The 170,132-nt window shown below is 42.2% G+C and carries 147 protein-coding genes, 1 tRNA gene and 3 pseudogenes; 74 read left to right on the top strand and 77 right to left on the bottom strand.

The window, feature by feature from the left end; translation table 11 throughout:
- Positions 1–1,127: 1,127 nt before the first annotated feature.
- Complete coding sequence (locus AC19MX_RS15450; RefSeq protein WP_498299158.1) at positions 1,128–1,862, bottom strand: glutathione S-transferase; 735 nt, start codon at positions 1,860–1,862, stop codon at positions 1,128–1,130.
- 217 nt (positions 1,863–2,079) lie between these two features.
- Here AC19MX_RS15450 and trhO point away from each other — a divergent pair, with 217 nt between their 5' ends.
- The 3 genes from trhO (at position 2,080) to AC19MX_RS15435 (ending at position 5,268) form a co-directional block, all read left to right on the top strand.
- A complete protein-coding gene (gene trhO, locus AC19MX_RS15445; RefSeq protein WP_160052210.1) occupies positions 2,080–3,096 on the top strand; it encodes an oxygen-dependent tRNA uridine(34) hydroxylase TrhO in 1,017 nt (338 codons plus the stop codon).
- 238 nt (positions 3,097–3,334) lie between these two features.
- Positions 3,335–4,741 carry a molecular chaperone gene (gene yegD, locus AC19MX_RS15440; protein ID WP_498299157.1) on the top strand — a complete coding sequence of 469 codons (1,407 nt, stop codon included), beginning with the start codon at positions 3,335–3,337 and terminating at the stop codon, positions 4,739–4,741.
- 14 nt (positions 4,742–4,755) lie between these two features.
- Positions 4,756–5,268 carry a CreA family protein gene (locus AC19MX_RS15435; RefSeq protein WP_498299156.1) on the top strand — a complete coding sequence of 171 codons (513 nt, stop codon included), beginning with the start codon at positions 4,756–4,758 and terminating at the stop codon, positions 5,266–5,268.
- A 270-nt stretch (positions 5,269–5,538) separates the two neighbouring features.
- On the opposite strand, the gene AC19MX_RS15430 is transcribed toward AC19MX_RS15435, so the two are convergent.
- From AC19MX_RS15430 to pdsR, 4 genes are all read right to left on the bottom strand, one after another.
- On the bottom strand, positions 5,539–5,964 hold the full coding sequence (locus AC19MX_RS15430) for a hypothetical protein (protein ID WP_498299155.1): 426 nt from the start codon (positions 5,962–5,964) through the stop codon (positions 5,539–5,541).
- Between the two features lie 23 nt (positions 5,965–5,987).
- Positions 5,988–7,178 carry a cystathionine beta-lyase gene (locus tag AC19MX_RS15425; protein WP_498299154.1) on the bottom strand — a complete coding sequence of 397 codons (1,191 nt, stop codon included), beginning with the start codon at positions 7,176–7,178 and terminating at the stop codon, positions 5,988–5,990.
- Between the two features lie 158 nt (positions 7,179–7,336).
- On the bottom strand, positions 7,337–9,508 hold the full coding sequence (gene pdsS, locus AC19MX_RS15420; protein ID WP_498299165.1) for a proteobacterial dedicated sortase system histidine kinase: 2,172 nt from the start codon (positions 9,506–9,508) through the stop codon (positions 7,337–7,339).
- A 3-nt stretch (positions 9,509–9,511) separates the two neighbouring features.
- Positions 9,512–10,201 (bottom strand): proteobacterial dedicated sortase system response regulator, encoded by a 690-nt coding sequence (gene pdsR, locus AC19MX_RS15415; protein WP_432399648.1) that lies wholly within the window; start codon positions 10,199–10,201, stop codon positions 9,512–9,514.
- 238 nt (positions 10,202–10,439) lie between these two features.
- On the opposite strand from pdsR, the gene pdsO reads away from it, so the two are divergent.
- From pdsO to AC19MX_RS15400, 3 genes are all read left to right on the top strand, one after another.
- Positions 10,440–11,201, top strand: a complete 762-nt coding sequence (pdsO, locus tag AC19MX_RS15410; protein ID WP_498299153.1) for a sortase-associated OmpA-like protein PdsO — start codon at positions 10,440–10,442, stop codon at positions 11,199–11,201.
- A gap of 82 nt (positions 11,202–11,283) precedes the next feature.
- Positions 11,284–13,443: a marine proteobacterial sortase target protein gene (locus AC19MX_RS15405; protein WP_498299152.1), complete on the top strand. Its 2,160-nt coding sequence runs from the start codon at positions 11,284–11,286 to the stop codon at positions 13,441–13,443.
- Positions 13,444–13,454: 11 nt separating this feature from the next.
- The gene (locus tag AC19MX_RS15400; RefSeq protein ID WP_498299151.1) at positions 13,455–14,066 is read left to right on the top strand and encodes a class GN sortase; all 612 of its coding nucleotides are present in this window, start codon (positions 13,455–13,457) and stop codon (positions 14,064–14,066) included.
- A 131-nt stretch (positions 14,067–14,197) separates the two neighbouring features.
- On the opposite strand, the gene ilvN is transcribed toward AC19MX_RS15400, so the two are convergent.
- The 3 genes from ilvN to AC19MX_RS15385 all read right to left on the bottom strand — a co-directional run bounded on the left by ilvN (position 14,198) and on the right by AC19MX_RS15385 (position 18,014).
- Positions 14,198–14,692 carry an acetolactate synthase small subunit gene (ilvN, locus tag AC19MX_RS15395; protein ID WP_432399640.1) on the bottom strand — a complete coding sequence of 165 codons (495 nt, stop codon included), beginning with the start codon at positions 14,690–14,692 and terminating at the stop codon, positions 14,198–14,200.
- A complete protein-coding gene (locus tag AC19MX_RS15390; RefSeq protein ID WP_432399638.1) occupies positions 14,692–16,410 on the bottom strand; it encodes an acetolactate synthase 3 large subunit in 1,719 nt (572 codons plus the stop codon). The genes ilvN and AC19MX_RS15390 overlap by 1 nt, the downstream gene beginning before the upstream one ends.
- Before the next feature lie 428 nt (positions 16,411–16,838).
- Complete coding sequence (locus AC19MX_RS15385) at positions 16,839–18,014, bottom strand: multidrug effflux MFS transporter (protein ID WP_498299164.1); 1,176 nt, start codon at positions 18,012–18,014, stop codon at positions 16,839–16,841.
- A gap of 405 nt (positions 18,015–18,419) precedes the next feature.
- Between AC19MX_RS15385 and AC19MX_RS15380 the strand changes: the two genes are divergently transcribed.
- The 3 genes from AC19MX_RS15380 to AC19MX_RS15370 all read left to right on the top strand — a co-directional run bounded on the left by AC19MX_RS15380 (position 18,420) and on the right by AC19MX_RS15370 (position 21,786).
- Positions 18,420–20,168 carry a SulP family inorganic anion transporter gene (locus AC19MX_RS15380; RefSeq protein WP_498299163.1) on the top strand — a complete coding sequence of 583 codons (1,749 nt, stop codon included), beginning with the start codon at positions 18,420–18,422 and terminating at the stop codon, positions 20,166–20,168.
- A 204-nt stretch (positions 20,169–20,372) separates the two neighbouring features.
- A complete protein-coding gene (locus AC19MX_RS15375; protein WP_432399636.1) occupies positions 20,373–20,996 on the top strand; it encodes a 2OG-Fe(II) oxygenase in 624 nt (207 codons plus the stop codon).
- Positions 20,997–21,396: 400 nt separating this feature from the next.
- Positions 21,397–21,786 (top strand): hypothetical protein, encoded by a 390-nt coding sequence (locus AC19MX_RS15370; RefSeq protein WP_498299162.1) that lies wholly within the window; start codon positions 21,397–21,399, stop codon positions 21,784–21,786.
- A 95-nt stretch (positions 21,787–21,881) separates the two neighbouring features.
- Here the strand turns inward: AC19MX_RS15370 and AC19MX_RS15365 are convergent, their stop codons facing one another.
- The 5 genes from AC19MX_RS15365 to sbcB all read right to left on the bottom strand — a co-directional run bounded on the left by AC19MX_RS15365 (position 21,882) and on the right by sbcB (position 28,169).
- Complete coding sequence (locus AC19MX_RS15365; protein ID WP_498299150.1) at positions 21,882–22,217, bottom strand: YdbL family probable chaperone protein; 336 nt, start codon at positions 22,215–22,217, stop codon at positions 21,882–21,884.
- A 12-nt stretch (positions 22,218–22,229) separates the two neighbouring features.
- Positions 22,230–22,430: a YnbE family lipoprotein gene (locus tag AC19MX_RS15360; protein WP_498299149.1), complete on the bottom strand. Its 201-nt coding sequence runs from the start codon at positions 22,428–22,430 to the stop codon at positions 22,230–22,232.
- A gap of 88 nt (positions 22,431–22,518) precedes the next feature.
- The gene (locus AC19MX_RS15355) at positions 22,519–25,602 is read right to left on the bottom strand and encodes an intermembrane phospholipid transport YdbH family protein (protein ID WP_498299148.1); all 3,084 of its coding nucleotides are present in this window, start codon (positions 25,600–25,602) and stop codon (positions 22,519–22,521) included.
- A gap of 208 nt (positions 25,603–25,810) precedes the next feature.
- Entirely contained in the window at positions 25,811–26,707 is an 897-nt protein-coding gene (gene cdd / locus AC19MX_RS15350) for a cytidine deaminase (protein WP_498299147.1), read from the bottom strand.
- A gap of 46 nt (positions 26,708–26,753) precedes the next feature.
- Positions 26,754–28,169: an exodeoxyribonuclease I gene (sbcB, locus tag AC19MX_RS15345; protein ID WP_498299146.1), complete on the bottom strand. Its 1,416-nt coding sequence runs from the start codon at positions 28,167–28,169 to the stop codon at positions 26,754–26,756.
- A 172-nt stretch (positions 28,170–28,341) separates the two neighbouring features.
- On the opposite strand from sbcB, the gene AC19MX_RS15340 reads away from it, so the two are divergent.
- The 3 genes from AC19MX_RS15340 to AC19MX_RS15330 all read left to right on the top strand — a co-directional run bounded on the left by AC19MX_RS15340 (position 28,342) and on the right by AC19MX_RS15330 (position 30,454).
- Positions 28,342–29,148, top strand: coding sequence for a hypothetical protein (locus AC19MX_RS15340; RefSeq protein WP_498299145.1), 807 nt, complete (start codon positions 28,342–28,344; stop codon positions 29,146–29,148).
- A 23-nt stretch (positions 29,149–29,171) separates the two neighbouring features.
- A complete protein-coding gene (rlmA, locus tag AC19MX_RS15335) occupies positions 29,172–30,005 on the top strand; it encodes a 23S rRNA (guanine(745)-N(1))-methyltransferase (protein ID WP_432399627.1) in 834 nt (277 codons plus the stop codon).
- A gap of 242 nt (positions 30,006–30,247) precedes the next feature.
- Positions 30,248–30,454, top strand: coding sequence for a cold-shock protein (locus AC19MX_RS15330; RefSeq protein WP_011637160.1), 207 nt, complete (start codon positions 30,248–30,250; stop codon positions 30,452–30,454).
- 740 nt (positions 30,455–31,194) lie between these two features.
- Here the strand turns inward: AC19MX_RS15330 and AC19MX_RS15325 are convergent.
- The 4 genes from AC19MX_RS15325 to AC19MX_RS15310 all read right to left on the bottom strand — a co-directional run bounded on the left by AC19MX_RS15325 (position 31,195) and on the right by AC19MX_RS15310 (position 34,724).
- Complete coding sequence (locus tag AC19MX_RS15325) at positions 31,195–32,094, bottom strand: ABC transporter ATP-binding protein (protein ID WP_498299144.1); 900 nt, start codon at positions 32,092–32,094, stop codon at positions 31,195–31,197.
- Positions 32,091–32,924, bottom strand: a complete 834-nt coding sequence (locus AC19MX_RS15320; protein WP_498299143.1) for an ABC transporter permease — start codon at positions 32,922–32,924, stop codon at positions 32,091–32,093. Before AC19MX_RS15320 ends, AC19MX_RS15325 begins: the two co-directional genes overlap by 4 nt.
- Positions 32,925–32,976: 52 nt before the next feature.
- On the bottom strand, positions 32,977–33,630 hold the full coding sequence (locus AC19MX_RS15315) for a YceH family protein (protein WP_498299142.1): 654 nt from the start codon (positions 33,628–33,630) through the stop codon (positions 32,977–32,979).
- Between the two features lie 260 nt (positions 33,631–33,890).
- Complete coding sequence (locus tag AC19MX_RS15310) at positions 33,891–34,724, bottom strand: CvfB family protein (RefSeq protein WP_432399621.1); 834 nt, start codon at positions 34,722–34,724, stop codon at positions 33,891–33,893.
- A 594-nt stretch (positions 34,725–35,318) separates the two neighbouring features.
- Between AC19MX_RS15310 and speA the strand changes: the two genes are divergently transcribed.
- From speA to AC19MX_RS15250, 12 genes are all read left to right on the top strand, one after another.
- The gene (gene speA, locus AC19MX_RS15305) at positions 35,319–37,229 is read left to right on the top strand and encodes a biosynthetic arginine decarboxylase (protein ID WP_432399620.1); all 1,911 of its coding nucleotides are present in this window, start codon (positions 35,319–35,321) and stop codon (positions 37,227–37,229) included.
- A gap of 106 nt (positions 37,230–37,335) precedes the next feature.
- Entirely contained in the window at positions 37,336–38,265 is a 930-nt protein-coding gene (locus AC19MX_RS15300; RefSeq protein WP_432399833.1) for an adenosylmethionine decarboxylase, read from the top strand.
- Between the two features lie 161 nt (positions 38,266–38,426).
- On the top strand, positions 38,427–39,065 hold the full coding sequence (pdxH, locus tag AC19MX_RS15295) for a pyridoxamine 5'-phosphate oxidase (RefSeq protein WP_432399619.1): 639 nt from the start codon (positions 38,427–38,429) through the stop codon (positions 39,063–39,065).
- 29 nt (positions 39,066–39,094) lie between these two features.
- Positions 39,095–39,550: a YaiI/YqxD family protein gene (locus tag AC19MX_RS15290; RefSeq protein WP_432399618.1), complete on the top strand. Its 456-nt coding sequence runs from the start codon at positions 39,095–39,097 to the stop codon at positions 39,548–39,550.
- Positions 39,551–39,629: 79 nt separating this feature from the next.
- Complete coding sequence (locus AC19MX_RS15285; protein WP_498299141.1) at positions 39,630–40,205, top strand: YceI family protein; 576 nt, start codon at positions 39,630–39,632, stop codon at positions 40,203–40,205.
- A gap of 81 nt (positions 40,206–40,286) precedes the next feature.
- Positions 40,287–40,637 (top strand): DUF3802 family protein, encoded by a 351-nt coding sequence (locus tag AC19MX_RS15280; RefSeq protein WP_498299140.1) that lies wholly within the window; start codon positions 40,287–40,289, stop codon positions 40,635–40,637.
- Between the two features lie 50 nt (positions 40,638–40,687).
- Positions 40,688–41,581, top strand: a complete 894-nt coding sequence (locus AC19MX_RS15275) for a putative ATP-dependent zinc protease (protein WP_432399615.1) — start codon at positions 40,688–40,690, stop codon at positions 41,579–41,581.
- Positions 41,582–42,351: 770 nt separating this feature from the next.
- Positions 42,352–43,335 carry a phenylalanine--tRNA ligase subunit alpha gene (gene pheS, locus AC19MX_RS15270; RefSeq protein WP_432399614.1) on the top strand — a complete coding sequence of 328 codons (984 nt, stop codon included), beginning with the start codon at positions 42,352–42,354 and terminating at the stop codon, positions 43,333–43,335.
- 14 nt (positions 43,336–43,349) lie between these two features.
- The gene (pheT, locus tag AC19MX_RS15265; protein WP_498299139.1) at positions 43,350–45,737 is read left to right on the top strand and encodes a phenylalanine--tRNA ligase subunit beta; all 2,388 of its coding nucleotides are present in this window, start codon (positions 43,350–43,352) and stop codon (positions 45,735–45,737) included.
- Between the two features lie 3 nt (positions 45,738–45,740).
- Complete coding sequence (gene ihfA / locus AC19MX_RS15260) at positions 45,741–46,040, top strand: integration host factor subunit alpha (RefSeq protein ID WP_432399611.1); 300 nt, start codon at positions 45,741–45,743, stop codon at positions 46,038–46,040.
- Between the two features lie 162 nt (positions 46,041–46,202).
- Positions 46,203–47,138 (top strand): lauroyl-Kdo(2)-lipid IV(A) myristoyltransferase, encoded by a 936-nt coding sequence (lpxM, locus tag AC19MX_RS15255; protein WP_432399610.1) that lies wholly within the window; start codon positions 46,203–46,205, stop codon positions 47,136–47,138.
- Between the two features lie 76 nt (positions 47,139–47,214).
- Positions 47,215–48,084 carry a mechanosensitive ion channel family protein gene (locus tag AC19MX_RS15250; RefSeq protein WP_432399609.1) on the top strand — a complete coding sequence of 290 codons (870 nt, stop codon included), beginning with the start codon at positions 47,215–47,217 and terminating at the stop codon, positions 48,082–48,084.
- Positions 48,085–48,172: 88 nt separating this feature from the next.
- Here AC19MX_RS15250 and hisIE read toward each other — a convergent pair whose 3' ends face one another.
- The 8 genes from hisIE to hisG form a co-directional block, all read right to left on the bottom strand.
- Positions 48,173–48,796, bottom strand: coding sequence for a bifunctional phosphoribosyl-AMP cyclohydrolase/phosphoribosyl-ATP diphosphatase HisIE (gene hisIE / locus AC19MX_RS15245; RefSeq protein ID WP_498299138.1), 624 nt, complete (start codon positions 48,794–48,796; stop codon positions 48,173–48,175).
- 24 nt (positions 48,797–48,820) lie between these two features.
- The gene (hisF, locus tag AC19MX_RS15240) at positions 48,821–49,594 is read right to left on the bottom strand and encodes an imidazole glycerol phosphate synthase subunit HisF (protein WP_498299137.1); all 774 of its coding nucleotides are present in this window, start codon (positions 49,592–49,594) and stop codon (positions 48,821–48,823) included.
- Positions 49,576–50,313 carry a 1-(5-phosphoribosyl)-5-[(5-phosphoribosylamino)methylideneamino]imidazole-4-carboxamide isomerase gene (gene hisA / locus AC19MX_RS15235; RefSeq protein ID WP_498299136.1) on the bottom strand — a complete coding sequence of 246 codons (738 nt, stop codon included), beginning with the start codon at positions 50,311–50,313 and terminating at the stop codon, positions 49,576–49,578. Before hisA ends, hisF begins: the two co-directional genes overlap by 19 nt.
- Positions 50,310–50,954: an imidazole glycerol phosphate synthase subunit HisH gene (gene hisH, locus AC19MX_RS15230; RefSeq protein ID WP_498299135.1), complete on the bottom strand. Its 645-nt coding sequence runs from the start codon at positions 50,952–50,954 to the stop codon at positions 50,310–50,312. Before hisH ends, hisA begins: the two co-directional genes overlap by 4 nt.
- 9 nt (positions 50,955–50,963) lie before the next feature.
- Positions 50,964–52,031: a bifunctional histidinol-phosphatase/imidazoleglycerol-phosphate dehydratase HisB gene (gene hisB, locus AC19MX_RS15225; protein ID WP_498299134.1), complete on the bottom strand. Its 1,068-nt coding sequence runs from the start codon at positions 52,029–52,031 to the stop codon at positions 50,964–50,966.
- 61 nt (positions 52,032–52,092) lie between these two features.
- Positions 52,093–53,154, bottom strand: coding sequence for a histidinol-phosphate transaminase (gene hisC, locus AC19MX_RS15220; protein ID WP_498299133.1), 1,062 nt, complete (start codon positions 53,152–53,154; stop codon positions 52,093–52,095).
- A gap of 30 nt (positions 53,155–53,184) precedes the next feature.
- Positions 53,185–54,474: a histidinol dehydrogenase gene (gene hisD / locus AC19MX_RS15215; RefSeq protein WP_498299132.1), complete on the bottom strand. Its 1,290-nt coding sequence runs from the start codon at positions 54,472–54,474 to the stop codon at positions 53,185–53,187.
- A gap of 5 nt (positions 54,475–54,479) precedes the next feature.
- A complete protein-coding gene (gene hisG / locus AC19MX_RS15210) occupies positions 54,480–55,379 on the bottom strand; it encodes an ATP phosphoribosyltransferase (RefSeq protein ID WP_498299131.1) in 900 nt (299 codons plus the stop codon).
- A gap of 688 nt (positions 55,380–56,067) precedes the next feature.
- On the opposite strand from hisG, the gene AC19MX_RS15205 reads away from it, so the two are divergent.
- Positions 56,068–56,937, top strand: coding sequence for a PAS domain S-box protein (locus tag AC19MX_RS15205; RefSeq protein ID WP_498299130.1), 870 nt, complete (start codon positions 56,068–56,070; stop codon positions 56,935–56,937).
- A gap of 155 nt (positions 56,938–57,092) precedes the next feature.
- On the opposite strand, the gene AC19MX_RS15200 is transcribed toward AC19MX_RS15205, so the two are convergent.
- Positions 57,093–58,436, bottom strand: a complete 1,344-nt coding sequence (locus AC19MX_RS15200; protein ID WP_498299129.1) for a hypothetical protein — start codon at positions 58,434–58,436, stop codon at positions 57,093–57,095.
- 183 nt (positions 58,437–58,619) lie between these two features.
- Here AC19MX_RS15200 and AC19MX_RS15195 point away from each other — a divergent pair, with 183 nt between their 5' ends.
- Positions 58,620–58,976, top strand: a complete 357-nt coding sequence (locus AC19MX_RS15195) for a Fis family transcriptional regulator (RefSeq protein WP_498299128.1) — start codon at positions 58,620–58,622, stop codon at positions 58,974–58,976.
- Positions 58,977–59,066: 90 nt separating this feature from the next.
- Here AC19MX_RS15195 and AC19MX_RS15190 read toward each other — a convergent pair whose 3' ends face one another.
- On the bottom strand, positions 59,067–59,624 hold the full coding sequence (locus AC19MX_RS15190; RefSeq protein WP_498299127.1) for a DUF1569 domain-containing protein: 558 nt from the start codon (positions 59,622–59,624) through the stop codon (positions 59,067–59,069).
- A gap of 290 nt (positions 59,625–59,914) precedes the next feature.
- On the opposite strand from AC19MX_RS15190, the gene yoaA reads away from it, so the two are divergent.
- The 8 genes from yoaA (at position 59,915) to rnd (ending at position 68,700) form a co-directional block, all read left to right on the top strand.
- Positions 59,915–61,840 (top strand): DNA repair helicase YoaA, encoded by a 1,926-nt coding sequence (yoaA, locus tag AC19MX_RS15185; protein ID WP_498299126.1) that lies wholly within the window; start codon positions 59,915–59,917, stop codon positions 61,838–61,840.
- Positions 61,841–61,912: 72 nt separating this feature from the next.
- Positions 61,913–62,614: a tRNA (adenosine(37)-N6)-threonylcarbamoyltransferase complex dimerization subunit type 1 TsaB gene (gene tsaB, locus AC19MX_RS15180; protein ID WP_498299125.1), complete on the top strand. Its 702-nt coding sequence runs from the start codon at positions 61,913–61,915 to the stop codon at positions 62,612–62,614.
- Positions 62,615–62,678: 64 nt separating this feature from the next.
- Positions 62,679–63,008, top strand: a complete 330-nt coding sequence (locus AC19MX_RS15175) for a hypothetical protein (RefSeq protein WP_498299124.1) — start codon at positions 62,679–62,681, stop codon at positions 63,006–63,008.
- Positions 63,001–63,675 (top strand): M50 family metallopeptidase, encoded by a 675-nt coding sequence (locus AC19MX_RS15170; RefSeq protein ID WP_432399589.1) that lies wholly within the window; start codon positions 63,001–63,003, stop codon positions 63,673–63,675. The genes AC19MX_RS15175 and AC19MX_RS15170 overlap by 8 nt, the downstream gene beginning before the upstream one ends.
- Entirely contained in the window at positions 63,672–64,535 is an 864-nt protein-coding gene (locus AC19MX_RS15165) for a class I SAM-dependent methyltransferase (RefSeq protein WP_498299123.1), read from the top strand. The genes AC19MX_RS15170 and AC19MX_RS15165 overlap by 4 nt, the downstream gene beginning before the upstream one ends.
- Before the next feature lie 204 nt (positions 64,536–64,739).
- A complete protein-coding gene (locus AC19MX_RS15160; protein WP_498299122.1) occupies positions 64,740–65,627 on the top strand; it encodes an alpha/beta fold hydrolase in 888 nt (295 codons plus the stop codon).
- A gap of 213 nt (positions 65,628–65,840) precedes the next feature.
- Positions 65,841–67,514 (top strand): long-chain-fatty-acid--CoA ligase FadD, encoded by a 1,674-nt coding sequence (gene fadD, locus AC19MX_RS15155; RefSeq protein WP_432399586.1) that lies wholly within the window; start codon positions 65,841–65,843, stop codon positions 67,512–67,514.
- Positions 67,515–67,587: 73 nt separating this feature from the next.
- A complete protein-coding gene (rnd, locus tag AC19MX_RS15150) occupies positions 67,588–68,700 on the top strand; it encodes a ribonuclease D (protein ID WP_432399584.1) in 1,113 nt (370 codons plus the stop codon).
- 103 nt (positions 68,701–68,803) lie between these two features.
- Here rnd and minE read toward each other — a convergent pair whose 3' ends face one another.
- The 3 genes from minE to minC are packed head-to-tail and all read right to left on the bottom strand — an operon-like array spanning position 68,804 to position 70,569.
- Positions 68,804–69,064 (bottom strand): cell division topological specificity factor MinE, encoded by a 261-nt coding sequence (minE, locus tag AC19MX_RS15145; protein ID WP_160052275.1) that lies wholly within the window; start codon positions 69,062–69,064, stop codon positions 68,804–68,806.
- A gap of 2 nt (positions 69,065–69,066) precedes the next feature.
- Complete coding sequence (minD, locus tag AC19MX_RS15140) at positions 69,067–69,876, bottom strand: septum site-determining protein MinD (protein WP_432399582.1); 810 nt, start codon at positions 69,874–69,876, stop codon at positions 69,067–69,069.
- A 27-nt stretch (positions 69,877–69,903) separates the two neighbouring features.
- Positions 69,904–70,569, bottom strand: a complete 666-nt coding sequence (gene minC, locus AC19MX_RS15135; RefSeq protein ID WP_498299121.1) for a septum site-determining protein MinC — start codon at positions 70,567–70,569, stop codon at positions 69,904–69,906.
- Between the two features lie 119 nt (positions 70,570–70,688).
- Between minC and AC19MX_RS15130 the strand changes: the two genes are divergently transcribed.
- From AC19MX_RS15130 to AC19MX_RS15120, 3 genes are all read left to right on the top strand, one after another.
- The gene (locus tag AC19MX_RS15130) at positions 70,689–70,967 is read left to right on the top strand and encodes a YcgL domain-containing protein (RefSeq protein WP_432399580.1); all 279 of its coding nucleotides are present in this window, start codon (positions 70,689–70,691) and stop codon (positions 70,965–70,967) included.
- 32 nt (positions 70,968–70,999) lie between these two features.
- Positions 71,000–71,962: a lytic murein transglycosylase gene (locus AC19MX_RS15125; protein WP_498299120.1), complete on the top strand. Its 963-nt coding sequence runs from the start codon at positions 71,000–71,002 to the stop codon at positions 71,960–71,962.
- A gap of 61 nt (positions 71,963–72,023) precedes the next feature.
- Complete coding sequence (locus AC19MX_RS15120) at positions 72,024–72,470, top strand: YcgN family cysteine cluster protein (protein WP_432399578.1); 447 nt, start codon at positions 72,024–72,026, stop codon at positions 72,468–72,470.
- Positions 72,471–72,614: 144 nt separating this feature from the next.
- Here AC19MX_RS15120 and dsbB read toward each other — a convergent pair whose 3' ends face one another.
- Positions 72,615–73,124: a disulfide bond formation protein DsbB gene (gene dsbB / locus AC19MX_RS15115; RefSeq protein ID WP_498299119.1), complete on the bottom strand. Its 510-nt coding sequence runs from the start codon at positions 73,122–73,124 to the stop codon at positions 72,615–72,617.
- A 112-nt stretch (positions 73,125–73,236) separates the two neighbouring features.
- Positions 73,237–74,829 (bottom strand): sodium/proton antiporter NhaB, encoded by a 1,593-nt coding sequence (gene nhaB / locus AC19MX_RS15110; protein WP_432399576.1) that lies wholly within the window; start codon positions 74,827–74,829, stop codon positions 73,237–73,239.
- Between the two features lie 583 nt (positions 74,830–75,412).
- Between nhaB and fadR the strand changes: the two genes are divergently transcribed.
- Positions 75,413–76,132, top strand: a complete 720-nt coding sequence (fadR, locus tag AC19MX_RS15105) for a fatty acid metabolism transcriptional regulator FadR (RefSeq protein WP_432399575.1) — start codon at positions 75,413–75,415, stop codon at positions 76,130–76,132.
- A 124-nt stretch (positions 76,133–76,256) separates the two neighbouring features.
- On the opposite strand, the gene AC19MX_RS15100 is transcribed toward fadR, so the two are convergent.
- The 4 genes and pseudogenes from AC19MX_RS15100 to sodB all read right to left on the bottom strand — a co-directional run bounded on the left by AC19MX_RS15100 (position 76,257) and on the right by sodB (position 81,947).
- A complete protein-coding gene (locus tag AC19MX_RS15100; RefSeq protein ID WP_498299118.1) occupies positions 76,257–77,801 on the bottom strand; it encodes a SpoVR family protein in 1,545 nt (514 codons plus the stop codon).
- Between the two features lie 9 nt (positions 77,802–77,810).
- On the bottom strand, positions 77,811–79,076 hold the full coding sequence (locus AC19MX_RS15095; RefSeq protein WP_498299117.1) for a YeaH/YhbH family protein: 1,266 nt from the start codon (positions 79,074–79,076) through the stop codon (positions 77,811–77,813).
- Between the two features lie 56 nt (positions 79,077–79,132).
- Positions 79,133–81,065, bottom strand: a pseudogene (locus tag AC19MX_RS15090) (PrkA family serine protein kinase).
- Positions 81,066–81,362: 297 nt separating this feature from the next.
- A complete protein-coding gene (gene sodB / locus AC19MX_RS15085) occupies positions 81,363–81,947 on the bottom strand; it encodes a superoxide dismutase [Fe] (protein WP_011637213.1) in 585 nt (194 codons plus the stop codon).
- Positions 81,948–82,182: 235 nt separating this feature from the next.
- Between sodB and grxD the strand changes: the two genes are divergently transcribed.
- Positions 82,183–82,524: a Grx4 family monothiol glutaredoxin gene (grxD, locus tag AC19MX_RS15080; RefSeq protein WP_011637214.1), complete on the top strand. Its 342-nt coding sequence runs from the start codon at positions 82,183–82,185 to the stop codon at positions 82,522–82,524.
- A 100-nt stretch (positions 82,525–82,624) separates the two neighbouring features.
- Here grxD and AC19MX_RS15075 read toward each other — a convergent pair whose 3' ends face one another.
- Entirely contained in the window at positions 82,625–83,860 is a 1,236-nt protein-coding gene (locus AC19MX_RS15075; RefSeq protein ID WP_498299116.1) for a uracil-xanthine permease family protein, read from the bottom strand.
- A 250-nt stretch (positions 83,861–84,110) separates the two neighbouring features.
- Here AC19MX_RS15075 and AC19MX_RS15070 point away from each other — a divergent pair, with 250 nt between their 5' ends.
- Both AC19MX_RS15070 and hda read left to right on the top strand, forming a co-directional pair.
- Complete coding sequence (locus tag AC19MX_RS15070; RefSeq protein ID WP_498299115.1) at positions 84,111–85,208, top strand: DUF2066 domain-containing protein; 1,098 nt, start codon at positions 84,111–84,113, stop codon at positions 85,206–85,208.
- Between the two features lie 84 nt (positions 85,209–85,292).
- Positions 85,293–86,003, top strand: a complete 711-nt coding sequence (gene hda / locus AC19MX_RS15065; protein WP_160052290.1) for a DnaA inactivator Hda — start codon at positions 85,293–85,295, stop codon at positions 86,001–86,003.
- 97 nt (positions 86,004–86,100) lie between these two features.
- Here the strand turns inward: hda and AC19MX_RS15060 are convergent, their stop codons facing one another.
- The 3 genes from AC19MX_RS15060 to bepA all read right to left on the bottom strand — a co-directional run bounded on the left by AC19MX_RS15060 (position 86,101) and on the right by bepA (position 88,401).
- Positions 86,101–86,478, bottom strand: coding sequence for a DUF2069 domain-containing protein (locus AC19MX_RS15060; protein WP_432399568.1), 378 nt, complete (start codon positions 86,476–86,478; stop codon positions 86,101–86,103).
- 11 nt (positions 86,479–86,489) lie between these two features.
- The gene (arsC, locus tag AC19MX_RS15055) at positions 86,490–86,846 is read right to left on the bottom strand and encodes an arsenate reductase (glutaredoxin) (protein ID WP_160052293.1); all 357 of its coding nucleotides are present in this window, start codon (positions 86,844–86,846) and stop codon (positions 86,490–86,492) included.
- 85 nt (positions 86,847–86,931) lie between these two features.
- Positions 86,932–88,401: a beta-barrel assembly-enhancing protease gene (gene bepA / locus AC19MX_RS15050; protein ID WP_498299114.1), complete on the bottom strand. Its 1,470-nt coding sequence runs from the start codon at positions 88,399–88,401 to the stop codon at positions 86,932–86,934.
- 127 nt (positions 88,402–88,528) lie between these two features.
- Here bepA and AC19MX_RS15045 point away from each other — a divergent pair, with 127 nt between their 5' ends.
- The gene (locus AC19MX_RS15045; protein WP_432399567.1) at positions 88,529–88,750 is read left to right on the top strand and encodes a sulfurtransferase TusA family protein; all 222 of its coding nucleotides are present in this window, start codon (positions 88,529–88,531) and stop codon (positions 88,748–88,750) included.
- Positions 88,751–88,779: 29 nt separating this feature from the next.
- Positions 88,780–89,859, top strand: coding sequence for an AI-2E family transporter (locus tag AC19MX_RS15040; protein WP_498299113.1), 1,080 nt, complete (start codon positions 88,780–88,782; stop codon positions 89,857–89,859).
- A 288-nt stretch (positions 89,860–90,147) separates the two neighbouring features.
- Here the strand turns inward: AC19MX_RS15040 and AC19MX_RS15035 are convergent, their stop codons facing one another.
- The 11 genes from AC19MX_RS15035 to AC19MX_RS14985 form a co-directional block, all read right to left on the bottom strand.
- Positions 90,148–90,357, bottom strand: a complete 210-nt coding sequence (locus tag AC19MX_RS15035; protein WP_432399565.1) for a DUF2897 family protein — start codon at positions 90,355–90,357, stop codon at positions 90,148–90,150.
- Between the two features lie 36 nt (positions 90,358–90,393).
- Positions 90,394–91,131, bottom strand: a complete 738-nt coding sequence (gene kdsB / locus AC19MX_RS15030) for a 3-deoxy-manno-octulosonate cytidylyltransferase (protein WP_432399564.1) — start codon at positions 91,129–91,131, stop codon at positions 90,394–90,396.
- A gap of 395 nt (positions 91,132–91,526) precedes the next feature.
- Positions 91,527–92,141, bottom strand: coding sequence for a carbonate dehydratase (can, locus tag AC19MX_RS15025; RefSeq protein WP_498299112.1), 615 nt, complete (start codon positions 92,139–92,141; stop codon positions 91,527–91,529).
- Between the two features lie 109 nt (positions 92,142–92,250).
- Positions 92,251–93,099 (bottom strand): alpha/beta fold hydrolase, encoded by an 849-nt coding sequence (locus AC19MX_RS15020; protein ID WP_498299111.1) that lies wholly within the window; start codon positions 93,097–93,099, stop codon positions 92,251–92,253.
- Between the two features lie 36 nt (positions 93,100–93,135).
- Positions 93,136–93,768, bottom strand: coding sequence for a M15 family metallopeptidase (locus tag AC19MX_RS15015; RefSeq protein ID WP_498299161.1), 633 nt, complete (start codon positions 93,766–93,768; stop codon positions 93,136–93,138).
- 65 nt (positions 93,769–93,833) lie between these two features.
- Entirely contained in the window at positions 93,834–94,970 is a 1,137-nt protein-coding gene (gene dapE, locus AC19MX_RS15010; protein WP_498299110.1) for a succinyl-diaminopimelate desuccinylase, read from the bottom strand.
- On the bottom strand, positions 94,970–95,311 hold the full coding sequence (locus tag AC19MX_RS15005) for an ArsC family reductase (protein ID WP_498299109.1): 342 nt from the start codon (positions 95,309–95,311) through the stop codon (positions 94,970–94,972). The genes dapE and AC19MX_RS15005 overlap by 1 nt, the downstream gene beginning before the upstream one ends.
- A gap of 279 nt (positions 95,312–95,590) precedes the next feature.
- Positions 95,591–96,100, bottom strand: coding sequence for a PTS glucose transporter subunit IIA (crr, locus tag AC19MX_RS15000; protein ID WP_498299108.1), 510 nt, complete (start codon positions 96,098–96,100; stop codon positions 95,591–95,593).
- Between the two features lie 68 nt (positions 96,101–96,168).
- Positions 96,169–97,884, bottom strand: coding sequence for a phosphoenolpyruvate--protein phosphotransferase (gene ptsP / locus AC19MX_RS14995; protein WP_498299107.1), 1,716 nt, complete (start codon positions 97,882–97,884; stop codon positions 96,169–96,171).
- Between the two features lie 10 nt (positions 97,885–97,894).
- Positions 97,895–98,152, bottom strand: a complete 258-nt coding sequence (locus tag AC19MX_RS14990) for an HPr family phosphocarrier protein (protein WP_498299106.1) — start codon at positions 98,150–98,152, stop codon at positions 97,895–97,897.
- Between the two features lie 256 nt (positions 98,153–98,408).
- Positions 98,409–100,019 (bottom strand): methyl-accepting chemotaxis protein, encoded by a 1,611-nt coding sequence (locus tag AC19MX_RS14985; protein ID WP_498299105.1) that lies wholly within the window; start codon positions 100,017–100,019, stop codon positions 98,409–98,411.
- 274 nt (positions 100,020–100,293) lie between these two features.
- Here AC19MX_RS14985 and AC19MX_RS14980 point away from each other — a divergent pair, with 274 nt between their 5' ends.
- The 3 genes from AC19MX_RS14980 (at position 100,294) to AC19MX_RS14970 (ending at position 103,107) form a co-directional block, all read left to right on the top strand.
- Positions 100,294–101,004, top strand: a complete 711-nt coding sequence (locus AC19MX_RS14980; RefSeq protein ID WP_498299104.1) for a DUF3334 family protein — start codon at positions 100,294–100,296, stop codon at positions 101,002–101,004.
- A 40-nt stretch (positions 101,005–101,044) separates the two neighbouring features.
- Complete coding sequence (locus AC19MX_RS14975) at positions 101,045–102,079, top strand: LacI family DNA-binding transcriptional regulator (protein WP_498299103.1); 1,035 nt, start codon at positions 101,045–101,047, stop codon at positions 102,077–102,079.
- A 95-nt stretch (positions 102,080–102,174) separates the two neighbouring features.
- Complete coding sequence (locus AC19MX_RS14970; protein ID WP_498299102.1) at positions 102,175–103,107, top strand: DUF808 domain-containing protein; 933 nt, start codon at positions 102,175–102,177, stop codon at positions 103,105–103,107.
- A 132-nt stretch (positions 103,108–103,239) separates the two neighbouring features.
- On the opposite strand, the gene AC19MX_RS14965 is transcribed toward AC19MX_RS14970, so the two are convergent.
- The 7 genes from AC19MX_RS14965 to AC19MX_RS14935 form a co-directional block, all read right to left on the bottom strand.
- A complete protein-coding gene (locus tag AC19MX_RS14965; protein WP_432399551.1) occupies positions 103,240–103,635 on the bottom strand; it encodes a DUF805 domain-containing protein in 396 nt (131 codons plus the stop codon).
- 159 nt (positions 103,636–103,794) lie between these two features.
- Complete coding sequence (locus tag AC19MX_RS14960; RefSeq protein ID WP_498299101.1) at positions 103,795–106,275, bottom strand: glucan 1,4-alpha-glucosidase; 2,481 nt, start codon at positions 106,273–106,275, stop codon at positions 103,795–103,797.
- 77 nt (positions 106,276–106,352) lie between these two features.
- Positions 106,353–107,891, bottom strand: a complete 1,539-nt coding sequence (locus tag AC19MX_RS14955; RefSeq protein ID WP_498299100.1) for an MFS transporter — start codon at positions 107,889–107,891, stop codon at positions 106,353–106,355.
- 389 nt (positions 107,892–108,280) lie between these two features.
- Positions 108,281–110,266, bottom strand: coding sequence for a glycoside hydrolase family 97 protein (locus AC19MX_RS14950; RefSeq protein WP_498299160.1), 1,986 nt, complete (start codon positions 110,264–110,266; stop codon positions 108,281–108,283).
- Positions 110,267–110,551: 285 nt separating this feature from the next.
- Positions 110,552–110,869, bottom strand: coding sequence for a hypothetical protein (locus tag AC19MX_RS14945; RefSeq protein WP_498299099.1), 318 nt, complete (start codon positions 110,867–110,869; stop codon positions 110,552–110,554).
- A gap of 154 nt (positions 110,870–111,023) precedes the next feature.
- Positions 111,024–111,620, bottom strand: coding sequence for a tRNA (pseudouridine(54)-N(1))-methyltransferase TrmY (gene trmY, locus AC19MX_RS14940; RefSeq protein WP_498299098.1), 597 nt, complete (start codon positions 111,618–111,620; stop codon positions 111,024–111,026).
- 297 nt (positions 111,621–111,917) lie between these two features.
- Complete coding sequence (locus AC19MX_RS14935; protein ID WP_498299097.1) at positions 111,918–114,125, bottom strand: YfaP family protein; 2,208 nt, start codon at positions 114,123–114,125, stop codon at positions 111,918–111,920.
- Between the two features lie 319 nt (positions 114,126–114,444).
- Between AC19MX_RS14935 and AC19MX_RS14930 the strand changes: the two genes are divergently transcribed.
- Both AC19MX_RS14930 and AC19MX_RS14925 read left to right on the top strand, forming a co-directional pair.
- The gene (locus AC19MX_RS14930) at positions 114,445–114,687 is read left to right on the top strand and encodes a YecH family metal-binding protein (protein WP_498299096.1); all 243 of its coding nucleotides are present in this window, start codon (positions 114,445–114,447) and stop codon (positions 114,685–114,687) included.
- 444 nt (positions 114,688–115,131) lie between these two features.
- Positions 115,132–116,445, top strand: a complete 1,314-nt coding sequence (locus tag AC19MX_RS14925) for a coproporphyrinogen III oxidase family protein (protein ID WP_498299095.1) — start codon at positions 115,132–115,134, stop codon at positions 116,443–116,445.
- Between the two features lie 173 nt (positions 116,446–116,618).
- Here the strand turns inward: AC19MX_RS14925 and AC19MX_RS14920 are convergent, their stop codons facing one another.
- The 4 genes from AC19MX_RS14920 to AC19MX_RS14905 form a co-directional block, all read right to left on the bottom strand.
- Complete coding sequence (locus AC19MX_RS14920) at positions 116,619–118,586, bottom strand: alpha-amylase family glycosyl hydrolase (RefSeq protein WP_498299094.1); 1,968 nt, start codon at positions 118,584–118,586, stop codon at positions 116,619–116,621.
- Between the two features lie 108 nt (positions 118,587–118,694).
- Positions 118,695–120,638: a glycoside hydrolase family 13 protein gene (locus AC19MX_RS14915; protein ID WP_498299093.1), complete on the bottom strand. Its 1,944-nt coding sequence runs from the start codon at positions 120,636–120,638 to the stop codon at positions 118,695–118,697.
- Positions 120,639–120,713: 75 nt separating this feature from the next.
- Complete coding sequence (locus AC19MX_RS14910; RefSeq protein ID WP_498299092.1) at positions 120,714–122,237, bottom strand: tryptophan halogenase family protein; 1,524 nt, start codon at positions 122,235–122,237, stop codon at positions 120,714–120,716.
- A 100-nt stretch (positions 122,238–122,337) separates the two neighbouring features.
- A complete protein-coding gene (locus AC19MX_RS14905; RefSeq protein WP_498299091.1) occupies positions 122,338–125,127 on the bottom strand; it encodes a TonB-dependent receptor in 2,790 nt (929 codons plus the stop codon).
- Between the two features lie 530 nt (positions 125,128–125,657).
- Between AC19MX_RS14905 and AC19MX_RS14900 the strand changes: the two genes are divergently transcribed.
- The 4 genes from AC19MX_RS14900 to AC19MX_RS14885 all read left to right on the top strand — a co-directional run bounded on the left by AC19MX_RS14900 (position 125,658) and on the right by AC19MX_RS14885 (position 132,581).
- Positions 125,658–127,289 (top strand): alpha-glucosidase family protein, encoded by a 1,632-nt coding sequence (locus AC19MX_RS14900; RefSeq protein WP_498299090.1) that lies wholly within the window; start codon positions 125,658–125,660, stop codon positions 127,287–127,289.
- 186 nt (positions 127,290–127,475) lie between these two features.
- Positions 127,476–128,744: a sugar MFS transporter gene (locus tag AC19MX_RS14895; RefSeq protein ID WP_498299089.1), complete on the top strand. Its 1,269-nt coding sequence runs from the start codon at positions 127,476–127,478 to the stop codon at positions 128,742–128,744.
- Between the two features lie 124 nt (positions 128,745–128,868).
- Positions 128,869–130,083: an RsmB/NOP family class I SAM-dependent RNA methyltransferase gene (locus tag AC19MX_RS14890; RefSeq protein WP_498299088.1), complete on the top strand. Its 1,215-nt coding sequence runs from the start codon at positions 128,869–128,871 to the stop codon at positions 130,081–130,083.
- Positions 130,084–130,322: 239 nt separating this feature from the next.
- Positions 130,323–132,581 carry a bifunctional diguanylate cyclase/phosphodiesterase gene (locus AC19MX_RS14885; RefSeq protein WP_498299087.1) on the top strand — a complete coding sequence of 753 codons (2,259 nt, stop codon included), beginning with the start codon at positions 130,323–130,325 and terminating at the stop codon, positions 132,579–132,581.
- 175 nt (positions 132,582–132,756) lie between these two features.
- On the opposite strand, the gene ald is transcribed toward AC19MX_RS14885, so the two are convergent.
- Entirely contained in the window at positions 132,757–133,872 is a 1,116-nt protein-coding gene (gene ald, locus AC19MX_RS14880; RefSeq protein ID WP_432399532.1) for an alanine dehydrogenase, read from the bottom strand.
- Positions 133,873–134,051: 179 nt separating this feature from the next.
- On the opposite strand from ald, the gene lrp reads away from it, so the two are divergent.
- The 6 genes from lrp (at position 134,052) to serS (ending at position 141,190) form a co-directional block, all read left to right on the top strand.
- Positions 134,052–134,549, top strand: coding sequence for a leucine-responsive transcriptional regulator Lrp (lrp, locus tag AC19MX_RS14875; RefSeq protein ID WP_432399531.1), 498 nt, complete (start codon positions 134,052–134,054; stop codon positions 134,547–134,549).
- A 294-nt stretch (positions 134,550–134,843) separates the two neighbouring features.
- Entirely contained in the window at positions 134,844–137,513 is a 2,670-nt protein-coding gene (locus AC19MX_RS14870; protein ID WP_498299086.1) for a DNA translocase FtsK, read from the top strand.
- An 8-nt stretch (positions 137,514–137,521) separates the two neighbouring features.
- The gene (lolA, locus tag AC19MX_RS14865; RefSeq protein ID WP_498299085.1) at positions 137,522–138,178 is read left to right on the top strand and encodes an outer membrane lipoprotein periplasmic chaperone LolA; all 657 of its coding nucleotides are present in this window, start codon (positions 137,522–137,524) and stop codon (positions 138,176–138,178) included.
- 8 nt (positions 138,179–138,186) lie between these two features.
- On the top strand, positions 138,187–139,518 hold the full coding sequence (locus tag AC19MX_RS14860; protein ID WP_498299084.1) for a replication-associated recombination protein A: 1,332 nt from the start codon (positions 138,187–138,189) through the stop codon (positions 139,516–139,518).
- Positions 139,511–139,885 (top strand): fluoride efflux transporter CrcB, encoded by a 375-nt coding sequence (gene crcB / locus AC19MX_RS14855; protein ID WP_432399527.1) that lies wholly within the window; start codon positions 139,511–139,513, stop codon positions 139,883–139,885. The genes AC19MX_RS14860 and crcB overlap by 8 nt, the downstream gene beginning before the upstream one ends.
- A gap of 18 nt (positions 139,886–139,903) precedes the next feature.
- Complete coding sequence (gene serS, locus AC19MX_RS14850) at positions 139,904–141,190, top strand: serine--tRNA ligase (protein ID WP_498299083.1); 1,287 nt, start codon at positions 139,904–139,906, stop codon at positions 141,188–141,190.
- 634 nt (positions 141,191–141,824) lie between these two features.
- Here serS and AC19MX_RS14845 read toward each other — a convergent pair.
- The 6 genes from AC19MX_RS14845 to punR all read right to left on the bottom strand — a co-directional run bounded on the left by AC19MX_RS14845 (position 141,825) and on the right by punR (position 145,044).
- Entirely contained in the window at positions 141,825–142,163 is a 339-nt protein-coding gene (locus tag AC19MX_RS14845; RefSeq protein ID WP_498299082.1) for a TusE/DsrC/DsvC family sulfur relay protein, read from the bottom strand.
- Positions 142,157–142,465 (bottom strand): sulfurtransferase complex subunit TusB, encoded by a 309-nt coding sequence (tusB, locus tag AC19MX_RS14840; RefSeq protein ID WP_498299081.1) that lies wholly within the window; start codon positions 142,463–142,465, stop codon positions 142,157–142,159. The genes AC19MX_RS14845 and tusB overlap by 7 nt, the downstream gene beginning before the upstream one ends.
- Positions 142,462–142,818 carry a sulfurtransferase complex subunit TusC gene (gene tusC / locus AC19MX_RS14835; protein ID WP_498299080.1) on the bottom strand — a complete coding sequence of 119 codons (357 nt, stop codon included), beginning with the start codon at positions 142,816–142,818 and terminating at the stop codon, positions 142,462–142,464. The genes tusB and tusC overlap by 4 nt, the downstream gene beginning before the upstream one ends.
- Before the next feature lie 17 nt (positions 142,819–142,835).
- Complete coding sequence (gene tusD / locus AC19MX_RS14830) at positions 142,836–143,225, bottom strand: sulfurtransferase complex subunit TusD (protein ID WP_498299079.1); 390 nt, start codon at positions 143,223–143,225, stop codon at positions 142,836–142,838.
- A gap of 65 nt (positions 143,226–143,290) precedes the next feature.
- The gene (locus tag AC19MX_RS14825; RefSeq protein ID WP_188955293.1) at positions 143,291–143,950 is read right to left on the bottom strand and encodes a Bax inhibitor-1/YccA family protein; all 660 of its coding nucleotides are present in this window, start codon (positions 143,948–143,950) and stop codon (positions 143,291–143,293) included.
- Between the two features lie 191 nt (positions 143,951–144,141).
- Positions 144,142–145,044: a DNA-binding transcriptional activator PunR gene (gene punR / locus AC19MX_RS14820; protein WP_498299077.1), complete on the bottom strand. Its 903-nt coding sequence runs from the start codon at positions 145,042–145,044 to the stop codon at positions 144,142–144,144.
- A 322-nt stretch (positions 145,045–145,366) separates the two neighbouring features.
- Between punR and AC19MX_RS14815 the strand changes: the two genes are divergently transcribed.
- The 4 genes from AC19MX_RS14815 to AC19MX_RS14800 all read left to right on the top strand — a co-directional run bounded on the left by AC19MX_RS14815 (position 145,367) and on the right by AC19MX_RS14800 (position 148,141).
- Positions 145,367–145,456: transfer RNA gene (locus AC19MX_RS14815), tRNA-Ser, on the top strand.
- A gap of 104 nt (positions 145,457–145,560) precedes the next feature.
- Positions 145,561–146,004, top strand: coding sequence for a hypothetical protein (locus AC19MX_RS14810; protein ID WP_498299075.1), 444 nt, complete (start codon positions 145,561–145,563; stop codon positions 146,002–146,004).
- Positions 146,000–146,578 (top strand): site-specific integrase, encoded by a 579-nt coding sequence (locus AC19MX_RS14805; RefSeq protein WP_498299159.1) that lies wholly within the window; start codon positions 146,000–146,002, stop codon positions 146,576–146,578. Before AC19MX_RS14810 ends, AC19MX_RS14805 begins: the two co-directional genes overlap by 5 nt.
- An 879-nt stretch (positions 146,579–147,457) precedes the next feature.
- Entirely contained in the window at positions 147,458–148,141 is a 684-nt protein-coding gene (locus tag AC19MX_RS14800; protein WP_498299073.1) for a hypothetical protein, read from the top strand.
- 116 nt (positions 148,142–148,257) lie between these two features.
- On the opposite strand, the gene AC19MX_RS14795 is transcribed toward AC19MX_RS14800, so the two are convergent.
- The 4 genes from AC19MX_RS14795 to AC19MX_RS14780 form a co-directional block, all read right to left on the bottom strand.
- A complete protein-coding gene (locus AC19MX_RS14795; protein WP_498299071.1) occupies positions 148,258–149,235 on the bottom strand; it encodes a hypothetical protein in 978 nt (325 codons plus the stop codon).
- A gap of 363 nt (positions 149,236–149,598) precedes the next feature.
- On the bottom strand, positions 149,599–150,903 hold the full coding sequence (locus tag AC19MX_RS14790; protein WP_498299069.1) for an oxygenase MpaB family protein: 1,305 nt from the start codon (positions 150,901–150,903) through the stop codon (positions 149,599–149,601).
- Positions 150,903–152,426 (bottom strand): aldehyde dehydrogenase family protein, encoded by a 1,524-nt coding sequence (locus AC19MX_RS14785; RefSeq protein WP_498299067.1) that lies wholly within the window; start codon positions 152,424–152,426, stop codon positions 150,903–150,905. Before AC19MX_RS14785 ends, AC19MX_RS14790 begins: the two co-directional genes overlap by 1 nt.
- Positions 152,427–152,789: 363 nt before the next feature.
- Positions 152,790–153,407, bottom strand: a complete 618-nt coding sequence (locus AC19MX_RS14780) for a TetR/AcrR family transcriptional regulator (RefSeq protein WP_498299065.1) — start codon at positions 153,405–153,407, stop codon at positions 152,790–152,792.
- Positions 153,408–153,871: 464 nt separating this feature from the next.
- Between AC19MX_RS14780 and AC19MX_RS14775 the strand changes: the two genes are divergently transcribed.
- Positions 153,872–154,576, top strand: a complete 705-nt coding sequence (locus AC19MX_RS14775; RefSeq protein ID WP_498299063.1) for a GntR family transcriptional regulator — start codon at positions 153,872–153,874, stop codon at positions 154,574–154,576.
- A gap of 265 nt (positions 154,577–154,841) precedes the next feature.
- Here the strand turns inward: AC19MX_RS14775 and AC19MX_RS14770 are convergent, their stop codons facing one another.
- The gene (locus AC19MX_RS14770; protein ID WP_498299061.1) at positions 154,842–155,369 is read right to left on the bottom strand and encodes a VOC family protein; all 528 of its coding nucleotides are present in this window, start codon (positions 155,367–155,369) and stop codon (positions 154,842–154,844) included.
- A 472-nt stretch (positions 155,370–155,841) separates the two neighbouring features.
- Between AC19MX_RS14770 and AC19MX_RS14765 the strand changes: the two genes are divergently transcribed.
- Together AC19MX_RS14765 and AC19MX_RS14760 are read left to right on the top strand one after the other, a co-directional pair.
- Complete coding sequence (locus tag AC19MX_RS14765; RefSeq protein ID WP_498299059.1) at positions 155,842–156,987, top strand: OmpP1/FadL family transporter; 1,146 nt, start codon at positions 155,842–155,844, stop codon at positions 156,985–156,987.
- Positions 156,988–157,338: 351 nt separating this feature from the next.
- Positions 157,339–158,427: an NAD(P)/FAD-dependent oxidoreductase gene (locus tag AC19MX_RS14760; protein WP_498299057.1), complete on the top strand. Its 1,089-nt coding sequence runs from the start codon at positions 157,339–157,341 to the stop codon at positions 158,425–158,427.
- 680 nt (positions 158,428–159,107) lie between these two features.
- Here AC19MX_RS14760 and AC19MX_RS14755 read toward each other — a convergent pair.
- Positions 159,108–160,127: a fumarylacetoacetate hydrolase family protein gene (locus tag AC19MX_RS14755; protein ID WP_498299055.1), complete on the bottom strand. Its 1,020-nt coding sequence runs from the start codon at positions 160,125–160,127 to the stop codon at positions 159,108–159,110.
- A gap of 689 nt (positions 160,128–160,816) precedes the next feature.
- Between AC19MX_RS14755 and AC19MX_RS14750 the strand changes: the two genes are divergently transcribed.
- The 4 genes from AC19MX_RS14750 to AC19MX_RS14735 all read left to right on the top strand — a co-directional run bounded on the left by AC19MX_RS14750 (position 160,817) and on the right by AC19MX_RS14735 (position 164,030).
- A complete protein-coding gene (locus AC19MX_RS14750; RefSeq protein WP_498299053.1) occupies positions 160,817–161,299 on the top strand; it encodes a MarR family winged helix-turn-helix transcriptional regulator in 483 nt (160 codons plus the stop codon).
- An 11-nt stretch (positions 161,300–161,310) separates the two neighbouring features.
- Positions 161,311–161,964 carry a maleylacetoacetate isomerase gene (maiA, locus tag AC19MX_RS14745; RefSeq protein WP_498299051.1) on the top strand — a complete coding sequence of 218 codons (654 nt, stop codon included), beginning with the start codon at positions 161,311–161,313 and terminating at the stop codon, positions 161,962–161,964.
- A 16-nt stretch (positions 161,965–161,980) separates the two neighbouring features.
- Positions 161,981–163,111: a CaiB/BaiF CoA transferase family protein gene (locus AC19MX_RS14740; protein WP_498299049.1), complete on the top strand. Its 1,131-nt coding sequence runs from the start codon at positions 161,981–161,983 to the stop codon at positions 163,109–163,111.
- Positions 163,112–163,220: 109 nt separating this feature from the next.
- Entirely contained in the window at positions 163,221–164,030 is an 810-nt protein-coding gene (locus tag AC19MX_RS14735) for an HpcH/HpaI aldolase/citrate lyase family protein (protein WP_498299047.1), read from the top strand.
- A gap of 101 nt (positions 164,031–164,131) precedes the next feature.
- Here AC19MX_RS14735 and AC19MX_RS14730 read toward each other — a convergent pair whose 3' ends face one another.
- Positions 164,132–165,016: a LysR family transcriptional regulator gene (locus AC19MX_RS14730; RefSeq protein ID WP_498299045.1), complete on the bottom strand. Its 885-nt coding sequence runs from the start codon at positions 165,014–165,016 to the stop codon at positions 164,132–164,134.
- 177 nt (positions 165,017–165,193) lie between these two features.
- On the opposite strand from AC19MX_RS14730, the gene AC19MX_RS14725 reads away from it, so the two are divergent.
- The 5 genes and pseudogenes from AC19MX_RS14725 to AC19MX_RS14705 all read left to right on the top strand — a co-directional run.
- Positions 165,194–165,895, top strand: a complete 702-nt coding sequence (locus AC19MX_RS14725; RefSeq protein WP_498299043.1) for a CoA transferase subunit A — start codon at positions 165,194–165,196, stop codon at positions 165,893–165,895.
- A gap of 24 nt (positions 165,896–165,919) precedes the next feature.
- Positions 165,920–166,576 carry a 3-oxoacid CoA-transferase subunit B gene (locus AC19MX_RS14720; RefSeq protein WP_498299041.1) on the top strand — a complete coding sequence of 219 codons (657 nt, stop codon included), beginning with the start codon at positions 165,920–165,922 and terminating at the stop codon, positions 166,574–166,576.
- 39 nt (positions 166,577–166,615) lie between these two features.
- Entirely contained in the window at positions 166,616–167,668 is a 1,053-nt protein-coding gene (locus tag AC19MX_RS14715) for an acetyl-CoA C-acyltransferase (RefSeq protein WP_498299039.1), read from the top strand.
- 403 nt (positions 167,669–168,071) lie between these two features.
- Positions 168,072–169,049, top strand: coding sequence for a transposase (locus AC19MX_RS14710; RefSeq protein WP_498299037.1), 978 nt, complete (start codon positions 168,072–168,074; stop codon positions 169,047–169,049).
- A gap of 221 nt (positions 169,050–169,270) precedes the next feature.
- Positions 169,271–169,426, top strand: a pseudogene (locus AC19MX_RS14705) (transposase); the annotation flags it as partial.
- A 588-nt stretch (positions 169,427–170,014) separates the two neighbouring features.
- Here AC19MX_RS14705 and AC19MX_RS14700 read toward each other — a convergent pair.
- Positions 170,015–170,132: pseudogene (locus AC19MX_RS14700) on the bottom strand (ISAs1 family transposase); the annotation flags it as partial.

Genomic DNA, 170,132 nt, shown 5'->3' with positions numbered 1-170,132 from the left:
ATCAACTCCGACATTGATGTTTTGCATGTGATTACTATTCATAATAAGCGTTCTCTTTATTGCGAAATACGGGTTCTAGACCCAGTCGACTATTCGAGATGAGTGCTTGGAGTTCTACATGATGCTCTCGTTAGTTATCGGTCTCTCAATAGAGGAGCCATAAGGATATCGAGCTATCAAATAGAAGGCTTAAGTTGCAACAAAAGCTTGGGTCTCACTTTACCCAAATTACTTAGTTATTATCCATACAATAAGGATAGGCAGCGCGAAGCAACTCAAAACATGGCAACCCATTCCAAATGGATAAATATCAAACAACCTATTAGGCTTAGTTACCTTTAACTCTGACTGGTAATCTAAGATGGCCAGACCAAGACAGAAATGTGGGGTCAGGGTAAACTTTAATAAAATGGTAACTTCTAACCCTTTTTATCCAAAAAAGAGTTGTACAAAAATACAAACACCTGGATCCCGGCTCAAAAGCATTGCCGGGACGACGAGAAGGGCGTTAACCAACTTTATTAATAAAAAGATTCATTCTTTGGTCTGTGCAAAACGGCACGACTTTGATGGCAGCATGCCATATGTACAAAAATACAACACCTGGATTCCGGCTAAAAAGCACTGCCTGGACGACAAGGAAGGTGGGTAGCAAGCTTTGTTCAATAATGTATTAATGCGGATGTGTATAAGAATCAATCAGACGTTTATTCGTTTATTCGTTTATTCGCTAAACGCTAAACGCCAAAGCAATGCCCTAAAATAAATCTAATCGTAAAATTCGAGGGGTAAGATATTTTGATAAACGTAGTAACCTAGCGGGCCCATCAATAGGCTTAGCATGGACCACAACAAGCGTTGGGCATTTTTGATATGTGCTTTCGAGGTAAAGGCTCGATAGCAAAAGTGAATGTGCAATATCATTAAAGCGATAAGCATAAAGACTAATGTAATATCCATATTATTCATGTCATGTTCCTTTGCATTGCAGCAATGACGTTAATTAAGTGTAAGCTTAAATTAAAATTCTGCAGTAAAAAAATTCGAAAATCCGCTTTCAACTCTGCAATTCATTCTTACATTGCTAATTTACTGCAAAATTAAACAGAATAATAGTCAGTAAACCATTAAATATTCATAATTTTTTCATTTTTACACAAAGGTATGATTTTTACATGTTGATGTAGTGATTGTTTGAACTGCATCATACTTCTTTCAGGTAACCACAATGCGTACTTATGCATTACGGCCAAAAAGAGTGAACTGTTCACTAAACTTTGTAACCATTGGTAGACATTGGGGTAGGGTAAAGCGTTAAACCAACCGGGTTCGACATTCGCAAACTGGCGAATAAATGGAAAAATAGCAAAATCCGCCATAGTTGGGCTATCTGCACATAAGTACGCTTGTTGAGCTAATTTATCTTCTAATAACTGCAAAAATATTTCTGCCTGTTGGCGATACCAGGTTTGGCTGTGTTCAGGGAACCTGTCTGCATATTTATACTTATCTAACCAGGGCTTAAAATCATGATCGTTTGCTTTAATTAACGCATGTGTTTGTGGCTTTGGTAACTCATCAAGTAATGTTTGATAAGCCTCGAGCGTTAACCAGGGCGAGTGTGGGTCTGAATGCTGTGTTAGTGCGTACTGCATAATCTCAATGCTTTCAGCGATGACCTGTGCCTCTGAGGTTATTAGCACTGGCACAGTGCCTTTTGCCGATACGGCGAGCATCTCTTGCGGTTTATTTTTGAGTTCGATTTCACGCACGATGGGGTTTAACGTGCTTAAATGTAAACCTATTCGGGCGCGCATGGCATAGGGGCATCGACGAAACGTGTACAAAATAGCTGAATTCATAAAGTCACTTTTCTAAAAATGAGAAAACATCTGTGCCAAACAACAAAGACACCCGCTGAGGTCGACAGTTTAAGGCTAATTTACTTGCAGATCGAATTTTTGAGTGTGTTTTAATGGTGACTTGGGTATACTTCCCGCCGTTTTTTTGAGTTAGCGCACGGTGCGTTAGCCTTATATGCACTGGAAGTTAAGTTCCAGCCAGCGGAGTTATTATTGTATGCAAGACACTCATTTAGCCCAAACATCACCCACTCAAGTCGTTGTGTGTGCCCTTTATAAGTTTGTCGCTTTGCCTCATTTTGAGTCGATCCGTCAGCCATTATTATCTGTAATGGAGCAAAACGAAGTGAAAGGGACTTTGTTATTGGCTCAGGAAGGTATTAACGGCACTGTGGCGAGTACACAACAAGGTATCGATAACTTACTGGGTTGGTTAGATACGCAACCTGGGTTAGATCATATCGTGACCAAAGTGTCGTTTGACACTGAGATGCCTTTTTATCGCACCAAAGTGAAGCTTAAAAAAGAAATCGTCACCATGGGTGTTGAAGGTATTGATCCGCGTAAAGTGGTGGGTACTTATGTTAAACCTAAGGATTGGAATGCATTGATTTCTGACCCAGATGTTATTTTGGTCGATACGCGTAACGATTACGAAGTAAAAATTGGCACCTTTAAAAATGCCGTTAACCCTGTAACAGAAACCTTTCGTGAGTTTCCTGAGTACGTTAAACAGAATTTAGATCCTGCCAAACACAAAAAAGTGGCGATGTTCTGTACTGGTGGTATTCGCTGTGAAAAATCAACCGCATACTTAAAAGAGCAGGGCTTTGATGAGGTGTATCACCTTGAAGGCGGCATTTTAAAATATCTTGAAGAAGTTGAACAAGAGCAAAGCCTGTGGGAAGGCGAGTGTTTTGTGTTTGATAATCGCGTGGCGGTTAATCACAGCCTAGAGAAAGGCCAATATGACCAATGTAATGCTTGTCGTATGCCAATCACCGAAGAAGAAAAACTGTCTGAAGCTTATGTACAAGGTGTGAGTTGCCCGCATTGTATTGACAAAATTCCAGCTGAGCAGCGTCAACGTTTTATTGAGCGTGAACGCCAGGTGCAATTGGCGTTGCAACGTGGTGAAGCGCACATTGGTAGCGATGTTAATCAAGTGATTGAAGCACGTCGTCAGCAAAAAGAAGCGCAGCGTAAAGCGCAAGAGAAAGTGAATAAAAAATAACGCCTATTAGGCCTTGTTTTAAAAAAGCCCAATTGGTAACGGTTGGGCTTTTTTGTTGTTATCGTGTGCTCATAGAATGCTAACTTCCAGAGATAGCGAATGTAACGCTGTAGAGTAAGTGCTTCATATTTAGCATAATTGAGCAAAGCAGACATTTAACCCGTATAAATGGTTTAGCAAGCGCCATAAGTGTGCTATTTTGAGCGCTTTTTTCGATTAGACGACTGAAGGTAAGCCAATGTTTGTTGGATTTGATTATGGCAGTGCCAACTGTGCAATAGGGGTAATGATTGATGATGCGGTAACCTTACTGCCTTTATCAACACACTCGGATTTTATGCCTTCAACCTTATATGCCATGGACCGTGAGCTGATTGCAGAAGCGGTATACCAAGGATTGCCAGAAAGCTTAAAAGCTGAATATTCTCACCTTCGCAGCTCGCAATTAATGCGTGCCAAGCAAATGCGTCATGAATTGGACTTAATGCCCAATGAACAAGCCGTATTTGTCGGTCAAGCCGCCATTGATGCATACCTTGAAATGCCCGAAGAAGGATTTTATGTCCGTTCGCCAAAATCATTTTTAGGCGCTAACGGCCTGCGTCCAGATCAGATAGGCTTGTTTGAAGACATTGTCACGTTAATGATGCAACACGTGAAAACGCTAGCGGATAAAGCCCTACAACAAAAATCATTGTCAGTGGCAACGCACGCGGTTATAGGCCGGCCGGTAAACTTTCAAGGCATAGGCGGTGAAGACAGTAACCAACAAGCCGAAACCATTTTACGCCTTGCGGCATCTCGTGCAGGGTTTACTGAAGTGACATTCTTGTTTGAGCCGTTAGCCGCAGGGATGGATTTTGAGTCAACCCTAGACAGCGATAACACCGTATTGGTGGTCGATGTGGGCGGTGGTACAACGGATTGCTCAGTGGTAACGATGGGGCCTTCGCACAGTAACAATACCGATCGTACTCAAGACTGTTTAGGCCACTCTGGCCAACGTATTGGCGGTAATGATTTAGATATCGCGCTGGCCATGACAGGCTTAATGCCGAGTTTTGGTGCTGATACCGTGATGACCAATGGCAAACCTATGCCAAGAGCGCCATTTTGGAATGCGGTGTCGGTGAACGATATTAGTGCTCAGCGCGAGTTTGTCAGTTTAGCATCGCGTAAATTGGTTGAGTCAATGATCAAAGAGGCTGAACAACCACAACTTCTAAAACGCTTACAAACGGTACAAAAAAATCAAATGAGCTACCAGGTTGTACGCCAGGCTGAAGCAGCAAAAATCAGTTTATCTGACAGTGACACAACTCTGTGCACATTAGATTTTATTGAAAAAGACCTGTTTGTGAGCTTAAGCGCCACTCAGTTTGAACAAGCGATTAGCGATCCACTTGGTAAAGTAGAAGCCTTAATGAAGCAAGCTATGCAAACGGCTACTGCTCAAGCTCAACAACAAGATTGCGCTTTGCCAAGCAGTCCTGATATTGTTTATGTTACGGGTGGTACAGCGCGTAGCCCTGCGATTTACCAAAAAATTGCCAGTGTTTATCCGTCTGCAAAAGTGGTGGTTGGTGATCACTTTGGTTCGGTAACGGCAGGGTTAACCCGTTGTGCCCAATATGCATTTAACTAAATAGAGTCAATACTATGCTGAGTCAATTAAGGTTTACGTTTGCAAAGGATGCGCCTAAAGCGGCATCACTGTTATTAGCGACATTGGTGGGTAGTGTATTGCTTAGCGGCTGTGGCGATGATGTGGGTAAAGTGAGCTTAGGTTTATTTACCACCAAAGATGTGATTATTGATGCTAAACACGATCCTAAAATTCCTGGGGTGACTTGCCATATTAGTCGTATAGAGGCCAATTTAGATTTAGCTGACCCGTCTGATATGAGCATCAGTTGCCGTCAAACCGGTCCGATAAGTCATGCTGAATTAGCCGATATTGATAAGTCGAAAAATGGCGAGGTGGTGTTTAAAGAGTCTTTGAGTATCCTCTTTAAAAGCTTAAAAGTGCGCCGCATTTTTGATGCTGAAAATCAAACGTTATTGTATTTATCATACTCAACCAAAGAGACCAACGGCAGTCATAAACATGCGTTGTCTACCGTGCCGCTATACGGCACTGCAGCCTGGCAAAAGCCATTAACCGCAAAATAAGCGCATAATAAAAAAGTAAACGCATAATAAAAAAGGAAAATAACCTGAGCTCGGGATAAGGGATGAACTTATGCCATTTAAAATCAACATGTTACCCCTTGTCACTTTCAAGCTTGTCATTTGTTCTGCTAACAAGGCGAATTGACGCGTCAATAGCTAGCCTATTGCAAGTCGATTCAACGCAGTTAGCAGGGCAAAGGACTGTTTGAAAGGCGTTTATTATCCCGAGCTCAGGTTAAATAGATTGCCTTTTTAATGATGAGCTAGGTGTTATACCCGTGCCGCACGTTTTAATATCCATAGCCACAATACGGGTAATAGGGTTATATAGAAAAACATTGCAGTAGCGCCGATATCGCCGGACAATAAAGTGCTAAAAATAAACCTGACAACTCCCATAGGGTCCCACGGCATATAATGCAGATTACCGTGTAATAATATGGTCGCTAATACAACAAGTGTCACCGCTAACCATTGTCTACCTGGCTCATAACTTTTAATTATGAAGGCTGGGACAAACGCCACCAAACCTATCCCGATAAAGTTTTGAGCTAAATGGGTAATGGTGGGGTAGCCGCTTACGTTAAACCACCAAAAAACATTACCCGCAGCGGATTGTCCTATCGCTGTGATGCTTAACGCGAAATAAGCTATGCCTACGCATAAACTGAGTATAACTAATCTGATGAAGTTCATTTGTGTCCTTTTAAATGAAAAGCTTACTTGTTTAACACGGCATTGTAGCGTTCAAAAGCAGCGTCAAGATCGGCAATTAAGTCATCGGTATCTTCTAAGCCGATGTGCAATCTAATCAGCGGTTTACGGCTATCCCATTGGGTGGCCGTGCGGATATTGTTAATACCAAATACGCCTAAAATCAAGCTTTCAAAACCGCCCCATGAGAAACCCATTTTAAAGTGGGCCATGTTTTCAACAAATGCGGTAACAGAGGCTAAATCACCTTGCTTTAATACAAATGAAAACAACCCGTTGCCACTGCTAAAGTCGCGTTTAAAGAACTCATGGCCAGGGCAGGTTTCAAAGGCTGGATGACGCACATGGTCGACTTCTGGTCGACTGGCTAACCAATTGGCCACGTGAAGGGCATTTTTATTATGTTGCGCCATACGCACACCTAAAGTACGCAAGCCGCGGGCAGCTAAATACACGTCGTCTGGTGAGGTGGTTTGCCCCATTAAATAACTGTTTTCGCGCAGTTGATCCCAGCATTTTTCATTAGCGGTTGCGGTGCCCATCATCACATCAGAATGGCCGACAATGTACTTGGTGGCAGCTTGAATCGACACATCAACCCCCATATCAAATGGGCGCGAGTTTATCGGTGATGCCCAGGTGTTGTCGAGCATGACAATCATGTCGTGTTCGTGAGCGATGCGGCTTAATGTTGGCACATCTTGCACTTCCATGGTGATGGAACCTGGTGATTCTAAAAACAGCACCTTGGTATTAGGGCGAATAAGTTCTCGAATGCCTTCACCGATCATTGGGTCATAATAAGTGGTTTCGATACCAAATCCAGCGAGCATTTTATTGCATAAATCGCGTGTGGGTTCGTAGGCGGTGTCGACCATGAGCAAATGGTCGCCACTTTTTAAGAATGACAATAATGCGCTACTGATTGCGCCAGCCCCAGATGGGTATAATGCAGTGCCTACGCCACCTTCAAGTTCGCTAATGGCTTGTTGAAATGAGAAATGGGTTGGCGTGCCACGGCGACCATAAAACATTTCACCATTGGTTTTATTTTTTATCGCAAAACGCATTTCATCCATAGTGTCAAAGACCACGGTTGAGGCTCTAAATACTGGCGGGTTAATAATGCCTTTGGTGAATTTTTTCTCGCGACCGACACTGACGATTTGTGTGGCTAATTTATCATCTTTGCTCATGTTAATTTTTCCAGTTGGGGCAGTGTTCATAAAGTTAATCTGTGCAATATTAATTGCTTACTAACAATATGACGAAATGCGCTGCAATAAGTGATGTCATCTTTGTACCATCCTAGCACCAAGTCATTTAAATAAAACTGCCAAATGAGCAAGCTTGACTATTTTTCATCACTTAACGGTAAGGTTAAACAGATTTCAACGCCATTAAGGTCATTTTCGGTAATGTTAGTGGCTTTAATCGTGCCATGATGAAAATCGCTCACTAACCTCGCAATGTACAAACCTAGGCCCAAATGGGGCTTGCCATTCACGCCTTGCGGCCGAATAGACACCATGGATTCAAAAATTTGGCTGTTCATGTCTTTGGGTAACAAGGGCCCGATATTAGTGACTTTTAAGATGGCTTGCTTATGGTATTGCGTCAGGCTAACCGTGATGGCGGTGCCTGTGTCACTGAACTCAATCGCATTATTAATCAGCTTATCCATTAATTGGGCAATGTATTCAGGTACCCCCTGGCATTGCATGGTTTTGTCTTCTATGTGGACGGTAAACAATTGCTCAGGATAAGTGAGTTGATAACCTTGCATGCAGCCACTAATGACTTTTTTAAGCGAGAATCGGCAGCTTTCTGCTTGAGTTAAACTGGCTTCTAATCGGGTGGCTTCACTTAAATTATTTAAGATTAAGTGCAGACGGTTGACCCCTTCCTGGGCACGATTAACGTACTTTTGCGATTGGTCATCAAGTTGTTGTAAACCTAAATGCTCAAGCGAACTGCGCACCACAGCGACTGGCGTACGTAACTCGTGCGACAAGCGCGACGACATGTTTTCAAGGTAATGGGTATATTGACCTAGGCGACTGACAATACTAGAGAAACTGCGTGATAAATCGCCAATTTCGTCACGATTTTTAGATGCCTCAATTTGCTGGCGTACGCGGCCCTGGCTGTCGATAGCCAGTTCGGCTTGGTCGCGCAAACTGCGTATGCGACTCGAAATACTCGAGGCAAAGATAAACAAGGCCAGCGTACCCATGCTCATAATGGTTAAAATAACGTTGAACAGTTTTTCAAGGGCACGGTTACGTAAGCTGCGAATGCCATGAGTGGTTTCTTCTGCTATCACTACACCCATCACTTTATCGTCAATCCAAATCGGGCTAGCTGCCGCTAACACTACCGCTTTATTGTCGGGGGTTAAGCGCCAGGTTGAACCTTGTTTACCGCTTAAGGCTTTTTCAATGTGGCTGCCCGTAAGCTCGGTTGAGTCTTGCAGTGAGTCGATAAAATCTTGTGGTGGTCGGGTGAGTATTTTGTAGTACAAGGGCAATATGTAGTTCTGCTTAATACCTTGCCAAAATGAGCTGGACTGGCTCACGTCTAAATCGTCTGCCCAGGTGTTAGAGGAGGTGCGAATATCGCCCGATTTAGCGAGCACTCGTCCATGATTATCGACCACCCAAATACGCGAGCTGTTGTGGCTCATGCCTTTAATGATGCTTTCTATTTCAGGCGAGGGCACGAGTACCGTGCCTAAACTGGCAACGGAATCGGTGGCAGAAGTACCAATAACATTGACTAACTGACGAGTATTGGCATCGTTCACATTATGAATAGCAAAGCCGAGTTTACTGCCCACCATGGTGAGGGGTAATCTGAATTCGATGTTATATCCCTGGTCTGTTTGCAGCCATTGCCCCTGAATCCGCGACTCTGGCTCTACCGGGGTTGATTGCGTCGGATCGGCTGGCAATTCAAATGCACTGAGCCAACCGCTTTTGGTATTAGCAATAATGTAGCGTCTAAATTGGCCGTCTGGTGATTGCGTGGCCATCACTAAATGATCGTTTCTGTCGACCCGTAAACTTTTACGGCTACGAAACACCACTTCAGGGTCTCTAACCTGGAAAAAGCCATACAAATAACCGCCGTATTTCCCCACCATGTGAGTAAAACTGATATTGATAGGTTCGGCTTCATTACGCTGATAGATCAGGTGGTTATCGGCGTAATTTAATGTGCGATGTTGGTATAAGTCCCAGTCGCTTAATTTCCCGTCTAGCTGAATGGGGCCGGCAATGGGATAGGCATATAAGTCGCGGCCTTTTTCAACCTGATTTAAAAAACTGGCCTGGTTGTCAAACAGTTTTGGGCGTTCGTGTAATGCGGTTGCGAGTGCTTGTGTTGTGCCTTCAAGGGTTTTTTCCTGACCATGACGTAGGTATTTTTCCATCTCCCATACGTACTCGTACCCAAGCCAGGGGAGGCAGAGTAAAAAGAGTGACAAGATAACGACTTTGGCTCGTAGCCCTAAAGGTAAGTACATCAATTAAATATTGTCCCAGCGATAACCCATGCCGTAAACCGTGTCGATACAATCAAATTCAGTGTCGATAGCGATAAACTTTTTACGGATACGTTTTACGTGGGAGGTAATTGTACTGTCGTCGACATAAATCTTGGCTTCTTGCATTAAGTCTTGGCGGCTACGCACATGCCCCGGGTGTTTGGCCATAGCATGTACCATCCAAAACTCGGTAACGGTGAGTTCAATGGGTTGGGTTTTCCAGTACACCTGAATGCGGTTGCCATCAATGGTTAAATGGCCTCGCTCGAGTAAGTTGTCTTCTATTGGGCTTGAGCCAATCAGCTCAGAACGGCGAAACAGCGCGGCTATTCGGGCGAGTAAATGTGGAAAGCTGACATCTTTAGTTAAGTAATCATCGGCGCCTAAACGCAAGCCGCAAACGGTGTCAAAATCACTGTCTCGCGCGGTTAAAAAAATAATCGGCAAACTGCTCGACATGGCTCGCAGTGCCTGGCACAGAGTAAAACCACCATCTATTTCATGTTCAAGACCAATATCAATAATGGCTAAATCGGGCAGGCGCGCATTAAACGCCAGCATCGCAGATGGACGATTGGCATAAGCTTGGACGCTGTAACCTTGTTGTTGCAGCACATCTTTGTAATTTTCGCGGATAGCCGCTTCATCTTCAACAATGGCAATTCGTTTCATGGCGTGACTTCAATCAATAGGGACATAAATAGATATAGTGCTGACTATACAGGATTTTATTAACCAAAAAAGCCGCTAATGCCAATTGCCATATTGTTGCCACATTTGATCGCCACATTGCCACTTTTGCTCCCCAATAAAGCCATTTATATATTGTTTAATAACGGCATAAAGTTATGAGGTTGCACGTTAACTCAATGACTTTCACTTTACACATCATTGCTAAAAGGGACTCATTATGAAAAAGCAACTTATCGCCGCCACTATTATCAGCGCAATTTTATTACCTCACACCTCATGGGCCGTTGTGGCTGAGCCTCAAGAAGAGCGCGAGCACACAGAAGAATTAGTCGGGTTAAGCTCAGGCATATTATTAGGTGCGGTCATCGCCGGCCCTGTTGGCGCTATTATTGGGGCTTTCACTGGCACCATGATTGGTAAAACGGTGGGTGATGAAGCAGAGATTGCCGATAAAAACCAACAACTGGTAAAACAAGAACATGAATTGGTTGAAACGCAGCAGCAACTTATTGCAATGGATTTGCAGCAGCAAGAGTTAGTGCAAGTGTCTGAAAAGTATTATCAGTTACAAACGAACCTCGCAGAGCTCAATGCCAATCAACAACAAACGCTTAATGAATTGACCATCGGCATGAATGTGCAATTTAAAACGGGTTCGAGCCAAATAGAGCCTTTGTTTAAACAGCAGTTAGATAATGTGGCTTATATGATGACCTTATCACCTGAGCTGACCATTGATTTAACCGGCTATGCTGACCGCCGAGGCGCAGACCAATATAACCAGGCGTTGTCTGAGCAACGTTTAGCAGAAGTGACCCAATACTTAGTCGTGCAGGGTATCGACAGCCAACGTCTACAAGGCAGAGCTTATGGTGCAACGTCACCATTACATACTGAGCAAAACCACGAAAATGACTTTTTCGATCGCAGAGTCACCCTGACGTTAATGTCTCCAGGTGCCGAGCTAGCCGCAAACTAATCGATTGTTATTCATTTTATTTTAATACCGACTCTGTTACGCCAATGCTTAGAGAGCATGCGTAATAGAGCAAGGAGCTGCTATGTGCTGGTTATCTCGTATGTCGTGTTTATCGAACCCATTGGGTTATCAAAAGTGGTTTATTAGTGTGTTGTTGGTTATTTTTACTGCCACAGTGCAAGCCTCACCGTCAGGTGCAACCGATGAGGATATTACTCAAGGTACCTTGGTTTATTTTGCTAAAGATAAAGTGATACAAGCTTTGGCGATGGACACGCAAGTGAGTATGGATGTGTCTGGTTTACTGAATCGCGTGACGGTTAAGCAAGTATTTATTAACGATTCAGACCAATGGCTTAATGGCCGATATGTGTTCCCATTACCTGAAAATGCTGCCGTAGATAGCATGCAACTGCGTATTGGCGATAAAATCATAGCGGGGCAAGTTCAACCCAAAAAACAAGCGATAAAAACCTTTGAAACGGCCAAAAAACAAGGCAAACAAGCGAGTTTATTGCAACAACAGCGCCGAAATATTTTCACCTCAGAAGTGGCAAACTTAGGCCCGCACGATCAATTAGTGGTGGAGCTCAGTTACCAACAAACATTGGACTTTAACGACGGCCTGTTTAGTTTGCGCTTTCCAATGGCCATTACGCCACGTTATCACCCAGACAATACCAGCAACAAAGACAAACAGGCATTAGCGATAGCCTATATTGACCCAACCGTGTTGCCAAATACGGTCGCTGAAACCAGCAACACCCAGGGCATTAATGTCAATATGCAAATTACCATTGATGCAGGTTTTACGCTAAATACCATTAACAGTCTGTATCACCCTATTAAGCAAAGTGTGAGTGGCCAACGTTATACGGTGAGTTTTGAAGGTAAGCAAATTGCCGATCGTGATTTTGTGTTGCAGTGGCAAGCTGATGTTGGCGGGCTACCGCAAGCGGCAACCTTTTATCAAACCGGTAAAACCCATACCGTAGCGGTTAATCCAGACGACAATATTACCACCACCGCGGGTGATCAAAGCGTGTATTCATTAGTGATGTTAATGCCGCCAAGTGTTGAAGTGAGCGAGCAGCATTTAATCGGCCGCGAATTGATTTTAGTGATTGATACATCGGGGTCTATGTCTGGGCAATCCATTGTTCAAGCCAAACAAGCGTTGCAATTTGCGATTGCTGGGCTGCGCGATATCGATACCTTTAATATTATCGAGTTTAATCAAGACATCAGTTTATTGTCCCCTGTGCCATTAACGGCCAATAGCCATAATTTGGGCTTAGCAAATCGTTTTATCTCGACGCTCGAGGCCGATGGTGGCACAGAAATGGCGCCAGCTATCCAAGCTGCATTAGTCGACACTTTGCAAAGTGAATCGGTTAATGCGCGCGGCGAATCTTTATTGCGCCAGGTGATATTTATGACCGACGGTGCGGTCAGTAATGAGCAGCAGTTGTATCAATTAATTAGCGATCAACTGGGTGACAGTCGCTTTTTTACCGTTGGCATTGGTTCGGCGCCCAATTCAGACTTTATGCGCCGAGCAGCCAGCATGGGCCGAGGCACCTTTACCTACATTGGTAAAGAAACCGAAGTGCAACAAAAAATTGAGCAACTACTGACTAAAATCGAACAACCGGTTTTAACCAATATTGGTCTGTATTACCTCGACGGTAGTGTACCGGATTACTGGCCATCGACCATTAGCGACTTATATCAAAACGAGCCGTTGTGGGTCAGTATTAAATCACCAAGCCAGTTACTACAGCCGATGATTGTATCGGGCAATATTAATGGTCAATACTGGCAGCAACAACTTGATTTTACTGATAATCAACCAGCAAGAGGTATAGATCTTTTATGGGCGAATGCACAAATTACCGCATTGGAGTTACATAAAAATGCCGCCAGCGGCCCACGAGTGAATAAGCAAGTCGAAGCCTTAGGCATGCAATACCATTTAGTGACCAGCCAAACCAGCTTAGTTGCCGTCGATGTGACCCCCGTAAACCCAATGAGTGACACGACTATTGATGCCAATGTGCAATCACATTTGCCTCACGGGTTACAAGTGGGTAATCAGGCACAAATTTTACCGCAAACCGCGACATCGAGCCGCTTATGGTTATTGATTGGATTTAGCTTATTGGGCTTAGGTATCTTGCACTTTTTGTGGCTTAGACAGCGCTTACCTGGCCAGGTATTGGTAATTGATACGAATGTTTAAGGAGATAAATAATGAAGCCATCTCTACACGCCAAAACACATTTTTGGGTTATGGCGCTGATAATACTGGTGGGCCTTGGGCTCATTGTTCAAGGAGGATATATGCAAGCTAAAGCCCATTTTGCCCAGTTTTTAATTGAGCGCGCATTTGAACAAACGCTGGTGGATAATCAGCCCCATAAGCCCTGGTCATGGGCCGACACGCACCCGGTCGCCAAAATGCGTTTACTGCAACACAATGCACAAGGAGGGCAGCAGCCACTTGGCCAGGATTTATACGTGCTTGCTGGGGCTTCAGGCCGAAATCTCGCCTTTGGGCCAAGCTTGATGTTAGCTGGGGCAGGTGTTGGCGAGCAGGGCAATATGATTATTGCCGGACACCGCGACAGCCATTTTATGCGCTTACAGTATGTTAATGTCGGTGACATGATTGAGCTTTACAGCGCCACAGGGCAATTACAGGTGTACCAAATTACCGCCACGCAAGTGGTACACGAAACCGCCACGGAAGTACTGGAGCAAACAGAAAGCAGCAAGCTAACCTTAATTACCTGTTATCCATTTGATCAGTTAGCGGGCAATGCTGAATATCGCTATATCGTTGAAGCTAGACCTATGGTGTAGTTCATAATATTGAAGGGATATCGGCCGAAAAGTCTTAGTTTTGGCCGTTTAATATGTACTTATTGCCGTGTTAACAAAAACCGCCATAAAGGCGGATTTTTATCATTTAAAATGTATTGGTACTAATTAAGTTAAGCCCGCATGCACTTTTCGCCGCGTGCTAAGCCGACAACACCAGAGCGCGATATTTCAATCACTTTTGTAGTGTCACCTAAAGCGTGTATAAACGCATCGATCTTGTCGCTGGTTCCCACCATTTGTATGGTGTACAAGTTGGGCGTGACATCGACAATTTGACCACGGAAAATATCCGCAGTACGTTTCACTTCTTCGCGTTGCTCACCCTGTGCTTTCACTTTGACTAATGCGATTTCACGCTCAATGTGCGCCGCTTCGGTAATGTTAGCGACTTTTAAGATATCGATAAGCTTATGCAATTGCTTTTCAATTTGTTCTAACACGGTTTCATCGGCAATCACGGTAATGTTGAGGCGTGATAGCGTGGTGTCTTCCGTTGGCGCCACGGTTAAGCTTTCGATGTTATAACCGCGCTGAGAAAAAAGCCCTACAACGCGTGACAATGCACCTGGTTGGTTTTCAAGTAATACAGAAATAATACGACGCATTAGCTTTTCTCCGTTTTGCTTAACCACATTTCGTTCATCGCGCCGCCGCGGATGAGCATAGGGTAAACGTGTTCAGTTTCGTCTACGCTAATATCGACAAACACTAACTTGTCTTTCATTGCTAAGGCTTCAGCTAGTTTTGATTCAAGCTCATCAGGGTGATTGATGTTCATGCCGACATGGCCATACGCTTCAGCAATTTTGGCAAAGTTAGGCACAGAGTCCATATAAGATTGTGAATGGCGACCTGAGTAAATCATGTCTTGCCATTGCTTAACCATGCCTAGGAAACGGTTGTTTAAGTTAATGATTTTAACTGGAGTATCATATTGCAATGCAGTTGATAGCTCTTGAATGTTCATCTGGATCGAACCGTCACCGGTGACGCACACTACGGTTTCATCAGGAAATGCCATCTTAACGCCCATAGCCGCAGGTAAACCAAATCCCATGGTGCCTAAACCACCAGAGTTAATCCAACGACGTGGCTTATCAAATGGGTAATATAAGGCGGCAAACATTTGGTGTTGACCGACATCAGAGGCAACATAGGCATCACCATTGGTTAATTTATAGAGTGTTTCAATCACTTGTTGCGGCTTAATTCGGTCGCTGGTGCGATCAAACTCTAAGCTTTTACGTGAGCGCCAAATGTCAATTTCGCGCCACCATATGGCAAGTGCATCAGCATCGTTGGTTTCGCTGGATTCATCTAACAGCTCTAGCATACTGTCTAGGATATTATCAGCTGAACCTACAATCGGAATATCGACGCGTACCGTTTTAGAGATTGAAGAGGGATCTATATCGATGTGTAAAATGGTGGCGTTTGGACAGTATTTATCGACATTGTTAGTGGTTCTGTCGTCAAAACGGACACCGATACCAAAAATTAAATCGGTGTTATGCATCGCCATGTTGGCTTCATAAAGCCCGTGCATACCAAGCATGCCTAAACTTTGCTTATGAGTACCAGGGAACGCGCCTAAGCCCATTAAGGTACTGATGACAGGAATGTTCAAGCGTTCTGCTAGTTTAAGGATTTGTGCATCGCAACCCGATATCACCGCGCCGCCGCCCACATATAACACAGGTTTTTTAGCGGCTAATAAGGCTTGTAATCCTCGGCGGATTTGGCCTTTATGGCCTGTCGTTGTCGGGTTATAAGAGCGCATTTTAACGCTGTCTGGATAAATGTAATCGTGAAGTATATCTGGGCTTAAACAGTCTTTAGGGATATCAATAACAACCGGGCCTGGGCGGCCTGTCGATGCGATGAAAAAGGCTTTTTTGACAATTTCAGGAATATCTTTGGCATCTTTGACTAAAAAACTGTGTTTAACCACAGGGCGTGAAATGCCAATCATGTCGCATTCTTGGAATGCATCATTACCAATAAGGTTACTCGGTACCTGACCTGATAACACAACTAACGGGATTGAATCCATGTAAGCGGTGGCAATGCCGGTAATGGCGTTAGTTGCGCCTGGGCCAGAGGTGACAAGTACGACCCCGACTTTACCTGTAGCACGAGCGTAACCGTCTGCCATGTGCACAGCCGCTTGTTCATGACGTACAAGAATGTGTTCCATGCCGGGAATTTTATGAAGAGAATCATAGATGTCTAAAACTGAACCACCGGGATAACCGAAGATGTGGCTTACGCCTTCATCGATTAGAGAGCGCACGATCATACTCGCGCCAGAAAGCTTTTCCATGAAATGAGTCCTTTTTAAGTTACCGTATGGTAAACAGTATCTTGTTATACAACGACGGTAATCGCTTTAAAAATAAGTTTGAACGGTAATTCAAACTCGACGATTGAATTTAACAGTCGCTAAATTCAATGACTTGTTCATTCAGCAACCCAGATGAGTCACTGACATCTATCTTATGTAAATTAAATTTTACCGCAAGCTCTTTAGTTAAATATTTTTCAAGGTTGAAATCATTTCATGTTTATGATTTTTTACTGGCGGTTTTGATAGGCGGTTTTGATAGGCGGTTTTGTGGGCTTATTTTCTTATTTGCTTTTGATGCTTTGATATTTCCACCTTAAATAAACAATGATGGCCATCGATGTGATGGCCAAAATGTTAGAATTAGTCTATGTGACTTTTATGAAAGTCTCTATGAAAGCCGAATATTAGAGAGGTGTTTGTATACGGCTTTTAGGTAAACGAGATTGTAAAAATTGGCATACACCCACAAGCAAAATGGCACAAAGCATGAGTGCAGAGAAGGGCACAGCACTGCCATCGTAAAAATAGGCCAGTAAAGGCCCTGCGGTTGCACCAAATCCAAAACGCAGAGTACCAATGACAGCAGTCGCTGTACCGGTTTCTTGTTTGAATTTTAATAATACAATGGCATCAGCATTCACCGACATCACCCCAAGTGAGCCCATTAAGGGGATGAGCATCAACACTGTAAAGTGGTAGCTTAAATCCAGCAGATTAACCATCAATAAACCGCAAGCGGCAATCACGCCAAAAAATGTCGAGACGTGCAACATGCGTTTTGAGCCATAGCGACTGACAATTCTTGAGTTAACAATGTTTGCCAGCATCAGAGCGCCAACGTTAGTGCTGAATAGGATCGCAAAGAGTGATTTATCTAAATTGAAGACTTCCATATAGATAAACGGGGATGCGGTTAAATAGCAAAAAAAGGCAAATGACGTTAATACGCCACTGGTAATATTGAGCTTGACGCCATCCCTTGCAAATACGGTGTAATAGGCCCGAAGAAAAGATTTTTGACTGCGACTATCAGCATCTTTATCACTGGGCATTTTTAATTTAAACAGCACCAGTGCTAACAAGATGATGGCATAACAACTTTGACTTAGAAAGATTAAATGCCAGTCGCCTAGCTCCATAATGAGACTGCCTAGCGTTGGAGCAAGCAATGGGGCCAACATCATAATTAAACTGACATAAGACATGCCTTTAGCCGTATTGTCGCCGTACACTTCTTTTATATAGCCTGGCACTACGACCGTGGCTGCAGCACCAATAAATGCCTGGGCAAATCGTAGAATTAAAAATTGCTCAATACTGGTACTCAAGGCAATGAGTAAACTAATAACCGTAAATCCGGATAAGCCAAAAATCACTAATGGTCGGCGGCCGATTTTATCTGCTAATGGACCAAAAGTGAGCATGCCTAAGGCATAACCTGCTAAATAAATACTTAAAGACTGTTGCACCGTGGTAATACTGGTGTCAAAGCCCAGTGCCAACACCGACATTGCCGGTAAATACATGTCGATCGCTAAAGGGGTAATCGCCACAATAGCAGCCAACATAGGGATCAGCATGGCCAAATTAGGAATACCGGTATTGATGGACGATGACGTTGATTTTACTGGCGTTACCACATAAACCTCGAAAGCAGAAAAACGAAAAATACGAACAGTGTGCAAAGAGGTAACAGTTTAGCATGTAACTAGGGCGGGAGAGCCGTCATATTTGTAAGCGAATTTGGCATAGTCTACTCTACAAGGGCCCACCTTTTAGTGCTAGATTTGCCTAATTATGCGCAACTTTTTTTGCACATGAGGTGCTAAGGTTTTGCGTAGGGCATTATCAATTTATCTGGGTTAACAAAAATTTACCTGTTTAGCGCGATTGAATGTGTCGTAATTATTTTGAAATAAATCTATGATAACAATCAAAGTCAATGTGGTGGGGTCGTTGTGTTTCTGAGTCGATTGTATGCGTTTATGCCTGGTTTAGAGACCTTTTCTCGTTATGAGAGAAGCTGGCTCAAAGACGATGTTACCGCCGCGTTATCTGTTGCTGCTGTGGCATTACCCGTGGCTATCGCTTATGCCCAATTAACTGGGGTTAATGCTGCCGTTGGGCTGTATTCTTGCGTATTACCTATGCTAGTTTACGCCTTGTTTGGTACATCAAGACAACTTATTGTTGGCCCTGATGCCGCCACCTGTGCGGTGATTGCCGCGGTGGTTACTCCCCTTGCTGCGGGCGACAGTTTAATGCATTGGCAACTTGTAATGACCATGACGGTGATGACCGGTTTTTGGTGTTTAATTGCCAGTCGGTTTAAGTTAGGCGTGTTGGCCGATTTTTTATCAAAACCGATTTTAATGGGCCTGCTTAACGGGGTCGCGATTACCATTATTGTTGGCCAGTTCTCAAAAATATTTGGCTTTACCTTCGATGAAAAATACCTGTTAGAACGTTTAGGCGGGGCACCAAGCTACTTGTCACAAACTCATGTGCCTACATTGTTAATGGCAGTATTAACTGTGATTGTTTACTTTGTGATGAAACGGATTAAACCCACTTGGCCAGCGTCCATGTTTGCCATTGCCGTTGGTGCGTTGTTGGTGTGGGGCTTTAAGCTTACCCAATACGATATCGCGGTCATTGGCTCTGTGACGGGTGGTTTACCGTCATTTCAAACCCCTGCATTTAATATTGGTATCGCGCGTGAACTGGTGATGCCTGCACTGAACTTAGCGATGGTCAGCTTTGTTAGCATGATGCTTACGGCTCGAAGTTTTGCCGCTAAAAACGGTTACGACATTGATGCAGACAAAGAATTTAAAGCCTTAGGTTTAGCCAATATTGCATCGGCGTTATCGCAAGGTTTTGCTGTCAGTGGTGCAGATTCTCGCACTGCCGTAAATGATGCTAATGGCGGTAAGACCCAACTTGTGTCGATTATTGCCGCGGTATTAATTGCGATAGTGGCGATATTTCTAACCGCACCACTTGAATACATCCCCAGTGCTGCACTAGGTGTAGTGTTGGTCATAGCATCAATACACCTTATCGATTTTAAAGCGATTTGGGTGTTACGTTTGCGCGATCGTCAAGCATTTTACCTCGCGCTGACAACCTTATTTGCGGTGTTATTTATTGGTGTTATCCCAGGTATCACGCTTGCAGTATTACTGGGTTTATTTCAATTTCTACGCACCGTGATGCGCCCAACAGATCAAGTGTTAGGCCTTGATTTCAAAGGAATTATTCGTAGTATTGATGGCAGCGATAAAGCGGCGGCAGTACCCGGTGTGTTTATTTATCGGTTTAATTCACCGCTAACTTACTTTAATTCAACTTACTTTAAACGCAGGTTACTTGAGCGTTTTGCTCGTCAGAATCAACTCGAACCTGTTGATTGTGTGATTATTGATGCAGTGCCGTGCTTTACACATTTAGATTTGAGTGTGATGGCCATGTTGACAGACATTGAGGCATTATTACGTAAACGCGGCGTAAGCTTGGTGTTAGCGGGCAGAAAACGGCAGTTAATCAGTTGGTTTGAACAAACTGACATGGTGTCAGGTGACGACGGTATCACAATACGCTCAGATTTATATTTGGCATTAAGGTTACATCAAAGCCATTTGGCTGCCACCGTAGAACCCACAACGACTGAAGACAATACAGCAGAAAATACAGCAGACAATCAGTCGGTTTTACTTCACAGTCAAATTTAATAGAGTTAACATTAAGTTGTTGATTTATATTGTTTTTAATATGTGTTGTCTGGGGCGGTTTTATTCTATAGAATCGCCCTAAATAATTGAGGTATGGCAATCATACCTTTTAATGACGCCCCCTCGAAAATCAGACTCTTAACTTCCTTTCTGAGTCCTTAAGTAAAGTAAAAAGCGTAGTCTTTCTGTTTGGATGTGGCATGTATGGTTTCGCAAGTAAGTGAAGCAATGCTGGATGTGATCGCAGATGCGTTAGTCGATAAAGGATACATTCTTTTATCTGACATCATTCCTGATTATGTAAGCTTAGCCTTGCTTGAAAAAATGCAAGCTGAGCAAGATATTAATTTTAAAGACGCGGCAATTGGTCGAGGTATTGAACAACAAATCAATACCGAAATTCGCTCGGATAAAATTAGTTGGTTAGACAATCAAGATCATACCGATCGCGAATACTTGTCGATTATGGATCAACTAAAAGAGGGCTTAAATCGACGCTTATTTATGGGGCTGTTCGATTTTGAAAGCCATTATGCCGTTTACGAGCCTGGTGCATTTTATAAAAAACATGTTGATGCATTGCACGGTAGCCAAAATCGAATTTTGTCGACGGTATTTTTCTTGAATCCAGAATGGCAAGAAAGCGACGGTGGTGAGTTGGTGATTTACGATGAGCTTGACCAACAACTCGATGTGGTTAATCCGCAAATTGGTACGCTAGTGCTGTTTTTGAGTGAGCGATTTCCTCACGAAGTGCGCCCAACGTTTAAAACGCGTAAGAGTATTGCCGGTTGGTTTAGGGTCAGTAACGCTAACCACGGCTTTTAATCGTTAATGGGTTATCATTAAGACACAGATAATGATGTAGATAACGATTATCTGTGTTTTATAACACGCTATTTTCATTGATATCAATCTGCTATTTTTTGTAAGCCGCCATCGTTGCCATGTTCTCTTACAATAAATCAACTGCGTGCCTGCAGTGATGCTTTTCAATTTAGTCACTATTGATATACGATAATGTGATATATATCGTATTCACCATCTGCTGATGTTGTGGTAATTCAAATTTTATTAATCGCAGCAAAACTCTCACGACGTTGACTGTTTATATGTTAAACGCGTAAGTAGTCATTTTTTTTAGATGATGATTTAGGTCTTGGCGAGCGAGACGATAAAATAACACACTATTTTATATAAGGAAGACAACAGAATGTTCAAACCAGCTATGTGGATTTTGGCTTCATCATTTGTGTGCTTCAGCACGGTTTCGTTTGCAGAAGATGCTGCCGAAAAAGCTTTTACTAATGAATTAATTGAATGTGCTGCGTATTACCAAATTAGCTCTGAAGCTATTGCTGCAATGAATGCACCACAAATGAAAGCGGTAGGCGAACGTCTAAAGACCTCTGCAAGTGATGCGCAAACGCTTGCCAGTAAATATCGCGGGGCAGAGCAAGTTGAAAAAGATGTGGCTGCAGCTAAACAAGCCCAAGTGAAAAAGCTCGCTGGCTCAAACAACCTTGGTGGTTTAATGGCTCAGTATAAAGACGCTTGCAAGACATTAGTTGATGATCCACAAAAACGTTTAGATTACTGGACTATGGCAACAATGTAATACGGCAACCATGTAATACTGGTATTGCCTGAAAGTATCGATGGTGCCGTCCATCAATAGAATACGCCGCGAGTGGACATGTCGTTAATTAAGCATTACTTAGTTAGCCATTTTCCTTGTGGCGTTTGTATTATATGGCCGGTATCAGCTGCTTGTATGGCTTTTTGTGCAGCAAGCTTAGCAACCGTATCCAGTTTTATGTGGTTACGCTCTGCAATCACCAGGTAATACTTCTTACGTTTCTCGTTTACTGCTAACACCAATGTTTGCGTTTCTTGGCTATCCACCACCACGCCTAAATAGCCATTGGTTTGCTCTCCTACCCAGCCCGATGCTTTGGCTTGTTGTAAGGTCACTGCAGCCAACACATTTGAACACCATAATAGACTAGTGGCGCACAGTAGCGTCACGATAGCGAATGAAGATTTCATTGTATTCTCCGCCTAAAATAACTCATCATTTTCAATCAAAGTGTCTAACTCTTTATCGACTTTGATCCTAATCTCATGTTCGATTTTGACATTAAGATTAATCACAATAGGTTTGTCGGGCGGCTCAATTTTCACCGTGGGTGTGCAACCTGAGAGCAACAATGAGCCTAGCAGGGTACTGATACTAACAATGTATATCGACGAGTATTTCACCTGTATTTCCTTCTAATGCGACTTGACGGATGTTATGCAACTTGTGTTATTGAGCTTGTGTTATTGAGCTTGTGTTATTGAGCGTATGCTACTGAACCTTGGTTTCAATTTTGTTTTGCAATTGGTTGCCTATTTGAGTGCTTTTGTATAACTGAATAAGGTTTTCTTGGTGGTCGTAGTTCAGATGAACAGGGCGCTCAATGTCGCGACTTTTTCCTTTAACCCCCACATGAATAAAGGCATCACCGTTTGGGTTCATATCAAAAGTACTCGATAACTCAGTGTAGTTAAGATGCTCCAGTGCGGTAAACACTAATTCCAAATAAGGCTGAGATAGGGCCAGTTGATCCATTGCTGGATTTCCTGCCACTTCAATTAATCCACCGGGCTTACGAGCCGCGAGTTTCCCGCCCGCAATCGTCACTTTACCATCGACAAGTTCAGCAGGGAGTACGCCATCAAATAGACCGCTGGCTTTTACACCGACTTGAGGTTGTTCTTCTAAAAACTTGGCTAAACTTAACCCTTGTAATAAAAGGTAGCCATGGGATTTATCATGCAACTTAAGCACAAATTCTGGCAGTAAAAAGCGGCCGTCGAGCATGTCGCCACTGGCTGTTAAACTGACGTTGGTTTCACTGAGTCCAGTGATTTGTTGTAGCCAATTGTCGGGCACTTTATTGCCATCTTTGGTTAATTCAATATTGGCATTGATGTTGAGGTTAGTCATTAATAAACCCACATTGGCTTTTTGTAAGCTAATGGCTGTTTGAGGACACACTAATTGACTTTGGGCAAAGTGTTGCTCTGCCAGCGGAGTGTTGGGTTTATCGTGCTGCTGTTGCCAGTTAAATTGGCACTGTGCAAACACATCGCCACCAATAAATGACTTGTCAGCTAAGCGGCCAGACAACGATGAAAGTTGTTGCTGAATTTTCATTTCAAATTGACTGCTGTTATTGAGTTCGCTCAGCGCAAAACCAGCGACTAAGCGGCTGTGACCTTGAAGGTTGAAGTTGTCGGGTAATGGCTGCACTTTTTTAAGAATGTTAAGCGCCTTCTCAATGTCGGTGTCAAATGTCCATTGGCCTGCCAGTGAAAGAGGGCTTTTGGCATCGGCAAACTTTAATAAATGGTAACTGCTTAATGCTAGGGTATCTAATTGCCATTGCTCACTGCCCACCAATAAGCCTTTTGACAAATTAAGTTGTTGCTGCAAATTAACACTGTTAAGTGCAAGCAAGGGTTGGCGACGACTTTTGCCAACCTGTTTAACGGCATCAAGTTGATTAATGCTCCATACAATCTGGTTTGTTGTTGGGGTTTGTAACCAACGAGCAATGGCTTGTTCGATATTTTCATTGTCATTTAGGCTAAATAACACATCTTGTTGAACGTCAATGCTCGCAAGATTGGCGCTGGCATTGGTGGTGATTGTTTTAATATTTTTTTGGCTGACGATTTGCTGGCCGACAAATTGTTTTGCGGTAACGATAAAAGGAGCCAATTTAATATCGAGGTTGTGACTTTTTTTAATGGTCGAGGTCTGGGCTAAATTAAATGTTAACGAGGCAAGTTGCGCAGCGGTATTTTTTTGAATTTTATGGATGGTTTTATCACCATCTTGCTGGGTAAAGTACAGTTTATCAATCGCGACAGTGGAACTTGGGAACAGGGCGATATTAACATCATTTTCTTGCACATTGTTTATCGTACCTTTCAATATGACTGAGGCTTTTTCAACGCTAAGCTGTTCAACATCAATGTTTGCTAATAATTTTTTGAGGTCAATAGGTTGAGGATTTTCTGTTGTTTGTGGTGAGGCTAACTGAATATCCCAATCAAAAACACTGCGCCATTGTTGTTGGCTATTTGCCTTGATGTGGCTTAATGACAGTTGTGTTTTTAAGCGCAAGCCATTAAGACTTAAGGTTAAGTTTGGTATGGCCACTTGTGTTACTGCGGTGTTTTGTTGAAGAGGGATGAACACCTCAACGGGCTCGGTCATATTAACCGCAAGGTTAGGTTGCTCTGATAAAGGGAGAAGTTGCTGAATGATATGATTGAGGTGTTGTTTGCTATCAGGATTAACAATCAGTAAGTCCATTAACTGGTTGATGTCTGTCTCACTCGGATTCAGTTGATAATTGATCGGTGCAATAGCGAGTTTGAGCGCTAACGTTTCAAGTGATTTTTGCTCGTCAGTCATAGCCTTGAACGGATCGTTAACAGAGTATTGACCTATGTCGAGGGTAAAATTTATCGGTTGTTGTGGCGTAAAAAAGACACTTGGCCAACGCGATGAATGTAATGATAAATCGCGTATGGATTGTTGACTCTTAAGCTCGCCATTAATTAAGTTAAGTTGGGTGTGAGTGGTCCATTGCCCTTGAACCGATAATTGCTGCTCAGTGATAGGGTTGAGTATATGTGTCAGTTGTTTGTGTAAGCCGCTTAATAGGTTATTGCTGTTTGGATTAGCCTTAAATTGTTTATCATGCAACAAGTCTAAATATTTCTTTAATGACTCAAGCCCTTGATAACTTGCTCCTAAGTCAACCAAGGTGTCAAATTCCCAAGCTCGTTTGCTAAGTGTTGCATCAACACTGAATAGCGGAAACTCATCAAAACGCCACACGGTATTGAGTTTCCCTGTTTTTGACAGGGTTAGATTATCCATGGTTAAGCTGTGTTGGTTGGCTTGTGCGGCCTCTAACACGGGGAGTCTTATGGTGATATTACCTAAATTAATGGTTGGGAGTTTCGCGAGATTTAATTGTAAGGTGGCGGGTGAGTCTTCGGTTTGCTTTGATTGCCTAATAAAAAAACTTTCACCTAAGTCGACATACACGCTTTGTGTTTCAATACTGACAATATCGTCGGCATTGAATTGCTGATTTTTAAGCATTTGAATACTGTCACGCAGTTCGAGATTAAATTCTTGTACCGCGATATGGCTGTCTTCAATTTTGAGGATAAGTCTTGGAATATAAATATGATTCAATGAGACGTATTCAGCATCAAAATTCAGGACTTCAATGTGATTGTCTGCGAGTAAACTATTGAGTAGTTTTACCGTCAGTGGCTTTGCATGTTCGATAATGGCCCACACTAAACCTACCGTGCATAGCAGTATAAAAACTAAAATCCTTTTTATAGTAAATATGCGCAATAGTAACTCACTCGTTGCTTCTGTTATTGCTGTGCTATAGCGTTATTACGGCTCAATAATGTAGTTAAATCAATTTTGATTTGACTTAAGATTAGCATGTTAACAGGTTGATTGAATTACCCTATAAAAGATAATTAATCCCTTTAGCGTGCCAATATACCAATAAAAAAGGCGCTCTTAAGCGCCTTATGGGTAAATTTTGCAGTGGTTAAGTTGGCATAGGTTCAACAACAATGTGTTCTAACTCAATGGCTGCAATCGCGTGTAATGCATCCATAGTCGCGCCCACTAAGCTAATTTTCCCCTCAGATGACTCAACTAATACAGCACGTTTAATTTCACTGTATTGGCGGTTGTGTCTAATTAAGTTCGATAACGCCATTTGCATCGGTTGCATTGATGGGTTAAATGCTGCGTTTTCGGCATAACGGCCACAGAATGTCGCTCCGTCCATGGTTTCAAGCACTACTGCTGCATTACTGTCAGTGTAAGGCGCATAGCTCAGGCCTGCTTGATCTACCGCTTCAATGATCATTGGGTCGTCAGAATTTAGGCTAAATTCTTTTTCACGTTTGCACAATAATGGCAAGGTGACATCGAGGTCGGCAGGACTGAAGCCATACGGTAAGTAATGAGATAAGGCTTTAGTTTCTTGCTGTGGCAGATGGATCTTGATATTACTGCCGTTGAACAATTCATTCATAAATTGACGACAGTGGCCACACGGACTGTAATTAACAATAATGTCTACAATTTCTGTTTCACCGCTTAACCATGCATGACTAATGGCGCTTTGCTCTGCATGTACACTGTGAAATAGCGCTTCACCAGGTAGTTCAAGGTTGCCGCCCATGTATAGGTCGCCACTGGCACCTTTAGCAATAGCACCAACATAAAACTCACTGATAGGTGGGTTAGCCAGAGCGGCTGCAATAGGTAATAAATCCATTAACACTTGTTCTTCTGGCTTACCGCTGGCTTTAACTAACATGGCAAATTGGTTGGCATCGATGTGGCCACAAAATTGCTCATGCAGTAATGGTGCAAGCGCGGTCGCTAATGGTTTGTCTAACTGAGTAATGCTGTCTAAAAATCGATTTTGCATTCCCTTAATCCTTAAATGAAATAAATCGGGTAAAAGTGATAATTCACTATAATGACTGTAAGTATTGATATAGGGCTTTAAGTAACTTTTGTTTGTGTTCATTCTCGCTGGTTTCTTCGACCAAGTTTTCGAGATTAATCACATAATCGGCATCTGAGAGTCGTTGTTGGCAAAAATCGCGCCATCGACGAGTTTCATTATCAGACAATGTTTCTGGGTAGTTACGTGCCCGGAAACGAAATAACATTTCATTGATGCGCGGATCATCAAATTGTAACTCTAACGCCGCTAGGTTCCGCGGTTCAGTATGACAAATAATTTCCATTTTGGTTTTATCAGCATGACTGAAAAAACCGCCGCTATATAGCATCAAGTCAGGATCGGTAATGGGCTTGCGATCTGACTCTAATTCAAATACTTGGTTAATCTTTTCTCGTATTTCTGGATGATTTTTTAAGCGTTTATATTGTTCACGAGCAAAGTCTTTATCAAACTGTAATTTTGCAGTCACCTCGTCGTCAAGTAATTTTGGCGATCCAATGAAAGGACATTTGTTGAGGTGGATTTGTTTTATGGGTATCGCCAGCTCAGTTTCTGCTAATTCATGACGTGGGGTGTACATTCTGTCGCTGATTTCTTGAGCGGATAACTCGAGCAATGGTGAAATATCCATGGCCAAATTAATGCAAATGACGGCGTTTTTATTGGTTGGGTGATAAGCCACAGGTGCAATTAAGGTTGTGCAGCCATTTAACGCACTGATTTTAGAGCTAACATGCACCAAAGGTTGCATTTTTAATACGTCAATATGGTCAGCAACGGCTTGCTTACGGCGCAAATTAAAATAGTATTCATACAATTTAGGCTGTTGCTGTTTAATGAGTTTGGCCATTGCAATGGTTGCGTAAACATCTGACATCGCATCATGTGCTTTTTCATGGCTTAAGCCGTTTGCTTGAGTTAATAACTCTAATTTAAAGCTTGGCGAGCCATCTTCTTTCATCGGCCAGTTAATGCCTTGCGGACGAAAAGCATAGCAAGCTCGGACTAAATCGATTATATCCCAACGCGAATTGCCGTTTTGCCACTCACGCCCGTATGGATCAATAAAGTTGCGATAAAAACCATAGCGGCTAACTTCATCGTCAAAACGTAACGAGTTGTAACCCACAACACAGGTATTAGGTTGGCTAAATAAGCTGTTGATACGGCGCATAAACTCAGCTTCAGGTATGCCTTTCATGTTCGCCAGTTGTGGGGTAATGCCGGTAATAAGAATGGCTTCGGGGGCCGGTAAATAATCGGGTGATTGCTTACAATAAAAGCTTTCTGGCTCACCAATAATATTTAAGTCGAGATCCGTTCTAATCCCTGCAAATTGCGACGGGCGATCTTTGGCCGGGTTTGCACCAAAGGTTTCATAATCGTGCCAGAATAGGGTGGGTTGAATTGCATTTGCCATAATAAAATTAAGATCCTTTTCGCGATTACTGGCATATTAACATTGATGAGCCTTAAATTGATAATAGCGTGAATTTTGCAAATTTTTTACTATGTTCTCAATAGGTTTGCTAGTTTCAATTTAATAAGTAAGATAAATTATACAAGTCGTATCGATTTTTAAAGGATATTGAATGCATCAACATATTTTTACTCAACCCATTGTCAGTGAAATTAAACAGCCCACGTTGTTGACGCTTCGCTTGTTAGAGTCGGTGAGTGATTTGTTGGTACTATCGTCGATGACAAATCCTATCGTTGAATTTGTGGTCAGCCAAGTCAACGCAACGCAAGCAACGTTAATTGTGCGTCATCAACCTTTTATTGAACTGATTTATCAAGATACACAGCAAGTTGCTGACAAATATGATCAAGTACGATCGATTGGGCAAGGTACTCGTTTATACCCAACGATGGGGATAGCTCCCAGAGTGTGTATTGACCAACTCAGAAAAGGTATTACCGTTGATATTCAAGCTGATGAGCATGTCTATTTTAGTTTAGAAACCCTTGCTCGCTTTGAATTAATCTCCCTTGAGCAAGATTTACGGATTTTAAGTGAGCCTCATGCGTTAGTGATGGCCAAAGCGATTTTAGGGCGTAAATTTGATTACGATGAACCGTCCTCAATGCTGGCGGTACATATCAGTGAGCTTGAACAAGTCAGACGCGATTTACGAGAATACCTTAAAGGTGAGTCGGGTAAAATTCATCCGGGTGTGTCAACTGAGCTGTTAAAGCTTGATCATTTATTGCAAAATAAACACCAGTGGTTGCTCAGAACGTACCATCAATCTTTAGAGCGGCCTAACCTAGGGCGTTCGTCGAATGAGCAACTGTGTAATATTGAACAATTACAGCGAAAGTTAGACTGCTTTGAGCTGTTAGCCCCTAAAGACGTGTCAGATATGGTCAATAAACTGTCTGACGACGAAATGTAATTTTTACCATTCAGAGCCTACTCATGCCGTATATTTGTCCTATTTGTTCTGCGCCGTTAATCCTAGGCGATAAAAGTTGGGCATGTTCCCAGCGTCATCAATTTGATTGCGCTAAAGAAGGTTATGTAAATTTATTGCCAGTGCAAAAGAAAAAAACCAAAGACCCTGGTGATAACAAAGAAATGATGATCGCCAGACGAGAGTTTCTTGATAAAGGCTTTTATCAGCCGTTGAGCGATAAAGTGAATCAATTAGCTGCTCAATATCATCCCAATGCTGAAACGCTGCTCGATATAGGGTGTGGCGAAGGGTATTACAGCCATCGCTTATTTGCAGCCATGCAACAAGCATCTATAAATCATTGTAAGCTTTATGGCCTCGATATCTCTAAATCGGCGATTCGTTCTGCGGCAAAGCGGTATTCAGATTTACATTTTTGTGTGGCCAGCGTGTTTGAAATGCCATTTGCTGATGACAGCGTTGATCTGGCTATACGCATTTATGCCCCGTCTAAAGTCGAGGAGTTACAAAGAGTGATGAAACCTGGCAGTACATTAATTACTGTCTCGCCAGGGCCGATGCATCATTTTGCGTTGAAACAAAAGATATACAGCCAACCAAGATTGCATCCACAAGAATCGTTGTTGCTCGAAGGGTTTAATTATCTGTCGCACGAATCACTAACTTACTCGCTTGCGCTAACACAAGTGGATGATATTCAACACTTCCTCAATATGACACCGTACGCATGGAAGTTAAGTGATATGCAAAAACGACAAATAATAGAGCAAGGGCTCGAATGTGAGATAGATTTTAAAATCGAAATTCATCAACGCGAACAATCGACTGTTGATTAAATCAGACAAATAACTAATTGATGCTCAAAGATAAACCGATTTGTTTACTCATTAAATATATTTAGCCTGGCGCTTGATCTTTGTTGACTTATTCTGAAAATGGTTTATAGTTTACTCAGCTTGAAGGTTGGGCTTATATTTAACAATACGATCAGATTCGTCCTGTAAACATAAGTAATACCGGCATTTTCCAGCTTTACCGCCGTTAAGGCTTTATTTTATATATTTACAGGATTTATATCATGTCTCAAGTTACTGGTGTTGTTAAGTGGTTCAACTCTGACAAAGGTTTCGGATTTATTGAGCAAGAGTCTGGTCCAGACGTATTTGTTCACTTCCGTGCTATCAACTCAGACGGTTTCAAAACTCTTGACGAAGGTCAGAAAGTATCTTTCACTGTGACCCAAGGTCAGAAAGGTCCTCAAGCTGAGAACGTTTCAATCGTTTAATCTTTTAGCTTCGGCTAAAAATTAAATAAATAAAGCTGTAGCATTTATGCTGCAGTTTTTTTTTGCTTTTTTATTCATGATTGTTAGATTATTAAAGTAATCTTTTTACCCTATATCGCTATCGTCCATTTCATTGCTTATCGTCCATTTCACAACTCATCGTCCGTTTATCACTCATTATTTCGAAGTACGCATATCAGGTTGTGTTAAAAAAGCGATTAATACCTTTAAGCATATTTGGGGCTGTACCTCTGTATTGAAAGCAACTCACAAATGAATCGTAATTAGGTCACTCATAGGCTTGATCGAGTCCTCAAGCATGCTGAAAGTTCAACTTCTTAGACTGATCACGCTTGAGTATCGATAGTGAATGAACATTAAATAACTTGAGAACTGGAGAATAAATGCTTTTCAAATAGCCCTTTGCCCTGCTTACTGCGTTGAATCAACTTACAATAGGCTGGCTATTGACGCGACAATTGTCCTTATTAACATCATAAATGACAAGCTTACAAGTGAGGTTAATTAAGATACTGATTTTAAATAGTATAAGTTCATTTCTTATACCTCATTCAGGTTAAATAGTATGAGGTTACGTATGCCCGTGACTCAATTCTGATAACAAATAGGCAGTTAATAGCAGTGATTGGGAGTAGGGGGCTTCGTTTTAACTACATATTGTAGATAAAAAGGCCCGTTTTACCGGGCCTGTGATTAGCATATTGATAAGCAGCAATGGCTTAAGAAAACAGCGTTTCTTCTAATGTTCTGCCTTTGAGTATGGCTTTGTATTGCCATTGCTTCTGGGCGAATAAATTCAATAATTGCAGTTCAAGTTCAAAGTTGCTTTGTTTTTGGTATTCAATAACATACTGTTCATCACCGCTACGTTTTACTTCAATGACATTGATTAAACTGAGTAACTGTTGATGCAGACTGTCCATATCGCAAGCTTGCATGGTGAGCGTAATAAAGTCAGTTGCCTGACTGGCTTTAATTGAAACAGATTGTTGTAATTGGCCTTTTTCAAGGTAGACAACATGGTCGCAAAGTTTTTCAAGTTCATCAAGGTTATGAGAACTGATGATAAATGTTGTTTCACCGGCTAAGTTTTTAACGATTTGGCGGATCTTTTTAGCATTTGCAGGATCCAGTCCTGCAGTCGGTTCGTCAAGTAACACTATTTCAGGCGCGCCGATAAGTGCTTGCGCAATTGACACTCGTTTACTCATACCGTGGCTCAAACTTTTTGGTTTCGCCTGTGCAGAGTCGCTAAGTTCAACCAGCTCCAATACTCGTATGACTTCTTGCTTCGCATCTGTTTTGTTAAAGCCTTGCAACTGAGCAAAAAATTGCAATTGTGAAGCAATCGTAAAGTTAGGATCCAATGCCGCATCTTGCGGTAGAGCGGATAACACACCTTGTAATGCTTTGCTGCCGGGGGCATGTCCAAGAATGCGAATGCTGCCATGAGTCGGTTGAATGTAACCGCATAACAAGCTAAATAATGTGGTCTTCCCTGCACCATTTGGCCCGACTAATGCTATTGGCGCCCCCGGTTGAAGGATTAAGCTCACATTGTCGAGTGCTAATTTATTCGGGTATTGCTTTGATAAGTTATCACATTGAATAAGGATCATAGGGCACTCCGTTTCATTAATACATTGCCCAATCCTAAAATGACTACGGTTTGCACTAGTGGGATCGGGGCAAATGCCAACGAGCCTAACCCCTGAGTGTTAATCATACTGGAGATCTGCGAGCCAGGTAATATCATGCTTAAACCATTCAATTGTGGAAACTGAAAATTAATAATCGCAATGATGATGGATACTATTGCCCATAATATCACCGCAAATATACTGGCTTGCCTTGCTGAGTTTGCCTGTAGAGATAACACCGCCATTGCTGCAGTATAAGGAAGTAACACAATAACCAGGTTTATCATCACTAATAAGCTGGTAGTTAATGAGGGCAGTAACAAACTGATATCACGGCTAATCACCATCACAATAGTGGCTAGTAGCGTTAATATAATGAGTGCGAATTGAATGAGCATTTGCCCGATAAAACGCCCGAAAAACAAACTGCTACGGCTCACTCTTAAGGTTAAAAACCGTAAGCTGCCACGTTGTTTGTCAGAGCTAAATTGGTCTGCAGCAATAAAAATACTGAACATAGGGAATAAATACAGTGCTGCAAGCCAAAATACGGCTAACTCAGGGACAGGCCATTCAAATAAGTGTTGCAAACTACCGGGGCCAAATAATGCTTCCGTGAACTCTTTGAAATTGGGTTGCATAATAAATTCAGATGCACTTTTTATGGGGTAAAGTAATAGAATTCCCCAAATGAGCATAAATGCAATCAAAGCGACCATACCGCTTTTATTAGTAAAGCGTTTGGTGAGTTCATATTTAGCTAATAACCAAATGTGAGATATCCCCGATGGGGGAGTCGTAACGGGCATAAACGTTTCCTTGCTTAAGCGGTATTTTCGCGTAAAAATCAGGTTTATTGAATTAGTTTAATAAGCTTTCAAGTTGAGCTATTTTTTCTTCAAGCACGGCGACTCGTTGGCTCAGTTCATCAATACGGCTGTCTTGAGCAATACTTTGGTGCGTTTGCGCAGAGACGTGCAGATTGTCGTTACTGTTGACTTGGTGATCGTCTATATTGCCGCTAAAGCATTCCATAAAGCGACAATCTCGCTTATTAGGTTCGCGTGCGAGCTGCACAACTAATGACGTTTCACGTTGGCTTAATCCAATTAAAGCCGTTTCTACTTGGCTTACATCAGTAAATTCATGTAATCGAGCCGTACGTGTTTTAAGTTCACCAGGTGTTTGTGGCCCACGTAATAACAGCACACAAATCAGTGCCACTTCTGCACTATTAAGCTGTAACTCACTAAATTCGGTGTTGCAAAATCGATGTTTGTATTTAACTACACGGCTGCCAAATCCAGACTGTTCGCTGATTAAGCGCTTTTTATTGAGATCTTCAATAATGTCTTGTACATCGGATTCGCTTAATGAAAATACTGGTTCACGGCTGCTTTTCTGGTTACAGGCGAGCGTTAATGAATTAAGAGATAAGGGGTATTGGTCTGGCGTGGTGAGTTCTTTCTCGAGTAAACATCCAATAACCCGAGCTTCTAAGGGCGTTAATTCCATACACTATCCTTATTATAAATAATCTTTGCACTGTTAGTGTTTATATCAGAGTAAGAGTTTTATACCAATCAGAACCCATCAGATTACTGACTTATACCATTCAAGCTGGTGAGGTTGTTAAGTAAGGTCATGAGAAAAAGGCGTAGTTAAAAACCGGTGTATCTGAGATGGTAGTCAATCGAGATGTAGGAACCATTTAAATCATGAGTGATTAACATCTGTTGCTCACTCATGATTCAAAGGCTATAAAGCAATCAATGTTACATGGTAAGACGAATACCATCAGTTTCAATGCTGATTTCACCGGCTTTAAACAAGCCTCCAATCGATTTCTTAAAGGCTTTTTTACTCATACCAAGTTGATCATAAATGATTTCAGCATCTGTTTTGTCGTGTAACGGTAAGAAACCATTAGCACTTCGCAATTTGTTGATGATCAGACGGGCATTTTTGTCTAAGTCTTCTTTACCACTTTTTTGTAGCACTAAATCAATTTTACCATCGCTGCGCATTGATTTAATGTAGCCAGTGACTTTTTGACCAAAACGTAGTTTTTGGAATACTTCGTTAGTGTAAATGACGCCCCAATGCAGGTTATTAATAATGGCTTTGTAACCTAGCTCTGTAGTGCCACCAATGATTAAGTTAACCTGTTCACCTTCGGTGTAATGCGCTTCAGTTTTATCGACAAACTTATCCAGTTTTGACGACGCCATAATACGTTCGTCGGCATGGTTAGCATGGACATAAACTAAGTATGAGTGGCCTTCTTCGGCCGGTTTATGTTGCTCACCAAAAGGCAGTAATAAATCTTTGTCTAAGCCCCAATCTAAAAATGCGCCGAATGGACCCGTGGCGACGACTTTTAGATAAGCATATTCACCCACCTGAGCTAATGATTTTTGGGTGGTAGCAATCACAATGTCTTCAGAGTCTAGGTAAAGAAACACATCTACCATATCACCGACATTACAACCGGTAGGGACAAATTTATTAGGAAGCAAGACCTGTCCTAGCTCTTGAGCATTTAAGTAAACCCCAAAGTTCACTTGCTTTACGACTTCTAATGAATAACGTTTACCGATTTGTATCATGAATGACTCTACTTAATAAAAGATGAAAAGGTGATTTAATCAAAATCGATTAATTATACACGTAAATCAGCACTTAGTTGTGTCAATTAGCTTGCTGTTAAACGTTTTTTTAGTTGGCAAGATTATTGAACTCTTTCAATCCCAATAAATGCAACTTTTTATAAGGATTAATGGGTAATTTACTTGCATTACACTGCATTGCAGGTTTTAATTGCGCCGATTTTATCAAGGCGAGTGTCAGTGCTATTTCTGTGTATGAAAGTGATCTTTTTGTCGATTACTTCAGTACAACATTGGCGATGTATACACACTGAGGTTCGCCTTCAACATTTGCAAGCCATGCTGATGTAAGACTAATATGTACTTACAAATAGCTTAAGCGCAGTGAAGATGAAGAATGAAATTGACCATAAAGGATAATCTCATTTTATACGTAAACTGTGGATTGCAACATAAAGTGTGTTGTCACGGCTGGCCAATAAGCCCAGCCGTAAAATACAACCGCTTTACCAGAGACATCGCTAAGTCGTTGTCGGATTTTAACAAGCAGCACGATGTTTGCTGCTTACTTTGATACAAATACGGAAAATAATTATGTCTGATTGGTCTATCGAAGATGCTCGTGCGGGTTATAACGTGACTCACTGGAGCCAAGGCTTTTACGGTATTCGTGAAGATGGCGAAGTGACTGTGTCACCTGATCCACAAAATCCTAATCATAAAGTTGGCTTAAATGAATTAGCCAAAGATATGGTAAAAGCGGGCGTTTCGTTACCGGTACTTGTACGTTTCCCACAGATTTTGCACCACAGAGTTGAAAGCTTATGTGAAGCATTTAATGATGCTATTACTAAGTACGACTATCAAAATGATTATTTGTTAGTTTACCCGATTAAAGTGAACCAACAACAAACGGTTGTTGAAGAAATTCTGGCTAGCCAAAAATCGAAAGAAGTACCACAGTTAGGCCTTGAAGCGGGCAGTAAGCCTGAGCTAATGGCCGTATTGGCTATGGCGCAAAAAGCAAGCTCTGTAATTGTGTGTAATGGCTACAAAGACAAAGAATACATTCGTTTAGCGTTAATCGGTGAAAAGTTAGGCCACAAAGTCTACATCGTGCTTGAAAAGATGTCAGAACTTAAAATGGTATTGGCCGAAGCTGAAACTTTAGGCGTGACCCCACGTTTAGGCCTTCGTGTACGTTTAGCGTTCCAAGGTAAAGGTAAGTGGCAAGCAAGTGGCGGCGAAAAATCTAAATTTGGTTTGTCTGCTGCGCAAGTATTGAAAGTCGTTGCCGAATTAAAAAATGCTAACATGCTTGATTCTCTGCAGTTATTGCACTTCCACTTAGGGTCGCAAATTGCCAATATCCGTGATATCCGTCAGGGAGTGGGTGAAGCGGGGCGTTTTTATTGTGAACTGCGCCAACTAGGTGCCGACATTAAATGTTTCGATGTGGGCGGTGGTTTAGCAGTTGACTACGATGGTACGCGTAGCCAAAGCAACAACTCAATGAACTATGGTTTAAGTGAATACGCTAACAACATCGTTAATGTGTTAACTGATTTATGTAATGAATACGATCAGCCAATGCCGCGTATTATTTCTGAATCTGGCCGTCACTTAACGGCTCATCACGCGGTATTGATTACCGATGTGATTGGTACTGAAGCGTACATGCCTGAAGTGATTGAAGCACCAGCTGAAGATGATCCGCAGTTGTTACATAACATGTGGCAGTCGTGGGAAGACATTAGCGGTGGCAACGATCAACGTGCCATTATTGAGATCTACCATGATACTCAAAGTGACATTGCTGAAGCGCATTCGTTGTTTTCAGTAGGTCAATTTAGCTTAGCGCATCGTGCTTGGGCTGAACAAGCTCACTTACGCGTATGCCATGAAGTCAAAGGCTTATTAAGCAATAATAATCGTTATCACCGTCCGGTTATCGATGAATTAAATGAAAAGTTAGCCGACAAATTCTTTGTTAACTTCTCTTTATTCCAATCATTACCTGATGCATGGGGTATTGACCAGGTATTCCCTGTATTGCCATTGTCAGGTTTAGATAAAGCGCCTGAGCGCCGTGCCGTGATGTTGGACATTACTTGTGACTCAGACGGTATTGTTGACCAATACGTTGACGGTCAAGGTATTGAAACCACATTGCCTGTGCCAGCGTGGAGCGAAGAAAGTCCTTATCTAATTGGCTTCTTCATGGTGGGTGCATACCAGGAAATCTTGGGAGATATGCATAACCTATTTGGTGATACTAACTCTGCTGTTGTACGTCTTGATGAACATGGCGCTGCAAATATAGAGTCAGTATTGCAAGGTGATACTGTTGCAGACGTATTGCGTTATGTTAACTTAGACGCAGAAGAGTTTATGCGCACTTTTGAAGAGCTAGTGACTCAACATATTGTTGAAGACGAAAGAGAAAGCATTTTAGAAGAGTTACAAGCAGGTCTTGACGGTTATACTTACCTAGAAGATTTCTAATCTTTACTGTTAGTGATTGTTTAAAGAGCCTTAGTTATGAATAATAGCTAAGGCTTTATTTATTATTCTGCGTTTAAGTTATTTTTTAAGAGAGTTTCAAGTATTGATGTTTTTTGAAGGTTCAGAAAAAAAAGTTGAACTGATTGTCGAACCTACTCTAGGGTCGTTGCGATCGTTTGGACGAGCATTTTGGACCGACATCGTTGCGCTAGCGAAAGCAGACATTATTTCTGTTATCAGCAATGATCAATGTGATGCTTATTTACTGAGTGAATCGAGTTTATTTGTATGGGACAAGCGTCTAGTTATCATCACTTGTGGCCTCTCAACCTTGATAGACAGTTTAATCGCTGTTATTGATCACATTGGTATCGCAAATGTAGCGTTTGTAAGTTATCAACGTAAAAATGAATACCTTGCGCATTTGCAAGCCTCTACGTTTGCCGATGACATTAGCCAATTGCGCCAGAAAATACCTGGCAAAGCTTGTCGAATAGGCCATTTAGACAGCCATCACCATTTCATTTTTACTAGCGAAAAAGCGGCTGAGTTAGCCTCAAATGACACCACAAGCGAACTGTTGATGTACCACATTAGTGGGCCGCTCGCGCAGTATTTAATTAGCGAGAATCAATCTGAACAAAAAATTTGTCAGTTATTACAACTCGACACATTGTTTGCTGGTTTTGACTATGACTGTCACCTATTTTCTCCTCTCGGCTTTTCTGTTAATGGTATCAAAGGCGACCGATATTTTACGATTCACATTACTCCGCAAGAGCAAAGCTCTTATGTCAGTGTCGAAACCAATGTGGATGTTAATGCAGCCGATAACCCCATCGCTGTGCAATTACTGGCTTTATTACAGCCTATTAGTTGGGACACTATCGGATTTAATACACCTATTAAGGCGGGGGCTGGTTCTCACAATGTTTGTCTAGCCTATTGCTCATACCCCATTGTTGAAAATTATCATGTGCATTTTAGTCATTTTCAACAGGTTGACACAGAAGTGCTCAATCCCGAATTGATGTAAATTAGCTTGTGTTGCGTTAGGTCTTGAAATGTGGTTTTTTGAAGCAAAAAGATTGGCATAATTAAAAAGCCGTTTAAATAACATCGCCAACGTATAGAGGTTGGCTTTTTTGTGCCTGCTCAGCGTAAAATAGATTTAGCTAGCATAAACAAGGAAACACAATGAGTGATTTAAGTGATATTCGCCGAGAGTACACCCAAGGTGGCTTAAGACGTGGTGACCTACCTGTTAATCCAATGGATTTATTCGAAAAGTGGATGCAGCAAGCCAAAGATGCGCAATTAACCGATCCCACCGCAATGTGTGTTGCCACTGTCGATGAAACCGGCCAACCTTTTCAGCGGATTGTGTTATTAAAACGCTTTGATGATAACGGCTTTGTTTTTTTCACTAACCTTGAAAGCCGTAAAGCCAAACAAATTGGTGTTAATAGTAAAATCAGTTTGTTGTTTCCCTGGCATCCATTAGAGCGTCAGGTGGCCGTTATCGGCGAGGCAGAGCCTTTGTCTATGTTAGATGTGGCGAAGTATTTTATGAGTCGACCAAAAGACAGCCAGATTGCCGCATGGGTTTCAAAACAGTCGAGCAAAATATCTGCTAGGCAGGCTTTAGAGGGTAAATTTGCTGAAATGAAAGCCAAATATGCTCAAGGTGAAGTGCCATTACCTAAATTTTGGGGGGGATATTTAGTGCGTCCTAGCAGTATTGAATTTTGGCAAGGTGGCGAACATCGCCTACACGACCGATTTATATACACTAAGGCTGACAGCGATTGGCAAATAGATCGTTTGGCACCTTAATCTGTGTTAATAAATAGGAGCATTATCGCGTGATAAGCAATAAAATTTGGGTCGATGCTGATGCGTGTCCAAATCCCGTAAAAGACATGTTATTTAGAGCTTCAGAGCGTAAATCTATTCAGTTGGTGTTGGTGGCAAATCAATTGATTAAAGTGCCTATTTCACCCCTCATCAGTATGATTAGAGTGAGCTCTGGGTTTGATGAAGCCGATAATTATATTGTTGAGCAAGTTAACAAGGGTGATTTGGTTATTACCGCCGACATACCGCTGGCTGCCGATGCGATAGATAAAGGGGCGTTGGTGTTAAACCCTCGTGGTACGGTTTACACCACTGAGAACATCAAGCAAACCTTAACCATGCGTGATTTTATGGAAGAAATGCGCAGCAGTGGAATACACACTGGCGGGCCAAACAGTTTCTCTCAAGCTGATAAGCACGCTTTTGCACAGGCATTAGACAAATGGTTGGCCAAAGTAAAATAATGGCTAATTGATTAAACCGTCATCTATACTTATTTTTATAGTGACATAACGCGTTATTGTTAACAAAAAGGACGACATAATGAAAATCGCATTACCTTTGTTCGCTGCTGGGTTATTAAGTTTTCAAGCCATGGCTGGCGATTGGCAAGTTAATCAAGATCATTCACGCGTCAGTTTTATATCGGTTAAGAAAAACGATATTGCTGAAGTTCATCACTTTAAGCATGTTGCTGGTTCACTCACCGATGCGGGCGCTTTTGCACTAACCATTGATTTGAACTCGGTCGATACAGGCATTCAAATTCGTGATGAACGCATGCAAACTATTTTATTTGAGGTGGCACAATTTCCTCAGCTAAAAGTCAACGCTGTCATTAACCCTAAATTACTGATGGGCATGAAAGTGGGTGATACATTAACAACACAAATTGATGCCATGGTTGAAATGCATGGTAAAAAACAAAAGAAAAGTATTGATGTGCTAGTGGCGAAATTGTCAGACAATAAAATGGTAGTCAGTAGTTTTGCGCCAATGATTGTTCAAGCGGATGAATTTAATTTTGTTACAGGTGTCGAAAAACTGAGAGAAATCGCAGGTTTACCCAGTATCAGCTTAGCGGTGCCAGTGTCATTTGTGCTAACCTTAGCGCAATAGCACTTACATATTTGATCATGGCTTTTATCGTATTGATTTAAGTCATATTCATTTTTTAGCAGTATATAAAGGTGAAACAACATGGTTACCGATAAAGACGGATATATGCATTTGATTCAGTATTTAACTGAACACTTAGGCTTGTTTGAAGGGCCTGAAAACAATGCAGCCGCAACGGAGACCGTGATGGAGCTGTTTGAAGAACAGTTCTCTGCGCAGATTATTATGGTTTGCGGTCAAAACCCGCAATTGTCATTTGCGCAGCGTAATATGGTGATACGTGAAATTGATGCGATAGTCTATGATTTAGAAGAGATTTTAGCTAAAGTCGCTAATCATCAAGCGACTGCAGAACAAAGTATTTTTATTACTGAGTTTTCTGGTTTAATTAAAAATTTATTTGATCAAGAAATTGATCATTTATTGCGTTAAGCGCATTGCATTTACCGCGTGAAAGAAATTTGTGGATGTGTGGAATAGACATGTTTAGAAAAATAGCCATTGTTACCGTGTTGAGTTTTTTATCATTACCCGTTTTTGCCAATAGTAAAACGATAATCCGTCAAGTTGAAGAGATGACCGTTTCACAGTCTGATTTGATTTATCAAGCACGGATTGACACGGGGGCAGTGAATACTTCTTTGCATGCCGTGGATTTAGAGATTATTGGTGGCTCTGCTGAAACAATGCAAGGTAATGTCGGTAAACTGGTCGAGTTTACAACCCAAAATGAGCTAGGCGATCAACAACGCCTTCAAGCTGAAATTGTAAAAGTGTCGACGGTCAAAAATGCCTTAGGAACGGAAAGTCGATATACCGTTAAATTAGAAGTGGGCTTTCCCGATAGTTTACAGCCACTTTACGTTAATTTGCGCGACCGCAGCCATATGAACTACAAGTTATTGATAGGTCGTAATTTTTTAAAACAAAAATACGTTGTCGATGTTGCGTCTAAAAAAATAATTGGTCCAGTAGCCCAACTTAATATTAAGCAAATCGGTTTACTTTATACCACTCGTATTGATACCGGCGCTGGCCAGAACTCTTTGCATGCCGTAAATATCAAGGTTGAAAATGAAGACGCGGATGTGATGGAGAACAACATCGGTAAGATGATCCGTTTTGATACTGAAAACGAAAATGGTGAAACGGTTAGTTTTACCACACGAATTAGAGGCGCGACGTTAATTCGCAATGCTCAAGGTTCCGAAATTAGGTATACGGTAAGGTTAAGCATCGGCGAGCCAACAAATGAGTATCAGGTTGACGTTAATTTAACTGACCGAAGTCAAATGGGTTATAAACTGCTTATAGGTCGAAATTGGTTACAAGGCCATTATGTGGTCGATATGTCACTGCCGCATAAACCCATTTAAGACTAACGTTGTTCAAAATACGAATGTTATTCGAAAACAAATGTTATTAAAAAAACCGTTCATGCTGAGCGGTTTTTTTTATCACCCAATGCTTTATCTAATGCCACAGCCGCTTTTGCTCTGCGTTCTCGCTATTTGAAAGGGAACAACCATTACTACATCGCGACGCCTTAATCAAAAACCGTTGGACGCATTTTGAGTGTTCACTTATTAATGCGGATGGGTAAAAATGAATGTTTTTGACACGACGACACAACTTGACTTGTATTAGTTCTCGCTACAATAGCGGCAATGACAACATAGTGGTACTTAATCCCTTAATTTATATCCCATTAATCTGACCATTACGCCATCGAGTTTCTGTCTTTGTATTGAAACCTAGACGTTGATAGAGAACAGACTTAAAAAGCCCTTCACAACGCTTTTTTGTTGGCTAATTTGAGCTTGTCAGTACGAAGGCGCTGATATTGAAATGTTGAAAAGACGGTTTCACAATTGATAATCTGGCGTGTTTAACATGACAGATAAGCTCACAATTAGAAATTGCAGTTAAATACAGCTATTTGCCACTAAAAAATCCAATAATGACTAGTAAAATCACGGTCGCTAACGTAAAATTTCTCTCTTTAATTTTAACCCTAGCTTTAGCTCTTTGTGGCAAATAACAAGAGTTAAACTATCGCGTCGGCACTATTGATTTATTTGATTTATTTGATAGTCGAATCAGACGCCCAATCGCATTGATATGCACAAATGCAGTGGATGATAACATGCAGCAGTTAACCGAGATCGTAGAACAAGCCTTAGAGGTCATTGACAAGGCCAGTGATCTAAAGACATTGGATGATATCCGTGTCGATTACCTTGGTAAAAAAGGTAAAATCACAGACATGATGAAAATGATGGGATCAATCAGCGCAGAAGAAAAGCCTGCCTTTGGTCAAGCCGTCAACCAAGCTAAACAAGCCGTACAGCAAAAGCTGACTGAGCGTATCGATGGATTGAAAGCCTCGGAATTAGAAGCAAAATTAATTGCTGAAAAAATCGATGTCACTTTACCGGGTCGTACCTTAGAAATCGGTGGCTTACATCCGGTTACTCGTACTATCGAACGCATTGAAACCTTTTTCGGTGAGTTAGGCTTTGTTGTTAAACAAGGTCCTGAAATCGAAGATGATTTTCATAACTTTGATGCGCTAAATATTTCTGAACATCATCCCGCTCGTGCCGATCACGATACGTTTTATTTTAATCCTAAAGTGATGTTGCGTACCCAAACCTCTGGCGTACAAATTCGCACCATGGAACACGAAAAACCACCGCTGCGTATTATTTCTCCAGGCCGTGTTTATCGTAACGATTATGACCAAACACACACACCGATGTTCCATCAGGTTGAAGGGTTGATGGTTGCAGAAAACGTCAACTTTGCTGAACTAAAAGGCATTTTGCACGATTTTTTACGTAACTTCTTTGAAGAAGATTTAGAAGTGCGTTTCCGTCCATCTTACTTCCCATTCACAGAACCTTCAGCTGAAGTAGACGTGATGGGCAAAAACGGTAAATGGTTAGAGGTTTTAGGCTGCGGTATGGTGCACCCAAATGTGCTTCGCAGTGTGGGCATTGACCCTGAAAAATACTCTGGTTTTGCTTTTGGTATGGGCGTTGAGCGTTTAACCATGTTGCGCTACGGCGTAAATGATTTACGTGCCTTCTTCGAAAACGATTTACGTTTTCTTAAGCAATTCAAATAACGGAGCAATATTAGATGAAATTCAGTGAATCTTGGCTTCGTGAATGGGTTAACCCATCGATAAGTCGTGACGCATTATCACACCAAATTACCATGGCAGGTCTTGAAGTTGACGGCGTTGATCCCGTAGCGGCTGATTTTAGCGGCGTGATTATTGGTGAAGTGGTTGAATGTGGTCAGCATCCAGATGCTGACAAACTACGTGTAACTAAAATCAATGTGGGTGGCGATGAGCTTATCGACATCGTATGTGGCGCACCAAACTGCCGTTTAGGCTTAAAAGTTGCGGTTGCTATGGTGGGCGCAGTATTGCCTGGCGATTTTAAAATTAAAAAAGCCAAATTGCGTGGCCAGCCATCAATGGGCATGCTTTGCTCATACGGTGAACTTGGTATCGATATCGAAAGCGATGGTATTATTGAGCTGCCAGCAGATGCGCCATTAGGCGTTAATGTGCGTGAGTTTTTACAACTAGATGATGCCATTATTGATGTTGACTTAACTGCCAACCGTGCTGACTGTTTAGGCATGGCTGGTCTTGCGCGCGAAGTGGGCGTTTTAAACCGTCAAGCAGTGACAGAGCCTACTTGGCAAGCTGTGAGCGCAACGATTGATGCGCCATATAGCATCAATGTAGTCTCGCCTGACTTGTGTCCACGTTATTTAGGCCGTGTGGTTAAAAATATCAATGTGAAAGCGGCAACACCGCTGTGGATGCAGGAAAAGTTGCGTCGTAGCGGTATTCGTTCAATCGACCCGATTGTCGATATTACTAACTATGTGTTGATTGAATTTGGTCAGCCCATGCACGCTTTTGACTTAAACACCTTAAATGGCGGTATTACCGTACGTTTAGCGGATGGCGTTGAAAAGCTAACGTTACTCGATGGTAACGAAATTACCATCCCCAACGACACATTAGTGATTGCCGATGACAAACAAGCTGTTGCGCTTGCAGGTGTCTTTGGTGGCGAAAGCACAGGTGTGAATGAAAACACTCAAGACATCTTGTTAGAGTGTGCATTCTTTGCACCACTTGCCATTATGGGTAAATCTCGTCGCTTAGGCTTACACACAGATGCCTCACACCGATTTGAACGTGGTGTAGACCCAGAGCTTCAACATAAGGTAATGGATCGCGCTACACGTCTTGTATTGGACATCTGTGGTGGCGAAGCTGGCCAAGTGATTGAAGCGGTTTCTGCTGAGCATTTACCGAAAGCGGCAACCATTACATTACGTCGTAACAAGTTAGACAAAACTTTAGGCCATCACATTCCTGATTCTGACGTTGTGGAAATTTTAGAGCGTTTAGGCTTTAACGTTGAGGCGGCTAATGATTCATGGCAGGTCACTACCGCGACGTACCGCTTTGATATGGCGATTGAAGAAGATTTAATCGAAGAAGTGGCGCGTATTTACGGTTACAACAACATTCCGAACACCGCGCCACAAGCTGCGTTAACAATGCCTGATCACAAAGAAGCGGATATTTCGCTTAAGCGTGTTCGTAGTGTTTTTGTTGCCCGAGGCTTCCAAGAAGCGGTGACGTACAGCTTTGTTGACCCTAAGATGCAAAATATCGTGCATCCAGGTGAAGAAGCCATGGTATTGCCAAACCCGATTTCTATTGAAATGTCGGCCATGCGCTTATCAATGTTTACCGGTTTACTGACTGCAGTGGGTTATAACCAGAGCCGTCAGCAAAATAGAGTACGATTATTTGAGACGGGTTTACGCTTTGTTCCTGATGCACAAGCAGATTCTGGCGTTCGCCAGCAAGCCATGCTGGGCGCGGTTATTTCAGGTGTGCAAAACGAAGAACATTGGTCAATGGAATCGAAAACTGTCGACTTCTTTGATTTAAAAGGTGATTTAGAAGCAATTCTCGGCTTGACAGTTGCCGCTTCTGAATTTAGTTTTAAAGGGGCAACACATCCTGCGCTGCATCCAGGTCAATGTGCTGAAATATTAAGAAATAATCGAGTCATTGGTTACATCGGCGCTATCCATCCAAGTTTGGAAAAGCCGTTTGGACTCAATGGCAAAACAATTGTTTTTGAGTTAGAACTGGATGCATTATTGCACGCCCGTTTGCCGCTAGCCCAAGCTGTATCTAAGTTTCCTGCTAACCGTCGCGATATCGCGCTAGTAGTAGACGAAGCAGTTTCTGCAACTGATGTTATGAATTTGATAAGAAAAGTTGGCGAAAATCAGTTGGTTGGCTTAAACTTGTTCGATGTATACCAAGGTAAAGGTGTTGAGCCTGGCAAAAAGAGCCTCGCTATCGCACTTACATTACAAGACACTACTCGTACACTTGAAGAAAAAGATATTACCGAAACTATGGATTCAGTATTATCCGCTCTTAAGACCGAGTTCAACGCATCGTTGAGGGATTAAAGTATGGCACTTACCAAAGCCGAAATGGCAGAACATCTTTTTGAAACATTAGGCATCAACAAACGTGTCGCTAAAGAGATGGTAGAGTCTTTTTTTGAAGAAATTCGTGAAGCACTCGAAAGTGGTGAGCAGGTCAAGCTATCTGGCTTTGGCAACTTTGACCTTAGGGACAAGAATCAAAGACCGGGAAGGAACCCGAAAACTGGTGAAGATATTCCCATTTCTGCTCGTCGTGTTGTAACTTTCCGTCCTGGACAGAAGTTAAAAGCACGCGTTGAAGCGGCAAATTCGGGTAAGAAATAGATCACTGGTTAATACGCCAAATCCGTTTACTGGATCTGTATTACTAAGAGCCACTCTTTATTGAGTGGCTCTTTTGTTTTTGAGTTTGCCACAGGATTGGTATAATCCTAGATATCAAGCTTAAGTGTGTATTGTTCGTGCACGTTCATTTGGAGTGTTCTTTTGTCTCGAGAAACAAAACATTTTGATACCCGCTTTAAAATGGCCTTATTACATCCCCGTTATTGGGCGACATGGCTAGCCATAGCGGTATTGTTTTTATTTGGTATTTTACCCGCCAGTGTGCGTGACCCTATTGCCAGGTTTTTGGCGGTCATAGTGATGAAAGTGGCCAAAAAGCCTATCAATATTGCCCGAATTAATATCAGTCATTGTTTTCCTGAATGGTCGGAAGCAGAGGTTGCAGAATTAGTTAAGCGCAATGTGCGGATGTTTGTGTTGGTACTGCTTTCACAAGCGGAATTACTGTTTAGATCTACGGCTCATTTAAAGCGTCGTATCCAAATGAATGGCTTTGAGCACGTCAAAGCGGCCAGAGATGCTGGTCAACCTATTATTTTTATTATGCCTCACGTGTGGCCAATGGAATACGCAGGGCTACGTGTCAACATGGAAATTCCCATCGTAACGATGGCAAAAGCGCATCGCAACGGTTTGTTTAACTGGTTTAGTAATCGTATGCGCACTAGCCAAAATGGCCGCGTGTACATGCGTGAAGCGGGGATCCGCGCGTTATTAGCCGAGCTTAAAAAAGATAACAGCTTCTTTTATTTGCCCGATGAAGATTTAGGACCAGATAAAAGCGTATTTACGCCGTTTTTAGGTACAGTAAAAGCGACATTACCCGTAGTGGGTCGTCTTGCCCAAGCGGGCAACGCCCAAGTGATGCCCGTAAATATTGGCTATAATGAACAAGCTAAGCAATTTGTTATGACGATAATGCCCGCGATAGATCCACAAGATATGGCAGGTAAAGAAAACGAAGCGTTGGCGTTAAATAAAGCGGTTGAGCAGGTGATTAAAGCTTACCCAGAACAATACATGTGGTTTTTAAAGCTGCTTAAAACGCGCCCGCCAGGCGAGCAGCGGTTTTACTAACACACGTATTACCATAGCGTTAAAGATGCGCTAACAAGCTCAACAATACTGAATATAAGAACAATAAGAGGTTTATATGGATTTTAATGAATTGTTATCAGCCTTATCGTTTGTGGTGTTCACTTATGACACCCGGCCGATTACCTTGCTGCAGCTCTTGCAAGTGCCGTTATACATCTTTTTAGCCTGGTTTATTATTACTCGTGCCGGTCGATTGATTGTCAAAGCCTTAAAACGTCGTAATGTTGGAGCTGATGCGATCCATTTATTCACTCGCATGTACTTTATTATCAGTATTGCGGTGCTGGTGTTTACTAGTATGGAGATTTTAAATATTCCATTAACCGCATTTGCGTTTGTGTCTGGTGCGATTGCCATTGGTGTCGGTTTTGGTGCGCAAAACATCATTAATAACTTTATCAGTGGTTGGATTTTGATGTGGGAGCGGCCAATTCGTATTGGCGACTTTTTAGAAGTCGGCGAAGCGCGTGGTGTGGTTGAATGTATTAATACTCGCTCAACGTTAATTCGTCGTAACGATGGCGTACACATGTTGGTGCCAAATAGCCAGTTACTTGAAAACACCGTGACCAACTGGACCTTAATTGATAAAAACGCCCGTACCTTTATTCGAGTTGGGGTGGCTTATGGTTCTGATGTGATTAAAGTCCGCGAGTTGATTTATCAGGTGATTGGTGAACGTGATGATATTTTGCCACAACCTAAACCGTTAGTGTTGTTTGAAGACTTTGGCGATAACGCACTTATTTTTGATTTAATCTTTTGGGTGAGTGCGGTATCTGAAACCGATATTCGCCGTCGCCGCAGTGAAATTCGCTTTAGAATGTATGAGTTGTTTAATGAACATCAAGTGGTCATAGCCTACCCACAACGTGATTTACATGTTGATGGCAATTTAACCATTACTCAAAGCCATAAAAACTAAATGCTCACCATTTTGAAATAATAAAAAAGACGCCGCGGCGTCTTTTTTGTTGTTTATTTAGCAGCACTAAAGCATGGCTAAATGGATGCTATTTGCTGGCTTTGGTGTGGCGATCCAATAAATTTTTATTGATATCAGCCATTGATAAACCTTGGTCTTCAAGTAACACGATTAAGTGATACATCAAATCAGAGGCTTCATTAACCAGCTCTTCTTTGTCGTGAGTGGCTGCAGCAAGTGCGGTTTCTAAGCCTTCTTCACCGACTTTTTGGGCAATGCGCTTCGTACCACGTTCAAACAATGACGCGGTATAGCTTGAGTCTGCACTTTGGCCTTTACGTGAAATAATCAAATTGGTCAGATTATCAATAAAAGGGTGCGCGTTGCCGTCTTTCCAGCAGCTTTCTGTGCCTGTGTGGCAGGTTGGGCCGTTGGGAATGACTTGCACTAAAAAGCTGTCGTTGTCGCAGTCTTTGTCGATAGCGATAAGGTCGAGTGTATTACCTGAGGTTTCACCTTTGGTCCATAAACGCTGCTTAGAGCGGCTAAAAAAGGTAACCTGCTTAGTGGCTAGAGTTTTTTCTAAAGCCGCCTGGTCCATGTACCCAAGCATCAGCACTTTGCCTGTTAGGTGATGTTGAACCACCGCTGGGATCAACCCTTGTTGTTTATCCCAATCTACGTTCGTGCTGTCAAATACGATATCAGTCATTAAAATTCTCTTTTTTAGGCAACGTTATAAACGAATGGCGATGTTATTGGCGTGTAAGTATTGCTTTAACTCACCAATATCAATAATGCCTTTATGAAATACGCTTGCGGCTAATGCAGCATCAACTTTGGCCTGTTCAAATACGGTTTTAAAGTGTTCCATGGTGCCAGCGCCACCAGAGGCAATTAACGGCACATCACAAATAGCGCGTATCATGCTGAGTTGTTTTATGTCGTAACCGCCACGTACGCCGTCTTGGTTCATCACGTTAAGCACGATTTCACCACAACCACGTTTTTGTACTTCTTCAACCCAGTCTTGAGTATACCATTGGGTGTCTTTGGTCGCGGCTTCATCGCCAGTAAACTGTTTGACTTTATAGCTATCGGTTGCTTCGTCGTAGTATGAGTCAATTCCAATCACAATACACTGACGACCAAACTCATCTTGCAAGCGCGAGATCAAGCTTGGATCGGTTAATGCGGGTGAATTGATTGATATTTTGTCGGCACCAAAGGCCAATTTTTCCCGTGCCTGTTCAATGGTTTTAATACCACCGGCTACACAAAAGGGAATATCTATTTGCTCCGCGACGCGGCTCACCCAGGATTTATCGATTACCCGATCGTGGGCACTGGCGGTAATGTCATAAAACACCAACTCATCTGCACCTTCTTCGGCATAACGGGCGGCGAGGGGAACGATGTCACCGACAATTTCGTGGTTGCGAAATTGTACGCCTTTAACCACTTTACCTTCACGAACGTCAAGACAAGGAACTATGCGTTTGGCCAGCATTGTATTGCCTCCTCAACGGTAAATTGATTAATCAGCAAGGCTTTGCCGATAATAATGCCCGATGCTTTGCTGTCGCGAACAGCGGCAACATTGTCGAGAGTGGCGATACCGCCAGAGGCTTGCCACAGAATGTGAGGGTAAGCAGCTGCCAGCTCTGTATAAAGCTCGGTATTGGCGCCGGTTAAGGTGCCATCACGGCTGATGTCAGTGACGAGGGCATGCTTTAAACCAACGGTTTCAAACTCCGCGACTAATGATTCCAATGACTTACCGCCACCTGATTGCCAGCCTGATACCGCGACAATTTTTTCGCCTGCGTCATTAATATTGACATCAAGCGCTAAACAAATGGCATCGCTGCCGTATTTTATAAACCAGCTTTTAACCAGTTCAGGTTCTTTAACGGCTAGTGAGCCAATTACCACGCGTTTAACACCAATATTAAGCAGTTCTGCGACTTGTTCTTCACTGCGAATACCGCCTCCAACTTGAATATCAACATTGAGTCCTGCTGCTAATTCGCTGATCAGCTGGGTTTGACGTTTGTTGGGATCTTTTGCGCCAGTGAGGTCAACAATGTGCAGTAACGTAGCACCTTGTGCTTGATAAGACTGCAATTGTGCAAGCGGGCTTAAGTCAAAGGTGGTTTGTTTGTCGTAGTCGCCCTGGTATAGGCGCACCACTTGGCCGTCAATTAAATCTATGGCAGGAATAATCACTGTGGTGTCCCCATATTTAGAAAGTTTTGTAAAATTTGAGCACCGACTTTAGCGCTCTTTTCTGGGTGGAATTGGACCCCAAAAAAGTTACCTTTACCAATGGCGGCACTAAATGATTCGCCATAAGTGCTGCTGGCTAAGGTGTATTCACTGATGGGCGCGCGGTAGCTGTGCACAAAGTAAACATAACTGCCATTTTCAATCCCACTAAATAATGGGTGGTCGCCAACGTCTATTTGGTTCCAGCCCATGTGCGGTAATGGCAAGCCTTTGCTGTCAAGATCGCCAATGTCAGTCGGTACTAGGCCTAAACAGGTAATATCTTGCTCGCTACGCCCGCCATGCTCATTTGATAAACTGGCAAGCATTTGCATGCCAAGACACACACCCATGACCGGCTGAGTTAAACTTTTAATCAACTCGATTAAGTTTTTTTGCTTTAGTGCATCCATTGCGGCGCCGGCGGTGCCCACACCAGGCAGCACTACGCGCGCAGCGCTGCGAATAACATCAAAGTCAGCACTGACAACGACATTGGCGTTAAGACGTTCAAAAGCGAATCGTACAGAGCTTAAATTGGCGCAGCCCGTGTCGATAATCACTGTGAGGTCATTGCTTGAAGAAACAGATTGTTGTGTCACATTAGCTCCTTACAGCACGCCTTTGCTTGATGGCAGTATGTCGCCTTCGACCTTCACCGCTTGGCGAAGTGTACGGCCTAATACTTTAAATAGTGCTTCCACTTTGTGGTGGTCGTTATCACCCGTTGAGCCAATGTGCAGTGTGCAACGAAGACCGTCTGCAAATGAGCGGAAGAAATGCGGTACCATTTCAGTGGCCATTTCGCCGACCATTTCACGGTCAAAATCAGCCGTGAATTTAATGAATGGACGACCAGAAATGTCCATTAAACATTCGCCGCTGGCTTCATCCATTGGTAAGCTAAAACCAAAGCGAGCAATACCCCGTTTGTCGCCGAGTGCCTGGCGGATAGCATCACCAATGGCAAGCGCGGTGTCTTCGACGCTGTGGTGATCATCAATTTCTAAATCGCCGTCGACGTGGACGTCCATTTTGAAATTGCCGTGGGTTTGAATTTGGTCAAGCATGTGGTCAAAAAAGCCGATACCGGTTTCAATTGAACCTTTGGTTTGACTGTCTAAGTCAATGGTGACAGTGATGTCGGTTTCTTTGGTGGTGCGCACTACCGTCGCGATACGGCCTTTGCTCAATAGGGCATTTGCAATGTCATCCCAGTTAAGGCTTTGGCGGTCGTATTTAAAGCTTTTAATGCCCATGGCATTGGCAAGCTCAACGTCAGTGTCACGATCGCCAATTACGGCAGAGGTGGTAAAATCAACTTTACCTTGAGTTAAGTAGTCTTTCACCAGGCCAAGTTTTGGCTTGCGACAACTGCAATTTTCGTCATTAAAGTGTGGGCAAATCACCACATCGTCAAACTTAACACCCTGGCTGGCAAAGATTTGCATCATCATATCGTGCGGGGCATCAAAGTCTTCTTTTGGAAATGAAGGCGTGCCTAACCCGTCTTGATTACTCACCATCACTAAGCGAAAACCCGCTTTTTGTAGCTTGAGTAATGCTGGAATCACTTGCGGCTCAAAAACCAATTTTTCTAAGCGGTCTAATTGCTTGTCGATTGCAGGCTCTTCTACTAACGTGCCATCGCGGTCGATGAATAATATGTTCTGTTTCATGTGACTACCTTAACAATAGGGTGTAATTTTTATAATTAAATTTTACAAGTTTTAAATGGGTTTATGCCGCTGAGCCGTCAAACAACGCAACAATGGCATTGGTTTGTTGCTCGTTGGTAAAGCTAAAGCGGATAGCATCAGCTAAGCGAGGATCTTTATATGCACGGGCGACAATACCTGCCTCACGTAACCGCTCAGCTACGCTGGCAACATCGTCAAACTTGGCTAATACATAGTTACCGTTTGCCGGCAGAACGTTAGCGCCAAATGAACTTAATGCTGCACTTAACCGTTGACCTTGTTCAACCAAACTGGCCACTTGAGTTTGCATGGTGTCGATGCCCTGTGGGCTTAATGCTTTAGTTGCCAATTCAGACACGGGTAATGGCACGGGATAAGGTGCAATCACTAACATCACTAAATCGATAATGGCATCATTGGCTAACATAAAACCACAACGTGCGCCGGCCAATGCAAAAGCTTTAGATAACGTGCGCAATACCACAAGGTTAGGGTAGGTGCCAAGTAAGTCTGCCACGCTGTATTGTGGGCAAAACTCAATATAGGCTTCATCAACCACTACGATAGCATTGGGCGCAGCTTGAATGGCTTGCTCAATGTTTTCTTTTGATATCACCGTACCCGTTGGGTTATTTGGGTTACAAATAAACACGATTTTAGCGGCGCCAATTTGAGTTGGCCATGCCTGTGGCAGCTGGTAATCATCGGTTAAACTTAATGCGGTTACCCCAACGTTAAACGTGGCTGCGCTAATGGCGTACATGCCATAAGTGGGACCAAAACAGGCAATACTGTCGACACCGGGCGTACAAAAGGTGCGGATTAACAGTTCAATGGCTTCATCTGCGCCGCGACTGGCAACAATGTTACTGGCCTTTACGCCTGAATAGTGACTGTATGCATTAATCAGCTCAGGAGGTTGGCATTCTGGGTAACGGTTCACCTTATCTAAATCACTATTATTAAACGGTGATTCGTTGGCATTGATCCAAATATCGCCACGCCCGCCGATACGTCTGGCGCTTTGGTATGGCGTTAACTGAAGTAATTCGGGTCTGGCCAACTGTTTTGGGTCAAAAGGCGCTGCGGTGTTTTGGCTCATGGCTATGTTCTCTAATTCACTAAATTATCATTATTGTAGGCTGGCTAAACGAACCGCAATGGCATTTTTATGCGCATCTAACAATTCATTTTCAGCAAGTACCATGACGCTTTGACCTAAGGTTTGTAACCCTTGCACGCTCAACTCTTGCACTGTAAAGCGACGGCTAAAGTCGGCTAAAGACAAGCTTGATACTGAGCGGCTATAACCATAAGTAGGCAGCACGTGGTTGGTACCACTGGCATAATCACCTACCGACTCTGGTGTATAAGCGCCTAAGAATACAGAGCCTGCACCGCGTATTTGTTTAAGCACATCACGTGGCGCATTGGTTTGAATAATCAAATGCTCTGGGCCATATAAGTTGGACACTTTAGCCGCTTCGCCCATGTCACTGACAACAATACTGCGGCTGCATTCAAGTGCGGTTGCGGCAATGTCTTTACGGCTCAACTGCGCAAGTTGTTCAGTTAACGCTTGGTTAACCGCTTTTGCTAAATCAACTGAGTCAGTCACTAACATGACTTGTGAATCGACGCCATGCTCTGCTTGTGATAATAAATCAGAGGCCACGAATGCTGGATTGGCATCTTTGTCGGCAATGACCAACACTTCAGAGGGGCCAGCTGGCATATCTATCGACACGCTGACACGATTGTCTTGCGACACCAAACGTTTGGCTTCGGTGACATATCGATTTCCTGGGCCAAAAATTTTATCGACGTTTGGCACAGATTCGGTACCAAATGCTAGTGCAGCAATGGCTTGGGCACCACCAACCTGGAATATATCGGTTATCCCGCACACATTAGCGGCATAAATAATCGCATCATTAATGGGCGGTGGACTCACTAAAATGCGCTTTTCACAGCCGGCGATTTTTGCGGGTAACGCTAGCATCATCACGGTCGAAATCAGTGGCGCTGTACCACCTGGAATATATAAACCAACGCGTTCAATTGGCTCACTTCGAAGCTCACAACGCACTCCCGGTTGGGTTTCAATATCGACACCATTAAACACTTGGGCGTTATGGAATGTCTCAATGTTGGCAACAGCTTGTGCTACAGCTTGCTTTACATCGTCACTGACACGGGCACATGCCGCACTGATTTGCTCAGCCGTTAACGCGAGCTCGGTCAGTTCAACGCCATCGAAACGCTTGTTAAAATTGATTAACGCCGCGTCGCCTTGGCTGCTAACTTGTTCAATAATATCGCGCACACCTTGCTCAACACTGACGTCACCGATTAATGGCGAACGCGCTAACGTTTGTTGCTGCTCAGTAGAAGATAAAGACGCCCAATCGAGAATTTGCATCTGTGTTACCCCATCATTTTTTCAATTGGCATCACAAGAATTGAACTTGCACCCAGTGCGGTTAACTCTTCCATCGTGTCCCAGAATAAATCTTCTGTGCTTACCACGTGAATAGCCACACGATTGGTATCATCATTTAATGGCAATACTGTTGGGTTTTCAGCACCTGGAAGTAGGGCAACGATTTGATCTAAGGTTTCTAGTGGCGCGTGTAATAAAATATACTTACTTTCGCGGGCACGAATAACACCATTAATACGCGATAAAATTTTATTAATGAGTGCTTGTTTTTCAGTCGATTGAGTTTTGTTAGACTGGATAATACATGCCATTGAGCGGTAAATGACTTCAGTTTCGTACAAACCGTTTGCCTCAAGCGTTGCACCGGTTGACACTAAATCACAAATGCCATCAGATAAACCTGCACGAGGCGCGACTTCTACAGAACCTTTTAACATACAGTCGCTGTAGTTAATGCCTTTTTCTTGCATAAAACGACGCAGCAGATTTGGGTAAGAGGTTGCAATACGAAGGCCTTCAAGCGAGTTCGCGTCTTGGTATTTAAACTCATTAGGCACAGCAAGTGATAAACGGCATGAACCGAAATCTAACTCACGCAATTTTGTAAACTCAGCCGGCTTGTTGGCTAGTTGGCGTTCAAGTTGTTCTTCTTCAAGTACGTTTTCACCAATAATACCGAGGTCAACAACACCGTCCATCACTAAGCCTGGAATATCATCATCACGTACGCGTAATAAGTCGATTGGCATATTGTCTGCGTGAGCAATAAGGCGTTGTTCGTTGACGTTGAATTTTACACCACAACTTTTAAGTAGCTGTTGAGACTCTTTTGATAAACGGCCTGATTTCTGAATGGCGATGCGTAAACGTGTAGATTGGCTCATGTGATACTTCCTTAATGTGTTAAATATAAAATGTTGTAAATTTAAAAGCTTAAATAAAAATAAAACGATAGAAAACAAAAAACCCCTGAAATTCCTTCCAGGGGTTTATGTGAAAATATGTTCACCACCAGAAGGATAACGTCCTTCGGCAGTAAGCATCCGAAGGCTACCGCATATGGTGATGATGATGGATTGTAGTCACTTGGATGTTCATAATTGTTCTCTTAATGCTGTATTAACTAATCAGTTTAAATGAGGATTTATTCACTCATTCAATGTCGTGTAAATCGACTTGCAATTAACTTAACCGCATTTATGTTTGTTTGCAATAGTGGATAAAGCATTAATGTCATTTTATTACCAGATTTTTTGCATAAGTTATGCTTTGTTGCTTATTGGCGATCAATTCGGTCCAATTAAGGATAAAATTTGAACGCCGTGATGTTAATTGCTGTTGGCAATAATGCAGTTAATATTACGCAAGATATTACGCAAGATATTACGAGTGCTAATATTATGTCATGCCATCATGGGGTTTGACTCTTGTGATATAACGGCCTACCGGCTCAGTTTAAGTCAGCCCATCATACGTGTAATGTTGCGTATACCCTCAGCATTATTGATTCGCCTTACAGGCTAGGGTGTATTATCCTTTCATAATATAAAGCGTTACCCGAGGTGTGTATGCATGAAGACCTTTGATTTAGTGGCACTTAAAGATGTGATGGATCTGATGTTAGATGCTGTTTGTGTGGTAAACAAAAAAGGCGATTTTGTCTTTGTCAGTGCCGCATTTGAAGATATTTTTGGTTATTCTCCAGACGAAGTCATCGGCAAACCTATGATTGATCATGTTTACCCGGACGATGGTGAAGTGACATTAAATGTGGTTGCCGGTTTATTGAATGGCAACCTTCTGCCTCGGTTTGAAAATCGTTGGATCCGTAAAGACGGTAGTATCATCCACGTTTTATGGTCTGCGCGTTGGTCTGAAGACCACCAATTTCGCATCGCCATTGCTCATGATATTACTGAGCGAAAACTGATGGAACAACAGCTTCATTATAGTGCCGGACACGACCCATTAACCGACTTGCCTAACAGGGCATTGTTTTTTGACCGTTTACAAGTCTCTCTTGGTTTAGCGCGTCGCGAAGTCTCCCACCTGTCTTTATTGTTTATCGACATTGATGGCTTTAAACATGTGAATGACAACTATGGCCACCTCATCGGCGACAAACTGTTAAAGTGTATTGCTCAACGTTTAAGTGATTGCGTGCGACATTCTGACACGGTAGGGCGTTTTGGCGGTGATGAGTTTGTTGTAGTGCTCAATGGAATTGATTTATTAACTGATGTATTGCTTATTGCTGAAACTATTCGTGCAGAGCTTGAACGGCCATACCAACTCGAACAGCATAATTTACAGCTCTCACCCAGTATTGGTGTGGCGCGCTATCCAGAACACGGTGAAAACGAGCATCAATTACTCAAACATGCAGATAATGCCATGTACAAAGCCAAAAATGCGGGCGGCAACCGCATTGAAATTCAATAGAAATACGTTATTGGTAACATTAATAACGTATTTTTAATGTAACTTTACGGATCATATCCTCGCTAACCCTATTCTCGCCAGTAAAACTCTCGCTAGAAAATTTGTTGCTAATTAAGTGTGTCGTTAGTCTCAATATTGTTTATCACCAAATCTTGTTATGGATATATGATATTCGATGAGGTGAGCTGTAACTGTATTTGACTGCTTATGTCTGCTTTTTGACTTGCCGTTAATTGCGTTGAATTATCAATGGCACTCAGTGCTGCGCGTTTATCAAATCCACTCCACACATTCACTGTGCTGACGATAGATTCTTCTCGTGAGGCTGAGTCGTTAATTTTCTCTGCGACATTAAAGGCTTGTTGAGGATCGCTTTGGCTAAGTTGATTTGCCCGTTGACGGTAGGCAATGTCTTTATTGTCATCAGATAGCATTTCTACCACCTGTAAAAAGCTCGATTCAGAATGTTCAGCTAGGGCATAACTGGCATTTATAATAATATCTCGCTGCACATTGGCATCGTAATTATCTATTCTGGCGAGCATCATGTTGGGTTCAACGCTGGCGATTTCAGCTAATGCACTGTTGAAATAGTCTTGATTTAAATCGTAGGCTTGTTTTTGATTATTTAAAAACACTAATGCCGCTTCGGCATCGGTTTCAGCCATTTTACGTGAAATAATAAACACACCGCTAGCGCGTTGTTCAGACGAAATACCCTCTAACCAGTCGACAGCATCTTGAATATTTTTTTCAACTAACTGATAGACCATCGAGGTTACCAAATAATTGGTTGATTCATTCAACGGTAATGATGAGATTAAATTTGCCGCTTCATTGGGAGACTGCTCAATGTAGTAGTACATGGTATTCAGATACATTTTTAAGGTCGATTGAGTTTCAGGTTGTTGTTTTAACCATTCAAATGCGCTGATAGCATCGGTACTGGCCCATGAATCGACAATCGACATCACAATAGACGATCTCATTGGTTCTACTGCTAACAGTTCTACATCGCTTAATGCTTGTTGTGGGTTAACAGAGGCTAAGCCGCGTAAGTAGCTGTCGAGTAACGATTCGTATAGCTCTGTACTTTTTTGTTGTTCAAGCCATGAAATCACGTTCGAAAATTGTTTTTTGCCGGCAATCTCTAAGATAAAGCCGTATAAGTCTTCATGTTGAGTTTCTTGAGCAATGAGTAGGGCTTCTAAAGGATCTTGTTCTGCGAGCTGCATGATTTTGAAAATCGACATATACGGCGTTTCATCGGTATTTAATGATGCTTTTAGCGCGTCACGATCAAACTGTTTTTGCTCGATGAGTTGAGACTGTTGTGGCGATGTATGGTTTGATGATGCTGAAGATGTATGCTGTACTACCGTGCTTTGGTTTAAAACATTGGTACTGCTCGTGGTATTGTGAGAGTCGCTAGGCCAAAGCAGTGGGTAACTGACAAAACCGATACTCCAACTGATGACGACCACGATTAACCATTTCATTATTGCTTTTCCTTAAGCTGTATTTAAAGATTTCATGAGGTTTACGTTATTATGATGCAATTTAGATTGCAATGAAATGTTAAAATCCCAGGTTGGCAAAATGGAAAAGCCTTTTATGGTGAATCCGGGTACGCACTTCTGCATGCTATATGATTGGGTATATAAGGTGACTAACGGAACATTATGCGTAAAACAGATAAGAAAATAGATAACCAACTTAGGCAATCACTCACTGAAGTTTGCGATCATGCTTTGGCTGCATATGCGGGATTTGAATGGTTAACACACACCGTTGACTTCAATACATTCCCTAAAAGTTTACGCATTGTGTGTGTGTTTGACACCGAGGCACTTCTTACTCAATTTAACCATAACGGCCATAAACTTGAATTACTTCAGTTAATTAAAGGCACTTTGGCTAAAGATGGTATTGTGCTCAATAATATCGAGCAACATGTCCAGTTTGATACCGAAGCTGCATGCGCACAACACCATGGCAATTGGGCATTACGTTTGAGCGGTGCCAATCAGTATCATTAATCAGTGCCGCTAATCACTGCCACTAATCACTAGCTCTAAAATAAGTACCGCTAATAAGTGTCATTTTATGAGTATGTCAATTGAGATGAATTATCCCTTACTCAGTTGCTTGAAGTTGTCTAGATGGTTATAAAAATGCAGTACATGAGCTAATTCATAATCTTGTTTAGTGAGTTCGCCATAAGCAAAGTGCGGCGCTAATTGTCCTTGATATTGCGAAAAATCATGCAAAGATGTTATTAACCGAGCTAATGCTTGATGAGCATTAACGAACGGTTCAAGCGTTGGTGCAGCAGGGATGGCTTCTGTAAGGTTGTGAGTCATTGCGCCTTTTGTGGCAAAAGCTGAAAATGCTAACGCACCTATTGTGTGTTTAAATATTGCTGATTTGTGCTGAGGAAATCCACTCATTGAAAACTCAACGCTTTGGGCACAATGTGTGAATACTTGCGCACTATTCCACTGACCTAGACTCAAGCCCGCGAGTTCCGCAACAGGAAGTGCAGCAAATTGTTGCAGCTTAGATAATAATGCTTCAATAGTAAGGTATTTTGCATCGACGCCTTGGCTTAACCAAACCGCACTCGCACCACTAACACCGACAAAAGTACCTATCATGCCCACTTTTAAAAATTGTCTACGCTGCATCGAGTATCCTTGTTAATCATGACGGCTGAGTGTCGCATATTTTTGAGCATACACTATCTCACAAACGTTATGACCATTAACATTGGGTATGTGGCGTAACACTAAGACATGAAATCGAAAATGCTGCAGTAGTGCGATATTGATATTCAGCAATTCCAATGACTCATTTATCGTATTCACATTACTTATGCATAAAGTATAAATTGATGATTAGTGGTTGGAAGATGCAACCGTTATAAGCATAATACCCGTCCATTAAACCTTACTGTAATGCATCCTTTGAGGATATTTTGAGCTCAAGACTCACTCAAACCGTTATTCACCAATTTAGCGAACACGGCGCGTTAGCTAAAAATGTGCACAACTATCATAACCGTCAAAGCCAAACCGATATGGCAGTTACGGTGAGTGAGGCTATTAGTCAAAAACATAACCTTATCCTTGAGGCCGGTACTGGTGTGGGCAAGACCTTTGCTTATTTAATCCCGGCATTGCTCAGTGGCAAGCAAGTGGTGATCAGTACGGGCAGTAAAAATTTGCAAGAACAGCTGTTTTTAAAAGACTTACCCGCCTTACTCACCATGTTAGATGTACATGTGCCCATTGCATTGCTTAAAGGGCGTAATAACTATTTGTGTCAGTTACGACTAGCATCACAAATGCAACATGCCAGTCAGCATAGCGACTACTACATTGATGATTTACTTAAAATTAATCAATGGGCCCATTTAAGCAAAGATGGTGATATTGGCAATTTAACCTCAGTTGCAGAGCATTCTGAAGTTATCCCAAGTGTGGTAAGCACCAAAGAAAGCTGTACCGGGAAAAAATGTGAGCATTACGATGTGTGCTTTACGCGTAAAGCGCGATTACGTGCAATGGAAGCCAAAGTCGTGGTGGTTAACCATCACTTATTTTTTGCTGATAGGCTCCTTAAAGATACTGGCTTTGCCGAATTGTTGCCTGATCCTGATGTGGTGATTTTCGATGAGGCACATTTGGTCCCAGACATTTGCATTAACTATTTTGGCAGTCATATATCAAGCCGCGAAATAGACACCTTACTCAACGGTATTATTAAGCTGCATAAAACGGTCATTCGCGACAGCATTCAAATAGAGCAATTAGCCCAACGTGGCTTAGTCGCACTCAGTGAATGGCACAATGCTATGCACGACAATCAAGTGTCAGATTGGCGAAAAGTGTTAGCTAATAAGCCGTTAGCGACTGTGTCATGGGCATTGCAGCAAGCTGTGGCCGATCTGACAAACGTGATGACACATCATCTTGGCCGCGATGACCAACTTGATTTGGCCTTTGAGCAATTGCACGAACTTGCACAAAAGCTGCAAGACTATTTTGAATGCAAAGATCTGCAAGCGGCGTATAGCGTTGAATTGGGTGCACGATTTGTGATGCTCAGATTAAGTCCGATAAATGTGGCAAAGCAATGCCAGCAATTATTTGATGATAACACCCGCTGGATTTTTACCTCTGCAACCCTCCAAGTCAACCGCAGTTTAGGGCATTTTGCCACAGAGCTAGGCTTGGTATCAGCTAAACAGATTATCTTAGACAGTCCATTTGATTACCCAAACCAAGCGATGTTTTGTGTACCCAGGCACTTAGGTAAAGTAGGCCAGTCTCAACACACGGTAAAGCAGTTAGTCGATGTGTGTGTTCAAGCGATTAATGCTGCGCAGGGCAGAACGTTTATTTTGTTCACCAGTCACCATATGCTTGAGCAAGTTGCTTCAGCACTGCAAGGTCGTACAACCTATCCTCTGTTGGTTCAAGGGCAGGCGAGCAAACAAAGCTTACTCAATAAGTTTAGACAGCTAGGCAATGCAGTATTGCTTGGTACCAGTAGCTTTTGGGAAGGGGTCGATGTTCGAGGTAAGCTATTAAGTTGTGTCATCATTGATAAATTACCCTTTATATCGCCTGATGATGCCTTATATAAAGCGCGCGCAGCCAATGCGGAACGTCAGGGATTAGATCCGTTTAGCCACATATCATTACCCCAAGCGGTGATTAGTTTAAAGCAGGGCGTAGGGCGACTTATTCGTGACGAGAAAGACCGTGGCGTGTTGATTTTGTGCGACAACCGTATTGTTAATCGCGCTTATGGCCAGGCTTTTATTAACTCACTGCCCCCGATGCACCGCACCCGTGATTTAGACCGTGCCTTACAATTTTTAAAACAGATCCCCTAAGCTTTTTAAAACGGCCTGTATCAGTTATCATATTGAGCTTATTTGAAGTTTTTTACTGGATAACCCATCATAATGCCTAAGCCGTTAACCATCCTCGCGCTTGATACCTGTACCGAAACTTGTTCTGCTGCGTTAACTGTCAATGACCAGGTCTTTTCGCTTATCGCTGATGCACCTCGTGAACATAGCCAGCGCCTATTGCCCATGGTTGATGACGTATTAGATCAAGCTCAAGTTGCACTAGCAGATGTTGACTTAATCGCTTATGGCCGTGGACCGGGCAGTTTTACAGGTATCAGAATTTGCACCAGTATGACTCAAGGCTTAGCGCTTGGTTTAGATTTGCCTGTTATTGGTATTTCTACACTCGCGGCAATGGCACAGGCTGCCATTACCGAAGCGGGCGCCACTCAAGTATTGTGCAGTATTGATGCCCGTATGAATGAAGTGTACTGGGGCCAATTTATTGCCAAAGAGGGTATTGCAACATTAGTGGGTGAAGAGCATGTTAGTGCGCCAGAAGCTGTCGAATTGCTACTTGATAGTGAACACGCTATTCACGCGTGTGGTACTGGTTTTCAGGCCTATCCACAACTCTTGACCTTGGCTGTGCATATTACGTTATGCACTGCAGTGACTTATCCAGATGCAAAATACATGTTGATATTAGCGCAGCAAGGATATCAGCAAAATTTACACACAACGGTTGATGAACTCGCACCGGTTTATTTACGTGATACTGTGACGTGGAAAAAACTTCCTGGCCGAGAATAGCCTTTGGCGATATTTTGACTTATATTTAACAAACATCACGACAATTAGGTAAACGGTATCGTTAATGACGATTAATGCAGCACTTTCTATGGCGAATAATCAATCGGGCCCTGTTAGCCTGAGCCAAGCTGTTGCCGGAAATCGCCCGATTACGCCGGCCCGCGACCCTATTATTGTTAATCCTGTTGCCGCCGAAGTTGACGCGCAACATTTTGAAAGCCAACAGGTTGCCATTGTTGATGATGTAACCTTATCGGCAAAACAACAAGCGCGTGTAGAGTATGACCGTGACACAAACAGTCAACGCGGTGCTATAGCGCAATACTTGTCGACTCAACACTCAGCAAAACGCGAAGAAATTCAACAAATGGTCGGTATCGACTTATATGCCTAGTGGTTTATCTGCAACGCCGAGTCGCAGCCGCTTTATGTTTGAGCTGCTGGTGGCTTTTTTACTGACACGATTCCCGTATATTTCGATTCCTTTCAAGTGGCTTGAAAGCTACTTTCATGAGTTATCCCATGGTATTGCCACATTATTAACCGGTGGCATGGTGAGTCATATTCAATTGTTTCCTAATGGCGCCGGTCTGTGTTTTAGCCAAGGTGGCAGCAGTATTTTTATTGCCTATGCTGGTTATTTTGGTGCCGCGTTATGGGGCTATGTGATTTTTTTATTGGCCACTAAAAAAAGCATCATCCGCTTTACGCTCAGCTTACTCGGACTCACGGTAGCGGCATCATTAGTTTTCTGGGCACGCGATTTACTCACTATTGCCATATTGATCGTACTAGCCATTGTATTTTTGTTACCACTTAAATTAAAAAACAGTAGTGTGTTAAACACCTTACTGCGTATATTAGGACTTATGATAATTTTAAATGCCATGGCAAGCCCTATGGTGTTATTCGGGTTAAGCGGTCAAGGCGATGCGGTGATGTTAGCGCAGTTGACCTGGATCCCAGCTTGGTTATGGGTAATGACATGGCTATTATTCAGTGGTTTTATGCTGTGGTTATGTTGGCAGAAAGTAGATTACAAAAAGGGAGTTATTAAATGAAACGTAACATGATGTTAGGCGCCTTAATTGGTTTTTCGAGCCTTGGATTTACCACTTCAGTGCTTGCCGCTGATGCTGTTCCTGTTAAACAAGAGGCGATGCCGCAAATTAATGCTGCATTAGCCAAAGCCGTTGCAAGTGAGTTTCGTTCTTCAGAAAATAAGTTACGTGATAATTATCGTCACCCTGCAGAAACGCTTGCGTTTTTTGATATTAAACCAGAACAAACCGTCATCGAGTTGTGGCCAGGCGGTGGTTGGTATGCTGAAATATTAGCCCCATATTTAGCCGAAAAGGGCCAATACGTCGCGGCTAACTTTGAAACAAAACCGGCTACAGACACTAAACAAAGTGCTTATTATCAATCTGCTGGAGTAAAGTTTGAAAAATGGGTCAGCGACAACAAAGCCAGCGTTGGCAATGTGCAATTTGTGACGTTAGATCCACCAACTAAATTTTCGTTGGGTAAAGATAACTCTGCCGATCACGTACTGACATTCCGCAACCTGCACAACTGGGCAATGAAAGGCGAGTTGGAAGGCGTGTTTAAAGCCGCACATGATGTACTCAAAGTGGGTGGGTCATTTGGCGTTGTTGAGCATCGTGCAAACATCGGTATGGCAGCTGAAAGCGGCTATATGGATCAAAATCAAATGGTTGAGTTAGCCCATAAATACGGTTTTGAACTTACAGCAAGTTCTGAAATCAATGCTAACCCAAAAGACAGCAAAAATTATCCAAAAGGCGTGTGGACACTGCCACCGCGTTTAGCCATGGGCGATCAAGATAAGCAAAAGTATATTGATATAGGTGAAAGCGATCGTATGACGCTTAAGTTCACCAAAACTGCTGCTAAGTAAGCTATTAGAGTCAGTTAATCAGTTCTTTTTAATAACACACGGCGAATACGCCGTGTGTTATTTTTATGAGTAATACCATTCCGCGAAGTCTTTCTTATCCCATTGATTATCATGTAGTGGTTTGTACATGTCGATGATGCGCGTTGTGTTTTTATTGTGTATCTCCACTCAATGCGTTTTACAGTTATAAAAGGTGAGCCAATCATGTTGACACTCCATTCAACCGAATTTCAATTGCCATTGGCGCATATCAACATTGCCGCAAAGCGCTATGGACAAGCCGATAAACCCATTATTTTGGCTCTACACGGTTGGTTAGATAACGTCGACAGCTTTATTCCGTTAGCCAATGTATTTGAACAACATGGATTATTTGAGTCGCATCAACTGATCTGTATTGACTTGCCTGGCCACGGATTATCTGAACATCGCCCAGGACGCTATCCATTACATTGGATTGATTATATCTATGATTTACAAGCTGTTATTCAAGCTATATCAATCGAAGGGCAGCCTATAACACTCATAGGACATTCGCTGGGTGGCATTATTGCCTCTGCATATAATGCCTGTATGGGGGAAAATGTGGATAAGCTGATTTTGATTGAAGCACTCGCGCCTTTATATGAATCTGCAGAGCATGCTAAGACTCGACTTCGTAAAGGTTTACTGCAACAGCAGCGTTTTAACCGCCAATTATCACGGCCAATACCAACGTATTCGTCGATGGATGTGGCCGTTCAAGCTCGCCATCAATTGACTGGGCTTGCATTGCCTTGGTGTGAGCTGATCACGAAACGAAATATGCAATTGATCGATGGTAAATGTGCTTGGCGAAGCGACCCAAGATTAAAGCTTGATTCATTAAATCGTTTTACGTTTGAACAAGTAGATGGATTAATGTCCACTAGTGACACGCAAACACTCTTTATTGGTGCCCAAGACGGTTTCAAACAACTCACCTTAACAGACCAGCATGCAAATACCTGGTTTAGCAACATTAAAATGGTAACATTAGCAGGCGATCATCACCTACATATGGGTAATGCAAACCTCGTCGCAGAAACGATTGGAGCTTTTATTCTAAATTAGTGGTTTAGACAGCTAAAATCGCTGTTATTTTGAATGTATTTATGTGATTATGATCAAAAATTAAAACACTTGTATGATTTTTGTCACTACAATTATCATTACAGGTAATATAAAAAAGCCTGCGATAACAATATTAATGATACGCAGTGCTATAAAGTTTACCACTGACGGGGAATGCACGTCTTAGCACAGTGGAATTATTAGGAGACACCTGTGGACCAGCCTTGGATTAATCACCTGCCTGAACATGTTCCGGCCGAAATAGACCCATCTCAATATAGTTCGTTAGTACATATGTTTGAAGATTCAGTGGCTAAATATGCCGATCAAGCTGCATTTATCAACATGGGTGCCACAATGACCTATCGTAAGCTTGAAGAACGCAGCCGCGCATTTGCAGCCTACTTACAAAATGATCTGCATTTAAATAAAGGTGATCGTGTCGCTATTATGATGCCGAACTTATTGCAATATCCTATTGCTTTATTTGGTATTTTACGCGCAGGCATGGTGGTGGTTAACGTTAACCCACTGTATACCCCTCGTGAGTTAAAGCATCAGCTTATCGACTCTGGCGCAAAAGCCATTGTGGTTGTTTCAAACTTTGCCAACACCCTTGAAGAAGTCGTTGACCAAACGCCAGTTGAGTCGGTTATTATTACCAGTCTTGGCGATCAGCTCAGTGCACCTAAACGTACACTGGTTAATTTTGTGGTGAAATACATTAAAAGAATGGTACCTAAATACCATTTGCCTCACGCATTGTCATTTCGTGATGCGCTAACAAAAGGTCGTCGTCTACAGTACATTAAAGCGGCTATTAATGGCGATGATTTAGCGTTTTTACAATACACCGGCGGAACAACTGGCGTCTCTAAAGGGGCGATGTTAAGCCATAAAAACGTGGTGAGTAATGTATTGCAAGCTAATGGCGCCTATTCGCCAGCGCTGGAAGACGGTGTTGAGTTTGTGGTCACCGCACTGCCGCTTTATCATATTTTTGCCTTAACTGTTAACTGCTTATTGTTTTTACATAAAGGCAGCAAAAATTTATTAATAACTAACCCACGCGATATTCCGGCGTTTGTAGGCGAGTTAAAAAAATACCCATTTACAGCACTTACTGGGGTTAACACCTTATTTAATGCGCTAGTGAACAATGAAGAATTTAATAAGTTAGATTTTTCTGGGCTTAAGTTTTCCATTGGCGGCGGCATGGCGGTACAACGTGCAGTGGCTGATAAATGGCAAAAAATTACCAAAACTCGCTTATTAGAAGGTTACGGCTTAACAGAAGCATCGCCATTGGTAACGTGTTGTCCTTATAATTTAGAAGGTTATAACGGATCTATTGGTTTTCCAGCGCCATCAACATTGATCCAAATCCGTGATGATGACTCAAAAGTCTTGGCCCAAGGCGAAACCGGTGAGCTACATGCAAAAGGCCCACAGATTATGCAAGGGTACTGGCAGCGTCCTGAAGAGACATCAAAAGTCATTGATAAAGATGGCTGGCTCGCAACCGGTGATATCGGTTATATGGACGAAAAAGGCTTTTTCTTCATTGTTGACCGTAAAAAAGACATGATTTTAGTGTCTGGTTTTAACGTATTCCCTAATGAAGTGGAAGAAGTTGTTGCTATGCATCCTAAGGTGATTGAAGTCGCCGCCGTTGGTGTACCGCATGAAGCCAGTGGTGAATTGGTTAAAATTTTCGTGGTCGCCAAAGACAAGTCGCTTACTGAAGAAGAGCTAATTAAACATTGCCGACATCATTTAACGGGATATAAAGTGCCTAAGCTGGTAGAATTTAGGGACGAATTACCAAAAACGAATGTGGGTAAAATTTTACGCCGACAACTTCGAGACGAAGTGAAGAAAGCATAAAATACTAGCCGGCAATTGAGCCGGCTTTTTTATTGGTGCCTTTCCCCATTTGTATTTTTTAGCGGAGCTTATTTTGTTAACGTTTGAATATATCAGTGATGATGCGAGCCTTTTGTCATTAGTTGAGCAATACCAACAAAGTACCTTATTGGTACTTGATACTGAGTTTGTCCGCACCCGTACTTATTATGCAAAGTTAGGGCTTATTCAAGCCTATGATGGTAATACGTTAGCCTTGATTGATCCTGTAGCGATTACTGATCTCAGCCCGTTTTGGCAACTCCTGACTAACCCTAATATCGTTAAATTAGTGCATTCATGCAGTGAAGATCTCGAAGTGTTTGCCCATTATGGCGAATGTCAGCCGAGTCCGTTATTTGATAGTCAAATCGCGGCAAGCCTGGCAGGGTTTGGCCATGGTTTAGGCTATGCCAAACTGGTTGAAGCATGTTTACAAGTTGAAGTGGATAAGGGCGAATCCAGAACAGATTGGATGAAGCGACCATTAACCGATGCTCAGTTACAGTATGCTGCCAATGATGTGTATTATTTGTATAAGTTGTATCCGCAATTACAGCAAAAACTAATTGAAAATCAACGCGAAGCCTGGTTGTTTGAAGAAGGCCAACGCATGACTGAGGGCAGAATGACGCTGCCCGACGGTGACAGCATTTACCTCAAAGTCAAAAATGCATTTCAACTTAATGGCCAACAACTTGCGTATTTAAAAGTACTGGCGAAATGGCGTTTAAGCAAAGCGGTTAACCGTAATTTGGCATTGGGTTTTGTGGTTAAAGACCATGCGCTCATTGCTCTTGCTAAAAAGCAGCCGACAACCCTTGCCGAATTAAGTCGTTTAACCGATTTAACAGAGCAAGAAAAACGGATTCATGGCAAAGATTTATTAGCGGTGATGGCCACGGCCGATTTAACTAATCTGCCTGAAGAGGTTGATATAGTCGCTTTAAAATCAGGTTACAAGTCTGCATTTAAAGACCTTAAAACCCGCTTAACTGAATTGTGTGAGCGCGAACAAGTGTCGTTAGAGTTTGTCGGTTCAAAACGCCATATTCATGAATATTTATTATGGCTTTATCATAAAAAGCAAACACCTACACCGTTATTATTGTGCGGTTGGAGAGGGCAGTTAATCGGTGACTTACTGGCGGATATTCAGTTTAGCTAAGTGGTCGTAAGGGATTGTGGGTTATCGTTAATGTCATTATTTTCGATAGCCAATAAAAAAGGATACTCGCATTATGCCAGTATCCTTTTTTCACCTTAGCGAACTACTTTGAATCAGGTAAGGTGACGTTAAGTTCTAATACCGATAAATTATCATCGTTTTGATCAAGTTGCACAGAGACTTGGTCGTCTGATATCTGAACATATTTGCGGATCACTTCGATGATTTCTTGCTTCATCTTTGGGAAGTAATCGGGCGCACCGCGTTCTCCACGTTGATGTGCCACAATAATTTGCAATCTTTCCTTTGCCAGCGATGCGGTATTAGGTTTTTTATTGCTTCTGAAATAATCAAGTATCGACATAGTTAGCTACCAAAAATCCTTTTAAGGAATCCCTTTTTTTCTTCTGTGATAAATCGAACCGGTACATCGTCACCTAATAAGCGAGCGACAGTATCGCTGTAGGCTGAGCCTGCATCACTTTCTTGATCAATAATCACTGGTACACCAGAGTTTGACGCTTTAAGTACCGACTGAGACTCAGGTATAACCCCAAGTAGTTCGATGGCTAAAATTTCTTTTACATCTTCCACACTGAGCATCTCACCTGTTTTGACTCTAGCAGGTGAATAGCGGGTGAGTAATAAATATTCTTTAATAGGCTCAAGTGACAGCTCTGCACGACGAGAACGGCTTTGTAACATGCCTAATATACGGTCTGAGTCGCGCACTGAGCTGACTTCAGGGTTAGTCGTTACAATGGCTATGTCGGCAAAGTATAATGCCATCATTGCGCCTTGCTCAATACCGGCTGGAGAGTCACAGACGATGTAATCAAAGTCTTTAGCTAAATTGTCTAATACTCGCCCCACACCCTCTTTGGTTAATGCATCTTTGTCGCGTGTTTGCGACGCAGGTAATACAAAGAGTTTGTCACAGCGCTTATCTTTAATTAAGGCTTGATTGAGGTTTGCTTCGCCATTAATCACATTAACAAAGTCATACACTACACGACGTTCACAACCCATAATTAAATCAAGGTTACGTAAACCGATATCAAAATCGATAACCACGGTTTTTTTACCTTTTAAAGCCAATCCTGTGGCAATTGCTGCACTGGATGTTGTTTTCCCCACACCACCTTTACCTGATGTGACAACAATAATTTGCGCCATTTTGTTTTATATCCTTTTATTTGCCAATTATTGAGGCAATGATTCAACTGTGAGAGATTCGCCTTCAAGGCGGATACAACCTCTTTGATCGAGTGCGTATTGTTGTAAATGTTCTGTTAACCAATACTGCCCAGCAATCGACACTAATTCTGCTTCAAGCGAGTTAGCAATAATCACACTTTGATTATCACCCGCAGCACCTGCCATGGCTTTACCACGAAGTGCACCATATATATGAATGCTACCATCAGCAATGACTTCAGCGCCATTGCCAACCGCACCAAAAATGACTAAATCAGCATTTTGTGCGTATATTTGTTGTCCAGAACGCACATTTTGCTTAACAATTTTAGTGGCTCTTTTAGGTAGCTCAGCTTTTGCGGCTTGTTTACCTGATTTGACCACGGCAATCGCCATGTTTTTAGCCTGTTCTATTTGCGCTTCATTCGCATCGGTAATGCCAACGATAATTAAATTTCGGTCAGTTAATAATTGTTTGAGCGCGTAAAAATCGATTTGGGTATGCTTAATCGCAGCAAGATTTAACACCAAAGGCGCGCCCAAGAAAAATTGCGGGGCTTGTGCCAGTTTGTTATCTAATTCAGCAGCAATAATGTCGAGATTACTATTATTTATGTGCAGTACTGACAGTGTAAAAGACGTGGCTTTTAATTCGAGATTTTGTTTAGCCATCCCGGCATCATTCTCCAAAACATCAGCTAGAAACTGATTTACAATTATTTTCTTGAGTCACCATGTTATAGTGTGCTTAGTTGACTATCAAGTTTGAACCTTTGGAAATTTACACTAAAATGATTTGTGCAGTATATAAAAGCAGTAGAAAAGCCGATACTTACCTTTTTGTCAAAAAACGTGATGTTTTTGATGATGTTCCAGCTCAATTAATGGAAATGTTTGGCGCACCAACGTTAGTGATGATTGTACCTTTATCAAAGCGTGATCATCTTGGTATTGCTGATATTGGTAAAGTGAAAGTGGCATTAGAAGAACAAGGCTTTTATTTACAAATTCCGCCACCGAATATTAATTTACTCGACCAACACAAACAAGAGATAGGTTTTAAGCAATAAACTGAATCTTTTGAGGAGTAGACAGGACTCATATGATTCTAAAAATCATCTTAAGCACAATAGTTTACTTCTTATTTTCTCCGTTAGTGATGGCTAAGAGTAGTCATCACCAATTTGAAGATTATCTGCTTTCCCTACAACAACAATCCATTAATGCCGGTGTTGCTCCGGTGACGGCAGAGCGGTATATTTCACAGATTAAAGTGTTTAAAAAAGCCAATCTTGATTCTAAGCCACAACACACGCTTGAAACCTCTATTGCACAAGACATCCCAGAAATTACTGTCAGTACCGCTAGAGCCATGTTGCAACAACATGAAGTACTCGTTCATAAGCTCAGCCAGCGTTATCAAATTCAACCTCGTTTTCTGATTGCCCTATGGGGTGTTAATTCGCGCTTTGGCGAGCAATCTGGTCGGTTTTCAACATTATCTGTTTTAGCATCTCTTGCTTTTAAAGGTGAAAATGAATCTTTTTATGTTAACGAGTTTATTGCTGCGCTGAAGCTCATTGAACAGAAAAATATCCCAATCGCTTCGCTGCGTAGTTCATCAACTGGGGCTATGGGGCAAATGCAAATGATGCCATCACAGTTATTAGCGTATGCTGTAGATGGCAATCAAGATGGCACAATTGATATTTGGGATACGACAGAAGATGCGTTTGCCAGCGCGGCCAATATGTTGCATCAACAAGGTTGGCAGTTTGACTCTACCTGGGGCAGGCAAGTTAAAGCGACCATGATGTTGGACCCTAATTTGTTAGGGTTGGCCACGACCCATACTTTTCCCCAATGGCAGGCATATGGCATTAGGCGTTTTAATGGTGATAACTTGCCATCGCGCAGCGATATGAATGTGTCGTTAATTGCTCCTGACGGTAGCAAAGGGCGCTTTTATTTGGTTTACGATAATTTTCGATTATTACATCAATTTACGCCCTCATTTCATGACACCCTTGCGTTAACCTATCTTTCTGAAAAAATTAAGCAGTAACTTGAGCTGTTTTCGGTGTAAAATACTGACAAATTTTGATGAATAATTCTTTAGATAGACCATGATGACACAGTTTTGGACAACAACCCCGTTAGATGAAATGACTCCGATACAATGGGAGTCGCTCTGTGATGGCTGCGGTAAATGCTGCTTAAATAAAATTATCGATGATGAAACCGATGAATTGTATTACACCAATGCTGCTTGTCATTTACTCGATGGGGACAGTTGCAGTTGTCGACGCTACATTGAACGTTTTAAATACGTGCCAGAATGTACTGCGATAACGCCTGCTAACATTAGCGAGTTAACCTGGCTGCCAGACAGCTGTGCTTATCGTCGTTTATATTTGGGTAAAGCGTTACCTAGCTGGCACCCATTATTGACCGGTGACAAAGAGGCTATGCATGCTGCAGGTATTTCGGTGCAAGGTAAAACGGTTAACGAGATGAAAGTTAAATACTTAGAAGACTGTATTGTTTTGTGGCCATTACTTGATGTTGAATAGTAAATGACAATACCAGTCCGCATTAATAAGTGACCACTCAGCATGCGTCCAGCGGTTTCGATAAAATTGCAGACACCGATGTGCATCATGATAAACAAAAAAGACCTCTATTGAGGTCTTTTTTTGTTTAATCACGGTGATAGGTTATTTTGCCGGTTTTAAGCTCGGAACAAGCATAGCTAACCAAATCAGGGCATAGATAGCAAAACACACCATCATCCATTGTGCCATGCTCACCGATAACCACGTCCAAGGCAGATCGCTGCACATTCCGGTAGGAGAAAACACCGATGGGAGCCAAATATCTAATGGCATAAAGCTTGGGAATTCAGGATAAAAAGAGCATGTTGCAAAAGGTGACGGGTTCACTTGCATGTTGTTAAGCTCATAAGCTAAACGAAATCCCCATACAGCAGACACTAACCAACCCACTAAGCCTACAAAGCGTAAAATCAACCATGTGGGTTGAAGCATGCCAATTAATCCCGCCAATATAAGGCCAAGAACGGCTACACGCACGTATATGCACATTACGCAGGGTGACAGATCCATTCCATATTGAAAAAACAGTGCGGCAAGCTCTAATACCACTCCAGAGAGCGCGAGTAATCCCCACGATAAACGACCACGACAAAAGAGTTGTAACGTTGACAAGTACTGCTCCTAGTGCAATTTTGAGATAAAAAAACACCCTCAATTGAGGGTGTTCAAATGGGTTGTGTCGACTTTAAGATAAATTATCTATTAAGTCCAACATCCTAGCTCACTAATGGCCGCTAACCATACCTCCCAAATCTTTCGCTGAGTGGTGAATAATCAACTGCGTGTCGTACAGTACTTGGGTCATATCAGTTAAGAAACCGGTTTCAATGGCCATCACTCCCACAATCGATAATACGATGGTATAAGGTAATGCCATCCACACCATGCGACCATAAGACAGACGAATAAGCGGTGCAATCGCAGAGGTCAACAAGAACAAGAACGCAGCTTGGCCGTTTGGCGTAGCGACTGACGGAAGGTTAGTACCTGTGTTAATTGCGACAGCAAGTAAGTCAAATTGGTCTCGGGTAATTTGGCCACTCAATAATGCTGATTTAACTTCGTTAATGTACACCGTACCCACAAAGACGTTATCACTCACCATAGACAATAAGCCGTTTGCAATATAGAAAATCACCAACTGCGTATTGCCTTCATAACCTAATGCCCATTGGATGACTGGCGCAAATAAGCCTTGGTCAATGATCACACCAACAATGGCGAAGAACACGGCTAAAAGTGCAGTAAACGGTAATGCTTCTTCAAACGCTTTACCCAATGCATGTTCATCAGTCACACCATTAAAGGCCGTCGCTAAAATAATGACAGATAAACCGATTAAGCCTACAGATGCTAAATGCAGTGCTAAGCCGACAATTAACCAAACACCAATTAACGCCTGAACAACCAATTTCATTTTATCTTGGTTGGTTCGATGCGAATCTTCATGAGCTGCGTAGTCAGTTAAAATGCGGTGAACAGCATCAGGTAACTGCGCGCCATAGCCAAACCATTTTAATTTTTCTACAAGGAAACAAGTAAAAATACCCGCAAACAGCACCGGCATAGTGACTGGTGACATACGTAAGAAGAACTCACCAAATTGCCAATGAGCCTGCGCCGCAATGATTAAGTTTTGTGGCTCACCCACCATGGTACATACACCACCTAAAGCGGTACCAATACCAGAATGCATCAATAGGTTACGTAAGAACGCTCTAAATGCTTCTAATTCATCGTCGTTGAGTTGGTCTGAAGATTCCGATGTATGGTCGTGCCCATCATTATCGCTAAAGCTCTTGCCTGACGCGACTTTGTGATAAATAGAGTAAAAGCCCACCGCCACAGCAATGATTACTGCAATAACGGTTAAAGCGTCTAAAAAGGCAGATAAAAAGGCCGATGCGGTGCAAAACATCAAGGACACAATGACTTTGGAGCGAACCTTCGTGATCATCTTGGTAAATACGAACAGCAACAGCTGCTTCATAAAGTAAATACCGGCAACCATAAACACTAATAGTAAAAGCACTTCTAAGTTGGCTTCTATTTCATGCAGAACCTGGGTGGGCGATGTCATGCCTATCATCACCGCTTCAATTGCAAGCAAGCCCCCTGGCTGTAACGGATAACATTTTAATGCCATCGCGAGTGTAAAAATGAATTCAACAACCAGCACCCATCCTGCGACAAATGGACTGACATAAAAGAACAGCAGGGGATTAATAATTAAAAATGCCAAAATGGCGTATTTGTACCACTTAGGCGAATTGCCTAAAAAGTTAACAAATAGCGCTTGACCCTTGGTTGCCTGCATAGCAGCCTCTCCGATATTGTTATTGTGACAGTATTGGTACCATTTCTTGATAGCAAACAACACATTCTTATTTTCAACAGGTTGGGAGAATAGAGGCAAGTTCGGATTAAAAACTTGATGAAAATCAATATTTCATTAATTTTCATTAAAACTTTACCTACTATAGTATTACAAATGGCCTGTGGTTAATTGAAAATAGTGATGAATTGATTTATTAAACAAGGTTTTAGCGCATGTTGTAATGCGAAAAACGCTATATGGCTCATTATTTTCGTCGCTAGTGTAGCTTAAACAAGTCTCATTGTAATGCCGTAGTACGGGCAAAAATACCTACACAGCACTAACAAACTAGCTACATGAGTATATACTAAACTTGTTTTATTTTATCGACATAAATCACGATATGTTGATGATAATAGTCAAGTTGTGAAGTGAATTCAGTTAATCCGATTTGAATAAATTAGGTATGTTTAAAAAACAAGCATTATATGTGTTGTGAATAAACAATGGTTTTTATTTTCCACCGCTCTGGTATGATCAGTCAATAGTTTCGCCATTGTTTAGCAATAGGATATGAAGGCTAATGATCATCAATGCCAAAGGCCCAGCAAGTTTCGCCGAAAAGTACATTGTTCGTTCCATTTGGGAAAACAAGTTCCCACCCGGATCAATTTTACCCGCGGAACGTGAGCTTTCTGAACTCATTGGAGTGACTCGCACAACATTACGTGAAGTCCTGCAACGTTTAGCTCGAGATGGCTGGTTGAAAATTCAACATGGCAAACCAACCCAAGTGAATAACTTTTGGGAAACATCAGGACTCAATATTCTTGAAACCATCGCGGATTTAAATCCAGATGGATTTCCGTTATTAGTCGATCAGTTAATGTCAGCGCGTGGCAACGTGAGTAACATTTATTTCCGAGCATCGATTAGACATAATCCCGATAAAGCCATTGCCGCTTTAGCAGGTATTCATTCGTTAGAAAACGATGCTGAAGCCTATGCCGAGTTTGATTACCAATTACATCACACTTTGGCTTTTGCGTCAGGAAATCCACTGTATGTGTTGATTTTAAATGGATTTAAAGGTTTATATAACCGTGTGGGGCGTTTCTACTTTTCAAGCCAAGAAGCTCGAGAATTGACGATGCGTTTCTATATCAAACTTGAAAAATTAGCCAAAGATAAAAACTATGCCGAAGTGCCTACGTTAATGCGTAACAATGGTATTGAAAGCGGTAAATTATGGCAAAAACTGCGTGATGATATGCCCGCTGAAATCGGTCATGACAACAGCTAAATCAGTTTGATAGCTTAAACATAAAAACCAATCGTTTAGCGATTGGTTTTTTTATGCCCATAAGCTAAGGACTAATGTTAAAGGACTTATGTTATAGGATATGTTATTAGCTTATGTAATGAGCCTAAGCGATAACGTTATAAGAAGAATGGTGAGGCTGTGATTCCATTTCAGGGCATGTTGATAGTACTTTTATCATGCCAAGTTCATCAACTTGCTCGAGTCTCACAGTAAACCCCCATAACCGATGCAGATGTTTCAATACTTCCTGATGATTGTCTGCCAACGGGATATTATCAAAAGGGATATAACGAAGTGTTATTGAACGGTCGCCATTGACCAGCACTTGTTGTACTTGAATGTTAGGCTCGATGTTAGACAAGTTATACTGCTGCGACAGTGTATTGCGAATATCTTGATAACCTTGTTCATCGTGAATGGCGGATACGGCTAAATGACTGCGTTTTTCATCATCTAAAATCCCAAATAACTTAAAATCTCTTATCACTTTAGGAGATAAGTATTGGCTGATAAAACTCTCATCTTTAAAGTTTTGCATAGCAAAATGTACTGTGGTTAGCCAGTCGCTGCCCGCGATATCGGGAAACCATTGACGGTCTTCATCCGTTGGATTCTCACAAATACGCCTAATATCAATAAACATGGCAAACCCTAATGCATAGGGGTTAATGCCAGTATAGTAAGGGCTATTATAAGACGGCTGCGCGACGACTGCCGTGTGGCTTTGTAAAAACTCTAACATAAAGCGATCGCTGACTTTACCGGTATCATAAAGACGATTCAAAATGGTGTAATGCCAAAATGTTGCCCAGCCTTCATTCATGACCTGAGTCTGTTTTTGAGGGTAAAAATATTGCGCCATTTTACGCACAATACGCACCAGTTCACGTTGCCAAGGTGCTAATAATGGGGCGTTTTTTTCGATAAAATACAGAATATTTTCTTGCGGTTCTTCTGGAAAGATTTTGTCGTTATCTTGGGGTGTTTTTTGCGGTGATATGGGGATGGTTCGCCATAAGTCATTAACCTGAGTTTGCAGGTAATCCTCGCGCTCTTGTTGGCGTGCTTGCTCTTCTTTAAACGACACCTCAGCAGGGCGCTTGTAACGATCAACGCCATAATTCATTAATGCATGGCAAGAGTCGAGCGTGAGTTCAACCTGTTCAATGCCGTATTTTACTTCGCATTCCCGAATGTAATTCTTGGCAAACACTAAGTAATCAATAATTGAGCTGGCATCAGTCCAGGTTTTAAATAAATAGTTATTTTTAAAAAAACTGTTATGGCCATAACACGCATGTGCCATCACTAGGGCTTGCATGGTGATGGTGTTTTCTTCCATTAAATAGGCAATGCAAGGGTCTGAGTTAATCACAATCTCGTAGGCTAAGCCCATTTGCCCGCGCTTGTAACCCTGCTCCGTTTCAATAAAACGTTTGCCAAACGACCAATGGGTATAACCGATTGGCATACCAATTCCGGCATAAGCGTCCATCATTTGCTCGGCGGTGATGATTTCGATTTGGTTTGGATATGCATCCAATTTGAAAAAATCTGCAGCTTCAGCAATGGCATGCTGATATTGGTCAAGTAAGTCGAATGTCCATTCGGGTCCATCATCCAACGGCTTGCGAGTTGCATTAACCATGGTTACCCCCTATACAGCCTGTTTTTTAAAGAGTTCACGAAATACCGGATAAATGTCTTCGACTTCACGAATGTGTTGCACTGCAATATTATCAAATTGTTGTTGCAGATCTTGATATTGATTCCATAAGGTCTGGTGGGCACGTTGAGTGATTTCGATGTAACTAAAGTATCGCACTTTAGGCAGTATATGGTTGGCCAATAAGTCATGGCAGTGGGGCGAATCGTCGACCCAATTATCACCGTCCGATGCCTGCGCGGCGTAAATGTTCCACTCGTTTTCGGGATAACGTGCTTGTTGTATTTCGTTCATTAATGTTAATGCACTCGATACTATGGTGCCGCCAGTTTCTTGCGAGTAAAAAAATTCGTGTTCATCGACTTCTTTTGCTTGGGTGTGATGGCGGATATAGACCACCTCAAGATTTTTATAACTGCGGGTTAAAAACAAATACAGCAATATATAAAACCGTTTGGCAATGTCTTTAGTCGCTTGATCCATCGAGCCAGACACATCCATTAAACAGAACATTACCGCCTGACTGGACGGTTTTTCACGCTTAGCGTAGTTATTGAACCTTAAGTCAAAGGTGTCGATAAACGGCACATTGGCGATTTGTTTTTTGAGTAATTCAATTTGCTCTTTTAACGCGAGAATGTTTTCAGCTTTTGAGCCTGGTGTATTTTGTAATTGCTCAAGCTCGGCTGCTAATAATTTGAGGGCGCGCTTTTTACTGCCAGACATCGCAATACGGCGTGCAAGTGACGATCGCAGCGATCGTACAATATTAATATTGGCTGGCACGCCATCGTTGGTAAAACCCGCCCGATAAATTTGATACTCAACCAACTTATTAAGGCGATTATTTTGCAAGTTGGGTAGCGCTAAGTCTTCAAATAATAATTCTAGATATTCATCTTTTGAGATATTAAAGACAAAATCATCATTGCCTTCGCCGCTGTCTGAAGCATCGCCTTGGCCCGCACCACCTTGACCGCCATTAGGGCGCTGTATTTGGTCTCCACGATTAAACTGATCATTACCAGGATGAACGCGATTTCGTTTACCGCCTTGACCTTGCCTAAATAGCGGTTCACTGATGTCGCGAGTCGGAATACTGATCTCTTCCCCTTTATCAATATCAGTTACACTGCGACGGGTCACGGCATCACTGACCGCTTTTTTGATTTGTTTTTTATAGCGTTCAATAAAACGCTGACGATTAACCGTGCTTTTTCCTTTAGCATTAAGTCGTCTATCGATAAAGTTTGCCATACGCCCCCCAAGTCAACTATCTGGCTGAGTATGTCTCAGCCAGGGCTGGGTGTTGATTATGATGATTTTCGAACGCGTAAATACCATTCAGACAATAAGCGGACTTGTTTCTTGGTGTAGCCTTTCTCCATCATCCGATTGACGAAATCATCGTGTTTACGTTGGTCATCATTTGAGGTTTTGGCATTGAATGAAATAACGGGTAATAAATCTTCTGTATTAGAAAACATTTTCTTTTCAATCACAGTGCGCAGTTTTTCGTAACTGGTCCACAATGGATTATTACCTTCGTTGTTGGCTCTGGCGCGTAAAACGAAGTTAACGATTTCATTGCGGAAATCTTTAGGATTACTGATGCCTGCAGGTTTTTCTATTTTCTCTAACTCAGCATTTAAAGCGCCACGGTCAAATAACTGACCGGTTTCAGGATCGCGATACTCTTGATCTTGGATCCAAAAGTCTGCGTAGGTGACATAACGGTCAAAAATATTTTGGCCGTATTCTGAATAAGACTCAAGATAGGCGGTTTGAATTTCTTTACCAATAAATTCCACATACTTAGGAATAAGGTAGCCTTTTAAAAATTCAAGGTACTTCTCGCCTGTTTCACTTGGGAATTGCTCTTGTTCAATTTGCTTTTCAAGTACGTAAAAAAGATGCACTGGATTAGCGGCAATTTCAGCACTATCAAAGTTGAACACACGTGACAAAATTTTAAAGGCAAAACGAGTCGACAATCCTTGCATACCTTCATCTACACCGGCGTAGTCTCGATACTCCTGGTATGATTTAGCTTTTGGATCGGTGTCTTTTAAACTTTCGCCATTATAGACACGCATTTTTGAATAAATCGATGAGTTATCAGGGACTTTTAAGCGTGATAACACACTAAACTGCGCTAAGGTTTCTAACGTTCCAGGTGCACATGATGCTGCAGATAATTCGGAGTTGACTAACAACTTTTGATAGATTGCCATTTCTTCTGACACGCGCAAACAATAAGGCACTTTAACAATATAAACCCGGTCTAAAAAAGCTTCGTTGTTTTTGTTATTTCTAAATGTCGACCATTCCGACTCATTTGAGTGAGCCAAAATAATCCCATTGTAGGGCAGTGCAGATAAGCCCTCTGTACCATTGTAATTGCCTTCTTGAGTGGCGGTTAATAATGGGTGTAGCACTTTAATGGGCGCTTTAAACATTTCGACAAATTCCATCAAGCCTTGGTTGGCACGACACAGCGCACCTGAGTATGCATACGCATCGGCATCATCTTGTGAAAAATGCTCAAGTTGACGAATATCCACTTTACCGACAAGCGCAGAAATATCTTGATTGTTTTCATCGCCAGGCTCTGTTTTCGCAATACCAATTTGATCTAATACTGATGGATAGACTTTTACGACTCTAAATTTAGAAATGTCGCCGCCGTATTGATGCAAGCGTTTAACTGCCCAGGGAGACATAATCGTTTTAAGGTAGCGAATGGGAATATTGTATTCGCTTTGTAGTAGCGCGCTGTCTTCTTCGGGATCAAATAAGCAAAAAGGGTGGTCGTTGACAGGGCTGCGCATACCATCAGCACTGAGAATATAAATCGGGACTTGTTGCATCAAGGCTTTTAATTTTTCTGCCAGTGATGATTTACCGCCACCGACAGGGCCAAGCAAATACAAGATCTGCTTGGATTCTTCTAAGCCTTGAGCTGAATGTTTTAAATAAGCCACGATTTGTTCTATGGCATCTTCCATGCCATAAATCTTTAAAAGCGGGATAACTTGCAATTAAACGGTTAGAGAAAATTCGGCTCAGGATGGGATTTTTGGCTGTGTCGACCATTTTGGCTTCACCAATGGCCATTAATAATCGCTCTGCAGCAGACACGTAGGCACTTTTGTCTTGCTTACAAATATCAAGAAATTGCGCTAAGGTGTATTCCTCGTCGAGCTTTTTCTCATAACGTTGTTGATAATGCTCAAATATGCCCATGGTAACCCCCTCAAAACATACAGTTGTCTCACTTTTAAAAGCCAAAGTGATGGGAGAGGATCTAGGGGAATATGCTGCTAGACCTATCCAGCTACATTAGGCTTTACGACTAAAGTGTAGGACAGGGCAAACGACTTAGCTAAATTTTAGTTAAAATAAGTTAAATAAAAACAAAGACAAACAGTAGCATTTGCAATAGTTGCAAAAATAGAGCTGAGCATAAAGTATGAGCGTTAATGACATGCAGGCATAAAAAAGGAGCCATATAGGCTCCTTAAGTTTTACTGTTAATTAAGATTAAGCAGCAAAGTTTTTGTTAACAAATTCCCAGTTAACAAGTTGCCAGAAGTGAGCTAAATACTCTGGACGTGCGTTACGATAATCAACGTAGTAAGCATGTTCCCATACGTCTACAGTTAATAAAATAGTAACTGATTCGTCTGTTAACGGAGTCGCAGCGTTGCTGGTGTTAACGATAGCTAAAGAACCGTCAGCTTTTTTCACAAGCCAAGTCCAAGCGCTACCGAAGTTGTTTACTGCAGAATCTGTAAACTTAGCTTTGAATTCTTCAAAAGAACCGAAAGATGCATTGATAGCCGCTGCGATATCGCCAGTGGCTTCGCCGCCAGCGTTAGGCGCTAAACAGTTCCAGTAAAAAGTGTGGTTCCAAACTTGAGCTGCGTTGTTGAACATGCCACCTGTTGAAGTTTTAACAACTTCTTCTAGCGTCTTGCCAGCAAATTCAGTTCCTTCAACTAAACCATTCAGTTTTACCACGTAAGTGTTGTGGTGCTTACCGTAATGGAACTCGATAGTTTCTTGTGAAATGTGCGGTTCAAGTGCGTTCTTTGCATAAGGTAATGCTGGTAGTTCGAAAGCCATTAGTATCTCTCCATGGATTCAGGTTATCGTTTTTGTTTACCAATCAGGTAACATTGCTCTCTTGCTATTGTACTGATTATTTTTGTGATGTGAATCATTGTTTAGGGAATTATCGCGCTTGGGCTAATTGATTTGCTGGATTTTAGATTAACCTTACAAATCGTAGCATTTTGTTATTTGTCTAGGTGTCGTACAATAGCTATTATGTGTTCAGTCGTCGTACTTAGGAAATCAAATGGAAACTGTAGAAAAGATTAAACAGCAAATTAGCGAAAACCCAATTATTGTGTACATGAAAGGTTCGCCTAAATTACCAAGCTGTGGATTTTCATCTCAGGTTGCTCAGGTGATGATCAACTGTGGTGAACAATTTGCATTCGTAGACATTTTACAGCACCCAGATATCCGTGCTGAATTACCAAAATTTGCTAACTGGCCAACATTCCCACAATTATGGGTTGAAGGCGAGTTGATTGGTGGTTGTGACATCATCACAGAAATGTTCCAAAAAGGTGAGCTTCAACCAATTATTAAAGCCACTGCTGATAAATTCCGTACAGAAGATGCAGCAGAGTAATCGTTAACCTTTAATGTGTTTAACGCAATAAAAAAAGCCCCAAAGCGAGAGCCATTGGGGCTTTTTATTATCTGTTATTTAACAACGTCAGTTATCAATCTTAATGTGTTTCATCTGTGTGAGGCTTTTTTACCGTCGGTAAAATTAAATTCATGACTATCGCCACAATACCGCAAAGGCTGATGCCTGTTAGGCTAAATGAGCCGATGCCAAAGGCCATGCCGCCAATACCAAATACCAGAGTCACCCCAACAATACTCAGATTACGTGGCTCAGATAAATCGACCTGATGGCGTATCAAGGTATTTAAACCAACCGCCGCAATAGAGCCAAACAATAAGCACATAATGCCGCCCATTACCGGCACCGGGATCGTTTGCATTAATGCCCCCAATTTACCAACAAAAGCAAGCGTAATCGCGGTGATAGCCGTCCATGTCATAATGCGTGGGTCAAAGCTTTTGGTTAATGTGACTGCGCCAGTGACTTCACTGTATGTGGTGTTTGGTGGTCCACCTAACGCCGATGCTGCAATAGTCGCAATACCGTCACCCATTAATGTGCGGTGCAGGCCTGGCTTTTTAAGAAAATCTTTACCGGTCACATTTGAAATCGCTAAAATATCTCCAATGTGTTCAACTGCAGGTGCAATGGCTACCGGGATCATGAATAAAATAGCGTGCCAATTAAATTCTGGGGCAACAAAGTTGGGCATGGCTAACCATGCCGCTTGCGTTACTGGGGTAAAGTCAACGATGCCAAAGGCTAAACTGGCGCCGTAGCCAACTAAGATACCGGCAAGGATCGGCATTAATCGCACTAATCCTTTGGCGAATACAGCAACCAAAACCGTAGTCATTAATGCGGCAAGTGAAATAAATAATGCGGTGTTTTGTTCAATAATCACTATGCTGCCGTCGCCACTTTTACCCAGCGCCATATTAACTGCAACAGGAGCTAAGCCTAAGCCAATAATCATAATGACAGGGCCGACGACCACAGGCGGTAACAACCTATGAATAAAGCCGGTGCCGCGTAACTTAACCGATAAGCCCAGTAACATGTACACCACACCAGCCGCCATTAATCCACCCATAGTGGCCGGAATGCCCCAAGTTTGTACGCCATATAAAATCGGCGCAATAAAGGCAAAAGAAGAAGCAAGAAATATGGGGACTTGACGCTTAGTGACGAGTTGAAACAAAAGGGTACCGAAACCGGCAGTAAACAGGGCGACGCTAGTGTCTAGGCCCGTTAATAATGGCATAAGTACCAGTGCACCAAAGGCGACAAATAACATTTGTGCACCTTGAAGCGGGATTAACACGCGTTTCATATTTTTCTCCGTTATTATCTAGAAGCAGGCTAGAAGCAGGCGTGTGATTAAACGGCGCGAATTGTCACATAAAAGCCTGTTTTTTCATAACCTGTATTAGGCCTATGTGGTGATTATAGTTATTTGATATCGCTACAATACTTAGTCAAATTGACCTTAGTGCTACCTTGCCGTAAAAAAGAGTTTTCGTTATCCATTTTTTATTATGATATAATTTTGCTACTTATATTTGCTGCGTTTATGTTATCAGATGCTGAAAAAACTAATTAATCTCATTGTGTTACCTTTAATTGCGTTAACCTCAATCGCGCTCGTGCAAGCTGCTGAAGTCAGTAAGCTTGAAGAGGCTGATATTGCGGTGAGTTCACGTGCAAACGATGTTAAAAATAATGCATTGAAAGAAGCGTTAGCGGCTGTGTTTTTAAAAAATTCTGGCAGCCCAAGTGTGGTATTAAACCCACTCATTAAAGCCCAGATAAATGAGCCTGAAGTCATTTTGACTCAGTACGGCTATTTCGAACAAAATGGCGAGCTGATGCTGAAAGCCAGTTTTGATCATCAAAGAGTGATTGCCAAGCTACGTCAGGCCGGTTTGCCTGTATGGGGAAGCCAACGCCCATTAACGCTGATGTGGTTAACGGTTGATGAAAACACTGAGCCCACTATTTTAGCTGATGCCTCTTTATCAGAACTTCGTGATGAGTTAACCCAAGCGTCTGCCAATAAAGGTATTCCGGTGATGTTACCGATTATGGATCTTGATGACGTGATGGGTGTTACCGTCAATGATGTGCGTGGCGGTTTTACGGATGTCGTATTTGTTGCCTCGGCACGTTACCAGTCAGATTACTTTGCGATTGCCAATATTGAAAACCAAGGCAGTCGAGTGATGTTTACGATCAATTTATTCAATAAAACCCGAACCGATGGGGTGTTACAACCTTTAGTGGCGCAGCAAGGTGAGGCGGCAGACAATCAACAAGCGGTAAAACGCATGATGGCTATTTTAGCTGATTACCACATTAGTCAGTATGCGATTGCATCAACCGGCAGTAATGCGGCCACAGAAGTGAGCTTTTCTGGCTTAAATAACATGACTCAGGTGGTCAATATTGAAGCCTATTTACGTCAGTTAAGCGCCATTAAATCAATAAGCTTACATTCGTTTAAAGGCAGCACGGCAACCTATAACGTTGAGTTATATAGTAGTGTCGATGATTTACAGCGTTTACTGGATATAGACAGTCGCCTGTCAAAGCTAGATACAATGGGCAGTGTGGAGTCATTTTACCAACAAAAAACTGAGGTTTCGCAACCCTCGTTAATGTATCAATGGCTCGGCCAATAAGTCGGCAAAGGTGGCGCTCTGTGATTATAGAGCGCTTACATGTATAATAACGTTTGTTCGTTTATGATTTCGAGACCTATCTGAGTGACACAAAACTCACCAAGACAATTATCTTTACCCGTTTACTTACCTGACGATGAAACCTTTCAAAGTTATTATCCTGCTTCGGGTAACGATGAGCTGATCCAAAAACTTCAAGCTAGTGCTGAAGGGTCACTTGCGTCTTCTTTATACATCTATGGTCCCGAAAAATCAGGTCGCACTCATTTAATGCATGCAGCTTGTGCCCATGCGAATGATTTAGAGCGACGTACGCTATATATTCCATTAGGGATCCACGCCAGTATTTCTCCAGCATTGTTTGAAGGACTCGAATCATTAGAGCTGATTTGTATCGATGATGTTGAAGCCATTGCCGGACATCCTGTATGGGAAGAAGCCATTTTTCATCTGTATAATCGTATTGCAGAGCAGCAAGATTGTCGTTTGATTGTCAGCGGTAATGCATCGCCATCCGAGGTAGGATTCTCTTTACCTGACCTCGTCTCGCGTATGCAATGGGGATTGATTTATCAGCTACAACCCATGGCTGATGATGAAAAGCTCGCCGCATTACAACGCCGCGCTGCAATGCGCGGTTTACAGTTATCTGATGAAGTAGGGCGTTTTTTGCTAACAAGAATGGCTCGTGATTTACGTACCTTATTTGACGTGCTCGATAAACTTGATAAAGCGTCTATGGTTCATCAACGTAAACTGACTATTCCGTTTATTAAAGAAATGCTTAGGTTATAGAGCTAGATTTTAAACACAGATAACGCGCTGTCATGCGCTAAAATGACAATAAAAAAACGCCAAATGAATTCATTTGGCGTTTTTGTTTATTTATATTCTACTGTTGTTCAGATTTTTTCTTTAATCCTAAGCCTAATTCTCGGCCGCGTTTGCGGGCATAGAAAGGAAAGGTAACCAATAAAATACAAATCAATACAGATTCAATCAGTGCAAAGGCAAACGCGTCAGTGGTGATATACGCTAGGGTCAAACCATGTAGTAAATACACACATAAAATAAAACTCGCCCAGGCATAGGTGTATGGGTTGCCGGTAATAATGCCTTTTAGCGGAAAGAGTAATGGGACAATCCAAATTAAACTAAAACCAAGAGAATAGGTGCCATTTAAGCCTTGTTGAATAAACCAGCCGCTAAGCAGCAAAAGTAATGCAAGGTAACCAATACGGCTGAGTTGGAATAAGGTTTGTGTGGTCATTATTTTGCTCGTTACAGAATAGATAAAACAGTTTCAGGTGGTCGGCCAATCGCAGCCTGGTTATTAGCCAGCACAATCGGACGTTCAATTAATTTTGGCGTTGCAACCATTGCGCTGATCAGTTGCGCTTCGGTCAGTGCCGGGTCTGCTAAGTTTTGCGCTTTATATTCATCTTCTTTGGTGCGCATCATTTGGCGTGCTGTTAAACCTAAAAGGGTAAGTATATTACTGATTTCGGTCTCACTCGGAGGCTGCTTTAGGTACTCGACTACAGTAATATCAACACCTTGGGCTTCAAGTAACGCTAACGTCTCACGGCTTTTTGAGCAGCGAGGATTGTGTAAAATAGTCGTTTTAGTTTTTGTCATGTTTATTTTCCGTCATAAAAAATGGCAAACCTTCAGTTTGCCATTATTCTATCAAAAAAAGACCGCTAAAGTTACACCGTTATGGTTACTTAAACTGATCAAGTTCTCTATCGGCTTGTCTAAACTGGCGGATCCTGGCTTCAATTCGTGCAAGCTGCAAGGTTTGTCCTTCAGAATAACGATAGGCATAGTTTAATTGGTCGATTGCGCCTTGATAATTGGCGGTTAATGCCATAATTTCGGCATTGCTGTAATACTCTAAGGCTTTATTATCAAGCTTACGGTAAGCGTCAGCCATAATCTGGTAAGGCAACATATTTTGTTTGTCGAAAAAGATTAACTCTTCAAGCAGTGGAATAGCCTTTAGCGGTTGGTCTGCTTCAACGTAAATATTGGCAAGGTTGGTATTGACCACTTGCGATGTAGGTTTAATTTTACGCTGTGCTTCCAATAATGCGATGGCAGCGGTGAAGTCTTTTTTCTGAGCGAGCAGATCTGTTTTTGTGTCTAGATAAAACAAATTGTTATTATCTTTTTTTAATAACGAATCGATGATGGCTTCTGCTTGAGCAAACTTTTCTAAACGGAATAATGCTAATGCTTTACCGTATAGGGCTGCATCTTCAAATGTGTAGTTGTTTTTCTTTAATTGTTGTTCAAATAACGATAACGCGCCGTCGTCACTAAAGTTAGAAAATCGCACTTGAATACGGGCTTTGGCTAATTGGTAATTTAAACTGTCAGGCACAAAGCGCTTAGGGTATTGCGCGGCACGGTTACGCGCTTCAGTAATACGAGACTCTGGTAACGGGTGAGTGAGCAACATTTGTGGTGGCGTGGTTGAAAAGCGGTAACGTACGGCAAGTTGGCCAAAAAAAGTAGACGCGGCATTGGGGTCAAAGCCTGCATCAACCAATATTTGCATCCCAATTCGGTCTGCTTCTTTTTCATGAAGACGGGTATAGTTTATTTTCGATTGAGTGGCAAGGGCTTGGGTGGTTGCTAATGCGGCCATACCCGCTTGCGGGGCGGCAATCGTTAATAAAATCGCGCCTAACATGCCTGCAATCGTCGCCGTCGAGCTTTTTTGCTGTGCCTCGAGTGAACGGGCTAAATGGCGCTGGGTAACGTGGGTGATTTCGTGTGCGAGCACTGATGCTAATTCACTTTCGTTTTCAGCATTTAAAAACAAACCGGTGTGTACGCCAACGTGGCCACCAAAAAACGCAAAAGCGTTGATTTCATCATTACGCAGTAAGAAGAAGTAAAAAGGGGTTTTAACGCCTGTCGCATTGGCAACTAATTTATTCCCTAGTTCAGATAAATATTGTGTCAGTACCGGATCGGCCAGTACAGGTGCAGATGAGCGGATGACTCGCATGTATGCGTCACCGTACACGGTTTCTTTTTCTAAACTGAAGGTGTTAACAGCTGCAGTACCAAGATCGGGTAGATCATTATTGGCAAAGCTGTGGGCAATACTGCCAGCAAATACAATGCTAATGGCAGTGGCTGTTAATGCTTTTGAAAAGGTCGATAATGATAATTTACGCAAGCGAAACCTTTAATGCTAAATGAGTCGTAAGTTCTTGGCTTAACGCACAAGTTGGTTTTGCAACATCGCTTGTGGTTTGTTGTTCAAGCTAGGATAATAGCCCTAGAATGATTAAAGCAAGTTCATAATGATTTTTATTGATTTAACGCCGTATTCTTGTCCGTATCCTTTAGTTAAAGTGAAACTTTTACTCAAGCAAATACAAGTGGGTGAAACCTTACATGTTCTTCTATCTGACCACGGTTCACGTCGAGATGTTCCCTTGTTAATGAAAAAAATGGGTTTTGGTATTGAAATCGTTGCCGATGAGTTGCATTGTTTGTCCGTAATTATTACCAAAACAAATTAAATTAGTGTTTTTAATATAAAGGTTGTTCAATGCTGGCATTTTTAACAGAGTGGTACAAAACCCGTTTTAGCGATCCACAAGCCATTACCTTAATGTTTATTATTATTGGTATTGGTCTTGCGTTGTACTTTGGTGCCGGTTTACTTGCGCCTTTATTGGTTGCGTTGGTGTTAGCATTTTTACTTGAATGGCCTGTGGCGCAAATGTCACGTTTAGGCATTAGTCGAACGGCGGCAGCCTCTATCGTGTTAGTGGTATTTTTAGGCTTAATGCTGATTTTAATGTTGGGATTAGCACCCAGTATTTGGCGTCAGGGTGTGTCATTGGTAACCGATTTACCGTCAATGATTGATAAAGGCATGCTAATCGTTAGAGAGTTTAGTGCTGATTATCCGCAATTTATCAGTGCTCCACAGATAGACTCGATGATGGAAGAGATTAATAAGATGCTTGATACTCAGCACTTGTTAGACTTAGGTAAGCAGTTGTTAGGTTATTCTGCGTCATTATTAGTGTTGATGGTATACGCGATTTTAGTGCCATTACTGGTGTTTTTCTTCTTAAAAGACAAAGACCAATTAATGAAGGGCAGTAAGCGTTTTTTTCCCACAAATCGTGATTTAGCACGCAATGTTTGGTTTGAAATGGACCAGCAAATTTTTAACTATATCCGCGGTAAAGTCATTGAAATTGTAATTGTTGGCGTTGCGAGCTATATCTTCTTTGCCATTATGGGGCTGCGCTATTCTGCATTGTTAGGTGTACTTACTGGTTTGTCGGTATTGATACCGTATGTTGGTGCGACCTTAGTGACGCTACCCATCGCACTAGTGGCTTTTTTCCAGTGGGGATTTAGCCCTGAGTTTGGTTATTTGATGCTTGGTTACGGTATTATTCAGGCGTTAGACGGTAACGTATTAGTGCCTTTATTGTTCTCTGATGCGGTTGATTTACACCCTGTGGTGATTATCGCAGCGGTACTTGTGTTTGGCGGGCTGTGGGGCGTATGGGGGGTTTTCTTTGCGATTCCATTGGCATCGTTAGTCAAAGCGGTGATTAATGCCTGGCCTAATGATGTCGCACCTAAAGAGTCCTTTGATTACGAATAATCGATAGGATTTCTGCTGAATATTGCGCTATGAGTTAATTTACCGAGCATTATTTTAGTTAGCTCCAAGCATTTAGCTCCAAGCATTTAGGTTTAAGATTTAGCGCAGGGCTCCTATGACTTAGTTTCTAATGACTTAGCACCTAATGATTTAGCGACTTTGATTAAGCTACTATGAATGAGCACTTAGTGCTTCAATATCAAGAGTACTGCAATAAAAAAACGCTAGCCACTGCGAAGAGGCTAGCGTTTTTTTGTCTCTAATAAGCATTAGAACAGAGGCTCAAGATTAGCCATTAGGCTTACTGTCATCATCTTTTGTGTCTGACGGTTTGTCTGTGTCAGCGTTATTCTGATCTGGTGTCGCCTTGTTATCTTTTGGATCACCAAATTGTGGCATTTTAAATTTTGCTGAATACTTTAAAACCGCAATATTACTGGCAATAACACCAAGCACTAAGATAATAATCAACCAGACTTCGTAGCCTTCTAAACTCATGGGTTACTCCTTGGTAATGGTGTGTGTCGGTAGCATTTAATTTGCCGCTAAAATGCGCTCACATTTTTCAATATCGTCCGGCACGTCAACTTCAGGAGCGTTGTATTTACTGATAACGACTTTAATTTTATGGCCATTTTCTAATGCGCGTAATTGTTCTAGTTTTTCAATGTCTTCTAGTCTGCCTACTGGCAACTTAGCAAATGCATTAATGAAACGTTTGGTATAAGCATAAACGCCAATATGCTTATAAACAGGGTAGTCTTTAATGTCACGGCCAAAAGGAATGCGAGCTCGTGAAAAGTACAGGGCGTTGTAGTCGTTATCAAACACCACTTTAACGTGCATTGGGTCGTCTAACTCTTTCTCTTCGGTAATTTGAAAGCCCAACGTGGCCATTTCAAACTCGCCAGGGTGTTGTTGAAATAAACTCACCATTTGCTCAATAGAGCTTGGGTCGATTAACGGTTGGTCACCTTGTAGGTTAATCACTAAATCATCGTCACCTAAGCCTAGGCGCTCAATGGCATCGTTAATGCGATCTGTACCTGATGCGGCATCAGGGTCGGTCATGACGGCCTTGCCACCAAAGCCTTCTACGGTGTTTTTAATTCTGTCGTCATCGGTGGCAACGTAAATATTGTCGATGCCCTTAGCCAGTGCAGCGCGCTCGTAAACTCGCTGGATCATAGGTTTACCTGCAATAAGAGCCAGTGGTTTACCCGGGAAACGGCTTGAGCCATATCGTGCTGGGATGATGAGAGTCACGTTCATTAAATTAGCCCTACTGTTGTAGAAAATACCTATTGAGGATTTAGACTTATCCTCAATAACAGAATATGTTGTGCGTTAACCGCACTGATTTGCAGTGCCCTGATTAATTGCATTAGTTAAGCGCGTCGTAAGTTAAGCACGTAGGTTAAGCAATATGAGTAAGCAATACCGTTAATTATATACAAGGTAATATTTTAATCTGCCTCTTTCTCTTAGCGGCAGTCAATTGCGCGTTTACATGCTTAAAAAACAGCCTTGGGACAATAATAATACTTTTAATAATAAATATCTTAACACTTTTTAAGGCATTATTTAGGAAAACGAAGGCCTGCAAATAGCCGTCGAATATCTGACGACCATGCAGGCCTTTTGTTGTCGCGATTTGAGTCACTGTTTTACGGAATATTACGACCATGAATGCGGTCAATTGTGACATCTAAGTCGGTTAATAAACCATTGTTAATACCGTAAATCCAGCCATGGACGGCCACATCTTGACCGCTAGCCCAGGCTTCTTGAACAATATTGGTTGATACAACATTAGACACTTGTTCCATTACGTTGAGTTCACACAAACGGTCAAAACGTTGTTGTTCAGTCATGGGTTCAAGATCGGCCTGATGAATACGATGAACGTCGCGCAAATGGCCTAGCCAATTATCGATTAAGCCTAATCGCTCGTTCCCCATTGCGGCGCGAACACCACCACAGCCATAGTGGCCAACAACCATAATATGCTTAACTTTGAGTACATCAACTGCATATTGCAGTACCGATAAACAATTTAAATCGGTATGAATGACCATGTTGGCGATATTACGGTGAACAAATACTTCGCCCGGGAGTAGGTCAATAATTTGGTTTGAAGGTACTCGGCTATCTGAGCAGCCAATCCACAAGTATTCAGGATTTTGTTGCTTAGCTAGCTGTTCAAAAAAAGTAGGATCTTCTTTGTTGATCCGCTCTGCCCAACGGCGATTATTATCAAATAATGGTTTAAGGAGTTTCATTGGTGCTCGGATTATTCAGTATTTTGTCTGTCAGGATTTACAGACAATATGTCATTAAGTTACGAGTATATCAGCAATGTTTGCGGATCTGGTCTATCCATTAAGTGGATTAATTAAAATTCACTTTATTCAAAAAATCAATAAGATGCTGATTAAATAAATCGGCTTTTTCAATATTCGTTAAATGCCCAGCCTGTTCAATATGCAGCAATTGGCTGCCATCAATACAGTCGTGCATTAAGTAGCTTTCTAATGCGGTACGAAGGTAGCCATTTAGTCCTACGGCAACGAGTGTCGGTAAGGTTAAAGCCTCAACCGACTCTAAGGTATCGCGTTTAAAAATCGCCATATTGGCAAATTTAAGCAACGGGGCAATTTGTTGTGCGTTAATGGCAATTAACTGTTGCTCAAATGCTTTGATGGCTTGGGCTAGGGCGATATTGTGTTGACTAATTTCATTAGCGTCTTTACTGAAAAACAATTCAGTTAAGCTTGCAGCTAGCGCTACAGGAACCGCTTGGGCATTGGCCACTTGTGCCATAAAGCCTTGATATTTTATGCAGTTTACTTGTGGCTCAAAGCCAACAAAACTGTTTAGCATCACTAATGCATGTACGCGTGCTGGCGCCAGTAATGCCATTTCTGTGGCAATGGCTCCGCCGCTGCCATGGCCAACCACTGCAACATTGTTAATTGCAAGAGCATCAAGTAACCGTAAAACGTGTTTGGCAACATCTTGTAAACTATCGCAGCCTACGGGCAACGTTTGGCTTTGGCCGTGACCCCAAAAATCAATCGCAATACATCGGTATTGTGTCGATAACGCATCAATTTGCGCTTGCCACATGTGGCTGTTGGCTAATAAACCGTGACAAAACACCACCACTGGGCCGTGGCCTTTATCAATATAATGCAGCGGATGTTCGTCGATAATGATATTGGGTAACAAGGTTGGCATAACAGTTGGCTCATTTAATTAGGCGACACGCAGGCGTTAAGCCGGAGAGGGCGCGACATAAAATACATAGTGATTAACCAACTCGGTTAATCGTTCAATTAGCAGCGATTGTAATGATATTTCAGCATGAGACAACACCTTTGCCAGTTCATCTGCCTGAAACTGGCTGACGTAATCTTTGGCAATCGGAAAGTAACTTAAATGCCAGGGCTCAGGGCTTACGCCACTTTGTTGTGTTTGATAAGGAAAATAAAAACCATATTCAACCGCATGTTGTACAAGCCATTGGTGTAAAGCAAAACACGGGCCTGTTGCTTGGTATTCTGCGCTGACTAATTGCAGAGCGTGTTTACTGATCTGCTTAGCATCAAATACATCGACATCGGTGCCCCAATGGTGCCTTGACGCACCGGGTAGGGCAGACCAAATCAAAATAGTGTCGATAAGCTGTTGTTCAGACAATGATGCATAATCAATAGGTTGCGATGCTTTATCGAGCAAAGGTCGTGTACCTGAGGCTTTGGCATTCCAAATATGCACTTGACGTTCAAAAGGTCGATAAGCCGAACACAATTGCAAATCTATGCCGCTTTTTTTTGCAGCATTCTGCATTTTGCAAAACGCTGTAGCGGTATTTTTCTCAAGTAAATAATCCCCAACAGACACCATATGCTGGCCATCTAAGCCGTATAGCTTGAGTTGTTGTTGAGGAATATCGATGTTGAGTGGCGGTGTTACTTGCACAATAGTTTTTCCAAAATGCGCTCATAACAATTAGCTAATACTTCTAAGTCAGACACTTTTACACACTCATTCACTTTGTGAATAGTGGCATTAACCGGACCTAATTCAATCACCTGAGCCCCTGTTGGCGCAATAAAACGTCCATCTGAAGTGCCGCCAGTGGTTTGTGGATCGGTTTCATAACCAGTAACTTCACGTATGGCAGCACGTGTGGCTTCAAGCAGTGGACCATCACCGGTTAAAAAGGGCAAGCCATTGAAGACCCAATCAATATCGTAATCTAGGCCGTGGGCATCAAGAATATTAACCACGCGCTTTATCAATTCATCAGCGGTAACTTCAGTTGAATAACGGAAGTTAAACATCACTTTAAGATCGCCTGGGATCACATTCGATGCGCCGGTGCCGCCATTAATATTGGCAATTTGAAAACTGGTCGGTGGGAAAAACTCATTGCCATTGTCCCAATGCATTTGCGCTAACTCAGTTAATGCTGGTGTGGCTTTGTGAATGGGGTTATCGGCAAGGTGAGGGTAAGCCACATGACCTTGAATACCATTGACAGTTAAATTACCGGTTAAACTCCCTCGGCGACCATTTTTGACGATATCACCGAGTTTATGGGTCGATGATGGTTCGCCCACAAGTGCCCAGGTGATCTTTTCATTGCGAGCTTCCAGCGTATCAATAACGCGAGTGGTGCCATTAATAAACGGGCCTTCTTCGTCACTGGTGATTAAATAGGTAATCGAACCATTATGGTCGGGATGCTTTGCGACAAAACGCTCGGTGGCCACAATCATGGCCGCTAAGGAGCCTTTCATGTCGGCAGCGCCACGCCCATGGATATAATCGTCAATAATGGTGGGTTCAAAAGGGGGGGTATGCCAACGGTTTAAGTCACCGGTTGGGACCACATCTGTGTGGCCAGCAAAGCAAAATACGGGATTACCTTTACCGCGTCTAGCCCACATATTGGTAGTGTCTTCAAAAACCATCGGTTCAATATCAAATCCAATGGCAGCTAAGCGTTTAGCCATCAATGTTTGACAACCTTCGTCAAGCGGGGTGACCGATGGACGAGAAATTAACTCTTTTGTTAATTCAACAACATCATTATTATTCATTATGCGAACCACGCTTGGTATTGCTCAGCTTTAAACCCAACCAGAATGTTTTCTTGATTGACCAGAACTGGACGTTTTATGAGAGTAGGGTATTGCACCATAAGCGCGATGGCTTTGTCTTGGGTGATGTCTGTTTTTTCTGCATCGCTTAATCCACGAAAACTGGTACTGCGTTTATTAAATAATGTTTCCCAGCCGACAATATTGGCCCATTGACTCACGGTATCAGCCGTTAAACCATCATCACGAAAATCATGAAAGGTGTAATCAATCTTTTCTGCTTCCAACCATTTACGTGCTTTACGCACTGTATCGCAATTTTTAATGCCGTATAAAGTCAAAGGTGGGCTCCCTTTTATCGGTTAAATTTTATGTGTCGAGTTTGCCGAATGAACCCTGTAATCAATAAGCAATACTTCAGCCCATGAGGCTTTAATGAAATAAGGCAATGACAACTAAGGTAATGACAATAGAGGTAATGACAACATTGTGGCATTGAGTTGCAGCTTGAACAAGGGTAATGCAGGCATTTGAATAGATTTCATAAAATGCAAGCTGAGGTTGCTTGCATCTTAGTCAATCTTGGTGGCAAAAAATGTAAAAGTGAGGATGAAATTTGATTACATTTGAACGGTAAAAATCACGTCTTTACCTGCAATAACACTGCCTTGGGCTTTGTCTAATTTGATCACATCTTCCATGTTTGCCAGTACCACAGGAGTGAGTAAACTTTCGACATTGTCGCGTAAAAAGGCTAAGTCAAATGACAGAATAGGTTGACCCGCTTTAACCTGTTGGCCTTCTTCAGCTAAGCGTTTAAAGCCTTTGCCTCTTAGCTCAACTGTGCCCACACCAAAGTGGACAAATAGTTCAAGACCTTGCGGAGACTCAATACTAAAGGCGTGGTTGGTTTCAAATATTTTACCTATGGTGCCGTCAATGGGGGCAACAATAAATTCGCCTTTAGGATCGATGGCAATACCATCGCCAACGATTTTTTCAGCAAAAACGACATCTGGTACTCTTTCAATTGGCACAATATCACCCGATACCGGAGCCAAAATAGCAATGCCGCCAGTTAATTGCGGTTGGCCTGAAATAAGTCGTCGAATACGGCTTAAAAATCCCATATGAAAAGCCCCTTTTATTAATATTTTTATGTGTTTAATTGTAAACAGCTCTGGCAACTTTACCAGTTTTAATTGTAATTAATAGTGCTGATAGCCGCGCGGATATCATCTATACGCGTTAATGCCGATACCGTTTGTGCATGTTTAACAAAATCTTGATACCGGCCTTGTACTAGCACGGCTTTCACTTCGAGTAAGTTAGTCGGATTAATACTGATTTCATCTAAGCCTAGGCCGACCAATAACGGTAAGACTTGCGGATCGCTGCCAAGTTCACCACATAAAGAGACTTTAACCTTGGCGTGTTTACAGAATTGAATCGTCATTGCAATTAACTGGATTACCGCCGGTGATAACGCAGGATACAGCTTGGCTAAATGTGGATTCGTCCTGTCTGCGGCCAGGGTGTATTGAGTTAAATCGTTGGTGCCAATACTAACGAAATCAAGCAAAGATAACATACTGGGCAGGTTAAACACTGCAGCAGGTGTTTCAACCACAATCCCTAAGCTTAGCTCACCAAAGCCTTTTTCTTGTTCAATTAATTGTGCTTTAGCTTGTTCAATTAATGCTAATGCGCCTTCAAGTTCTTCAATTTGACTCACCATTGGGAACATTAATCTGATTTGACCATGATTGGCGGCGCGCAGAACGGCTTTAACTTGGGTAATAAAGGTGTTTGGGTGTGCCAGGCTATAACGGATCCCACGTATACCCAGTGCTGGGTTATCTTCTTGAGTTTGTTGTAAATAGGGGATCTCTTTATCGGCACCAATATCGAAAGTGCGAATAGACAAGACTTGTCCTTGCAAGCTGTGCAGGGCATCGCAATACAGTTTGTACTGCTGTTGTTCATCCGGCAATGCTTTGGCGTTCATCAACAAAAACTCAGTTCGAAACAAACCAATACCTTGAGCACCTACATCAGTAACATGAGATATTTCACTTAAATTACCGACGTTTGCCAGCAAGGTAATTGCGTGGCCATCAAGAGTGACGCTGGGTTTATCTTTATATGCTGTCAACGCTTGCCGACGTTGTTTTTCCTGTTGTTGTTTTTGCTGTAATTGCTCAAATTCCGCCTCGGTTGGCGCAATATGCAGCTCGCCAGACATACCATCTAATACCAGTTGTTCACCATCTTTAATTTTTACAGGACGTTGTGAAAACTGATAATTGAGCAGTGCTGGAATACCCGCAGCACGCGCTAAAATGGCTGTATGGCTGGTGAGCCCGCCTGTTTGTAACACGATGCCGGTAATGTGTTTCAGCGGTAAAATGGCAAATTCGGCAGGGGTTAAATCGTCTGCTAATAAAATAGTGTCTTCAGTGAGGGTTGATAAATCCCACTGTAAATGACCATGCATTGCGCTTGTTAATCGCTTAGCCAAGCACAAAATATCGTTACTGCGATTAGCAAGGTATGGGTCATCTAACTCAGCTAGTTCAGCGGCTTGCTGATTAAATACTCTATCAATCGCTACCGCCGCACACACTTTAAACTGCTTGATATGTTGCAGTAGTTCTTGCTGTAATTCTTCATCTTCGAGCAACATAATATCAGCATCAATCAGCTGAAAATTTTCACACTCTTGGCACAAATGACGTTGGCAATGTTGTAAATGGTGGATGAGCAGTTCAATGGCATGGGTTAATTGTTGCTGTTGTAGGCTTATTTGTTCTGCACTGAGCAGTTTAAAGTCTAATGGCGGCATGTGCGAGGTCATGGTTAATGCCTTACCAAATGCAATGCCTGCAGAAACCACAATTCCATTGAATGACATAAACAATCCTTTAACTGAGGGTGATCAGCAAAGAGGCAACTTTATCGACTGCAGCTTGCGCTTGTTCTCCAGTGGCAAATACGGTAACAGACACGCCTTGGTATAGCCCTAATGTCTGTAATTTGAATAAACTTTTCGCACTGGCTTGTTTGCCATTGCACTCTACCATCACGTCGCATGCAAATGTTTTCGCTTCTTTAACTAATAACGCAGCAGGGCGAGTGTGAATGCCATGAGGTGCGACAATCGTAACCGTTTTTTGATACATAGAGAAAATACTCATTAATGAATGACAACTAAATACTCATTTAACGCTATATTTCAGATGTTTATATTGTTACTACCGTGTTGGCACACCGTGGTAAACAAGGCTGAAATACCAAGGTATTCTATCTGAAGCGCTTAATATACCCTAAAGTGTGCAGGGCTAAAAGTGATGCCAAGCGCAAAGTCTGTCGCGGTGTGGTGTAGGAGATGAATCGTTATGCCAGTTAGGCAAATGGCTAGCATAACGATTTACAGGATTATATTTTAAATTGACCTAAAGTATGGCTCATGTCTTTGCTGACAGTTTGTAATGACTGCGCAGCGTGTGCATGGGTTTCATTGGCGCTCAGTGATAACTCCGTCAGTTCTGAAATGGTCGTGACATTACGGTTAATATCTTCAGTCACCAGCGCTTGTTCTTCCGTTGCACTGGCTAACTGCGCGGTCATATTACTGATATTGTCGATAAGCGCTAAAATCTCCACGATGGCGTCGCTAGATTGAATCGCTTTAGTTTGTAATTGCGATGACTGTTGTTGAGTATGGGTATTACTGTCAATAACCGATTGAATGCCGTGCTGAATTTGATTAATAATTTTATTGATTTCATTGGTTGATGATTGAGTGCGGTTGGCTAATGCGCGCACTTCATCGGCAACCACGGCGAACCCACGCCCATGTTCACCTGCTCGCGCGGCTTCAATTGCCGCATTAAGAGCTAATAGATTAGTTTGGTCAGCAATGCTGCCAATAACATCCAAGATACTGCCAATTTCTGCCGATGATTGGCTTAAACTTAAGGTGACTTTTTCAGACTGTTTTAACTCGCTCACTAAGCTGTCTGTGTGCTCAACTGTTTGACGCATTAGCTGCTGATTTTGCAAAGCTTGGTGTTTAGCATTATTAGCGCCTTGTGCGGCATCTTGGGTATTACGTGCCATTTCTTGGCTAGTGGACAACATTTGATTAATGGCAGTGGCAACGCTTTGAGTTTCATTGTTTACTTGGTTTGCGCTTTGATTCGATTCGGTAACCGTATTGAGTAAATGAAGTGCCTCATCTTGTAAATTGACACCCAACGGCTGTAAATGGGCAACCATGTCGGCTATTTTGATCACAAATTGATTAAATTCATGGGCCATTTGGGCCACTTCATCATTGCCCTGTGTCGATAAGCGTTGGGTAAGATCGCCTTCGCCTTTAGCAATTTGCTCCATTGCGTGAATCGCCGTTTTTAAGGGTTGGGTAATCGAGTGATTCAATAATAAAAAGAAGGCAAAAATAGGCACCGAAATAATCATCATGATAATTAAATAATCAATAATAATGCCGGTCATGCTTTGGTTAACATCCTGTAAACTTGCACGAGTGATGAGTGTCCAACGATGGCTAGGGAAATAAGTTGCGGCTGTTAACACCGTTTGAGCACTATTGCCTACGGTGTTAATGGTCAATTGTGTATGAGTGACGGCTTGCTTAGCATCGGTTAACAGTTGATTAAAAATACGACTATTGTCGCCGCTTGCTAACGCATTAACTGACTGACCCACATTAGTAGAGTTTGCACTGTCAATTAATACACGCTGTTGTTCATCGACGACCCATAAGCCTACATGATCAGTAAAGTGTATTTCACTAATAAGCGCTAATAATTCCGGGTTAGATAATGGCTGATGCTGTTGCATCGCCTCAAGGCTACTGTTAAGTAGTGACACTTGAGCAGTTACTTGCTGTTGCTTTTGTTCGACTAAATGATTGTATTGTTCTTTAACGGAAAAAGTGCCAAAGACCACAGTACCAATCGCCGCGAGAATAAGCATAATGAAAAGTCGTTTCAAAATGGTTAAACGTCTTAATAATTCAATCATTTATAGTCCTAAAGTACATATCCATATAGCGTGCTCGAATTATAATGGCATTGTGAAAAAAATTAACGATTAATGTGTGTTTTTGTGAGCAAACAACGCTTATTTACAATTGTACGGCGTGAGTAAATAGCTTTTGAAAAGTATATGTATATCATGCGGTTAATCACATTTATGATATATTTGATGATAAAACATGCTAATCAATTGTTTTAATTTTGATTTTTTTACGTTTTACCCGCAAGATTAGCCTAAATAACGAAAAGGTATCTAAGCCATGAATTCTTCTAACGCAGTTAACAACGACGACATTCTTTTAAAACTATGCCATTCAGTTTCTCATGTATTGTCGAGTGCTAGCGCAAGCCGAGTTAGCCATGCTGGCATGGTGCAAAGCATTTCTCGCACACGCTTAAAGCCTGATTTAGGCTGCTTTTCAATTTTTGATGGCGGGTTTTCCGGTCTTGTTGTTATCAATTTTTCAGCCGATGCCGCCATTGAGATATATCGTCGTTACATGATTAACATGGGCATGCCAGAGTCTGAATTGGCTTTTTCTCACACGTCAGATGATGTCAGTAATGTGATGGGCGAGTTGATGAACCAAATTTTGGGCGATTTTATTGGTAAAATCTCGAAAGAGTTACAAACTTCTATAACTCAAAGCCAGCCGAAAATGTTAACCATTAATAAAGAGTTAACCATATCGGTAGACACTAACCTTGATAATGCTGTGGCAAGGCGCGTGTCATTTAAAACTGAAAGTAATCATATTTTCTACCTTGAATTTGCCATGGATCAAACCGAGTTTATTCGTTCGGCCGATTTTGAAATGGACGAAGAGTTTGACCCAGATTCGCTAATCGAAGCGCACCGTAAGACTATGTCTACAGAGCCTAGTCAATCTAAAGACGTGCTAAGCGATCCCAATGTAAAAGGGATAGTAGTTGACGATGCTGATGATTTACTCAGTGAGCTGGGTTTATAGTTAACTAAATGCAATAACAATAAAAAGGTGATGGATAACAATGACCTCAAAAGCGACCTCTATTGATATCGCATATAAGGCCGGCGTGTCGCAATCGACAGTGTCTAGAGCATTACGAAACAGCCCATTGGTGAATTTAGAAACTCGCCAGCGTATTCAAGCCATTGCCAAAGAGCTTAATTATAAAGTCGATAAAAATGCCAGTAATTTGCGCACCCAAAACAGTCTTACATTAGCCTTGTTGATTTGTGAAGATCCCACAAACGACGACTCAATGATCAATCCGTTCTTTCTATCCATGCTTGGGTCTATTACGCGTGCAACAGCACGGCAAGGCTATGATTTATTAGTGTCTTTTCAACAATTGTCGACGGATTGGCACGCCGATTACGAAGACAGTAATAAAGCAGACGGCATTATTTTACTCGGCTATGGCGATTACATGGACTACGCCCATAAGCTGGATACCTTGATTGAAAAAAATACCCACTTTGTGATTTGGGGCGCCGAGCAGCACAATAAAGCCGTGTTATCGATTGGTTGCGACAATCACCAGGGAGGCGTTATAGCCACTGAACATTTATTAACTCTTGGTCACAGACATATTGCATTTTTAGGTGATGCCTCAGGGCACAGCCCAGAATTTCGTGACCGTTATTTAGGGCATGTTGATGCGTTAACTGCTGCGGGAATTAATGCCAATAAACAGTTATTGCATCACGCGATTAATACCGAGGCTTCAGGGTATGAGGCTGCTATTGCCTTGCTTGATAGTGATGTTCAATTTGAAGCGATTTTTACTGCCAGTGATCTGATTGCTATTGGTGCAATACGTGCGTTAAAAAAGCGCGGTGTGTTAGTGCCTGAGCAGGTTGCTGTAGTGGGGTATGACGATATTCCGGTTGCCAGTTTTGCCAATCCAGCATTAACCACAGTAAAACAAGATACTCAATTTGCGGGTGAGATTTTAGTTGAAAGTGTGTTGAAATTAATCCGTGGGGAAGAAGTCAGTCAGCGGTTAATTCAAACCAGCTTAGTGGTTCGCAGCTCATGCGGTGCTAACGTTGACGAATAAGCGAGCCGTTGTTAACGATTGATAACGGCTAAAAAACACAATAAATATATAGCATCACACCCACTCTTTTTTATTGATAAAGGACACAAGCAATTATGGCAGGCGCCAGTTTATTAACCTTGTTAGATGATATCGCAACAATTCTTGACGACGTAGCAGCAATGAGTAAAGTTGCCGCACGCAAAACCGCAGGGGTACTTGGCGATGATTTAGCCTTAAACGCCCAACAAGTGTCAGGTGTAGCCTCAGAACGTGAATTACCTGTGGTCTATGCGGTTGCCAAAGGCTCATTTCGTAATAAGTTAATCCTGGTGCCACTTGCGTTATTGATCAGTGCCTTTATTCCCTGGGCCATTACGCCGTTGTTGATGTTTGGTGGCTTATTTTTATGCTATGAAGGCTTTGAAAAAGTTTATCATTCGATGATGCACAAAAAGGCTGCACCAGCTGACGATGAAACCATTGTTGCTAAAGGTAAAGCTGACATTGACGATTTAGCGGCATTTGAAAAAGACAAAATCAAAGGTGCCATTCGTACCGATTTTGTATTGTCAGCTGAAATTATTGCCATTAGCCTAGGTGTTGCCGCTCACATGGATTTAATGGGCCAATTTTTAACGTTATCGGTTATTGCTATTATCATGACGGTTGGCGTATATGGCCTAGTCGCTGGCATTGTCAAAATTGACGATTTAGGTTTATACCTTGCCAAACGTAAAGCCGAAGGCTTAGGACACAATATTGGCTTAATGCTGGTGTCTGCTGCGCCTTATTTAATGAAAATACTCACCGTAGTTGGCACCATTGCCATGTTTATGGTTGGCGGAGGGATTTTAACGCACGGCATTCATGTGGTGTTTGAATGGATAGAGCATGCGGCAGTGGTTGTTGAGCAAATCAATGTTGTCGGTGGCTTTTTAGGGATGTTAACCCCAAGTCTACTCAATGCACTATTTGGTGTGGTTGCTGGCGGTTTAGCGGTATTATTGATGAATGGTGTGATGAAATTAATGCCATCAAAAGGTTAACGCTGTAGCGTTAAAGCGCTTAATTTGTAAACATTATTTAGTTTGATAGCACATTAAAGATGTAAATGAACGATGAAAAAAAAGAGCAGGGGCATTGACCCTGCTCTTTTTTGTTTTAAGGATGTAGATAATTTAAGCGGTTAAATTGTCGTTATCAGTAAAGTTTGGCTCAGCTTTTGGATTTGGGCCGTATTCGTTGTCATCTTTACTGTTAAAGCACATGACTACAAGCAGAATTAATACACCTAGGAATGGGATTAATATCAACAGTAACCACCATCCTGAATGATCAGTGTCATGTAAGCGGCGCACACTAACGGCAATACTTGGGATCATGATAGCGAGTGAGTATATTGAGCTTAATGCTCCAGCACCAAAAGCGTCATTGTACATACCCGTACCCATGTCTATCAGCGTCAGAACGATGCTGATCACGGCACTGATTAGTCCAAACATCCAATATTCTTTACGACGCGCGCGACCTTTAAAATCGAAATACTGTTTTAAAACCTTTAAATACCAATCCATTCGTTGTTCCTTAACGTTAACTTTTTTTAATCTGATGTATTTGTAACAAGATAGTGTTGAATTAACAAGGTTTTGTTTAAGTGAATGGCAAAAATAAAGCCATTGATATTCACAATGGCTTTATTTAATAGTTCATCAGATAGGTGTTATTAAAAAGACTTATTGAGCCAGCTGCTGTTTCACCACAGGGTAAAAGTCCCATACTTGCTCATCGGTCATTGAACGCACCAATTTAACGTATTCTGCATGAGTCCAGGCCAAAGGCGTTGCTGAGTTAGTACCATCACCCATTTTATAATCATAACGTGTTGGGTTACCGACACCGTCCCACGCTTGCTCTGGTAACATTAACCCTTGGTTTGCAAAGGTTTCCATGCCTTGCACGTAGGTGTTAATCAAAGCTTTTTTACTGTCAGGGGTTAAATTGCCTTCAGATCTAGCAAGTGCTAACTCGTAATGGCCGCGCTCGCCGGTAAAGAAGGGCCATACACGGCCGCGTTGATCTTCTGTATTGCCTTTTTCGGCATAGCTTAGGCCTGTGACAGTATCCTCGCCGTAGCCGTCGTTACCGTAACGGCGATAACCCGGTACTTTACTGCCATCTTTAGCAGTAAACTCATACTTAACTCGTAAGTTATCTTCAAGCTGTTGATTATCAATAAGCATTACGCTGTTTTTAATGACAGGGTCTTGCGCATCAACCACACCATAACGCACTAACTCTAAAAAGCCGCCGTCTAAAATTAGCCGTTGATCTAAGCCTGGCTTACCGTTGTTATCTAATAAGTTATCAGTGGTATTTGGGTTGCCATTAGGACTAATACGCACGTAATAAGGAGCCGTATTACCCTCGGTATTTGCCGCTTCTGTGGTATTAAGCAAGCCGTTAGTGGTGACCATGGTTGTTTCAAGCTGACGTTGCAATTTAGTGGCAAGCTCACGGTATTCACTTGCTTGTGGATCTTTGGCCAACTCAGCTAAATCACTTGCGGCCACTAACCCTGAAATGACGGCAGCGGTTGTCGAAGGCGAAAAGCCTGCCTGTTCTTCCCAACGTTCTTGTTGGGTGCTTGGCGGAGTAATTTCGGTGTCATTCCAATCGAGTTTTACCTTGCCACCGCTTACCAAAAAGTCAGCGGCAGGTTTTAGCATGTCTTTATACCAAGTGGTGATCTCTGCATCTGTTAACACGCCAGCTTGCCACAGTTTCCAACCGAGCATAATTGGCATTGCGGTTTGGTCTAACTGCACGCCAACCCATTCGATTTCGCCATCAACGTGGGTTTTCTGTAAAAACCAACCTGGGGTGCCGGAAAAGCCTAGGGTTTGCTGATTAACCTGAACTTTCTTTAAATACTCAAATGCCACTTTAGGTGTTTGAGTATCGCCCATGGCCAAAAATGCCATGGCGCATTGGTAAAAGTCGCGTGGCCATACCGCTTTATAACCCGTACTGCCTACTTTTGCTGATACAGTGTCGCCCCAAGGGTTTGATAAGGATGCGATTAGCGCGCCTGCATGAGTTTTATCTTCTTGTGCTTTGAGCACGAGTGCACTGGCATACAGCAGTTTGCCGTTATCTGTGGTGTTAGCGCTCATGTCGTTTATTGGCGCTAAAGAGCCAAGGTAGTCTTTCCAACCTATATGGCTGTCATCGCCTAAATAAGCCTGCTTAACGGCATCGTATCCGGCATCTAATGTGGCTTGTGCTGTGGCTAAGCTGCTGGTTTTGTCTTTACCAAAGCCGATGGCAAGATTAAAGCTTAAGCTATCATTGGCATTTGAAAGGGTAGGGTATTGAGCCGTTAACGCAACGTTGCCGCCTTGATTATTATCGCTGGTGGTTTGGTACAGAGAATCAAGTTTACCGTTGTCTTGTAAATCGATAATCCCGTCTGATGTGCCCACAAATCCTACACTTGCGTGGACAAAATCAACATCGGTTTTAATGGTCATCACCGTTGAGTTTGCCTCATTGGTGTGCGCTACCAGCGCTTGGCCATCAACGAAGGCAATATCATTTGCACCGCTATTATCGATATGTGGGTTAACGTACAAGTGTGGGGTAATTCCGGCTTCAAAAGCGGTAAAAGTCACGTTCATCATTAAGCTATTTCTATCAGGATCAGTAAAAATATGCTTTTCGATTTGGTATTTGCCTTCCACGTCTTTATTAATAATCTTATACGCAAGCGACAATGGTCGGCCTTGTTCGTCGGTGTCGAGGTATTCGATGGTACTGATGGTGTTGTCTTTTTCTGTATCAACAAAACCATTGCCGCTGATGATAAATTGAAGCTCTTTTAATTGTGCATTATGAATAAGGCCAAACATGGTTTCGGTGAGTATGCCCTGGGCAACAGAAAACCATACTTTACTGACAGGATTTGTGGCCTGGTCTTGATATTGACCATTGATATAGGGCTCATATGATGTGCCAATACCGGTTTTCCCAGAGAATGCCCACGTAGGCTCAATACCCGGTGCGCCCGGCGCGACAACACTTAAAGGTGCAGTTGTTGGTAACACTTCAACCTTTGTTGATGTGTCTGCGGGTGAACACCCACTTAATACCAGGCCGAATAAGCTTGCCGTTATGGCACTCGAAATTGCACTACGGTGTGAGTGTGGCTTTAACATAAACTTCCCCAAAAATGTTGTCTGTGACGATGACAGATCACTGTTATTGTTTTGTATTTAATAAACGGTTAATTGATTTAGTTATCTTGTTTTACAAACAGTACGGCAATGCCCGACACCATCATAAATACGCCGCCCAAAACCAGGGCGTAAATTGGCTGACCGTCAAAAAAGACTTTTAACAACAAGCCTAAAATACTGGCCGCAAGTAGCTGAGGGATAACAATGAAAAAGTTAAAAATCCCTAAATACACCCCCATTTTTTTAGCGGGTAACGCAGACGACAACATGGCGTAGGGCACAGACAAAATAGAGGCCCAGGCAAAGCCAACACCAACCATGGGGATCCACAATTGATTCGGGTTTTCAATAAACATAAAGCTGATAAGTCCCAGTCCACCCAAAAACATATTGATGGTGTGGGTTAGTCTAATGCCGACAGCTTTGGCTAAAAAGGGAATAATGATGGCGGCAATTGCGGCAAAACCGTTGTATGAGGCGAATAACATTCCCACCCAATCAGCACCGTCGTTATACGCCTGGCTAAGCACGTCGCTGGTTGCGTAATGGTGTGAGGTCACGGCCGCGGTGGTGTAAATCCACATGGCAAAGAGGGCAAACCAGGCAAAAAACTGCACTACAGCTAATTGCTGCATGGCTTTTGGCATATGGAACAAATCATCGACCACATTAAACAACATGCCAAAGTTTTTGCGTTGCACGCTTGTATTGTTTGCTTGAGTGAGTTTACGGGCACAAAACAGTTGCAGAGGCCCAAAAGCAAAAATACCAATACTGAGAATATAAAGCTGTTTATCAAGATCTTGAATGACAATGGCTGCGGTAAATATGGCGCCAATGAGCATCCAAATAATACCACCGTTTTGATACTGTTTACTGGTGCGGCTGTTGGTATTTTCTGCTGTGTCAACATGGTTGGCATGTTGCTCAAACGAGGCTAACTCTTCAGGTGAATACTCTTTACTTGAAACAATAGTCCAACCCACCGCGACAAACAAAACCGCACCGCCAAAATAGAATGAATAGCGCACTGAATCTGCAATTTCACCTGCTGCAGCGGTATTGGCTACGTCAAACACGTTGGTTAACATATATGGCATGGCAGAAGCGACAACGGCGCCTATGCCAATAAAAAAGCTTTGCATTGCGTACCCTTGGGTACGTTGATTTTTAGGTAAGTTGTCACCAACAAAGGCACGAAATGGCTCCATAGCGATATTGATTGATGCGTCCATAATCCACAACATGCCCGCAGCAATCCACAGGGTAGGTGAGTGAGGCATAATAAACAGTGACAATGTGGTTAACACTGCACCAATTAAAAAATAAGGACGACGACGGCCAAGGGCATTCCAGGTGTTATCACTCATGTAACCAATAATGGGCTGCACAATTAAGCCTGTAAGCGGCGCGGCAATCCATAAAATAGGAATGTCGTCGATGGCAGCACCTAAGGTTTGAAAAATACGACTGACATTGGCATTTTGTAGGGCAAAACCAAATTGAATCCCCAAAAAACCAAAGCACATATTAAAGATTTGCCAAAAGCTGAGCTGTGGCTGTTGAGTCACTTTATGATGATTTTCCGCAGACATGTTATATCCCTTATTATCAGTCGCTATGCTGATTTTTTATTATTACTTTTAATGATGCTACGTGGCTCTTAAGTTTGCCAGATACAAACTTGAGATAATGGTGTCATAAAAAATGGCGAATACGCATCTCCCTAAGACAAGTATTCGCCAAGACCTAAGCTCTATCGATGGCTTATTTTCCTAATAAACCATCGATAAAGGCAATTAAGGTGCTGTAAAGCTGGTGGCCTCAACAAGTGGCTTACCAGAAACGACCTAGCCCTTCTCATCCTGCAATCTGAGAACGAAATAGCAGGTTTTATAGTAGCCTTGAGCCTGTTGTGGGTTCAACGTGCTACATACGTATTCATGCCATTTGAGCAACCAAACACAAACACTTACGTAACATATTACAGTGCTTTAAAACGAATTGCGGTACCGCCACTTGACGCGAGTGACAGGGCAAGAGTGTCTTTGGCACTCACAATCTTGGTTTCAATGACGTAATCATACGGATTTGTTAGCCAATCAGCGTTATGACCATCACGGTATATTTGGGCTTCATAACGTTTACCAGCCGTTAAAAATTCGAGTTTAACCGTTAATTTACGTGGCTTCTCGTCAGTCAATGCACCTAAATACCAATCTTCCGCGCCGCGTTGTTTTCGAGCAAACGCCACGTAATCACCAATGTCACCGGCAAGGGCAATACTCTCGCTCCAATCAGTTGGCACATCTTGAATAAATTGAAATGCATCAAGTCGTTGCACATAGTTACGCGGTAAATCTGCCGCCATTTGGATGGGGCTGTATAACACAACGTACAGCGCCAGTTGTTTGGTTAGCGTGGTTTGTACGCGGTTTTCGGCATCTAATCCTTGTGGGGCCAAGTTGAAAATCCCTGGGGTAAAGTCCATTGGTCCTGCCAGCATTCGGGTATATGGCAATATCGCGGTGTGCTCAGGATTATTGGGTGGGCTGCCCCAGGCATTAAACTCCTGGCCTCTCGCGCCTTCGCGCGCAATCCAGTTAGGGTAAGTGCGGCGCAAGCCTGTGTCTTTAATTGGCTCATGAGCATTAATGCTAATGCCGCGTTTTGCCGCTTCCGTTACGCTGTGCAAATACTCATTAACCATAAACTGACCGTCGTGCCATTCGTGTCTCACTATGCCGTTTTCATCAATACGCTTGATGTCGCCGCCGTCGGCCACATAACCGGTTTTAATTTGAGTGACACCATGTTTTTTATATAAGTCGTATGCATCGCTCATTTGATTGCGGTAGTTGGTCACAGAACCTGAAGTTTCATGGTGGCCGATTAAGCGAACATTTTTACTTTTACCGTATTGGCTAATCGCATCAAGATCAAAGTCAGGGTAGGCTTTGGTAAAGCTAAACACGTCGCCATTATCAAACCAACTGCCATCCCAACCTTCATTCCAGCCTTCAACTAATACACCGTCAAAGCCATATTGCGCAGCAAAGTCCATGTAGCGTTTGGTTTCGCTGGTGGTGGCGCCATGTTTTGGACCGCTGCCCCAGGTGTTTTCGTTTAGGTGCATGCCCCACCAAATACCCACGTATTTACCTGGTTGTACCCAGGACACATCACCCAGTTTGTTAGGCTCGTTGAGGTTTAGGATTAAGTCGGAATTGAGTAAACCAATAGCATTGTCAGCAATTTGAATGGTGCGCCACGGTGTGGTGAACCCAGGTTGAGTTTTCACCCTAATACCGTCTGACCATGGGGTTAAATCTGCGCGTAATGTCCCGTCACGGCCTTGATTTAACACCATGGCGGCATAATCAGTTAGGGCGGCTTCATGGATGCTCATGTGCACGCCATCATTTGTTCTAAACGTCATTGGAGTATGGGCGCGGTCGATTTTATCCAGCGTGGTGGTGCGGTATAAATACTCGTAGCGGTTCCAACCTCGCCCCGGGATCCACCAGGCTGTTGTAAGCTGTGGATTTGGGATAACAAACTCGGTGAGCTCGTCGGTAATATCCAGTTTGGGTGTGTGCGCTAGGCCCGCTTGTTTTGGTACAAGGTATCGAAAGCCAATGCCGTCGTTAAAGGCTTTAAATTCAATATCAAAATCGAGTGTACCGTTAGACAAGGTGGCTTTGATACGATTGTAATGATCGCGCACATTTTCACGCTCCCCCCACGGTTGCTGCCAGGTTTGGTCAACACTGCTACGACTGATATTTTTAATGGTAAATTCACTGGCAAACTCACCTAGTTGCTGAAATACCAGGCCAAGTTTACTCGGGTTAATGACGGTTTTACCGTTAAAGGCTATTTGATATTCAGGACGGCCATTGTCGTCAGTTAAACTGATATTGATGTGGGTGTCAGGCGAGCTCACATGCACAGTTTTAGCATTCACCATGCTAGAAAATGCTAAACCAGATAGGACAACTGCGCAGGTTAAACTAATAATTGATTTATTAAATCGAGATTGAGTCTCAGCGCTACGAGACAAAGCCGCAGGCTGTGGGTATGAGGGCGTCATACGGTATCCTTGTTGTTTATTATTATATTGTTATCAACAAGTAATATATGACGCTTTTAGATTTTACCGCAAAGATCTGCATACGTATTCAGAGCGAGAATGACAAGGTGGTTTTGTTTTACCTGCATGAAGTGAGACGCTAATCCAAAGGGTGGAAGTGGGTTACTCACGTTTTACCAGCGCAAATTTACCTTTTACTCGTTGACCTCGCGAACGTTCACACCAAAAGCTGTATACAGGGTAAATGAGTGCAGCGCCAATTACCGAAAAAACAAAACCTAAAAAAGCATACATTAGGCTAGCGAACCAAAAGACTTCGCCTTCTGAACCTTCAATATGGATTTGTGTTGAAATGACCAAAAGAAATGCGATAGAAAAGGACAAGGCTGCACCAAAACAAACCCATAGTGCGATGGCCATAAAAGAAAAGAAGCTGAGTTGGATGCGTGCTTCATCACTGAAGTGTTCGTGAATTTCCATATCAAAGAGCCTCCTATGACGACTTGTTTTTACTGAAGCGAGTAATGAAAGACTTGAGTGCAGTATGTATTTTGTAGTCTGAATTCTACAGTATGAATTCTACAGTATGAATTGTGCACTCAAATCAATAAAGTCTGCTTAACGCTGCCCAGTGTTACAATCTCATGTCTAATTCATTGTGGATCAACACCACACATTGCGATGCAAACAGCATTTTAGGGCCTAAGTTAATGTGTTGAGTACCAAGACGTTTAAGGCTGTTAAAACTCTTCTTAGGCATAGGGATATGGTCGGTTAGTAAAAAACATGGGTTTTGCGCAAACTCAACATCGCGAACCGGGGTACCTTTTTTCTCTAACATATAAAGCTGGTAATCTTCGGCTAATTCTTGCACTAATTTTTCAAAGCTAACAGTGCGGACGGTAATGCCTGCTTCTACGTCACGTAACTGTTCTTTATCCATACCTTTGGATACCGTTAATGCCTTGGCTATTTTATTGGTGAGGTTTTGCTCATGAAAGCCACCGATATGACCTAACTCACTTGAACGAAAGCATATTGTGCGTGAAAAATCGGTCGTGCTTTCTAACACTAAATACACCACGACATCATCACGATGTGATTGAGCAACGAAGATGGTATTCATTAAAGTGTGGGCTAAAATTTCAGTGTGAGCAGATTGACCTATACCCGCCAAAAACTGCTGACTATCAACTGGAGCCGCTCTGGCTCGAACTACAAAAGCGCGCATCGTAAATCCTATTGGAAATTAAATTAAGCGAACATCAATTATCTTCTCCGCTAATCAGTGAGTCACAGTTAAATCTGTATCCCCCAATCCATTAGCGACAAAGTATATCGGCCATTATCACAGTTTTAATGCCTACTGTAATGCGATTAATCTCAATAACCAGATACTTAGATAAAAATGAGGCTTAAACAGTAAGTCGAAGGCTCTTGTCGTAGTTGAATAGTGGGGTAATCATTGCAGACAGAAAAGGGGATTAAGTGCTCGACTCAATCCCCTGGTATGTTTGTTGAACTTAGTTTAGTTATCGTAATATTTACTGCTGATTAGTCCCTTCACGATAGATTGAATTTGTTTAATTGGCACAACAGATTGAGCATGTTGTATCATTTGTGGTGAGACTGATTGAACGGTTACAGGCTCTTCAACCCATTCATTAATCGAAGTAAATAATAATTGTCCATCTACGTCTTTTTCAATTTTAGCAACATGCCACCATTCTGTGATGCCATCAGTTGGAGGGCTAAAAATACGCTGCTGATTATTAAAAATTATCTCGACACGAGTTGTAGCTGGGTCGATCTCAGGTGAACCCGAATAATTGTAGACATAATAGTCATAACTTCCTTCTACCGGAAATTGAGGGATTGAAATTACTTCAGGGCCAAAGCTTGTGATATCGTCAACATCTAAATAAATAATAGTGTCATTAATTGTAACTTCGGAATTTGCGAAATAAACATGGTTTTCGATACCCTCTACATCAGTAATAAATAGGTGTGAGTCTAAATCGCGAGGCGCTTCCCCCCAATTAAGGGTTATTTTAGTTAATGCTTCTGAAAGTACTAAGCATTCATCTAAATTAATATCTTCCTCTAAGGTATTAATAATCGAAGTGCGGCTTTGAAAACCAATTGTTGCACCCAGCAAGACAGTAGAATTAGATTTTACAGGTATGCTAAATGAGCCATCTTCAATAGAGAAAGTCAGTGATCGCCCTAAATAATCACGTCCATCTGAAATCACTCTAGCACCGTCTAGTAAGTTACCGTCTTCGTCTTGAACGCATCCATTAACAACAATTGTTTCGTAAATTATATCAGCATTCCATGTCGTGAAATGACTCACATTTCCCTGATAAAATGATTGGTTATTGATGGAAACTAATTGTGCTTCACCTTCTTCTACCCATAAACCCGACGTAGTATCAAAATAATAAAGCGGACTTGTTGCTGGAGGGTTGTTACCCGCAGCAGGAATATTAATCCCGGCCTCTTTACCTGCCGCAAGTTGCAGTTTGTTACCCGATGCATCAACAAAACTTACCGTGATAGCGCCAAAAGATTCGATAGGTACGACTTCATTTGCGCTATTAACTGTGAGCATGTCTCCAGGCATCATTTCGATATCAATCGCGGGGTTAATGATGGTCAGTTCAGCCACAACAGCTGACGTCACAACATTACCGCTAGAATCGACAAGGCTGTTTGCTGGTAGCGTTACCAAAACATTACCATCAACTGCAAGTTCAGCAATTTGTGTTGCATCAAAGCTAACGGTTTCATGTACAGGTTGGAGTAATAGACTATGATTTTGAGTGATTTCATTTCTAGAAATACTGACAGCAGCTTCAGAATAGCCAGTTGCATCAGCAACTAATGTTAATCGGTCACTTAACTGAGTATCTTGAATTCGTGATATGAATACCCCTTCAGAATCAGAGGTTACTGAATCAACAATTTCAGTACCATTTGATAACGTCAACATACTTTGGGGGATCACTTCACCATTAAAATAATTAATCGTTGAGCCCGAAATAGTATAAAAATATTTTTCATTTAAATTGAAGCTAACTTGAACTGGCGCTGCTCCATCTTCGCCACCATCAGCAACTTGTACCGAAATATCGGTTGATGTTGTTTCAGATACGGATGAGGTATAAGTCATTAAGCCTGAAGGGGTAATAGATAACCCCGTTGGTCCAGTCACTAGCTCAAAGTTAATGTCATTTTCAATGTTAGTATCATCTACATCCGTAACAACTAATTGATAAGTGAATGTTGAGCCGGATTCAATACTTTGGGCCGTAATAGCAGACACAACAGGTGCATCGTTCACAGGCGTTACTATAACTTCAAAATTCTGTACAGCAGGTTGTGCTTCGTCTTCACCGCCATCTCTGACCGTCACAGTGACAGTGCCTGAGGTTAATACTCCTTCAAGCGGCATCCATGAAATCAGACCTGTGTTGTTAATGGTCATGCCATCAGGCGCATTCGTTAATGTGAATGTTAAATGTGTTCCATCATTGGCATCATCAGGATCGGTAACGGTTAGCTGATACTGGTATTCAGTATCTTCGATAGCCGTAACAACAGCGCTTGAAGATATTAACGGTGCAACGTTTTTGATTGCCTCATCTTTATCATCGGAAGAACCACAGCCTATTAAAACAAAAGAAAGTGTTGTGGCAACGATAGACAGTCGCCACTTATGTGTTAATTCCATTTACATACTCCATCAAATAATAACGTTATGAATAAACTCTAAAATTCCACCATAAATATTGTATTTATAGAAAGATATTTCGTAGCAAATAATGAAGTTTTAACAATTTATTATCAATACTCATAAGTGATGTGTTTGTAGTGTGCAAGGCACTCTTATGTGTAGGTTCTCGCTAGTTTACGGTAGTAGTAGTATTGGTAGATGACTATATCTGAATATGTATAGTTCTCGATTCTATTATTTTGTGTGCGAGATCAGGGTTTGCCTGTCAAGAATAAGATATAAAGTATAAAAATTTTACATCTTAACTGGAGATACAATGTCTGATTCAATCCACGGCCATCAAGTAATGCAAATGATGTTAAACCACGGTTCTGCGTTAACGAAGCAAGAGCTTAAAATGATGATGGAAACTACGTTTGGCGCAGAGACTCGCTATCATACTTGCTCTGCTGAAGAAATGGACGCTGAGATGCTGATTACATTTTTAGAAGGCAAAGGTAAGTTTATTCCGAGTAATGGCGGCATTACCACCGCAGCCGATAAAATCTGTAATCACTAAACTCTCTAAGGTCACTAACCTATTTAAGGTCACTAACCTATTTAAGGTCACTAAAGTAGCAATATATGGCTTAGCACTAGTTGGTTCTAGATAAGCCTAATATTACCTAATCTAACGTAAGATCCCCCTTTCAATATGAATCACTTACTCTTTAGTGATGGTTTCTTGCTCGGATAAATCGATTTTACCAATTAACCCACAGCTTCCCGTTAAACCTTTGAAGTTCAATATGTGACCAACATCAAATTTTAACAATAAGAAGGCTCGTATTGTGTAGGTAACAGTGTAGGTGTGGTTATTCGAGCAAATATAGATTTTCTAATATTATGCAAATCATCGCGGTTAAATAGCATACTTACGTCGCACTGCTTTGCAGTGCTAAAGCCAATCCAGCTGATTTAACTATTCATGTCATTGGCTGTTTCTAAGACTAAGGCCAACTTTATGAACACATTATTTACGTCCTCAAAGTTAAACATTGCCACAAGCAGCCTTGACTGGGTTATGGGTCAAACCATAAGGCATTCATTAAACTTGAACGATGCTGTCGCAATTGATGAATTACAGCCACTTATTGTGCCAGACAAGCCGATTGAAACGCTTTATATCCACATTCCTTTTTGTCATACCTTGTGCCGTTATTGCTCATTTCATAAAATTAAATTTAATGAGCCTGTCGCGCGCGAATACTTTACGGCGCTGAGACAAGAAATTCGCCAAGTTATAGCCCAAGGCTTTCGTTTTAATCGGGTGTATATTGGCGGCGGCACGACCACTATTTTAGAAGATGAGTTGATTAAAACGATAGAGTTGATTAAGTCATTAACCTCAGTACGTGAAGTCACGTGTGAAAGTGACCCTATTTATTTTAAAGACGGTAATCCGCATTTACTCAAAGGTTTGGTCGACCGTATGTCGATTGGAATACAAAGCTTTGACGATAATATTTTAAAAGCGGTTGGTCGTTTTGAAAAATTTGGCAGCGGTTTACAGCAGGCTGAGTATGTTAGTCGTGCTATCGAAATCATACCTACAGTCAACATTGATATGATGTATGGGTTTAAGATTCAAACACCTGAAGCTGTTGCTATTGATTTAGCACAAGCCATCCGGTTACATCCTGATCAAATCACCACCTATCCATTAACCCTTGGCATTGGTAAAAACCGCAAAAAAGCTGGTTGCCTTGCAGGCGAACCCGAAGCGTTATGGCCTCAATTTTTAGCGGTAAAACAAGCATTAGCAGAGCATTATGTGATGGAGTTCCCGTGGACCTTTAGCCGTAACTTTGGTCAGCCAGTTGAAAATAAATATGTATTAGACGGTGAAGACTGCTTCGGTGTCGGCTCTGGCGCATTTGGTCGTTTTGGCGAGCAATTTAGAATTTCCAGTTTTGATATTCCAAATTATATTCACCGTATCAAAGCAGGACAAAGTGGCACTTGTTATACCAAACCATTAAAAACCAAGGCACTTTCACAGCATTATTTAATGATGATGATGGGCCTTGGCTTGCTGAATAATCAACAATGTAAAGCCTACACGGGCAAGTCTTTGTGGCATGCATTTCCGTTAGAAATGAGTTTTTTAATTTCAGCAGGGGCGCTGACTAAACAAGGTGAGAATTACATTACCACCGTTGAAGGCCAGTTTATTGCGCTTAAAATGTTTTCAGGCTTTTTATCTGGAATGGATTTTCTTCGCGAGCAGGCCCGTGAATTACCCTTAAGCGCAATTGAAACACTGGCAAGTATTTAACCCCTGAACGGATTAATAAACGGCTATCAACCAGCCCTTAGTCTTACAGCTGCGTTGCATTGATTTGCATTAGGCTAGCGATTGACGCAGTTAGTAATAAAAGACTGCGCCTTGCTAGCAAACCAATGGGTAAGTCTGATATCAACAGGCCCTCAAGTCTTGTCAGTATCATTTTACGTCTTATTGATAACGTCAAGAATCACAGATTGTAAAGGGGCTAGTTCAATATCAACACTGGCACTGCCATCTTGATGCCAAATGAGTTGCTGATTGAGTGGGGTATTTTTTAATAAATCGGTCAGTTGTTTATTACCGTTAATATGCCACATTTGCATGAGTGTATTTGGTAGCTGAAGGATAAATTGCTTGCTCTGACTTTGGCTGAAATTACTGACGATGATTAATTGCTGAACATCGTTAAAGCGGCTGAAAGCAAATACGCTGTCATCATAGCCTTTAAGCTTATTTTGGCGTTGGATGCTGTCTAATTCTCTATACTCACCGCTTAGCGCAGTAGCGGTATGGCTTAAGTTAAGCAGTGTTTGATAATAAGCACGTAATGTCTTTTCATCCGGTGTTGACTGTCCACCATCAAACTTACCGTTATTCATCCAGCGCTGGTGTGCAGGTACGCCAATATAATCAAAAATACTGGTGCGAGTCGGTTGGCCAAAACCGGCCATTTCAGCACCTTGCTCGCCGACATCCTGGCCAAAATACAACAGTGTGGGTGAGCGGCTTAATGTGGTCGACACCACCATTGCTGGCAGAGCATTAAATGCATTACCGGCAAAATCGGCGGTGTTAATACGTTGCTCGTCGTGGTTTTCTAAAAAGTGCAGCATATGCTGTTCAATGTCGCTCACTTTTGCTTGCACTGTGGCGATAACCGCTGTGCTGGCTTTACCTTGAATAATGGCTTTTAAGCTGTCGTATAAATCCACTTTGTCGTACAGGTAATCCATTTTACCTAAATGAATATAATCACGATATAAATCAGGGTTATATACTTCGGCTAAAATAAAGGCATTGGGGTTTGTGTGCTTAATGTGGCTGTTGAGGTAGCTCCAAAATTCAACCGGTACCATTTCGGCCATGTCGTATCGAAATCCATCCACTCCTTTGGCTAACCAGTATTGGGCAATGCGCTCAAACTTACGCCATGAATCTGGGATATCATCTTTGGCCTGTGCTTGCCAAAAAGCCAAATGCTCCGCGGCCGCTTTGCTTGCATAGTCAGCGGGCAGTGCAGGGAAGTCGTGGCTGCCATCGGGCTTAATACCATAATTTATTTTAACGGTTTCATACCAGTCGTTGGCGTCAGGTTTGGCTAAACGTGAGCCATTACCGGTCCATTTAGCTGGTGATTCAGTAAATTTGCCATCGCTCAGAGGGTGAGTTTCGCCGCCTAACGGTGCGTAGCCATTGGGAACATCGGGTACGGCAAAGTCTTGATCGATAACATAATAAAAGTTGTTATATTTGCTATAAACCTGTGAGGTATTGTCATTGGCACCAAAGTCTGGCTCACCTTTTGGGGCTGACAGAGAGTGATAATTACGGGCGATATGATTGGGCACTATGTCGATAATCACTTGCATGCCATTAGCGTGAGTGCGCTCGATTAAGGCTTCAAATTCAGCTAGGCGATTGGCTGGATTGGTCGCTAAATCTGGGTTGACGTTGTAATAATCTTTTACCGCATAAGGTGAGCCAGCACGGCCTTTAACGACATCGGGGTCGTCATTGCTGATCCCAATACTGGTGTAATCGTTAATGACTGCATGATGCGGCACTCCGGTATACCACACGTGAGTGGTGCCGAGGGATTTGATGTCTTGTAAAGCGGTATCGGTAAAGTCGCCAAATTTACCCACACCATTGTCGGCAATGGTGCCCCAGGGTTTATTGGTGGTATTAGTGTTGCCATATAAGCGAGTAAAAACCTGGTACACCACGGGTTTACCGGTTGTTGGCGATGACTTAACTTTCATTGATAATGCCGATTCTCTCACATTTTCAGTCTTTTGAATGTCGGTATTGGTGGGCTTACAGCCGCTGATGCTTAAGCTTAACCCTATCACGGCTATGTAGGTGAGGGGACGCATGTTAACGTTAATTGATACTGAAGGTAATAACATAGGGACTCTTTTATCTTGGTATCCACTTGGTGTGGTGCATAAGCGTGTGTGTTTATCACGGCTAGGCTAATCCACAGTGGTTCAGCCTAGCCTTAGCAATGTGTAATCTTATCGTTTGAGCGACAAAATAGTCACGCCTTTTTGCTCAAGCTTAAGCGGGGTATCTAATTGATAAGATTGTTGATTGATAATATCAACGCCTTGAGTATTGCCATTAAATACGCTGCTAAAGCGTGATAAGTCGAGCTCAACGCTTTGCTCATTTTTATTGTAAATAATCAACAAGGTTTCATTCTCCGCATGGCGGCTTTGCACGTATACGCCATCTTTAGGCACAAAATGACGTAAATTGCCGTGTTGTATTGCTGCAGAATTTTTACGGTAATTAAGCAAGCTGCGCATAAACGACAATGTCGCTTGTTGCTGGATATCTAAGCCTTCACCGGTAAAGGCGTTGACCTTATCTTGCGGCCAACCCCCCGGGAAATCACCGCGCACCGCGCCATCGTTTCTGCCTTCACTTGGGCTTTGCATTAGCACTTCTGTGCCGTAAAAAATCTGTGGAATACGGTTACTGGTGAGCACGTAGGCCATTGCGATATTAAACAAGCCTAAATCGTTTTTCATCAGGCTGTATAAACGGTTGGTGTCGTGATTGCCCTCAAATAACACTAAGTCTGTCGGCTTGGCATACACCACATCGTCGGCTAAGCGTTGGTACAAATTAATTAAGCCTGTGTCCCAGCCTTCTGGCTCGGTTAAACTGGCAATCAAAGTGTCGTACAGCGGAAAGTCCATCATACTTGGGGTGTATGAGGTGTATCCGTCTTTATTTTGTTTACCTGACTGCCAGTAACTCACGGTAATCGGGTTGCTTGTCCATTCTTCGCCAACAATATTAAAGTTTGGGTATTCGTCCATAATGGCTTTAGACCAACGTGTTAAAAATGTTTTGTCTGCATAAGAGTAGGTGTCTTCGCGTATACCACTCAAGCCTGCATATTCAACCCACCAGATACTGTTTTGAATTAAGTAAGTTGCCATGTGTGGATCGGTTTGGTTCATGTCTGGCATCGTGTCGGTAAACCAGCCTTTGTCAAAATCAGCGGTGTCACTGGTCACCGCGTATGGGTCTTGTACTGTGGTGCGACGGTGGCTGGTGTACAAAATATCTTGCGGATTTTGCTGCCAGGCTTGTTGGCCGTTAACCCAGGTTTCGCTCGGAAAATCGGCCATCCATTGATGACCTGAGCCCATGTGATTCACAATGACATCTTTAATGACCCCAATGCCAAAGCTGCGCGCCTCTTGCACTAGTGCCTTGTACTCTTCGTTTGTACCAAAACGTGGGTCTATTTGATAAAAGTGGGTGGTTGAATAACCGTGATAAGAATACTTATCTTGGTTGTTTTCAAGCAGTGGGTTAATCCATAACTGAGTCACACCTAACTCGTGCAGGTAGGGCAGCGCTTTACGGATCCCCAAAATGTCGCCACCGTGGCGACCACCATCAACACTACGGTCGCTCTTTTCGAGCATGCTTGGGTGATTATCGTTATCTGGATTGCCGTTAACAAAGCGGTCTGGGGTGATTAAGTAAATCACATCTTTATTGCTAAACCCCTGGCGTTCGCGCGCGCCGGGCTCCCGTGCTTGAATAGCATAATCAAATTGTTCGACTAGCTGATCATTATCATAAAGGCCAATTTTTAGTTGTTGTGCTTTGGCATCTTGTAAATCTAAATTGATAAACAAATGATTGGAGCTAGCGGTTTGCTCAACGTTTATCAGCTTTACGCCCTGTGCGTTGAGCAGTTTAACCTGGTGGCCACGAATACTATCGCCAGCAACCAATAATTGCAGTTGTGGATTGTGCATGCCTGCCCACCACGAAAGGGGTTCAACGTTAACCGCCGCATTCACAGATAATGCACTGCAACTGATTGCTAAACCGAATAAAATTGAACCTGCAAGCAAACACTTTTTTGCTGGCGTTAATGAGTTTGGCTTTGCGTGAGTCTTTGAGCGTGACTTTGAGTTCGACAAGGTCATGTGGTGTCCTTTTTAGTTCTTATTTTTTATGGTATTGAGCTTCTTATCTTCAACAGATGCCATGCACCAAATCCACTAAAGCGCGCGAATAAACGCGCTATGTTCAGGCATGTTGGCAACTGTGGTGTTAATCACTTTACTGATGTTGCCTAAATAATCTTGTAACGCAGCAGGCTCAACCGCTGCCGCGAGCGGATGAAAGTCTGCAGGTGTAATGCCCTGGCCGAGCATCACCTGTATCCAGGCGGCTTCGGTGAAGAGTTCGTCTTGGTGCCTAAATACACAGGCTGTTTGGCTAAATAAATCGATTTTTTGCTGCAAGCTCTCAGGAATATTCATGTCGCGGCAATGCTGCCATAACCCAGTATTATCGGGTTCTGTTTGTTTGGCGTTGAGGTGGTAGTGCAAAATAATAAAGTCGCGAATTTGTTCAAACTCAGTTTGTGATTGGCGATTAAACTCATCGACTTGCTGAGGTTGAATGCCGTGATGCGGGAACAATTTAGTTAGGCGAATAATCGCCGATTGCACTAAATGTAAGCTGGTGGATTCTAGCGGCTCTAAAAAACCGCTCGATAAACCAATCGCGACACAGTTTTTATGCCACTGTTTTACCCGTCTGCCCGTGGTGAATTTGATTTTACGGGGCTCAGCTAATGGTGTGCCATCAAGGTTATTGAGTAACAGCTGTTTTGCTTGCGCATCACTCATGTATTGGCTGCTATAAACAATGCCATTGCCGGTGCGATGTTGCAGCGGAATACGCCATTGCCAACCTGCATCATGTGCGGTGGCTTTAGTATATGGCAGCAGTGGATGAGTACTTTCACACGGCACGGCGTAGGCACTGTCACAAGGTAACCAATGTTGCCAGTTTTCATAATCGACACCAAGCGCTTGCTCAATTAATAGGGCAGAAAAGCCCGAGCAGTCGATAAAAAAATCACCGGAGATGGTTTGGCCGTTTTGCAAGATAACACTGGCAATATTGCCGTGGTTATCAAGTGTTGTGTTATCTATTTTCCCCTCAATACGGTTTACACCTCGTTGCAAGCAATATTGTTGCAGCATGGTGGCGTATAGGCTGGCATCAAAATGGTAGGCATGAGTAATGCCCGACATTTGTGCATTGGGAATATTGGCTATAGGCTGAAATTTATTGTGTTTAGCGGCCTGGTAATTAATGGAATATCGCCAAAAGTCTGCTGAATTGTATTGCGTGTTTGAGTCAGTATTTTGAGTGGCCTGGGCACAAAGCCAGTAATGGTGAAATGATGTAAAGCCTAGGTCGCGGCCAACATTACCAAAGGCATGCATGTAAGCATCACCTTGTTGATACCAGTTTTCAAATTCGATGCCCAATTTATAAGTGGCTTGGGTAGCGTTAATAAAGTCGCTTTCTTTAATGCCCAGTACGCTATTAAAAATTTGTAGCGGGGGGATTGTCGCTTCGCCCACACCAATAGTGCCAATGGCGTCAGACTCGATGAGAGTAATATGGAGTTGGGTGTTAAACAGCCTCGCTAGCATGGCCGCTGTCATCCACCCTGAGGTGCCGCCGCCCACAATGACAATATTTTTTATTGTTGTTTGTTTCATTGTTATCGCCTTTGTTTATTGTGTGATGAGTGCAATAAAGTTAAAAAGCCCCTGTAAAAGATACAGAGGCTTTTGAGAGAGGTTTTATATTACAAGCCGTTTAAAACTTGTAGTTGGCACCTAACATAAAGTTACGACCATAGTTTTGATAATCACGTACGTGACGTGCATCTTCACCAGTGTATGAGGTAAATGGCTCATTGGTTAAGTTGTTGACCTGGAACTGAACCGATAGACCGTATAGTGCATCGATTCCGCTTTCAGTAAAGTCATAACCAATTTGCGCATCAACGACGGTTTCAGCTTTCACGTTAACATTGACACGCGTTAAGCTGATTGCGGTCACTTCACCTAAGAAGTCGCTGCGGTAGCGTGAGCTAATACGCGCTTCAAAGCCGGCGTTTTCATAGTAAACCGTTGCGTTAAAGGTTTTTTCAGATAGGCCTGGCAATGTTGTCGCTGCGCTATCTGAGGTTTCTTTCACTTCACTGTCGTTATACGAACCACTTAAGATGGTACCAAAACCTTCAAGTTGATCTGCAAATAAGCCGAAATCTAGTGATAAAGAGGCTTCAATACCTTGTACATAACCGCCTTGACCATTTTGTGGTTGAGACACAAGCCCGATTGGGTTGTCGTCAGCGCCTTGAGGTAAAATAGTGCTAAAATCAAAGGCTGATTGTTGGTCATAGACGTAGTTTTCTAGGTCTTTGTAGAAAACAGCTAACGAGAAGTAGCCTTGATCGCTAAAGTAGTTTTCGTAGCTAATGTCATATTGACGCGCTAACCAAGGGCGTAATTCAGGATTACCCGCACCACCAGACCAGTTAACACCGTCGTTTGGATTTTCATTGTAGCTAAAGTTAACGTTAGCATTCATTTTGTCCATACGCGCTCGGGTTAGGGTACGTGCAGCTGCAAAGCGAACCATTTGACCGTCGGCTACTTCAAAGCCTAAATTCATGCTTGGTAGCCATTCAACGTAAGAGTCACCTGCGGTGCGAGGTGTTAAGCTAACCACTCCGCTTTCAACGGTTGCGACTGTTCCGTCAGAGCTTTGGTCAGTATGTACGGCTTGTAAACCGACGTTACCCGTTAATGGGAAACCCATTAATTCAGATTCCAGGTTTGCTTTAACAAATACAGTAGACACTTCTTCTGAAACAGACCAAGAGTTAGTTGCGCGAGATAAATCCACATCTGCTACGTCTGTTTCGGTGTAACCACCGGCATTATAAAATGCTAATGAGTCATAGCTGAGTACATCACCCATACCGAAAAAGTCGAGTGAAGTCGGTGATAGCAAGAATTGATCTGGCACGGTTTCTAGGTAGTTATCAGATCCATCGTAGCCGGCAAGTGTTAAGTAATAACCTTTATCAAGCTTACTCTTGTCACGATTTGTGCGATTAACACCAAATTCAACGCTACGAACAGCGCCTTCATCAAAGATGTACTCAGCACTTAAACGGAACGAGTTTAGCTCATCTTCAATTTCTGGTTTATTAATAAAACCGTCTTGGGTGTTAGGCCCTAATGGGCTGCCCCAGCCGAGTGGGTCGCCTAATTTAATCACATTTGGATCGGCGTAATCTAAGTTGTGAGTAAAGTCATAACCGCCATCGCCATTATAGGCAAAACCTAAGTCATCAACCGCGCCAACGCCGGTACCACGGCCTGTGCCGCTGTAACTTTCCATACCAATGTCGGTACGATCGGCTTTTGACATTGCAATGTCAGCTTCAACGCGCCAATTATCATTGATGGTGTACTTGTTGTTCCAGCCAATTGATAACGAGTCAGCATCACGTTTGTTGACATCGTTACGCACAACAACTTCAGCGCCACTTATCGAGCCCGACACCATCAAACCATCTTCACTTATAGGTGAAACTAAACCACCGTTAGATCCCCAAGCACCAGGAATTTCTATACCACGTAAACGCTGATCATCAGTAAATTTAGTGTAATAAATATCAACAACTGAAGTGAATTGGTTATTAGGTGCGTATTCAAATACAGCTAATACACCATCTCGCTCTAATTCGCTTGAGCGTACAAACGGTTTTGCTCCACCTAAACCTGTAAAGCCAGCAGCTTCGCCATCGACATCGTTATATGACCCGTTTGCATTGTAAAACTCTCGCCCATTATCAACATGCTTGTATAAATCTGGGTAACCCCATGCCTGCCAGCGCTCTTCTTGGTTAGGCGACTTCATACGGGCATAACCCAATGCAATACCAATAGTGTCGTCGGCAAATTGGTCGATATATGAAATGCTGCCACGATAACCAGTGTCGCTTGAACCACTGTTAAGTGAACCCAAATCGTTCATTTCGCCACGTAATGACACCGCAATGGCTTGCTCGCCATGAGTCAGTGGGCTAATGGTTTGCATGTCTACCGTGCCGCCAATGGCTTGCGCCATAACCGATGCATCAGGGGTTTTGTACACCACAACACGGTTAAGTAATTCAGAAGGGTATTGGTCAAATTCAACGCCACGGTTGTCATTAACAGACGCTTGTTCGCGACCGTTTAAGGTGGCAGTGGTAAAATCTGGGCCTAGGCCACGAATAGAAATAACGTTTGCACGGCCATCAAGTCGCTGTGCGGTAATACCGGGTAGGCGAGCGAGTGACTCTGCGATACTGACATCAGGTAATTTACCAATGTCTTCTGCAGAAATGGCTTCAACGATTGAAGATGAAGACATTTTTAATGATTGTGATTCTTGTAAACTGCGACGAATACCAGTGACCTGGATCACTTCGATATTTTCTTCAGCGGTTGCTGTTGTTTGTACATCATCTGCAGCGTAAGCGCTGATACTCGCACCCGCGGCGGCTAATGCTAACGTAAGTAGGCTCGGTTTAAATAGCAACATTCATCTTTCCCCTTTAGTGAACACTTAACCGCTTGATTTAGGTCGAGTGTTAGTGTCCTTTTGAATTATGGTTACAGTCTTTATTGTGTTTATGCCCCAGCATGCTCAATGACTATGATAAATAACTATGTTAAATAACCATTATAAGTGACTGCATAAGTGCTGGAGTTATGACCAAATTGTTGCACAACAGTGACGATACTACTCCCAGTACACTTTTGCCGACAATATTATGCATACGTATTCAAAGCTTGTTGCAGGGATATAGAGGGGTAATTGTATATTTGAAAGCCATTGTGGTTGATATCAAAATCAAAGATAAGATTCTGTTTTTATTGTTTATTTATTGTTTCTGGCAAAGTGGTAATGCTATTTGTTTCTTTGCATACGTATGCAGGTGTATTGAACCTGATTTCCTTATTCACGTATCCTCAGGGATATCAATAAAACAACAGCGGGCTGTTACTCGCTCGCAACATAAAGTTAACTTACGGGTCTTGAGACGGGTTAGCTTATTTTAAGGGGAAACAATGGGTCAGGTAACCTGGTGGCGTGGTGGGGTGATTTATCAAGTCTATCCTCGCAGTTTGATGGATTCGAATGGCGATGGTGTGGGTGACTTGCAGGGGATCATAGCCAAGCTTGATTATATTGCTAGCCTCAATGTTGACGCGATATGGATTTCTCCTTTCTTTAAGTCGCCAATGAAAGATTTTGGTTACGACATCAGTGACTACCTTGAAATTGACCCATTATTTGGCACCATGGCTGATTTTGATCAACTTATTGAACAGGCTCATCTACGCAATATTAAAGTGGTGATTGACCAGGTATTAAGTCATACCTCTGATCAACATGCGTGGTTTGAGCAAAGTCGCCAGAGTCGTGACAACGATAAAGCCGACTGGTACGTGTGGGCGGATCCTAAAGATGATGGTAGCGCGCCAAACAACTGGTTAGCTATTTTTGGTGGTTGCGCATGGGAATGGGAGCCTCGTCGTCAGCAGTATTACTTGCATAACTTCCTTAAAAGCCAACCAGATTTAAACTTCCATTGCCCACAAGTCCGTCAGGCGGTGTTAAACAACGTGGAGTTTTGGCTTAAAAAGGGTGTCGATGGTTTCCGTCTTGATGCGATCACGTTTTGTTATCATGACGAGCAATTACGCGACAATCCTGCTAAACCGAAAGACCAACGCCAAGGCCGTGGGTTCAGCGAAGACAATCCTTACGCTTATCAATACCACTATTACAATAATACCCGGCCGCAAACGGTGGGCTTTATTGAAGCGTTGCGTGCATTGATTAACCGTTATCCCGGTGCCGTGACATTAGGTGAAGTTTCGTCAGAAGATTCACTCGCGACCATGGCTCAATACACTCAGGGCGATGACCGCCTACATATGGCCTACAGTTTTGAGCTATTAACCGATGATTTTAGCGCTGCTTATATTCGCCAAACCGTAGAAGCATTAGAAGCCAGTATTGGTGACGGTTGGCCATGTTGGGCAATAGGCAACCATGACGTTCAACGTGTTGCTACGCGTTGGGGCAAGGAGCAGGTTAACCCGACCATGGTCAAAATGCTCAATGCGATGTTGTTTTCGTTACGCGGTAGTGTCTGCAGCTATCAAGGTGAAGAGTTAGGGTTAACCGAGGCACCAATCGAATTTAACCAGTTACAAGACCCGTTTGGTATTGCCTTTTGGCCAATGTTTAAAGGTCGTGATGGTTGTCGTACGCCAATGCCCTGGGTTAAGTCTGCAGATAATGCCGGTTTTAGCCATACACAACCCTGGTTACCCATCTCAGCTGAGCACATCAATAGTGCAGTGGATGTACAAGAAGCCGATAGCGACTCTATTTTAAACAGTTATCGTCACTTTTTAGCATGGCGTAAGCAGCAAACGGTATTAATCGAGGGTGACATCCAATTTGTCGATGCACATCCTAATGTGTTGGCTTTTGTCAGAACACTCGGCTCGCAGCGGATGTTGGTATTGTTTAACTTATCAGCACAGCCATCACAGTTTGAGTTAGCTGATATTAAGGTCAATACCGTGCTGAACGACCATGGACTAGCAACAGGGCATCAAGATAAACAGCAAGAAAACACTATTGTGTTACCAGGATTTAGCAGCTTTTATGCCTTTATCGACTAACTTAATTAAAGCCGAAGTATGCTGAGTATTTCGGCTTTTTTGATCAAAAGGTTCTATATCGAGTTGAATGGGCCTTGATGTGCCATCTCACAGACATCACAGCAGATGTCCTAAACAGCTAAATAAAAATCGAAATAACTAAATCTATATAACTAAATCAATATAACTAACAAGAAGAGACCAATTATGGCTTCAACAATGCAAAGTTCACAACACACAACAACAGACGGTGGTAGCGGTAATTATCGCTTTGCTCTGGTGTCATTAACATCGCTGTTTTTTATGTGGGGGTTTATTACCTGCCTAAACGACATTCTAATTCCGCATTTAAAAGCGGTGTTCTCACTTAACTATACCGAAGCCATGTTGATTCAATTTTGCTTTTTTGGTGCTTACTTTTTGGTGTCATTGCCAGCCGGTAAGTTAGTGAAAAAGATGGGATATCAAAAAGGTATAGTGTGCGGGTTATTGATTGCCTGTGTAGGGTGTTTATTGTTTTACCCAGCCGCTGCGTTTGCCACTTACGGTTTATTCTTAGGCGCGCTGTTTGTGTTGGCGTCAGGCATTACTATTTTACAAGTGGCCGCTAACCCTTATGTTAATGCCTTAGGCAGTGTTGAAACCGCATCGAGCCGCTTAAACCTAACTCAGGCGTTTAATGCGTTAGGTACAACGGTTGCCCCTTATTTTGGCGCGGTATTGATTTTGTCTGTGGCTACGGGCGCAGTAGCAGGCTTAAGCCATGCTCAAGCAGAAGCTGAAGTCGTTAAACTGCCATATCTTATTTTGGCAGGTATGTTGGGTTTGCTGGCCTTAATTTTCTCTAAACTAAACTTACCGACCATTGCAGAACACAATGAAGTGTCAGACAACAATGGCATTGTTACGCATAACGGGAAAACCAGTGCATGGCAGAGTATGCACTTAGTATTAGGTGCGGTGGGTATTTTTGTTTATGTGGGCGCAGAAGTCTCAATTGGCAGCTTTTTAGTTAACTTTTTAGGCGAAGAACATATCGCCGGATTGCAAGAAGCCGATGCGGCGAAGTACATTACCTATTATTGGGGCGGGGCGATGGTCGGTCGCTTTATTGGTTCTGCTGTAATGCAAAAAATTCCAGCTGGCACCCTATTAGCCTTTAATTCGTTAATGGCGGCGGCGTTGGTCTTAGTGGCGATGAACAGCAGCGGCGCGGTGGCTATGTGGTCTATTTTAGCGGTGGGTTTATTTAACTCGATTATGTTCCCGACCATTTTCAGCTTAGCGTTGCGTGATTTAGGACCTCACACCTCACAAGGCAGCGGCATTTTATGTTTAGCCATTGTCGGCGGCGCCATTGTGCCGTTACTGCAAGGCGTAATGGCAGATAACATGGGCTTACAATTAGCCTTTATTTTACCGGTTGTGTGTTATGGCTTTATTTTGTTCTATGGTGCTAAAGGCTCAAAAATGTAATCGCATTTTATGCGTTAACGGCTGATAAACTAAGCGACCTTCGGGTCGCTTTTTCTTGCTATCAGTGGTCTAAATCCCTATGATCGGCACGTTTTTACACTATTGTTATTTTATGAGAGAGCCCATGTTAACTTACCCGCTGTCTGGCAGTTCATCTGAATTAGTATTAAACGTACTGACCATGGTGTTAACCCGAGGAAAACCACTAGATAGAGCTTACTCTGAGCACTTTTCAGGTTTATCGCTTAATCCATCAGAACAAGCGCGGATCACCCAAGTTACTGGCGATATCTTACGTCGGCTGAATTTATATTGTTTTTTAGTCGATATCACACCTGATGAATTTGAGCGTCTAGGTTCAAAACTGCTTAATGGCTGGCATGTGTTTCATGGTCTTGATTTGCCAAAAATGCAGTATTCATTGCAAATCGAACAAGCATCATTTGATGCCAATCTTGAAAAAGCCAAAGCCGATCCTGTGTTATGGGACGGTTGTCCAGAATGGCTAAACGAGCTAGGGCAAACTCAATTAGGCGACAAGTGGCCAGCAGAGCGCGCCGCATTAACCGAGCAACCTAAGCGGTATTTACGTGTTAATGAGCTTAAGTGCGATCGTGAAAAGCTGATTGCTCGCTTGCACAAAGAGGGTGTAACAGCAATTGCATTACCCGATGTTGCCTCTGCTGTTGAAGTGACCTCCGATTCTGCACTGTTTCGCACCGATGCCTTTAAAGATGGCTGGTTTGAGCAACAAGATGCCGGTTCGCAATTAGTGGCCGATGCTGTAGGCGCCAAACCGGGTATGCGTGTGGTTGATGCGTGTGCAGGTGCAGGCGGTAAAACATTACATATAGCAGCCCAAATGCAAGGCAAGGGGCGTTTACTGGCCATGGATGTTGAGCAATGGAAACTCGATAACCTTAAAACCCGTGCCAAACGTGCCGGCGCGCATAATGTTGAAACCCGCATTATTGCCAGCTCTAAAACCATCAAACGCTTAAAGCTAACCGCCGATCGCGTTTTGTTAGATGTGCCATGTTCAGGTTTGGGTGTACTAAAACGTAACCCAGATTCAAAATGGCGTGATACTCCAGAGCGTTTGCCAGTGCTCATTGAACTGCAAAAGCATATTTTGCAAAGCTACAGCCGTATGGTCAAAGTGGGCGGAATGCTCATTTACGCAACGTGCTCAATTATGCCAGAAGAAAACCGTCAACAAGTGGATGCCTTCTTAGCTGAAAACCCACAGTTTACTTTATTAGAAGATGAAAACATTTTAGTGTCGGAGCGCGGCTTTGACGGCTTCTACCTTGCTAAGATGGAACGCATTGCCGAATAATATTTGCGCAAGGTGTTATCAACGTTATGGGACTGGATTTTCTGTAACTGATAATTAACAATTACTTAACGGTGCTTTTTTAAGCACCGTTTTTTTATTTGTACAATAAAGCATAGAATTTATAGTGTTTTATATAATTAAATCTTAATTTAACGTTGATAAACCTTCTATAAATGCATAATCTGATTAACATATTATTCAGTTGTAATATGAGTTTACTCATACCATTACGGAGCCATATGGATATAGGACCGAATATCGACAATTCTGAGCAACAACCTCTTGAAGAGGGTTACCATGAGTCAAGATTAGAGCGTTACAGCACTATCTTGAATATGGTGTTGCAAGGCCTGCCACTTGGCGAAATGCTGAACGCATTAGTGCTGCTTATCGAAGCGCAAAAAATTGGCACTCGCGCGTCAGTATTATTAATCAGCGAAGACGGGAAACGATTAATATCGGGTGCAGCACCTAACTTACCCGATGCGTATAATCAGGCCATTAACGGGATTGAAATAGGTCCTCAAGTCGGCTCATGTGGTGCGGCTGCCTTTTTAGCTGAGCGGGTTATTGTTGAAGATATTGATGGCCATCCTAATTGGCAGCAATATAAAGAGATTCCGATTAACTGTGGGTTAAAAGCGTGTTGGTCAGAACCGATTAAAGACAGTGATGGTAAAGTGCTTGGCACATTTGCCATGTATTACGACACCATAAAATCGCCTACTGATCAGGATTTAATTTTAATTCAAGAAGCGGCTCGCTTAGCCAGTTTGGCCATTGAACGCAGTCGCGGTATGCATGTTCAGCGCTTGAGCAGTAAAATCTTTAACAGCTTACCTATTGCCCTGGTGATCACCAGCGAAGACAATTCAGTATTGTCAGCTAACCCGATTTTTAAATCGTTAACTTCGACTTATTATGCCAATCTCAAATTATTTGATGTACAACGATTTTTAAGCCATTCACCCGCCGAGCAAATTGCCGATTTATTTGATCATTTATCGCGAGGCCATGCTTGGCAGGGTGAGTTAAAAGGCTTAAGAACTGATAACGACATTATCGATATATCGTTAACCGTAGCGGTGATCCGTGACTCGTTTACCCAGCAAAATTGTTTTGCCTGGTTAATTAATGATATTTCAGCCAGAAAAAATGCTGAGCAAACCATTCATTTCCAAACAAATTATGATCAACTAACCGGTTTGGCAAATCGTAAATATTTGTTCGACAGTTTACAAAGCATCATTGAACCTGATGATTTACATAAAAAAAGTGAAAAACAGTTTAGTTTGATGTTGATAGACATTGACCATTTTAAACAAATTAACGATACATTAGGCCATGATAAAGGTGACTTAGTCCTCACCTTGATGGCTAAACGTTTATCGAGTGTTATCCCTGAAAATGTGTTGTTGTCTCGGATTGCCGCCGATGAGTTTGCTTTAGTATTTCCGGGCGAAAGGTCGACAGAAACACTCATCAGTATGGTTCACGATGTCTCTGCTGTATTAGATAATCCCTTTTCAGTAGGTGGACAACATCTTAAACTGACTGTTAGCATTGGCTTAGCGCGATACCCAGACGATGCTGACAAAGTCGAGCAAATATTAAATTGTGCCACTCAAGCGATGTATAATGCTAAGTCACATGGACGTAACGGTTTTAAATTTTTTAATCAACAAATTCAGAAAGATGCAGAACGCAATGCCGAGCTTCATCTGCGTTTAAAATCGGCCATTAATGAACAGCAGTTTGAACTTTATTATCAACCGATAGTGAACCCAAATACCGGCTTAATTATTAAAGCGGAAGTATTATTACGCTGGCAATACGATGGCCGGTTTATCTCGCCAGATGAGTTTATTCCCATTGCAGAAGAGTCAGGCTTTATCGTGCAAATTGGCGAATGGGTAAGAAACCAGGCTATTGATACTATTACTACCTTACAAAACCGCGGTTTAGCGATCCCATTATCGATTAATGTGTCGACCATTGAGTTTTGGACCACCGAATTACAACAACGATTTTTAGCGTATTTTGATGCCAAAGAAGCCGAGTTCGGTGATCAGGGATTTCCCTACTCATTGATTACCTTAGAAATCACAGAATCGTTAATGATGAAAAAACTCGATACAATTAATCAATTGTTAATCGAACTTAGACATCGCGGCATGCAGATTTCGGTTGATGATTTTGGTACCGGCTATTCATCATTATCATACCTGGCGAATTTCCCCGTAGATCAGGTGAAAATTGATAAGTCTTTTATTCAAAAAATATCAATGGGTACTCGCCATGAAGCACTCATTGAAGCGATTGTCAGTATGAGTCGTGCTTTAGATTTATCGATTGTCGCCGAAGGTGTTGAAACTCAAACAGAACTGGATTTTATGAAACTGCAAAATATTGAGGCTGTGCAGGGGTACTTTTTCTACAAACCGATGCCAGAACACGCATTCTTTGAGTTATTAGCCAAACAGGCCCAACTCAGTTAACCGCTGTTAGTTTAGGGCCTGATGATCTTTCAAGGTTATTTTTGCGATGAACCCCAATGGCAGTGTGTGTTTGATAGTGTTAAATAAAAATGCCGCATAATACTATGCGGCATTTTTATTGAACCAGCTTAAGCTAAATCGAGTTAACCCTAACCGAGTTAACCCAAAAAGGCCATTAATTAAGCATGCTCTTTGGTTCAGTAAACTCAAGGTTTAATGCTTCAGCGACTTCTTTACACACGACTTTACCGTGGATAACGTTCAAGCCATTTAATAAATGTTTGTCATTTAATAAAGCTTGTTTGTAACCTTGGTTAGCTAACTTAATGATATAAGGAAGTGTTGCATTGTTTAATGCGAAAGTAGAGGTACGTGCAACAGCACCAGGCATGTTAGCAACACAATAGTGTACTACGTCATCAACAATATACGTTGGGTCTTGGTGAGTGGTAGCGTGTGAAGTTTCAACACAACCACCCTGATCGATTGCCACATCAACAATCGCACTGCCAGGCTTCATACGCTTAACCATGTCTTTAGTGATAAGCTTTGGTGCTGCTGCACCTGGTACTAATACACCACCAATCACTAAGTCAGCTTCAAGCACATGACGCTCAATGGCATCTGCAGTTGAGTAAATGGCTTTCACAGCAGAACCAAATTGCACGTTTAGACGACGTAATGCATCAATGCTACGGTCAAGTACAACCACATCGGCACCCATGCCAACAGCCATTTGCGCTGCGTTAGTACCTACCATGCCGCCACCGATGATCACAACTTTAGCCGGTTCAACACCAGGTACGCCACCTAATAGCATGCCGCGGCCACCTAATGATTTTTCAAGTGCACGCGCACCCGCTTGAATCGACATACGGCCAGCCACTTCTGACATAGGGGCAAGTAGCGGTAAACCACCACGGTCGTCAGTCACTGTTTCGTAAGCGATACACACTGCACCGCTCGCAACTAAATCATTAGTTTGAGCCAAATCTGGCGCAAGGTGTAAATAAGTAAATAAAATTTGATCGTTACGTAACATCGCTCGTTCAACTGCTAACGGCTCTTTCACTTTTACAATCATTTCAGCTTTAGCAAAGACTTCTGCAGCAGTTGCTAAAATTGAAGCACCAGCATCAATATAATCTTGATCGGTAAAACCGATACCCACACCCGCATCAGATTGAACAAATACGTCATGACCTTTAATGGTCAATTCGCGCACGCTTGAAGGAACCATGCCAACACGGTATTCGTGGTTTTTGATTTCTGTTGGTACACCAATAATCATTTTTGAGCCTCAATTTGCATAAAACCCACTTATAAGTGGGTATAGTTGTTATTAATTGTGACCTGAACGTGCTTATTTCAGGGAACTCTAGTATAGTTCCGGTTAAGCAGATTATGCTGCTGAAGATTCCCCTTAAAAAGGTTTAAATATTGTTTTAGGGACAAAACAAGGTTAAATGTATGGCAACTAATAAAAACTATTCCATTAAAGATTTAGACCGTATCGATCGCAACATACTCAATGAACTTCAAATTGACGGACGCATCTCTAATGTAGAGTTATCTAAAAGAGTGGGTTTAAGTCCAACGCCCTGTCTTGAAAGAGTTAAACGACTTGAAAAACAAGGGTTTATTAACGGGTACACAGCACTCGTTAATCCACATTATTTAGGTGCATCACTGTTAGTCTTTGTTGAAATAACCTTAAACAGAGATACTCCAGACATTTTCGACCGCTTTAATCGTGCCGTTCAATTACTTGATGACATTCAAGAATGCCATTTAGTTTCTGGTGATTTCGACTACTTATTGAAGACTCGAGTATCAGATATGTCTGCATATCGACGATTATTAGGTGAAACCTTGCTGAAATTACCGTCTATATCAGATACTCGTACTTATGTGGTGATGGAAGAGGTAAAGCAAACGAATAAAGTTGCTTTATACAACTTAGGATAACCTTATCTTAATCACTAAGTGGTTTTACCTGTTAGGTAGCATGAAGTGCTAGCTGCAATGCCTTATATTTCAATCGTGATGGACAATAGCGCTGCAACTTATCAGTTCATCATTGATTGTTTTTGTCGATAAATCACTCAGTTTTATGCATCTCAATCGCAGTTTTGATTTGTTGGATTAATTCCCTATAACAATCCATTGAGCTTGATGAAATCAAGGTGCATAATCACTGCAAATACAGTGATATTCTGTTATCTTAACCCTTATTTTTCACTCTTTTATGGATGTTTTCGTTTGACTCAGGAAAATAGTCTAAAAACACTCAGCGGCTTACAACGCTTGCTTGAAGGTGGTTTAATTCTTTGTTGCATGGTTGCAACCTACATTCTATTGGCGCTATCCAGTTTTAACCCGAATGATCCGGGCTGGAGTCAGTCGCATTTTCAAGGTGAAATTCATAACTGGACTGGCGCTGTAGGTGCTTGGACAGCCGATGTGCTGTTTTACTTTTTTGGCTTTATTGCCTTTTTAATCCCAGTGATTATTGCCACCACAGGGTGGTTTATTTTTAACCGTGCTCATCGGGTATTTGAGATTGATTATTTTTCCGTCGGATTACGCATCATAGGCTTTATGCTCATGCTGTTGGCGTTAGCCGCACTAGTCAGCATGAACGCCGACAACATGTTTGTGTTTTCAGCCGGTGGCGTAGCCGGTGATGTGATAGGGCAGGCGATGCTGCCGTATTTTAGTACGTTAGGCACCACACTGTTATTAATGTGCTTTATTTGTGCCGGTTTTACCTTAGCTACAGGGGTAAGTTGGCTCACTATTATTGAGTTAATTGGTTTTGGTGCCATTTGGTGTGCCAAAAAAGTATGGACGTTACCAAGCCTGTTTAAGCGTGAGCGTGAAACCGAAGACACCAAAGGCTTTATGTCATTGGTTGATAAGTTCAAACAACGCCGTGATGAATTAGACGATCAAGACGCTTCAGATATACCCGTTACATCAAAAGAGGCTAAAAAAGCCAAAGAGATGTTTGCAACCAAGGCTGCAGTCGAAGACGACATAGCCGTTGCGCCGGTGGAGAAAAAACGCAGCTTCTTTAGCCGTAAACCTAAAGTGGTTGACGTATTTGAACCCCGCGATATTGATGATGACGAATTAGACACCGATGACCGTCAAGAGCCGTCGATTAAACTGCAAGATGACGAGCCAACATTTGCACCATGGGTTGCCAGTAAAGACGATGTAGATGAAGTCAGCTTTAGTGTTAACAATGATATCGACGATACTGACACTGAGAATGATATCGATATCACGCCCGATCCATTTGCAGGAGCGTTTGAGAAACCGCATTCTGTAGGTGCGTTAGTGGCTCAAAAACAACCGAAAAAAGAAGCCAAAATTGTCGATGGTTTAGTGGTGATTGATGGCCAGGCACCACAAGAAAAACGCAAAATGGATCCACTACCCAGCATTACTTTACTTGATGTACCCGATCGTAAGAAAAACCCGATTAGCGAAGAAGAGCTCAACCAGGTTGCAAGATTGGTTGAAACCAAACTGGCTGATTTTAATATTATTGCCAACGTGGTTGGAGTCTATCCTGGCCCGGTGATTACTCGTTTTGAGCTTGAATTGGCTCCAGGGGTAAAAGCATCAAAAATCTCTAACCTTGCTAAAGATTTAGCGCGTTCTTTATTAGCTGAAAACGTGCGAGTTGTAGAGGTTATTCCGGGTAAAGCGTATGTCGGTATTGAGATACCAAACAAGTTCCGTGAAACCGTATTTATGCGCGATGTGCTAGACAGCGAAGCGTTCAACGACAGTAAATCAACGTTATCGATGGTGCTTGGCCAAGACATCGCCGGTGAGCCCGTTGTCGTCGATTTAGGTAAAATGCCGCATTTATTGGTGGCAGGTACGACAGGTTCTGGTAAGTCTGTCGGGGTTAACGCGATGATCACCAGCTTGTTATATAAATCTGGCCCTGATGATGTTCGCTTTATCATGATTGACCCTAAAATGCTTGAGCTGTCGGTATATGAAGGCATCCCACATTTATTATGTGAAGTGGTCACCGACATGAAAGAAGCGGCCAATGCACTGCGTTGGTGTGTAGGTGAAATGGAACGTCGTTACAAATTAATGTCGGCTTTAGGTGTACGTAACTTAAAAGGTTACAACTACAAAATTAAAGAAGCTGCTGCCAAAGGTGAATACATTCCAGACCCATTATGGAAATCATCTGAGAGCATGCTAGATGAAGCGCCGCCATTAGAAAAGTTGCCATCAATTGTGGTGATTGTCGATGAGTTTGCCGACATGATTATGATTGTGGGTAAAAAAGTTGAAGAGCTCATTGCTCGTATTGCGCAAAAAGCACGTGCGGCAGGGATCCACTTAATATTAGCGACACAGCGTCCGTCGGTTGATGTGATCACCGGTTTGATTAAAGCCAACATCCCAACCCGTATAGCGTTCCAGGTGTCGTCACGTATCGACTCGCGCACCATTTTAGATCAACAAGGTGCAGAAACCTTGTTAGGCATGGGCGACATGTTGTATTTACCACCCGGTACCAGTGTACCTAACCGTGTCCATGGTGCATTTATTGACGATCATGAAGTGCACAAAGTGGTAGCCGATTGGTGCGAACGTGGTAAGCCACAGTATATTGATGAGATTTTAAATGGGGTGTCAGAAGGTGAGCAAGTGCTGCTGCCGGGTGAAACCTCAGATACTGAAGAAGAATATGATGCGCTTTATGATGATGCCGTGGCGTTTGTAACCGAAACCCGCCGAGGCTCTATTTCAAGCGTACAACGTAAGTTTAAGATTGGTTACAACCGCGCCGCTCGCATCATTGAAATGATGGAAGGCCAAGGTATTGTGAGCTCGCAAGGCCACAACGGTAACCGCGAGGTGTTGGCACCGCCACCACCAAGAAGCCAATAGGAATAATGATGAACAAACGCATTACAGTTTTAAGTACAGTATTAAGCCTATTTTTAACGACGAGCATGTTATCTGCCGCCGTGCAGGCCGATGACGCCACCGAATTACGCACCAAACTAGCTAAAATAGATAACTTGCATGCCACGTTTTCTCAGCAAGTGACCGACATTAACAATAAGCCTATTCAAAGTGGTAACGGCGTATTTGCACTGGCTTATCCTAACCAATTTTACTGGCACTTAACCGAGCCAGACGAATCATTGATTGTGGCCGACGGCACCAACTTATGGGTGTTTAACCCCTTTGCCGAAGAAGTGACAGTAATGGATGTTTCACAAGCCGTTGATGCCTCGCCAATGGCGTTATTAGTGCATCGTGATGATGAAACATGGAACAAATACACAGTAATAAAGCGTAAAAACAAAGCTAAATCGAACTGTTTTGATATTCAACCTAAAAAGTTAAATAGCAGCGTTGTTGCGGTCAGTGTGTGTTTTAATGCAGATCAATTAACTCAATTTAACTTAACTGACGAACAAGGTAATTTAAGCCAATTCCAATTGTCTGCGCAGCGTGCTGTGTTGCCTGCTGAAAAAAACTTGTTTAAGTTTGCCATTCCAGACAACGTTGATATTGATGATCAGCGTTTAAAGCAAGTTAATTAAGTCGTTTCATGGCTAATCTAGGTTTCGATTTTGCACCCGATTTTCGTCCTTTGGCTGCGCGTATGCGGCCAAGGGAAATCAGTGAGTATATTGGCCAGGCTCACTTGCTTGGCGAAGGTCAGCCGCTGCGTAAAGCGCTAGAGGCAAACCGAGCCCATTCAATGCTATTGTGGGGGCCACCCGGAACAGGTAAAACCACCTTAGCAGAACTCATTGCCCATTATGCTAATGCCCATGTCGAGCGAATTTCAGCGGTAACCTCGGGTGTAAAAGATATTCGAGCGGCCATTGAGCAAGCCAAAGCCATTGCGCAAAGTCGTGGCCAGCGCACCTTATTATTTGTCGACGAAGTCCATCGTTTCAACAAAAGCCAACAAGATGCCTTTTTACCGTTTATTGAAGACGGTACGGTTATTTTTATTGGTGCGACAACCGAAAACCCCTCGTTTGAAATCAATAACGCCTTATTGTCACGTGCGCGTGTGTATTTAATCAATCGGTTAACACCCGATGAAATAGCCTTAATTGTTAATCAAGCCTTAACGGATGTTGAGCGTGGTTATGGCAAACGCCAATTAATACTACCGACAGACGTTGCTAAACAACTTGCCGACATCAGTGAAGGTGATGCCCGCAAAGCGTTAAACTTGCTTGAGCTCATGAGTGATTTAGTTAGCGACGGCGGTGAGTTTACAACAGAGATGCTCACTCAAGTAGCAGGACATCAAGCGGCAGGTTACGACAAAAATGGCGATCAGTTTTACGACTTAATTTCAGCGGTACACAAATCAGTAAGAGGCTCAGCGCCTGATGCTGCACTTTATTGGTTTTGCCGGATTTTAGAAGGCGGCGGCGATGCACTCTATGTTGCCAGGCGTTTATTGGCCATTGCCTCTGAAGACATCGGTAATGCCGATCCTGTCGCCATGACTGTTGCGCTTAATGCCTGGGATTGTTATCACCGTATCGGCCCCGCAGAAGGTGAGCGCGCTATCGCACAAGCGGTGCTTTATTTAGCCAGTGCGCCTAAAAGTAATGCCGTGTACAGTGCATTTGGCGCCGCACGAGAGTTAGCTAAACAAACTGGCCATGAGCCTGTGCCCAATCATTTGCGTAATGCGCCAACCAAACTGATGAAAGAAATCGGCTTTGGTAAAGAATACCGCTATGCCCATAACGAACCGGGCGCGTTTGCACCTGGTGAGAATTACTTTCCTGAATCACTCAAGCACAGCCAGTTTTACCAGCCAACGAATCGTGGTTTTGAGAAACGTATTCAAGAAAAATTGGCACAACTCAACGAGCTTGACAGGCAAAGTGAGGTCAAACGCTATGACTAATGTATTACTTGTGGCGCTGGGTGGCTCAATTGGTGCTGTTTTACGCTATCTTTTGTCAATATTTATGATCCAGCTATTTGGAAGCAGTTTTCCTTTTGGTACACTGATGGTCAATATATTGGGATCGTTTTTAATGGGCGTTGTTTATGCACTCGGGCAACTGAGTCACGTGAGTCCAGAATTAAAAGCCTTGGTTGGTGTGGGTTTATTAGGCGCACTCACCACGTTTTCAACTTTCTCGAATGAAACCTTATTGCTGATCCAGGACGGCCTTTGGCATAAGGCTGTTTTAAATGTGTTGTTGAATGTCACCTTGTGTCTTTTTATGGTGTACATCGGTCAACAACTTGTATTTTCTCGCGTTTAACTAAAAAGAACTGACAACATGCTAGATCCAAAATTTTTGCGTAACGAACTCGAAGTCACTGCCGAGCGTTTAGCCTCTCGTGGTTTTTCTCTTGATGTCGATAATTTGACCAAGCTTGAAGAAAAGCGTAAATCGCTTCAAGTAGAAACTGAAGACTTACAAGCATCGCGTAACGCGATTTCTAAGTCGATTGGCCAAGCTAAAGCTCGCGGCGAAGACACGAGTTCCATTATGGCGCAAGTGGGTGATTTAGGATCGCAGTTAGATGCGAAAAAGGCTGAGCTTGCTGAGCTATTACAACAAATTAACGTTATTGCCATGAGCGTACCGAACTTGCCAGACGAGTCAGTGCCAGTAGGTAAAGACGAAAGCGAAAACGTTGAAGTGCGTCAGTGGGGCACCCCAAAAGTATTCGACTTTGAAGTCAAAGATCACTTAGATTTAGGCGAAGCACTTGGCGGATTAGACTTTAAAAGCGCCGTTAAAATTACAGGTTCGCGCTTTATTATTATGCGCGGCCAAATAGCCCGTTTAAATCGTGCATTAGGTCAGTTTATGCTAGACCTTCACACCACAGAACACGGTTACACAGAAACTTACGTTCCGTTACTCGTTAACGAAGACAGCTTAATGGGCACAGGCCAATTACCTAAATTTGGTGAAGACTTATTCCACACTAAACCGGCCACAGAAGAAGGTCAGGGTTTATCGCTTATTCCTACCGCTGAAGTGCCATTAACTAACTATGTTCGCGACATGATTGTTGATGAAAGTGAACTGCCAATGAAGATGACGGCATTAACGTCATGTTTCAGAAGTGAAGCGGGTTCATACGGCCGTGATACTCGCGGGCTAATTCGCCAACACCAATTTGATAAAGTTGAGCTAGTGCAAATTGCTCATCCAGATAACTCTATGGCAGCATTAGACGAAATTACTGCTAATGCTGAAAGAGTATTACAGCTATTAAACCTGCCTCACCGCACTATGGTGTTGTGTACCGGTGACATGGGCTTTGGCTCAAGCAAAACCTTCGACATTGAAGTATGGTTACCCGCGCAAAATACTTACCGTGAAATTTCATCTTGTTCAAATATGAAAGATTTCCAGGCGCGTAGAATGCAAGCTCGATACCGTAGCAAAGTCGACAATAAGCCTGCATTATTACACACACTCAACGGTTCTGGTTTGGCTGTCGGTCGTACGTTAGTAGCCGTTCTTGAAAACTATCAAAACCAAGACGGCACCATTACGGTACCTGATGTATTACGTCCATACATGGGCGGTTTAAGCGTCATTGGTTAATGCTTAATGGTTAATGGTTAATGGTGTAATGTATTTGTCGTGCTCCTCGAGTGCGACAAACATTTTTGATACTTTTTAAAGGATAATAAGCGGTGGCTACTGGTCAGCGTAATAACAGCAGATTTGTGTCGTCTTCGATTGGGATGTTTTTTGTATTATTGGTATTCGTGTTGCTTGGTCAAGTCGCCTTTATCTTATTAGATAATGTCGTACCTCAGTAAAGCCTCTGAATATAAAGCCCTGAATGTAAAGCCCTAAATTTAAAGCCCAAATCAAAGCGTCGAAGTAAAAGTACCGAAAAATAGTGAACAGTAAAAAGCCCAGTTAAGCATGCTTAACTGGGCTTTTTTTTTGGTGTTTATACCATTGCGCATTAATAAGTGACCACTCAGAATGCGTCCAGCGGTTTTTGATTAAGGCGTCGCTATGTAGTAATGGTAGTTCCCTTTCAAATAGCGAGAACGCAAAGCACAAGCTGCTGGGGTATTCCTTTCAGGCGAGTTTTAAAAGGGCTTACACTGCGTTGCATGCCTTCGAAAGAGAATAACTATTCATTCAGTCATTCGCCTTGTTTAAACCCTTTTAAATTCTCGCTGAGAGATCATTTACTAACGCGCAATGGTATTTCAATAATCTACAAGCATTTAGCCGGTTTTGGTAATCCGGCAATTTTAGTGGCTTGCTTGGCCGGCCCAATTGGGAATAGGGTATACAGGTATTTAGAGTTACCTTTATCTGCACCTAAGCTTTGGCCAATAGCTTTAACTAACACTCTGATCGCTGGGCTGGTTTTGTATTCTAGGTAAAAATTGCGTACAAACCGAATCACTTCCCAGTGTTGCTCTGTCAGTTCAATGTTTTCAGTCGCTGCAATAACTGGCGCCATCGACTCTTGCCAATCTGCAACATTTTTTAAATAGCCTTGATGATCAATTTCAATCTGTTGACCATTAAATTCAAAAGAGTTTACCAAGTGATGACCTTGTTATGCTTAAGTGATTGCTCAACAAAATCTGAGTAATCAATAATATGAAAAAGTTCGGCTGACATATGTTCTGCAATCATATCAATCCGCTGCTGTAATCCCCGCGCTTGAATATCATCTTGCAACACAAATAGGTTAACCGAGGCTAAACGCTGTTGCCACGGGGTTTGTAATAAGCAGTTAACGGCATCGCCAGCCAATAATATACTGTCGTTAGGGTGAATGTACCGTAAGCAGGTGTTGAGTGCATTGTCGGTTAATGCTGATGTTTGAATATGATGTAAAATCAAAATACTAATACCTCATCAACCGCTTGCAATGTTTGGGTTATCATATCGGCACTAGCAACCTCGGCATCAATACTCAATTCGCTAACATTCATCCCCAAGTGCTGCATCGATTCACTGCACACTAATACTGTTTCAATATCGTATAACGGCAGTGCTTTTAGGGCCGCTAAGTAATCTTTTGCGCCTGCTTGCTCTGGGGTTTGCCCACCCAGAAGATGTAATACCGCTTCGTCAGTAAAAATAAGATTCACTTGTTGCTCAAAGCTGGCGCTGAGCATCGCAACATCGAGACCTTCGCGGCCACTGGTGGACCCAAATGGTGCATGGCGAAATACAATGGCCACAGATTTCATGATTGATCCTATCGATTTTAAAAGCTGATTAAACGATCGGCTTTTTCTATGCCAACCACTAATTCGCCTAAGCCGCCCATGCTAAAGGCTTCGTCACTGTTCCAATGGCTTTTGCCGTTTTCAACCGCTTCTTGCTGTGATAACACCCCACGGCGAAGCGCAGCAGACACGCAATTAGTGAGCGGCACATTATGTTGCTGTGCAAAGGTTTGCCACTTAGCATGCATGTCTATTTCGTCTGAGGCTGGGCAGGTAAGGGCGTTACTGTTTGTCACGCCATCTTGGTAGAAAAAGACCGTGATAATGTCATGACCATTGGCCAACACACTTTGACAAAAGGTCAATGCACGAAAACTGGCGCTAGAGCCATAAACACTGCCGTTTACTTGAATAATGAATTTGCTCATGATAAAAAAAATGACCCTAAAGTAGGGTCATTTTATCGTAATTTAACGCTGAACTCTATCGGCGATTAATCGTCGTTGCCCATACCCATTAAATGCAGAAGACTCATAAATAAGTTTAAGAAATCTAAAAATAATGAAACGGTTGCACGGATGTAGTTGGTTTCGCCGCCGTTCACGATACGGCTAGTGTCATATAAAATAAAACCGGTCATCAGTAATGCAATACCCGCGTTCATTGCCATAAACATAATCGAGCTTTGCACAAATAAGTTAATCACTAGTGCGCCAATCATGACTAACATGCCAGCAAACAAGAACCCGCCCATAAACGAGAAGTCTTTTTTAGTGGTCAGTGCATAAGCTGATAACGCCACAAAGATAACGGAAGTTAAGCCAAGTGCTTGCATAATTAAGCCAGGGCCATTGGCCATACCAGCATAATGGTTAAGAATGTAGCCTAATGAAGCACCTTCCATACCGGTAAAGGCAAATACCCAAAAGATACCCGCAGCAGTGTCAGCTTTTTTCAATGTAACAAATAATAATACTAAGCCACCTAATGCTAAGCCCAGTGATGGCCAGCGACCAATTTCAAATAACATGCTTAAACCTGCGCTAGCCGCAGCAAAAGCCAATGTCATTGATAACAGCATATAGGTGTTTTTTAACAGTTTATTGACTTCAGTAGTCGATAGACTAGGGGATATAACTGATTGTTGACTCATTATCGTCTCCAGAGATTAACTCAATGATTTGTTCAACGCGAAAACCTATCGTTTTCACTCTGACAGTAAATCTTTGTTACTAGCGTAAGCAATGTACATTAAATATAAATTAATTTATGACATCGATTCATGTCGCTACGTTACCATAAAGCTAAGAGTAATATAACCTTATAATCTTCAATAGCTTCCGTTTAGCTTAGCCATTCTTTTTTAAGCTTAGGTGTCTCGCCTAAATAATCCAGAACCCACTGCATTGCAGGGGTCATATTGGCATTATTCCAGGCCAAACAGCAGGCGGTATCTTGTTTGGGTTTGTCTAATTGCTTTTCTATTAATGCACCGGCTTTAATGAATATATCCGCCAAATGGTTAGGCATATAACCTACACCTAAGCCTTCACGAAAACAGTTTAATGCGCGGATCCAGTCTGGCACTACAATACGGCGCTGATTATTTAATAACCAGTTAGGTCTGTGTGCGATATTATGCGCGGTATCTTGTAAACAAATGGACGGATATTGTAATAACTCCTCGTCAGTTAATGCATGTTCAGCTTTAGCCAATGGGTGGTTTTTACCGACCAAAAACGACCACTGAATCATTCCCATATCGCGAGACTTAAATACCCCACCAACAGGAATACTCGAGGTCGCGCCAATGGCAACATCACTCTTACCTGTCGATAACGCTTCCCATACGCCGTTATACACTTCAAGGCGGATGATTAATTCAATGTCGGTAAAGTGGCGATAAAAATCGGCAATCAACCCGCTTATCTTGTCGGCGCGCACCATATTATCAATCGCGATAGACAAAGAAGGCCGCCAACCATTGGCGACTTTTTGAGTATCACGCTTGATGTTATTCAATTTAGTCATGATCTCACGCGACTGAGCCACAAAATGCTCACCCGCAGGCGTCAAACTCACACTACGATGATGACGTTCAAATAAGATGACCCCTAGGTCATCTTCAATTTGTTTAATTGCATAACTCACCGCCGAGGGGACTTTATTTAATTTATTGGCGGCGGCAGTAAAACTGCCCACTCGGGCAACTATATCTATCATTTCGAATGCTTGTTCTGAAAGCATCTCGCTATCCTTGGCATTGGCAACATTACTTGCAGTAAAGGTAAACATTAACCCCAATCAAATCAAGCAAAGTCGCGGTTATCAGCTGTTTAATCACATATTTTGCTGAGCAAAAGACCAGATAACCTGTTTAATGAATGCAGACCATTCTCAATACCCAATAAATTACAGTCGTGTGAGTCACTATATCGATCTAACAGTGCTGATAAATCAGCATCCACACGCTACCCACCTATATTCTGAGTGTTTTATCGCCACTTAACTGATTATTTTCAATTTACCCTTTACACCAAACAGCCATTGTCATATTATTCGGCCGCTCGGAGGGATGGCAGAGTGGTCGAATGCACCGGTCTTGAAAACCGGCAACGGTTTATCCCGTTCTAGGGTTCAAATCCCTATCCCTCCGCCACATTAAAAACAAAAAAAGCCGTTGATTATCAACGGCTTTTTTTGTTTTTGGCGTTTGAGGGGCTCTCCATAAGGATTGACTCAGACAATGTATCCGCTTTTTACATGAGCAGAGCACCCAACAACGTATACTTCACACGTATCTGTTTAGCCAAATATTTACGCGACAAGGGCTTTCCCTTTGACGTAAAAGTCTCCTTATTGACTCGTGACAGAGCAGAAGCGGTCATCCGTAACATTGATGTTGCCGGAGCACTCAAAAAAATCATCAAGTCTATTGACCATCAAACCCGTATTAATGATTTTATTCGCTACGTTGATGAGGTCATTAACCATCTTAGAGCTCAGTTTGATGCTGATGATTCTGATATTACGTTCAACATCACGCAAAAACCTCATGCTATCCCCATTAGAGAGACTAAATTGTCTCAGCATCGTGAAACTACCGCTGTGGCGCAAGCAAAGCCTGTTATTGGGTTAAACGAAGCATTAAGCGCATTTATTATTTCAAAACAAAAATCAGCCATTCGGCCGCTGGACGCACATTGAACTTAAACGACTACTTCGCAGCTCATCATTCAAGGCTTCAACAACCGATTTCAAATGGGTCACCCGATTAATGCTTTATGGCGGCTTAAGGCCCTCAGAAGCCTGCCAGCTCAAACCTGGAGATATCAAACTAATCGACGGCATACACTGCATTAGCGTTGATGACAGTGGTGCTGTACAACGATTAAAGAACCTCAATGCCAAACGTTATGTGCCCATACATCAGCGCTTGCTTGAGCTAGGCTTTATTGCGTTTGTTGAGCAAAGAAAATCAACACATACCCAGTTGTTTGACTATAAACCTGTAGGCATCATTGAAGATTGGTCAAAAACTTACTGCAAACAGCTCGCCAAGCTTCAAACCGAGATAGGCATCCAAGCGAACCTGCGCCCCACATCATATGGCTTCAGACACACTTTTATCGATGAAATGAAGCAACTGGATATCAGTGAGCATATCGTGGCGCAAATTGTCGGTCACGCTAATCCCAACATCACTTACAGTCGTTACGGTAAAGATATAAACGTTACTGCATTGCTTAAGGATATTGAGAAAATTGACTATCAAATTTGATGATCGGGTGTGGTTAATCGATAAGCATTAAACCTCGAAAAATATCCAGACGCAATTGGCAGCAACAGTACCAAATTAGGCACAAACACTGCCAACGCTGTAATTCTTTCGCTACAGCAGAGAGCGAAATATGATGGTATTGAAAATGGCTCGCAGTCGGTGAGTGCGAAGCAAAAAGCAGCCCACAATTATGTGGGACTAGTACGTAACCCGGTACGCTTGTATCCCACTTTTTGTTCCAAAAAGGTCGGATACAAGCTCGGGCAAGGGGATACCCCTTAACCCCAAAGCCACATGCTGCGCATGTGAAAAAATCAAAAGCGTGAAAGATAAAATCAGCATGCACCTTTTCTGTGTCATGTACTGATTTTATGTACGTTTGTAATGGTGTTTCATCGATTTACGCTAAAAAACGATTGAAAATCGTTCTTTAGTTGTATCGCTTTAAAAATAGAAAAACCGTAACAATCTAATTTTGTTGTCTTTAATTTTTAGTATAGTGCGCAAAAATTCTACTTTACGCGCAAGTTCGGTTTACTTTAGTTTGTTAGGCACATACTTTAATACGCTGTTGAACTAAGCCGCTGCGCGGAGCCAACAGAGGTTTAAATTGAGTATATAATCCTTATAGAATCAGCCAAGCAGAAAGATGTATGGTAGAACAATACAATGAAAAGGAATTTCAATGAAAAACTTACCCATTATTCGATATGTATTGACTCAAAACTGCTCTGTACCCCAGAGCCTGTATCAAAAAATCAAATTCCTACAGCATAAAACATGCCAATTAATTCAGACTAAGCATCGGCTAAGTCCAACAAGCGATTTATGCGCTGAAAATAGCACATAAATATTAAAACGTTATAGTTTGGGGAATAGATGAATATCTGCTGGATATGCGGTAGAGAAGCCACAACCAGAGAACATCGCGTTAAAGCATCTGATCTACGTTCGATTTTTGGGGTAGTTACGCAGCAGTCTCCACTGTACACAAAACAGGATGGTACCGTTAAGATTCTCCAAAGCGTGAAGAGTAACTTTGCGAAGTATTCAGCGAAAATCTGTCATCACTGTAACACAACTCAAACTCAAAAATATGATGAGGCTTGGAGTGAGTTAGCTGGCTATCTTTTGAAAAATCAGTCTGTTATAGGAAGTTGTAAAACTCTAAATGCAGGGAAGATATTTTCATGCGATTTTAAACAAGGGATTCTCTACTGCCACCTTTATCTGGTAAAGGTTTTTGGTTGTAAGATCATTGATGACAAGGTCCCCTTTGACCTGTCCGGCTTTGCAGAGTGTATTCTTTCAGGGAAAGCGCACCCAGATCTATATTTTTCTGTGGATAACAAGATAAAATTAAATAATAAAAATTATGCAGCTACCAGCCCTATACAAGTCATTCAATATGGGTGCCCTAAGAAGGTTGTTTATGCTACTTGGTATTACATCATCGGAAAGGTTCCGATAAAAATTTTGTATTATGTAAATACACCACCTATTCCCGTTCATGGACATATGATTCATCCACGGATTGGTAAAAAATTTCTACGCCTTGCGTGACTATCAACGATAAAGTGGCTGTTGTCGGATGCACTTCCGCTGAAGCTTCCGTACGCCGCAAAGCCAAGTGTCAACGCCCTGTAGTGGCATCAGGCAGAGATTAAGTGTTAAATTACTTATTCACTTTTTGGATAAACGATTTCATGCAAACCATCAGAAAGATAGGTTTGTGTAATGCCATTTCGAGTAACCATTAATTCTTCTTTCGCGGTATATCGATAAGCATCTTCACCTGGGAGCAGTTGGCCTTTTTCAATCATGACTAACTCTTCTAGATCGATGTTTACGATAAAGCTTAGATCATCTTTTGAACCTTTCAGGGTTAAGCTTTTTGAAAATGTGTAGCCCATAGACTCTTCTGTCATCGTCTTATTAATGGTTGCGATGCATGAAACGGTTTCAGGGTGAGTAAGAGAGTCTGAAGGTGACATGATTAAGTTTTCGCTATCAGTAACCAATACTACCGTCATCATTATATTGTCTTTAAAATCCATAATAACTGAATAATCGATTGAAATATCTGGCGAGTGTACTTTCCCCCAATACCAATTTTTAATCATGCCAGCTAGACTTTTCTCACCCCAATTATGGTCGTGATATCCAGTCCCTTTGATTTGAATAGTTTCGCCGTTTTTATAAAGCTCACCTTCAATATCGCCAGACGGCACCGCAACGGTCCAAGGCATAGGAGATGGCGTTCCTTCAGATGTATATGGGTGGTTGTTTTTATTTAATTTTAGCTTGGCACCATAACCATCGATTAAAGTATAAATTTCGTAGTAATCACCACTATCTCGACAGTATTCTTCGCCTAATTTAACATCACATTTGTCATAGCTCGTTGATACCTCTGCTTCGGTATATTTTTTTATTTTCGATATTTCAGGCTGTCCCTTTGTATATAAATTTAATCGGACAGAGGGTTGTCTTGGTTTTAACCTTGTGTCATTTAGTGAGTACATTACAACAAGGTAGTCGCCATTATCGAAATGAGCATCGAAGTACCACCACTCAAAATGTTGTTCTCGATTAGTGACGGGGAAATCGATATGAGTAGCATCTGCTTTAATGTAGTCGGTAGTGTAATTAGTCATTTTAATATCTCGTTAAGTGTGCGTCTGAGTACATCGGTTTTTAGATTGATTGAGTGATAAGCGAGTGAGCTTTTTATGGCGATAAGTAACACTAAGTGGGATAGAAGGGTTTACTTCAAATTAAACATAGGGCATCACTTAGATTACCTATGTTGGTCGGTAGCCTTTAAGACAACACACTTGCTTGTATTACTCATTCAACACGGTTAGCCGTATCGTTCGCTCTGTAAGACGCCTTTTGGGGATGACTAATGCAGTGAATTTGGTCTTGTTGACGACAACACCACATAAAAGCGCTCCATTACTTTTCGTTAGACGGTCAAAGCCGATGAAAACGCTAAGATATTCACCGGCCGCTATTGCCTAGAACTTAGATTGAGGTCGATAGACGAGATCCGCCTCACCGAGCTGTCTATTTACCCAATCTCGTCTTTCTTTAGTTATTTTCTTATCAAGCTTTTCGGCATAAGCCGGATTGTTAAGCCGACGCGTGCCTCGAATAAAATTCTTTGGCCCAGTAACAAGCAAATAAATAAGCCCCCAAAACTTAGCTTTAGGAAGCTTTGCAGCCTCATGTGTTCCGGGTGAAACAAAAAATGCGGTCATCGCTATGTTTGATTTGTATTCCCACCAACGTGTAAATCTTTCAAGACCTTTAAGCTCTTTAGGTGGCTCAAAACAATCCATAAAGGATTTACACAAGCGAATACCATCGGGATCATCCGAAGCTTCAGACGCAAGCATCAAGTGATACAAAATTTTCTGCCCTTCTTTGATCGTTGTAGGGAATGGAATATCATAGCTGTAACCCATTACATGCGACACGTAACGCCATAAATGCATCATTGCTTCGATTTCTTCATCGGTGACTTTTCGACCCAACATACGACTGGCTTTACCCAAAACTAAAGCGGAAATAATTGGTGCACCCAGTAAACCCGCTTGGTTGATCGGCATACCAAACTCTTCAGGATCCCATTTTTCGCTACTAAACACCGCCCGACGGATAAGTGTATGCAGCAAGCGCACGCGAAGCGCTGTTTTCCAGCCTTCCCCAAATTTTTTCATGCCGCCCACTTCAGAAATTTCAGTCCAAAAATTACAAGTCAGCAAGAAACGTTTAAACGCAGTATCATCTGAATATTGCCCCGTAGACATCAAGGTACGAGAAATATTTCGAACTCGGTAACCGTCTAATGTGGCAATACCTTGGAATTGAAAACCATAAGGGCCATAGCCCCGATAAGTCTTTGCACCGAGTTCTATTTTATCCCAATCCAACCATTGTGGATCTTCAGAAACTTCTTTCCAAATCGCTTCCAACTCAGGTGATGGGTTTTCAACCTTATCAATACCACTAGACAAAATTTGATTAATGACTTCATGAGGGTTTTCACCGTTGCGACGGATCTTAAGGATGGCAGCATCCGATAGTGGATCACCAGACCAGTTTGCCATACCGATTTTTTTCGCAAGTACAGGGTCATAATCAGGGACTTCCTTAAACAAAAGCTTCATCAGCTTATCTGTATTATCCCTGGCAGGGTTTTCTGCAAATGGGTAAATTACCATGTCACTTGGAGGAGCGGTTCGCCCCTCTGCTATTTTTAACATGGCTTGGTCTATAGCAAGTTCGGCTTCAAGGTCTTTTTCAACAAGTAAATTCATTAGTGTTGCTCCCCGATACGTGCAATAACAGATTTTGACTCTAAATAACCGCCAAGACCTTCAGTACCTAAATCACGTCCAACTCCCGATTGACGAAAGCCGCCAGTTGGTACACCTGCTGGTGGGAAGGCCGCACTATTGATAAACACCGTCCCAACGCGTAAGTCACGTGCTGATCTTTGTAATGTTGCGTGGTTTGAACCAAAAATGGTTGCACATAAACCATAATCAGAGGCATTGGCAGCCTGGATAACATCGTTAATATCATCAAATGTTTCTATGGTCATTACAGGGCCAAAAATTTCTTCTGTAAGTAAAGCACTGTCTTTAGGCAGATCGGTGATAATAGTGGGTTTAATAAAATAACCATCACTTTCAATTGCCTTTCCTCCTACTAGTACACGACCTTCTTTTTCGCCAAGCTTAATGTAGTTCATTACACGTTCAAATTGAGTTGCAGAGCACATAGGACCGATCATGTTACCATCTTGCAATGCATTACCTTGTGGTAAGTTCTCTGTAAATTCAATACAAGCTTTAGCCAATTTATCAGCAATAGAGGTGTGCGCAATAACCTTAGAACCTGATACACAGATCTGACCTGAGTTGGCGAATGTCGCCATGCAAATCATCGGGATGATAGGTTCAAGATCTGCATCACCCATAACAATGACTGGATTTTTTCCGCCTAGTTCTAAGCTGAGGCGCACCATTCTATTTGATGCTTTTTCGTGGATGTGTTTACCGATAGAAGTTGAGCCGGTAAAGGCAAATTTGTTTATGTCAGGATTGTCCAAGATTGCTTCGCCAACAACAGGACCTTCGCCTGTTACAACGTTGAATACACCAGGCGGAAAACCAACCTGACGCGTGAGCTCAGCAAGACGAAGCACAACCAAAGAAGCGTCTTCTGAAGGTTTCATAACCATGGTGCAACCAGCAGCAAGTGCAGGAGCCAATTTCCAGCTTGCTATCATCAATGGCGCATTCCAAGGAATGATGGCACCAACAACACCTACAGGTTCGAGTGTTGTGTAGCAAAAGTAATCGCCTTCGTGCATGTCTGGGCCGATATCAATCGTTTCACCCTTAATTTTTGTTGGGTAGCCCGCAAAGTAACGGAATGTCTGAACTGTTTTAAGCACTTCAAAGTTAAGCGCAAGATGGCGTGGCAGGCCGAGATCAATTGCGATCAGGTCAGCAAGTGTTTCAGCATCAGCCTCAATAGCATCAGCCAGTTTGTTAAGTAACTTCTCGCGGTCTTGAGGACTGCATTTACGCCATGGTGAGCCAATAGCAAAGGCTGCTTTTGCTGCCGCACATGCTTTATCAACATCTTGTGCTGTTGCGCGAACAGTCTGACCTATGACGGTTGCAGTCGATGGATCAATCACATCTACCGTTTGGCCAGCATTACTATTGACCCATTCACCGTTGATATACAGTCCAGGATTGCTCTGAATGAAATCGCGGGACGTGGCGCTGACTAAATCTAAAGCCGATTGTATTATTTTTGTATTCATAATTACCCCCAAGTAAAAATGCTGTAGAGCATTGTTAAGAATTGTTGTGTTGTTTTCGTTGTGTTGTTTTTATGGGTAGTTAACATTTGCATTAAAGATCTTGATGTTTTTATGTTGCAAACTGTAACGCAAATAGTGTATTACAAACTGTAACGTAAGTGCAAATTTTATTGAGTAATAAAAGATATTTAATCCAGCAGTCTTTCACCGGATATGAATACGGAGATTAAAGTGATTTCTTAATGGTTATGTTTTATGGGGGTGAGGCTTCTAAAACTTGCGAAGCGAGAGAGTTGGATAGAACCACGAGTGTATCCTCGTGGGCATATTTTTTAATATAAAAAACGAATTCGTCAATGTCGATTAACAGGGAACTGCAGGGGGGGAGTTGTTTTTATCAGCTTGAAAAGGTTTAAAATTATCAACACCAAGATGAATAAGCTGTGCAATATTGAATGAAGTCGTTTCTATATCCCAAGGATGATCTTTTTGTAAGACCTTTTGTAAAATACCGTCCAATGCTGCTGTTGTAAAAGACGCAATAAACCGCATGTCTTCCTCTCTTAGCGAATGACCATAAGACTCTTTGAGCAAACTCATGGCCCTTGTATGGCCGCGTTCTTGTAGTAATAACGTTGTCTTTGAGCCTGCATGCCCTTTAATCGCTAGGTGCAACAGAGTATTTTCAGGATCGATGCTTTCGAAAACGATTTGAAAGTACCCGGCTAAAAGGTTAATACTGGGTGCCTCCTTGTGTTGTCTTACTTGATCAATTTTAGCATCCAGTTGATCTTGCCATTCGTGCATCGCCTCATCTAAAATTGCCTGTCGCCCTGAATAATTACGGTAAAACGTTGGACGTGAAACTCCTGCTGTCAGCGCAATTTCTTCGATAGACAGTTCATCTAAAGATTTGGTCTCTAGTAGCGTTGCAAGTGCCTTTTCGATCTTTTTTCTACTTTTTATTTGTCTTGCGTCCAAGGTGAAACAGCCTCTTGTTAGCGTTAATATCTGGTCAATGACCGAGGTAAAACTTGACTATCTAAATACTCAACTTTAAGAAAATTAGAGAAGTATATGTTGTTGGTTTTCAATATATCACATCATTATCAGCAACTTTTAACTACGCAGTAAATTTTTGAACTATATCTGGTAATTTTTATATTATGTATAATTTATTGACCACATCAAGCCATCATGACTGCTTATTATAAATTGCTTGTACAAAGGTTAGGGGTTTTATTCGGGAGATATTGTGGTTATTTTTATCTTTTGTTATTTAAAAATGAAACACTCACTGTGAACACTATCTTTAATAGGGCATTCCACACGATGTTGACCGTGATTTTTAGGCCATTATTTTTTACCTATAGTGATTAAGATCTTAGTTTTGTCGGCAACAAATAATGTATATTATTTAAAAATGTATACCAGAAGGAAATATTTTGACGTTAACCGAAAAAGCCATTGAAAAACTGCGTGAAGTTGTTTTAATCGGCGTGATTACTGATGGAGCACACATTACAGAGAGGCAGGTCAGTGAACTTCTAAATATGTCTCGTACGCCTGTCCGTGCTGCAATGCAGGCATTGGCAAACGAAGGACTGTTGGTGTTTGAATCACAACGAGGCTATCGGGTTCGAAATATCAACCTTGAAACTATTTTTGATGCGTTCAAGGTTCGTGGGGCATTGGAAGGGTTGGCTTGCCAAATTGTATGCGAAGCTGGGTTGCCAAGCATGACAAATGCTATTCTGCAAGATTGTATCGAAGAAGGAAGATCACTTCTTAAAGATGGAGGCGTTGGATTCCAGCACGAAAAATGGCGAAATATGAATGATCGTTTTCATCAAGCTATTGTAGATGCCGCAAATAACGAAACCCTTAGTGATTCTTTAGCAAAGGTAGTGTTGATGCCGATGCTTTCATTTAAAGTGATAGCAACAACGCAGGCCAGCCCAAATATGATCCTGTTGGAAGGGGCACAAAGGGATCACGAACAGATTTTTGCTAGCCTGCAAGCTGGTCAATCTACTCGTGCAGCTAATCGTATGCAGGAACATATTCTCGTTGCTGCGGATTTAATTTCGAAAGGTGCTCACCAGCAACTCTCAGCAGCAGGTCAAGTGGCTGCAACCATTGGAATTTGATCGTTTATCTAAGCCGAACCCTTCGGGCAGCGTTTGTTGGCCATTTTTACTGTGTTATCGACTTTTTATGTAGAATAACTACACCTCAAAGTCTCTTCCTTGTACAAATGGCCAACAATTCGCTGCAAAAATAACCTTGAAAGATCAACAGGCCCTAATGTTTTGTCGCCTAAAGGTTATGTTTATTAAAGTCTCTAGGCGTCAGAATATAGGACTTGTGTACCCTAAAATAAAGAGCACACAAGATAGGTTCATAATGACGCCCTTAAGTGTTGCCGTGCATAAAGTCATCTACATCCGGAGCGCGTTTTGTCTTGGACCATTCCTCTAGCATTGGCCCAGATCTTCGGCTTAATACAGAGGCCATTGCTGGTGTTGTTGTGTCAATAACCAACTCCATTCGATGCCCATTGGGATCAAAGAAATAGATAGACTGGCAGATTGCGTGATCAGTGGGTCCAACGACTTCGATGCCGCCGTCGACCAAGCGTTTTTTATAGGCTAGTAGCATTTCCATGTCAGTGACGTGTAGTGCAAGGTGTTGTACCCAATCAGGTGTATTTTGATCCTTCTCCATGTCAGGTGACTCAGGTAACTCAAAGAATGCTAAAAATGAACCGTCGCCCATTTTCAAGAAAATGTGAATATGGGGAGACCATTCACCTGTTGATGGAACCTTGTTCTCTGCAACAGAGATAGTCAGTTCTAGGTCCATGTATTTCTTGTAGAATTCGGTTGTTTGTTTAGCATCGCGACAGCGATAGGCTACATGGTGCAAACCATTTACGGACATATTTTTTTCCTGTGATGTGACTTAATTATTAATATAATTAATCTGTTAGTTAAATTACCTAAGAGAGTTGTATTTCTTTCTCTATCTGCTTAATCACAATTATCGCTTCATCATCTACCGGTATTGACAGCATTACCGCAGTACCTTTTTTGATTAAGGTATAGATGTTTCTAGCATGATCTTTTATTTTTTCTCGAAAATACCTCATTTCTTACTACGCGTTCACCTGAATCCCCCACATATATGACTTCTTTTTCTTATGCCGATTATTCTCAACGTAGAACAAACAGACTGACTAATAAGTCTCATTTTTAATTGCAATCTACCTAACTAAAAACATAAATCTACCTTGTTGGTATACATTTTACTAGTATAAGTGTTTATTTTATGTATATTGTTAATAAATTGTATACCAAGAGGCGTTTGAAAAAGGGTTGTTTATTTTTTTGTAATACATAATGGGGAGAGAAAAATGTTTAATACTAAAAATACTAAAAATACTAAAAATACTAAAAATACTAAAAATACTAAAAATAAATGTAATAAAAGAAATTGGCTTTATACGGTTGCAATAGCGATTGCCAGTGGAAATGCAGCCGCGGGAGGACTTGACTATAGTGGTATGTCTATAATTCCGCTGTTTGATAAAGGCACTTTTATTCAGGGTTCATTCACCCAAGTCTGGGTAGATGTTGAGGGGACAGACGCTATTTTTGGAGAAAATACAGGCCAAGTTTCGGATGATTTTGATGATTTTACATTTGCTTATAAGCAGGATATAAACGAGAAGTTCTCGTTCGCAATAATCAAAGATATGCCATTTTACAGGCAATCTACCTATAAATCTGGTACCTATGAAGGAGTAAGCTTGATTGCAGAAAGCCATGGTATCAGCGGTCTTTTGCGCTACAAAATTAACGACAACGTTGGTGTGCATGGTGGCGTAAGCGTTCATAAAAAAAATACCGAAACATATTTTCCAGCGGGTCTAAGCCCAGCGGCACCAAACGGATATGGGCTTGAAAGTGATGGCCGGCTAAGCTTCGGCTATATAGCTGGCGTGACATATGAAATTCCAGAGTATTATGCGCTCGTCGGGCTAACTTATTTTTCAGAAGTTACAAATAAGTTAGACGCAAAAGAGACGTTTGATTCTAATTTGGAATTAGTCGATACCGGCGTGCTTACGTTAACTACGCCTGAATCCCTTAATCTAGATGTTCGTTTTCCTGTCACTACACAAGATTTGATTTTCGGAACGGTAAGATGGGTACATTGGGATGGATATAATGTCGTTACACCCAGTGGCATGCCAATTGTTAGCCTTGATGAGAATACATTTACATATTCGTTAGGATGGGCGCACGTATTCTCTCCTACGTGGACAACAATCGTACGCGGTGGGTACGAAAGTGTACCAGATGATAGCCCGCAAACATTAACAGCTCTAACTGGTGACTTTATACAACTTGGGGTTGGCGCCACTTATACGATCAATAATACGTCGGTTACTGGGTTTGTGAATTTTGTTGATATTGGAGATAAAACTGGCGTTATTGGTGAATTTAATGACTCTACAGCAACGAGTTTTACACTCACAGTGAAGCATAATTTCTAAGAGTATGACTACCTAGGACAAACTTAGATTCAGGTATATTATTAACCTCTGTTCGGGATAATAATCGGTTATCAAACAGGTCTTTTTTTGCCAACAGTGCCTTGTTAGCATAATAAATAACAAGTTTGATATGAAATAGGGCAACTGTTGCTATTTTGCCTTACCTATCCTTTTTTACCCGAGCAGAGTTCATATTTTTGTTAAAGTATAATTATCGACTACGGCAGATACTTAAGCCTTATATTTTACGCACTATATTAACTCAACTATTTACAGCACAGTTAATTACAGCACAGTTAAAAGTGATGGTTTGTATAAATCATTTATCTAAAAAATAATAGGTTTTAAAAGATGACAAAGAAACTTGTAATAGTCGGTGGTGGCTATTTAGGTATTGATTTAGCTAAGGCGTTACAACATGATCTTGACGTTACACTTATAGAGCAACGTAAAGTCTTCGTTCATGCCCCCGCGATGATACGCGCTGTGGTGTCCCCTACATTATTGGATCGCGCTTTAATGCCTTACGATAAACTCCTTTCAAAAGGTAGAGTACTGCGTGGGCAGGTAACTAGCGTAGACGAAGGCGGTGTAACACTAAAGGATGGCACCCGAATCGATGCCGACTTTATTGTGATCTCGACCGGATCTACCAATGGTGCAACCTTTAAACCTGCTGGCGACAGTATTGATGATTTTCGTGCTGTCATAACTGGGTTACATGCCAAGTTAAAGGCCGCTCAGTCTGTAGCGATTGTTGGCGCGGGAACTGTTGGCACTGAGATGGCTGGAGAAATAAGCTATGAAATGCCAAATAAAAATGTCACGTTGATCTCCAGCGAGACTAGCTTATTTCCACAAATGCCACCTAAGTTTGGATCTTCTCTTACCGCAAAACTTGAAGACGCTGGTGTTGATATAAAGTTTGGGGTGAGAGTTAACAATTTTGAGAGTTTAAGTTATCCCGATGCAGGTACTCTTAGCTTGTCTGATGGTACGACACTCATAGCTGATCTTATCATACCCGCTACCGGTTCACGTGCAGTGTCTGTGCTACTTGACCGACTACCTGAAGTTATCAAAGATAAATCGGGGCGTGTAAATGTCGATAACTACTTACGCCCATCTGCACTTTCTAATGTCTTTGCCGCTGGTGATGTTGCAAATAGCGGGGATGAAATGACGATTGTTGCTGTTGGCCGACAAGTGCCTTGGTTGACCAATATGCTACAAGAGTTAAACGCTGGAAAGGCATTAGACCAGATCAAACCTTATGTTCCATGGCCGGATGGGAAAGCACCACTATTTTTGCCTTTAGGACCGAATAAAGGCAACTCATTTTTGGTTGTTGGTACGTTTGGCAACTGGATAACGAGCATTATCAAAGGTAAAGATCTGTTTATCAGTAAGTATCGCAAACTCTTTGGCCTGAAGGTCTGAGCATTTTGAGCTTGTAAATAACTAGAAGTACCACTACGTATCGCATTGGCTTACTGAGCTTAAAAGCATAATTTACTCCCCATATCTATTAGGGCCTGTTGATCTTTGCTGGTTGAATTTTGTTCGAGTTAAAAACGTTTTAATCGAGGCGAATGGATTGATGCCTAGTCATCTAAGCAAAATTCATTCAACAAAGAGTAAAACGTTTTTAGCCGAACCCTTCGGGCAGCGTTTGTTGGCCATTTTTACTGTGTTATCGACTTTTTATGTAGAATAACTACACCTCAACGTCTCTGCCTTGTACAAATGGCCAACAATTCGCTGCAAAAATAACCTTGAAAGATCAACAGGCCCTAGTCATAAACTATTGGTCATAACCTCTTACTGTTAAAGACGGTGGAGGGCTTTGGCTAGACATAAAAGAACCCGTTGCTGACCCATGCCAGATTTTACCCCCAGAAATAGCGGCAGCTTTATGGTTAATTAACAGCAAAAATTAATCGAATATCATTAGGGGCTGTAGATCTTTCAAGATGTACTTTGACCATGAAAGATCAACAACCTCTGATATTATGACTTTTACCGTTTAGTGCTTGAAAAATTTAATTTTGCACATGGTTAAGCTATGCACATGGGCCTATCTTACACATGTTCCAGCCCTTGATAAGCTTGGAAAAATATCAGTTACAGCCTTCAAACTTTACGACGGTCAGTTCTATGGTGCCAAAAATGGAATCACCTTTAGCATCATTCATTTCAATGCGAACATGGTCGCCGAATTGAAGGAAGGGCGTACTTGGTTTACCATCCAAGATAGTTTCAATCATACGTATCTCACCTAAGCAAGAATAACCTAACCCGCCAGCTGGTACAGGCTTACCCGGGCCGCCATTTTGTTTGTTCGAGACAGTACCCGACCCAATAATGGTACCAGCACCTAACGGACGCGTCTTAGCGGCATGAGACATGATGGTCGGAAAGTCAAAAGTCATGTCTACGCCCGCATTAGCTTTGCCGAACAGCTCGCCGTTAATTGTCACAAGCAGTGGTAAATGTAGTTTTCCACCATCCCATGCATCGCCTAACTCATCAGGGGTTACTGCCACAGGTGAAAATGTGCCGAAAGGCTTGGCTTGATAGAAACCGAATCCTTTAGCGAGCTCAGCAGGGACTTCGTTACGTAACGTTACATCATTAACCAGCATGATAAGTTTGATTTTATTTGCTGCATGTTCGGGCTTAGTTCCCATAGCAACATCATCAGTAATCACGGCTACTTCACCTTCCAGATCCATACCCCAAGATTCATCTTCTAGTGGAATATCATCGTGTGGCGCTAAAAAGACATCTGATCCGCCTTGGTATATTAAAGGGTCGGTCCAAAAACTCTCAGGCAACACTGCATTTCGGGCTTTACGGACCAACTCCACGTGGTTGACATAAGCTGAGCCATCGGCCCATTGATAGGCTCGAGGTAGCGGAGCAGCACAAGCAGCCTGTATGAAAGGTTGTGACGGCAAAATGCCATTATTTAGATCATGGTAGACAGCCTGAAGCATGGGCTCTGTCGTGCTCCAATTATCGAGTGCTTGCTGTAGCGATATCGCTATTTTAGGTACCGCAATACACAAGTTTAAATCACGCGAAACAACAACAAGTTGTCCATCTCGGGTATTATTTTTTAAGGTTGCGAGTTTCATATATACAGATTCCTTTGATTAAGCTGAATTATTTTTCGTGTATCCCATCGGAATGCTCTGGATTTCGGTTGGCTTTAAACCTCTCTAGTAACATCCCCCACTCATAAAGCATCAAGATTATTGGACATTTCAGGCGTGCTTATATCAACGGCCAGTTCAAAGTGACGATCATTAAGTACAAGAAATAAACAGATTAGAAAATGCCTATTCCGCAAGACTGACTAGCCTTCATTGTGCCAACCTACTGCACCTTTATTGCAGCACTTAATATCTGCTCTGCTAACAATCATTTACCTGATATGAGAGCAATCACTCATTAGTGGAGTGTTTTTATATTAAGGGTAGAAATAACAATCAATTATTAGTTGCAAATGAAACTAAGTCAATAATTTTGTATCGGGAAACCAGATGGGTATTCGAAAAAAAAATTAATTACAACCTAATAAGTTACTTTTTTATGAGTAATGCACATGATTTTAAATGATAATTTTAAGATGCGATAATTACTTGCTATTATTTAGCTATCAATTAATATGGTTTCAAATGAAACCATATTTCATTTTCAAGTTGCTGTAAATTACTTGGGTGCCGCTATTTAATGCATTTTTGTCGAATAACATTCGCCTATATGATTAAAAAAATCACCTGTATGATTAAGGTCTGTAATAAAAATGAGGACCAATACTGCAATGAGCAAACCAACAGAAGAATTTATTTTTAGTGATTTTTTCCCTTATCAGGTAAGAATTTACTACACGTCAGTAAGTAGCAAGGTTAGGGAAGCCTATGCAATATCTCATGGACTCTCTGTCAATGAATGGAGAGTGCTAGTTGTGCTTAACGAACATAGACATGTAACCGCAAAAGATGTGGTTCAACATTCTAGTATGACCAAGGTTAATGTATCTCGAGGTGTTTCCGGTCTTGAAAAACGTAAATACATAGAGCGCCATGAGGACCCAACGGATCGTCGTTCAGTACTGCTAAGTTTGACGTATAAAGGGAGGCAGGCGATGGCCGAACTGATCCCTATTGTTCGTGAAGTGGAAAGGCAAGCTTTGAAGGGTTTATCAGAGGATGAGTGTGAAACATTAGCACTGTTAATGAAAAAGGTTCGCTTAAATGCTGAAGCTATTAAGGTGGACTCTTTTGTACAAACCGTATCCAATTAGGAGAGAAATCAGTGAAACTGTATACATATTGGCGTTCGTCAGCAGCCTATCGCGTGCGTATTGGCCTTGCCTTGAAGGGGCAATCCTATGAAACGGCTCCTATCCATTTACTTCGAGATGGTGGCGAGCAACTCAAAGAAAGCTATACCAAGATTAACCCTCAACGTCAGGTACCATCACTTGAACTCGATGATGGAACCATCTTGACTCAGTCTTTAGCGATCCTTGAATATTTAGATGAGGTCTATCCAGAACCACCATTACTACCCTCTGCGCCAGTCGACAGAGCCAGAGTACGTGCCTTGAGTCAGGTAATTGCTTGTGATATTCATCCAATTAATAATCTTAATGTTCTCAATTATCTTGTTAACGATATGAAAGTAGAACCAGAAAATAGAGTGGTCTGGTATCGAAACTCTATTGAAAGAGGATTTCCTGCATTGGAAGCGTTACTGGTTAGGTCGTCAAAAACGGGTAAATTTTGCCATGGTGACACACCAACTCTCGCGGATGTGCTATTAGTTCCTCAGGTATACAATGCCCGCCGTTTTGATGTGAATTTATCTTCTTTTCCAACAATTTGTCGGATCGAGGCTGCGTGCCTAGAACTTGATAGTTTCCGCGCTGCCATGCCTGAAGCTCAAGTCGACGCCCACATATCTTAATCAGAGGATCATTGACATGAAATTCGACACGAAGGTCAATTCGCAAGGCTCGAACCTTCCTCTAGCAGGCTTAAAGGTTGTCGCAATAGAGCAAGCAGTTGCTGCGCCTTTTGCTACATCTCGACTGGCTGATGCAGGTGCTCAAGTTATAAAAATTGAACGACCTGAAGGTGATTTTGCTCGTGGATATGACGATGTTGCAGCGGGACAGAGCAGTTACTTTGTTTGGCTTAACCGCGGTAAAGATACACTGACAGTCGATTTAACAACGCCTGAGGGGAAAGATGATCTCATCACTCTTTTATCAGAGGCCGATGTGCTTGTTCAAAACCTTAAGCCAGGATCATTGGCTCGATTAGGTTTTGACTTCGAGATGCTTAAGCGAGATTTCCCTAGACTCATTGTTTGCTCAATTAGTGGCTATGGTGAAGACGGCCCTATGGCACATCGAAAAGCCTATGACCTTCTAATCCAGGCAGAATCAGGTCTTTGTTCAATTACTGGCGGACCGGAACAGGCCGCACGGGTTGGCACTTCTGTTGTCGATATTGCGACTGGTGCAGCTGCACACGCCGCCATTCTTGAAGCATTAATTGGTCGAGGATTAACGGGTAAAGGGGCTCAAATATCCGTTTCTATGTTTGATGTTATGGCTGATTGGCTTACCGTACCACTGCTTCATTTTGAAGGTGGAAAGCCGCCTAAACGTGTTGGTATGGCACATCCATCGATTTCTCCTTATGGTGTTTTTGATACTAAAGATGGTCAACAAATTCTGATTTCTATTCAAAGTGACCGAGAATGGGTCAAGCTTTGCTGTGAGTTTCTGGGTGATGCCTCACTTGGTAAAGATCCACGTTTTGCAACCAATGTCGATCGAGTGGGTATTCGTGATCAGACTGACGCTATCGTTGCCGCACGCTTTGCAACCTTATCCAAGATTGAGGCGCAAGTCTTACTTGACAGTGCTGATGTCGCTTTTGCTTCGGTTAATGATATGGGGGGGCTATCACGCCATCCACATTTACGTCGTATTACCGTGGACTCTCCAAATGGTCCGGTATCTTATCCTGCGCCTGCCGCTATATTCGTCGGAGAGGAGCGTTATTACGGCCCGATCCCAGCATTGAAAAAGCCAGAGAGATAAAGCTCAGACTTTGTTGTTAGTTCTTTCGTTTAATTCTGTTTTATCGTGAATAATAAGCAGTACCAGATTGAGCCTCGCAAATATCTATTTTTTACAGGGAAAGCATTTAATGTTAACTATTGAAAATATTATCGTTCCGCTGTTTGTACCAGCTAACCGACCAGAGCGTTTTAGTAAGGCTGCAGTTTCTGGTGCTGACTCGATTATTCTCGACCTTGAGGATGCGGTCGCTGACGATGCAAAAGAATATGCTCGTAAAACTCTTTCCTGTGACTTTACTGACCTTCCCGTCATTGTTCGGATTAATGCAGTGGGATCACCGTGGCATATTGAGGATTTGCAAGCAGTACGCCAACTTCCTTTTGCTGCGGTTATGCTAGCAAAGGCTGAAGATCCCCAGCAGATAAAAAGCGTACTTGAAGCACTTGGGGGTAATACTCCAATCATTGCACTGATTGAAAGCGCGCTGGGTATGTCAAATGCCCGAAGTATTGCAGCCACACTAGGGGTTCAACGAATTGCTTTTGGTTCAATAGACTTTTGCGCTGATCTTGGCAGTGCTCATTTGCGCGAAGTACTTCTGCCGGCGCGTTCTGAATTAGTCATGGCATCTCGGCTGGCAGGAATTGCCGCACCTATTGATGGCGTGACGACGGCGCTTAATGATTTAAGCATTAGTTTCGACGATGCAACCCATGCTCGAAACCTAGGTCTTACGGGAAAGTTATGCATACACCCTAAGCAGGTTAGCGAGGTCAAACGCGCTTTTGTTCCCTCAGAAGCCGACATCATCTGGGCGAATAAAATTCTATTCTCAGGCGCAGGTGCAATTTCAGTTGATGGCGAAATGGTAGATGAACCTGTTCGTATTCGAGCCCGAACTATTTTGGAACGAGCCAAAATGGTCGATTTCAGATAGCTTATGTAGACAGAATGGATGCAGGTAAATTTGCATCCTACATTGAATATGGCGTTGAAAGATCGCCTGAAATGTTAATAAATCCTTCCTCTGTAAACGGTTCAATAACTCTGCTGTACTAATTGTTTAAATTCACTTGCTGCGGTCGACAGTTGGCTTCGACGCTTCGTTATTATCCCCACACGGCGACTCACAGTGGGTGAAATCAGTGGTCTACACATAACGCCTATTGCGCGTAATTGTTCAATATATAGCGAAGGCATAGCACTTACGCCTAGATCAGTTGCAACCATCTGACCTATAGTCGCCCACTGATTACTTTCAAATTCTATATTAAGCACAATGCCATGCTCTAACAATGCTCCATTAATTAAATTCCGTATGCTAGAGGGGCGCTGCAAGGAAATAAAAGGTAATGTTGCAAATGTCTCCCATGTGATTTGTGGGTGTTCTAATAGTGGATGTGATTTTGGTAATACCGCAACAAAATCATCGGTAAATAAAGGTTCAAACAATAGGTCTTCGGTTTCACCAGGGTCAAATGAAATAGCCAATTCAACTTTACTGTTTATTACCATCGCAACAGCTTCTTCGGCAATAACATCGTGGACTTTAATATTAATGGCAGGATGCTTTTTATGAAAAGTATGTAAATGCGAAGGTAGAAGTGTACTGGCAAAAGAGGGCATTGCGGCAACTGATAAATTACCTCGGTTAAGCAAAAATAGATTATTGAGGTCATTAAAAGCACTTTCCCACTCTGCCAACAAACGTTTTGCTACTGGGAAAAATATTTCTCCTTCAGGCGTTAACACTAGACTTCTTGTCGTTCGAGTAAACAGCTTACCGCCAACAGTCTGCTCTAAATTTTTAATAGTGATACTCAATGCAGGCTGAGATAAATGTATTAATTCACTCGCTTCGGCAAAACTACGTGTTTGGGCTACAGCATGAAATGCATGTATTTGTTTGATTGTTATATTCATTTTTTACCCTCTAATAATAAAACCACTTATTAGTGTTATTCATTATTCATCGTTTATTTATTTAAAATATAAATTAATTGATGAATTAAATCAATTTGTTAAATATAAGGTTTTATAAGATGCTGTAACAAAGGTTCTTTATTAGAGAATTAACACTGATATTTAAGGGGATAGTGCATGTCAGGTTTTAACAAAGTGGTACACAGTTACGAAGAGGCAATGGCGGGATTAACTGATGGTATGACTATTATTGCTGGTGGCTTTGGACTTTGCGGTATACCAGAGAATTTAATTAAGGAAATTAAAAGAAAGGGTACAAAGGAGCTTACTCTTATTTCAAACAACTGCGGAACCACTGAACATGGTTTAGGCATTCTACTTTGGGATCGCCAGATTAAAAAAATGGTCGCGTCTTATGTTGGAGAAAATGCCAATTTTGAAGCACAAATGTTGGCAGGAGAGCTTGATGTAGAGTTAACGCCTCAAGGTACCTTAGCAGAAAAAATGCGTGCAGGAGGCGCTGGTATTCCTGCATTTTATACTGCGACAGGGTATGGGACGCCTATAGCTGATGGTAAAGAAGAGCGTGAATTTAATGGACGAAAATATATTCTGGAACAAGCCGTAACAGGGGATTTTGCGATTGTAAAAGCATGGAAGGCTGACACTTATGGCAACTTAGTTTATCGGAAAACAGCACGGAACTTTAATCCTATGGCCGCTACGGCAGGTAAGATTACTGTTGTTGAAGTTGAAATTTTAGTGCAACCCGGAGAGTTAGATCCTGATGAAATTCATACGCCAGGAATTTATGTCGACCGATTAATTCAAGGGGCATTCGAGAAAGTCATTGAGCAACGTACTGTTCGTTCTAACTAATCAATTTAATAAAAGGCGGATGTTATGGCACTTTCAAGAGAACAGCTAGCACAGCGTGTAGCGCAAGAATTAAAAGATGGTTACTACGTTAATTTAGGCATTGGCATTCCAACGTTAGTTGCCAACTACGTTCCCGAAGGGATCGAAGTCATGTTGCAATCAGAAAATGGATTATTGGGAATGGGACCATTTCCGACAGAAGATGAAGTTGATGCTGATTTAATCAATGCTGGTAAGCAAACCGTAACGATGGCAACAGGAGCATCAATATTTAATTCTGCTGATTCATTTGCAATGATCCGTGGAGGTCATGTGGATTTAACCGTACTTGGTGCTTTTGAGGTTGATTGTCAGGGGAGTATTGCGTCATATATGATCCCAGGAAAACTAATAAAAGGTATGGGCGGCGCCATGGATTTAGTTGCTGGAGCCGATAACATCATTGTCACCATGACACATGCTTCTAAACACGGTGTATCGAAGTTATTAACTGAATGTACGCTACCACTCACAGGGAAGGGCTGCATTAAGAAAGTACTCACAGATCTAGCCTTTATAGAAATAAAAGACGGTAAGTTTCATTTATTAGAGCGTGCGCCCGGTGTCTCTGTTGATGAAATTATCAAGCTAACGGCAGGTGAGTTGGTTGTGCCTGACTATGTACCTGAAATGCAGTTTTAGATAACGAGTTTTTATAAAAAATTAATATGTGAGAATAGAATGTCAAAAAGAGAAGTGGTCTTTCTAAGCGCTGTACGTACTGCTATTGGTGATTTTGGTGGCTCATTAAAAGATATACCCCCTACTGAACTTGCTGGAAAAGTGGTCGCCGAAGCGATTAAACGTTCTGGATCGAAGAGTGAAGACGTTGGGCATTGCATTATTGGTAACGTTGTTCATTCTGATCGTCGTGATATGTACATCAGCCGTGTAGCAGCACTCAAAGGCGGCTTGCCTGAATCTACTCCAGCATTAACGGTTAACCGACTTTGTGGTTCTGGTTTACAAGCTATTATTTCAGCCGCGCAATTATTGTTATTGGATGATTGTGATTTGGCCGTTGCGGGTGGGGCTGAATCAATGTCACGAGCGCCGTACTGGCTTCCAACAGCTCGATTTGGCAGTAAAATGGGCGATACTCAAATGATCGATCCTATGGTGGGTGCATTAACTTGTCCCATTAATGATATTCATATGGGGATTACGGCTGAAAATATCGCTGAGCGGTGGAGTATTACAAGAGAAGAGCAAGATGTAGCGGCTGTAGAATTACATCGTCGTACTCAGCGTGCAATCGAAGAAAATCGCTTCAATGAGCAAATATTGCCCATTGAACTTAAATCTCGACAAGGGATCACTCAATTCTCAATAGACGAACACGTACTTTATGGCTGTACTATTGCTGATATGGCAAAACTTCGAACAGTGTTCAAAAAAGATGGCACAGTCACTGCGGGTAATTCTTCTGGAATAAACGATGCCGCTGCTGCCGTAGTTATGGCAGATAGTGAATACGCAAAAAAGCATGACTTAAAGCCCATTGCGAAACTAATAGGTTACGCATTTTCGGGTGTGGATCCTGATATTATGGGCATTGGTCCTGTACCTGCGGTCAATAAGTTATTAGAAAAAACCGGTATTAATAAAGATGATATTGATGTTTGGGAAGTCAACGAAGCCTTTGCTTCGCAAGCATTGGCGGTATGCCGTGATTTAAATTTAGATATGGAAAAAGTAAACCCAAATGGCTCAGGCATTTCTTTAGAAGAATAATTAAGACACCCAAGATTACTGGCTAAATATTGAGCGCTCAACTACGCTTTATTTACTCTTTCCAAACGGTAATTAAAGATGGCCAGACCAAGACAAACCCTCGTGAGTTTAGAAGATAAGAAGAATAATTAAGACACCCAAGATTACTGGCTAAATATAAGAATAATTAAGACACCCAAGATTACTGGCTAAATATTGAGCGCTCAACTACGCTTTATTTACTCTTTCCAAACGGTAATTAAAGATGGCCAGACCAAGACAAACCCTCGTGAGTTTAGAAGATACGCCTTACTATCACTGCTGTTCGCGTGTGGTGCGAGAATAATTAAGACACCCAAGATTGTTGGCTAATTATTGATCGCTGAACTACGCTTTATTTACCCTTTCCAAATGGTACTTGAAGATGGCTAGACCAAGACAAAACCTCGTGAGTTTAGAAGATACGCCTTACTACCACTGTTGTTCGCGTGTGGTACGTAAGGCATTTCTTTGCGGTTTTGATAAATCCACAGGTGAGAACTTTGAGCATCGCCGAGAATGGGTTGATTCACGCATCCTTGAATTAGCGACCATCTTTGCCATTGATATTTGTGCCTATGCGGTGATGAGTAACCATTTGCATGTGGTGTTAAAAGTTGATGTAGTCAAAGCTAAGGCATGGTCAGATAAAGACGTGCTAATACAGTGGCATAAAGGTTTTAAGGGGACGTTATTGACTCACAAGTTTGTAAAAGGTGAAGACCTGAATGAATTTGAATTAAAGGCGGTTAATGACTGTGTCATTCAATACAGACAGCGCTTAATTGATATCAGTTGGTTTATGCGTTCACTCAGTGAGCCTATAGCCAGAATGGCCAACAAAGAAGATAAGTGCACAGGCAGATTCTGGGAAGGCAGGTTTAAATCCCAGGCTTTACTTGATGAAGCCGCAGTACTCGCCTGTATGGCTTATGTGGATTTAAACCCAGTCAGAGCCAAGATGGCCGCCACTCCAGAAACCTCAGATTACACCAGTATTCAGCGCCGAATCAATTCAGCAATGAAAGGCGAGCAACCACCAGAGCTATTACCGTTTGTGGGAAATGAAAGACTCAATATGCCTAACGGACTCATGTTCAGCGTTAAAGATTACATTGTACTGGTTGAAGATACCGGTCGGATTATTCGAGAAGATAAGCGTGGCGCCATTAGTTCAAGCAGCCAGGACATACTGAATAGGCTAAACATCCCCGCAGAGAATTGGCTTAAAATCACTACAGAGTTTGGTGCATTATTTAAAGGTGCAGTCGGAGCGTTACCAGCATTAACTGAATATTGTGAGCATTTAGAGCGAAAACGACGACAAGGCGCGGCAAATTGTCAGCGTTGGCTGTGCGCGTAAGTCATCATCCCAAATAAAATTACAATTCTTCTTATGCTTGATAGCTATCAATGTTCTCTGCTGTGCTAAATTTCTTAGATGACACATAAATCACTCATTTAACGATAATATTTTAGCTATATCGATAAAAATTGATGAGTTGATCACTTCAATCGTAACCCTCGCCAAAGCCATGAAAAAGAGTTAAGTTACTTTTGTAAATTATGGGTGGCTTAGTTTTTCTCCCCGCAGAGAATTGGCTTAAAATCACTACAGAGTTTGGTGCATTATTTAAAGGTGCAGTCGGAGCGTTACCAGCATTAACTGAATATTGTGAGCATTTAGAGCGAAAACGACGACAAGGCGCGGCAAATTGTCAGCGTTGGCTGTGCGCGTAAGTCATCATCCCAAATAAAATTACAATTCTTCTTATGCTTGATAGCTATCAATGTTCTCTGCTGTGCTAAATTTCTTAGATGACACATAAATCACTCATTTAACGATAATATTTTAGCTATATCGATAAAATTGATGAGTTGATCACTTCAATCGTAACCCTCGCCAAAGCCATGAAAAAGAGTTAAGTTACTTTTGTAAATTATGGGTGGCTTAGTTTTTGATGATTTAAACCATGCCTTGGAAAATACAGATACAACAAAAAATCTCTGTAAAACACATTCAGTTGGGTGAGGCAACCGCATGAGTATTTTTTGCTCACAATGAATGATTACAATACTGGATTACTTCCAACGAACCATGAAGTGATAAATTACTGAATAAAATCAGTTGTAAAACATACTTACAATGTTTAAAAAAGGTTCGGATTCTCACTCAACATAATTAACTTTCTCATAGCCAATACATTCTAAACAGATTTAATATTCCTGCCGAAAACGGGTTAAAAATCACTACCGAATTTAGCTCACTATACGACGTTGCAGTAGGGGTATTACCCAGGGTCACCGCATGAGTGTTTGATTTTTAACCTAACTACTAAATCCAGCCTTTAATACTGCTTCAAGCATCGATGGATTCATCATGCATCGCTTTTGTTTTCCAACAATGCTTATCTTCGTCGGCTCTGCTCGTAACATATTCAAACTC

The sequence above is a fragment of the Shewanella sp. MF05956 genome (genome assembly GCF_059758055.1).
Note: the sequence above shows the minus strand (reverse complement) of the source record. Positions and strands in the feature narration are given on the sequence as shown.

Excerpts from the sequence above, each read along its gene's own strand:
- AC19MX_RS15450 (WP_498299158.1), bottom strand. The coding sequence starts at position 1,862 with ATGAATTCAGCTATTTTGTACACGTTTCGTCGATGCCCCTATGCCATG.
- trhO (WP_160052210.1), top strand. The coding sequence starts at position 2,080 with ATGCAAGACACTCATTTAGCCCAAACATCACCCACTCAAGTCGTTGTG.
- yegD (WP_498299157.1), top strand. The coding sequence starts at position 3,335 with ATGTTTGTTGGATTTGATTATGGCAGTGCCAACTGTGCAATAGGGGTA.
- AC19MX_RS15435 (WP_498299156.1), top strand. The coding sequence starts at position 4,756 with ATGCTGAGTCAATTAAGGTTTACGTTTGCAAAGGATGCGCCTAAAGCG.
- AC19MX_RS15430 (WP_498299155.1), bottom strand. The coding sequence starts at position 5,964 with ATGAACTTCATCAGATTAGTTATACTCAGTTTATGCGTAGGCATAGCT.
- AC19MX_RS15425 (WP_498299154.1), bottom strand. The coding sequence starts at position 7,178 with ATGAGCAAAGATGATAAATTAGCCACACAAATCGTCAGTGTCGGTCGC.
- pdsS (WP_498299165.1), bottom strand. The coding sequence starts at position 9,508 with ATGTACTTACCTTTAGGGCTACGAGCCAAAGTCGTTATCTTGTCACTC.
- pdsR (WP_432399648.1), bottom strand. The coding sequence starts at position 10,201 with ATGAAACGAATTGCCATTGTTGAAGATGAAGCGGCTATCCGCGAAAAT.
- pdsO (WP_498299153.1), top strand. The coding sequence starts at position 10,440 with ATGAAAAAGCAACTTATCGCCGCCACTATTATCAGCGCAATTTTATTA.
- AC19MX_RS15405 (WP_498299152.1), top strand. The coding sequence starts at position 11,284 with ATGTGCTGGTTATCTCGTATGTCGTGTTTATCGAACCCATTGGGTTAT.
- AC19MX_RS15400 (WP_498299151.1), top strand. The coding sequence starts at position 13,455 with ATGAAGCCATCTCTACACGCCAAAACACATTTTTGGGTTATGGCGCTG.
- ilvN (WP_432399640.1), bottom strand. The coding sequence starts at position 14,692 with ATGCGTCGTATTATTTCTGTATTACTTGAAAACCAACCAGGTGCATTG.
- AC19MX_RS15390 (WP_432399638.1), bottom strand. The coding sequence starts at position 16,410 with ATGGAAAAGCTTTCTGGCGCGAGTATGATCGTGCGCTCTCTAATCGAT.
- AC19MX_RS15385 (WP_498299164.1), bottom strand. The coding sequence starts at position 18,014 with ATGCTGATCCCTATGTTGGCTGCTATTGTGGCGATTACCCCTTTAGCG.
- AC19MX_RS15380 (WP_498299163.1), top strand. The coding sequence starts at position 18,420 with ATGCCTGGTTTAGAGACCTTTTCTCGTTATGAGAGAAGCTGGCTCAAA.
- AC19MX_RS15375 (WP_432399636.1), top strand. The coding sequence starts at position 20,373 with ATGGTTTCGCAAGTAAGTGAAGCAATGCTGGATGTGATCGCAGATGCG.
- AC19MX_RS15370 (WP_498299162.1), top strand. The coding sequence starts at position 21,397 with ATGTGGATTTTGGCTTCATCATTTGTGTGCTTCAGCACGGTTTCGTTT.
- AC19MX_RS15365 (WP_498299150.1), bottom strand. The coding sequence starts at position 22,217 with ATGAAATCTTCATTCGCTATCGTGACGCTACTGTGCGCCACTAGTCTA.
- cdd (WP_498299147.1), bottom strand. The coding sequence starts at position 26,707 with ATGCAAAATCGATTTTTAGACAGCATTACTCAGTTAGACAAACCATTA.
- sbcB (WP_498299146.1), bottom strand. The coding sequence starts at position 28,169 with ATGGCAAATGCAATTCAACCCACCCTATTCTGGCACGATTATGAAACC.
- AC19MX_RS15340 (WP_498299145.1), top strand. The coding sequence starts at position 28,342 with ATGCATCAACATATTTTTACTCAACCCATTGTCAGTGAAATTAAACAG.
- rlmA (WP_432399627.1), top strand. The coding sequence starts at position 29,172 with ATGCCGTATATTTGTCCTATTTGTTCTGCGCCGTTAATCCTAGGCGAT.
- AC19MX_RS15330 (WP_011637160.1), top strand. The coding sequence starts at position 30,248 with ATGTCTCAAGTTACTGGTGTTGTTAAGTGGTTCAACTCTGACAAAGGT.
- AC19MX_RS15325 (WP_498299144.1), bottom strand. The coding sequence starts at position 32,094 with ATGATCCTTATTCAATGTGATAACTTATCAAAGCAATACCCGAATAAA.
- AC19MX_RS15320 (WP_498299143.1), bottom strand. The coding sequence starts at position 32,924 with ATGCCCGTTACGACTCCCCCATCGGGGATATCTCACATTTGGTTATTA.
- AC19MX_RS15315 (WP_498299142.1), bottom strand. The coding sequence starts at position 33,630 with ATGGAATTAACGCCCTTAGAAGCTCGGGTTATTGGATGTTTACTCGAG.
- AC19MX_RS15310 (WP_432399621.1), bottom strand. The coding sequence starts at position 34,724 with ATGATACAAATCGGTAAACGTTATTCATTAGAAGTCGTAAAGCAAGTG.
- speA (WP_432399620.1), top strand. The coding sequence starts at position 35,319 with ATGTCTGATTGGTCTATCGAAGATGCTCGTGCGGGTTATAACGTGACT.
- AC19MX_RS15300 (WP_432399833.1), top strand. The coding sequence starts at position 37,336 with ATGTTTTTTGAAGGTTCAGAAAAAAAAGTTGAACTGATTGTCGAACCT.
- pdxH (WP_432399619.1), top strand. The coding sequence starts at position 38,427 with ATGAGTGATTTAAGTGATATTCGCCGAGAGTACACCCAAGGTGGCTTA.
- AC19MX_RS15285 (WP_498299141.1), top strand. The coding sequence starts at position 39,630 with ATGAAAATCGCATTACCTTTGTTCGCTGCTGGGTTATTAAGTTTTCAA.
- AC19MX_RS15280 (WP_498299140.1), top strand. The coding sequence starts at position 40,287 with ATGGTTACCGATAAAGACGGATATATGCATTTGATTCAGTATTTAACT.
- AC19MX_RS15275 (WP_432399615.1), top strand. The coding sequence starts at position 40,688 with ATGTTTAGAAAAATAGCCATTGTTACCGTGTTGAGTTTTTTATCATTA.
- pheS (WP_432399614.1), top strand. The coding sequence starts at position 42,352 with ATGCAGCAGTTAACCGAGATCGTAGAACAAGCCTTAGAGGTCATTGAC.
- pheT (WP_498299139.1), top strand. The coding sequence starts at position 43,350 with ATGAAATTCAGTGAATCTTGGCTTCGTGAATGGGTTAACCCATCGATA.
- ihfA (WP_432399611.1), top strand. The coding sequence starts at position 45,741 with ATGGCACTTACCAAAGCCGAAATGGCAGAACATCTTTTTGAAACATTA.
- AC19MX_RS15250 (WP_432399609.1), top strand. The coding sequence starts at position 47,215 with ATGGATTTTAATGAATTGTTATCAGCCTTATCGTTTGTGGTGTTCACT.
- hisIE (WP_498299138.1), bottom strand. The coding sequence starts at position 48,796 with ATGACTGATATCGTATTTGACAGCACGAACGTAGATTGGGATAAACAA.
- hisF (WP_498299137.1), bottom strand. The coding sequence starts at position 49,594 with ATGCTGGCCAAACGCATAGTTCCTTGTCTTGACGTTCGTGAAGGTAAA.
- hisB (WP_498299134.1), bottom strand. The coding sequence starts at position 52,031 with ATGAAACAGAACATATTATTCATCGACCGCGATGGCACGTTAGTAGAA.
- hisC (WP_498299133.1), bottom strand. The coding sequence starts at position 53,154 with ATGAGCCAAAACACCGCAGCGCCTTTTGACCCAAAACAGTTGGCCAGA.
- hisD (WP_498299132.1), bottom strand. The coding sequence starts at position 54,474 with ATGCAAATTCTCGATTGGGCGTCTTTATCTTCTACTGAGCAGCAACAA.
- hisG (WP_498299131.1), bottom strand. The coding sequence starts at position 55,379 with ATGAGCCAATCTACACGTTTACGCATCGCCATTCAGAAATCAGGCCGT.
- AC19MX_RS15205 (WP_498299130.1), top strand. The coding sequence starts at position 56,068 with ATGAAGACCTTTGATTTAGTGGCACTTAAAGATGTGATGGATCTGATG.
- AC19MX_RS15200 (WP_498299129.1), bottom strand. The coding sequence starts at position 58,436 with ATGAAATGGTTAATCGTGGTCGTCATCAGTTGGAGTATCGGTTTTGTC.
- AC19MX_RS15195 (WP_498299128.1), top strand. The coding sequence starts at position 58,620 with ATGCGTAAAACAGATAAGAAAATAGATAACCAACTTAGGCAATCACTC.
- AC19MX_RS15190 (WP_498299127.1), bottom strand. The coding sequence starts at position 59,624 with ATGCAGCGTAGACAATTTTTAAAAGTGGGCATGATAGGTACTTTTGTC.
- tsaB (WP_498299125.1), top strand. The coding sequence starts at position 61,913 with ATGCCTAAGCCGTTAACCATCCTCGCGCTTGATACCTGTACCGAAACT.
- AC19MX_RS15175 (WP_498299124.1), top strand. The coding sequence starts at position 62,679 with ATGACGATTAATGCAGCACTTTCTATGGCGAATAATCAATCGGGCCCT.
- AC19MX_RS15170 (WP_432399589.1), top strand. The coding sequence starts at position 63,001 with ATGCCTAGTGGTTTATCTGCAACGCCGAGTCGCAGCCGCTTTATGTTT.
- AC19MX_RS15165 (WP_498299123.1), top strand. The coding sequence starts at position 63,672 with ATGAAACGTAACATGATGTTAGGCGCCTTAATTGGTTTTTCGAGCCTT.
- AC19MX_RS15160 (WP_498299122.1), top strand. The coding sequence starts at position 64,740 with ATGTTGACACTCCATTCAACCGAATTTCAATTGCCATTGGCGCATATC.
- minE (WP_160052275.1), bottom strand. The coding sequence starts at position 69,064 with ATGTCGATACTTGATTATTTCAGAAGCAATAAAAAACCTAATACCGCA.
- minD (WP_432399582.1), bottom strand. The coding sequence starts at position 69,876 with ATGGCGCAAATTATTGTTGTCACATCAGGTAAAGGTGGTGTGGGGAAA.
- minC (WP_498299121.1), bottom strand. The coding sequence starts at position 70,569 with ATGGCTAAACAAAATCTCGAATTAAAAGCCACGTCTTTTACACTGTCA.
- AC19MX_RS15130 (WP_432399580.1), top strand. The coding sequence starts at position 70,689 with ATGATTTGTGCAGTATATAAAAGCAGTAGAAAAGCCGATACTTACCTT.
- AC19MX_RS15125 (WP_498299120.1), top strand. The coding sequence starts at position 71,000 with ATGATTCTAAAAATCATCTTAAGCACAATAGTTTACTTCTTATTTTCT.
- AC19MX_RS15120 (WP_432399578.1), top strand. The coding sequence starts at position 72,024 with ATGATGACACAGTTTTGGACAACAACCCCGTTAGATGAAATGACTCCG.
- nhaB (WP_432399576.1), bottom strand. The coding sequence starts at position 74,829 with ATGCAGGCAACCAAGGGTCAAGCGCTATTTGTTAACTTTTTAGGCAAT.
- fadR (WP_432399575.1), top strand. The coding sequence starts at position 75,413 with ATGATCATCAATGCCAAAGGCCCAGCAAGTTTCGCCGAAAAGTACATT.
- AC19MX_RS15100 (WP_498299118.1), bottom strand. The coding sequence starts at position 77,801 with ATGGTTAATGCAACTCGCAAGCCGTTGGATGATGGACCCGAATGGACA.
- AC19MX_RS15095 (WP_498299117.1), bottom strand. The coding sequence starts at position 79,076 with ATGGCAAACTTTATCGATAGACGACTTAATGCTAAAGGAAAAAGCACG.
- sodB (WP_011637213.1), bottom strand. The coding sequence starts at position 81,947 with ATGGCTTTCGAACTACCAGCATTACCTTATGCAAAGAACGCACTTGAA.
- grxD (WP_011637214.1), top strand. The coding sequence starts at position 82,183 with ATGGAAACTGTAGAAAAGATTAAACAGCAAATTAGCGAAAACCCAATT.
- AC19MX_RS15075 (WP_498299116.1), bottom strand. The coding sequence starts at position 83,860 with ATGAAACGCGTGTTAATCCCGCTTCAAGGTGCACAAATGTTATTTGTC.
- AC19MX_RS15070 (WP_498299115.1), top strand. The coding sequence starts at position 84,111 with ATGCTGAAAAAACTAATTAATCTCATTGTGTTACCTTTAATTGCGTTA.
- AC19MX_RS15060 (WP_432399568.1), bottom strand. The coding sequence starts at position 86,478 with ATGACCACACAAACCTTATTCCAACTCAGCCGTATTGGTTACCTTGCA.
- arsC (WP_160052293.1), bottom strand. The coding sequence starts at position 86,846 with ATGACAAAAACTAAAACGACTATTTTACACAATCCTCGCTGCTCAAAA.
- AC19MX_RS15045 (WP_432399567.1), top strand. The coding sequence starts at position 88,529 with ATGATTTTTATTGATTTAACGCCGTATTCTTGTCCGTATCCTTTAGTT.
- AC19MX_RS15040 (WP_498299113.1), top strand. The coding sequence starts at position 88,780 with ATGCTGGCATTTTTAACAGAGTGGTACAAAACCCGTTTTAGCGATCCA.
- AC19MX_RS15035 (WP_432399565.1), bottom strand. The coding sequence starts at position 90,357 with ATGAGTTTAGAAGGCTACGAAGTCTGGTTGATTATTATCTTAGTGCTT.
- kdsB (WP_432399564.1), bottom strand. The coding sequence starts at position 91,131 with ATGAACGTGACTCTCATCATCCCAGCACGATATGGCTCAAGCCGTTTC.
- can (WP_498299112.1), bottom strand. The coding sequence starts at position 92,141 with ATGAAACTCCTTAAACCATTATTTGATAATAATCGCCGTTGGGCAGAG.
- AC19MX_RS15020 (WP_498299111.1), bottom strand. The coding sequence starts at position 93,099 with ATGCCAACCTTGTTACCCAATATCATTATCGACGAACATCCGCTGCAT.
- AC19MX_RS15015 (WP_498299161.1), bottom strand. The coding sequence starts at position 93,768 with ATGGTGTCTGTTGGGGATTATTTACTTGAGAAAAATACCGCTACAGCG.
- dapE (WP_498299110.1), bottom strand. The coding sequence starts at position 94,970 with ATGAATAATAATGATGTTGTTGAATTAACAAAAGAGTTAATTTCTCGT.
- crr (WP_498299108.1), bottom strand. The coding sequence starts at position 96,100 with ATGGGATTTTTAAGCCGTATTCGACGACTTATTTCAGGCCAACCGCAA.
- ptsP (WP_498299107.1), bottom strand. The coding sequence starts at position 97,884 with ATGTCATTCAATGGAATTGTGGTTTCTGCAGGCATTGCATTTGGTAAG.
- AC19MX_RS14990 (WP_498299106.1), bottom strand. The coding sequence starts at position 98,152 with ATGTATCAAAAAACGGTTACGATTGTCGCACCTCATGGCATTCACACT.
- AC19MX_RS14985 (WP_498299105.1), bottom strand. The coding sequence starts at position 100,019 with ATGATTGAATTATTAAGACGTTTAACCATTTTGAAACGACTTTTCATT.
- AC19MX_RS14980 (WP_498299104.1), top strand. The coding sequence starts at position 100,294 with ATGAATTCTTCTAACGCAGTTAACAACGACGACATTCTTTTAAAACTA.
- AC19MX_RS14975 (WP_498299103.1), top strand. The coding sequence starts at position 101,045 with ATGACCTCAAAAGCGACCTCTATTGATATCGCATATAAGGCCGGCGTG.
- AC19MX_RS14970 (WP_498299102.1), top strand. The coding sequence starts at position 102,175 with ATGGCAGGCGCCAGTTTATTAACCTTGTTAGATGATATCGCAACAATT.
- AC19MX_RS14965 (WP_432399551.1), bottom strand. The coding sequence starts at position 103,635 with ATGGATTGGTATTTAAAGGTTTTAAAACAGTATTTCGATTTTAAAGGT.
- AC19MX_RS14960 (WP_498299101.1), bottom strand. The coding sequence starts at position 106,275 with ATGTTAAAGCCACACTCACACCGTAGTGCAATTTCGAGTGCCATAACG.
- AC19MX_RS14955 (WP_498299100.1), bottom strand. The coding sequence starts at position 107,891 with ATGTCTGCGGAAAATCATCATAAAGTGACTCAACAGCCACAGCTCAGC.
- AC19MX_RS14950 (WP_498299160.1), bottom strand. The coding sequence starts at position 110,266 with ATGGTGAATGCTAAAACTGTGCATGTGAGCTCGCCTGACACCCACATC.
- AC19MX_RS14945 (WP_498299099.1), bottom strand. The coding sequence starts at position 110,869 with ATGGAAATTCACGAACACTTCAGTGATGAAGCACGCATCCAACTCAGC.
- trmY (WP_498299098.1), bottom strand. The coding sequence starts at position 111,620 with ATGCGCGCTTTTGTAGTTCGAGCCAGAGCGGCTCCAGTTGATAGTCAG.
- AC19MX_RS14935 (WP_498299097.1), bottom strand. The coding sequence starts at position 114,125 with ATGGAATTAACACATAAGTGGCGACTGTCTATCGTTGCCACAACACTT.
- AC19MX_RS14930 (WP_498299096.1), top strand. The coding sequence starts at position 114,445 with ATGTCTGATTCAATCCACGGCCATCAAGTAATGCAAATGATGTTAAAC.
- AC19MX_RS14925 (WP_498299095.1), top strand. The coding sequence starts at position 115,132 with ATGAACACATTATTTACGTCCTCAAAGTTAAACATTGCCACAAGCAGC.
- AC19MX_RS14920 (WP_498299094.1), bottom strand. The coding sequence starts at position 118,586 with ATGTTATTACCTTCAGTATCAATTAACGTTAACATGCGTCCCCTCACC.
- AC19MX_RS14915 (WP_498299093.1), bottom strand. The coding sequence starts at position 120,638 with ATGACCTTGTCGAACTCAAAGTCACGCTCAAAGACTCACGCAAAGCCA.
- AC19MX_RS14910 (WP_498299092.1), bottom strand. The coding sequence starts at position 122,237 with ATGAAACAAACAACAATAAAAAATATTGTCATTGTGGGCGGCGGCACC.
- AC19MX_RS14905 (WP_498299091.1), bottom strand. The coding sequence starts at position 125,127 with ATGTTGCTATTTAAACCGAGCCTACTTACGTTAGCATTAGCCGCCGCG.
- AC19MX_RS14900 (WP_498299090.1), top strand. The coding sequence starts at position 125,658 with ATGGGTCAGGTAACCTGGTGGCGTGGTGGGGTGATTTATCAAGTCTAT.
- AC19MX_RS14895 (WP_498299089.1), top strand. The coding sequence starts at position 127,476 with ATGGCTTCAACAATGCAAAGTTCACAACACACAACAACAGACGGTGGT.
- AC19MX_RS14890 (WP_498299088.1), top strand. The coding sequence starts at position 128,869 with ATGTTAACTTACCCGCTGTCTGGCAGTTCATCTGAATTAGTATTAAAC.
- AC19MX_RS14885 (WP_498299087.1), top strand. The coding sequence starts at position 130,323 with ATGGATATAGGACCGAATATCGACAATTCTGAGCAACAACCTCTTGAA.
- ald (WP_432399532.1), bottom strand. The coding sequence starts at position 133,872 with ATGATTATTGGTGTACCAACAGAAATCAAAAACCACGAATACCGTGTT.
- lrp (WP_432399531.1), top strand. The coding sequence starts at position 134,052 with ATGGCAACTAATAAAAACTATTCCATTAAAGATTTAGACCGTATCGAT.
- lolA (WP_498299085.1), top strand. The coding sequence starts at position 137,522 with ATGAACAAACGCATTACAGTTTTAAGTACAGTATTAAGCCTATTTTTA.
- AC19MX_RS14860 (WP_498299084.1), top strand. The coding sequence starts at position 138,187 with ATGGCTAATCTAGGTTTCGATTTTGCACCCGATTTTCGTCCTTTGGCT.
- crcB (WP_432399527.1), top strand. The coding sequence starts at position 139,511 with ATGACTAATGTATTACTTGTGGCGCTGGGTGGCTCAATTGGTGCTGTT.
- serS (WP_498299083.1), top strand. The coding sequence starts at position 139,904 with ATGCTAGATCCAAAATTTTTGCGTAACGAACTCGAAGTCACTGCCGAG.
- tusC (WP_498299080.1), bottom strand. The coding sequence starts at position 142,818 with ATGAAATCTGTGGCCATTGTATTTCGCCATGCACCATTTGGGTCCACC.
- tusD (WP_498299079.1), bottom strand. The coding sequence starts at position 143,225 with ATGAGCAAATTCATTATTCAAGTAAACGGCAGTGTTTATGGCTCTAGC.
- AC19MX_RS14825 (WP_188955293.1), bottom strand. The coding sequence starts at position 143,950 with ATGAGTCAACAATCAGTTATATCCCCTAGTCTATCGACTACTGAAGTC.
- punR (WP_498299077.1), bottom strand. The coding sequence starts at position 145,044 with ATGCTTTCAGAACAAGCATTCGAAATGATAGATATAGTTGCCCGAGTG.
- AC19MX_RS14810 (WP_498299075.1), top strand. The coding sequence starts at position 145,561 with ATGAGCAGAGCACCCAACAACGTATACTTCACACGTATCTGTTTAGCC.
- AC19MX_RS14800 (WP_498299073.1), top strand. The coding sequence starts at position 147,458 with ATGAATATCTGCTGGATATGCGGTAGAGAAGCCACAACCAGAGAACAT.
- AC19MX_RS14795 (WP_498299071.1), bottom strand. The coding sequence starts at position 149,235 with ATGACTAATTACACTACCGACTACATTAAAGCAGATGCTACTCATATC.
- AC19MX_RS14790 (WP_498299069.1), bottom strand. The coding sequence starts at position 150,903 with ATGAATTTACTTGTTGAAAAAGACCTTGAAGCCGAACTTGCTATAGAC.
- AC19MX_RS14785 (WP_498299067.1), bottom strand. The coding sequence starts at position 152,426 with ATGAATACAAAAATAATACAATCGGCTTTAGATTTAGTCAGCGCCACG.
- AC19MX_RS14770 (WP_498299061.1), bottom strand. The coding sequence starts at position 155,369 with ATGTCCGTAAATGGTTTGCACCATGTAGCCTATCGCTGTCGCGATGCT.
- AC19MX_RS14765 (WP_498299059.1), top strand. The coding sequence starts at position 155,842 with ATGTTTAATACTAAAAATACTAAAAATACTAAAAATACTAAAAATACT.
- AC19MX_RS14760 (WP_498299057.1), top strand. The coding sequence starts at position 157,339 with ATGACAAAGAAACTTGTAATAGTCGGTGGTGGCTATTTAGGTATTGAT.
- AC19MX_RS14755 (WP_498299055.1), bottom strand. The coding sequence starts at position 160,127 with ATGAAACTCGCAACCTTAAAAAATAATACCCGAGATGGACAACTTGTT.
- AC19MX_RS14750 (WP_498299053.1), top strand. The coding sequence starts at position 160,817 with ATGAGCAAACCAACAGAAGAATTTATTTTTAGTGATTTTTTCCCTTAT.
- AC19MX_RS14740 (WP_498299049.1), top strand. The coding sequence starts at position 161,981 with ATGAAATTCGACACGAAGGTCAATTCGCAAGGCTCGAACCTTCCTCTA.
- AC19MX_RS14735 (WP_498299047.1), top strand. The coding sequence starts at position 163,221 with ATGTTAACTATTGAAAATATTATCGTTCCGCTGTTTGTACCAGCTAAC.
- AC19MX_RS14730 (WP_498299045.1), bottom strand. The coding sequence starts at position 165,016 with ATGAATATAACAATCAAACAAATACATGCATTTCATGCTGTAGCCCAA.
- AC19MX_RS14725 (WP_498299043.1), top strand. The coding sequence starts at position 165,194 with ATGTCAGGTTTTAACAAAGTGGTACACAGTTACGAAGAGGCAATGGCG.
- AC19MX_RS14720 (WP_498299041.1), top strand. The coding sequence starts at position 165,920 with ATGGCACTTTCAAGAGAACAGCTAGCACAGCGTGTAGCGCAAGAATTA.
- AC19MX_RS14715 (WP_498299039.1), top strand. The coding sequence starts at position 166,616 with ATGTCAAAAAGAGAAGTGGTCTTTCTAAGCGCTGTACGTACTGCTATT.
- AC19MX_RS14710 (WP_498299037.1), top strand. The coding sequence starts at position 168,072 with ATGGCTAGACCAAGACAAAACCTCGTGAGTTTAGAAGATACGCCTTAC.